Source organism: Pandoraea aquatica, from assembly GCF_902459565.1.
Lineage (GTDB): Bacteria > Pseudomonadota > Gammaproteobacteria > Burkholderiales > Burkholderiaceae > Pandoraea > Pandoraea aquatica.
This window is the reverse complement of the sequence record NZ_CABPSN010000002.1, coordinates 57,672-288,357: the sequence shown is the minus strand read 5'-3', so window position 1 is coordinate 288,357 and position 230,686 is coordinate 57,672. Positions and strand designations below refer to the sequence as shown.

Sequence of the window (230,686 nt, the reverse complement as noted above, 5' to 3'; positions counted from 1 at the left end):
GAATCGCCTGCACGACACCCGTGCGCATCATCGCCGCGCTGCCGATCACACAGTCGAGCCGCGTGTACGTCGCCATCTCGATAATCGTGGGCACCCCGCGCCCCGGTGCCCCCACACGCGTGCCGTACGCGCCCTGAAATTCCACCTCGCTGCTCGCGTTCGAGCGATTGCCGAGCTTGTCCTTGAGACGCTGAATCTGTACCGCGTTCTTGTGGCCGTCGGGCCGGTAGCGCGGCACGAAGAAGCACGACAACGCGTCGCTGTCGCTATCGCGTGCGAGCACCAGATGCGCGTCGCACTGCGGTGCGGAGAAGAACCATTTGTGTCCGACGAGCGAGAACTCGCCATTGCCCACCTCGGTCGCGACGGTGGTGTTCGTGCGCACGTCGGAGCCGCCCTGCTTCTCCGTCATTCCCATGCCGATGAGCAGGGTGTGCTTCTGCGCGAGCGGTACGTCGCGCGGATCGTGCTGCGGCGCAAGCAGTTTGTCCTTGATCGTGGCGAAGAGCGCAGGCTCCTTCGCGAGTACCGGAATACTCGCGAACGTCATCGTCGTAGGACACAGCGAACCGGCTTCGTTCTGCGCGTGCAGAAAATACGACGCCGTGCGCGCCGCCATCACCCCGCCACGCGGATGCGCCCACGGCAGCGATTGCAGTTGTGCACCGCGCAATAGCCCCATGAGCGAATGCCATGCGGGATGAAACGCGACGCGGTCGATGCGATTGCCTTGCGAATCGAAGGATTCGAGTTCCGGCTCGTGACGATTGGCGTCCTGCGCCCACTGCTGCACTTCCGCCTCGCCCACGCGCGCGCCCTGGCGATGCAACTCCTTCGCTTGCCAGTCTGCGTCGAAGGCCGCCACAGCGGCTTGCAGCGCGGCATCCGTCGCGTAGAGGTTGTAGTCCGTGAGCGGCGGCACCTGATTGGTGACGTCGTGCGTCTGCCAGGCTTCAGTCATCCGTGTCTCCCTTGCGCGCCATCCCGAATGCCTTACATGGGACGGTCACTTCAAGTCGATCATTTCATCATAGCGGCTATGCCCTCGTGCTCGCACAAATTAGAGGAATGCTTCACTTCGCCCCCGGGCACACGCATTGTCTGCCTACAATGAGTGCCGCTGCAAAGTGACGTCGACGAGGCTTTCCGGAAGATCGACGCAGGCGGCACGAGACACAGGCATCGCAAAGAACCATAAGCAAAAGCAGCGAACGCATTCAACAACAAAGTTGAAGCAGTGCCATCCAAGGGAGGATGACAGCATGGACTATGACTACGTCATTGTCGGCGGCGGCTCGGCCGGTTGCGCACTCGCGGCGCGTCTGGCGGACGGGTTGCCCGATCGCACCATTGCACTCGTCGAAGCCGGTCCGCCGGACAACAGCTTTCTCGTGCGTTTGCCGCTCGGCCTCGCAGCACTCGTGCCATTCGCATCGCGCCGCAACTATGGCTATCGCACCACACCGCAAGAGGGACTGGCGGGACGTCAGGGCTATCAGCCACGCGGACGCGGTCTCGGTGGCTCCAGCTCGATCAACGCGATGATCTACACGCGCGGGCATCCGGAGGACTACAACGACTGGGCGCAAGCAGGCTGCACCGGCTGGGCGTGGGACGACGTGCTGCCGTACTTCCGTCGCAACGAGAACAACGAGCGCGGCGCGAACGCATGGCACGGTGCGGGCGGCCCGCTCAACGTCGCAGATCTGCGCACCGTCAATCCGTTCTCGCAACACTATGTCGACGCTGCACGCGAAGCGGGATTTCCCGTCAGCGATGACTTCAACGGCGAGCATTACGAAGGCGCGGGCATCTATCAGGTGACGCAGAAAGACGGCCAGCGATGGAACGCGGCGCGCGCTTATCTGCACGGAAAAACGCGCAACAATCTGCACGTGATCACCGACGCACTGGTGCAGCGCATCGTGTTCGACGGCAAGCGAGCCACGGGCATCAAACTGCAACGGCAAGGCACTCTCCAGACGATTCATGCGCGCGCCGAAGTGGTACTGAGCGCAGGCGCGTTCAACTCGCCGCAGCTGCTGATGTGCTCGGGCATCGGTCCGGCCGAACAGCTTCGCGCGCATGGCCTGGACGTGCGGGTGGACGCCCCTGGCGTGGGCGAGAACTTGCAGGATCACATCGACTTCATCGTCAACAAGTACATCGCGCATCGCGATCTCGTCGGCTACACGCCTGCGGGGCTCTGGCATCTGCTCACGCAAGGGATCGAATACCTGCGCGACCGGCGTGGTCTGTTCGCGAGCAATGTGGCGGAAGCGGGCGGCTTTCTGAAAAGCGAACCGTCGCTCGCACGGCCCGATTTGCAGATGCACTTCCTCGTGGGCATTTGCGACAACCACAACCGGCGTCTGCATCTGCGGCGTGGTCTGTCCTTGCATGCGTGCGTGCTTCGACCGAAGAGTCGCGGACGCGTCACGCTGGCGTCCGCCGACATGCGCGACGCCCCGCACATCGACCCGGCGTTCCTGCAAGCGCAGGAAGACGTCGACACGCTGCTGCGCGGTGCGCGCGTCATCCGCCGCATTCTCGCGGCCCCCTCGCTCGCGAAGTTCGGCGGCGAAGAATTGCACAGCCGGGGCGTGGAATCGGATGAAGCGCTGACCGCATTGATCCGTGCGCGCGCCGACACCATCTATCACCCGGTCGGCACTTGCCGGATGGGCAGCGATGCGGCGTCGGTCGTCGACACAGAACTGCGCGTGCGCGGCGTGGAGGGATTGCGCGTGGTCGATGCATCCATCATGCCGACGCTCATCGGCGGCAACACGAACGCTCCATCGATGATGATCGGCGAGAAGGCTGCGGACATGATGCTAGCGAGTGCGAAGGCGTCGGCTCAACCCGCGGGAGAGCACGTCGGCGCGCGCGTTGGTGCCGATGCTGACGTGTCGCTCGACGGCGCATCTGCCGTCGAGACGATGACCGCCTCCACGCCCGTCTCCACACGATTAACCGCTCGGGCGCAGCCACAGGCTTAGGAAAGCCTCACCCCACAGCGCACTCGCCAGCGCGCCAAGCACGAGCCACGGGCCGAACGGCAACGGCTCGCGTAGCACGCGAGCGCGTACCAGCCCGTAGGCGGCGAACGCCAATGTCGCTGCCATCGCGCCGAAGGCGAGCATCAGCGGCACGCCGATCCAACCGAGCCACGCACCGCTGGCGGCGACGAGCTTGGCGTCGCCGCCACCGAGGCCGTCGTGGTGCGTCAGCGCGCGGTACACCGATCCGATCGTCCACATCACCACGTACCCGAGCGCAGCCCCCAGCACGGCTTCGTCGACCGGCAGCGTCACCCCCATCACACTGCATAACAGCCCCGCCCATAGCAGCGGCAACGTGAGCACATCCGGCAGCAATCGCGTGTCGATGTCGATCAGGGCCAGCGCCAGCGATGTCGCCCCGAAGCCACTCCACACGATCATCGCGGCGTATTGCTTCGATGGCACGAACGTCCACGCCATCGCGGCAAACAACACGCCGACAGCTAACTCGACGAGCGGATAACGTGCGGCAACCCTCGTACCGCAATCGGCACATCGCCCGCGCAGCCACAGATAGCTGACGACCGGGAAGTTATGACGCGCAGCAATGCGCGACTCGCAATGCGGGCAGCGCGACGGCGGCCATGCGAGATTGAAGACCGGTGTCACCGGGGGAATCTGTCCGGACCACGCCGCGACTTCACCCGCCCACTGCGTCTCCAGCATGCGCGGCAACCGGTAGACAACCACGTTCATAAAGCTGCCCGCAAACAATCCCAGGACAGCCATCGCCGCAGCGACCGCTTCACGCGGTAACGCCTGGAACTCACGCCATAGAAATTCGAAGAGAGAGAGCATCGTCAGAACATCGATTGCGCGTATTCGCCCGCTGCATGACCGATTTGCAACATGCCGCCGACGGTGAAGATGATCGTCAGGCCGACGAGCGCGAGCAGCACCGAGCGCAGCGTGGCCGAGCGGGCTTTGATACGCTCCGCGACCTCCTCGATGGTCATCAACCCGATCTTGCGAATCCCGGCGTCGAAGTTGGTCCGCCCCGAGTACTCGACAAGACGATCGAACACCTCCTCGTTGAAGATGCCGGTATCCATCGCCTTGATCATGCTGCGTTCGCTCTTGAGCGAGGCCCGCATGCGCAGCAGATGCCAACGCAACCACGGCGACGCGCGCGCGAGCAGCAAAGAGACCGCGTCGAACACAGACGTCTTCGCACTCGTGAGCGCGGCGAGCGCCACGAGAAACTCGCCTGCGCGCACGTCGCGATACACGGCGTAGGGGCCGAAGTTGTCGAAGCGGCGACGCAGCGGCCCCGTCCACCGGCTGAACGAGAACGACATCAGCAAGACAAGCGCGAGCGGCAGGCCATAGAGGAGCGGCCACCAGTTCGCGACGAAACCCGACATCGCGTAGAGACCCGCGCCGACGAGCGGGAATTTCTCCGGCGGCATGATCTCCGTCATGATCGGCATCATGCCGTACGCCACGCCCAACTGAATCGCAGCAAGCAGGACCGACATGAAGATCGGCAACGCCACCGCCCCCGCAATGGCCGCACGCGTTTGCTGCTGAAGCGTCACCACACGCGCGAGAAAGCGTAGCGTGCCGGGCAGATCCCCCTTCTCCCCGGCCGCAATCACGACGAGGTCTTCCTCGGGAATCGTGCCTGCCCACGACTTCTGCAGGTTCTTCGAACTGGCCCGGTCGCGCCATACGGCGTACAACGGCGCCATCGGATTACGCCGCTCCTTCGCCCGTGCATAGCGACGCGAGAACAGTTCGAACGGGTTTGCCCCGTCTTCGATGGCGTCGGCGAAGTCGCTGTAGAACTTGGCGCGGGACTTGCGGAACTGGCGCTTGGCCTTCGTCAGGCCGGGATACGGATCGCGCGCGGGAGAGAGTTTGGAGAGCAGACGGTTGGCGGCTTCGATCATGGCGTTCGGTGCTGAACATCGGAGGGGGATTTACGCCGGCATCGGCGCGCGATGCGTGCCGCTAGACGACGGCGACGCTGGCGAGGCGGCGCGTCGACGCGGCGCTGAGCGACGTCGATTGACGGAAATGAAATTTCTTGAGCTTGCAGAACGCAGCTTCGATATCGTGCGGGTCGACCAGCCCCTGCGACATCTTGTACATGGCGTGTTCCATCGCGGACTTGCCGGTCATGTTCGGGCTGGTCAGGTCGCCGTCATGACAGGCGCGCCAGTGACGCTCGGCGTCCCAGTAGTGCCCCTCGCGCAGCAGGTCCAGCAGCTCGTCGGTCAGTTCGCACACCTCGGCCACGACCGTCTGCCCGCTCGTGCCGCGCCCGGCACAACGCTCACAGCCCGGCCCCTCGACACAGATCTTCGACGTATCGATGCCGAGCGCACCGATCACCGACAACGTCGCCGCGTCGATGAGTTCCGGAGCGTCCAAGGCGGCGCGCTTGCAATGGGGGCACAGCACTGGAATGAGCTTTTGATAGACGATGGCCGTGAGGAAATTCGGTGAGGCGACGGCCGAGAGCGGCATCCCGATTTCGTCGCTGACCAGCCGGGAGACGATGCCGAATGCGCTCGACGCATGCACCGTCGATAGCACCTGATGGCCCGTCTCCGTCATCGACTTGGCGAACGAGCCGGTCTCCGCATCGCGAATCTCGCCCGGCATGAGCTTGTCGGGATCGCCGCGCAGCAGCACCTTGGCCGCGGCACCGAAGGGCGATTCACCCGGCCCGTCTTCCGCGCGTCGCTGAATCGGGATCTGCGTCATATGCGGCTGGATGTACTCGACGGGATCCTCGATGGAGAAGAATTTCTTGCCCGAAGCGCGCTCGTAGGTCATCAGCGTGCGCAGCGTCGTGGACTTGCCGGAACCGGTCTCGCCCGCGATGATCGTGAGACCCGGGCTGCGATGCACGGCGTCTTCCAGGATCTCGACCTGATCGTCGGCGTAACCGAGCTGAGCCAGAGTGAGCACGTCGCCGTCCGTTGCTTCGTTAATCAGCAGACGCAGCACCACATCCACGCCGCGATTCTCCTTCACGCTCTGGAAACGCAGTTGGTACTTGCGCTGGCGGATCGTCAGCGGAATCGAGCAGCTCTGATGCTGGGCGTCGTCGAAGTGATTGTGGCTGCGGCTGCTCGGATCGGCGCGCGAGTTATAGGCGGCCGAGACGGCGTCGAGCATGGCGTGATAGTCGCGGGCGAGACGATCGCTCTCCGCCGACACGCGCAGCTTGCCGTGAATGCGCATGCGCACCTGCACGTGACGTCCCTCGCGAAACTCGAAGTGGATGTCGGACGCCCCCGCCTCCACCGCGCGCTCGATGATCAGATCGAAATTGCGATACGCGCCGGTGCGCTGCTCCCCCATCTGGCTGCCGCCGTCCCCTTGCTGCTGAAGACGCGACTGCATCAGCAGGATCTCTTCGGTCGTGCCGACGTAAATGCCTTCGAGGTCCAGCCGGTGTTTGGACCGCACGGCGCGGTCGAAGCGTTCGAGCAGATCGGAGCCCTGCATGCGCACGAATGTGTTGTGTTCGAGCAGGACGAGATACAGACGCGGTTTCATCGCAACGAGCACCAGCGAGCCATGCTCCGCGCCTGCGAGCGTAATGCCGAGGTCTTGCCGCCAGCCGAACGTCTGAATGTCTGACTCGCGCAGATCGTCGATGGGACGGACGATGGCGCGCGAGTGTCCACGTCGTCCGAGGTGCGCCAGCGTGGCGCGCAGCCACTCAGAAATCGTCGCCATGCGCCTGCCCCGGAACGCGCTGACTCGTTTGCGTGGAAGACGACGGCACTGCGCCAAAGGCATTGGGCAACAGCAATCGCTGTTGCCGCGCGCCGCGTCGAATGTCGACGAAATCGTCGCCGATCTGCACGACCTGCCAGTGCCCAACCTTGTCACCTTTCGTCACGTTGCGTCCGAACTTGCCGTCTACGCGCAGATACGCGACGGTGGCGTTCTCCACGCCGTAGATGAATAGTAGCTCCGGCGGTCCATCGGCCTGTGCGGCTTTGGCGGACGCCGATGTCTGCGCGTCCCCTGCCGTCTGCGCTTTGGCTTGCGCCTGTTTGGCGTCCTGCGCCTCCTGCGATGCCTTGAGATGCGCACGCGCGAAGGCATCGATCGTCTCTTCGGCATGGGCATTCGTCGACAGTAGCGTCGCCGTCGTCCATACGGCACTACGGAGCAACTTAGTGAACATAGTAGGTTCCTTGTGCGGAGAAGACGGGCTTGCCGTCGTCGATGACGATCTTCAGCTCGCCGAGAGACATGTTGCCTGCACGCATCATCAGTCCCGCGACGGAGTCGAAGAACGCCAGATGCCCGGCCATCTTCCATTCGCCTTTCGAAATCGGCGGCGGTACGTCGGCGCGCGAGGCGGCCCCCGGTGGCGCCGGCACCAGCGGCTCGGGCATCGTCAGCGCGATATCCATGCCGTAGTCGCCGAGCGCTTGCAAGCGCGCCCCTGCCGTGCGCAGGAACTGATTGCGGGGGATGGGTGCGACGCGGGCATCGCCGTCGTCTTCAAGCGCCTCGATGGAGGGTGTGCCTGTCGGTGTGCGCGCTTCGTTTTTGGCCGCACCAAGCGATGCGACGACCGTGCTTGCCGTGGTGGCTTCGTCTTCGGGAAGTGTGACGATTTCCGTCGCGTGATCGAGATCGACAATCTGCGCATGGGGACGTTGAGACAGCAGCAAATCGAAGGTGCCGCCTTCCAAACGCTGCCATGCGATCTCACAAGTCCGTGCCTTGCAGTCGATGGATGCCGGCCGCCATCCACCGGCATTCGCGGGCAGTTGCTGCACCGCGCGCTGCAAATGCCTCGCGTACGACGCACCGGTGGAGAACGATTCGGCGGCGAGTGCCCGCGTCAGCGCCTTCTTGTAGGCCTCCACAGGGTCGACGCGATTGGCCGCCGCGAGTTTTTCGCGCTGAGCGCTCTCGTACCATTGCCACCCCCCGTACGCTGCGCCGACGACGACCGCGAGCAACGCCACCACCGCAGCGGCGATCTTCAACTGACGTGTCGGGAGCGACTGACGCACCGGCTTGATGCGTGTCTCGGGCGCGGCATCGCGAACTGCGGCGGCGGCGATGTCGTCGAGCGTGAGGATGACGTCGGCGTGCGGCAGATCCGTACGCATCACCCCCGCGACTTTCACCGGGCCTTCGACCTCGGCCGTCCACTGATCGAGACGATGCTTCAACTGCGACGCCGGGATCTCCAGATCCAGTTCGGGACGATGGTCGCGCAACGTCACGAACACCGCCCTGGCGGGGTCATCGGGGTCCGGGTGCATGAAGGCGACGTTCGGCCCGTCGACCAGCGTGCGCAGCACCGCTGCCAGCGCGTACCGTGCCGTGGCGGTGGTTTTCCCCGCCGTCTCCGTCGCCCCGGTCGCATCATGCAGCGAGACCAGCCCGACAGTGCGCGTGCCCGCCCCGTCATCGGTGACGGTGAAGTGTGAGGCGTCTCGGCTGCGCGCGAGGCTACGGATCTCGGCCATCTCCTTTTCGAGACCGATCAACGTCTCCCATTGCACGCCGATCACGAGGTGGTTGGACAGTGCGCGGCCCATCTCACACGCCCTCGGTCAGTTCCGGCGAGATCATGATGACGACCTCGTTCACGTGCTGATTCGCCTCTTTCGTGCCCCCTTCGTAGTTGAAGATGCCGTCGCGCTCGGTGTTGTCGTCCTTGCGACGGAAGCCACTGAGCACCAGCGTGTCGCCCGACTTGAGCGAGGCGCGCTGCATCGTCTGCACGGACGCCGTGATGGGCAACTGCATAAACGTGCCGGCCCCGAGACCGTCGTCGTCGCGGCGACGGTCGTCGTCACGGCCGCCGATATCGATGCTCGCGCCCTTGCCGTCGATATCCGCGCGCACGTTCGGGCCGTTGCCGCCACCGGCCCCGCCTGCATCGCTGCCGCTCGGCGCTTCCTTGCCGGTGCGCAGATTGATCTTGTCGAGCTTCTTCAGGTCCGACATATCGATCTGCACTTGCAGCATCACGCTCCGGTTATCCATCAGCGTGGGCAACAGGTTCATGACGAACCCCGTGGTGAGCACCGATTGCTCCGCCGTCACCACCGCCTGTCCGCCGTAATTCCCAGGCGTCATCTTGGTCTGTGCGACGAACCCCCGGTTCTGCGTGACGGCCACCGGCGCGGGCTGGTTGTTCAGCGTGACGACGGTCGTGTCGATCACCGTACTCACGCGCCCCTGCTTGCTCAGCGCCTTGATGAACGCCATCGATCCGGCCAGACGCCCGTTCGGAATCGTACGGATGCCCAGCCCGCCCTTGCGCGTCATGAGCGCGCCGCCCAGCGCCGGGCCACTCAGGCCCGCCACGAAGCCGCTCGCGGATCGATAGACAAGATCCCAGTCGATGCCCGCTGCCGAGTTCTCGTCGAGCGTGACGGAGTAGACCTGCACGCGCAGCTTCACCTGACGGCCGAGCACCGCGTTCTCCGATTCGACGTATCGCGCCACGCGCTCGACGACATCGGCCGTATCGGTAACGACGAGCGAACTCGTGACGACCGATGGCGTGACGCGTCCGCTCGGCGAGAGCATGTCGGTGACGGTTTTGACGAGATCCGCCCAGTGGTCCAGTTCGGACTCGACCGTGACATTCGCGTCGGCATTGAAACTCAGATCGACGCCGCCTGCCGTCGAGCCGCCACCGTTGCTGCCACCGGATGCGCCGCGCTCCGCCTTCATCTTGGACGCCTTGCCGACCGAGGCCGTGTAGGACGAACTCCCCGGCATCATCTTGATCTGGAAGGTCCGTGTAACGTATCGCGCGAATTGCACGACGCCGTCGCGATAGGACCAGTGCGTGCCGGATCGATGCGCAATGGTATCGAGCAAGCCGGACAGCGAGCCGTGATACTGCAACGGCACGGCAGGCTCGCCGCTTTCGGTGCAGTTGGTCTGGAAGCGTTGCGCCACGGCTGCGGGCCCGCCGCGTCCGCCACGCCCGCCCGGACCGACGCCGACCGACGCACCGCCATCGCACGCGACATCGGACGCCATGCGAATCGTCAGTCCGTTGCCCCGCGCGACTTGGGCCAGCAGCACCGACATGGGAAGCGGTGCGCCGGTGGAAAAGCGCACCTGACGCGCGAAGAACTCGGGCAGTGCGATCGTCGCGTTGACCGCGACTGATTTTCTTGACAGCCAGGCGCCATCGACATGTTCGATGGCGCCTATGGGGGCTGCTGTGTGTGTGTCGTTGGCAGCGCGCAACGTCTCGCGCACTTGTGTCACGTTCTCGTCGGTTTTCGACAGCAGGCCCGGCGTGCCGCACGCTGTCAGTAACGTGATGGCGCACAACACGCCGAGATGCTTTCTCATGAATGACCGCTTCCGATGGTTGGCCGTGCGCGGGGCACGGCGGAAGTTATTGTGTGGCGTGCACGACGCGCAACACGCGGTTGGCCTCGTAGACCTTGACGCGTATCGGTGCGTCGGTGTTCTGCAACGAGCGCACGATCTGCTCGACGATGCCGAGGAAATCCCCGCGGAACGTGGCCGGATACTCGATGGGAAAATCGCGCTCGATCTCCCACGCGAGTTGCCAGCCATTGCGCTCGGCATATCGTCGGACGGCCTGAGAGACGCGGCCGTCCGACGGCTGTAACGCCAGCTCGATGGTCGTGGATACCGTGGGCGATGGGGGCGACGGTGTTCCCGCGGCCCCGCTCGCCGCCACCGCCTCAACTCGGCGTTGCGCGTTGTCGATGACGCCACGGTCGAGTTGGCGAGCGTCGCTCACATCGTTTGCGTCGTTTGCATCGGGCACGGGCCCCGCGCCGACGCGACCGATCTGCCCGCCCTGGCGACTATCGAGCGTTTGCATCAACGGCTTGTGGCTCGCGAATGACCAGGTTGCTTCGGTGCCTGGCGTCGCCTCGAAAGCTGTCGCCGAAGGTGCCGCGATCATGAACATTGCGGTCATCGTCACGGTTCGCATTCCGGAAGGATTCATGTCGTGTTGGCCTTTGGATCAGATCCCCGTGAATGCCTCTCAACCGGCGATGGTGAATTCGAGCTCTGCCTGCGTGACGTCGTCGCTCCCGTTCTTCTTGCAGTACTCGTTGATCTTGTCGAGCGACGTTGACTTGCCGTCCTTGATCGACTGACTGTTGATCGAAAGGGTCGCGAAGAGCCCGTTCATCTTGCTGGCGAACTCCTCGCATTGCGCGCTCGGATAGCCGATCGACTTCACTTTGACGCCACTGGACGGATACGACTTGCCGTCTTGAGGCACGAAGGTGACGGCACCGCCGAAGCGATTGAGAATGGTTTGCGTACCGTCGGGCCGATTGAAGGGCTCGGCAATCGCCATGTCGCGAATTTTGTCCGGTGCCGTCGTAGCAATCAGCGTTCCCGATGCCACCGCGTTCTGCACCGCCAGGACCGACATCTGCCAGTCCTTCATCTCCTGCGACAGCTTCACGCTGTTCATCAGGCGTGGCACACCGACCATCGCGCCGGCCATGATCAGGCCCATCACGGCGACGGCGACCGAGAGTTCCACCAGCGTCACCCCGCGCTGAGCGCGCTTGTTCATGCGCGTGACCAGCTTCTGTTTGATTTGCGCGATGGCGTTCGCGTCTGTGAATAGATTCATTTTTCGATTCCGAGATTTGAGGAATGGGAGAGATTTAAGGAAACGACGTCACGATCCGAGAGACTCGTTCGCGACGACTGGGGCGATTTATGCCCGAATGTGCGTCGTCGCGTTGTCGCGTGCGTCGCGCAGCTTTCGCAAATTGACATTCGTCGCAAGCATGAAATCGCCCATTCGTGCGCCATTTCCGATACCTCCGGACGCGCTTCGACAGTCGCGAAAATCGACGCGAAATCGGCGTGAAAACAAGGCAGGCTGTGGATACCGGACGGCAGAACGCCGTCGGCGACTTCAACTGAAAAATCGGAATGTGACTAAACGCAAACCAAGGGCCTACAAAAGTGTGCGTAAACGTCAGGAATCAGCGGATTCACAAGCCAAATTGCATGACTTGCGTGGCAATGAGGATGGGCTTTGCCCGGAGAGAGGGGATCGACGGCGCGCAGTCGGCAGAAGAAGCCGATGCGCGCCGTCGGTGTGGTCAGCGCTTAGTCATCGCTTAGTCAACGCTGGGTGGGCGTGACTCGTCTTGTGCATATTGACGTCGGTGACGTCATGACTGCCGTCTTGCTCGCCGCCACCATCGTTCGCCGCCTTGTCACCGGGCAGCACGAGCGGCCCCTTGCCAGCGAAGCGGTCGAGATACAGATAGATGACCGGCGTGATGTAGAGCGTGATCACCTGTGAGAACAACAGCCCACCGACGACGGCCAGACCGAGCGGCTGGCGCAGCTCCGCCCCCGCCCCCAGCCCCAACGCAATCGGCAACGCGCCCATGAGCGCCGCCAGCGTCGTCATCATGATCGGACGGAAGCGCAGCGCGCACGCCTGACGGATGGCCTCGGTAGGCGTCATGCCGCCATTACGCTGCGCATCGAGCGCGAAGTCGATCATCATGATGGCGTTCTTCTTCACGATACCGATCAGCATCAGAATGCCGATCACCGCGATAAGCGACAGATCCATGCCGAACAGACGCAGCGTGATCAGCGCCCCCACAGCGGCCGACGGCAGACCGGCCAGAATCGTGATCGGATGGATGTAGCTCTCGTACAGCACGCCGAGCAGCACGTAGATCACCAGCAACGCACCGACCAGCAGCACCACCTGACTCGACTGCGACTTCTGGAACGCAGCCGCGTCGCCGCCCCAGCTCGTAATGATGCTCGGCGGGAAACCCAGTTGCTGCTGGAAGCCCACGATCTTCTTGGATGCGTCGCCCAGCGCTGCGCCCGGCGCGAGGTTGAACGACAGCGTGACCGCCTGCAACTGGCCCTGATGGTTCACCGACACCGGTCCCATCTTGCGCTCCACGGTCGCCACGGCCGAGAGCGGCACCAGCGCACCGCCCTTGCCACGCACGTAGATCTTGTCGAACGCGCCTTCGTCGCGGCGGTCGTTATCGTCGGCCTGCAGAATCACCTGATAGCTGTCGCTCGGCGTGTAGATCGTCGACACCTGACGCTCACCGAATGCGCTGTAAAGCGCGCTACGGATATCGCCGATGGCGACACCGAGCGTGTTCGCCTTGTCGCGGTCGATGGTGAGTTGCGCCTGCAAGCCCTTCATCTGCGCATCCGTCGTCACGTCGCGGAAGATCGCATCGGCACGCATGAGGTTCATCAGCCGGTCGGACCACAACTGCATCTCGCCGGGCTTCACGCTCTGCATCACGTACTGATAGCGGCTCTTGCTCTGCTTGCCGCCCAGTTGCAGGTTCTGCACCGGATTGAAGTAGACGTTCAGCCCCGGCACCTGTTTGACGTCGCGCCGCAGGACTTCGAGCACTTCGCTCATGTGCGGTCGCTCCCCGTGCGGCTTCAGGTTGATGAACATGCGGCCCTGATTGCTGTCGTTGGCCGACACGATCACGGTCTCCACCGCCGGATTCGCTCGGATGATGTCGCCCGCCTGACGCAGCAACGCCGACATCGCTGTAAACGAAATGTCCTGCGCGCCTTCGGCCGTCACCTGTACCTGCCCGATGTCTTCACTCGGGAAGAAGCCCTTCGGGATGGTGGCGAACAGTACGCCCGTGGCGATGAACGTGGCCCCCGCCGCGCCGATCACCCACTTGCGGTGCGCGAGGCACCAATCGACGCTGCGCACGTAGGCGTCCTGCACCCACACGAAGCCATCCTCGAACCACTGCGTGGCGCGCAGGCCCAGACCCTCATCCTGCTCGTGCTTGAGATAGCGGCTGCACAGCATCGGAATCAGCGTGAGCGACACCGCCGCCGACACCAGAATCGCAAGCGACACCACCACCGCGAACTCGTGGAACATCAGCCCGATCACGCCCGGCATGAAGAAGATGGGGATGAACACCGCCACCAGCGAAATCGAGATCGAGAGAATCGTGAAGCCCATCTCGCGCGAGCCGACGAGCGCCGCACGCAACGGCGGCACGCCGTTCTCGATGTGACGCACGATGTTCTCCAGCATCACGATGGCGTCGTCGACCACCAGACCCACAGCGAGCGTGATGCCCAGCAGCGAGATGTTGTCGATCGAGTAGCCCATACCTTTCATGAGCGCGACGGTGCCGATCAGCGACACCGGCAACGACATTACCGGAATGAGCGTGGCGGCCAGACGGCGCAGGAACAGGAAAATCACCAGCGTCACGAGAATCACCGTGAGCGCGAGCGTGAACTGCACGTCGTCGATGGACTCGCGAATCGACACCGAGCGGTCGTTGAGCAGCTTGACCTGAATCGACTGCGGCATCTGCTCCGCGAGTCGCGGCAGCGCCGCCTTCACCTGATCGACCGTTGCGACCGTGTTCGCATTCGGCTGACGCAGCACCGCGAGCACAATCGAGCGCTCGCCGTTCACCCAGCTCCCTGTCTTCACCGATTCGACGCTGTCCTGCACATCCGCCACATCGCGCAGATACACCGGGCTGCCGTTGACGCTGGCGATGATGAGGTTCGCGAACTGGTCGGCCTTCGTCATCTGACGGTTGGCCTCGATGGTCAGCGTCTGACGGCTGCCGTCGAGCGTGCCTACCGGGCTGTTCGCGTTGGCCGAGGCGAGTGCACGCGCCACGTCGTCGAGCGTGAGCTTGCGTGCGGCGAGCGCGTCGGGGCGCGCCTTCACGCGCACGGCGAAGCGCTTCTGGCCGAAGATCAGCACCTGCGCCACGCCGGGCAGCGTGGAGAGCGTGGGCGAGACGAGGTTCTCCGCGTAGTCGTCCAGCTCGGCGAGCGACATCGACGGCGAGTTCATCGCGAGGAACAGAATCGGCGCATCGGCCGGATTGACCTTGCGATACGACGGCGGCGTCGTCATCTCTACCGGCAGCTTGCGCTGCGCGCGGAACAGCGCCGCCTGCACGTCGACGGCCGCCGCGTCGATATCGCGGTCGCTGTCGAATTCGATGATGATCGACGTGGTGCCCTGCGTGTTGGTCGAACTGATGACCGCCACACCCGCAATCGTCGAGAACTGCTTTTCCATCGGTGCCGCAACCGATGCGGCCATCGTCTCCGGACTCGCGCCCGGCAGTGTCGCCGTGACCTGAATCACCGGCGAGTTGTAGCTGGGCAGGGCCGAAATCGGAATCTGTCCGTACGCGATCAGACCGGCAACGACGGCCGCCACGCACAGCAGGATCGTCATCACCGGACGGCGGATACAGAGTTCTGAGAGGTTCATGGCGCTTTCCCTGAGCCGCCGCCAGCACCGGCACCACCTTCGCCCGCCGCAGCGCCTTCGCGCGACGCCACGATCGTCACCTTGTTACCCGGACGCAGGTTTTCTGCGCCCTCCTGCACGACCTTCGCCCCGGCCGACACGCCGTCGACGACCGCGAGCTTCGCTTCCACATAGCCGACTTTGACCGGCTTGGCGGTCACTTTGCCGTCGCCGCCGATCACATAGACGAACTTGCCGTCCGGTCCGGTCTGCACCGCTTGCGGCGGCACCACGCTTGCCTGCTTCAGCACGCGGCCGATGACGGCGACGTTCAGATACATGCCGGGCCACAGCTTCGCTTCCCGGTTGTCGTACGCGGCTTTCAGGCGGATCGTGCCCGTCTGCGAGTCCACCGCGTTGTCGATGAAGCTGAGCTGACCGGTGACGTTCACGCCGGTGGTTCCGAGCGTGGCCGTCACGGCAACCGGGCCACCCGCGCGCGCGGCCTGCAATTCAGCCAGCGCCCCTTCGGGCAGCGTGAAGCTGATGTCGATCGGATCGAGCTGGGTGATGCTCACGAGCGCTGCGCCGCCCGGTGTCACCAGACTGCCCGGATGCACGTTGATCGCGCCGGTGCGTCCGTCGATACCCGCACGGATCTGGTTGTAGTCGACGGCCACCTGACTGGCTGAAATGGCCGCACGGTCGGCGGCGACCTGCGCAGTGAGGCTGTCCACGCCGCTTTGCGCCGTATCGAGCGCGCTTTGCGAGACGAAGTGTTCTGCGATCAGCTGTTTGGTGCGTGCAAGCGTGCGGCGAGCGTTGGCGAGGTCGGCTTCGTCCTTTGCCAGTTGCGCCTGCACCTTCTTGAGGTTCGCTTCGTCCATACGGGCGTCGAGCGAGAACAGCAGTTGCCCGGCTTTGACGAAGTCGCCTTCCTTGATGTGCACCTGACGGATGGTGCTGGAGATTTGCGGGCGGACGTCGATGGTCTGACGCGCCGTCACCGTGCCGTTGGCGATGAGCCGCACGGGGACGTCGCGCACTTCGACCGTCGCGGCCGTGACGGACGGTGCAGCCGCCGCCTTGACGGTCTTCTCGGCACCGCGCGAGCGCAGCCACGTGGCCCCGCCGGCGATGACCGCGACCGCAATCAGTCCCACGATCCAACGGCGCGATCCCTTGGAACCCTTCGTCCCCTTCGCACCGTTCCCCGGCTGGCCGCCATGCCCGTGGGCAGCCGCGTCCCCCGGCAACGGCCGGCGGGCGTTCTCGTCACTCATCTTCTTCCCCGTTTCCCCATGCGACGCCGACGCTGGTCGAGCCCCCGCCCTCCCGGCCGCGCCTGTTTCTACTGATAAAACAGCCATGACTTACCGTGGCCGTTCACTGCTTGCCCGTCGTTATATTCGCTGCGATGCTGCGCCGCCGCATTGCCTCGCTACTCCACCTTCATGCCCGTCAACTCCGGTCTGCCGGGCGGATACGTCAGCTTCAGCTCGCTCAGCGCTTGCACCAGCAACTCTGCCACCATCAGATTACGGTGGCGTTTTGAGTCGGAAGGGACGATATACCACGGTGCGTGTTCCGTCGAGGTCGCCGATAAAGCCGCCTCGTAGGCCTTTGTGTATTGCGGCCAGAAGCTGCGTTCCTTGAGGTCGCCCAGCTCGAATTTCCAGTGCTTGTTCGGATCGTCGATGCGCTCCTGGAGCCGCTTGCGCTGCTCCTCCGACGAGATGTGCAGGAAGCACTTGATGATGTGCGTGTTGTTGTCGACGAGCAGCTGCTCGAAGTTGTTGATGTGCGTGTAGCGGCGCTTGCACTCGTCCGCATCGATCCAGTCGTGCACGCGCGTGATGAGCACGTCTTCGTAATGGCTGCGGTTGAAGATCGCCAGCTCGCCCGCCGCCGGTACGACCATGTGAACGCGCCAGAGGAAGTCGCGCGCCAGTTCGATGGGCGTGGGCGATTTGAAGTTGGCCACGCGGATGCCCAGCGGATCGACGTTCTGGAACACCGCGCGAATGGTGCCGTCCTTGCCGCTGGTATCCATGCCCTGAAGCACCAGCAGCACACGATGTTTGCTGTTGGCGTGCAGGATCGTCTGCAGTTCGTCGAGTTTGAGCGCCAGCTCGGCCAGACGCGTCTTGTCGTCTTCCTTGTTGTCGCCGGAGAACGGCTTGTCGGCAGGGTCGAAGCTTGAGAGGTCCAGTTTCTTGCCGAGCGGTACGCGGTATTTCTCGAACATCGCCAACTCCTGCGTGAAAAGTTAGTTGGCAGTATGGCGCAAATTGCGGGGGGCACAAAAAAAGGGCGCGGTGCCGATCCGGCTACCGCGCCCTTCCTTTCACGTACGGCGTCGAGATCCGTCACCGGCAGCGTGCGCTACCGGCAAATCTCATCGGTTCGTTGACTGGCTTACCTGCTAACCCAGTTACGCGCCGAGCTTCTTCTTGAGCAGCTCGTTGACCTGCGCCGGGTTGGCCTTGCCCTTCGTGGCCTTCATCGCCTGACCGACCAGCGCGTTGAACGCCTTCTCCTTGCCCGCGCGGAATTCCTCGACGGACTTGGCATTCGCCGCCAGCACTTCGTCGATGATCTTCTCGATCGCGCCCGTGTCGGTGATCTGCTTGAGGCCCTTCGCTTCGATGATGCGGTCGGCGGCCCCCTCGTCGGTCGCGCGCTCTTCCCACATCAGCTGGAAGACTTCCTTGGCGATCTTGTTGGAGATCGTGTTGTCCGCAATACGGGCGAGCAGACCGGCGAGTTGTGCGCTTGACACCGGGCTGGCATCGATGGCGATGTCTTCGCGGTTCAGCAGCGACGACAGTTCGCCCATGATCCAGTTAGCGGCCGGCTTGGCGCTCGCCTTGCCTGCCTTGGCGACCACTGCTTCGAAGTAAGCGGCCTGCGCCTTCGATTGCGTAAGCACGGCGGCGTCGTAATCCGACAGACCGTACGCCTCGACGAAGCGCGCCTGCATACCCGCCGGCAGTTCCGGCAACGATGCGCGCACACGCTCGACCCACTCGCTATCGATCACGAGCGGCATCAGGTCCGGGTCCGGGAAGTAACGGTAGTCGTGCGCGTCTTCCTTGCTGCGCATCGAACGCGTTTCCTTCTTGTCCGGATCGTACAGACGCGTTTCCTGCACCACCGTGCCGCCGTCTTCGATCAGTTCGATCTGACGACGCACTTCATACTGAATCGCCTCTTCGAGGAAGCGGAACGAGTTCAGGTTCTTGATTTCGGCGCGCGTGCCGAACTCCTTCTGACCGACCGGGCGCACAGACACGTTGGCGTCGCAACGGAACGAGCCTTCCTGCATGTTGCCGTCGCAGATACCGAGCCACACGACCAGACCGTGCAGCGCCTTCGCGTACGCCACGGCTTCGGCTGCGCTGCGCATTTCCGGCTCCGTCACGATTTCGAGCAGCGGCGTGCCGGCACGGTTCAGGTCGATACCGGTCATGCCCGCGAAGTCTTCGTGCAGCGACTTGCCCGCGTCTTCCTCAAGGTGAGCGCGCGTGAGCGTGACGACCTTCTCATAGGCCTCACGGCCGGTGCGCGGGTCGGCTTCGACCTGGATCTTCATCGATCCGCCCTGCACCACCGGAATTTCGTACTGGCTGATCTGATAGCCCTTGGGCAGATCGGGGTAGAAGTAATTCTTGCGCGCGAAGATGCTACGCGGCGCAATCGTCGCCCCAATCGCGAGACCGAACTCGATCGCACGCTCGACCGCGCCGCGATTGAGCACGGGCAGCACGCCCGGCAGCGCCAGATCCACAGGGCAGGCCTGCGTGTTGGGGGCCGCGCCGAACTGCGTCGATGCGCCCGAGAAAATCTTGGAAGCGGTGGAGAGCTGCGTGTGCGTCTCCAGACCAATAACGACTTCCCATTGCATAAGGTTCACCCTTGTCTCAACTTGTCGGCACGGCGCATGTCGCCCTGCCTTTGCTGCCACCCGTCTCTCAGGTCTTCCCGAGAAGCGGTGCGGCCTGTTCCTGTTCGTCGATGCCTGCCAGCGCTGGCCACGTCAAATATGGCTTATCTGCGCGTGCCGCGTGCGCACGAGCCCGACTGCGGATCGAAGCTCACCGGCCATGCGTTGTCATAGACATCGCCCGTGCAATACGCCTCGCAGTTCGCGTGGCCGATCGTCACGTTGCCCGGGTCCTGCCAGATGAGCAGCTTGCAGCTGCCGCTGTTCGCGCGCAGCTCGATGCTCGGCTTCCACTGCGTCTGGTGAAAGTTCGCCAGATTGAAATGGCAACTGCCACGGCTGCCGACCCACAGACGCCAGTCCAGCGCCTGCACCGCATTGCCCTGCACTTTGAGCGTCGCCTGTTCGCGAAAGCCGTCTTCGTCGGTCTGCGAGCAGTAGCCCGCGAGGTTGATCTCTCTATAGGCGATGGGGGTCGGGCGCGAGAAGGGCAGCGAGCACGATGCAAGCGTCAGCACCATACCGGCCAGCATCAGCCCGCGGGAGACGAGCGACGCCGTGCGTGCGCCGGTCGGAGCGAGCGATGTCGTGTCGCGTTGCATGCGCTGGCGGCTCATGATCAGACGCCCGTCGGTGCGCGCTTGTGCCAGTCGGTCGCGCGCTGGAACGCGTCGGCCACTTGCAGCAGGCGGGCTTCGTCGAAGTAGTTGCCGATCATTTGCAGGCCGACCGGGCGCGCGTTGCGGCCCGGGCCAACCGGCAGGCTCATGCCCGGCAGACCGGCCAGACTCACCGACAGCGTGTAGATGTCGGCCAGATACATCTGCACCGGATCGGCGCTCTTCTCGCCGAGGTTCCACGCCACGGACGGCGCGACCGGGCCCATGATCACGTCGCACTGCGCGAACGCGTTCTGGAAGTCCTGCGCGATCAGGCGGCGAATCTTCTGCGCTTGCAGATAGTAAGCGTCGTAGTAGCCGTGCGAGAGCACGTACGTCCCGACCAGAATGCGGCGCTTGACCTCGGTGCCGAAGCCTTCGGCACGCGACTTCTTGTACATGTCGAGCAGATCGCGGTACTCGGCGGCGCGATGGCCGAAGCGCACACCGTCGAAACGCGACAGGTTCGACGAGGCTTCTGCCGGGGCGAGCACGTAGTACACGGGGATCGAGAGTTCCGTCTTCGGCAGCGACACCGGCACGCGCACAGCACCCAGCTTCTCGAACTCGGCGAGCGCGTTGTCGATCGACTCGCGCACGTCGGCGTCCAGACCCTCACCGAAGTACTCGGCAGGCAGGCCGATGCGCAGACCGGCCAGCGGCTTGTCGGCGGTGGCACCGTCGAGCGGCTTGCCCAGACCCCGTGCGAAGTCTTCGTCCGCACGTTCGAGACTGGTCGAATCGCGGGCGTCGAAGCCCGCCATGCCGTTGAGCAGCCATGCGCAGTCCGCCGCGCTGTGGCCGAACGGGCCGCCCTGATCGAGCGACGAGGCGAACGCGATCATGCCGTAGCGCGACACGCGGCCGTACGTCGGCTTGATGCCGGTGACGCCGCAGAACGCGGCCGGCTGACGAATCGAGCCACCGGTGTCGGTGCCGGTCGCCACCGGTGCGAGGCGCGCGGCAACTGCGGCGGCCGAACCACCCGACGAACCGCCCGGCACGGCGAGCTTGTCCCACGGGTTCTTGACCGGACCGTAGTAGGAGTTTTCGTTCGACGAGCCCATGGCGAACTCGTCCATATTGGTCTTGCCGAGCGTGACCATGCCGGCGTTCGAGAGACGCTCGACGACGGCAGCGTCGTACGGGCTCTCGTAGCCTTTGAGCATGCGCGAGCCGGCGGTGCTGTGCCAGCCGCGCGTGACGAACACGTCCTTGTGTGCGACGGGAATGCCCAGCAGCGGCTGGTTCGCGCCGTCGCCGGCTGCGATGCGGGCGTCGGCCGCGCGTGCTTGTGCCATGCTGGCTTCGGCGTTGACTTGCACAAAGGCGTTCAGATCGGCGGCACCGGCGATGCGGTCCAGATAGTGCTGCGTCAGCTCGACGCTCGAGACGCGCTTGGCGTCGAGCGCGGCGCGCAAATCCTGCAAATGAATCAGATCTTGTTCCATGATGGCGGCTTGACTGGGTAGCGCATGAAGGCGGAAGGCATGAAGCCCCGGGTGCGTGAGACGCGGATGTCCTCTCGGACAGCGCTCACGTCTCGCGCGGGACTCACTCGATGACCTTCGGCACCAGATAGAGGCCGTCCTGCACGGCAGGTGCCGGACGCTGATTCGCCTCGCGATCGACCAGCTCCGTCACCGCATCGGTGCGCAGACGCTGAGCGACTTCCTGAATTTGTTCGATGGGATGCGCGAGCGGTGCAACGCCCGTCGTATCGACCGACTGCATCTGTTCGACGAGCGCGAAGAAGCCGTTGAGCTCCTTTTCCATGTGAGCCGCCTCGTCATCGGCCAGCTCGAGACGCGCGAGATGAGCGATGCGTTTGACGTCTGAGAGATTCAAAGCCATGAAGAAATCCCAAAAAAATGCGCATTGGAGAGCAGCCGAATGCACGCCTGCCGCCAAAATTAGGGGCAGAATGCGGAGAATCTGCGGACGAGGTCGCACTCGTTCGCCGTTTTACTCCGTGCACTGCACTGCGCAGGACGTCGGACACGCCGCACCGTGAGGCTCCCGGCGAGTTTGCCCCGGGGGTCGAATGTGGCGTCAACGTGCTCGTTTTTCCTGCAAAACCTGCGAAATTATAAGGTATCATTGCGCATTAAATTTGCGTCGGAGCGTGTTTTTGCACCCTCCGCCGCTGTCGCGCAGGTGGGCCACGGCCAGTCCGGGGGGCGCGACAGACGATCGCGCAGTCCAGTGGAAGACCCTGACGCGACGGATTTTTTAACGGCAGCCCCGCCTCCTGCCCGGTACCGCATTCCTCGGTTTGTCCGCACGTTTCGCGAGCCGCCGCGTGGCGCCTGGCGATTTTTTTGCGAACAGGCCGGAACCCAGACGACAGGCAGCCGTCCCAGTCAAACGCATTGGGCGGCCTCACGCAAACACAGGATTTTGCATGTTCGGTTTTCTTCGCAGCTATTTCTCCAACGACCTGGCCATTGACCTGGGCACGGCCAACACCCTGATCTATATGCGCGGCAAGGGCGTCGTTCTCGACGAACCTTCGGTTGTCGCCATTCGTCAGGAAGGCGGCCCGAGCGGTAAGAAGACGATTCAGGCCGTCGGTAAAGAAGCCAAGCAGATGCTCGGCAAGGTGCCGGGCAACATCGAGGCGATCCGCCCGATGAAGGACGGCGTGATCGCCGACTTCACCGTGACCGAGCAGATGATCAAACAGTTCATCAAGATGGCTCACGAGTCGCGTCTGTTCTCGCCGTCGCCGCGCATCATCATCTGCGTGCCGTGCGGTTCGACCCAGGTCGAGCGTCGCGCCATCAAGGAAGCCGCACACGGTGCCGGTGCCTCGCAGGTGTACCTGATCGAAGAGCCGATGGCCGCTGCCATCGGTGCCGGTCTGCCGGTCTCGGAAGCCACGGGCTCGATGGTCGTCGACATCGGCGGCGGCACGACCGAAGTGGGCGTGATCTCGCTGGGCGGCATCGTCTATAAGGGTTCGGTGCGCGTCGGTGGCGACAAGTTCGACGAAGCCATCGTCAACTACATCCGCCGCAACTACGGCATGCTGATCGGCGAACAGACCGCCGAAGCGATCAAGAAGGAAATCGGCTCGGCCTTCCCGGGTTCGGAAGTCAAGGAAATGGAAGTCAAGGGTCGCAACCTCTCGGAAGGGATTCCGCGCGCCTTCACCATCTCCAGCAACGAAATCCTCGAAGCCCTGACCGATCCGCTCAACCAGATCGTGTCGTCGGTGAAGATCGCACTGGAACAGACGCCGCCCGAACTGGGCGCAGACATCGCCGAGCGCGGCATGATGCTCACGGGCGGCGGCGCGCTGCTGCGTGATCTGGACCGTCTGCTCGCCGAAGAAACCGGCCTGCCCGTGCTCGTCGCCGAAGACCCGCTCACCTGCGTGGTGCGCGGCTCGGGCATGGCGCTCGAGCGCATGGACAAGCTCGGCAGCATCTTCTCCTACGAGTAAGCCAACGTGCGAGGTTCGTCGTCCGGCGCGGTGGGGCATTCCCTTGCACACCTCGCCCGGCACGGCAGACCGCGCAGCAAGATCTTGCGCACGAAGCCGGGCGTCACGCCGCTTGTCACGTCACTTCGTCGCGCCCGACTGACACCACTCGCGCACCGCAGCGTCTCGCTGCGCGTGCTTCCCTGAAGGGCCCACCATGCAGTACAGTCCGCCGCCACTGTTCAAACAGGGACCGTCGGCGTTGGCCCGGCTGATCTGTTTCGTCGCGCTCGCCATCGGCCTGCTCGTGGTCGACTCGCACTACAACACGCTGGAGCGGGTGCGAACCGTCGTCGGCACCGCCCTCTATCCCGTGCAACGCATGATGCTGTTGCCGCGCGACGCCATTCTTGGCGTAGCGGGTTTCTTCTCGACCGAATCGCAGCTCACCACCGAAAACGGCACGCTGCGCGCGCGCAATCTCGAACTCTCCGTGCAGGCTCAGCGCAATAACCAGTTGGTCGCCGAGAACGAACATCTGCGCCAGATGCTGGCCCTGCGCGAGCGTCTGCCCGTGCCGAGCATTCCGGCGGAAATCGAATACGACACGCGCGATCCGTTCACGCAACGTGTGGTCATCGATCGCGGCACGCAGCACGGCGTCAAGCTCGGCGCGCCGGTCGTCACCGAACAAGGCCTGCTCGGTCAGGTCTCGCGCGTGTTCCTGATGCAAAGCGAAGTCACGCTGCTGACCGACAAGGAACAGGCCGTGCCGGTGCAGGTCACCCGCAGCGGCGTGCATAGCGTGATCTACGGCGGCCTGCGTGGCGACGTGCTCGATCTGCGCTTCATTCCGCTGTCGGCCGACGTGAAGGTCGGCGACGAAATCGCCACCAGCGGTCTGGACGGTGTCTACCCCGCCGGTCTGCCGGTCGCACGCATCACCAAGGTCGACCGGGTCTCGGATACCGCGTTTGCGCGCATTCTGTGTCAGCCGGTGGCCAATCTGCGCAGCCAGCGTCAGGTGCTGGTCCTGCAATACACCACGCCGCTGGCGCTGCATCCGGACGCCGCGGCCGATCTCGCACGCGCCTCCGATCCGTCGGCCAGTGGCGCGAAACCCGCGCCGAAGGGCGGCACGCGCGCCGATCCGAAGCTCGCGCCGGGCGCCCGCAAGGGTCATTGAGGAATTCACATGCCACGACCGCAATACATCCTGCTGCCGGTCAATCCGTACTTCATCGCGCTCAGCCTCGTGGTGGCGTTTCTGGTGAACCTGATGCCGTGGGGGCACGCCCCCGCCATGCCCGACTTCGTCGCGCTGGTGCTGATGTTCTGGAACATCCACCAGCCGCGCAAGGTCGGCATGGGCGTGGCGTTTCTCGTCGGGTTGCTCATGGACGTGCACAACGCCGGGCTGTTGGGTGAGCATGCGCTCGCTTACACGCTGCTGTCGTACGGTGCGATCATGATTCACCGCCGCGTTCTGTTCTTCACGCTGCTCGGTCAGGCGCTCACGGTACTGCCGTTGCTGCTGCTCGCGCACGTGGTGCCGTTCATCATTCGTCTGGCGACCGGCGCAGCATTTCCGGGCTGGTGGCCGCTCGCGGCCAGCTTCGTGGAAGCTGTGCTCTGGCCGGTGATCAGTATCTTGCTGCTGGCACCGCAGAAACGCGCCGTCGACCGCGACGATACGCGTCCGATCTGACGGGCTTGCCCGCCCTCAGATCGCACCTACGAGCCCCGCCCAGCCAGCATGACCGAGTTCAAGAATCCCCAGCAACAACTGCAGACGTTTCACCTGCGGGTAACGGCGGCCGCGTTTTTCGTGCTGATTTGCTTCAGCCTGCTCGCGGTGCGTTTCGTCTATCTGCAAGTTTTCCGTCACAACCAGTACGCCCTGCAAGCCGACGAAAATCGCGTCTCGCTTGCGCCCATCGTGCCTAACCGTGGCGTGATCATGGATCGCAACGGCGTGGTGCTCGCGCGCAACTATTCCGCCTACACGCTGGAAATCACGCCGTCGAAAATCGGCCGTCCGCTCGAAGACCTCGTCACCGATCTGTCGGACGTGATCGAGATCACGCCGCGCGACCGCGCCCGCTTCAAGAAGCTGATGGACGACAGCAAGAGCTTCGAGAGCCTGCCGATCCGCACGCGACTGACCGACGAGGAAGTCGCCCGCTTCACCGCCCAGCGTTTCCGCTTCCCCGGCGTGGACGTGCACGCGCGCCTGTTCCGTCAATATCCGCTCGGCGAGACGGCCGCACACGTGATCGGTTATATCGGCCGGATTTCACAGCGTGATCGTCAGCGTATCGACGCGATGAGCGAAGAGAACGACAGCGACAGCGCCAAGTACGACATCCGCCGCGACGTCAACAACTACAAGGGCACCGATTACATCGGCAAGATCGGCGTCGAGCAAAGCTACGAGACGCAGCTCCACGGCATCACCGGCTTCGAGGAAATCGAAGTGACCGCCGGGGGCCGTCCGGTGCGCACGATCTCGCGCACGCCGGCCACGCCGGGCGACAACCTCGTGCTGTCCATCGACATCAAGCTCCAGCAGGTGGCCGAGCAGGCCTTCGCCGGACGCCGCGGTGCAGTCGTCGCCATCGAACCGAAGACCGGCGACGTGCTGGCCTTCGTGTCCGCACCGAGCTTCGACCCGAACCTGTTCGTCGAAGGCATCGACCAGCAGAACTGGGATGCGCTGAACACCTCGGCCGACCGGCCACTGCTCAATCGTCCGCTGCGCGGCACCTATCCGATCGGCTCGACGTACAAGCCGTTCATGGCGCTCGCCGCACTCGAACTCGGCAAGCGCACGACGAACTGGGGTTTCCAGGACACGGGCTCGTTCACGCTGGGCAACCACACGTTCCGCAACGACGTGCGCAACGGTCAGGGCTGGATCGACATGTACCGCTCGATCGTGGTCTCGAACGACACGTATTACTACATGCTCGCGCACGATCTGGGCGTGAACGCCATTCACGACTTCATGGCACCGCTCGGCTTCGGTCAGTTGACGGGCATCGACATCGAAGGCGAAGCGCGCGGCATCCTGCCGTCGACAGAATGGAAGCGCAAGGCCTACAAGAAACCAGCACAGCAGAAATGGTACGACGGCGAGACGATCAGTCTGGGTATCGGACAGGGCTACAACTCGTTCACGATCCTGCAACTCGCGCACGCCACGGCCACGCTGGCCAACAACGGCGTGGTGATGAAGCCCCACCTGGTGAAGGCGGTCGAGGATCCCGTCTCGCATGCACGTCAGCTCACCGTGCCGCATGAGAGCGCGCGACTGCCGTACAAGCAGGCGGACATCGACTTCGTCAAACGGGCGATGGTCGGCGTGATCAAGGAAGGCACGGGACGTCAGGCATTCGCCGGCGCGCCGTACGATGCGGGTGGCAAGACGGGCACGGCGCAGGTGTACTCGCTCGGCAAGAACGAGAAGTACAACCACAACGCGATTCCGGAGTTCAAGCGCGACCACGCGCTGTTCATCGCCTTCGCCCCGGCAGAAGATCCGAAGATCGCCATTGCGCTGATCGTCGAGAACGCCGGTTGGGGCGGCGCGCAGGCCGGCCCGGTGGCGCGACGTCTGCTCGACTACTACCTGATCGACGAACCGAAGGAGCGTGCGGCCGAAGCCGCTGCGCTGCAAGCCGCCGCCTCGGGCGCGGGTGCCGCGTCGGCCGTGTCTGCCGCACCGGACGCACCGCCGGCCAGCGCCGCCGAACTCGACCGCACCGCAGGGGCCACGACGACGGTGTCGCGTGTCGCACCGGGCGCATCGGGCGCCGCCGCCAATGCGGCCCCGCGCGCAGCAGGCGGCAAGGCATCGGCCCCGGCAGCAGCCCCTGCGACACCTCAGACGCCGCCGCCACAGCAAAAGCCCGCCGTGAGCCCGACCGTCGCCGACGAAGCCCGTCACCGTGCCGCGATCCGCGCACAGCGTGGGCAAGGAGGAACGCCATGATGGCGCTCGACAAACATACGTGGAAAGAGCAGGTCAAGCGCCTGTTCGCCGCCTTCGACAAGCCGCTCGCGCTGATCGTCTTCCTGCTGCTGTGCGTCGGACTGGTCACGCTCTACAGCGCCAGTATCGACGTGCCCGGCCGCGTCGAAGACCAGATCCGCAACATCGTGCTGACCTTCATCCTGATGTGGGTGCTGGCGATGCTGCCCACTCAGACCCTCATGAAGTTCGCCGTGCCGCTCTATACCGCAGGCGTGGCGCTGCTCATTGCGGTGGCGATGTTCGGTCTGACGAAGAAGGGCGCGAAGCGCTGGCTGAACGTCGGGATGGTGATCCAGCCGTCCGAAATCATGAAGATCGCCATGCCGCTCATGCTGGCGTGGTACTTCCAGAAGCGCGAAGGCAACATTCGCTGGTTCGACTATCTGGCGGCCATCGCGCTGCTCGGCGTGCCCGTCGGGCTGATTGCGAAGCAGCCCGACCTCGGCACGGGTCTGCTCGTGGCGGCGGCGGGTCTGTATGTCATCTATCTGGCCGGATTGTCGTGGAAGCTGATTTTGCCGGTGCTCATCGCCGGTGTGATCGGTATCGGCACGATCCTCGCGCTGGAAGACAAGATCTGCCAGCCGGACGTCGAATGGCACATCCTGCACGACTACCAGAAGCACCGCGTTTGCACGCTGCTGGACCCGACGTCCGACCCGCTCGGCAAGGGCTTCCACACGATTCAGTCGGTGATTGCCATCGGCTCCGGCGGTACGACCGGTAAGGGCTGGCTCAAGGGCACGCAGGCTCACCTCGAATTCATTCCCGAGAAGCACACCGACTTCATCTTCGCCGTGTTCGCCGAGGAGTTCGGTCTGATCGGCGAAGGCGTGCTGATTCTGCTGTATCTGCTGCTGGTCGCACGCGGCCTGATGATCGCAGCGAGCGGTGCGACGCTGTTCGGCCGATTGCTGGCCGGGGCCGTCACCATGATCTTCTTCACCTATGCCTTCGTGAACATGGGCATGGTGAGCGGCATTTTGCCGGTGGTCGGCGTGCCGTTGCCGTTCATGAGCTACGGGGGCACGGCGCTGGTGACGCTCGGCCTCGGGGTCGGCATTCTCATGAGCGTGGCGCGCGAGAAGCGGCTCATGCAGAGTTAGCGTCGCCCATCGCCTTCGGCACATCGACGCATCACCCGCAAAACGGCAGAGCCTACGCTCTGCCGTTTTTGCATTGAGCGGAAGCTTTCGTCGATTTCAATGAGCGAAACATAGGATTCGGCTTAGTCAAAATCCGATACAAACGAGGCTTAAACGAAACGTACGTGCATTCGCCGAGTTTGTGACACCCATCGAGAGACGTAGTCCGGCAGGCGTCATGCACACAACCGAAGGAGAACTTCGCGATGAGCATGAACATCTCGCTGCAAACGGTTGCGCAACAGTCACGCGCCACGCTCGACACGCTGAACGCAGCGGCGTGCGCAGGTACTGTGAAAGGACGCGTCGGCATTCGCAAGGACGGTGAACTCATCGTCTTCAAGGGCATGCAATTTGTCCTGCACCTCAAGCAATGTCAGCGTGCGGAAAACCTGCTGAAAGCGCACGAACTGCTCGCCCCAAGAAAGCCGTCCGTCGCTTCGTTCGTGTCCTCGCTCAAGCTCAATGGACTCCGCCTGGATACACGGCCAGCCGGTTCTGCAGCTCGATGCCGCTCGCCGCGTCGGTCGGATCGAAGCGCGACGCAGCGGCCTTGATGCCCGCACGGTCCCCTTCGAAATCGGCGGACAGATTAGCGACCGCGTTCATGAAACGCGACTCGAGCGTCTGGCCCGCGCCGGATTCGACGGCAAGCACCGAAGCGTCGGGGTCCGGCGCGCGCCCCAGTAACAGCGATGAATCAAAAAGCATGGCACCCTCGTTCGATAGATCTGTGATGGCGTGAGCGTTTGCCGAACACTCGACGGCGCGCGCATCAGTACTTGGAGATGACCCCTTGCACGGCGTCCTTGAGCGACTTGGTGACGCCCGACTGGGCGGCACGCATCGTCGTGTAGGAGGCCATCGCCGACTGGAACTTGGCCATCCCTGCCGAATCGGTAGGGTCCTTCTCGATCGCTTTGAGTGCTTCGTCCATGCGCTCCTTCAGCGCATCCGTCGGTCCGTTGAAACGATTCGACAGTTCTTCGAGGTACGTCATGTCGCCATCGTTAATGTGCGGAATGATCTCGGCCATGGTCGTTATGAACTCCTGTGCGGCATTACTGCCGGTTGATGAATCGCCATTGATGGGGACCGTCTTTCACGTAAGCCGCCGGGCCGTACGCGTACGATTGCTGCGCCGTCCAGTCGTCGCGCAGGTCGACGTTGAAGTGCACCAGACGTTTTCCCCAGCGCTTCTCGAAGGTCTGCATGAAGCCGTTGAGGCGACGCAGCTGGACGTCGTCCAATTCGGTACTGATGTGGAACGTCACGCCTTCCGGGGTATCGGCGCGAAGAAACGGCACCATCTGACGTTTGAGCGCGTCTTCGGCTTCGCCGCTCGCTTCGGTTTCGTCATGCAGCGTGATGTTCACGCGATGGGCATAGGGAATCTTCTCCAGCAGGGCCTGGCGGAACTGCGCCATCTCCATGTCGGACAGCCCTTTCTGCTTGCGATTGATCCATAGCTCGGGCACGGCCGGGTCGTCGAGCGAGAGCTTGAAATACAGCACGTCGGTGCGCGACGTATCGATCCACTGCGTGATGCGCGCGTTCTCTTCGTTGAGCGCAACGAGCACCAGCTTCTCCCGCTTGATGACCTCGGCACCGAGTGCACGCGTCAATGCGTTGCGCGCATCGCCGTCTTCCGTGAGCACGTAGAGATGACCGTCGTTGCCGGGCAGCACGGTGGCACGACCGCCGAGCGATTCGAGATACTCCGACACGCTCTGCGCCTGACGTTGCGGCTCCGAGCGCCAGTAGAAGAACGCGCTTGCAACGAGCAACACGACGACAGCGCACGACCAGAACGCCTGTTGCCAGCGGCGGCGCGCACGCGCCGGACTCACCCCGTCGTCGAGCCGCGCATCCGCGCACAGACTGCGCTGCACCTCGTCGGACCACACGGCATCGACACGCTTCACGCCGACACGCACATCGCCGATGCGGGCGATCTGCGAAGCGTCGATGGCGACTTCCGCACCGGCACCTTCGTTGAGCACGCGCACGAACAGTCCCTCACGTCCGGCGTCGTCGACCAGCACTTCGAAGTTGTCGCCACCGTCGCCGTCCATCGGGACATAGATGGCGTTGGGCGGCATTTCCGTCTGCCAGCCACGATCGAAAGCAGGATCGCTGGGGCCAATGACGAAGAGCGTCACCCCGGACGGCAGGGCAAACTCGCAGCCGCGCATCGGGCCGCTCAGTAGCCGCAGCACTGCCCCTTGGGGGATGCCGTCGATGCCATCAATGCCATTGGGGCCATCGAGGCCATTGATATCGTCGGGTCGGAGGTCTGATTCCATCATCTCTTCGCGAGCAGGCGATGCCGGATCGTCAGTCGACGTCGGCGATGTTCGTCGTTCGCGCTCCTCAACAATGAATTCGTTGAGGCTGAGAATACCGACCGGAGATCAGCGATTCATGATGGGATTCTTCGCATCCGGGAGATGCGTGATCAGGACTTCAAAAATCCCCTACGCTATCGCGCTGCAGGCGACGGGGATGCCGCAGGTGCGGTCGGCGTGGGCAGAAGGGGTGATGGGCGTTGCGCGCGTTCCCGATTCATGGCGTCGAGCTTGCCCTGAGCGGCGACGTCGCCCTGCGCGGCGGCCTTCTCGTACCACAGGCGTGCGCGCTCGGGATCGGGCGTCACGACGCCATAGCCGCGCTCGTAATAGCTCGCCACGATGTATTGCGACGGCAGGTCGCCACCGCGCGCCGCCTTTTCGTACCAGGTGAAAGCAGTCTTGTAGTCTTTGGGCACGCCTCGCCCGATGAAGTACTCGTTGGCAATGGCCGCCTGCGCCTGCACGTGGCCCTGCTTCGCGGCTTTCTCATACCAGAGGTTGGCCTGAGGAATCGATTTATTCACGACGTAGCCGTCGTCGAACATCTTGCCGTAGACGTATTGCGCCTGCGTCATGCCCGCGTTGGCGGCCCGTTCCAACCAATGCACAGCCCCGTTGGGATCGGCCGTCACGCCCTCGCCGTTGAGCAGCATCATCGCGTAATCGAATTGCGCCAGGCGATTGCCCTGTTCGGCAGCGCGACGAAATGCCTCGAGCGCCTGCGTCTGCTGGCCGGCCTCGTACTGATGCACGGCCTGATCGGTGAGGGCTTGCGCGGGTGCCTGTGCGGCAGCGACCGCGTAGGGGACCGGGGCGCAGGCCACGCCTGCAAGCACGATAACCAAACTGGCAAACACGCGGCGCAGGGCGAACGACGTCGGGACGGCACGGGTCATGACACACCTCCGGAAACGGACGTACGCCTATTGTGCGCCAAACAAAAAGCCCCGGCTTGAACCGGGGCTTCGGGGTGAGATCGCTGTGGCGCTAGCGACCTTGCGCACTTAAGCGCTTACGGCTTGATGTAGGAATATCCCTTTTGCTGCAAGCGCGTGAGTTCGACCACGCCGGACGGCGTGAAGTCCGCGTCGAGCACGAACTGGTCCTTCTTCAGATTGCGCTGCTTGAGCGTGATTTCACACACCTCGAACTTGACGCCGCGCGCATGCAGCGCCGAGATCAGCGGCCCGACCGTCGCCGCATCCTTGTAACTCTCCATCAGGAAATCGACGCCCTGCGAATGCGCGACGACCACGATCTTGGTATCCGGCACCGTGTCCAGCTGGTTGCGGATGTTACGCAGGCCTGCGAGTGCCTGATGCTCGGCGTCGTTGATGTGGTACACGACCTTGTCTTCGGCAAATGCCGACGTGGCCGGCACAGCAAAAGCCGTGAACAGGAATGCGGTCAGCAGGCCGCGCAGCAGTGTCTTGATCATGAGAGTCCCCCCTTCGCGATATCGGGTGTTGGCGATTGACGTTATCGATGCGAGTTACGTGTAACCAGCCGCATCATAGCGCGATGTCACACATCGGAGCGCGGATGACCTGCGTCGAGATAGCGGGAGAGGGGGGACTGTTCGTCGCCCGGCGGTGGCGCCGATGGTCTGACAAAATGGCTTTGCCAGGCATCCTCCGCTGAGTAGGCCGGCGGCGGGCCGGGCGGCAGCAACTCGGGCAGCTGGCCCAGGGGCGCATACGGTGGCGGCGGATCGCCGTACGGACGTCCGACTGGTGCATGCGTGTCGCTCAGTGCCTCGGGGGCGCTCGGTTCGGCAGCGGGGTAAGACGGAGGTCTCAGTCCGTCTTCCGTGCCGTCTCGGACCGAGTGCACGCTAGCGATATGAGTGCGAAACGCCTCATGTCCACGACGTGCCAAATGCAATGACGACTCAAGCGTTTGCCTGTCCCTCGCCAGGTTCGCCGTGCGATAGTGCGGTGTCATGTCGACGTACAACCGGTTCGTCGCCCGGTCGAGCGACGCCATGCCGACGTCCGGATCAAGACGGCGAATCGAATAGAGCCGCACGCCCGTTTCCGCATCTCGGGCGACAAAATTGTGGGCCTCGGGAATGCTTGCCCTCGCATCGACTCTTGCCATAATTCCTCCGAAAAATAAAAAACCCGCCAGACGTATGATCTGGCGGGTTTCGACTTTCGGTCATGCCTTCACCGGCAGCCGTCGCGATTGCGGGTGAAGTATCGGTTCCGTGACATCTCGGGCGTCATCCCAGAGGACGACGGCCGATTCGCGCAAGCCGTGGCTCAGGCGGTCACTTCCGACCAGCAGTTCGGCGTCTCGTACAGACGCAGACGCACCAGACGCAGGTCGCGACCGTAATGCGCATCGAACACGTGGCTCAGCTTGTCGAACGCGGCGGCCGCGAGGTTTTCGACAGTCGGCACGCGATCGAACACCACGGTCTTGTGGTCGGGCATCGTCTCGAGGAAAGTGCGCACGGCCGTATCGCCTTCATAGACGAGGAACGCGTGGTCCCACACGGAGACCAAGTGTTCGTTGGCGAGCGCCTTCACGTCGGCGAAATCCATCACCATGCCGTTGTCGGACGCACCGCTCTCACGGCTCACCTCGCCCGCGAGCGTGATTTCGAGCACATAGCGATGCCCGTGCAGATTGCGGCACTGGCTTCGGTGATCGGGAATGCGGTGGCCCGCATCGAATTCGAGTTTCCGGGTAATCGTAATCACAGCAACGGCTCAGGGAATATTCAGGTATTTGTGCGTCTGCATCGACAACGACCAGCGCGGGTGCGACTTGCAATAGTCGATCGCCAGCTTGGTATTCGTGTCCCGCAACGGGCCATCCATCGGTTGCAGATAGAAGTGCGTGAAGTCGAGCGCTTCGTAATCGGTCAGACGCTGACGATCCTGAGGCACCACAACCTTCAGTTCGTCGCCACGCGTGACGACCATTTCGGCATCGGCCTTCGGGCTCACGCACACCCAGTCGATGCCTTCGGGAATGACTTGCGTGCCATTGGTTTCCACGGCAATGCGAAAACCCTCGGCATGCAGCGCAGCGATCAGCGGGGCGTCGAGCTGAAGCAGCGGCTCGCCGCCAGTGCACACGATGAAGCGGTGCGCGCGATCGTCCTGCGGCCACAGGGCAACGACCTGTGCGACGAGGTCGGCCGGTGTGCGGTACTTGCCGCCGTTCTCGCCATCGGTGCCGACGAAGTCCGTGTCGCAGAACTGGCAGACGGCGTCGGCACGGTCCTCTTCCCGCCCCGTCCACAGGTTGCAACCTGCAAACCGGCAGAACACGGCCGGGCGTCCGGCGTTCGCGCCCTCGCCCTGCAATGTGTAGAAGATTTCCTTTACCGCGTACGTCATGATGCTCTCGATTCGACTATGAAGGGTCAGACCGTCTGGCGACCCTGATGCTGGTTATCGCGTGCGCGCCACTGCTCGTAGCCGCGCTGACGCAACTGACACGCCGGGCATTCGCCACATCCGTAGCCCCACGGGTGCAGCACGCTGCGCTCGCCCAGATAGCACGTGTGCGTGTCTTCGCGCACGGTCTCGACGAGCACGTCGCCGCCCAGATCCTGCGCCATCTGCCATGTGTCGGCCTTGTCGATCCACATCAGCGGGGTCTCGACGATGAAACGCTGGTCCATGCCCAGATTGAGCGCGACCTGAAGCGCCTTCATCGTGTCGTCGCGACAATCGGGGTAGCCCGAGAAATCCGTCTCGCACATGCCGCCGACGAGTACGCGCAAACCGCGGCGATACGCAATGGTCGCACCAATCGTCAGAAACAGCAGATTTCGTCCCGGCACGAAGGTGTTCGGCAGATTGTTCGCCGCCATCGCAATCGTGGTTTCGCGCGTGAGCGACGTTTCGCTGATCTGGCCGAGGATCGACAGGTCGATCATGTGATCGTCGCCCAGTCGCGGGGCCCACTGCGGAAAACGTTCGCGCAGCTTGGCCAGCACGTCGGTGCGGCACTCCAGCTCCACGCTGTGGCGCTGGCCGTAATCGAAACCCAGCGTCTCGACGCGCGCATAGCGCGAGAGCGCCCACGCGAGGCAGGTGGTCGAATCCTGTCCACCGGAGAACAGAACCAGAGCGGAATCGGTGCTTGTCGTCATGATCATGCGCTAGCAGTATCGCCCTAGCCGTCGGAGCATCGAGGCATCGCGACAGCGGGGGCCGGGGCACGCGCTTGCGGCTGCCATCGAAGACCGGACCTTTCGGACATTCGGGACGTAGGAAATCGAAGTCTCGAACGTCCCCGGACCTTCCGGGCAACCCGCGTGCGGGAGTTGTCACGCGATTTTGAACCGCGTTGCCCCGCGCAGCTATCGCCGGGCCGTTATACCCATCATCGGGCAGCGTTTTCGGTCAAACGCAAAAAGGGCTTGCGATATGCGCAAGCCCTTCGAATTTGGTGGCCTGGGTCGGAATCGAACCAACGACACGCGGATTTTCAATCCGCTGCTCTACCAACTGAGCTACCGGGCCAAGAGAAAAGCGATTATAGAGAACGAATACGCTTTGTGCAAGCCCTTCATCTAAAAAATCTGCAGCGAAGCGGCATGACGGCACGTTTGCGCGCGCCACACCGCCGTTCCATCAGGTCTTGCTCTTGGAAAGTTCGACGCCCAGTTGCTTGAGCTTGCGGTACAAGTGCGTGCGTTCCAGCCCGGTCTTTTCGGCCACGCGCGTCATGCTGCCGTGTTCCTTGGCCAGATGATAAGCAAAGTAAGCGCGCTCGAAGGCGTCGCGGGCTTCGCGCAGCGGGACATCGAAAGAGATGTCCGCCGACATGCCCGCCCCGGCCAGACCACTCACGCCATCGGCATCGCTCACGCCGAGCGGCACGTGATGCGAGGCCGTCCCATTCAGGCCCGCACCGGCGTGACGCGGCTCGCTCTCGCCGAAGACCCCGGCTTCGAGTGCGTCGTCATCGCCTTCGAAGGCGCTTGCCGCCCCACCGGACGCTTCGCGTTTGCCGCGCGCCAGCCCCTGTTCCACCGCCTGCAACAGCTTTTGCAGGGCGATGGGCTTCTCGAGGAAGTTGAGCGCGCCGATCTTCGTCGCCTCGACGGCGGTGTCGATCGTGGCATGTCCGGACATCATGATCACGGGCATGGTCAGCAACTGCTGTGCCGCCCATTCCTTGAGCAAGGTCACGCCGTCGGTATCGGGCATCCAGATATCGAGCAGCACGAGATCGGGCGTGTGTGCGGCACGAAAAGCGCGCGCTTCCTGCGCGTTCTCCGCCACCTCCACGACATGCCCCTCGTCGCTCAGAATCTCCGAGAGCAGCTCCCGGATCCCCATTTCGTCATCCACCACCAAAATGGTTGCCATTTACGCTACCTTCGTGTGTTCTGCCGGCTTGCTGCGCGGCAGTTCCTGGTCGTCAGCCAATTGAGTAAACAAGATCGAAATCTGTGCACCTGCACTGCCTTCGCCCTCGGGTAAAGACCGGTTACGGATGTCGATGCGCGCCTGATGCTCGTCGATGATCTTCTTGACCATCGCCAACCCGAGCCCGGTGCCTTTCGACTTGGTCGTCACGTAGGGTTCGAATGCACGGGTCAGAATGCGCGCCGGGAAGCCCGGCCCATTGTCCGTGATCGTCAGACGCACTGCTGTGCGCTTCGGTTCGCCGGGATGCACATCCGTTCCTGCGTATTCTACTGTCTTCGTTTCCACCGTGATAAGAGGGTTTTCGGTTCCGCCGACCGCATCTTGAGCATTCTGCAGCAGATTATGGATAACCTGCCGCAATTGCGTCGAGTCTCCGCGTATCTCAGGCAGCTCAGTATCGAGGTACGGACGGATCGTGCTGCGCCCTTCATCCACACCGTACAACGTCAATACCTCGCCGATCAGCTCGTTGAGTTGCAACGGATGCATGATCGCGGGCGGCAGTCGCGCATAGTCGCGGAAATCGTCCACCATGCGCTTCATGGCCGCCACCTGATTGACGATGGTCGTCGCGCCCTTGCGCAACATTTCGGCGTCGGCCGGTGGCAGCTTGTCGAACAGCTTCATCTGCAAACGCTCCGCCGAGAGCTGAATCGGCGTGAGCGGATTCTTGATCTCGTGCGCCAGGCGCCGCGCCACTTCGGCCCAGGCCACCGAGCGCTGCGCAGAGATCACGTCGCTGATGTCGTCGAACACCACCACGTAGCCGCCGCCTGCACGGGTCGGCACCCCGGCCACCGCCACCATCGGTTCCGGCAGATGCGAGCCGCGCACCAGCAGCGTCACGCCGTCGGTTTCGCCTGGCAGCGTCAGACCGATCTGCTGCTGCCAGTGCCCGCCCGGACCGAGGTCGGCATTGGCGTCGCGATCGGCGAACGCGCGACGCAGCGTTTCACCGAACTCTACCAGCGCCGGAATATGTGCGGGCGAACGATTCAATTCACCCTGAAAACTCTGCTTGAAGATGCGCTCGGCGCCGGCGTTGGCCGTCGTCAGCCGGAAATCGCGGTCGAACACGAACACGCCGGCCGTCAGGCTCGACAGAATGGACTCCAGGTGTGCCTTCGAACTTTCCAGCGCGAGCCGGTTGCGCTCGACGGTGGCGCGCGCGTCGGACAACTGACGCGTCATCGCGTTGAACGCCTGCGTCAGGAAGCCCAGTTCGTCATTGGTCCGCACCTCGCCCTTGGGCGACAGGTCGCCCGCCGCAACTTCCTGCGTGCCGCGTGCGAGCAGAAACAGCGGACGCGCCAGCTGACTGCCGAGCGCCAGCGCGAGCATCATCGCCACGAAGGTCGCGAGGAACAGCGATAGCGTCAGCGTACCGATGTACATCTTGCGAAGGCCCGTGCGTCCCAGCGCCTTCTCCTGATACTCGCGATAGGCGTTCTGCACGGCCTCGGCGCTCTTGGCCAGATTGGCCGGCACCAATTGCGTGACTTGCAGAAAGCGTTCGTCGTCCTGCAACGACGACGTGTAGCTCGACGGAATGCGGATCACCACCCGCCAGCGCAACTGATCGTGCCCCTCATGCCGGTCGTAGCCTTCACTGCCCCCTTCGATGGCCGTGTAGCCACGCGGCTGCGTACGCGCCTGTCGCAACATCAGCGCAGTGGGCAGATCGGGCACCAGCGCGTTGAAGTTGCCTGAGGCCGAGGCCAGCACGCGACCGTTGCCGTCGACGATGGTCGCGTCCTGCAAGCCGAACTGATCGCGCATGCGCAGCAGCGTGAGCGTGCCGCCCTTCTCGCCGCTCGACGCCAGATTGTCGGCCACCAGTTGCGCCTTCGCGCTCAGATCGGACAGTCCGTTGTTCAGTATCGCGCGCCCGAGTTCGAGACCGGAGTCGAGCGCCGTTTCCACGCGCACGTCGAACCACGATTCGATGCTGCGCGAGACGAATTGCAGCGACACGAGATAGATGATGCCGCCCGGCAACACGCCCACCAGCGCGAAGAAGATCGCCAGCTTGGCGAGCAGTCGCGTGCCGAAACGTCGCTGACGCAGCCGCACGAGAATGATCCAGACGAGCGCGCCGACGATGAAGACGAAGATGAACGCGACCGCGATATTCGCGGTGTAGAGCAGCGAATAGTAGCGATCGAAGAATTCGGTGTTGGCCGACGCGAGCGCAAGCAGGCCGAACAGACCGATGGCGACAAGCGCCATCGTGACGATCAGCGTGCGAATGACGATGTGCTTGAGCAGGCCGCCGCCGTTATTTGACACGGGCAGCTCCGGGCGGGAGGGCCGCATTGAAGGCCAGTGGCAATTTGCCCATCGAACGCGACGCGGCGTTCGCCGCATTCGTCGCATCGGGTGACGCCGTCATTCCCGTCAGGCCGAAACTCGCAGGCGCGGCAGACGGCGCGAGCGTGATAGGCGTGGCTGCGGCGGATGCCGATGTCGATGCCGACGCTGCGACCGGCAGCGCCGCCGCGACGCCTGCCACTGCCGGCACGGACAAGCTCGCCGACGCCGACGGTTGCGCCGGCGTGAACAGGAAGCGCGTCCAGTCCGAACTGAGGTTCCAGTCGCGATTGTTCACCGCGTCGATCTGGAACGGCTTGGGCATGAGCGCGTTGTCGAGCCGCATGCGCACCGACACCTGATATTGCGTGCCCGGCTTTGCCACGCCCTTCTCGATCACGCGCCAGCCGCTGACATTGCGTACGAGCGCGAGCGCTTCGCGCAACGAGCTGAAGCCGAGCTGCAGACCGCCGCTGTTGCTGTTGCCGTTATTGCTGGAGACTCGGTACTGACGCGTGAGCGGCTGGAACCACAACCGCACGCTCTGAGACGTATTCACGACCTTCTCGTCGAACCAGTACCAGCGCGAGCGGGTCAGTTCGAAGTCCGTCGTGAAATAGAGGGAGACGCCGCGATTGACGGCATCTTCGAGACTGCTATTGAGTTCGAAGGCAAAGCGCGCGTCGAGCGACCAGCCGCCGTCCGACGGTTCGAGCCGGGCCTCGCGCACCTGGATTTCGTTTTCGGCGCGCGCGGGTGCCGCGTAGCCGAGCGCAAAAACGCACAGCAGCAGTGGCAGCAGGCAGGCCAGTAGCCGTTGGGAGAAAGTCACCGTTTCTGGAAGCGAGCGTAGTAGAAGCCGTCGTGGGCGCCGCCAGGGGTCATCAGCAATTGCCCGGGAGCGTCCAATCGTACCGCATCTGTGCGAACACGTTCAAACCATTGCGCTTGCTGCTCGTTTTCCGCCGGGAAGACGGAACACGTCGCATAGATCAGTTCGCCGCCTACGGCCAGCGTCTCCCACAGCGCGAGCAGAATCCGGCGCTGCTCTTCGACCAGCGCGGCAATGTCGGCCTCGCGACGCAACCAGCGAATGTCCGGATGACGGCGCACGATGCCCGCTGCCGAACACGGTACGTCGGCCAGAATGCGGTCGAACGGCACGCCGTCCCATCCCCCGCCGGACCATTTCGACGGGTTGCCCGCGTCGCCGATGCGCACGTCCGCTTCCAGCCCGAGTCGTTCGAGATTCTCGTAGATGCGCGGCACGCGCGTGCGGTCCGATTCGAGCGCCGTGACCTGCACGTCCGCCATTTCCAGCAGATGACCGGTCTTGCCACCCGGGGCTGCACAGGCGTCCAGCACGCGCATGCCCGGCGTCGGATGCTCGCCGAGCACCAACGGCGCGGCCAGTTGCGCACCGGCGTCCTGCACCGACACCCATCCGTCGGCGAAACCGGGCAGACGATCGACCGGCACCGCCTGCGCCAGACGCAACGCCACCGGGCCGATGACCTCGGCCTCCATGCCGGCCTGCGTCAGCGCCGCCTGCATGGCCTCCACGCTGACACGGCGCGTGTTCACGCGCAGCGTCATCGGTCCGCGGCCATTACCCGCGGCCAGCAGCGTCTCCCACTGGTCGGGATAGGCGCTGCGCACAGTGTCGATCCACCACGCCGGGTAATTCCAGCGCGCTTCGGGTTGCGTCTCGACCTGCGCCATCAACGCGCCGCGCTCACGCAGGAAGCGTCGCAGTACCGCGTTGGCGAGCCCCTTTGCCGCTGCCGTGCGACGCTGGGCGGCAATGGCTTCGACCGCCTGATCGACGACCGTAAATTCGGTGTACGCAGCACCTTCGGCGTCGTCTTGCAGCAATGCGAGGGCGCACAGGAGAATGTCGCGCACGCGCGCCTGCAAGGCCGGCTTGACGAGCACGGCGAGCAGCGCACGGCTGCTGCCCAGACGCCGCACGGCGCGGTAGGCGAGATCCTGCGTGGCGGCACGCACAGTCGGCGCGCACTGGGCGGTGGCCTGCGTCAGCGCCTGCGGCAATGCGGTGCCCTTCTGGACGGATTCGACGACCTGTGCGGCGCGTTGCAGCACATAGGCCAGGGATTCGGTGGGCAGACTCGGTTGCGGCATGGGCGTTCTACAAACAAACATGCCCGCACGACGGCGGGCATGGGGGGTAACTGGACGGCTGTCGGGCGACAGGATATCAGACGGGGTATTGGCCGGTGCGCGCCATCTCCATCAGACGCGCCACGCGCTCTTCGGTCGCAGGGTGGGTCGAGAACAGGTTCGCGAGACGCCCCCCGGACAGCGGATTCATGATCATCATCTGCGCGGTCGCCGGGTGCTGCTCGGCCGTATCGAACGGAATCCCCTGCGCGTAACGATGGATCTTGTCGAGCGCCATGGCGAGCGACTGCGGGTCGCCGGAGATCTCGGCACCGCCCCGGTCGGCTTCGAATTCGCGGGCGCGCGAAATCGCCATCTGAATCAGCGACGCAGCCAGCGGCGCGAGAATCGCCACGGCAATGCTGGCGATCGGATTGGCCGGACGGCCGTTTTCGTCGCGTCCGCCGAAGAACATGGCGAAGTTGGCGAGCGCGGAAATCGCACCGGCCATCGTGGCGGAAATCGTCGAGATGAGAATGTCGCGATGCTTCACGTGGGCCAGCTCGTGCGCCATCACACCGCGCAGCTCACGGTCGGAGAGCACGCGCAGAATGCCGGTCGTCGCAGCCACCGCAGCGTTCTCCGGATTGCGGCCGGTCGCGAACGCGTTCGGGGCGTCCTCGTTGATCAGGTAGACCTTCGGCATCGGCAAACCGGCACGCTGCGACAACTCCCGCACCATGTTGTAGAACTGCGGCGCGCTGGTCTCGTCGACTTGCTGCGCGTTGTACATGCGCAGCACCATCTTGTCCGAGAACCAGTAAGAAAAGAAATTCATCGCGAGCGCGAACGCCAGCGCGAGCATCATGCCCTGCTTGCCGCCGATCATGCCGCCCACCACCATGAACAACGCGGTGATGGCCGCCATCAGCAGGGTGGTCTTCATCCAATTGAACATAGTGTTCTCCTCTGCAAATCCTTGATGACCTCAGGGGTCACGCACTTTGCGTGTCCTCGGGCGTTAGATGGTGTCGCCTGACGAAAATTCAACGTCCCCGGCACCGGTCTCGACAATTTTTCAGACGTTCACCGCGTTTGCGGGCGACTTCGAAGACGTTTTACGCCATTTTCGCGCTGTTTTGATGTCCAGAACGTCGAATCCCAAAACACCTGAACCGCTTAGCTCGCCGCGCCAGCCGCACCCGTCACAAATACGTCGCCCGTCGCCAGCGCAAAGCCCGCCAGGAACTCTCGCACCGGCAGGCGCTTGCCGCCCGGCTTCTGGCACTCGGTCACGCGCAGCGCGCCTTCGCCGCAGGCGATGACGATAGCGTCAGCGCTCACTTCGAGCACCGTACCGGGTGCGACACCCGACTTGCCCGCCACGGCGCTTGCGCGCCAGAGCTTCACGGGCGTGTCGTGCACGGTGCCCAGCGCACCGGGGAACGGGTCGAACGCCCGCACCTGCCGCGCCAGCGTCTCGGCCGGCTTGTGCCAGTCAACCACCGCTTCCTGTTTTGCGATCTTCTCGGCATACGTGACGCCCGCCTCGGGCTGCGCTTCGGACGGCAGATGGCCGTCGCGTGCGAGCCGTTGCAACGCCTCGACGATCATCTTGCCGCCCAGCGCGGCCATACGGTCGTGCAGCGTCGCCGTCGTGTCTTCGGGACCGATGGGTTCGGCCTCGCGCGAAATCATCGCGCCGGTGTCGAGTCCGGCATCCATCTGCATGATCGTGATGCCGGTCTCGGCGTCGCCCGACTCGATGGCGCGGTGAATCGGTGCCGCGCCGCGCCAGCGAGGCAGCAGCGAACCGTGGATGTTCAGACAGCCGTAGCGCGGCAGGTCGAGCACCTCCTGCGGCAGGATCAGGCCGTAGGCCGCCACCACCATGACGTCCGGTGCGAGGGCGCGCAATTGCTCGATGGCCGCCGTGGCTTCTTCCGGATACTTGCCGTTACGACGCAACGACGGCGGCTGCGCGACCGGCATGCCGCGTTCCTGCGCGTAGCGTTTGACGGGACTGGCCTGAAGCTTCATGCCACGTCCAGCGGGACGGTCTGGCTGAGTAAGCACCAGCTCCACAGAAAAGCCAGCGGCATCGATGGCGGCGAGCGCGGTTTGTGCGAATTCCGGTGTCCCGGCGAAAACGATGCGAAGCGTCATGATGGACTTCCTCCTGCGTGGTGCTGACGTGATGCGGGTGTACTGCTGCGGCGATACCGGTGGGTGCGCGGCGGGTGCCCGCCGGGTGCAACAACTTACTGAGCAGCGGCGGGTGCAGCCGAAGCGGCGGAGGCCGTGGCGGGCAAAGCAGGCGTGGCAGGCGTGCTCGGCACGAATGCCCGAAAACGCTCGTTCGTGTCACCGGCGCGTCCGCCCTGCCAGATCTCGCGCCAGGCGTCCGGCACCGCGATGCGGTTCGCCGCCTTGTCGAGCACCAGCAGCGTGTCGCAGCGTGAAGCGTCGTCGAGACTCGGGAGCTGCACCGGACGCACGTCGATGAAATAGTCGAGCATGGCCCGCTCCGATTCGCCCATGTTGAACGATCCGATGCAAGCGCTCGCGCTGGATGTGCCTGCTTCGGTCGTCTTCATGGCCTTCGTTGCCCGCGGCACTTGCGATAGCGCCTCATGCAATGCGGCGAACGGCGTGCGATAGCTGCGCGCTTCGTTGACCCACGGCAGCAGCAGCGTCGAGAGCGTGCCCCAGACGAACATCAGCCCCGCGAAACCGAACACGAGTGCGCCGAGTTCACGGCGATGCGCGATGGCCGTCACCCACAATGCCGCGATGACCAGGGCCGCGAGGAATAGCCCCGGCGAGAACGGCAGCACGTAATCGAGTGGCAACCACTTGCCGATCGGACCTGCGGCGACGTGTCCGTTGCCGGTCAGTTGCAGCCCCCAGCGCACCCAGAGGAACACGCCGAGCACGCTCATGAGGACCAGCGCCACGCCCGACCAGGTTTTCTCAAGCCACGTCGGCAGACGCACGCCAGCGCCCAGCACGGCGATGGCCGGGAAGAGCGACAACATATAGATATCGCGGATGGCCGACGACACCACCAGCGTCAACACGAACAGCACGGCGTACAGCCACAGCATGGCGAGTTCCGGGCGCTCGCCGACGAAGCGTCGCAGACGACCGCCCGTGCCCGTACCTTGACGCAGCTGCGAAATCAGCGCCCCCACGGCGAGCCAGCCGGCCGGAAAGGTCAAACCGAGCAAGCTGGACACATCGTTCCAGTACGACTTGCGCTCGCCGCCGAGATGCACGAAGCCGAAGAACCGGCCGAAGTTGTTATCCCAGAACCACTCGACGAACAGCGGCTCGGACGCGTGCCAGAACAGCATCGGCCAGACGATGAGCCACGGCAGCGAGGCGAGCAACGCCCAGCCGAGCGCCGCCGCGTAACGACGCGTGCGGTACGCAGGCAGGAGGAAGACGGCCAACGCCGTGAGGCCCAGCACGCCGGGCACGAGCAAGCCTTTGCTGAGGAACGCGATGCCCGCGCCCGTGCCGAAGAGCAGCCCCCACAAACGTGCAGCGTTTTCTGCCCGCGCAAGCCGTGCAAGCGCCGCCAGCGCCAGGGCGGCACCGGCCAGTTGCGGCACGTCGGCCGTCAGTTTGTGAATGTTTTCGATGGCCCCGAAGCTGCCGACCATGAGCATCGGTGCGAGCCAGTTGAAGGTATCGGAACCGTAGAGACGCTGCGCCAGACGTCCAACGCAGATCACCGCAATGACGAGCCACGCAAGCACCGCGAACTGCGCGCCCTGGAACACGGGCAGTACGGCGGAAGTCGCACGCGCGAACATCGCCCCCGTCCAGTACATGACAGGCGGCTTCTCGACGAAGGGATCAGCGGCCACGCGCGGCACGATCAGATCGTGCCCCCGGAAGAAGTTGAGCACCATGCCGACCGAATACGGTTCGTCGGCCTTCCAGGGGTCGCGATCGAACAGACCCGCGAGCAGGAACGCGAACAGCAGTGCGGCGCTCAGCCAGAAAACAAGACGGGTGCGGGAAGACAGCGTAGGCGTGGCGATGGACATCTCGTCAGACAGTCGGGGTGATTGGCCCGACGGCAGACGTTCGAGACGCCCCGTCGCAGCAGCAGAAGACGGGCGCATGGCCCGCGAGCGCTGCAAGTATAGAGGACTTTACCGGCGCGCCCAAACCTGACGGGGAGGGGCGATGGGCGCGCCGAGGCGATCAGGCGCGTTCGGCCTGCTTCTTCATCTTCGCCTTGATGCGGTTGCGCTTGAGCGGCGAGAGGTACTCGACGAACACGCGTCCCTTGAGGTGATCCATCTCGTGCTGAATGCACACGGCGAGCAGATCGTCGGCGTCGATGACGAACTTCTCGCCCTTCTCGTTGAGGGCTTCGACGCGCACACGATCAGCACGCTCGACTTCGTCGTAAATGCCCGGCACGGAGAGGCAACCCTCTTCGTAGACCTTCTGTTCGTCGCTACGCCACACGATCTTCGGATTGATGAACACGCGCAGTTCGTCGCGCGTTTCCGAGAGGTCCATCACGATGACTTGCTCGTGCACGTCGACCTGCGTGGCCGCGAGGCCGATGCCGGGGGCGTCGTACATGGTCTCGGCCATGTCTTTGACGAGTTGACGGATCCGGTCGTCCACCACAGTGACCGGCTTGGCCACCTTATGCAGACGCGGATCGGGATATTGAAGAATTGTCAGTAATGCCATGATGAAAACGGGAATTCGCCGCATTGCCCTGCGGGCGGGCGCACACGCAAAATCGTGTGATCACGAAGGCGTACGGCAATGTCTGTCGCGCGCCCCGTCTGCTCTGGCCCCCCGGTCAATGCTTACCGGATGATGAAAAATTTTAGCATAGCGCTATCGTCGACGCTGGCGGCCGACGCTGCCCCTGCCCCCCGTGACGCCCGTCCCGCCTGCCTCACGAGCGGCTTCTGCACGTCGGGGAACGAGGATTCCGCCCAGTTCGGGGCCACGCTTTCCAATGGACAGATCGGTGCGGCCCGGGAGGAAATCAAGGACTGGCTGCGCCTGTGTCACACGCCGGGCGTACCGCCGGCGGCGGTCCGACGTCTGCTGGCGGCCTTCGGTCCGCCCGGTGCGATCTTCGGCGCGTCGCGCGGCGCGTTGTCCGACGTGGTGCCGGCGGACGTCGTCAGGCGCCTGCTGGCGCGCACGTCTGCCGAATTGTCGACGCAAATCGCCCTCACCCTCGAATGGGCTCATCGACCGGGATGCACCGTCGTCACCTTGTCCGAAACGGCCTATCCGCGCGCGTTGCTGACCCTCGGCGACGCACCGCCGATCCTGTACTGCCGGGGAGACGTGATGCTGGCAAACCGCTCGGGGGACGACGGTGAGCGGGCCGTGGCCGTGGTCGGCAGCCGTCGCGCCTCGCTACAGGGACGCGACAACGCACGGCACTTCTCACGGGCGCTTGGAGATGCCGGTGTCGCCGTCGTGTCAGGGCTCGCCGCAGGAATCGATGCGGCCGCCCACGAGGGGGCATTGGAGACGTCCGGGGGCACGTGCGCGGTCATCGGCACCGGCGCAGACATCGTCTACCCAACGCGCCATCGCGCACTGGCCGAACAGATCGCCGAACGGGGCCTGATGCTGTCCGCGTTTCCGGTCGGCACACCGCCCCGGCCCGAGCACTTCCCCCGTCGCAACCGGCTGATCGCGGCACTCGCCCGGTGCACGGTCGTCATCGAGGCGACGACACACTCCGGCTCGCTCATCACGGCGCGACTTGCCGGCGAATTGGGACGCGACGTCCTCGCCGTACCCGGTTCGATCCACTCGCCGCATAGCGAGGGCTGCCACGTGCTCATTCGGGACGGCGCCACCCTCGCTGCTTCGCCGGACGACGTGCTGGAAGCCCTGGGCATGACGCCGCCCGCCCCGGCACGCCCCGCCCGCGACGAGCGCAAGCGTCAGCGCCGTCCCTTACCCTCTGGCGAGGGCGACGCATTGCCGGATCTCAACAGACGGATCGCTCAAGGCTGCACTGACGGGAACGCGCCCCCTCTGCCGGGTGTCCACGTCAGACGGACACAGGCATCGACGGACGTGAGCCCCGCCGGGCCGGTAGATGCCCCGGCGGGCACGACAGCGGTTCTGAAAGCGCTGGGGTATGATCCCGTCAACGCGGACACCCTCTGCGAGCGCACCGGCCTTGGCATTGCCGAGGTGCTGGCGCAACTGGGCACACTGGAACTCGGCGGCCATGTCGCCCGCCTGCCGGGTGGCCGGTTCAGCCGACTTATTTTGGCCAGCTGAAGCCATGCCACGAGGGTCAGACAACGCGCCTCTGCCCGTCCGCTCCCCAAAACACAGCAACCGATATCACAGACACCATGCCCGTTTTCGATCCCGTCGCCGACCGTTCTGCACTGGCTGCCGCGCTGGCCGGGGGCAACACGCGTCTCGTGGCCTGTTTGTGCGCGGCGTGGTGCGGCACCTGCCGTGAATACGCGCAAACCTTCGAGCAACTGGCCGCGAAGCATCCCGAGCTGTGTTTCGTCTGGGTGGATATCGAAACGCACGCCGACTGGCTCGACGACCACGACATCGAGAATTTCCCGACATTACTGGTTCAGGACGCACCGCAATCGGCCGGTCGGGCCCGCTTCTTCGGCCCGGTGCTGCCGGCCATCGGGATTCTCGAGCGCATGCTCGACGCCGACGTCCTGGGTGATGCCACGGTCGCGGCCCCCGCGCTGCGCGAGCATCTGCGGGCAGGATAGGCCCCACAGCGGCCCACGGCAGCCCGTGTCGGCCCCGCCCTTGCCGACGGCTTGCGACGCGCTTATGATGTGCCGCTTTCAGGCACGCCTTGTGCCCGATCCGACGGCAACGCCGGATTGGCTATATGTTATAAAGCCAACGAATGTCGCTTGGCGACACCCCCTCAACATTACCTAACGTCATGTCAAAAGCTCTGATCATTGCCGAGAAACCGTCCGTCGCGAATGACATCGCGCGGGCGCTGGGCGGCTTTACCAAGCATGACGAGTACTTCGAGAACGACGATTACGTCGTCTCGTCGGCGGTTGGCCACCTCGTCGAAATCGGCGCGCCGGAAGACTATGAAGTCAAACGCGGCAAGTGGAGCTTCGCCAACCTTCCCGTGATTCCCCCGCACTTCGACCTCAAGCCGATCGCCAAGAGCGAGTCGCGTCTGAAGGTGCTGACCCGTCTCATCAAGCGCAAGGACATCGATGTCCTGATCAACGCCTGTGACGCGGGACGCGAAGGGGAACTGATTTTCCGTCTGATCGCCCAGCACGCGAAGGCCAAGCAACCGGTTCAGCGCCTGTGGCTTCAGTCGATGACGCCGCAATCGATTCGCGACGGCTTCAAGCGCCTGCGCACCGACAACGACATGCTCCCGCTGGCCGACGCCGCGCGCAGCCGTGCCGAAGCCGACTGGCTGGTCGGCATCAACGGCACGCGCGCCATGACGGCGTTCAACAGCAAGGGCGGCGGCTTCTTCCTGACGACGGTCGGTCGCGTGCAAACGCCGACGCTGTCGATCGTGGTCGAGCGCGAAGAAAAGATTCGCAAGTTCGTGTCGCGCGACTACTGGGAAGTCAAAGCCGAGTTCGTCGCCGCCGCAGGCTTCTATGAAGGCCGTTGGTTCGATCCGAATTTCAAGCGCAACGAATTCGATCCCGAGCAGCGCGATTCGCGTCTGTGGAGCGTGGCCGCCGCCGAGTCGGTCGTCGCCGCGGTGCGCGGCAAGCACGGCACTGTCACGGAAGAATCGAAGCCGTCGAGCCAGCTCTCGCCGCTGCTGTTCGATCTGACCAGCTTGCAGCGCGAAGCCAACAGCCGCTTCGGTTTCTCCGCCAAGAACACGCTCGGTCTGGCACAGGCGCTGTACGAAAAGCACAAGGTGCTGACATACCCGCGTACCGACGCACGCGCGCTGCCGGAAGACTACCTGGAGACCGTCAAGGAAACGATGACGGTGCTCAAGGAGAGCAACAATTATCACCAGTTCGCCAATCAGGTCCTGAACAAGGGCTGGGTCAAGCCGAACAAGCGGATCTTCGACAACAGCAAGATCAGCGATCACTTCGCCATCATCCCGACGCTGCAAGCGCCGAAGAACCTCTCCGAGCCGGAGCAGAAGCTGTACGACCTCGTGGTCAAGCGCTTCCTGGCGGTGTTCTTCCCGGCCGCCGAGTATCAGGTGACGACCCGCATCACGGAAGTGGTCGGTCACCACTTCAAGACGGAAGGCAAGGTGCTCGTGCAGGCTGGCTGGCTCGCCATCTACGGCAAGGAAGGCGCTGACGACGGCAAGGACGCGAAGGACACCAAGGAAGACCAGCCGAATCTCGTGCCGGTCGCCAAGGACGAGAAGGTCGGTGTGGACAAGGTGGCGGCCGTCGGCCTGCAAACCAAGCCGCCGGCACGCTACAGCGAAGCGACGCTGCTCTCCGCCATGGAAGGCGCGGGCAAGCTCGTGGAAGACGGCGAGTTGCGCGAAGCGATGGCGGGCAAGGGTCTGGGCACACCGGCCACGCGCGCGGCCATCATCGAAGGCTTGCTGACGGAAAAGTACCTCGTGCGCGAAGGCCGCGAGCTGCATCCGACGGCGAAGGCGTTCCAGTTGATGACGCTCCTGCGCGGCCTGGGCGTGGACGAACTGACGCTGCCGGAACTCACGGGCGAATGGGAAGCCAAGCTCTCGCAGATCGAGCGCGGCGGCCTCAAGCGTGACGAGTTCATGCACGAAATCGCGCAAATGACGCAGACCATCGTCAAGCGCGCGAAGGAATACGATTCCGACACCATCCCCGGCGATTACGCGACGCTCACGACGCCGTGTCCGCACTGCGGCGGCGTGGTCAAGGAAAACTACCGCCGTTTCGCCTGCACGAACTGCAACTTCTCGATCTCGAAGATCCCGGGCGGACGTCAGTTCGAAATCCCGGAAGTCGAAGAGCTGCTGCAGAACAAGACGATCGGGCCGCTGTCGGGTTTCCGCAGCAAGATGGGGCGTCCGTTCTCGGCCATCATCAAGCTCTCGCCCGATGACGAAATGGGCTACAAGCTCGAATTCGACTTCGGTCAGGACAACGGCGACGAAGACGGCGAAGCCCCGGACTTCACGGGTCAGGAGCCGGTCGGCCACTGCCCGAAGTGCAACGGCCGCGTGTTCGAGCACGGCATGCGTTACGTCTGCGAAAACGCCGTGGCGAATCCGAAGACCTGCGACTTCACGTCGGGCAAGGTGATTCTCCAGCAGGAAATCTCGCGCGAGCAGATCCACAAGCTGCTCACCGAAGGCAAGACGGACTTGCTGACGAACTTCAAGTCGTCGCGCACCGGTCGCACGTTCAAGGCGTATCTGGCCAAGCAGAAGGACGGCAAGATCGGCTTCGAATTCGAGGCGAAGGCCCCGAAGAAGACCGCAGCGAAGGCTGGCGACGGCGACGCGAAGGGTGACGACGGCGAAGAGAAAGCCACGCCGGCGCGCAAGACGGCGTCGAAGACCGCGGCGTCCAAGGCACCGGCCAAGAAGGCAGCCGCCAAGAAGACGACGGCGAAGACCAAACCGGCGACCAAGACGGCAGCGTCGAAGTCCGACGATGCCGCCTTCGACGAAGACGACGCACCGTTCTAAGCACGTTGCGCCTGCGGTGAAGTCTCACGGCTTCATCGCAGCAAGGCAATGAAAAACGGCCACTTCCTCAGGGAAGTGGCCGTTTTGCCATCTGATGCCAGCGGCCGATGTCGCCAATGTCGCGAGGCTGCGTTACATCTGAATTTCGGTGGCAGACGTCGACATCTTGGGCGGCACCCAGCGCTCGGCGGCCGAAATGCCTTCGTTCTGGCGGAAATACTCGACCGTCAGATCGATGAACCCACGCGTCTTTGCCGACAGGTACTTGCGGCTCGGGTAGACGAGCGAGACGTCGATGGGCGTCTGCGAATAGTTGCGCATCAGCGCCACGAGATCACCGTCGCGCACATCGTTACCCACCAGATACGACGGCAGGAACGCAATCCCGTGCCCGAGCAACACCGACTGACGCAGCAGCGCCGTGTTGTTGCAGATGAGCTTGTTCTGCACGCGCACACGCACCTCGCCGTCCGGGCCGGCAAACACGCGGTCATCGCTCCAGAACTCGCTGGGCAGGCCCAGCACGCCGTGCTCGCCCAGCTCCTGCGGCGTGACCGGTTCGCCGTGCTCGGCGATGTACGCGGGCGAAGCGCACAGCATCACACGCGTCTCCGCGAGCACGCGCGAAATCAGGCTTTCGCTGTTGATCATGCGCGTGAGCAGAATGCCGCAGTCGTAACCTTCTTCGACCAGATCGACGGCCCTGTCGGTCAGCGTGAGATCGACCACGACCTTCGGGTGCAGCTCCTGATACTTCTTCACCAGCGGTGCGAGGTTGCGCACCCCGAATGACACAGGTGCGACGACCTTCAAGGTGCCTTTGGGGTCGCGTGACGCGCTGGAGATGAGGGCATCGGCTTCGTCGACTTCGTCGATGATCTGCCTGCAGCGTTCGAGATATACCTGACCGGCGCCGGTCAGCGACAGGCTGCGGGTGGTGCGGTTGAGCAAGCGAACGCCGAGATGCGATTCGAGTTCTGCGACGTGCCGCGTGACCACAGCGGCGGACAGATCCATCTGGGCAGCCGTACGGGCGAAACTCCCGTTATCGGCCACTTTGACGAAAACGCGCATCGATTGCAGACGGTCCATGTTGTTTCCAATCGTGATGTGCCGCGTCGTTCCGGCAGAAACGCATATCGGCGTATGCGCGTATGGGCAGACCGGCAAGCTGCCAGCACTGCGGATACCTGCGGAAACTCGCTAAAACCCGCGGGCACCGGTCGGACCGCCGCCCCGGCGGTTCCGGAGCGAGCCTCGCGCGTGCCGCCAGGACTGTCGACACGGCGGGGACTTCAATAAGGCGCTAGCTTACCGTAGACGACGGAAAATTGCCTGCCGCGGCAATGATTTCGGTGCACGTCAGGCGTGCTGCGTGCGCACCGCGACGCAAGAATCCACTTCCAATGCGGCAATTTGCGCAACGACATCCCGCATTGCAGGCGCTTGATGCGGTTTGCATGCCGCTGACAAGGCTGTTTGACGCAGGTCACGGCGCACCGTTCGCGGCGGGACTACAGTCGAATATCTCCTATTGTTACGCGCCTCGTCATGAACCCTCTTCCCATTTTGTCGACGCCTTGCGCCACTTCACCTGACGATCCGCATGTTGGCAAACCCTGCCCGGGCTGCACGTCCCGCAGTTTGGGAGAGGCCCCCGGGCATTCGCGCTGTCAGTCCCGCGCCTCCCCGCCCGCCCGCACAGCCCTTCCGTCTCAGGCGGCGGCCAGTCCCGTTCAGTTCGACGCACGTCTGTTCGGTCGTTACGACGTGAACGGTCCGCGTTACACCTCATATCCGACCGCCCTGCAATTTCACGACGATTTCGATGTGGGCGACTACGCTCGCGCTGCCGCGCAATCCAAGCGCACCGGCAAACCGGTATCGCTGTATCTGCACGTGCCGTTCTGCGACACGGTGTGCTTCTACTGCGCGTGCACCAAGATCGTGACGAACAACCGCGCGCACGCAGACGCCTACGTGGCACGTCTTCACGCGGAAATCGCGCGTCAGGCGTCGTTGCTCGGCGCGGGCCGCACGCTCGCGCAGATGCACTGGGGCGGCGGCACACCGACGTTCCTCTCACTGGAACAGATCGCTTCGCTCGTCGACGCCATCAGTCGTCACTTCGTGATGACGCCCGACGACAGTGCCGAATACGCCATCGAAATCGATCCGCGCAGCGCGGGACCGGCGTCCATTCGTGCGTTGCGTGCCCTCGGCTTCAACCGGCTCTCCATCGGCGTGCAGGACTTCGATCCGCGTGTTCAGGAGGCAATTCATCGCGTGCAGCCTCGCGCACTCGTCGAAGCGACCCTGGACGCGGCACGCAGCTGCGGCTTCAAGTCGGTCAATTTCGATCTGATTTACGGCCTCCCGCATCAGACAACCGACTCCTTCTCGAACACGCTCGACGCCGTCATCGAGATGGCCCCGGAGCGTTTGTCGGTCTTCAGTTACGCGCACTTGCCGCAGCAGTTCAAGATGCAGCGCAGTCTGCCCGACGCGCTGCCGGACGGCCCCGAAAAACTCGCGCTACTGCAAACGATCATCGCGCGGCTGACGGCGGCCGGTTACGTCTACATCGGCATGGATCACTTCGCGCGCCCCGACGACGAACTCGCCCTCGCGCAAGCGGCCGGCACGCTGCATCGCAACTTCCAGGGTTACAGCACGCGGGCCGATTGCGATCTCATCGGTGTGGGCATGTCGGCCATCGGTCGTGTGGGTGACAGCTATGCACAGAATGCCAAGACGCTCAAAACGTACTACGAAGCCATCGATGCGGGCGGCCTTGCGATTACGCGCGGCGTGCAACTCGATCGGGACGATCGCATCCGGCGCGATGTCATCTCGCGCGTCATGTGTCACATGACACTGGACTTCAGCGCGATCGAGGACGCCCACGACATCGACTTCGTCGCATACTTCGCGAGCGAACTCGGTGAGCTGGCCGATCTCGCGGCAGACGGGCTCGTGGCCATCGACGCGCACGGCCTGCGCGTGCTGCCTGCCGGACGCCTTCTCGTCCGTGTGGTGGCGCAAATCTTCGACGCCTACCGTCGCAGCGCCGCCAACGCGCGATGCGCCAAAGTCATGTGACGTCGACAGAACGCAGGCGATGGGTCACGCAAACCGTCGCGCAAAAGCAAAACGCCCGGTGGGATCTCCACCGGGCGTTTTTCATTCTCGACGGCATCGAAGGGTGATCGATGCCGCGTTCGAATGTTTCGTGCAGATGTGCTGTCGCACTCGGACGTCAGCAGCAGCGACCACCGCTCTTGCCGCCGTAGCGTGCCTCCTGCCGTTCGCGGAAGAACGCCTCGTAGCTCATGACCGGCCGATCCGGATGCGTAGCCTGCATGTGCGCCACATAGGTGTCGTAATCGGGCAGGCCGACCATCAATCGCATGGCCTGTCCCAGATATCGTCCGACCTTGCCGACTTCATCGAGCATGAGGTGTCCTCCGCTGTGCGTCCATGTGTGCGCCGCGCTCAGACCCGCTGCCCGGAGGGCATCGGCTCGAACGGCGTTTCCTGGGCCGTCGGCTTGTTTTCCCGACGGGCGACGAGGATGGTGCGCACCCCAAACACAGCGACTGCCACCACAACGAACATGAACACACCGGCGAGCGTCGCATCGACGTAGTCGTTGAACACGATCTGCTGCATCTGCGCCACCGACTTGGCCGGGGCAAGCAGCTTGCCCTCGGCGAGCGCGGCCTGATACTTCGCAGCGTGTGCGAGGAAGCCGACCTTCGGGTCCGCGTCGAACATCTTTTGCCATCCGGCGGTCAGCGTACAGGCAAGCAACCACAGCGTCGGCAGTACCGTCACCCAGGCGAAACGCTCGCGCTTGAGCTTGAACAGCACGCAGGTCGCGAGAATCAGCGCGATGGCGGCGAGCATCTGGTTGGAGATGCCGAACAGCGGCCACAGCGTGTTGATGCCACCCAGCGGATCGACGACCCCCTGATACAGGAAGTAACCCCACGCCGCCACGCACAAGCCCGTGGCGATCAGGTTTGCGGGTAACGACTCCGTGCGCTTGAGCGACGGCACGAAGGTACCGAGCAGGTCTTGCAGCATGAAGCGGCCGGCACGCGTGCCTGCATCGACAGCCGTCAGAATGAACAGCGCTTCGAACAGAATCGCGAAGTGGTACCAGAACGCCATCATCGCTTCGCCGCCCACCACCTGATGCAGGATGTGCGCCATACCGACGGCGAGCGTCGGTGCGCCACCGGCGCGCGAAATGATGGTGTTCTCGCCAACCGCCTTCGCGGTCGAGGTCAGCACTTCCGGCGTGATAGTGAAGCCCCAGCCCGAGACGACTTGCGCCACGGCTTCCGGCGTCGTACCGATCACCGCAGCCGGGCTGTTCATCGCGAAGTACACGCCCGGGTCGATCACCGACGCGGCCACCAGCGCCATGATCGCCACGAACGACTCCATCAGCATGCCGCCGTAACCGATGAAGCGCGCGTTGACTTCGTTATCGAGCAGCTTGGGCGTGGTGCCCGACGAGATCAGCGCATGGAAGCCGGACACGGCGCCGCACGCGATCGTGATGAAGAGGAACGGGAACAACTTGCCCGACCAGACCGGACCGCTGCCGTCGATGAACTGGGTGAACGCAGGCATCTTCAGCTCAGGGGCGACGACCAGAATGCCGATGGCGAGTGCCAGAATCGTGCCGATCTTCAGGAACGTCGACAGATAGTCGCGCGGCGCGAGCAGCAGCCACACAGGCAACACCGACGCCACGAAGCCGTAGCCGATCAGCATCCACGTCAGTTGCTTGCCGTCGAACGTGAACAGCGGTGCCAGCGTGGCGCTGTCGTGCACGCTCTGGCCGAAGTAAATCGCCGCCATGAGCATCACGAAGCCGATGATCGAGACTTCACCGATGCGGCCCGGGCGAATGAAGCGCGTATAGACGCCCATGAACAGCGCAATCGGAATCGTCAGCCCGACCGTGAAGGTGCCCCACGGCGAACCGGTGAGCGCCTTGACGACGATCAGTGCAAGCACCGCGAGAATGATGATCATGATGAGGAACGCGCCGAACAGCGCGATCACACCGGGGATCATGCCGAGTTCGGACTTCACGAGATCGCCCAGCGAGCGGCCGTCGCGACGCGTCGAGATGAACAGCACCATGAAGTCCTGCACCGCACCGGCGAACACCACGCCCGCGAGAATCCAGAGCATGCCCGGCAGGTAGCCCATCTGCGCGGCGAGCACGGGCCCGACAAGCGGACCGGCGCCGGCGATCGCGGCAAAGTGATGGCCGAACAGCACGTAGCGATTGGTCGGCACGTAGTCGAGGCCGTCGTTATGACGCCATGCCGGCGTCATGCGCGTGCCGTCGAGTTGCGCCACGCGGGTGGCGATGAACTTGCTGTAGAAACGGTAAGCGATCAGATAAACGCAGACGGCTGCGATCACGATCCAGAGTGCGCTGACGGTTTCGCCGCGCGATAGCGCCACCGTGCCGAGCGCGCACGCGCCGACGACGGCCACCGCTGCCCAGGGCAGTTGTTGCCAGATACGATTCATTGTCTCTCCTCGGAACTGCCTGCTTAAGGCAGCAACCCGGGACCGCGCCGTTGCGACACTGTCCCGCCTCTTGGTGTGACACCGTGTCGGTGTCCCGAATCGCAGCGCGCGGCGCTTTCGCGTACGGCTCGCTGCGCGCGCCCCTCTGTGGGGGTGTGACGACAGCGAAGGCCGGTGGCGAAGCGTGTGACCCTCTGCCCGGTCCGCGCATGCACGCATGTGAGCATGCGGGACACATGCGGGGCACTTTGCCAACACCGGGAACAGACTTGCGAGTTACACTCGGCAGCCCCGGCCACGATTCGGCGTGTAGTATTGGCGTTTGCCCGACGCGCCACAAGCGCGAAACTACGCAGGTTCGCTACGTGCTAGTACGTAGCGCAAGCCCTAAAAACCAGCGGTCGCGGCATTGCAGGCTTATCGAATGCCATGAATCTCCGACAGAAATTTTTCGTCCTGTCGCTGCTGCCGGTTGCGTTGGCGATGGTCGCCATCGCGCTTGCCGTGCGACACCAGGGTATTGAGCTATCGCGCGCGCAGCACGAGGCCGTACAAACCACATCGCTGGCCAACAAGCGGGCCGAGCTGCTGCATTACGTGGGTTTGGCGCGCAACGCCATCGAGCCGCTATATAACGGCCCGGACACCCCCGCCGCGCGTGAAGCCGCGTTGGCCACGCTCGCCCGAATGGAGTTCGGTCAGGACGGCTACTTCTTCGTCTACGACCTTGAAGGCCGCAGTCTGATGCACCCGCGTCAGCCGGAACTCGTCGGCCATAACCTCTGGTCGCTCAAGGACGAGTCCGGTGCACCCACGATCCAGCGTCTCATCGCAGCGGCCCGCGCTGGCGGCGGCTACGTTCAGTACGCGTGGGAGAAGCCGTCGCGCCAGCAGCAGATGACACCGAAGCTCGGCTACGTCATCGCCCTGCCTCGCTGGAACTGGATGATCGGCACAGGCATTTATCTCGACGATGTCGAAGCCACTTTGCGCGAATCCGACGATCGCGCGCAGGCGAATATCGACCGCACCTTGATCTGGATCACGCTGATCGCGTCTTCCTGTCTCGCCATCGTCGGCCTGTGCGGCCTTGTCGTGAACATCACCGAACTCAAGACCGCCGACGCCAAGCTGCGGCAACTCGCGCGTCAGGTCGTAGAGTCGCAGGAGCTGGAGCGCTCGCGTATTTCGCGTGAGCTGCACGACGGCATCAGCCAGTTGCTCGTCTCGGTCAAGCTACTGCTCGAATCGGCATCGATGCGTCTGCCGGGGTCGCCTGCCTCGGCCAGCGCGACGTTGGGCGTGGCCATCGATCGCCTGAACGGCACGCTCGGTGAAGTTCGGCGTATTTCGCAAGCGTTGCGCCCGGCAATGCTTGACGATCTGGGGCTTGCAGCCGCGATCGAGCAACTCGCCCGGGAGTTCGGCTCGCACGCGGGGCTTCCTGTGGAGATGAACGTCGAGGGCGACGCGCCGATGCTCGACGACAATATCAAGACAATGCTCTACCGCATTGCGCAGGAAGCACTGACGAACATCGAGCGTCATGCGAATGCGTCGCGCGTGTCGATTCTTCTCATCTTCAAATCCGACGGCATTCATCTGTCGATCGCCGACGACGGACGCGGTTTCGACGTCACCGACGTGCATCACGATCCTCGCCACGGCATCGGCCTGCGCAATATGCGCGAACGGCTCGACGCCGTGGGCGGTGCCCTTGGCATTCAATCCTGGCCCGGCCTCACGACCATCAGCGCGTGGGTCCCGCTCACGCCGGCCGCCGTGAAAGCGGCACTTCGCGCAACCACTCGCAAATGATGCAAGCTCACCCCATTCGACTCCTGTTGATCGACGACCACCCGCTTGTTCGCGACGGCCTGCGCGCGCGATTCGACGCAGCACCTAACTTGCAGGTCGTCGGCGAAGCAGGCAACGCACAGGAAGCCCTGACACGCGCGAAGACGGCATCGCCCGATCTCGCCCTGATGGACATCAGCATGCGCGGCACGAACGGCATCGAGCTGACGGCACAGTTTCGCGAGCAGTTCCCGCATATCGCCGTGCTGATTCTTTCGATGCACGACAACGCGGAGTATGTGCGTCAGGCAGTGCGCGCCGGTGCGCGCGGCTACGTGCTCAAGGATGCGCCCGCGCACGAGATCGTGACGGCCATCGAACGTGTGGCGCGTGGCGACGCCTACTACAGCGCTGCGATTGCAGCGCGTGTCGTGCAAGCCTCTACATCGCATGCGCCCATCGATTCGCTCACGCCTCGCGAACGCGAAATCCTCACACGTATTGCGCACGGACTCGCGAACAAACAGATCGCGACAGAAATGGACCTCTCGGTGCGCACCGTGGAAACCCATCGCCTCAACATCAAACGCAAGCTCGGCATCGAGGGGCAAGCGGAGTTGATCAAGTTTGCGGTGGAGAACCGGCTGTAACGTCCGTCGAGAACTGCTTTCGCGCTGTTCGTCTAATGTAGGAAAGGGTTGTGCACCTCCACGCCGGTTTCGGAGAAATCTTTGACATTGCGCGTGACGACAACAAGCTTGTGGACCAGCGCGGTTGCCGCGATGAGCTTATCGATCGGATTCTGCGTGTGGGGTACACGCATGTGCGCCCACACTTCGCTGACCGCCATGTCGATCGGCAGAATGCGGTCGACGAATTCGCCCCGCATCACCTGAATCCAGTTTTCGATGAGTCCGGCCTGGCTAAAGTCGTTGCGATGACGAAGTAATAAGGCACCTCGACGCAACTCCCCCAACGAAATGACGGAAAGGTATCGTCGCATCGACAAGCGTCCGGCCTGACGATAAAACCGTTCAACACCAGCATCGCCGCCACCGCCCTTCCTAAGCTCGCTTATGACATTTGTATCGAACAGAAACATGCGCGCTCCTTTTCGCCTCGACCTAGCATCAGTTAACACGCTCGAAATCACTATCGAGCCCTACGTTAGGGAAACGCGTTAGCGCATCGTAAAAGTCGACGAACCCCGGCTCTCGCGCAAAGTAGTTCAATACCCGCAACACCTCCTGCTCAGGCGTAATGTTGGTGTTTTTCGCCCGCAGTTGAAGCGACTGCATCAATTGCTCATCAATTCCTTCAATCACCATCGTGTGCATACGGCACCTCCTTCAGTCCATAACCAAAAATCTCCATCCAAATCAAACATTCGGATGACGAGATAAATGCTAGCACCGGAGGACTTTCGAAAACCGGTCAGCGCGCCGACTGGCACACCTTTCAGAAGGATCACAAGGCAATAAAAAAATCCCGCCGAAGTTTCCCTCGGCGGGATCGTGCTGCGGACGTGTGTGTGCCGTAACGTTAGAAACGCGACGGCATCACCGCGTCGACAACATCACGACTTCAACCGGCGCTCGATGTCGGCCTTCGTATCGAGCAGCGCTTGCGGCAGATGATGCTTGAGCGTGTCGAACAGTTCTGCGTGCAGCTTGAGTTCTTCATGCCACGCGGCAGGGTCCATCGACGTGACGTCATCGAACTGCGCCGGCGTGAACGACAGACCGTCCCAGTTGATATCTTCGTAGCGCGGCGTGATGCCGAAGGCGTTCTCCGTGCCTTGCGCCGTGCTGTCGATACGACCCAACATCCATGCCAGCACGCGCATGTTCTCGCCGAAGCCCGGCCATACGAACTTGCCGTCCGCACCCTTGCGGAACCAGTTCACGCAGTAGATCTTCGGCAGCGTGGCGCCCGTCTTGTCGAGATGCGCGCCCGTGTCGAGCCAATGCTGGAAGTAGTCGGCCATGTTGTAGCCGCAGAACGGCAGCATCGCGAACGGATCGCGACGCACCACGCCTTGCTGGCCGGCTGCGGCAGCGGTCGTCTCCGAGCCCATCGTCGCGGCCATGTACACGCCCTCGGTCCAGTCGCGCGCTTCGGTAACCAGCGGCACCGTGGTCGAGCGACGTCCACCGAAGATGAACGCATCGATCGCCACACCGGCCGGGTTCTCCCAATCGGCATCGATCGACGGGCACTGCGACGCCGGTGCCGTGAAGCGCGAGTTCGGATGCGCCGCCTTGCGACCGGTTTCCTTCGCACTCTCGGGCGTCCAGTCCTTGCCCTGCCAGTCGATCAGGTGCGCCGGCGGCGTGTCGGTCAAACCTTCCCACCACACATCGCCGTCGTCGGTGAGCGCGACGTTGGTGAAGATCACGTTCTCGCCCAGCGTCGCAAGTGCGTTCGGGTTCGTCTTCTCGCTCGTGCCCGGCGCTACACCGAAGAAGCCCGCTTCCGGGTTGATGGCGTACAGACGGCCGTCCTTACCCGGTTTGATCCATGCGATGTCGTCGCCGATGGTCTCGACCTTCCAGCCGTCGAAGCCCTTCGGCGGAATCAGCATGGCGAAGTTGGTCTTGCCGCAGGCTGACGGAAACGCTGCCGCGACGTGATACTTCTTGCCCTGCGGCGACGTCACGCCCAGGATCAGCATGTGTTCGGCCAGCCAGCCTTCGTCGCGCCCCATCGTCGAGGCGATGCGCAGCGCGAAGCACTTCTTGCCCAACAGTGCGTTGCCGCCGTAGCCCGAGCCATAGCTCCAGATCTCGCGTGTCTCCGGGAAGTGAACGATGTACTTCGTGCTGTTGCACGGCCACGCCACGTCTTTCGCGCCAGCGGCGAGCGGTGCACCGACGGTATGCACGCACGGCACGAACTCGCCGTCGTCGCCGAGCACGTCGTACACGGCGCGCCCCATGCGCGTCATGATGCGCATGTTCACCGCGACGTACGGCGTGTCGGACAATTCCACGCCGATGTGTGCGATCGGAGAGCCGAGCGGGCCCATCGAGAACGGCACGACATACATCGTGCGACCCTGCATGCAGCCCTGGAACAGGCCGTCGAGCGTGGTGCGCATCTCGGCCGGATCGATCCAGTGATTGGTCGGGCCGGCGTCTTCACGCTTCTCGCTACAGATGAACGTGCGATCTTCCACGCGCGCGACATCCGACGGATCGGACAGCGCGAGGAACGAATTGGGGCGCTTGGCGGGATTGAGCCGCTGCATTGTCCCGGCGGCAACCATCTGCTCGCACAAACGGTCGTACTCCTCTTGCGAGCCGTCGCACCAGACGACGCGCTCGGGTTGCGTGATCGCCGCGATATGCGAGACCCAGTCGATCAGCTTGCGGTGACGCACCCAGCCGGGCAAATCACGAGTAGCAACATTGGACGAGGAAGAGGCGTTGAGCGCGTTAGCGCTCACACTGGCTTGCGTCATGGGGGTTGTCTCCATGCAGAGTCGGGGAAATCGAAGCAGACGTTGAAGTACCGGCGGGTGCGAGCACCGGTCGTCCTTATATAAGAGCACCGTGCAGGCGCCCTGCGTGACCGGGCGGTCCATCCGGCTGGGGATACCGGAAGAACGTCACAGTTGGCGTCTCACTCACCCGATCCGACTCGCATTTGCGGGGTGGGTTCGATTTTTTGCCATCGTGTTTAGGCGGTTTCGCCATGGTTGCCAGGACACCTGCCATACTATGCAAAACGAGGCGTCAGCATACCACCGCAAAAATTGCGCCGGTGCTGCGTCGCAACAAGGCGGCGAAGGGGTTGCAACGCCTCGCGCCGCCCACGTCCAGAACAAGCATGCCCGCCCGTCGGGGTGGGCTCCGACAATTGTTCCGTCTGCGCAGAATGCCGCCGTTCTGCGCCGATCCGATTACGCTTTGCCATGAAAATTGCCATTCTCGACGACTATCAGGACGCCGTTCGCAAGCTCGATTCTTTCTCCCTTCTGGCCGGTCATGACGTCAAGGTCTTCAACAACACGGTAAAAGGCGTCGGGCAGCTCGCAGCCCGGGTCGGCGAAGCCGAGGTACTCGTTCTGATTCGCGAGCGCACCGCCATCACCGCGCAACTCATCGACAAGCTGCCGCGCCTGCGTGTCATCAGCCAGACCGGGCGCGCCGGCAATCACATCGACATCGACGCCTGTACCGCACGTGGCGTGGCCGTCCTCGAAGGCGTCGGCTCCCCCATCGCACCGGCCGAACTCACCTGGGCGCTGATCATGGCCGCCCAACGCCGGATTCCCCAGTACGTCTCCAGCCTCAAGCACGGCGCATGGCAGCAATCGGGCCTGAAGTCGTCGAGCATGCCGCCGAATTTCGGGATGGGGCAGGTGCTGCGGGGTCAGACGCTCGGTTTGTGGGGTTACGGCAAGATCGGCCGCCTCGTTGCCGGTTACGGCAAGGCATTCGGGATGGAAGTGATGGTGTGGGGCCGCGAAGGGTCACGCGAAGCGGCGGCCGCCGACGGTCTGCGCGTCGCGAACAGCAAGGAAGAACTCTTCACGCAAAGCGATGTACTTTCGGTTCACCTGCGTCTGAACGACGAGACGCGTCACGTCGTGAAACTGGAAGACCTCTTGCAGATGAAGCCCACGGCGTTGTTCGTCAACACGAGCCGCGCCGAATTGGTGGAAGAGAACGCCCTCATCACCGCGCTGAACCGCGCACGCCCCGGCATGGCCGCCATCGACGTCTTCGAGAGCGAGCCGATTCTGCAAGGCAATCCGCTGCTGCGTCTGGAGAACTGTGTGTGCACGCCGCACATCGGCTACGTCGAGCGCGAGAGCTACGAGCTGTACTTCCGAGTCGCCTTCGAGAACATCGTCAACTTCCTGAACGGCGATCGTTCGCACGTTGCGAATCCAGCCGCTCTGCTCGGCTTCGGACGTTAAGCCTGCGCGACATCATTGCAGCGCCAACGCGAAGTCGGCGCGGTCACACGGCTACAAGCGCTCGCAATCACATCGACGCCAGATGCCGCAGGAAAGTCTCACCGTCCTTGCGGCCCAGCGCGAATGCCGGCGCCATGTTCTCGGGGCGCGTGTAATCCCAGCTTGAAATCGGTACCGGCTCGGACGGCTGCACATACAGCCGGTCCTGCCCGCCGTGATGCTGCGTGAAGATCTGCGGACGCGGATAGCGCCGCGTCACCATCACCAGCACTTGTCCGGGCGTCGCATCGAGCGCATCGACCGGGACGTTATCGACCATACCCCCATCGAGCACCGCCCGGCCGCCACGTCGCAGAATCGGCGTGAACGGCGGCGTGCACGACGATTGCAACATCAGATCCGCCAATTCCTCCGTGGTGCGGCAGTCCTGCGCACGCACGAACTCCGGACGGAAACCGAGGCTGCGGGCGAGCGTCGGATGCAGCGTACGCCGCCAGTGCTTGTCGATGTTGTACGCCACGAGTCCGGCCGCCGTCGCACTGCGCGGTCCCAGCCATCGAGGGATGTGCGACACGCCCACGCGAATCTCCGGCCCGGCAGCGAGCTTGTCGAGCTGACCGTCGTAGATGTCGAGCAATGCCTGACGGTAGATGCGGTAATGCGGGAACACCCGCTCGCGTCGCAGCAGGTTGCCCCAGTAAGCGTTCTTGCGATTCCCCGCGAGCGCCTGCCGGTAGTAATCCATCACCCAGTCCGACGCCCGCATCTGCAGCATGCACGCCGTGGCTGCACCCGCAGAAATACCGGTGATGACACGCGGACGCAGCGGCACCTCGCGCGAGACGCGCTCCCAGAATCCGGCCTGCCACCAGCAGCGGTTGCCGCCGCCGGCAAAGACGATCTGATCGAACATCGGGGTCTCCTCTGAGGCGACGTTGCAACGCCGCCATCCATGCGTCACAGCAGCGCGTAAGTGGTCGTTGCGTGCACGGCCATCTTGCCGGACGCGTCGAAAATCTCGATCTCGCCGAACACCAGATTCTTGCCGCGACGCAGAATCCGCGCGATCACGCGCAGATCGCCGTCGGTGACGGGACGCATGAATTGCGTGTTGAGCGTGACCGTCGTCATCGGCTGGAAACCACCTAGCGCGGCGGACAACGCCACGACCATCGCAGTGTCGGCCACCGCCATGAACACCTGTCCGCAGATCACGCCGCCACCGTGCTTGAACGCGGCATCGAACGGCAACCGTAGCTCGCTTTCGTCGGGGCCGACGGCTTCGATTTGCAGATTCAGTTGCCGCACCCACGGCGAGACGAGTTCTTCGAGCATCTTTTGCGCTTGCACCAGCTCCATCCTGTCCATCCTCCGTCGTCATGCTTGTTTTCGTGACGCCGATGATAGCCCCAAAACAAGCGTGCCACCCGGTAAGGGGTGGCACATAGAGTACAGACTCAAGACCGCTCGAATCCCATCAGGACGACTGAATGACGCCCCGATGCAAGGCGCTTAGCCATTCGTCTTGTCCTGACGAATACGCTGGCTCTGATGGTTCTCGCGGTGTTGAACGCCGGACTGCTCGCCTGCGCTCACGTGACCGTTCTTGGCGGCGTGCGCTTCGGCGGCATCGACATGCGCCTGCCCTTTCTCGAGACTGCCGACCTGCTTGTTGTTTAACGTTCCGGCCGCTTGCCCCTGCGCGATGCGCTTCTCCTGATTGACGTTACGTTGCACGTCCGACTGCAAACGCTCGGACGACTTCGACGTCGGGTTCGCCACCCGGTCGTTGTGCTTGAGCTGACCGATCTTCGCGCTTTCCTTGTTCTGCGCGTTGGCGATGCGTGCCTTCTGCGCGGCAGTGTCACCGGTGTGATCGGCGTGGGCCTGCATCTTGTCGATCTTCGCTTCGCCCTTCTCCAGGCTCGACGCTTCCTTGGTCGTCAGTTGACCGCTCTTCAGGCCGTTCTCGATGCGCTGCTGCTGATTGATGTCGCGCGCCGTTTCGGTCGCGGTGCCCTGGGCGAACGCCTGCGAGGCGAACAAGCCACCGAAAGCCACGGTCACAGCGCTCAGAATCAGAGTTTTACGGACGTTCATGATGGAATCCTTATGCCTTAGGGCGTTTTGCTTCGTCGGAGACTCGACGGGGGGATCGCACCTGCCGGCGGAATTGCCGGCGATTTGCTGCGTCCTTGTCCGTAATAACGAAGCCCGAAGGCCGCCCGCCGACAGCCGTCGTGTAACGCGGCAGTCCGAAAAGTAACGGCGTGTAATCGCGGTGACGGGGTCGTCTTTCGCTATGTCCATGAAATCGTTGGGACACCCGCAGACAGCGCCGTAACGTTTTGATACAGTGGTGCCCATTTGGCCGGCACGCCCCACCTGTTCCGACGTTTCAGACATCGAAGGGGGCGCGCCACTCCGTTACCTGTCAGCCCCCTTACGCGAACAAGCGAGTCAAGAAGGAGCCTTCACCATGCAGAGCACCAGAGACGATCTCGGCAAACTGATCTTGCGCCTCACCCTCGGCATCCTGTTGTTGTTTCACGGCGTCAGCAAAGTCATCAACGGTGTCGGCTTTATCGAGGGCATGATCACGTCGCACGGTCTGCCGGCGTTTCTCGCCTATGGCGCATATCTGGGTGAAGTGCTCGCCCCGGTCCTGCTGATTCTCGGCGTGCTCACCCGTCTGGGCGGTCTGCTTGTCGTGGGCAACATGCTCGTCGCCTTCTCGCTGGTGCACCTGAGCCAACTGGGCGATCTGTCGAAGACCGGCGGCTGGGCGCTGGAGCTGCAAGGCTTCTATCTGTTCATGGGCCTGTGCGTGATCCTCTTCGGCGCTGGCCGTTACAGCGTGTCGGGCGGTCGCGGCGCCTGGGACTGATCGGGAAGGGACCGAAAGGCGCCAAACGATACGAAAGCGCGCCCCTTAGGGAACCGGACGACGCGCGGGATGTCGCGCGTTTCGTCAGCACGGCCCGCCATTGCCAGACCCGGCAATGGCGGGCCGAGTCGTTTCGGAATGTTGCAAACGCGGGCGCTGGTAACGCTGAGTAATACAGCCGTTGCACTTTGCAACTTGTTAGGTTCACTGATGACTTACTCTGAAACTGCCAATTCCGGCAGTATCAAAAGGAGTCAACACCATGCGCAAACTGAAGATCGCCGCCGCGTCGGCCATCGTTGCCGCCACCGCGATGTTCGGCGTCGCCCATGCCGCGGACACCCCTGCGCCGGCCACCGGACCGCACGCCGCCATGCATCACATGCGCGGCGACCACGGCCCCTGGGGGCTGGGTAACATCAGCAAGCTGCACGACCAACTGAAGCTCAACGCGCAACAGGAACAGGCCTGGCAGCAAGCTGTGACCACGTCGAAGCAGAATCGCGACGCCATGCGCAAGAACGGCGAGCAATTCCGTCAGATGATCGGTCAGGCGAAGGATCAGCAGGTACTCGATCTGGCCGGCATGCGTGCCGCCCGCGAAAAGGTGTTCGATCAGAACCGCCAGCTTCGCAGCCAGACCGAAGATGCGTGGCTGAACGTGTATAACGGCCTGAATAACGACCAGAAGGTGCTTGTGAGCAATGCCATCAAGGCACGCTGGGCGAAGATGAAGGCCTGGCATGACAAGGCGATGCAGCATCGCGGCCAGATGCACAAGGGCGCCCCGGCTCCCGCACCGACGCCGGCACCTGCCGGTCAGGCACAATAAGCGCGAGGCCAGCGCCGCCGGGCGCGAACGCCCGGCATGTTGTGAAACGCCCGGTCCCTTCAAGAGGGATCGGGCGTTTTTTGCTCAGCGTACGCTCAGGTCTCGCTCCAGACCCGCAGCAGGTTGTGATAACAGCCCACGAGCGTGCGACGCGCTGTCTCGTCCGCCTGCGTCGTGTTCAGACGCTGAATGGCGTTATCCATATCGAAGAGCAACGTGCGCTGCGTGTCGTCGCGCACGAGACTCTGTACCCAGAAGAAGCACCCCACGCGCACACCACGGGTAATCGGATTGACGCGATGCAGACTGGTGGCCGGGTACAGCACCATGTCCCCTGCCGCGAGCTTCACCTGATGCGCACCGTACTGATCTTCGATGACGAGTTCACCGCCGTCGTATTCGTCCGGCGACGCGAGAAACAGCGTGGCGGAAATATCGGTGCGAATGCGCATGCCGCTGCCCGGCTGTAGACGAATCGCGCCGTCCACGTGGTTGCCGAAATGCATGCCTTCGCCGTAGCGGTTGAACATCGGCGCGTAGACCTTGTTCGGCAGCGCGGCGCTGATGAACAAGGGATTGCGCTCCAGTGCGGCGAGAATCATGTCGCCAAGTTCGTGCGCGACGGGCGAGCGTTCGTCGATCTGCTGGTTCTGTTTGACGGGCGCGCCCTGATAACCCGCCGTGGCGAGGCCATCGACCCAGGCGTCGCCCGCGTTGTCGAGCTTGGTACGGACCCAACGCACCTGATCGTCGGAGAGGACATTCGGTATTCGGAGCTGCATCGGCGGCGTCCTTCGAAGAAAGCACAAGGCGCGACGCCGGCGACTGATGCCGGCTCGCGCCTCGTATTGTGCGTCATTTTGTGGAGCGCGGGACGGCGTGACGACCAGCGCGCAGCCTCCCCGCTCAGCCCTCCCGGGCAACGATCAGAGGCCTCGGAAGCCTCAGAAGCGGTAAGTCCCCGTGAGCAGCGCCGTGCGACCGATCCCCGGCGTCGCGCGACCGCCGTCCGACTGAATCAGCCCGTCCCAATACGTCTTGTTGAACACGTTGAGCAGGTTGAAGCGAATGTCGTACTTCGGCTGATGGTAGGCCACGGTGGCATCCCAACGCGTGTAGCCGCCCACACGAATCAGGTTGGTGTTCGCCGCGTAGCGCATCGACATGTAGTTCATGCCGCCGCCCACTTCCCAGTGGCCGAGCGTGTAAGTCGACCACAGCGTGAGCGAGTGACGCGGCGTATTCGCCAGCACGTTGCCCTGCGTGCCGTCGTTGGCCTGCACGACCTGCGAGTTCAGGAACATGTAGCCGCCCATCACTTGCCAGTTCGACGTGATGTGCCCCGTCGCGCTTACTTCCGCGCCGCGAATGCGCACCTTGCCCGCGTTGGTGTACTCGCCCGACGTACCGGTCTGCGTGCGTGCGTTGTTCTTCGTGACCTGGAACAGCGCCGTGCTGATCGAGAGGTTGTCGTCGAACAGATTCCACTTGCTGCCGACTTCGAACGACTCGTTCGTCTCCGGCGGCAACGCCTGCGTGTTGTTGGTGACGGTCAGCGTCTCAAGCGCCGGATTGAACGACGTGCCGTACGAGAAGTAATACGACTGCGCTTCGCTCGGCTGATAGATCACCCCCGTGCGCACGCTCGTGTAATTGACGGTCTGCGTCGCATAGCCCGGCGCGCTGATCGTGTTCGAGAGCTGCGCCTTGTAGCGATCCCAGCGAAGACCGCCGATGATCTTCCATTGCTTGTTCAGCTCGATGGTGTCGTTCGCGTAGAACGCCACCGTCTCTGCCGAGCCTTGCGCAAGGTTACCGGTCGACGTCGTGACGTTCGGCAGGCTGGCGAGGTACGCCGTGCTGTTTGCCGGAACCCATCCAAGGAAGCCCGACGCCTGCCCCGCGCCCGTGCGCAGATACGTCTGATTCTCGTACGTGTCGCGGCCCAGTTCCGCACCGGCGATCAGGGTGTGTTTGATCGATCCCGTGTTGAACTTCTTCACCACGTCGGTCTGGTTGAACAGCGCCGTATCCGTGATCTGACGATCGTGGCTTTGCAACTGCACGGAGAGCTGATCGAGCGAGTACGACGGCAGTCCCGGCGTCGGCCCGGTCGGCAGCGTGGTAAAGCCCCCCTTGCCGTTGGAGATACCGACCGCGTGTGGCGACGTCTCGATCGCATCGATCGAATAACGGCTGTAGTTCGTCTGGTTCGTGATCTTCAGGCTGTCGTCGACCTTGTGCTCGATCTTGGCCGTGACGCTCACCACGTCCTGCACGGTGCGGTCGGTGGTCAGCCCGTAGAACTGATTCTTCGAGATGGGCAGCGGGTTGCCGTTGAAGCCGACGGTGCCGTAATCCGCCATGTCACGGTTGTGCTGGACCAGCGCGGAGAGCGTGATTTCCGTGGGCGTGCCGATACCGAGCTTGAGCGTCGGTGCGACACCCCAGTCCTGGTTGTACAGCACGTCGCGCGTGGTGTGGATGTCCTGACCGAAGCCGTTGATGCGGAAGGCGGCCGTGTCCGAGAGCGGACGATTGAAGTCGAACGAGCCGCGATACCGGTCGTTCGTCCCGATCGTGCCCGACACTTCGTTCAGCGGCTTGAGGTTCGCCTGCTTGCTCACCTGATTGATGACACCCCCGGTCGACCCACGCCCGAAGAGCATCGACGACGGGCCTTCGAGCACTTCGATGGCATCCAGATCGAACGTGTCGCGATAGTACTGGCCACGGTCGCGGAAGCCGTCGAGATAGATGTCCGTACGCGCATTGAAGCCACGCAGGTTGATGTTGTTGCCGATCTGTCCGCCCTCGGCACCGCCGAGCGTAATCGCGGGGGAGTTGCGCAACGCATCGGCGAACGACGTCGCACCCTGCGCCTGCATCACCGCCTTGTCGATGACCGTGACCGTTTGCGGAATGTCGCGAATCGCGGTGGGCACTTTGCCGCCGGCTGTCGACATATCACGCATGTACTCGTCGCGAATCGACGTGCCGGAGACATCCGTCTGCGGCAGCGCCGCCGCCGGTGAGGAGGCAGCAGGTGCGGGTGCCGGCGTGGCCTGATTGGTGACGGGCGCGTTCGGTGCGGTGCTTTGCGCCATCGCATTCGGGGCGTAGGTGACAGCGAGCGGCGTGGCGAAGATCGCCATCATTGCCAGGGCCAGCGGCTTGCGTTGCATCATGGTGGTTGAAAGTACGACGGAACGAGTGAGTACGAATGCGTACAAATGCGTGCTCGACGGCACGACGTCACAGGAGTGATCTGGGGCGCGAATATAAATAGGAATGATTTTCATTACAAGACACGCACGCTGCGGTAACTCACTGAAATCACTCGATTTTTTGTAATACGTCGTAACACATTCGCACCAGTTCGGTGCGCACTTGCGGTAAGGCAATGAAAGCATTCAGATTGCTTCGTCGACCTGTAATCGCTATTGATGATCTCGCGCACCCGAAACACAGGGTTTTCACTAAGGGCGAAGACGCAACGAAAGCGGAACTTCCACGCAATTTGCGCACTTGACGGGCATTGCGGCGGTTTTGGCTGTCGATATCGCCGTGTTCCAGGGCGTTTTCGGGCGCGGACGGATGGCGGGCACATCGGCCGCTATCGATATGACAACGACAACGCTAAGCAAAGCCGAATCGCTTATTGGCGTGTGCGCGATCCATTGCGTTACAAGTGGCGACGGCGCAGCGCGCCGCATGTTGCGCTATCGCGCTGTCCCGTCGTTCACATTCATGTGCACGTTCACGGCGCTCCCGCTCACCGCTCTCACCTAGCATCGCTCATGACTCGCCAGCCCGATTCCGCTCGCCTTGCCCTCGACAACACCGGCAACACCGACGACACCTCTCTTTCGTCGCCGCCGCCTGCACGCCGGCGCTTCCTTCAGCGCGCGGGCACCGCGATGCTCGCGGGCGGCGCGCTCAATGCGCTGGGCATCGCGGGCGCGGCCGGTGTGCTGACGCATAGCGGCACTGTGCGCGCGGCCAACGCCCCGCTCACCCTGCGCATCGGGTATCAGAAGTCGTCGACGCTCATCGTGCTCGCCAAGGCGCGCGGCACGCTGGCGCGGGCACTGGCCCCACACAACGTCACGCTGACGTGGCACGAATTCACGAGCGGATTGCCGCTGCTCGAAGCGCTCAACGTGGGCAGCATCGACTTTTCGGCGGACGTCGCAGACACGGTGCCGGTATTTGCCCAGGCGGCCGGCGCACGCATCGCTTATGTCGCGCGCGAGACCCCGTCGCCGGACGCCGAAGCGATTCTCGTGCCACAGAACTCCCCCATCAAAACGCTCTCGGATCTCAAGGGAAAGCGCATCGCCGTGACGAAGGGCGCGGGCGTGCACTATCTGCTCATCGCAGCATTGCAAAGCGTTGGTCTGCGAATCAACGACGTGCAGCCCGCCTATCTCACCCCGGCCGACGGCCGTGCGGCATTCGCCAGCGGCAACGTCGACGCCTGGGTGACGTGGGATCCGTTCCTCGCGAGCGTCGAGCGTCAGGACAAGGTGCGCACCCTGACCACCGCACGCGGACTGGCGGGCTATCAGCGCTACTACCTCGCCACGCCCGCCTTCGCGCGCGATCACGACGCTGTGCTGCGCGACGTCTATCGCACGTTGCGCGAGACAGGTCAGTGGGTACGCACCAACCCGCATGAGGCGGCAGCGCAGCTGTCGCCGGTATGGGGCCTTGACGTCGCCACCGTGGAGGCCGCCAACAAGCGCCGCAGCTACGACGTGCAGCCGGTCGTACGCGAGGCCGTCGCCGAGCAACAGCGTATTGCCGACGTCTTCACGCAGGCAGGACTGTTGCCCAAGCGCATCGACGCCGCCGATGCCACCATCTGGCAAGCCCCCGCCTGAGGGTCGCGGCCCCACGCACATCCCCATGGCGCGCGCATGACACCCCGGGTATTCATTACCGATTCTTTAAGGTATTTCCGACGGAATTAAGACACCTGTTTATACTTCGGTATGTAATACCTAAAGCATTCGGCCGGAGCCCCCCCGGAACGGCCTTGGCGTCTCGTTGGCATGCCGACGGGATGACATCATGAAATTCGCAATACCGGCGCATGCCCCCGCGGCCCCGCCGGTTTTGCTTATTTGCCGTCCAAGGACAATGCAAGCCAACAGATCGCTCTACCTGCTCGGACCGATGCGGGTCGAACAAGGCAAACAGGCCTGCGCCGTGAAATACACGAAAGCGCGCGGCCTGCTCGCCTATCTCGCCCTGCAACCGGGCTATCACACACGCGGCGCGCTGGCCGATCTCTTCTGGCCCGACGAAGACGGCCAGGGCGGTCGCGACAAGCTCAAGCGCATGCTGTTCCATCTGCGCGACACGCTCGGCGACGAACTCTTCGAATCCGACCGTCAGGTCGTGCGTCTGCGCCCCGAAACGGGTCTGTGGATCGACGCGCATGTCTTCGCGAGCATGATCGAGCAGGCGAACCGCACGCTCGATGCCGTCACCGGCCTCGATCTCGCGGCGCACCTGCAGCATCTGGCGGACGCCGTCGCGCTGTATCAGGGGCCGTTCCTCCACGGCCTCTCGGTGCGCGACACGCCCGATCTCGAACAGTGGATCGAACTCCAGCGCGACGAGTACCAGCGCCGCCGTGTCTTCGGCGAACGTCTGCTGGCGGACGGTTACGCGCGTCTGGGCGACCTCGATCAGGCGCTGGCACACGCGCGTCAGCTCGTGGCGCTGGCCCCCTTCGACGAAACCGGCTGGCATTGCCTGATCGCACTGCTGCTGCGCGCCGGTCGTCGCGACGACGCCGAAACCGAATACCGTCGTCTGTGCGACATCCTTCATGAAGAACTCGGTGAGTTGCCCGGCGACGCGCTGACGCAACTGCTGGAGACGCCGCCCGCGCGCATGGAACAACGCGCCACCGGCCCCGAGCGTCGTCAGATCACGGTCGTGGCCATCGAACTCGCGCCGAGCGGCGTAGACGATCCCGACCAGCTCGTCGCGATGATGCGCCCGCCCCTCGTGCAGTGCGAAACGATCCTGCGCCAGTCGTGGGGCTACACGTTGCGCACCCCGACCGGTGGCCTGCTCGGCTACTTCGGCTACCCGACGGCACTCGAAGGTGCGGGACGTCATGCCGTCGAAGCCGCCATGCGTTGCGTGCAGGCAAGCACCGTACGCGTCGGCATCGGCGTAGGCGTTCACACCGGTCTCGTGATCAGCTCGGCGGCCGACGACAGTCCCGACACGGGTGGTCGCGTCTCGCGCTCGGCCACGCAGCTCGCCGACATGGCGCTGCCCGGCGAAGTCGTGATCTGCGACGCCACGCAGCGCCTCATCGGCGTTGCCATCGCCACGACGGCACACGGCAGCGTGCGCGAGCGTCATGGCAATCGCGAGATCCCGGTCTTTCGCGTCAATCCCGATCCCACGCCCGAGCGTCGTTCGCGTCGCCGCGCCGCGACGCTCTTCGGCCGCGACGCCGCGCTCGCCGAACTCGCTGCCGCGCATGCGGCCATGCGCGACGCCAGCACCGGCCACGGCGTGCTGGCGCTGGTCATCGGCGAAGCCGGCATCGGCAAGACAGCGCTCGTGCGTCACTTCGTCGAGAACGGTGGTCTGCGCTCCATCGATCTCGCCTGCGCGCAGGACGGTGCAGGCACCCCGTTCCATCCGATCGCGCGCTGGCTGCGCGCTCAGTCGACGGTAGAAGCTTCACAGCTGCCGCAACCCGCGCTGCTCGCCCTGCGACGTCTGCGCGCGCTGTTCGACATGCATGCCGACGGCAACGTGCCGCATGCGTGGAAGCAGGCCGTACTCAACGAAGCGCCCACACTGCTCGCCGCCCTGTTGCCGGACGGCGGCGTCATCACGCTCGACGATGCGCACTGGGCCGATCCGTCCACGCAGGAGTTGCTCGCCGCGATGGCGGAGAATGCGCCGGGCGGACGGTTGCTGATCGTCGGCGCGCGCCCCGAATTCGAGCTGCCGTGGCGGCATACCGTCGGGCTTCGCCGCATCGACCTCGCACCGCTCGACGCAGGGGCCGCAGCCTCCATCGTGCGGGCCGCCACGCCGCGCGTCGCCCTGCCCGCCGCCATGCGCGAGCGCATCGTGCATCTGGCCGAAGGCGTGCCGCTGTTCCTTCAGGAGCTGGCACGTGCGACGGCCGCGCAGCAAGGCGGACGCAACGCCGCGAACACCATGCCCATGCCCGCGAGCCTTCAGGAGCTGATGATGGCGCGCATTGACGCTGCGGGCAGCGCCAAGCCGGTGGCGCACTTCGCGTCGTGCCTCGGGCATGAGTTCCACGCGGAATTGCTGGCCGCCGCGAGCGGCCGTTCGATGGCGCTCGTCGAGCGCGCACTGGACACGCTCGTCGCTTGCGCCCTCGTGCAGCGTCAGGATCTCGGACGCTACGTCTTCCGTCACGCACTGCTGCATAAAGCCGCGTACGACGCACAACCACAAGAGCGTCGGCAAGACGCGCACCGCCGCATCGCGCTGGCGATGCGCGATCACGAATCCGTCAAGACCGAACCCGAAGTGCTGGCGTGGCACTTCCGTCAGGCCGACGAACCCGACGCCGCCATCGAGCACTACCGCCTCGCCGGCGAGTACGCGACCGGCCGTCAGGCCTTCCGTGAGGCGTGTGCGCACTATCAAAGCGCACTCGACGTGCTGCGCAAGACGGGCACCAGCGCGCAGACCGCGCCGCGCGAACTGCAACTGCGCATGGCGATGGGCGTGCCGCTTGTCTCGCTGCACGGTTATGGCTCGGAGCCCGCGCGTCACAACTTCGAGACGGCACTGGCGCTGGCTCAACCGATGGGCGACGACGTCACGCTGTTCCCCGTGTACTGGGGACTGTGGCTCGGCTCCAGTTCGTGGAGCGACTTCGAGCGCAGCACCGAACTGGCGCGCAAGCTCATCCTCATTGCCGAACAAGCCGGTGCCTCGCCACTTCTCGCCCACGCGTACTACGCGCTGGGCAACAGCCTGTGCTGCCACGGCGACTTCGGTGGGGCCATCACGGCACTGGAGACCGGCCTGGCGCACTACCGACCCGAACAGGCCGACACCGGCCTCGGCGAGGACGCGCGCATCACGGGCCTGTCGTTCCTCTCGTGGGCCTACTGGTTCACAGGACGTCACGACGCGTCGCTCGCCGCGAGCGAAGAAGCGCTGGCGATGGGACGTCAGCAGGGTCGCCGTTACTCGTTCGCCTTCGCGCTGGTGTTCGCGGCGATGCTGCGCCGCCTGCGCCGCGAAGTCGCGCCCGCCGAAGCACTGGCGAGCGAGGCGACCGAAGTGGCGTCCGAGACCGGCGTTGCCCTCTGGGCGCTCGCCGGGCAGACGATTCGCGGCTGGGCGCTTGCGTCGCGCGGCGATGTGAACGGTCTGGAGCGCATTACCGACAGCGTCGGCCGTCTCAGTGAAATCATGGGCGGTGTCGAGGGGATGTTCTTCGGCCTGCTCGTCGAAGCGTGCGCAGGCACCGGTGACATCGCACTCGGCTTGCACGCGGCGGAGCGCGGTGCGCACTTGTCGGCGCGTCGCAGCGACGGGCATTGGCAAGCGGAATTCCTGCGTCAGAAGGGGGACTTCCTGCGTGCCGGACATCACGCCGACGAAGCCATCCGTCCGTGGCTCGAACACGCGCTGCAAATCGCCCGGGCACAAGCATCGCCCATGCTGACGCTGCGCGCCGCGCACAGTCTGTTGCGTCTGGGCGGCGGCGACGCTCCGGACTCGCTGAGCGACGCCGAATGCATGAGCGTGCTGCGCGATGCACTCGACGCCCTGCAAGGCGGCGAAACACTGGCGGACGTGCAGGAAGCGCGTGCCACGCTGGCGGAGGTGGCCGCACGTCACGCCGGCAAAAACGCCGGAGCGGCGCGCGCTGCCCGCTACGGCAGTTGACGCTTGCGGGCTTCGCTGTGCGTCACCGGACGTGAAGCCCATCGGCAGCGGCGAGCATATGCGGGGGGCGGCTTATGCCCCGCTTTTCCCCGTGAATAGCCGCTATCAGCCACTTCGTATGTCTGCGCCGGGGCCGGCCGCTATATTGAGGCGACCGGCTCCCCCAAGCCCGACACACCGAATCCAACATGCCCATCGATCCCTTGCGCGCGAACCCCGGCGCTGCGCCGGACGCACGCCTCGCCAGCACCGGCACACCGCTCACGCTCGTCAGCCCTGCACCGGCCAGCGTCTCCCCGATATCTGCGTCACCGACCGCGACGGCCTTGCACACGTCGCGCGAAGTCGTCGTCTCCGGCACTGTCAAACGCCGTCACTCCTTCGATCTGTGCGCGCTCATGCGCCTGCCCACGCAGTTGACCGGGCCGCTCGACGTCGTCTGTCTGTCGGGACGAAAGGTGCGTAGCGCGAGCGAGTACAAGGGTGTGCGACTCACGGCGCTGCTCGACGTCGCGCAGTGGCGTCTGCCGCAGGCGCGCGACTTCACGCGAGCCTATGTGCTCGCACAGGGCGCGGACGGCTACACCGTCATGTTCTCGTGGCATGAGCTGTACAACACGTCGATCGGCGTCGGCGCACTGGTTGTTTATGAGCGCGACGGTCAGCCGCTTGGCGACGACGAGGGGGGCATCGGCCTAATTTCGACCGGTGACCTGCGTGTCGCGCTGCGTCAGGTGCGTGCACTCAAGCGCCTCACCGTCCACCTGGCAGAACCGTCGGCCCTCTGAGGGCAATCGCCACGCGCGAGCGCCCGGCGTGGCGGCGGTGCTCACGTGGGTCTTCGCGCTGCACCGCCGACGGTTTCAGTTTGACGAGGTGCGTCGCGAAGCGCGCGCTTTGGGCGACATGGTGGCCTTCGCGGCGGATTTCGCCGCTACCTTCTTCGCCACCACCGCCTTCGTCGCTACCTTTTTCGTCGCGACCTTCTTCACTGCGGCCTTCTTCACCGCGCCCCCGCCCTCGCCCGTCGCCTTACGCGTCGCGCGCTTCGGTGCCGGTGCAGCGTCCGTCATCGCGCTCTTCTCCGTCTTCGCCACAGGCTTACGACGCGACACCGGTGCAGCGTTCGCACCCAACTGCGAACGCACACGCTGCTGCATGTCCGCGATATCCGAGTCGAGAATCAGACGGCCGCGCAGCTTCCCGTTCATCCGCTTGATATAGGTGCGCGCTTCCTGCATGTGGAAATGCATGAGTTCGCGCACGCGCTCGGCATCGCCTGCACGTGCCGCGTCCGTAATCTCGCGATGAATGTTGACGTTGGCCGTGCCGAACTTCTCGTGCTCACGACGCGGCGTTTCGTTACCGAACACGATCAGCTGACGAATCATCTCGTTGACGAGTTCGCACGTAAATCGCAGGAAACTGTTGGGATTGGCGGCCGCGAGAATGTCGTGAAAATCGACATCGGCCTGACGCTGACGCAGCAACTCGTGACGGTCATGCGACGCCGGACTGCAACACGACATGTTGTTCTCGAGCGCCGCGAAATCGGCTTCGGTCAGATGCGGCACCGCACCGGCGGCGAGTTCGGGTTCGAGCAACTGACGCACCGTATAGATGTCGTCGATACTCACTTCCTTGAAGAAGAGATAGTTCTGCATCAGTTGGAACGTGCGCTCCAGCGGCACTTCCACGACCATGCCGCCGCCTGACGGCCCGGTGCTCACCTTGATGAGTCCCTGCACTTCGAGCGACTTGAGCGCTTCGCGAATCGTGCTCTTCGACACGCCGAACATCTGCTGCAATTCGACTTCGCGCGGCAGACGATCGCCGGGCAACAGATTGCCTTCCGTGATCAGACGCTTGATGGCTTCGGCGACCAGATCGCCCCGCTTTTGCTGTTTGATTTCCAACGGCTCTCGCACCGTTTGTGCATCCAATGCCATGTAGCGCCTCAGGAGTCTGTTCGCACTTGAAACATGCGTCACCGCAGCGGTGAACGCACGTCGTGTCTTGCTTTCCGGGTTGTCCCGGATCGGAATTTTTTCCGATTGACACGGAAAATCATTATACCTACGATCAAATCCATCCTATTTATCATAATAAATATGACGGATAGGGAAAAAGGCGTTTGACCCCATGAACGATTGCTCCCCGAATGGAGACCAAATTGAATCGTCGTGAACTGTTGAAGCTCGCCGCCGCGGCGTCTCTGCCCGGCTCTCTATTCACCGCTCGCGACGTGTTCGCGCAAAGCACCGGGGCCATTCAGCTGGCCTGTCCGGTGCCCATGTCGGGGCCGTTCGCCGCCAACGGCAAGTTCGCCGATCTGGGCATGAAGCTCATCGTCGAGCAGTACGGCAAAGTGCTCGGCCGTCCGCTCGCTTACACCACGCTCGATACCGAAGGTAAACCCGCAACGGCGATTCGTCGCGTGCAGGAAATCGCGCAGCAAAAGGGCGCTCGCTTCTTCGCTGGCGGCATTCTCTCGTCGGAAGCGCTCGCCATGGGCAAGGAAGCCGAGAAGGCCGGCGGCATCTTCATCACCACGGCCGGGGCCGACGAGATCACCGGCAAGGACTGCAACAACGCCACGTTCCGCTGGTCCGTGCCGACCTTTGGTGCGATCGAGCAGACGGTGCGTCCGCTCATCGAATCGATGCCGAAGGCCAAGCGCTGGTACACGATCACGCCGCAATACGTGTTCGGCGAAGGGTTGCTCACGGCCGCGAAGAACATCTTCAAGGAGAAGGGCATCGAGCACGTGGGCAACAGCTATCACTCGCTCACGGAAAAGGAGTTCTCGGGCTATCTGACGAACGCCGCCGCTGCGAAGCCCGACGTGCTGCTGATCCTGAACTTCGGCTCGCAGTCGTCCGACACGCTGCGTCAGGCCGTGAGCTTCGGCATGAAGAAGAACTGCACGATCCTGATGGCATGGGCCTCGGGTCTGGAGCAGTTCGAGACGCTCGGCGCGGATCTGTGCGACGGTGTGTACTTCGGCGCGCAGTACTGGCACGCCGTGGCGTCGCCGCTGAACCTCGATCTGGTCAAGCGCACGCAGGATCGCTTCAAGCAGAACCCGAACTACAGCCTTGCCGGGTCGTACATCTGCACCAAGCTCATGCTCGACGGCATGGTCAAAGCAGGCAGCGCCGATCCGAAGGCGGTCATCGCGGCGATGGAAGGCCTGAAGTACGACGGTCTCACCGGACCGGAGGAGATCCGAAAGGGCGACCACCAGGTGCTCAAGAACTACTACCTGCTCAAGGGCAAGGCGAAGTCGAAGATGAAGAACGCCGACGACTACGCCGACATCGTGAGTGCAGGGAAGTCGTTCCTGCCGCTCGACAAGACCGAGTGCAAGATGGCCTGACGCCGTCCCACGGCGTCGCACGCAGTCTGAAATCTGTCGCTCGCGGGGACGCACGTCGTCCCCGCATGTGTCGTCTGTGCTGCGCAACTCGCACGGCACAAGGTGTTCCACGTCTGCTCCAAAGCTCTTCGGGACGCGCATGAACGTCTACTTGCTCCAAGTCATCAACGGCGTCGGGATCGGGATGTTGTACTTCCTGCTCGCCGTCGGCCTATCGATCATCTTCGGCCTGCTGCGCTTCGTGAACTTCGCGCACGGTGCCTTCTATCTCCTCGGCGCTTACTTTTGCTATCAGGCATTGCAATGGGGCATGTCGTTCTGGCTCGCCCTCATCGTGTGTCCCATCGTCGTGGGTGCGCTCGCCTGGATCGCCGAGAAAGTGCTGCTCTCGCACATCTACGAGAAAGCGCACGAATTCCACATCCTCGTGACGGTCGGTCTCGCACTCGTCGTGCAGGAGGCCGTCATCATCATTTGGGGACCGCTGGGCGATAACGTCGCCGTGCCCGAAGTGCTCGACGGTGTGGTGATGTGGGGCAGCTTCATCTATCCGAAGTACCGCCTCTTCCTCATCGGCTTCACCGCTGTGTTCGCCGCTGTGCTCTGGTGGTTGCTCGAAGGCACGCGCCTCGGCAGCGCGGTGCGCGCGGGCAGCGAGTCGTCGGAGATGGTCTCGTTACTCGGCATCAACGTGTTCCGCGTGTTCAGCCTGGCGTTCGCGCTCGGTGCAGGCACCGCGGCACTCGCCGGCGTGTTGGCTGCACCGGTGCGCGGCGTCGAGCCGTTCATGGGCATCGAAGCGCTGGGCATCGCGTTCGTGGTGGTGGTCATCGGCGGCATGGGCAGCTTCGCCGGGGCGCTGGTGGGCGGTCTCGTGATCGGCATCGTGCAGAGTCTGATGAGCACGATCTGGCCGGAAGGCGCGCGTCTCATGATCTACGTGGCGATGGCAGCGGTGCTGCTCATGCGTCCGCACGGCCTGCTCGGGAGGGGATGATGCTCGTACGTTACCGTTTTTGGCTGCTCGCGGCGGCCGTCACGTTGATCCTGCCGGTCACGCTCTCGTCGGGCACACTGGCCACCGAAGTGCTGATCTACGCGCTCGCTGTGCTCGGTTGCAACCTGCTACTGGGCTACACCGGTCTGCTGTCGTTCGGTCAGGGCATCTTCTTCGGGCTGGGCAGCTACACGCTGGGCATCATGCTTACGCGCTGGTCGTTGCCGATGCCGGTGGCCATCGTCGCCTCGATCGTGCTGGGCGCGGCGATTGCGGCCCTCGTCGGCAGCTTCGCCATCCGGCAGAAGGGCACTTACTTCGTGATGCTCACGCTCGCCTGTGCGCAGATGTTCTACTTCTTCGCCTATACCGCCACGGACTGGACCGGCGGCGACAACGGCCTGCTCGACATTCCGCGCAAGTCGCTCGCCATCGGCGGCAAGACGCTGATTCCGCTGGAGACGCCCTGGCAGTACTACACCTTCGTTGCGGTCATCTTCCTGATCGTCTTCGCCTGGTTGCTGCGCGTGGCCGACTCGGTGTTCGGCCGCACGCTGCTGGCCATTCGCGATAACGAAACGCGCGCGGCGGCCATCGGCTATCACGTGAAGACGTTCAAGCTCGTGGCGTTCGCGATCTCGGGCGCTGTCACGGCGCTGGCCGGTGCGCTGCACGCGCTGATGACGGGCATCGCGCCGCTGTCCAACATCGAGTACCACACGAGCGAGATGATTCTCGTGATGACGGTGATCGGCGGTACGGGCAATCTCTTCGCGTCGGTGCTGGGCGCGGCGTTCTACGTGCTGGCAGCCGACTGGTTGTCGACACTGTGGCCGCGCTGGCTGCTGCTGCTCGGCCTGCTGCTCATCGCCGTGAGCCTGTTCATGCATCGCGGCTTGTGGGGTGTGGGCGAATCGCTGTGGTACCGCATCACGGGCCGCCGCAATGCGCCGAACGGCAAACTGGATACACAGAGTACGCAGGGAGACCCGACATGAGTGACGCTCTCATCGAAGCCTCGGGCATCGTCAAACGTTACGGCAAGTTCACCGCCCTGCACGGGGTCGATCTGCGCGTCGCGCCGCGCACGGTGCACTCCGTGATCGGTCCGAACGGCGCAGGCAAGACGACCCTGTTCCACATGCTCACCGGCACCGTGCCGGTCTCGGGTGGGCGAATCATGTTCGACGGTCACGACGTCACGACCGAAGCCGATTACCGTCGTGTACAGCGCGGCATTGCGCGCTCCTTTCAGGTGACGGCGCTGTTCCAGAACCTGTCGGTGCGCGAGAACCTGCGTCTGGCCGCGCTGGGCGTGACGCCGCGTCAGGCGCTGTCGTCCTGGCGCAAGGCGGACGGTGCGCGCGCCTGTACAGCTGTGGTGGACGACGTGCTCACGCGACTCGCGCTCACGCGTCACGCCGACACGGCGGCGGGCTTGCTCTCGCACGGGCAGCAGCGACGTCTCGAAGTCGGCATGGCGCTCGCCGCGCGTCCCAAGGCCATCTTTCTGGACGAACCGACGTCCGGAATGGGCATCGACGACCTCGACGACATGAAGCAACTCATTCGCGGCCTGCGTGACGACCACACCGTCGTGCTGATCGAGCACAACATGAACATCGTGATGGACATCTCCGACACGATCACCGTCATGCAGCAAGGGCGCGTGCTCGTCGAAGGCAAGCCGGATGCGATTCGTGCCGACGACCGCGTGCGCGCCGCCTATCTCGGCAACATGATCACGGGAGGCCGCGCATGATTCTCGACGTCGCAGGCGTTCACAGCTATTACGGAAAGAGCCACATCCTGCAAGGCGTGTCGTTCCAGATCGGTGATGGCGAACTCGTCACGCTGCTGGGTCGTAACGGCGCGGGTAAGTCGACGACGCTCAAGACCGTTGCCGGTGTGGTCACGCCCAAGGCGGGCAGCATCACCTTCATGGGCAAGCCGGTTGCGGGGCAGCCCGCGCATCGCATTGCCGCGCGTGGGGTGTGCTTCGTGCCCGAGCATCGGGGCATCTTCAAACTGCTCACCGTCGAAGAGAATCTGAAGCTCGGCGCGCGACGCGATTCGCCGTGGCAACTCGCCGACATCTACCGCATCTTTCCGCGCTTGCAGGAGCGTCGCAAGAACGGCGGCGCGCAACTCTCGGGCGGCGAACAGCAGATGCTCGCCATCGGGCGGGCGCTGATGAATCATCCGCGTCTGCTTATGCTCGACGAGCCGGTCGAAGGCCTCGCGCCGGTGATCGTCGAAGAGATCGTGGCGCAGTTGAAGCTCATCAAGCAGGCGGGCGTAGCCATCCTGCTCGTCGAACAGAATCTGGAAGTTTGCACGCAGCTCGCCGACCGGCATTACATCGTCGAGCAGGGCGTGATCGTGTATGGCGCGGACAACGCGGCGTTTCTCGCCGACGAGGTCGTCAAGGACCGCTATCTCGGCGTCGGCGTGGCGTAGGCCACCTGCTTATCGTCGACGCGCAACTCTCAAGGACAGGAAAACATGGAACGTCTCGATCAACCGGCTGCCGCAGTGCGCATTGACGGTGCGCGTCTGTGGGACAGTCTCATGAAACTCGCGCAGATCGGCGCGACCGAGAAGGGCGGCGTCTGCCGCCTCGCGCTCACGGACCTCGACCGTCAGGGTCGCGATCTGTTCGTGGCGTGGGCGAAGGAGATCGGCTGCACGGTGCGCATCGACGCCATCGGCAACATCTTCGCGCGCCGCGCCGGACGTAACGACGCGCTGCCGCCCGTCATGACCGGCAGCCACATCGACACGCAGCCGACCGGCGGCAAGTTCGACGGCAATTACGGCGTGCTGGCCGGCCTCGAAGTGCTGCGCACGCTCAACGACAATCACATCGTGACGGAAGCGCCGCTCGAAGTCGCCGTCTGGACCAATGAGGAAGGCTCGCGCTTCGTGCCGGTGATGATGGGCTCAGGCGTCTATGCGGGCGCGTTCACGCTCGAACACGCACTGACGCAGAAGGATCGCGACGGCATCAGTGTCGCCGAAGCGCTGGGCGGGATCGGGTATGCGGGCAAGACGTCCGCCGTTGGGAAGACGGGCGATGTCGGCGCGTATTTCGAAGCGCACATCGAACAGGGACCGGTCCTCGAAGCGCATGAGAAGACCATCGGCGTAGTGCAGGGCGCGCTCGGTCAGCGCTGGTACGACGTCACCATCACCGGCATGGAAGCGCACGCGGGCCCCACGCCGATGGAACTGCGTCGCGACGCACTGCTGGCCGCCGCACAACTAATTCAGGCCGTGAACCGCATTGCCTGCGAACACGCGCCGCACGCGCGTGGCACCGTGGGCTGGGTCGACAACTATCCGAACTCGCGCAATGTCATTCCGGGGCGCGTGAAGCTCTCCGTCGACCTGCGCGCGGCGGACGACGCCACGCTCGACGCGCTCAACGCCAAGCTGCGCGCGGAGTGCACGGCATTGAGCACAAAGGGTATCGACGTCGCCATCGAGCAGGTGGTGTACTTCCCGCCGCAGCCGTTCGCGCCGGAACTGGTCGACGCCATTCGCACCGGCGCACAGACGCTCGGCTACTCGTCGATGGACGCCATCAGCGGCGCAGGGCACGACGCGGTGTATCTCGCGCGCGTCGCGCCCACGGCCATGATCTTCGTACCGTGCAAGGACGGCATCAGCCACAACGAGATCGAAGACGCCGATCCGGCGCACCTCGAAGCGGGATGTAACGTGTTGTTGCAAGCGATGCTGCAACGCGCCGGAGGTGCCGCATGAAAGTCATGATCGCGCGGATGAATCACGAGACGAACACGTTCTCGCCGGTGCCGACGCCGCTCGAAGCCTTCGGTAATGAAGGGCCGACGTTCGATGCCGACGCCTACCGCGACAACAAGGGCATGCGCACGGCGATGTCTGCGTTCATCGATCTGGCGGAAGCGGCGGGGGCGCAAATGGTCACGCCGGTTTCTGCGAGCGCGAACCCGAGCGGTCCGGTGGCGGCGAGCGCGTACGACGAGCTGTGTCGTCGCATCGTTGCCGCGGCTACCGGCGTCGACGCGATTCTGCTCGATCTGCATGGCGCGATGGTTGCGGAGAACAGCGACGACGGCGAAGGCGATCTGCTCGCCCGCGTGCGCGCCGCAGCGCCCGACACACCGATTGCCGTCGCGCTCGATCTGCATGCGAACGTCACGCCGAAGATCGTGGCGAACGCCGACATCGTCGTCGGCTTCAAGACGTATCCGCACGTCGACATGTACGAGACGGGCGAGCATGCCGGGCGCTTGCTGTTCGAGATGCTGGCAGGCAAGCGTCGCCCGAAGGTTGTGTGGCAACAGCCGCCCCTGATGGTGCACTCGCTGCGCAGCACGAGCCATGGCGGCGCGATGAAGCGTGCGCTGGACGCCGCGCGACGCGCCGAAGCCGAGGAGGGCATCCCGGCGGTGTCGGTATTCTCGGGCTTTTCGCTCGCGGACATTCCTGCGCCGTGCATCAGCGTGGTGGTGACGGCGGATGAAAGCGAGGACGGTGTGGCACGCGCGCAGGCCGTGGCCGATCGCATCGCCGCGCAAGCGTGGGACGAGCGCGACGGCTTCGTCTATCGCAGCGCGCCGCTCGCGGAATCGATTGCCGAGGCGAAGCAACTGGCGCAAGGCGCTGACAAGCCGGTGCTGCTGCTCGACCATAGCGACAACTGCATGTCGGGTGGCACATGCGACACGATGGACGTGCTCGAAGCCGCGCTCGCGGGCGGCCTGACGGGCATCGGCGTCGGCCCGCTGTGCGACCCCGAGGCCGTGGCGACGCTGATCGCCGCAGGCGAGGGCGCAGAGGTCACGCTGGCGTTGGGCAACAAGCGTCCGCTAACGCAGTTGGGCATCACCAAGACGCCGCCGGTACTCACCGGCATCGTACGCAAGATCAGCGACGGTGAGTATGTCGTGACGGGGCCGACGTACACGGGTCAGCGGTGCTACATGGGACGCACGGTGCTGTTCGACATCGGCGCGGCCCGCATCGTGGTGACGGAGCGCACGCATGAACCGTGGGATCACGGTGTCTTCACCTGTGTAGGGCTGGACCCGCGCAGCGAACGCTTCCTGCTGCTGAAGTCGCGCATGTACTGCCGGCCGGTCTTCGTGCCGATCTCGGCCGGTCTGGTCGAATGCGACAGCAACGGGGTTACCAGCTCCAACTACGCGCTGTTTCCGTTCTCGCGGGTGAATCGTCCGGTGTATCCGCTGGACCGGGAAGTGACGTTCGACGTGTGAGCGGCAACAAAAAAGGCGACGCGGAATCCCGTCGTCGCCTTTCTCGCATTTCACGTCGATCCGCGATTACTCGTCGAGCACCTTATTCCCGGTCTCTTCGAACATCGACACGGCGATGAGCGACACGATCACGCAGGCGATCATGTACCACGCCGGGGCCATCTTGTTACCCGTCACACGAATCAGCCAACCCGCAACGAGCTGCGCCGTGCCGCCGAACACCGAGACCGAAATCGCATACGCGCTCGACATGTAGCCCGCACGCAGATGCTTCGGGAAGTTCTCCGGCATCAGCGCGTACGCAGGGGCCGAACCCATCGTGTAGCAGAGCATCAGCACGATCAGCGCTGCGAGCACCACCGGCAGCGACGGGTAGTTGATCATCACCCAGAACGCCGGATACAGCAGGACGATCAGTGCCACGCGGCCGAACATCGTCAGCGGCTTGCGCTTGCCCATCTTGTCCGACCACGCACCGTAGATCGGGCACATCACCAGCGAGATCGTGCTGGCGGCAACGCCCGCGAGCATCGACATCTTCGGCGGCAGGCCCAGGTACTGAATGCAGTACGTCGGCATGTAATACATCATCACGTACGTCGACACGGACATGCCCGCAATCGAGAAGATCGTGAGGAACCAGTTGCGCACGTACAGGCCACGCTTGGGATCGTCGCGACCGGCAACGACCTTCGCCTTCGGCGGCTCTTCCTGAATGTGACGACGCAGATAGATACCGACCGGTGCGATCAGCGTGCCGAGCAGGAACGGAATGCGCCAGCCCCAGCTGTGCATGGTGTCGTCCGAGAGCAGGAAGCCGAGGCTCGCTGCCAGACCCGAGCCGAGCAGGGCGGCTGCGCCCTGACTTGCCAACTGCCAGCTTGCACGGAAGCCACGGCTCTTCGCGCCACCGACTTCCAGCAGCGTGGCCGTCGCCGCACCGAACTCACCGCCTTGCGCGAAACCTTGCAGCAGACGTGCGCTCACGATCAGCAGCGGGGCTGCCAGACCGATCTGCGCATACGTCGGCGCAAGACCGATGGCGGCCGAACCGATCGCCATCAACAGGATAGTCAGCGTGAGCGCGGGCTTGCGTCCTGCGCGGTCGGCATAACGGCCGAGCACGATGCCGCCGAGCGGGCGCATCACGAAGCCCACCGCGAACACGGCGAACGCGAGCAGCGACGACGTGATGGGATCATCCGCCGGGAAGAACTGCTTGCCGATGGTCAGCGCGAAGTAGCTGTAGACCGTGAAGTCGAAGAACTCCAGCAGGTTGCCGATGACGGCGGCAAAGACGATCTTGCGTTGTTGCGACGGCGACATCTGCACCGTCGGCGACGACGCTGCGCCGTCACCCTGAAACGTTTGCGATTGCGTGGCGGTGCTCATGCGCGGTCCTTGGCAAGAAAGCGTTCGACCAGACGCGTCCAGAAGGCGGCACCGATGGTCAGATTGTCGTCGTTGAAGTCGTACTTGGCGTTGTGCAGCATCGGTTTGCCTTCGCCGTTACCCAGGCGAATGAAGCAACCCGGCACCTTTTGCAGGTAGTAAGCGAAATCTTCGCTACCGGCGATGGGCGGGAACGGCGAAATGATGTGCTCCGCACCGACCAGCTCTTCGGCCACGCTGCGGGCAAATTCCGTTTCCGCTTCGCTGTTTACCAGCACCGGATAGCCACGGATGTACTCGATGTCGGCGCTCGCACCGAAGCCTTCGGTATGCGACTTCACCAGTGCGCAAATGCGCTCTTCGAGCGTCGCGCGCACCTTCGCCGAGAACGAGCGCACGCTCAGTTCCATCGTGGCGTCTTCGGGAATGACGTTCGGTGCGAAACCCGCATGGAACGTGCCGACGGTCACGACCGCCGCTTCCGTCGGGTCGATACTGCGCGCCACCACGGTTTGCAGCGCCATCACGAGACCACTGCCGATCACCACCGGGTCGATGGCCAGATGCGGACGCGCCGCATGGCCGCCACGGCCGTGAATGCGGATCTTGACGGTGTCGCACGCGGCCATCAGCGGGCCAGCGCGGAAACCGAACGTGCCCGTAGCCACGCCCGGGTGGTTATGCAGACCGAAGATCGCTTCGCACGGGAAGCGCTCGAACAGGCCGTCGGCAATCATCTGCTCCGCGCCGCTGTTCGAACCGGCTTCTTCCGCCGGCTGGAAAATCAGATGGACGGTGCCGTCGAAGTTGCGCGTCTTGGCGAGATGTTGTGCGGCGCCGAGCAACACGGTCGTGTGACCGTCGTGGCCGCAGGCGTGCATCTTGCCGTCGTGCACGCTGGCGTAGGCGAGACCCGTCTGCTCGTGAATCGGAAGCGCGTCCATGTCGGCGCGCACACCAACCGTGCGACCGCTCGTGCCCGCAGTGAGCGAGGCCACCACGCCGTGACCACCGACGTTACGTGTGACCGTGTAACCCCAGCTTTCCAGCTTTTCCGCCACGTAACGCGACGTGTCGACTTCCTCGTAGGACAGCTCGGGGTGTTGGTGGATGTGGTGACGAATGTCGGCCAACTGCTCACGCGCGTCGGCCAGATCGCTCACCTCGCAATAGCGAATCTCGCTCATCGGGGACTCCTCTCTAGTTTTTTGATTAACGCGGAGTATTGCACCGACGAAATTTCCCACCGATGACCCTCAACAGGTCAAAATGTTGCTTTCAGAGCAACAGTCGGCTGTACAGCGATATAGGGCAAATGTCCGTATCGACGAGCAAAACCACAGTCGATTCAAAGAGTTGCCTTTCCCATTCGACGGGAGTTGACGACGTTGCAGGGCTGTCTCTGCGTTATGCGCCAGACCGGTGCATCCGCTCGAACGCAACAGTGAAACAAACATGAACAACGAATCGTGGATGGACGACGTCGGCGAGCGCCCGCTCAAATATCTCGCCGAGATTGCCTCGACCGGGGGCGTACGCATGGCCGCCGAAGCGCTCGGCGTGAATCCGTCCGTCGTCAGCCGACAGATCGCGGCGATGGAGCGACGGCTTCGGTTTCCGCTCATCGAGCGGCGCGGGCGCAATGTGATCGTCACCGAAATCGGTCAGGTGCTCATCGACTATTACCGCGACGGCCAGCGGCGTCAGCGCGACTTGTCGGCGCGGCTGGAGGAGTACCGGCATCTGAAGCGAGGGCGTGTCGCCATCGGCGTGGGGGAAGGGTTTATCGGGCGTCTCATTGCGCAGGCGTTACAGCGTTTCTCCATGAGCTATCCGGACATCCTCGTCGAAATCCGTTCCGGTCCCACACCGGCGGTGCTCGCGCTCGTGCGCGACGATGTGGTCGACATCGGCCTGTGCGCCCGCTCGGACGACGACCCCGCCATGCGCATCCATCCATTCGCCGCCAAGGCGTTGTGCGCCGTGGTCGCCCCCACGCATCGCTTCGCGAAGATGGAGAGCGTGCCGCCCTCGGAACTGGTGCACGAGCGACTCATCTTCATGACCGAAGCCCACGGTGTGCAGCACTTCGTGCACTCGGTGCTCGACACGGCGCGTCTGAACGTGACGCCCGCGTATCGCGTCGATCTCTTCAATACGGCGCAGACGCTCGCCGCAGCCGGGCTGGGCGTCGCCTTCATGTCGGCCATCACAGCACGGCGCGGCATCGAACTCGGGGAACTGGTCGCGGTGCCCATCGATCACCCGATTGCCGCCGGTTTCTCCAGCCAGATGATGACCCGCGTGGGACGCCGCCTCTCGCCCGCGGCCGACCATCTATGGAAACAGCTCGCGCAGAGTCTCGCGAATCGATGATTCGAAGATGTGTCGGCGATGAATGAGGACGGCTTGGGTCCGGCGTCGGGAGCGATGCCGTAGATGGCGTATGATCGGCCGGATGTTGGACCCGTTGGCTAAGCCCGCCCGATCAATTCATGACGACTGACTCTAACCAACCCGCCCACCGGCGACTCCGCGCGCGCTTTGTCGCGATTTCCTGGCGAGATCTCGCCGTCTCCTTCGGCCCTGTCGTGCTCATCGCGATTGCGGCCATCTGGCTCGCCGTCTGGCTCGTGCAACCGGCCCCGCCGCGCACCGTCACGCTGAGCGCCGGACCGGAAGGCAGTTCGTTCTGGACTGCCGCCCAACGTTACAAGACCATCCTCGCCCGCGACGGCATCACGCTTAACGTGCTGACCTCCGAAGGCTCGCGTCAGAACGTCGAGCGTCTGGCCGACGACAAGCAGAATGTCGACCTCGGCCTCGTGCAGGGAGGCGTGTCGCAGGGGCTCGATACCGAGGGACTGGTCTCGCTCGGCAGCATGTTCTACGCGCCGATTTCCGTCTTCTATCGCGGCGATCGCGTGACGAAGCTCTCCGACTTCGCGGGCAAGCGCATCGCCATCGGCCGTGAAGGCAGCGGGGCGCGTGCGCTGTCGCTCACGCTGCTCAAGGCGAACGGGATCGAGCCCGGTGGCCCGACCAAGCTCACCGCCTACGACGGGCAGGAAGCCGCGCAGGCGCTGATCGACGGACGTGTCGATGCGGCGATGCTCACCGGCGACACCGCCACCGGCCCCACGATGGGCAAGCTGATCCGCACCCCCGGCGTGCGGCTGATGGACTTCGCGCAAGCCGATGCCTACACGCGCCGCTTCACCTATCTGAATCAGTTGACGCTGCCGCGCGGGGTCTTCGATCTCGGTCGCAATCTACCGGCGCAACCGGTGCACGTGATCAGCCCGACAGTCGAACTCGTCGCACGCGAAAGTCTGCACCCGGCGCTCTCCGATCTGCTCATCGAAGCGGCGCGCGAGGTCCACGGCAAGGCCAACCTGCTGCAACGTGCAGGCGAATTTCCCTCTGCACAAGTGCACGAGTTTCCGATTTCCGACGACGCCGCGCGTTACTACAAGTCGGGCAAGGGATTCCTGTACCGCCATCTGCCGTTCTGGATTGCGAGCCTCGCCGACCGGATCGTCGTGCTGCTCGTACCGATCATCGTGGTGCTGATTCCGGCGTTCCGACTGGTGCCGTCGCTGTATAGCTGGCGGGTGAAGTCGCGACTGTATCGCTGGTACGGTGCGCTCATCGCGCTGGAGCGCGAGGCGCTGGCCGACGACGCCCACACGGAGTACGCCAGCCTGCGTCACCGGCTCGACGCCGTCGAGGCCGCCGTCAATCGGCTGAAGATTCCGCTCGCCTATGCCGACCAGTTCTACGTGCTTCGCGAACACATCGGCTTCGTGCGTGCACGGCTCGACGCGATGAATGCCGAACCGGGCAGGGAGAGCGCATCGGAGGCATCAGGCGCGGCGGGCGGCGATGCCGTCCAGCGGGCCGGTGGCGTGCCGCCGCAAGCGGAAGATCCGACAAGTGACACGGCGACGCAGAAGACTTCGAAAGAGACTTGAGCAGCATCTCAAAGAATGGCTTATGCAGCGCATAATCTGCACAAGCTTTTCTTATAGCAAGTAGCGGCGCACACTGCCGACAGTCACGGGCCGGAAGACCGGCCCGTTGTGAACTCCAACGCTATTGGTTCTACGGTATGTCGTCTCGTCCTGCTCAATCTTGCCGCCCGTCGTCATCGTCGACGGCACCCACCGCACCGGCATTGGCCGAATCGCGATGCGTGGGCACTGAACTGGCGCGCTGCGCATGCAACGTGCGTCCGGTACGAGACGACGATCTCCCCGCCATCACGGCCATCTACGCCCATCACGTGCTCACCGGCTCGGCGTCGTTCGAAGAGGTGCCGCCCGACGAAGCCGAGATGCGGGCGCGCTGCGCGAAGGTTCGCGATGCGGGTCTGCCTTACCTCGTGGCGGAACATGAGGGCAGGGTGCTCGGCTACGCGTACGCCACACATTACCGTCCGCGCTCGGCCTATCGCTTCACGCTGGAAGACTCGGTGTACATCGCGGCCGATGCCATTGGACAAGGCGTCGGACGTGCACTGTTGCTCACGCTCATCGCGCGGTGTGAAGGGGGTCCGTGGCGGCAACTGATCGCGAACGTCGGCGATAGCGGCAACCGGGCGTCGCTCGCGCTGCACGCTGCGTGCGGTTTCGAGCATGCAGGCACGCTCAAGTCCGTCGGCTTCAAATTCGGCCGATGGGTCGACACCGTACTGATGCAGCGCTCGCTCAACGCCGGGGATACCTCGTTGCCGGAATAGGCCGAGTAAGCCGGGACCAGGTCGACCGTCAAAACGGCGACGCCCGATCCAGTTCCTTGTAGTGCCGGAAGATGCCCGTGGTGTTGAACGCGATGCGACGCGACGACTTGAGATACGCCGCGACAAGCGGCTCGCGGGCGACGGCGTCGCGCACCGACTGACAGCGCGGGAAGGCCTTCGCGAATCCCGACATGGCGCGGGGAAACGCGTAATACAACCCCTCGATCACCTGAAATAACGACAGGTCGGCATACGACAGCGCACCTTCGCTGAGCCATCCCCCCGCGTTCGGATTGTTCGCCAGCACGCGCTCGAAATACCCGAAGAATTTCGGCAGACGGTAGTCGATCAGGTCCGCCGTGCGCTTACGCGCCTCCGTCTTCTGGTTGCTGTAATAGAGGCGACTGGCGATGGGATGGTGACCGTCGTGCACCTCGGCGACGAGGTCGGCCAGCGTCAACTGCAACTGATTGACCCAGCGTCGCGCGCGTGGCGATTCACCGACGAGGCCCAGCAACGGTCCGAGATACGCGAGGATGTTGGCCGTCTGTCCGATCAGCTCGTCGCCGGAGGGGTGTCGGACACGCAGGAAAGGCGGTGCGAACGGCGGGTCCATGCAGGCCGGATCGTCCATCGTGTGCAGCAGACCGTCCATGCCCTGACCCGGGCCGTCCTCCTGCACGATCTCGACATACGGCGTGCCGCTGGCCTCGAACGCGAGGCGGACAAACTCGCCGCGCCCTTGCAGGCCCGGCCAATAGAACAGCTCGAAGGTCATGCACCCTCCTCAGGCTCAGGAAGCGCCTGGCTGCATCTCCACGCGATTCTTGCCCTGTTGCTTGGCGCGATAAAGCGCCAGATCCGCCGACTCGATCAACGAGGTCGACGCCATGTGCGTGCGTGGCACCAGCGCCGCGCCGCCGAGACTGATCGTCACGTGCCGGCCGTTGGCCGACCCCACGTGCGCAATCGCCATCGCTTCGATCTGCGCGCGCACCTTCTCGCCAATCGCCGCCGCCCCGCTGGCCGACGTGTTCGGCAGCACCATCACGAACTCTTCGCCACCGAAACGCGCCGCGAGATCGGCCGGACGCGCCGCCGCTTCCGCAATGGTGCGCGCCACGCGACGCAGCACGTCGTCGCCTGCAATGTGGCCGTAGGTGTCGTTGTAGATCTTGAAGTTGTCGACGTCGATCATCAGCAGCGCCATCTCGCGTTGTTCACGCAAGGCGCGACGCCATTCCGCACCGAAGTACTCGTCGAAGTAACGGCGGTTCGCCAGCCCGGTCAGGCCATCGGAATGCGTGAGACGCTGCAACTCCAGATTCGTCTCCAGCAGTTGTTGCTGGCTCTCGCGCAGCGCCCGATACGCTTCGTCGCGTTGCAGCAGGTTCATGTACGAGCGCGAGTGGTAGCGAATGCGCGCGACCAGCTCGATGGTGTCGGGCAGCTTGACCAGATAGTCGTTGGCCCCGGCCGCAAACGCCTCGCGCTTGATCGTCGACTCTTCCTTGGTCGAGAGCACGATGATCGGGATGTCGCGCGTGAGCGGGCTTGCGCGGTACTGACGCACCAGCGACAACCCGTCGGTACCCGGCATCACGAGATCCTGGAGGATGACGGTCGGGCGTGTCTGTTCGGCGACGCGCAGCGCATCGTCCGGATTCGAGCAATAGTGAAAATCGATGTTCGCTTCGCCGGTCAGCGCACGGCGGATCGCTTCGCCCACCATCGCCTGATCGTCGACGAGCAACACCATCGCCGACGATTCGCTTAGGCTGCTCTCTGCGCCACCGATGGGTGGCGTGGCCGGTTTGGATTGGCGCGGGGTTGTCGTCATCGTTATTCGTCCCTCTGTTTTTGTCCCACAGTCATACGGTGCCGAACAGCGTCACCAATTGTGGCGCGATGGTGTTCAGCGGCAGGATTTGCGACGCTGCGCCGGCCTCGGCCGCCGCTTTGGGCATGCCGTACACCGCGCTCGTCGCGCGATCCTGCGCGATGGTCATAAAGCCCTGCGTGCGCATGGCACCCAGCCCTGCGGCACCGTCGCGACCCATGCCCGTCAGGAGCACGCCAACCGCGCGCGAGCGCCAGTTCTCGGCCACGCTGCGCAGGAAGACGTCGATGGACGGACGATACACCGCATCCGTGGGTTCGTCGGTATACACGCAGCGGCCGCTGGCGTCCACCCGCAGGTGACGGTTTCCACCCGCGAGCAGCACCGCGCCCGCCGTGGGACGCTCGCCCGCCTCCACCAGCCGCACCGAGAGCGGCGTCTGCTGATCGAGCCACGCCGCCATACCGGGCGCGAAGGCATCGTCCACATGCTGTACGACGATCACGCCCGCCGCGAAGTTCGCAGGCAGGCGGCCGAGCAGCGTTGCCAAGGCAGCAGGACCGCCCGCCGATGCGCCGATGGCCACCAGCGCGTCCGTCTCGGGCACGACGCGCGGCACCACAACTGTCTGCGGTATGCGGGCGTCGGCCTGCTGCGCCGCCACGGCCTCGATCTTCGCGAGCAACGACGAGGCCGGACGCGCCAGTTCCGCCGCCCCAAGCACAGGCGTATCGACGGCGTCGACCGCACCAGCGCCCATCGCATCGAACACGAGGCTCGCGTGATGGCCGACGTCCGACGTCACGATCAGAATCGGGCACGGTGTGCGACGCATGATCTCGCGCGTCGCGGCCACTCCGTCCATGACCGGCATGACGAGATCCATGAGCACGAGGTCGGGTGGCACAGGCGCGCACATCCGTACCGCCTGCGCGCCGTCGTGCGCGACCCACGCCACTTCCAGGCCCGGACGCTGCGCAAGCGTGCGACGCAACGCCTCCACCGCAATGACCGAATCGTTCACGATGCCGATTTTCATGACCCCGACTCCCCGATGAGATCCACGACAGCGCGCAGCAGCGCGTCGTCGTGGAAGCTGCCTTTCGCGAGGTAATAATCGGCACCCGCATCGAGTCCGCGCTGCCGGTCTTCCTCGCGATCCTTGTATGAAACGATCATGACGGGCAATTCCGCCGTGCGCGGGTCGCGTTTGATGAGCGTCACCAGCTCGATGCCATCCATGCGTGGCATATCGACGTCGGTGATCACCATGTCGAACGTTTCGCTGCGCACTGCGTTCCAGCCATCCATGCCGTCGATGGCGACGCTCACGTCGTAGCCGCGCGCGGCGAGCAGCTTGCGCTCAAGCTCGCGCACGGTGAGCGAGTCGTCCACCACCAGCAAACGTTTGCGACCGCGCCCGCTGGCCTGCGCGGCGCGCATCGGCAAGCGCTCCAGCGAGCCCATTTCCACGGCCTTCGCAATCGAGCGCACCAGATCGGCCGTATCGATGATGAGCAGCGGCGAGCCATCTTCCGTCAGTGCCCCGGCGGCGATGTTGGGCAACTTGCCGAGCCGCGCGTCGAGCGGCTGCACGACGAGCATACGCTCGCCGAGGAATTTGTCGACGGCCAGCCCGTAGCGCGCTTCGCCATCACCAAACACCACGACTGGCTGATCGCCGGAGGTGCCTGCCGGTTCGGTGCCGCACAACACCTGCTGCGCGCTCACGAGGCCGATCTGTTTGCCGTCCAGCGTGAAATGCGGACGCCCTTCGAGCATGTCGATGTCTTCCTGCGGCAGCGCCAGCGTGCGCGACAGGCTGGCGAGCGGCAACGCATACGGCTCGCCCGCGATCTCGACGAGCAGGCTGCGCACCACCGACAGCGTGAGCGGCAGTTGCAGGATGAACTTCGTGCCGCGCCCGGGGGTGTGTTCGATGCGCACAGTGCCCCGCACCATCGCGACCATCGCGCGCACCGCGTCGAGGCCGACGCCGCGCCCGGACACATCCGTAACGGTGTCACGCAATGTGAAGCCCGGCAGCATCAGGAATTCGAGCAATTCGTTGTCGTCGAGATGACGTGCCGTCTCATGCGCGACGAGTCCGCGCTTGACCACGGCCTCGCGCACGCGTTCGATGTCGATACCTGCGCCGTCGTCGGACACGCTCACGAGCAGCAGCCCCGCGCTATGACGCGCGCTGAGCGTGATGACGCCCTCGGCAGGTTTGCCGGCCGCCGCCCGCACTTCCGGACGCTCCAGCCCGTGATCGACAGCATTGCGCAACAGATGCCCCAGCGGCGCTTCAAGCTGATCGAGGATGTCGCGATCGACCTGCGTATCTGCGCCGCGAATCTCCAGCCGCGCCGGTTTGCCGAGCGAGCGGCCCAGATCGCGCACCATGCGGGCGAATCCGCCAAGACGGTCGTCGATGGGTCGCATGCGGCACGCCAGCGCCTCGTCGTACAGACGTTGCGACAGTTGCGTCGAGCGTCGGTCGAAGTCGTCCAGTTCGTGAATCTGTTCGGCCAGCAACTGACCGCCGACGCCGAGCGCGCGCCGCAGATCTGCGAGCGCCGAGAGTAACAACTGACGATCTTCGTCGGAGCGGTCGGCGACTTGTGCGAGCGCCGAACTCACGCGATCGAGCGCGTCGCCCGCGTCGTGCTGATGACGTTTCAGGCGCTGCAACGATTGCGCGAACGGTTGCGACCAGCGTGACGCGACCAGCGCTTCGCTCGACAGTCGCAGCAACCGGTCGAGGTTGTCTGCGGAGACGCGCAGGGCACGCGAAGCGCTGTCGCTGGTGCCCGCGTGTACGCCCGGCTCGGCGGTGTAAGTGTCGTGCGTCTCCCGTGTCTCGGGATGCGTCGGCGGCACCGTGTGCTCCACAACGCGCGGGAGTGCGAGACTGTCCCGCACGTGACTGTCGTCGGACTCGGGCGTTTCATGCGAGATGTTCGAGACGAGCGCTTCGGTGCTTGCAGCGTCGCGCTCACCTGCCTCCATGCCATAGCTCGCGTAATCGAAAGCGGTGAGTTCGCCGGAGGCACCGGGCGCCTGCGACGCATCGCCCGTCAATGCCGAAAGCTCGCTGGCGAACGATGAGACGAACGCGTCGATCTCGGCCTTGCCTGCGCCTTGCGCCCAGTTCGGATCGCGTCCCGGCGGATGCGCGAGACGCATCAGCAGATCGACACCTTGCAACAGGCGGTCGATGATCGATACGTTGAGCGCGAGCGCACCATGCTGCGCCGCGACGAAGGCATCCTCCAGCACGTGCGCGAGCGAGACCCCCGCTTCGACGCCGACGATGCGTGCCGCGCCCTTGAGCGAATGCGCGGCACGCATGCACGCTTCGAGTCGCGCCGCATCGGTCGGCGCGCGTTCGAGTGCAAGCAGGCCGTCGCCGAGAACTTGCGCCTGCGTCTCCGTCTCCATGCGGAACAGGTCGAGCAGCGTGGCGTTCTGCAGATCGTCGCTCATGCGAGGCTCCGGTCGAACGCCGCGCCAACGCGCAGCGGGTCCAGCACACCGACGATGTGATCGCGCCACGGCAGCACCGCGACGGCAAAGCCGTCCGACGCACCGAGCGCCGTCGCGGGCACCGCGCCCATGGACGCGCGGGCGGGCGTCACCGTGCCGTGCACCTCCGTCACAGGAAATGCGCTCAGATGATGCCCATGACGCAACGCCAGCAGTCGCGCCGTGCTCGCACGCAGACTGTTCGCCGGTGGCGTCTGGGTTTGCGGTGCAGGCTGCACGCCGAGCAGTTCGCCGAGCGACAGACAGGGCACGAGCGCGCCACGCAAGTTGACGAGCCCCAGCAACGCCCGCTGCCGATGGCCCGGTACGGAATGCCAGCCACGCATGGGTGCGACTTCTTCGATGGTGGAAGCGGGCAGGGCGAGCCATTCGTCCGCCAACCGGAAAAGCAGCAGCGACGTACCACGCTCGCGCTCCTGCTCGCCGGGGATTGCGCGCCACGGTGCCGGGTCGACCGGCACCACGGGCAAACGGTCGAGCAATTCCGCCGCCTGTCGATGCAGCGTGTTGCCGTTCGCTTGCGCAGATTGCGAGGGGTGCAAGGGCTGCCCAGACGATGGCTGTGAAAGTTGGCGCTCGCCGGACACGGGACCGGCCTCAGGCGCGGATTCGCGGTAGGTCATCGATGTCGGTTCCCGTGGCGATGCGTCTGATCATGCGATTGGGTGGTCGTGCGCGAAGTCGTGCTCGCGCGTTGGGTAGGTTCGGTGCGCTCGGCACGCTCCAGCAGACGTCGCGCGCCCGTTGCGTCGCCGCGCGCGTCGAGCAGCGCAGCGCAATGCACCAACGCTTCGTAATGTCCCGGTTCAAGATAGAGCGCGCGACGGTAATGGATGAGTGCGCCCTGTGCGTCGCCGCGCGCATCTTCGACCAGCCCCAGCAGATACTCGGCCTGCGCATTGGCCCGGTCGACAGCCAACACCGCACGGCACAACGCCACGGCGCGCACGAAGTCACCGGCGTCGGCGGCGGTTTGCGCCTGTGTGAGTTGTACGGCGATGTCGGTTTTTTCAGTGGCGTCGATGTGCTGAAAAACGCCGGGGCGTGGTGACTCGGGCGGCGGCGTAATCGGCGTCGACGTCAGTGGCGCAAAAGTGCGCGAGGGGCCTGCGCCCGTCGAAGTCGGAAGCGGGGCCTGCGCTTGCGCGGATGAAAATGGCGACGGCGTCGGCACCACATGCGAAACGTGTGGCGACGTAACGCGATGCTGCGTCACCGCGTCGAGGGCGCTGACCGGTGGCGTGGGGCGGAAGGCGTCGAGCGTGCCCGTCGGACGCGACAGACCCGCTGCCGACGTCTGCACGTCTCGCACCGGCCCCGCCACGCGGAACGAAAAAGCCTGCACGTGGCCCGTCGGTGCCAGCCCGTTGCTCGTCAGCGTCCCGCCCTCGGCCGGTCCGGCGAAGAGCGTCGCGCCCATGCGCATGAGTTGTTCGAGCGCCGCAATGGCACGACGTTGTCCGTCGCGATCGAAGTAGATCAGCACATTGCGGAAGAACACGTAATCGAACGTGCCCAGCCGGTCGACGAGCGACGGATCGAACAGATTGCCCGAGTGCCAGCGCACCTGCGTACGCAACGCACTGATCACACGAAAGCTTTCGTCCTCGGGCGTGAAGTAGCGATCCCGGAACAGCATCGTGCCCGGCGGACCGCGAAACGAATTGCGGCCGTAAAGTCCTTCGCGAGCAACGGTCAGCGCGCGTTCACTGATGTCGAGCGCGTCGATGGTGAAGTCATTCGCCCCGAGGCCTGCGTCGAACATCGTCATCGCCATCGAGTACGGCTCTTCTCCGGTGGAACACGGCAGGCTCAGCAGTCGCAACGCCTGCCCTTCGCGCGCGGTGCCCCGACGAGATTCGCGCTCATCATGAACCATCTGCGTCAGCGCGGTGAACGCGTCGCGATGCCGGAAGAACCATGTCTCCGGTACCACCACTGCCTCGATCAGCGCCTGCAATTCCTGCGGCGATTGCTGCAAGCGCTGCCAGTAACGCGTGTACGGCGGCGCATCATGCATGTCCGGCATGTCCGGCGACGCAGCGGAAAGGGCGGCAAGACGCACGCGTATCGCACGTTCGATGGCGTTCGCGCCGAGCGTTTCGGCGTCCAGCCCCATCGTGTCGTACAGCAAGCGCTCAATGTCTCGCACGTGGCTCATGACGACGCCTCCGTTGCGTTCGCCGCGCCCGCATTACCTGCATTACTCGCTTCATCCGCGCCCTGCGCCTCGACGGCCAGCGCGTCCTTCGCTGCGTCGAACAGCATGGCGCGGGCCTCGTCCGTCAGCAACTGGTCGACGCGCACCCACTGCACGAGTCCGTCATCGGTATCGAGCACGGGGCCGAGATAGCGGCCTTCGGGCAGGTCGACGCCGCTCGTCTGAAACGCCGCCGGATCGGCGCGCAAGGTATCGGTCGCGCGCTCGACGAGTACCCCCAGACGCCGCGCGCTCGGCCCGGGCGACGGGTAGTGCACGAGCACTAGTCGCGTGGAGCGCCGCGCAGGCGCGTCACGTCCCGTGGCGAGCCGCGTCAGATCGATCACCGGCACGGACTCGCCACGATAGCTGAACGCGCCCGCCACCCAGGCCGGTGCGGCGGGCAGACGCTTGAGCGCCAGCCACGGCAGCACCTCGGCGACGTGGCCCGCTTCGATGACGTAGTGATCGGTCGCGATGGCGAAACGCAGGAACAACATGGCGATGTCCGCGAAATAAACAACAAAAACTCGACGAAAGCTCGACGAAAATCCGACGAATCAGCGACGACTAAACGACGAATGAATGGACGACGTCAAACGAGTCCCGTGGGCGGGAGCGCCTGCACCTTGAAGCGCGACACCCCGCTCTTGAGACCATTGGCGACGTGATTGAGCTCTTCGATGGCCTGACTCGATTGCTGCAACGATTCGGCCGTCTGCTGCGCAGCCTCGGAGAGCTGCACCAGCGCCTGATTGATCTGCTCCGCGCCGGTGGCCTGCGCCTGCATGCCTTCGTTGACGACCTGGAAGCGCGGCGGCAGCGTCTGCACCTGCGCAATGATCTGCGCGAGCTGATCGCCGACCTGACGCATCTCGTCCATGCCGCGACGCACTTCCTCGGCGAACTTGTCCATGCCCATCACCCCGGCCGACACCGCCGACTGGATCTCCTTGATCATCTGCTCGATGTCGTAGGTCGCCACGGCCGTCTGATCGGCCAGGCGACGGATCTCGGTCGCCACCACCGCAAAACCGCGACCGTACTCGCCGGCCTTCTCGGCTTCAATGGCCGCGTTCAGCGAGAGCAGGTTGGTCTGATCCGCGACCTTCGTAATCGTCGTCACGACCTGATTGATGTTGCCCGCCTTCTCGTTGAGGATGCCGAGCTTGCCGTTGACCGAACCGGCCGCATCCATCACATGACGCATGGCGTCTTCCATACGCGTGAGGCCGACGTGTCCGGTGCCCGCGAGCGACGCCGCGTGATCGGCCACGCCCGCCACTTCGGTCATGGTGCGCGCCAGATCGCGCGACGTGGCGAAGATCTCGCGCGAGGTCGCGCCGATCTCGGTCGTCGTCGCGGCCGTCTCCGATGCGGTGGCCTGTTGCTGACGCGACGTCGCAGCAATCTCGGTCACGGAGGTCGTGACCTGCAACGCCGACTTCTGTGCCTGCCCGACGAGGCCCGTCAGTTCGTCCGTCATCCGGTTGAAGCCCGACTCCAGCGCACCGAATTCGTCGCGACGCGCCAGATCGAGGCGCTTGGTCAGATCGCCCGAGCGCATAACTTCCAGGATCTGCATGACGCTCGCGAGCGGCGCACTGATCGCGCGGAACAGCAGCCAGCCGGCAAGGATGGCCACCGCGAGCGCCACGCACAGCGTGATGAGCAGCGTGGCCTTGGCCGCAGTCACAGCTTCGCCGATATTGTGGGTCGACTCGTCGGAATAGGTCTTGTTGGTATCGACCAGGCGTTGAATCGCCGAACGGCCACGCCCCCATTCGGGGTAAAGCTGATCAGTGAGCATGGCGCGGGCGGCCGGCAACTGACCGTCCGCCACGAGCTTGAGCACCTGATTGCTGATGCGCCCGTACTGACTGCGCACGCCGCGCACCTCGTCGTACTGCAAGCGGTCGATGGCGCGATTGACGGTCTTGCCGTAATCCTTGATCCAGCCGTCGATGCGCGTATCGGCCGAGCGCAAGGCGTCGAGATCGATGGCGCGGGTCTTGTCGTTGTCGTCGATAGCGACAACCTGCTGGAGCAGTTGATAACTCTCGAACCACGCGCCGCGCAGCATCGTGCTGTAGTAGAGGCCCGGCGCGGAATCGTCTTCCACACTGTGCGCCTCCGCTTCGATGGCGGACAGTCGCGTGTAAGCGATGCCGGCCATAAGGGCCATCAGGGCAAGGATCAGGCCAAAACTGGCCAGAATGCGATGTCGGATCGACCAGTGTTTCACGCCGCGCTCCCGTTCGTGTACACGCCCGGTGCCGGGGAGGGCGACGCGGGCCTTTTTGAGGTTACGCCGATTCTATTACAGCGGCCCGGCCGGGCAACGCCGGTCAGGCCGTGTATTTGGGTTTATTTCTGATTTGTCGCGCACCCCCGGGCACGGCTTGTGCCCGGGTGCACCGCTGTAAGGATGCCGCCGGATGCCCCAACGCTCAGTGGATCAGTTCGCGCAGCGCGTCCGCCGTCATGGGCGCGAGGGCCAGCGGTGTGGCGGCAGCCGTCAGCGCGCTCAGCGACGCGGCGTTGCCCGGGGAGACGCTGCCGTCCGGCAGGTAAAGGTTGTTCTCGAAGCCGATCCGGGCGTGGCCGCCCTGCAACACGGCGGCCAGCGCACACTCGGCCTCGCGCGGCCCGAAGGCGCACATCGCCCACGGCGTGGCGTCGGCGGCTTCGCCCAGCCCATCCGCACCGGCTTGCCAGGCGGCGAGGAACGGCAGCAGGTCCGACGGCGACGACAACTGCCCTTTGCTGTAGCGGCCCAGCACGAACAGGACCCAATGGCGGCCCGGACGAATCGCCCCGCTCGCGCGCAGGCGCCAGTAATGCGCCACGTCCTCGGTGTCGTACAGGATGTATTGCGTCGTGATCTGCTCGCGCCACAGCCAGTCGAAGAAGGCCTCGGCCGCAGGGGCGTGTGCCGCATCGGGCAGCACTTCACGCAACGCCACCGAAATCGCTTCGGGATGCAGCGCGTGCACCGTCGCGATCTGCTGCTCCGGCGTGTAGATGCCGACCGCCTCGGTCGTCACCTGCAACACGAGGGCTTCGCCCACCGCGCGACGCACGGCCGCAATGCCCGCCGCGTAATCCGCCGCTTCGAGGCTGTGCGTGCCGTCGGCCTTGCGCACATGCAGGTGGATCATGGCCGCGCCCGCGTCCAGACACGCCTTGGCGCATTCGCCCAGTTCCGTGGGCGTCATCGGCAACGCGGGATGGTCGGCGTGCGTGCGGCGTGCGCCGTTTGGCGCGACAGCCAACGCGTAGTGTCGTGTCATGCCACGCCTCCGGCCTTCACACCGGTGACGTCCGCCACGGCGAGCGCCAGTCGCTCGACGATGCGGTCGATGTCGCCCGGCTGGCAGATGAACGGCGGCGCGATCAGCGCATGATCGCCATGAACGCCGTCGACCGTCCCGCCCATCGGATAGATCAGCAGGCCGCGTTCTTTGGCGGACGCCTTCAAACGCGCGTGTGTCTTGTCCGCCGTCGGCAGCGTTTGCTTCGTGGCGCGGTCGGCCACGAACTCGACGCCGACGAACAGCCCGCGTCCGCGCACGTCGCCCACATTCGGGTGATCGGCGAACACTTCGCGCAAACGGACACGCAATTGCTCGCCGCGCGCCTTCACGTTCTCCAGCAGGTTCTCGTCGGCAATCGTGCGCTGCACCGCCAGCGCCGCCGCGCACGCCATCGCGTGGCCGAGGTAGGTGTGGCCGTGCTGGAAGAAGCCCGAGCCGCCGACGACGGCGTCGAAAATCTTGTCCGAGCACAGCATCGCGCCGATCGGCTGATAGCCCGCGCCGAGGCCCTTGGCAATGACGAGGATGTCCGGCGTCACGCCATCTTCTTCGCACGCGAACAGATACCCCGTGCGGCCCATGCCCGACATCACTTCGTCGAGCAGCAACAGCACGCCGTATTTGTCGCACACGGCGCGCATGCGCTTGAGGTAATCGCCCACCGGCGGCACCGCGCCGGCCGTCGCGCCGACCACGGTTTCCGCAACGAACGCGATCACCGTGTCGCCGCCGAGTTCGAGAATCTTCGCTTCGAGTTCGTCCGCCAGACGCTGCACGTAGGCGGCGTCGCTTTCGCCATCGAGACGCTCGCGATAAGCGAAGCACGGCGAAACGTGATGCGCCGGCACGAGCAAGGGCAGGAACGGCTCGCGTCGCCAGGCATTGCCACCGATGGCGAGCGCGCCGAGCGTGTTGCCGTGATAGCTCTGACGGCGCGCAATGAAGAACTGACGCTGCGGCTGACCGATCTCGACGAAGTACTGGCGCGCGAGTTTGAGCGCCGCCTCCACGCCTTCGGAACCGCCGCTCACGAAGTACACATGGTTCAGGTCGCCGGGCGCGCTCGCCGCGAGCGTGTCGGCCAGTTCCTCAGCCACTTCCGTCGTGAAGAACGACGTGTGGGCGTACGCCAGTTGCGCCGCCTGTTGCTGCATGGCCTCGATCACGCGAGGATGTCCGTGACCGAGGCACGAGACGGCAGCGCCGCCGCAAGCGTCGAGATAGTGCTTGCCGTTGCTGTCGATCAACTCGATTCCCTGACCGCCGACCGCGACGGGCAACGTCTGGCGCGGATTGCGGTGAAACACGTGCGTCATGCCTGAACCTCTGACGAAAAGATGGTGCAAAACGAGACTGCCCCGAGGGTGGCCGCCCGGCCATCGGTCTCGCGAACGATGCCGCTCAGTGTAGGCGTATCCCCCAGCGTTTGCAACATATGTTTCACGTGTTTTATGAGCGCAACACTTCGCGCAACACCATTACCACACTTGATGTTTCACCGCAGGCCACAGGCCCGGAGGAAAGGGCGTGCGCGCTTGCGGCATTTCATGCAACAATCGTTACATTCTTTCGCCGCCGTGTTGCCATCCCCCAATGACACAAGCCACAGCGCTGCCGCAGACGCTCGACCAGCTCAACGCTCTGCTGCGTGAGCGCTACTCCCAACTGAGCCCGCAATTCCAGGCGGGCGCGCGCTTTCTTCTCGACCATCCGCAACGTGTGCCGATCAGCTCGATGCGCGCGATTGCCGCCGAAGCGGGCGTGCAACCGGCCACCTTCGTGCGACTCGCGCAACATCTCGGCTTCGACGGATGGCATGGCCTTCGCGAGTTGTTCCTGGAATCGATTCGTCTCGGACCGCAGCCCTACGCGAGCCGCGCGCGACAGGTGATCCGCGAGGGCGACGCCGCGCGCATGGTGCCCGAGATGTTCCGGGTGCAGCACAACAACCTCGATCTGACGGAGGCCGGTGCGAACGATTCGCTGAGCGCGGCCGTCGATCTGCTCGCGAACGCGGGGACGGTGCACGTGGCGGGCTTTCGCGCGTGCTTTCCCATCGCGTTCACGTTCCAGTACATCTACCGGTTGTTTCGGCCGACGGTGCACCTTATCCGTGGCGAAGCCGGCACGCTGGAAATGGAATTGCGGGCGCTCTCGGCCCGTGACGTGGTGGTGGTGATCAGTTTCGCGCCCTATTCGAACGAAGCGCTGATCGTGACGCGCGCGGCCCGCGCCGCCGGTGCACGCGTGCTGGCGCTCACGGACTCGACGGTCTCGCCGCTCGCGCTCGATGCCGACGCGACGGTGCTGTTCTCGCACGAAAGCCCGTCGTTCTTCCCGTCGATCACGGCCGGGATTGCGGTGGTGGAGACGCTCGTCGAAATGCTGCTCGCCCGCAAGGGGCGCGGCGCCGTGCGCGCACTGGAACTGGCCGAAGACCAGTTGCACGGCACCGGGGCTTACGTCAGCCCGTCGGGGAGCGGCTCGACCAACGCAAGCAAACCCGATCCCCGGGTCAAACCGGACGCGTAAGCGCGGCGCGCTCGCGACGTAGCACCACCGCGAGCGCCGCACTGCCCGCAATCAACGCGGCAGTGAACAAAGCGAGGGCGACGGGCATGCCGAAGCGATCGGCAAGCCAGCCACTGGTAACGACCGGCACCGAAAAGCCGAAGTACGCGAACAGGAAGTACCCGGCGGCCGCCCGCGCACGCAATACTGGCGCGACCGCCGAATTGACGGCGGCCAGTCCGCCCAGATACGTGAAGCCGTAGCACGCCGAACTGGCAATCGCAGCGCCTGCGAGAATCGCGGGCAGGCTGACGTACACCACCCCGAGCGCGAGTACAACGAAGCCCAGCGGCACCAGCGCCAACCCGACCCGAACGGCGCGCACCGGGGCCATGCGGCGAGCCGCCGGCTGGAACAGCAGGCCGGTCGAGACAACGAAGAACGTTGCGAAGCCCGCCCACGCGGCATGTCCGTGCACGGCCAGCGCCGAGGGCACCACACCGATCACCACGCCCACCGCTGCCCACGCGAGCAGGATCGCCATGCCTAGCGGCACCGTTCCGGGCGCGAGTACCGGCCAGCGCAACCACGGCACGTTCGGGTGGTGCGCCGGGGCAGGCAAGGCAGCGACGGCGAGCGCCGCCACAAGCGCCAGCGGCAGATACGCCCACAAGCTCAGCGGCGGCAACATCGACGGCGCGACGATCAGGCACAGGCCCGTCACGAGCGCACCGGTGCCGAAGCCGAGCGACGTCGCTGCCGCGACCAGCGCCGCGCCGCGTGTCGCCGCATCGTCGCGATCCGCGTACAACTCCGTCATGTAAGCCGTGCCGCTGCCTGCAACGAGGCCGGTCGCCAGTCCATAGCAGGCGCGCGCGCCGCCGAGTGCGACCAGCGTCGGCCAGCGCAGCGTCAGCCACGTCCCGACGAGGCCCAGCAGAAGCGCGACGACGAGCGGCAACCGGCGTCCCACACGATCCGACAATCCCGCGAGGAACAGTAAAGCCGGCACCAGCGCGCCGACGTAACACGCGAACGCCAGCGCCTGCGCGCCTGCGCCGTAACCGCTCGCCGCCGCGTAGTGCGGCACCAGCGGGGCTTGCAGATTGACGGAGAACGTCACGAGGAAGAGTTGTACCGCGAGGAGCGGGATCGCCCAGCGGGGCGGCGAAGAGGTCGTGGGGAGCATGATCGGAAAGAGAACATCGGAGGGACACTGCGCCGTGCTCAGCGCAGTGTCCAGTATTGCCAGCGCCTTAATCCGGTGCAATTATTGAATTGTCCTGAGATCAATTTTTTCCCCACCGACTTCATCGGCTTCATCAGCATCACGCGTCTATGTCAGCCCCCGCCCGCTATCTCGAACACGTCGAACGGCTTGCCGACGCCATCGCATCCGGCGAACTCGCCTCAGGCACGCGCCTGCCCCCACAGCGCGATTACGCCGACGCACACGGGCTCGCCACGTCCACCGTCACACGCATCTATACCGAACTCGCCCGACGTGGCCTCGCCGTGGGCGAAGTCGGACGCGGCACCTTCGTGCGCTCGCCCACGGTGGGCGCGGCCGCTGCCTTCGCGCAGTGGGCACCCGCGCCGGGCACGCTGGGCGGTGTCGATCTGGCGTTCAACTACCCGGTACTGCCCGAGCAAACCGAGGCGTTGCGACAGGCGCTGCGTGAGATGGCGTCCGGCGGGGATTTGAGCGCTTTGCTCGTCCATTCGCCGCACGACGGACCACCGGCCGACCGACGTACGGCGGCGCAATGGCTGTCGCGCCGGGACAGCGTCGCGGTATCGCCCGATTCGCTGGTCGTGTGTGCGGGCGGGCAGCATGCGCTGGATGTACTGCAACTGGCGTTGTGCCGGGCGGGCGAGCCGGTCGCCGTCGAAGCGCTCACGTACCCCGGCTGGAAGGCGCTCGCAGCCATGCGCGACGTGCCGCTCGCCGCCGTGTCGATGACGGCCGATGGACTCGATCCCGTAGCGCTGGACAAGCTCTGCCGCCACCATGCGGGACGACTGCGCGTCGTCTACACCATGCCAACGCTGCACAACCCGCTGGGCGGGGTGATGCCGCTTGCACAACGTCGGGCGGTGGTGGAGGTCGCGCGGCGTCATGACCTGATGATCGTCGAAGACAGTGCCTACGGCTTTCTGGTCGCGGACGCTCCGCCGCCGCTTCGTCTGCTCGCACCGGAACGCACGTTCGAAGTGTGCAGCCTGTCCAAGCCCGGCGCGCCGGGGCTGCGCATCGCCTATCTCATCGCCCCGCCCGCCCTGCTGCCGCGCGTGCACGCGGCGATGCGCGCCAGTGTGTGGAGTGCCGCCCCGCTGATGGCGCAACTGGCGTCGCGCTGGCTCTCGGACGGCACGATGGACCGCTGGATCACCCGCAAACGCGCACTGGCCGCACAGCGACAGGCGATTGCCATGCAATGCCTGTCGGGATTGAATTCGACGGGGTATCCCGGCGCGTTCCACCGGCTAGTACCGATGCCGGCATCAATGCCCGCCCTGCGCTGCGACGACATCGTGGCCGCCCTGCAAGCGCGCGGTGTTGCGGTGACGCCGGTCGATGCGTTCGCCGCCCCGGGCCAGACCGCGCCGTCGGCCATTCGCGTCGCCCTCGGCTCGCCGGGCAGCGACGACACACTGCGGGCCGCGCTCACACAGGTGGCCGACGTCGTCAAGGCAGCCGGGCGTCACTGAAGTGACCGACAATCCCACGGCGACGCGCCGAGATGACGCCGCTGCCGGTTTCTTTTATGATCGACGTGCTTCCTGCGGCCGCACGCCCGGCGCCACATCCGGTGCGCCATCGCCATGGCGTCGCGCAGGCTTCGTCCCCTGTCGACAATATCAAGGACTCCGAATGTCGCTCATCCACTTCTCCCGCGCCCGTTCGCTCGCGCTTGGCACGGCGCTCGTCGTGGGCACCGCCCTGGCCGCCCCCGCGTTCGCTGCGTCGAACCTCTCCTTCATGGGCAACTCGCCGCTGGCCTACTGGAAGCAACGCGATACCGCGTCGTTCGCCAAGGCCGCGCGCACCGTGCTGACGGAAAAGCAAGACAACGAGACCACCGACTGGACCAACGCCGGCACCGGCAACACGGTGGCTATCGCTGCGCAAATCACGCCGACCAACACGCAAAAGGATGGCGAGCGCACCTGCCGCGATCTGGTCGTGCTGCTCACCGCCAAGGGTCAGGAAGTCACGCTCAAGCTGCCGGCCTGCAAGGCGAACGACAAGGCCGAATGGAAGCTGCAAAAGCGCGGCACGCCTTGATCGGACGCTGTCTGCTATCTGGTGTCCGTCGCCTGCGGCAGACAACGCTGAATAAAAAAATCGCCGGTTCCGAGATGTCGGACCGGCGATTTTTCTAAGGTGCTCAATGCAGGCTGACGGCGTCTTGCCACGCCATCAGCCTGCGCCCTCACGCAGCAACCGTTTTCTTGTGCCCTTCGACGTCCGGCAACAGGATCGTCACGATACCGAGCAGCGGCAGATAAGCGCACACGTGATAGACGAAGTCGATGCTCGTCGTGTCGGCCAACTGGCCCAGCACCGCAGCGCCCACACCGCCCATACCGAACGCGAAGCCGAAGAACAGACCCGACACGGTGCCGACCTTGCCGGGCATCAGTTCCTGCGCATAGACCAGGATGGCCGAGAACGCCGACGCCAGAATCAGACCGATCAGCACCGTCAGAATGCCCGTCCAGAACAGGTTGGCGTACGGCAGCATCAGCGTGAAAGGCGCAGCACCGAGGATCGAGCCCCAGATCACATACTTGCGGCCGATCTTGTCGCCCAGCGGACCGCCGATCATCGTGCCCGCGGCCACGGCGAACAGGAAGACGAACAGATGCACCTGCGCGCTCTGTACCGACACGTGGAACTTGCTGATCAGATAGAACGTGAAGTAGCTGCTGATGCTCGCGAGATAGAAGTACTTCGAGAAGATCAGCACCAGCAGAATGCCGATGGCGAACAACACCTTGCCCTGCGACAGCTGCACGTTACCGCCCCGGCGCACGGCCTTCTTGCCTTGATTCGCGGCACGCTGCACGGCGTACCAGCGGCTCACGTGATACAGCACGAAGATTGCGACGAGCGCCGCCACCGAGAACCACGCCACGCTGCCACGGCCGTTCGGCACGATGATCAGCGCTGCCAGTAACGGCCCGAGCGACGAGCCGACATTACCGCCGACCTGGAAGAACGATTGCGCCATGCCGTGGCGTCCGCCCGAGGCCATACGCGCCACGCGCGAGGATTCCGGATGAAACACCGACGAGCCCATGCCCACGAGCGCCGCCGCGACCAGCAGCATGCCGAAGTTCGGGGCGACGGCCAGCAGCAGCAGACCCACGAGCGTGAAGCCCATGCCGACCGGCAACGAGTACGGCTTCGGATGCTTGTCGGTGTACAGGCCCACGACCGGCTGCAGCAGCGACGCCGTGATCTGGTACGTCAGCGTGATCAGCCCGACCTGTCCGAAGCTCAGGTTGAAGCCGGACTTCAGCAGCGGGTAGATCGCGAGAATCAACGACTGAATCATGTCGTTGAGCAGGTGAGAGAAGCTGATCGCAGACAGCACGCGGAACGCGGCGCCCTGCGCCGCCGGTGTATTGGCACCGGGAAGGGACGTTGCAGGTTGACTCGACATGGGTTGGATTGACGTCTAAGGCTTAAGGAAACGGGTGCTGAGGGTCGGTATTCGGGCGAATGGATGCGAATTGACCGACCTATGCAGGAAAGTTGGGATTGATCCCAATTTCCGCCAGAAATTTAATGAGTGAAGTGTAGAGCATGCGTAAATCGTCGTTGCGCCAACTTTTGTCGCGATTACGCCATCCCAGTGTCACGCAAATTGCGGCCATAACGCCCGCCGACGACGCTTCACAAGCCCGCCGGAAGCAGGCCTCGCGAGGGATCGGCAAGCGCCCTTCACGCCCATCTGCCGGGCGTTGTGCGGGTTTATCGGGGGTCGGACACCGTCGGGGATTCGTGTAGAGTCAATTGACGAGTTGTGCCGTGCAGCACGCGTGCACCGAAAGAATGCACCGCAGCACACGTAGGCCCCACTCTTTCCTTGGTTGGCAGCGAACATGATTCAACACTCCAGAGTCGTGCAGTGGCTGGTGACCGGACTTGTCGTGGCGGTCACGCTTGCCGTCGTCCTTTTTCTGGGCTGGCTGCGCATTTATCACATGTCGCAGTCGATTCTTCAGGAAGAAGCGGCCCGTCAGCGCGACGCGCTCGAACGCATCGTCGCGCAGGCGGAAAGTACGCTGCGGGGCGCGACCCCATGGGTCGGCCGCTCGTGCAGCGAAGTCAGTACCTCGCTGCAGGCCGCCGGCACCCTCAGTCCTTACTTCCGTTCCATCTGGCTCGTTTCGCGTGGCCAGCTCTATTGCTCGTCGGTCATCCGTTCGGACGCGGCGCTCAATATGCCCCTGCCGGCGGACCTCGTGCCGATGCTGACAGGCACGCGCACGTTGCTCGTCAGCGGCACGCCTTACGTCCGTGAAACACCCGCACTAGCGCTTTACGTGCCGACCTCGGCCACGGACGGCGTGCTCGGGTTCGTCGACGGCATCTACCTCACCGAGACGCTGCACAGCGTGAAGAGCAGCGATCTGGCGTGGACCGCCATGACGGTGGGCAACGTCGCGCTCACCTCGGAAGGGCCGCGTCTGGAATCGGCAGGCTTGGCGACACGCGGCGCACAGATATCGCTCACGTCGGAGCACTTCACGACGTCGCTGGCCGGCAGCCCCTCGCTGATGCGCTCGCTTGCCGCCAGTCAGGTCCCGATCTTCCTGTCGTTCGGCGGCATCGTGGCGTTTTTACTCGGTGTCCTGACCTTCCGCCATTTCGGACCGGCGCAATTCATGAAGCGTCAGATCGCGCACGGCATCAAGCGTAACGAATTCAAGGTGTATTACCAGCCGGTGATGGAACTGGCCACCGGCCGTTGCGCGGGGGCCGAAGCGCTGATGCGCTGGCATCATCCCGTGGCAGGCCTCGTTCGCCCGGACGCCTTCATCCCCATTGCGGAAGACAACGGGCTCATCATCGAACTCACGCGCTCGCTGCTGCGCCAGATTCGCAACGACGTCGCCAAGGGCGCGTTGCCGCAGGGCTTTCACATCGGCATCAACCTCGCGGAACGACATCTGCGCGACACCACCATCATTCACGACATCGAGCGGTATTACGGCACGCTGAACAACACGTATCCGATGGTGGCCGAGATCACCGAGCGCTACGTGATTCGCGACACGGCCGCTGCACGCAACGTGATGGCCGAGTTACAGCGGCGTGGCATCGAAACCGCGCTCGACGACTTCGGGGCCGAAAACAACTCCATCGGGTATCTGAAGCGCTACGACTTCAACTATCTGAAGATCGACAAGGAATTCCTGCCGGTCACCGAAGACGACGTGGTCACGCGCAACATCTGCGATTCCATCATTCATCTGGCCGAGCGGCTGGACATGACGATCGTGGCGGAAGGGGTGGAAAACGAGATGCAGGCGAATTACCTGCGCGGGCGCAACGTCACTTATGCACAGGGGTATCTGTTCGCGCGGCCGATTGCGTTCGATGAATTGGTGCAGTACGCGATTGCGCATGCGGGTACAGGACTGACGGCCGTGAAGACCAGCGTGCCGGCGCGCGCGCCCATGACGTCACTGACGCCGCGCAAGGCAGGCTGAGCGATCATGCAGTACAAAAACGCCGGACCCGTGAAGATGACGGCTAACACCGGTCGTCACTGGTCAGGCGTTTCTGCCACACGGCACCGCAACCGGTCAGAAGACCAACTGCGGCATGTTGCTGCGTGGCGCAGGTGCGGCCGCCGCGCGTGTGCTGTCCCGCATTTCGGCGCGCAACAACCACAATCGTTGCGCGACGAAACGTCTGAAGCGCATTTCACCCGCGGAGAAAGAGATTTGCATCTGATGTCGCTTGCCGTTGGGCAGCGTGCGAACCAGACGATAGTATCGAGCCCCGTCAACCGTTTCCTTGATATTCCTGACGCGCATCATTTCACCCCGTTTCTGTTGTGTCAGGTGAGTGGGCACTTCACTTCGGTAAACGTCGCATTCCCGGTCATCCCGCTTGAGACTTGATAAAGACTTGAGTATTTCAGGTCTGAAGCAATACGAACCGGCTTTGGGGGGGCATGCGGCAAAAATCAATGTAGTGGAGAAACGTCCCCCATTCGTCCCCCAAATGGGCGTCCGAAGCGAGCTTCGTTGGTGCGCCGCAACAGTTCCCCGTCCAGCCCTCGTACCCGCTGGTTCGCCCACCCTCTACAATGCGGCCACCTGCTGTGTTTGATCGAAAAAATCATTATGGTTTCCGAACCTTCTTCAACGCCAGACAATGTTTTACGCAACGGAACGGGTGATGCCCTCCAGGTGAGCGGCTCGCTGTGGCTGCATCGCGGCAATTCGTCGCTTGGCGGCCAGGCGCGCATTGCACTGCTCGAACACATTGCGTCGCAAGGCTCGATCACGTCGGCGGCCAAGGCGGCGGGCATGAGCTACAAGGCAGCGTGGGACGCCGTCGACGCCATGAACCAGCTCGCTGGTGAGCCGCTCGTCGAGCGCAGCACCGGCGGACGCGGCGGTGGCGGCACACGACTCACCGCTCGCGGCGCGAAGCTGGTCGCGGCGTTTCGTGCAGTGGAAGCGGCGCAGCAGCAGTTTCTCGCGCGCGTTGCGAACGATCTCGAACATTTCGACGAGCAATGGCCGGTCATCGCGCGGCTCGGACTTCAGACCAGTGCGCGCAATCAATTGCACGGAACGATCACAGCCATTCGGCACTGCGGCGTGAACGACGAAGTGACGTTAACGCTACCTGGCGGCGAAGCGATCACGGCGTCGCTCACCCATCACAGCACCCAAACGCTCGGGCTGGCGGTCGGCGGGCAGGCGTTCGCGCTGATCAAAGCGCCGTGGATCGAGATTGCGCGCGGCGCGGATCTCGCGGGGTTGCCCACGGCGAACCGGTTATCCGGCACCGTGGACACCGTCACCGACGATGCGGGGCAGGCGGAAGTGATTCTGGCGCTGCCCGGCGGCAGCCGTCTCGCGGCAGTGATGCCGCAAGAGACGCTTACCGCGCGCGGCCTCACGGCGGGCATCGGTGCGACGGCCGCATTTCCCGCCGTCAGTGTGATCATCGGCGTGATGGCGTAATGGCGTAATGGCCTGACGCCAATGGCAAAGGCCCGGCATGCCGGGCCTTCTTCATCATTGCACAACGTCCTTCGTCGTCCTTATATTGCAGGGGTTTCACACACCGGCGCGGCCTGACGACCCGCGTCACGGCGATCCAGACGCAAGCTCAGCAGCGCAACGCCCACACCCACCAGCGGCACCAGCGCCGCCACCCAGGGCACGGCCGTCAATCCGGGGCCATGCTCGATGACGAAACCGCCGAGCCACGCACCGATGGCGTTGCCGAGATTGAACGCGGCGATATTGAAGCTCGACGCGAGACTCTCACCTGCCCCGGACGCCTTCTCCATCACCCAAATTTGCAGCGGCGCGACCGTTGCGAATGCCGTCGCCCCGAGCAGCGCCACGAACACAATGGCGAGCCACTGCGAGTGCAACGCGAACGTCATCAGTCCGAGCACGACCGAGAGCGACAGCAAACTGCCCAGCACGGTGCGCACCACGTGACGATCCGCGAGCTTGCCGCCCAGCAGATTGCCGACGACCAGACCACCGCCGAAGATCAGCAGAATCGGCGAGACCGCGCCTTCCGAGAAGCCCGTCACCGTCGTGAGCAACGGCGCGATGTACGTGAACACGCCGAACACCCCCACCCATCCCAGCACGGTCGTCAGCAACCCGAGCAGCACCGGGCGACGCGCCAGCGCACGCAAATCCGCACGCCAGTCGCCGGCATCGGCCGGGGCCGCGATCTTGGGCACGAACCGGGCGATCACGAGGAACGCGAGGGCACCGATGATCGTGACGGCCCAGAAGCTGGCGCGCCAGCCGAAGTGCTGACCCAGCCACGTGCCGAACGGCACACCGAGAATGTTGGCGACGGTCAGGCCCATGAACATCACGGCAATCGCCGACGCACGGCGCTCGCGCGGCACGAGGCCGGTTGCGACGACCGAGCCGACGCCGAAGAACGTACCGTGCGCGAACGACGTCAGCACCCGCGCGGCCATCAGCGCGCCATAGCTCGGCGCAAGCGCACAGGCTGCGTTGCCGATGGTGAAGATGGCCATGAGGACCAGCAGCACGGTCTTGCGCGGCCAGCGGGCGGTGGCGGTCGTCATGATGGGCGCGCCGACAACGACACCCAGTGCGTAACCGGAGATCAGCAGGCCGGCCGCCGCAATCGACACGCCGAAATCGGCGCCGACGTTGAGCAGCAGGCCCATGATCACGAACTCCGTCACACCAATGCCAAAGGCACCGGCGGTCAGGGCATAGAGGGCAATAGGCACGGAAAACTCCTGTCCAAAGGCTGAATATCGGGGCGGGCTCCGCCGTCGAATCGATAGGCCGAATGCGTTGGCTATGCGACGCGCGTGAACCGATGTGCGGAATATAGACGTCCCTTCATTGATGAAATAGACTGCGCGAAGGAAATTCATTTGTGACTTCAAGTCACAAAACAACGCGAAAGCCGTAACCTCAACAGTCGAGGACACCTCCGATGGGTCGACAGGACGTCAACCGCTCAGGCGATATGGAAGTTTTTGCGCGGGTGGTGGAGCTGGGTGGCTTCTCGGCGGCGGCGCGGGCGTTGCACATGACGCCGTCTGCCGTGAGCAAGCTCGTCGCGCGGCTCGAAGGACGGCTGGGCGCACGCCTGTTCAACCGCTCCACGCGTCGCCTGCAACTCACCCCCGAAGGGACCGCTTTTCACGAACGCGCGTTGCGCGTGCTCGCCGACATCGACGCTGCCGAACGCGAAGCGGCGGCGGGCGCGGTGCCGCGCGGTTTGTTGCGGGTGAATTCGAGTGTGCCCATCGGCACGCTGTATCTGCTGCCGGTCATCCCCGCATTTCTGGCGAAGTATCCCGAGATCCGGCTCGATCTGACGCTCACCGACACCGTCGTCGACCTGCTGTCGCAACGTGCCGATGTGGCCGTGCGCGCCGGCCCGTTACGCGACTCACGGCTGGTGGCTCGCAAGCTCGGCGAGAGCCGCGTGCACGTGGTGGCGTCGCCCGACTATCTGGCTCGCAATGCGGCGCTGAATACGCCAGCCGACCTGATTCGTCACAACGTCATGGCGTTCAATTTCGAGCGTCAGATTCAGGGGTTGCCGTTCCTCGACGGCGCGGGCGGTGTCACGTTGTATCCGCCCGCCGGTAACGTGCTGGTCAGCGACGGCGAGACCATGCGCAAACTCGCGCTCGAAGGGCTGGGGGTCGCGCGTCACTCGCGATATCACGTCGACGCCGATCTGCGCGACGGCCGTCTCGTGACCGTTCTCGAAGACTACAACCCCGGCGATCTGGAACCGGTGCACGCCGTGTATGTGGGACAGGGCGGCCACTTGCCCGCCCGCGTCCGTGCGTTTCTCGACTTCCTCGTGGAGCACGTGCATCTGCCGTGCTGACGTCTGTATGGCGGCGTGTGCTTCTGCCATCTTCACGTCGTCGTCATGCCGTCTTCACTGCGCGATGCGACCAGACGAACATCGGCCACGCCAGCGCCGCGCAGATCATGCCCCCCGCCCAGACAAGTCCCCATCCGCCCAGCGCGAGCAGCAGCGGGATCGCGAGGGGTGTGAGGAACATCGTCATGAAGACGCCGGTGTTGCCGATGCCCAGCGCCGTGCCCGCGCGAGACGCCCCGGCGAGCGTGGCCAGTTCCGTGAAGGCTACGCCGTGCCATGCCGACGAGACCACGCCCCCCACAATCAGCAGCGCGATCATCACCGGCGTGCCGTGCGCGAGCCACTCGGGACGCATCGAGAGCAATCCCACCAGTAAACCCAGCATCGCGAACACGACGCCGACCACCAGTGTGCAAACGCGCAAATAGGCGGGACGGTTGCGGCGCTTATCGGTAAATCGTCCGCTCCACACACGAGTGATCGCAGCCCCCGTTTGCACAGCGCCCAGCGTGAGCGAAATCGTTAGCACGCTCACATGAGCGAAGTCGTGCAGGAAGACCGTGCCGAAGGTGAGCACAGCGATTTGCGGCATGGCGAGCACGGCCATGCCGAGCGCGGTGCTGAGCAGACGAGCGTCACGCAACGGCGTGTATGCGGCGGCCGGACGACCACCGGCGCTGGCCGTTGCCGGGCGCGGCGCTTCATGCAGTTCTTCCGGCGGTTCGAGCAACCACAGCCATGCCATGCCCGCTGCGGCCACGCACGCCACTGCCAGGCCGATGAAGACCCCGCTGAAACCGAAATGGACGGCCGTTCCCGGCAAGAGCAGCGCACCGATCCCGCCGCCCATCGGCACCGCGCACTGCCGCACGCTCATCGCGAGACCGCGCTCGCTGTCGTGGAACCATCGCATCACGGCGCGTCCGCTCGACCCGTTCACGCTACCGCCCAGCACGCCGATGGCCAGCATCCCGGCCGCGAGCATCGGCATCGACGGGACGAAGTGCGTCGTCGGCACGACCCACAGGCCGAGTCCGAGCAGCGCCGCCGCCGTCACCAGCAACCCGACAAGCAACACGCGCCGGTCGCCCCATCGATCCGTGAGCATGCCCCACGGCAATTCCGAGATGGCAATGCCCAGACCGATCATGCCGAGCACGAGGCCGAGGTCGCCGTTGGCCAGCGCATAGGCGCTGCGCATCTGGACGGCCGTCGCGGGAATACCGCCCATCGCCGCCGCGAAGCTGGCATTGGCCGCCACGCCGACGCCCAACACCTTCCAGCGATGATTGCGATTGAGTTGTGGGACGGTGACATCCGGGGCACGCGGCACAGCGGTGGCCGAAAGGCGATTCGGCGCGGCGGAGGCAGAGCAGAGACGTTCATTCATGAGTGACACGGTGCGCGGGCGGTAAACACGCGGCTCTGAAAGAAGAACGGGGGGCATCCCGGGGTCGCGCTTGCGCGTAAATCCGGATGACATGCTCCGCATCCTACGGGGGTACAATCCATCGGAAAAGCGGGAAAACTCGATGACATATATCGTGTTTTCCGGATTAACTCCGATAACCCGCCGACGTGCCATCCGCCCCGGGTCGTCCCGCATTTGCCCCACGAATCGCCGTTCTACCGAGTGCCGCCATGAATGCCCGCGCCTTCGATCTGACCCAGCTACGCACGTTTATCGCCATTCACGACGCCGGCAGCATTTCGGGCGCCGCCGAGCAAATCTTCCTGTCGCAGTCGACCGTCAGCGAGCAACTGAAGAAGCTCGAAGAGCGGGCCGGGCAGTCACTGCTCGTTCGTTCGCGAAAGGGCATGCGTCCCACGCCCGCAGGCACGCGGCTGCTCGCATACGCGCGTCAGATTGCAGCGCTGTCGGAAGCCGCGTTCGAAGACCTTCAGGGCGTGCTGCTCGACGGCGAGTTGCGCATCGCGATCACGGATTATTACCGTCCGCACGACGTCGCCCGCGTCCTCAAACGATTCACAAGTCTCTATCCGCGTCTGCGCCTGCATGTGAGCGCGATGCAGAGTTCGCAGATCGAGCGTTCGGCCATGACGGGTGAGCATTTCGACGTGGGACTGGCCTTGCGGCTGATGAACGAGGATGTCGGCGACGGCAACGCCACCCATGACGATCTCGGGGGCGCTTCGGCCACGCTGGTGCGGCGCGAGCGTCTCGTGTGGGCGATGGCGGCGACGCAGACGGCCCCCGTCGACGTGCCGCTGCCGCTGGTGACACTCCCGCGCTCGTGCGCATTGCAGACGCTTGTTGCGAGCGTGCTTGAACGGCACAAGATTGCGTATCGGGTGTCGCATTCGGCGGCCGGGGTCGCAGGCATGCAGTTGGCACTGGCCGCGGGCTTGGGGGTGTCTTGCCTGAATGAGTCAGCGCTCACGCCCGAGCTAATCGTCTGCCCGCCGTCGCTTGGGCTGCCGCCGCTGCCGCGCGCCGAATTCCATCTGCTGCCGGGACGTGCCGACGAAACCGACCTGATCCGACATGCGCGCAATGCGCTCCTGCGGCTGTTCGCGTGATACCTTTGCCGCTGATCTCGTTCTTGCCCGCTATTTGCGGCTGCCGTCATGCCGGAAGCTACGCCCAATCAACCGATTCGTCTGAATTTCAACACCCGCCGCGCGTTGCTGTTCGCGCTGACGGCAGAGCGTCTGTCGGCGTTTTACGAGCATGGGCAATGGATGACGGACAAGCAGGGCGCGACGCTCGCCCAGATGTGGCTATCGCGTTCGAAGTTGCAATTGCCGCTGGATGAGCGCCGTCTGCTGTCGTCGTTGAGCGACGATTTCGCCCGCGAGCTGGCGGGCACGCTCTCACGCGAAGCCGGGTTGTACACGGCGCATGAGATGACGGAATCGCTCGACGCGGACTATGCGTACGCGTCAGTGGTGGCGCAGGATCTGCTGGAAGATTGCACGCGACGCCTCGTTGAAGCGGGCATCACGGAATAGGGCCAATCGTCGGCCAATGCGCCACCATCTGCGCGCAGAATGGCCGGATACGTGTCAGGTCTTGATACCGCGCTCTTGCACGAGCACCCACGGTGCCACGACGACGGCCCACAGTTCGGGCGTACGTGCGGCGAAGTCAGCGGCGGTGTCGGCCTGCATGCGTTGCACCATGCCGGACGTCAGCCATTGCGTGACAGCCACTTTGTCGTCGTTGGCGACGGCTTCGGCGACCGAGACGAGGTCCCCGCCGGGCGTGACGAACAGCAGAACGCCGCGCGCGAAGAACGACTCCAGATCCTTCCAGTCGATCTTGGCGGTTTCGCCGAGCAGGCGCAGGTAGACCTCGCTGGGCTGCGTGGACGCATCGGAGGGCGTGGCGTGGGTTGAATCGGTGGGCTTGGCGGAATCCATTACAGCGGCCGGTGAAGAAAACCCGCATTGTAATGCGCCCCGGCGAGCGCGACGGTGGTAGCATCGGAACCCCGCGTGCGGGCCGGTGTCGCAGTCACATGGCACGGCTGCCGCGAGGTGGCTAACGTTTTACCGAGGACCCCGCATGCCCAAACAAAAAACCGACCCCAAGCTTGAACAGGCCCTGACGCGCGGCGACCTCGCCATGCGCCAGATCAACTCTGCCCGTGCAACCGCGCTGCTGCGCTCACTTGGCGAGATGATCGTGGCCGCGTCGGCGACGATCGGCGTCGAGGCAACGGTGGATGTGCCGAACGGCGACAAGGTCTACGACCCGGAAGACGGCGTCTGGCCGCAGGCGCTCGTGGTGTCGTTCGACGGCCCCATCGAAGAGATGGACGAAGAAGAACTGCGTACGGTGCAATTGATCGCCGACAAGCATCCGGAAACGTTCGTGGCGGTGTGGCACCGTGCGGACGGCAAGATCGGTCGTCAGGAAGCGCGTCCGCTCGCGATGGTCGCGTTCCTGACCGACGTCGAAGTGCCCTGGCTCGACGACGACGCTTAAAAGCTGCATCGATGCAAACGAGGGACGGCACCACTGCCGCCCCTCGCTTCGCACGCACCTGAACCGCCGCCCGAGGCTCACGCCCGGGCGGCGGTTTCGTTTGATGTCATTGGCGTTGCACGGCCTCGCGCGGTCCTGCGACCACGCGCCGATGCCAGACCGCGATCACGAGTCCGACCGCAATCCCCCCCGCGCCGAGCCAACCGGTCTGGCTGAGGCCGTCCCCAAACACGGCGAAACCGAACGCGGTGGCAAACAGCGGATCGCTCGTCTCGATGATCTGTACTTTGCTTGCCTGTCCGTGCGCCACAGCGCGCGTGGTGAAGTAGAAGCCGCCAATCGTGGGCAACAGGATCAGGGCGCTCAACGTCAACCACTGCCAGTCAACGGGCAGCGCGAACCCCTCCTGCATCAACGGGACCGACAGAAATACACTCCCGAACCCAAACAACCAAACCAGCTGCGGCAGTCCTGCGCCGATGCCAAACGCTTTAGAGAGAAAGATGAAGAGGGCGTAGCCACATCCGCCGGCCAGTGCGAGGACGATGCCTGCGACCGATCCGGTGACGCCGCTTTCGGAGAGACTCATGACACCGATACCCACGACGATCGCCAGAAATGCGACGGCCTTCTGGCGCGTGATGCGCTCGCCCAGGCAGAGCCCGGAAAGCACGATGGTGGCCCCGCCAGCGGCGTAAGTGAGAAAGGAGACGAGCGGAATCGACGCCTGTGCGAACGCTTTCGTCTCGAAGAAATAGAGGCAGAAGATGCCGAGAAACGCGAGGCAGGCGAAGTGATACCAGCGAGGCGCAAGCGCGGCCGTCCGCGTGCGCAGCGGCTGAGTCCTGCAACAAAGGACGAACACCAGCACGAACGCCCCGAAGCACTTCCAGAATGCAATCGACGCCGACGTCGCCCCTTGCTCGAACCCGAGACGCGTCAACACGCCGATCGAGCCATTCAGACCGGCCGCAATCAGCGCGCAGGCTTCGGAGCCAAATCGCACATCGGGCGCTTCGGTCGGCTTGATACCGATATCTCTCTGTTCCACGATCCCCTCGATAAGCCGTGTGCTTCGGGGGGAAAGCGTCGTAAATAAATCGAGTCGGGATTGTGCCAGCAGATGCCCATTGGCGGACGTCAATTCAGCGCCGAACGAGCGATTTCAGAATTTACGGATGACGCAGCGCAGTGAGTCACCCGTAAGCAAAGCAACGTCGCCTTAAAAAATCAGATCGACGCCAACGCAAACGTACTGCCAGTAGCGATCTTGTCGACGGCGCCGCCCTGACGGAAATGCAGGGCGTCGAATTCGCCGAGGACCGTCGCGCTGTCGCCGTGCACGTGCAACGCCACACCCTCAGGAATCGCGACGACGCCCTCATCCGGGTTGATCGCCAGATACTCCGCGAGACGCTCCTCACGCGACTCTCCGTTGTGCCCCGACGGCTTGCCGCTGATGAAGTGCGGGTTCACCTGGAACGGCACCACGCCTATCGCCTTGAGCGTCGGCGGCTCCACGATCGGCATGTCGTTCGTCGTGCGGATGGTCGGGCACACCACGTTCGCCCCTGCGCTCCATCCCACGTACGGCATGCCCGCATTCAGGCGCTCACGCAGCAACCCCACGATGCCCGCGTTGTACATCCGGTCGAGCAGCACGAACGTGTTGCCACCGCCGACCACCACCGCTTCCGCCTGCTCCACCGCCGCACGTGCGTCCTTGTGATGATGGATCGACGTCAGCTCGTAGCCGAAACGCTCGAACGACGGCTTCACGCGCGATTCGTACTCGTCGAAGCTGAACGTGATGCCACCCGCGTACGGCACGAACAGCACCCGCTTCGCGCGCCCCTTGAGCACCGCATGCACCTGATCCTCTGCATGCTCCAGATAGCCCGACACGCCCTTGCGCGAGCTGCTCATCATCAAGATCTGTTTCACGACTTCATGCCTCCTGGGCAGATGGTCTTTTTGGGGGAAACATCGAGTGTACCCGTCGCACGAACGATCAAATTCATGACGGAAGGAAAACGCCACACCGCATTCTCGGCGTCACTCCCCCATTTCTCATAAAGTGAAACGCCATACCGAATGCTGCAACTGCACACGAAAATTCGGGCATCGGCGGCAAAGCCTTATGGCGTCGATGTCATACGCAAACCCTTATCCCACCTATAAGCGGGGCGGGTGCCGGGACGCGAAATCCCGGGTTTCCGAGTGACCTGAGAAGGATTACACTCAGACTCTTATATAAGACTGACCCCGATTGCCCCATAACGTCTGTTCTTCTGACGATGTGACCGTCGCGAAATGCATCGGCGCACCGGCAAGAGGTCAGACGGAGTCGCGTCAACCTGGTTTTCAAACTCGAGTACAGCATCATGACTTCCACTTCCAAGCGTGGCGGCCTGACGGTCGCAGACAATCTGATCGCGTTCATCGAAAAGGAAGCCCTACCGGGCACCGGTGTCGATGTCGACGCGTTCTGGAAAGGCTTCGACGCCATCGTCCACGACCTCGCCCCGAAGAACCGCGCACTGCTCGCCGAGCGTGACCGCCTGCAAGGCGAACTCGACGGCTGGCACCGCGCCAACCCGGGCCCGATTGCCGACGCTGCCGCCTACCGCGCCTTCCTCGAAAAGATCGGCTACCTGCTGCCCGCCCCGGCCAGCGTAAAGGCCACGACGGCCGAAGTCGACTACGAAATCGCCGAACAGGCCGGCCCGCAGCTCGTGGTGCCGCTGTCCAACGCACGCTACGCCCTGAACGCCGCCAACGCACGTTGGGGCAGCCTGTACGACGCCCTGTACGGCACCGACGCCATCCCCGAGACCGGCGGCGCCGAGAAGGGCACCGGCTACAACCCGAAGCGCGGCGAACTCGTGATCGCCTTCGCACGCGGCTTCCTCGATCAGGCCGCACCGCTGGCCGAAGGCTCGCATAAGGACGCCACCGGCTACGCCGTCGAGAACGGCCAGCTCGTCGTGACGACCAAGAGCGGCAAGACGACGCTCGCCACGCCGACCCTGTTCGCTGGCCATCAGGGCGACGCCGCGAAGCCGACCGCCGTGCTGATCAAGCACAACGGCCTGCACTTCGAAATCCAGTTCGACGCGAATCACCCGATTGGCAAGACCGACGCCGCCCACATCAAGGACGTGCTCGTCGAAGCGGCCGTGACGACCATCATCGACTGCGAAGACTCGGTCGCCGCTGTAGACGCCGACGACAAGGTCGACCTCTATCGCAACTGGCTCGGCCTGATGCAAGGCACGCTGACGGAAGAAGTCGCCAAGGGCGGCAAGACCTTCACGCGGCGTCTGAACGCCGACCGCGAATACACCGGTGCCGACGGTCGCGCGCTCAAGCTGCATGGCCGCTCGCTGCTGTTCATCCGCAACGTCGGCCATCTGATGACGAACCCCGCCATCACCGACCGCGACGGCCACGAGATTCCGGAAGGCATTCTCGACGGCGTCGTGACCGTGCTCGCCTCGCTGCATGACCGCAAGCATCGCCTGAACTCGCGCACCGGCTCGATCTACATCGTCAAGCCGAAGATGCACGGCCCGGCCGAAGTCGCGTTCGCCGACGAACTGTTCGGTCGCGTCGAAGACCTGTACAGCCTGCCGCGCAACACGCTCAAGATGGGCATCATGGACGAAGAGCGCCGCACCAGCGTGAACCTCTCGGCCTGTATCGCAGCCGCTGCCGCACGCGTGGCCTTCATCAACACGGGCTTCCTCGATCGCACGGGCGACGAAATGCACACCGCGATGGAAGCCGGTCCGATGATGCGCAAGGGCGACATGAAGTCGTCGGCATGGATCACGGCATACGAGAAGAGCAACGTGCTCGTGGGTCTGGCTGCGGGCCTGCGTGGCCGCGCACAGATCGGCAAGGGCATGTGGGCCATGCCGGACCTGATGCACGCGATGCTCGAACAGAAGATCGCGCATCCGAAGGCCGGTGCGAACACCGCCTGGGTGCCGTCGCCGACCGCCGCGACGCTGCACGCGCTGCACTACCACGTGGTCGACGTGCAAGCCGTCCAGCAAGAACTCGAAAAGATCGATTACGCGAAGGAGCGCGACGCGCTGCTCGCCGGTCTGCTGACGGTGCCGGTCGTGGCCAAGGCCGAGTGGAGCGCTGAGGAAATCCGCAAGGAAATCGAGAACAACGCGCAGGGCATTCTCGGTTACGTCGTTCGCTGGATCGATCAGGGCGTGGGCTGCTCGAAGGTGCCCGACATCAACGACATCGGCTTGATGGAAGACCGCGCGACGCTGCGTATTTCGAGCCAGCATCTGGCGAACTGGATGCGTCACGGTGTGATCACGCGCGAACAGGTCGAAGAGACGATGAAGCGCATGGCCGCGGTCGTGGACAAGCAGAACGCGGGCGACAAGCAGTACGTGCCGATGGCCGGTAACTTCGACAACTCGCTGGCGTTCAAGGCCGCGAGCGCGCTGGTGTTCGAAGGTCTGACGCAACCGAACGGCTACACCGAGCCGCTGCTGCATAAGTACCGTCTTGAGTTGAAGGCGAAGCAGCGCGGTTAAGCGCGATACCCCGGGCGATACCCGGCGAGACGGCAACGAACTTCGTGCCGTCTCGCTGGGACACCGCCGCTGCGTCATGCCGCGAGTTGAAAGTCCCCTGTGTGGCGAACAGTTATACGTTGCAGCAAGGACATCTCAAATTCCATAACGGCCGCCCACTCTTGTGGGCTCGAATCGGTCACACTATCCCTGTGCAAGGGATATGTCACCGGAAACCCGGCAGACATCATGGCGTCAGTATGCCGCCCGCCGTACGACAGCACGTTCGCCCCTTTTCCATCGTCTCTCCCCAGCGAGAGCGCCGTCTTGAGAATTGACGACGGTTCCTGAAACGCCGTTTCCATTCCGCCGATACCAAACTGGTTACTGCATAGCGTGATCTTGTCCGGCCACGTGACGATGTCGAAGACAGCAAACCCTTCGCACAGTGCGTACCGAATCGACAGACATTCGTCGGCCCCTCCGCAGACAACGACTACCGTGTTGCGGGCCGTAACGGAGCCTCCTGCTTGCCTGCGCACTTCCAGTGCCGCCATATCGCGAAACATGCGATCTTTGGCGTCGGCCAGGATTCTGCCCGCTTCGTCCATGCAGTCGATCAGCACAACGTGCTTGCCTACAAGCTCAGCCCGTAAAAAATTAATGACGCCCGGATCAACAGCATCTGCGGGTTTCGCTGGGACTGTCACATTGGCAGACGCGGTTGCTCCGCAGAGATCGGCTCGCATGATGGTTGCTCCTTTTTGAACGCGAAATGCCCGGCGAAAACCATTCGCCAAACTTTGTGCGCCGGCGTCTCACAATTGCACTGCGTACGAAGGCGCACCACCGGCACAGTCTTACGCAACGCGTGACCGGCGACTTTTGTTATTCGCTTTTGGCAGACACTCGATTTCTCCCTAATCGCCGCTGCGCCCCGAATGCCACGCTCCCGCGCATTCCCCCGGGGACTTATCACCTGAGGCTCGCCGAGTTACCCTGTTGCACGTCTTCGTCATTTTCAGGAGCCGGCTGCGCATGGATGTCATCGATCCCGCCATCGCCCTGCAACGCGCCGAACGGCGCGCGCTGTCATTCCTTCTCGTCGCGCTGGCGATCTTCATCGTCACCCTCTTCATGCCTGTGCACTTCCTGACAGGCTGGGTCCGCGCGGCAGCCGAAGCGGCGATGGTCGGTGGACTGGCGGACTGGTTCGCCGTCGAAGCGCTGTTCCGTCGTATCCCGATCCCGGGACTCTCGCGACACACGAACATCCTCATCCGCAAGAAGGACGCCCTCGGCGACGGCCTCGCCCGCTTCGTGCGCGAGAAGTTTCTCGACACACCGTCCGTCGTGCGCCTCATCGAACAGCAGAATCCCGCCGACGCACTCACGCGCTGGCTCGGCTCCTACGAGAACACGCGTCAGTTGAGCGCTGTGCTGGTGAAGGTCACGAGCGGTGTGCTCGACGTGATGGACGAACGCAACGTGCAGGCCTTCATCCGTCGCGCGCTCGACACGATGATCGACCGTCTCGATCTGTCGCAATCGGCAGCTGCGATTCTCGACACGCTCACCCGCGACGGACGCCATCAGGCCTTGCTCGACGAAACGCTCGACTATCTCGTCGAACTGCTCAACGAGCCGCAAACGCGCGAATTCATTTCGGCGCGCATCGTCGATTGGCTCAAGTCCGATCACCCGAAGAAGGAGAAGGTCTTGCCGTCTGAATGGATCGGCAACAAAGGCTCTGACATGATCTCTGCGGCCGTCACACGACTGCTTGCTCAGATGGAAGCAGACGAATCGCATCAACTGCGTCAGGCATTCGACCGTGCAGTGGCGGGGCTGATCGAACGACTGAAACACGATGCCGATTTTCAAGCGAAGCTAGACGGCTTCAAAACCCAACTGAAGGGCGACACCGCGTTGAACGCCTACGTCGGCGGTCTGTGGAACGAATGGCGTAGTTGGGTGAAGCAGGATCTCGCGAAGGAAGAGTCAGTGATCGGCGCGAAGATCACTGGCGCAGCGGCGTGGATCGGTCAGGAACTCGCCCGCAGCGAATCGTTGCGAAAAGCGCTCGACGCGCAACTCAGAGATGCGGCCGAGCGCATGGCCCCGGGCTTTGCCGACTTCGTGACGGAACACATCCGCGCGACGGTGCATGGATGGAACGCGGAACATCTTTCACGACAAATCCGCCTGAGCGTCGGCCAAGACCTGCAATACATCCGCATCAACGGCACGCTCGTCGGCGGGTTGATCGGCGCGGTGCTGTATTTGATCGCTCAGGCACCGGTATTGATGGGACGTTAGGGGCAAACGCGGTCGTTGATATCGGTTCCGATTATTGGGGATCCGACTTCAGCCGCATATCCATCCAACCCCACTTGCCGTTGATGAGCGAATGCTCCTGCTCTTCCACGTTGCTTCGATCCAGGGTCGCGTACATGGCATGGAATCTGTCGCCGGGATCTCTCGCGCTGGGGTGCGCCTTTTGCCATCCTTCGACCGCAATTTTCATGGCCTCAACCACGAGCGGCGTCTCTGACTCCGGCAAGCACGCAGGCCTTCCTGCTTCCGGGGCATGCGCGACTTCGATGAAGTGCGTGCAGTGAAGATTGCGAATCCCCTCGGGATCGCCGGGGAACACGATGCCGATGGATTCGATGGGCTTGCCGGGGCCTTTTTCATTGAGGGCGTTGGCGTAGCGGAAAAACATATTTACCCGGTTGCTACCGCCGTACGTCAACAGCACAAGTTGGTCACTTGGATACGGACGCTTGCCGCCGTGCGTTTGCCCGTCCTCCGATTGATGAAAGCGCTCCTTCAATAGCGTCAGGTGCTCGGCGTAATATTCCAATTGAATATCAAGCGTCGCCTCATCGGAACCGGGTCCGTAATCGCCAAGCACCATGAGGTATTTCGATCCTATGGCCTCGGCTAGCGCCGCGCGGTAGGCGCTGTCGGTTGCGGCGGGTCCGGTCGTCTGTGTGACGGCGAGGGCATTCGGGGGTTGAACCGTCCCGGTGTTAAGAGCAGAAAGCATGGCAATTCTCCTGTCAAACGTTTGCGGAAAATTCACTTGGCCGTGACTCGGCGCCATGTGTTCGTATCGTTTGCTTATCGTTTGTGTGGGCGGGAATCACGCAGTGCGAGCTTTTGACATTGCGTCGGGATAAAGAGACTCGCACGCCTGCATCGTGGGCTTACGCTCCCCGACAAACTTGCGGTTTTCGCTCATCACATCTCATGTGTCACACACGCATGACTTCAGCAGCAGATCCATCGTCGAGCGCCAGCCCATTCCGCGTCCAGCGAACTTCGGGCATTGCATCCGCGTTCTTGAAGAACCGGACACCTGCAGCTTCGAGTTCCGCACGTCGCCTGCGGAAAAGCGCATGTTCATCAAACCAATCCGGATCGGCACGCTCATCCCCTTGCTGAAGACCGTACTCCTCAAGCACGATAACGACATGACCTTCTCGGGCCGCTTCCAGCGCGTCATGGACACCATCCAATGCCGCGCCGAAGATCACCATGATCTGCTTTTCTCCCTCGTTGACCTGCGAAGCAATGCCGAGCACTTCGCTGCAAACCGTTCCGACGTTCAGACCACCATTGCCTCTCGGAAAATCACGCGTGCAAATCATGTGACATTCGGGGTCGCTGTCATCCGTCTGCCGAATCGCGTCATGCGAATAGATGTACAGACAGTCGCAGTGCATGTCATTGGCAAACAAGAATGAACTGTCGCTGCGGCGCGAGTTTGCGTCTTCACGGCAGACGACCGCGTAATACTTAGCCTCGACGGCAGACTTGATACCCAGCTTTTGTGCGACGACTGTCATGGCTTTCGAGACGGCCGGTCTGTCCTTGTAATCCGCAATTTGCGACGTGACAAACGCGACAGTGACCTTGCCCTCGACGTACTTCGCGATCTCCCACGCCAGTTTGGAATCGTAGACGCTCCGAAACATGACGCCGTCAGTCGCACCATCGGTGCAAACGGCTAAACCGTGGTCGTTTGCTAATTCTGCGTGGCATGAGGCCGAAGCGTCCTCGAAGGCGATCACGGTAAATCCGTCCGCCCGCGCAGCCCGCACGTGACCGTTCGACTGTGGATTTCCGGGCAGGAGTAACAGGCTTTTGCCGCTCGCCGCTTCACCAACGACGTCAAGGATCAATCGCTTCCTGCCATGATCGATTGAAACAAGTCCAGATCGGTACCAATCGGGCAACTCGGGTAACCATAACCGAGCCTCGCGTTCGTGATAATTTCGTCCGGTTTGATGAGCGGTGATTTGGACGAGAAGCAATGAGCATCGGTATGCCGCAGCGCGAATTTCGTCGACATAAGCGCACGGGCTTTCCATGACGATGACTAAACCCATCCCCGGTGTTAGTGCTTTCAGATCCATCAGCGCTGCAATAATCGCCTGTCGAGCCAAGTGGGGAGTTTGAAAACCCTCCAGATCGCCCGCGATGACGACTGCATGCTTGCCGTTGATGCAACTTTCGAGCTGCCATTTGAATTCGTCGACCTGATCACGCTCCAACGCCGCATCCGTACGTCCGATGTTGAGCGACGCCAAAGACAAAGTGCCACCAATATTCATCCCAGGTCTCCATGAACACGCGTTCGTATGCCGTCATCGTGTTCCTTCGAGCCAGCGGATCACTTGCAGTAATCGCCCGGGTTAGCGGCCGGCGATCCGTCGGCGCACTGTCTGCCGTACGCAACGCCCTTGCCAACGTCGTTACAAACGCCCTGTTTTGGGGCATCCTCTCGCGCAACAAGGCCCCATGCGGGCTTAGCGTCGATCCGAAGAGCGATCGACGCTAATATCGATAAAATTTATCGATATATAAAAAATCAAAATTATATTTATACAAGACCCTTCCCTATAGTTCGGTCCGAATCGCGCCAACTTTCGCAAGCGCGCGGACTTAGACCTTAGAGAAGCACACCTCATGAAGACCACGATTCTGGCCCGCCTGGGCCTTGCCGGCTCTATCGCTGCCATCGCCGCCATGGGCCTCGCCGCCACCGCCGCACACGCACAAAGCAACGTCACGATTTACGGCCTGATCTCGGGCGGCGTGGGGTATGTGAGCAATACGGGCGGCAGCAAGAATTGGCAGGCACTCTCGGGCACCAACCAGAATCCGCGCTGGGGCTTCCGTGGCTCCGAAGACCTCGGTAACGGCACCAAGGCCATCTTCACGCTCGAAGCGGGCTTCAGCATCGTGAACGGTACGGGCGCACAGAACGGTCGTGCGTTCGGTCGTCAATCGTTCGTCGGCCTCTCGGACAAGACCTGGGGCACGTTCACGCTGGGTCGTCAGTACGACACGATTCACGACTACGTTGGCCCGATCATCATTTCGAGCAACGGCGTGAACATCGGCGATAACGACAACGGCTACAACGACCTGCGCATGCAGAACTCGGTGAAGTGGGTCAGCCCGACGGTTAGCGGCTTCCACGGCACCGCGCAATACGGTTTCTCGAACTCGGCCACGGGCTTCCGCAACAACAACGCCTACAGCTTCGGCCTCGGCTACAAGTACGGCGACTTCGACTGGAACGCCGCCTATGCGCAATACAACAATCCGTTTAGCGGCACGAACAACGACGGCGCCATCGCCAACGACTACGCCAGCCCGCTGCTGATCTTCTCGAAGAGCGCCACGCGTGCGAACGTCTTCGCGAGCCAGCAACGCATCTTCGCCACGGGCGGCTTCTACCGCTGGGGCCCGGCGCTCATCGGCGCGATGTTCTCGGACGTGAACTACACGTACCTCGACAACTCGCACCTGCATCTCCAGAACTACAACCTGACGCTGAACTACAACGTCACCCCGGCGCTGGTGCTGGGCGCGGCGTACGGCTTCACGTCGGGCAAGTACGATGTGATCAACACGCGCCCGCAGTGGCATCAGGTCAACCTGCAAGCCGACTACTGGCTGTCCAAGCGTACGGACGTCGCACTCACGCTCAACGCACAGCAAGCCGCAGGCGACGCCAAGTACGCACAGCTCTTCGGCTACGCTGCGTCGAGCACCAAGCGTCAGATGGCCGTGACGCTGGGCATGCGCCACACGTTCTAATTCAAGCGGGTTCGACAACATGACGACAATGACCGAACTGAAAGACACGACGACCGACGACCGCCAGCGCAGCCGTCGCAGCTTCCTGCGCACGTCGTTGGCGGCGTCGATGGCCACCGTCGGTGCATCGATGACCGGCAGCGCCTTCGCGCAAATGACGAAGACCGAAGGTGCCTCGCCGCTCACGGCGGAAGGCTCGCCGCGTCGCACCGTGATCATCGACTGCGACCCGGGTCAGGACGACGCCGTCGCCATCCTGATGGCGTTGGGCGCGAGCGATCAGATCGACCTCAAGGCGTTGACGGTCGTGGGCGGCAACGTGCCTTTGAGCCTGACCGAGCGCAACGCGCGCATCGTGCGCGACTGGGCCGACAAGACCAAAACGCTGCCGGTGTACGCCGGTTGCCCGAAGCCGCTCATGCGCGAACTCGTGACGGTGGCGAATGTGATGGGCCGCTCGGGTCTCGAAGGCGCGCCGCTGCACGACCCGCGTGCGCCGCTCGCACCGCAGCACGCCGTTACGTATCTGATCGACACCCTGCGCGCAGCGGCACCGGGCAGCATCACGATCGTCGCCATCGGCCCGCTCACCAACATCGCCACGGCACTGACCGCCGCGCCCGAAGGCGCGAAGGCCATACGTGAAATCGTGTTGATGGGCGGTGCGTGGTTCGAGCGCGGCAACTACACGCCGGCGGCGGAGTTCAACATCTTCGTCGACCCGGAAGCCGCGAGCATCGTGCTCGGCGCAGGCGTGCCGGTGACCATCGTGCCGCGCGACGTCAGCCTCAAGACGCTGATCACGCCGGAGCGCGTGGCCCCGTTCCATGCACTGAAGAATCGCTGCGGCCCGATCGTCGGCGACATCTTCAACGCTGCGCTGGCGTATCAGAAGCGCCGCCGTGGCGTGGACGAAGCCCCGATGTACGACCCGTGCACCATCGGCTATCTGATCGACCCGACGATGTACGGCGGCCGTCGCGTGAACGTGGCTGTGGAGACGACGGGCCAGCTCACGCTGGGTGAGACGGTGGTGGACTGGAACGGTCGCACGAAGCGTCCGGTGAACGCCCTGTGGCTCACCGACATCGATGCCGACCGCTTCTACGCAACACTGCTTGAGCGCATTTCGCGTCTGCCGTAATCGCGCGGCATCGCAGAACGACTGAAGCAAACGAACACGGCGGCCCATCGAAAAGATCGGCCGCCGTGTTTGTACGTATGAACCGACGATGAACGCGCGAGAGGTGCCGTCGATTCACGTCGCCAGATGTTGCGCAATCCAGTCGCGGCACGCACTCACCTGCGGGCCGCGCTCTTTGCCGACGAGCGACATCAGCGCGACGGTGCGCGTCACACGCGGCGCGATCACGTCGAGCGCCACGAGCGCGGGGTCATGCAAATGCAGGGTGTAAAGCTTGGGCAGGATGGCTAACGCGAGACCGCTTCGTACCAGCGCATAAAGCGGCTCGGTGTATTCCATGCGGTACTTCGGTTCGAGTCGCAGGTTTTGCGAGCCGCCCGTGCGTTGCAGGGAATCGCTGACGTTGCCGCGCACGAACACGGCCAGATCGCGCTCGGTGAGTTGCGACCAGTTGACCGACTCGGCGGACGCCAGCGCATCGTCGCGACGCGCCACGAGCACGATCTCGTCGTCGAACAGATCGTCGCAGCGAAAGCCTTCGGTGTTGGCCGCGTGACCGGCTTCGTCGGCCTCGTCGCGAATCCCGACGCCAAGGTCGATTTCGCCCCGGGCGAGCGCGGCGACCAGTTCGCTGTTCGGCAGATCGGACAGCGCAAAGCGCACGTTCGGATGAGCGTCTCGCAAGCTGCCCAACACCGGCAACAAGCGTGCAGCGACCGACGGAATGAAGCCGATGCGCACCGTCTGCGCCTGCAACGTGAAGGTGCTGGTCATGTCGTCGAACGTGCCGCGTGCGGCGTTGAGCAGTCGCTCAGCCAGCGGCAGGATGGTGGTGCCGGCTTCGGTCAGCGTCAAACGATGCGCCGAGCGCTCGAAGAGACGCCCGCCGAGCAGGAACTCGATCTGACGGATGGCGGCGGTGAGCGCCGGTTGCGTGACGGAGAGCGCCTGCGCTGCCTGCGTGAAGCTGCGTGAATGGGCGAGGGCGACGAAGTACTGCACCTGCCGCAGCGTCAGCGCGGGCAGCGGCGGCACCTGCGGGGTGGCTGTGGAAGCGGTGGCAGCCATGGAAGCGGCCGGTGTTGTGGACGCAGGCGGCTCGCCCGCGCGGTTCGCAGTGTTTTCGTTACGACGGGACGAACTCGCCATGGCACGCTCCAGAGGTTCCGGCAGTCAGTGTGCCGGACACAACAGTTTTGCGACGCTGGCCAGCCAGGGTGACCCCGGGGAAGCCCCGGAATTCGCCAGTGTCACGAAGAATAGATTCGAATTATCGAATCATAAGTAATTTCATTTTTTATTTATAGTCGCACGCACGTAAAGTGCCACGCAAAGACCTTCTATTCTTGGCTTATGCAGACCTCTTCTCCTGAGCACAACGAGCGCGTAGCGCCTGCCGGGCACGGCCAATCCCATGCGGCGACCGCCCCCGGCGGCTGGCTTGAGCGCCGTTTCGCCATTGGCAAACGCGGCTCCAGCGTGCGCACCGAAGTACTCGCCGGTATCACCACATTCCTGGCTGCGGCGTACCTGCTCGTCGTGATTCCGTCGCTGCTCGCCACGGGCGGCATGGATCGCGGCGCGGCCACCACGTCGGTCATGCTGGTGTTCGTGCTGTTCTCGCTGCTGATGGGCTTCTACGCGAACCTGCCGTTCGTCGTCGGTCCCGGCATCGGCGGCTCGGTTATCGTGGGCGTCACGCTCGCGGCCACCGAACACGTCGCCTGGCAGACGGGCATCGCCATCGCGTTCCTCTCCGGCCTGCTGTTCCTGCTGCTCACGGTGATCGGCGCACGCAGCGTCGTGGCGCGTCTGATCCCGACGGCCATCAAGCTGGGTCTCGGTGCCTCCATCGGCCTGTTCATCGCGGTGCTGGGCGTGCGTAACGCGGGCATGGTCATCGCCAATGCCAAGACGAATGCCTTCGCGCTGGGCGACTTCAGCAAACCGGGCACCATCGTGGCGCTGATCGGTCTGGGCGTTGCCGTGCTGCTACAGGGCCGCAAGGTGCCGGGCGCGATCCTCTGGTCGATTCTGATTGCCGCACTCGCCGGTGTGCCGCTGGGCGTGACGAAGGTGCCCGAGTCGTTCATCTCGCTGCCGCACAGCATTGCGCCGGTGGCGTTCCAGCTCGATCTGAAGAGCGCGCTGACGATCTCCGCACTGCCGTATCTGTTCGCCTTCTTCGCGGCGGAATTCTTCTCGACGCTGGGCACCACGCTCGCCGTCGGCGGTAAAGCCGGTTTGCTCGACGAGCACGGCAATATGGAAAACATCAACCGTCCGTTCCTCGTCGATTCGATTGCGGCGACGGGCGGTGCCCTGCTGGGTATCCCCGCACTGACGGCGCTGGTCGAATCGGCCGCCGGCGTCGAAGCGGGCGGACGTACCGGTCTGACGTCGATTGCCGCCGCCGTGATGTTCGCGCTGGTGTGCTTCTTCGTGCCGGTAGCACTGGCCATTCCGAAGGAAGCCACGGCACCCGCACTGATTCTCATCGGTCTGTCGATGTTCAGCACGATCCGTCATGTGCCGTTCGACGACTTCAGCGATGCCTTCCCCGTCCTCGCGATGGTACTGCTCACGCTGCTCTCGAACAGCTTCGGCACCGGTATCGCGGGCGGCCTGCTGTGCTACGTGCTGGTCAAGGCGCTGATGGGCCGCTTCAAGGAATTGCCGTGGGGCCTCTACGTGCTGGCGCTGCCGCTGGCGTATTACTTCTGGACGGTCGTGGGGCGTCACTGATCGACCGGCTGGCGCACGAGACGCCTCGCGCCGGCCCCCCATGCCGAAGACTTCACCAAGACAAGACGTTATGACAGAGACACCGGGCCACGTGCCCGCCGCACGCACCGGCGTGCAGATTCAGCAAGCGCACCGCACGTTCTTCCATGCGATGCCGAAGGTGGAATTGCATTGCCATTTGCTCGGCGCAGTGCGTCACGACACGTTCGTGGCGCTCGCCGAAAAGTCGAACGCGCCGCTCGATCGCGCCGAGATCGACGGCTTCTACACGCGCGGCGAAAAGCCCGTCGGCGTGCTGCGTGTGCTGCGCGCGCTCGACGAACATCTGCTGATGTCGCCGGACGATCTGCACCGCATCGCCTACGAATATCTGGCGGACGCCGCCGAGCACAACGTGCGCTACAGCGAGTTCTTCTGGAACCCGACGGGCACCGTGCGCACGTCCGGCATTCCTTACGCGAAGGCGCAGGACGCTATCGTCGCCGCCATTCGCGACGCCCAGCGCGACTACGGCATCATCGGTCGTCTCATTCCGAGCATCGACCGTGAAGCCGACCCGCGCGAAGCCGTCGAAATGGTCGAGTGGATGCGCGCGCATCGCGCCGACGAAGTCATCGGCATCGGCATCGACTATCGCGAGAACGACCGTCCGCCCGAGCTGTTCTGGAAGGCCTATCGCAATGCGCGTCTCGCAGGCTTCAAGACGACGGCGCACGCGGGCGAATTCGGCATGCCCTGGACGAACGTCGAAACCGCGGTCGAACTGCTCAAGTGCGACCGCATCGATCACGGCTACACCATCGTCGACGCGCCGGACTTCGCGCGCGAATGCGCCGAGCGCGGCATCGTCTTTACCGTCGTACCGACGAATTCGTACTACCTGCGCACGCTCACACCGGAGCGCTGGGCGAAGGATCACCCGATCCGTCGCATGCCCGGCCTCGGTCTGAAGATTCATCCGAACACGGACGACCCGACACTGCACAAGGTCAACCCCGCGCAAGCGTGGGAGCTGATGTTCAGCCACTTCGGCTTCTCGCTCGGCGACCTGCGCGAGTTCATGCACAACGGGCTGGACGGCGCGTGGATCGACGACACCACGCGACGCGACTGGCACCGCAGCTTTGCTGCGGACTTCGACGCCGCGCGCAGTGCGCTCACCGATTCATTGGCGGGCTGACACCCCGCAGCAACACGTTTCCTTGGTCTCACCCGACCTTCAGCCGCCTTCGGGCGGCTTTTTTTTGCCTGACGATTTACCCGACGACCGGCCGAACGATAAAAGATTTCAATTCGAATTACACGAATCGGGCAGACGGGAAATATCAGAATCATTTCGCATGATTCACCCCAAATACGCGCACCTGTCTATTCGACGTGACAGCGAGCCATTAACATGCGTCCCGGTTACAACATCTACCGGAACACCGCATCATGCAACACCCATTCCGCGCGCTGCCACACGGCACGGAACGCACTAACGATTCCCCGCAACATTCGCCACTCACGGGAATGCCGCAACGTCAGCTGAACGAAATGCTCGACGTCATTTCCCATCGCTTTGGCCTGCATGGCCTTCAAGCACAAGCCTCTCCGGGTGCTGGCATTACGCTCGATAACGGCGATGCGCTCTATTTCCGCGCCAACGAAACGGTCGATACGTTCGACGTTTATTTCCGTGTCGACGTGCCACCGGCGGTGCTGATTCAGCCTCATCTAATTCATCTGATATCGGAAAACTGTTTTTCTGATATCACCCGCTCTCCGATGCTTTTCATTGAAGAAACGGAGGGCATCTTATTACTCGGATTCACGGACGTTGATTATGAAGATATTCATAAAGATGCTGAAGGGAATATCGACGTATTTTTCTCCGAGTACCGAAAGCTGGTTCAATTTCTAAGAAACGAGGTCTATTAATTCATTATGTTGACAGTTCATTCCAACCTTGCGCGCGTGCATTCCACCGGCAGCCTTCTTGAGATGACGTTGGGCGCGCAGATGATGAGCCGCGCACGCGTCGCAAGCGAGTTCGACAATCGCGCACTGGAGCGGCATGTACAAATGGCGCCGGAACGGCCCATGCCCGCCCTGAAAATGGGCTTCGGACGACTCACACGCACCGATTCAACGGACTCTGTCGATTCGCTGCCCGACATCAAGGTGTTCGATGAGTTTCGCAGTCGCGACGCCGGACGCAATCTCTTCGATTGCGCGCCTTACTACGCGAAGGCTTCGGCACGCGTGGAGTTCGAGCGCAAGCTTGGGCAGACGCTGTGCGATGCCCCCGAGATTCGTGACATCGCGCGACGCATCCGTGCGCTGACCGGTGCACCGATGCGGTTCGAGGACTTCGACGCCAAAGCGCAGGCGAAAATCGTCGCCGAGCAGGTTGGGATTGGCGGCGCAGACGAATGTCTGAACTCGCGCGATACGCTCGACGCCCACGTGCTCGCGACGCTGATCAAGGCGGAAGCCGAGCATTTCAACGACCCGCACGCCCCGGACGAGAAGCGCCGCCGCAACATGTTCAATGCCGCACCGCACCGCGAGAACCCCATGCATCCGTGGAATCTCCGCGAGTTCGACGTGCCCATCGCCGAGATCAAATCGCCGATTCAGCTTCCCGATCGTATTCGCGACGTCATGCAAAGCCGCTGGGAGACGTTACGGCACAACCCTGCGGGCGAAGATGCGTTCCTCAAGGTCCTCCAACGTTTCGGCGTGGATCGCGTGATGCGCGAAGAGGGATTCGCAGCGGGCGCGAATGTCGTCGACTACATGTTCCGATGCGACCTGGATGAGCGCCGCAAGCTGCTGCACGACGTGCTGGACATCACGTGGAGCACGGCGGAGTACACCAACGACGAAGACAACGGACGGTGGCTGAATCCGATTGGCGCGCATGTCCGCCAACATCGCACCGGCGACCGCTCGAACATGGTCAGGACGTCGGACCGCAACGATCCGGCGATCATCAACTTCGCGCTCGGGGCCATCGTGCACGACAAGCCTGTCATCTCCGGACCGAGCGGACATACGCTGCGCTACCTGAACCACTACGCACAGTGCCGCGCAATAGCGTCATATTCGGGCGACGTTTCGGATTGGCCGTCGCTCGCCGAAGCGCGCATGGTGATGATGGCGAACCTGATGCCACCGAAGAACCACCACTCGTATCACGAGATCATGTCTGCATCGATCGGTGTTTCGGACGGCACAGAGATGCTTCACTATCGCGACCGCGCCACGTATGCGGATCTCAACGATACGGCGCTCGGCGCCCAACTGCTGTCGAAGTTGAAGGAAGAAGCGCGTCGTATGCCTGCGGACGCGTAGGTGAAGGGGTAACGGTGCGATCAAAGGAGCGATTCGACGCGGCGGGGGACTGGCGTGACGTCAGCCAGCATCACGACTCGTCGCCCGAGCTTTCGCTTTCGGTGTCGAGCGAGTAGTCGAGCACGACCGGTTGATCGTAGGCGCGCAGCGATTGCGGCGCGTCGACGAAGCGATCCGAGATGGCTTGTGCACGACGTGCCGCCACGTCCGGCGTCGACGCCAACGTCGACTGCGCGATGTGTTGCACTTCGTTTGCAAACGCCATCCCGATGCGCTGGCTACTGCGGTGAAGCACGAACTTGCCGTTTGCCGGATCGAACAGGCCGCCCTGTGTTCGACTCTCCGCTTCGACTTCGGCGCATGCCGCGCAGGGTACGAAGCGCCCGGCCATCGGCACGGTGATCAACGCGTTGTCTGGCAGGCCCAGTCGGGTGGTCGCCTCGCGATGCCACACATCGACATGCTGGGCGATGGCCGACTCGATGCACTGCTCGGCGTGCATGGTTTGCGTGACGCCAGCCGGCAACGCAGCAAGCTTCGGCGTGTTGCCCTCCATCGGCGTGTGCACGACCAGATCGCGGAACGTCGGCGTAGCGCTCGCGGCGTCTTGCAGCACACGGCACAAGGTATCGAACGCATCGTCGAGTTGACGCAATGCGCTGTCTACCGGTAACGCCCCCTCCGAGGGTCGTCCAATGCCCGCTGTCACTTCGGCACGCGCCGCTGTGCGCATGCCCGCCAGCCCGTGACCGTCGACATAGTGATGTCGCAGTTTGGCGATATCACGCACGCGCCGGGACATCACCATCGCGTCCCAACGGCGTACGTCCTCTCGTGCAGGACGCCGTGGCGCGCCCATCATCAGACTGTCGTCCGTCAGCGCGAGATGCAACGCTTCGCGAATGCGGCTCGCATGAAAATTCGACGCGATATGCACGCGTCCACCGAACACGCTCACCTGAACTTCCAGCGGATCGATATCGAAGCGCGCACGCATCGTCATGTTCACGGCGATCGCGATATGCCGCAGCGACTGCGTGACGCGGTCGAAGCCGAGATAGCGCTTGGGTGCGGGCGGATCGATGGGACGGCGCACGATGCGCGACGCGTCCGACGGGCTGAGGTAGTAGTAGCGAGCGGGGTCGTTCGGCACGCTCGATGTCTGCGGTGCCTGCGATACACAACGGGCGGCAACCCCACGCGCGATGACCGAATCGAGGGCCGAGGCTTCATATTCGGGCAGCACCTGCGCGTTGTGAAGCGAGCGGGCGAGGGAGTCGGTCATCCCGGTCGCCGCGTTGATCGGTTCGGAACGACAGACCGCGTCCTGCGAGGCTCGCAAGCCATAAGCGATGGGCATGATTCGGGGAAATCCGGGAAGGGGTTGTGTCGGACGCCAGCGACGTCAGTCGGATAGCGATGCGCGGCGCGCTTCTCCTGTGTGCGTTTTCGATGTTCTCTTGCCACGCGCCGGAAGCAGTCGGGCGGATTCTACGGATGCCCATTTGCGCCGCTTCTGTATTTGATACCGATGTTGTCGCGAGACGTCCGCAACCAGCGGTGGCTCGATGCGTCGCATGCCCGTTGCGCCCTTTCCCAGACGCCATGAAAAAAGCCGCCGACCTGATGCCGGTCGGCGGCTTCGCATCGCTTGGGGTCGATGCGTGGGTACTGCTGTACTGCGCTACTGCTGTACTACAGGGCCGGTCAAAGACGGTCAGATTACGAACGGCTGTCCTGTGCGAACACGTTGCGGTCGCTCAGTTGCGCACGCACGTCGGCGCGGCTCAGCGCTGCGGCAGCCGGAGCGGCATCTTGCGCTTGGGCGGCGGCCACCAGCGGTGCGCCGGTTTCGCTTTGCAGCAGTTGGCCGTTTGCGGCGGCCTGAACCAGTTCGGCACGGACTTCGGCGCGGCTCAGTTGGCTTTGCGTAGCGGCCGGCACGTCAGGCGTGTTGTCGTTGTAACGAGCGTCTGCGAAAGCCGAAGCGGAAACGAACGAAGCGGCGGCAACAACGGCGGCAAGGATACGGGTGTTCATGGTGAGACTCCTGTCAATTTGGTTGAATACTTCGGGTTCAGCTAGCGTTCGGGGCATCATCAGCGTCGAGGCCGGGGGGCACTTCGTTTTGCTGCGTTGCGGTGTCCGTCGCGTTGGCATGAGTGAATCTTAGGGAAAACCCGTGGTTTTTTCGCAACTGAGCGTCTACGAAATGCAACCGATCGTCCGATTCGAAAAAACTATTGAAAATCAACCGCTTAATGCCGTTGAACAGGATATGCGAGGCCATTTCGACCCGTTTTTGAGCGGTTTTCGACCGGCATGCCGCTATGCGCAACAGGGTCTTTAGTGCGATGGGGTTTATCGCAAAGTGCGTCAGCAGTAGAGTGACAACATGATGAAGTCAGCCGACCTCGTGGCTCGCAGGGTGCGCCGCACCGCGGACGATGTCGGTCAGTACAGGAGCATTACCATGGCTGCCCTCGGTTCTTTCCTTTTGCTGGCGAGCGCTTCGCTGCTTACCGCGTCGTATCTTCGCAGCCGTGCCGCCCGTTCGCGCCGTCAGCAGGAAGCCCGTGTGCGTGTGACGCGCCGCTGATCGGCAGTCGACCGGTCCGTCGCGCGATGATTGTGCGGCGGCCGGAGCATATAGGCTTAACAGACGGTTGATTATTTCGTTTTCAGCAATGCGTCCTTATCCAGGACCGCGTTTTTCTCCTTGTGCCGCGAGCGTAGATTGGCGGCAATGACGGCGCCCATGGTGGACGTCTCGCCAGACAGGAGAAATGAAAATGAAACACGCTCTGTTCGCCTCGACCCTTGCCGCCGCCCTGCTGAGCGCAGGCGTCATGACCAGCGCGAGCGCTGCCGAAAACACGCAGCCGCCCGCCCAGCCACAACAAGTTCAACAGCAAGCTCAGGCACAGACGCAAGTGCAGGCACAGCCGGGCGCAGTCGCTGCGCAAACCGGTTCAGTCGTCTCGCCGGTCTACGAAGTGCCGGGGCGCACCAACCGCGCCGGTTCGATCTACTTCGGTCAGTAATCCGCGCGTCGCAAAAAAAACGGCAAGCCGGGGAGCCATCCGCCGGCCTGCCGTGTTCCCGCAGTGCGGGATCCTTCCTCCCCCAAGCTTGACCCTCTCCCTTCAGTAAGTCCGCTTCATCGCCTTCGCACACGCGGCAGACAGGCATCCCACCCCCAGCACGTACACCGCAATCCACCACGGCTTGTGACCGCCGTATTCGAGTAGCGTCGCGGCAATCAATGGCGTGATCGAACTCGAAACGATGCCGGAGACCTGATAGACGACCGAGATGCCCGTGTAGCGCACACGCGTGTCGAACAGTTCGCAGAACAGCGACGCCTCCGGGCCGTACACGAACGCGTACACGACCCCCAACGGTACGATCACGGCAAGCGACACCCACCAGACGTTCGACGAGAAGTGCATCACCGCGAGCGCGGGAATCGACGACACGCCGCAAGCCAGCGCTCCCCATGCGAACACACGACGCCGCCCGACGCGATCCGACAACTTCGACGCATAGGGAATCGTCACGACCAGCACGAGCGCCGCTAAGGTGACGGCGAGCAGAATCGGTGTCTTGGGAAAATGCAGCGTGCCGACGAGATACGAAATCGCGAACACGGCGTAGACGTTGAACACCACGCCGTCGATATACCGCGCGCCCCAGCCGAGCAGCACGTTGCGTCGATAGTCGCGCACGATCTCGGAGAGCGGCACGTGTGCCACGTGCTGACTGTCCTTGATGCGTGCGAATTCGGGCGTCTCCAGCACGCGCAACCGGATGAACATGCCCACGGCGACGAGCACCAGACTCAGCATGAACGCGAGACGCCATCCCCACGACATGAATTGCGCGTCGGTGAGCGTCGACGAGAGCAGCGCGACGACGCCCGTCGACAGACACAGCCCCACGGCCAATCCGATCTGCGGATACGCCGCGAACTGGCCGCGCTTGTCACGTGGCGCGTATTCGAACGCCATCAGTACTGCGCCGCCCCATTCGCCGCCGAGGCCGATGCCTTGCAGCAGCCGGAGGAACAGCAGGATCAACGGCGCGGCGATACCGATGCTGTCATACGTCGGCACGAGGCCGATCAGGAACGTCGACACGCCCATGATGGTGAGGGTGACGATCAGCAGCGGTTTGCGTCCGAGCCGATCCCCGAAATGCCCGAAGAGAATGCCGCCGAGCGGTCGCGTCGCGAACCCCACCGCGTACACGGTGTAAGCGAGCGCCGTGGCGACGAAGGCGTCGCCGCTGGGAAAGAAGAGTTTGTTGAACACGAGACCGGTGATGGTCCCGTAGAGAAAGAAGTCATACCACTCGACGGTCGTGCCGATCAGGCTGGCCAGCGCGACCGTGCGCACCGCTTTTTCGTCGTTGACGGCATCCCGCGCGCCAACGCCGGTGAGAACCTGTTCCATTGCGCCTCCTGTTGATGCGCCGCGCCCCGGCGGCGCGCTGCGACGCACCGGTCTGCGCCGGGCGTCTGTCTCCTGGATGTCTCGGTGCCGCCCATGCCGGTGACCGGTGGACAGCTATCGTTTTGATAATGGATGTTGCGGGGACTGCGGGTAAGACGCGAAAACACGCATGCGGGGACTACTGAGACAGCGACAACAACAACGTCGACAACACCGGACGACGAACGCGACGTCGCCCGTTCGAATAGGGTTCAAGGTTCAGGCCGCAGCACCGATGAAGTTGCGCCCGCGCGGACCGTCGAGGGCAGCCGCGATCATCGCCGTCGATTCCGGCTCGCTCACGCCGTACGCGGAGAATTCCGTCGCCACACCCAGACCGTTGAGGAAGGCCGTCAGCCGGTCCGGTGCGCCTGCGATGTCGCCGTCGAACACTTGCGCCAGCACCGCGTCGCGATCGGCGCGGCGACCGATGGCCAGACGCATCACCGTCGGCAGCGTGAACGAACAGGCGATGCCATGCGGCAGGCCGTGACGAATCGTCATGTCATACGAGATCGAGTGCGCCAGCGCCGTCTTCGTATTGGAGAACGCCATGCCCGCCTGAAGCGCGGCGAGCGCCGCCTGCGAGCGCAGCGTCATATCGTCGAGTGACGTCATGAGACTCGGCAGCACGCGCATCATGTCGCGCGCGGCCGTCACCGCAAAGGTGTCGGAGACGGGATTGGCGTTCACGTTCCAGATCGCTTCGAGCGCGTGCGAGAGGGCGTCGAGCCCGCTCTGCAACGTGACGCTGCGCGGCAAGGAGCGCGTCAGCGCCGGGTCGACGATGGCCGCCTCGGGCCACGTCTCGGGCAAGTGCAGCGAGTATTTCTTGCGCTTCACATGGCGGTCCCACAGCGTGGCCCACGGCGTGACTTCGCTGCCGGTGCCCGCTGTCGTGGGAATCGTGATGAGATGTTTGGTGCGCGTCGGGCGGAACGTGCCGCCAGCATCGAGCGCATCCACCAGCGTGGCGAAACGGTCGTCGTCGCCAGCAACCATCAGCAGTTTCGCCGTATCGAGCGCACTGCCGCCGCCCAGCGCAACGATGACTTCGCATTGGCCGTAGCGCCGCCAGAAGTCGCCGTACATCGGCGCGAGTTCGCGCACGTCCGGGTTCGGGCTGACCTGATCGATCACCCCGGCGAGCCGTTGACCTAACAGCGCTTCGATGCGTCCGGTCATGCCGAGCGCACGCGCTTCGGGCATGGTGACGAGCACCGCGCGACGGTGACCGACAAGCTCGGGAAGAGCGTCCAGCGCGCCCGCACCGAAGTGGACGTCGACCGGATTATGGAAACGCGAACGAGTAGTCATGAGGGTGTTTGGGCCGCCGCGCCGGATGACGTTGCGATCGATTGGCGAAGATTGAGCTGGATTATGGTGAGCGCCGTCCTATACTTCCAATTCACATTTTTTCGTCAATCTATTGATAAAACCTATACCTCGTCAGAGGAGCGACATCGATGCGGATTACCCAACTTCGTTCGTTTCACGCGGTCGCGCACCACGGCAGCGTCACGCGCGCCGCACAAGCGTTGCACGTCAGTCAGCCGACGATGACGACGCAGATCCGGGCGCTGGAGGAAACGTATGGCGTCGAGCTGTTCTATCGCCACGGCCGAGGGCTGACGCTGACGCCGACAGGTCGCGCGCTGTATTCGGTGAGCCTGCGCATCTTCTCGGACGAAGCGGAAGCGCTCAGTCTGCTCAAGGAGCATGGCGGGCTGCGTACCGGGGAGTTACGTCTTGGGGCGGTGGGACCGCATCATGCGATGGAGATCGTCGCGGCGTTTCAGCCACGCTTTCCGGGGATTCGCATCTCCGTGCGGCCGGGCAATTCGGAGGAGATGATCGAGAGCTTGCTGGCGTATCGCACCGACGTTGCCGTGCTCGCTCGGTATCACGACGACGCCCGCCTGCACGCCGTGCCGTATCGCACGCATCCGGTCGTGCTGCTCGTGCCGCGTACGCATCGCTTTGCGCGACGCCGCAGCGTCAAACTCGCCGATCTGGCAGATGAACCGATGCTGATGCGAGAGCCGGGATCGACGACGCGTCACGCGCTCGAAGCGGCCATGCATGAGGCGGGTGTGATGCCGAGCGTGGCGATGGAGATCGGCAGTCGCGAGGCGATTCGCGAAGCGGTGATCCTTGGGCTGGGGATCGCGGCGGTGTCCGCACGCGAACACACACCGGATGAGCGGCTGGCGACGGTCGCCATCGGCGACGCGAGGGTCGAGACGACGACCGTCATCGTCTGTCTGGCCGAGCGGCGCGAATCGCGCGCCATCGCGGCCTTTCTGGACGTCGTCGCAGGGCTGGTGTGATTACAGGTACTGACTGGACGCCAGCACGACAACCGACGCCACGAGGCAGTAAATGCCGAACAGATACCAGCGGCCGTGTTCGAGCCAACGCGACAGCCAGCGCAGCGCAATCAGCCCCGCGAGGAAGCTGAACACCATGCCGACGAGGCTCGGCGTAAGCACCGACATGAAGTGACCGGAGAGCGTCTGGGCGCCACCCGACTTGTACAGACGGTAAGCCTCCTTGACGATGACCGGCGGCGTGAGCACCACCGCCAGCGCGAAGCTGAATTCCTCCACGCGCACCTTGTCGAGACCACGCAGCATACCCGTCGAGATGGTCGAACCCGAGCGCGAGAAGCCACGGAACGGCAGGCAGATACCCTGCACCGCGCCGATCCACGCGGAGTCGCTACCGCGCATCGGACGGTCGCCCATCGGCGGACGCTTGCGGCCCGAGATCAGAATCAGAATGCCCGCCATCGCGAGGCCGGCCGAGATGATGTACAGATTGCCGAACAGGTGCTCGATCTCGGCGTGCTCCGAGCCGCGCATCAGCACCTTCTCGATGAAGAACATCAGCGCCAGACCGATCACGCCGGTAAACGCCGTCGCAATGATGACCTGCTTCGCGTTGTGAATGAAATCGTGCTTCGACGAGAAGTAGCGTTCGCGCCACGACTTCCAGAAGTAGACGATGACGGCGAGCATCGTGCCGGTGTGCAGCATCACGAGCAGCAGCGTCATGGCGGGCGTCGACGGGTCGAGCCCCATCAGCTTCTCGGCCATGATGACGTGTGCCGAACTCGACACCGGGAGTAACTCCGCCACGCCCTGCACGATGGCGAGCACGAGCACTTGCAAATAGTCCATGCGCAATCCTTGAGAAATGGGCAAGGACAGTACGCCGGCACGATGACGTTTTCGTGACAGTCATATGACGGCGGTGCCGGTCACCTGCCCCCAACCGGCTGCCGCGCATCATACTCCGTCAGAATTGGCCGTAAATGAGGTTCGAGAGCGGCCGTGAATCCACGCGACAACTCACGGCTTCTCGCAACAATTCGCGGTATTTCGTAGTGACAGGCGCGACGATATTCGTTGCACCTGTCGAAACGACAACCTGCTTACTTGCGAAGCGCCTGATCCAGATCGGCGAGCAGGTCGTCGATATGCTCGATGCCGATGGACAGACGTACCGTCTCCTCGCTCACCCCGGCCTTGCGCAGTTCTTCCGGCGACAACTGGCGGTGCGTGGTCGATGCCGGATGCGTGGCGAGCGACTTGGCGTCACCGATGTTGACCAGACGGGTGAAGAGTTGCAGGGCATCCTGGAACGCGGCACCGGCGGCATGTCCGCCTTTCACGCCGAAGGTGAGGATGCCCGGACCGCGTCCCGACAGATACTTCTTCACCAGCGCGTGGTCCGGATGCTCCGGCAGGCCCGCGTAGTTCACCCACTCCACCTTCGGATGCGTCTTCAGGTACTGGGCGATCTTCAGCGCGTTATCGGTGATGCGGTCGAGGCGCAGCGCAAGCGTCTCGATGCCCTGAAGAATCTGGAACGCGTTGAACGGCGAGATGGCCGCACCGGTATTGCGCAGCGGCACCACGCGCGCACGACCGATGTACGCAGCCGGACCGAAAGCTTCCGTGTACACGACACCGTGATAGCTCACGTCCGGTTCGTTGAGTCGCTTGAAGCGGGTCTTGTGTTCCGCCCACGGGAATTTGCCGGAGTCGACGATGGCCCCGCCAAGGCTCGTGCCATGACCGCCGAGGTACTTCGTCAGCGAATGCACGACGATGTCCGCGCCATGCTCGAACGGGCGCAGCAGGTAAGGCGACGGCACGGTGTTGTCGATGATGAGCGGAATGCCGTGCCGATGCGCGATCTCGGCAAGCTTGGCGATATCGGTGATGTTGCCCAGCGGATTGCCGACCGACTCGGCGAAGATGGCTTTCGTCTTCTCGTCGATCAGCGGCTCGAAGGATTCCGGCTCGCGCGGATCGGCGAAGCGCGTGGTGATGCCCGAGAGCGGCAGCGTGTGCGCCAGCAGGTTGTAGGTGCCGCCATAGAGCGTGCTGGCCGCGACGATGTTGTCGCCCGCCTCGGCAATCGTCTGAATCGCGTAGGTGACAGCCGCCTGACCGGACGCGAGCGCCAGCGCCGCCACCCCGCCTTCGAGCGCCGCGACGCGCTGCTCCAGCACGTCCTGCGTCGGGTTCATGATGCGCGTGTAGATGTTGCCCGGCACCTTGAGGTCGAACAGGTCCGCACCGTGCTGCGTGTCGTCGAAGGCGTACGCCACCGTCTGATAGATCGGGACGGCCACGGCGCGCGTGGTCGGATCGGGACGGTAGCCGCCGTGCACGGCCAGTGTTTCGAGTCGCCACTGCGGCGCTTGTGACGTGGTGTCGCGTTTGTCGTTGCTATCGTTGCTATCTGCCATGTCGAAAGTCTCCGGATAGATATGACGTTCCATTCGCGGAACGTATCGATGCGTTGCTTAGGTATCCGATGGCATTCTAATCTGCACTGCCGACCCGGCTTATCTCCGATGGATGGATGCTTAGCGAGGAATGGCCGCATGGTGCGCAACGATTCGTAATATGGGGCGCGACACAACAGCGGGAACACGCGCTATCGTGCAGACAATAGCGGTGCCGACGTCGGCAGCCGCGCGTCCAGGCGAAGGCTCCCCATGCCGTCTACGTCACTGTCTTTTGTCGCTCGCGCACGACGCGGCACCTCGTCGCTCGTCATCTCCCTCGTGGCGATGTCTGCGCTCTCGCTTGCCGCGATCGGCAGCGCCAACGCGCAGGAAAAGCTCAGCATTCCGTCACTGGACAAGGACGCCACCGGCGCGCCGGTGATGATCGACGCCTACTTGTTCCGTGCGGTCAATGCACAGGGGCCGACGCCGGCGGTGGTCTTCATGCATGGTTGCAACGGCATGTTCACGCGCAAAGGCACCATCGACGGCCGCGAACTCGCATGGGCACAACGGTTCAACGCGCAAGGTTATGCGGTGCTGATGGTCGACAGCTTCACTTCGCGGGGGCAAGGCAGCGAATGTGCGAAAGGCGGCCCGGTGCGCCCTTGGGAGGAACGCCCACGCGACGCTTATGGCGCGTTGCGTTACCTGCAATCGACATCGGGCATCCAGCCGGACCGGATCGCGTTGATGGGCTGGTCGCATGGTGGCGGGACAACGCTATTTGCCATCGGCCCGAAAAGTCCAGGCCGCGCGCAGGACGCGACGTCCGCGCCGGACTTCGTGGCCGCGGTTGCGTTCTATCCTGGCTGGTGCAACGCGAAGGCACAGGGCGCGAACTGGTCGACGAAGATTCCGCTGTTGTTGCTCACGGGTGCGGAGGACGTCTGGACTAAGGCGGCCCCTTGCGACGCATTCGTGAAAGACGTCACCGCACAAGGTGCGCCGGTGACGTTCCACATCTATCCGGGCGCGTATCACGACTTCGATTATCCGAATCTTCCGGTCCGCTCGCGCCCTGAGTTCACCAATCCGAAAACCCACGTTGTGCCGATTACCGGCACCCAGCCCGAGGCACGCGACGACGCGATAAAACGCGTTACCGAGTTTTTGGCGACGGCTTTTGGGAAGTGAGTTTTTCGGCTTTTTCCGACGGACGATGAATGGACTGTCGCAGAGGCACGCCAGGCGGGCCTCTGTAATCAGATCACGAAGATCTATTCACAGGCCATCCACAGCTTAATCACAGAAATTTCGCAGATTTCCACAGGAAATCCACCGGCTTATCCCGGTTAAACACACAGGATATCCACCGCATATCCACGGGATATTCACCGGTTATCCCCGCTGTTTTGCCGACTTTTACCCCACCTGTCCACCGCATATCCCATGGGTATCCACAGGCTTACCCACAGCGCTGACACAGCTTGCCAACAAGGTTATCGACAGGCTTGTCCACATGCGATGTGCTGCGAGGTGGAACAGGATGCGAGGAAAGCGAGCGCCCAAAAACAAAATCGGCCGCAAACAAGGCGGCCGATTTGGTATCGGAGACTGCTTTCCCGGAGTCGCGTCGCGCTGCGTTAGCGCTGGCTCACGGGGTTACGGCAAGTACAGCGATTCGCAAGTGCGATTAGTTACCGAAGTAGGTCGTACCGGCGCGTTGCAGACCGCCAACCGAACCCATCGTGACCGGGGCGCTAGCCGTTGCCGGTTGTGCGCTCGGGGCTGCCTTCGGATACACGGTGTCGTGTTGGACCACGAGACCAGCCTTTTGCGCTTGCACCAGTTCTTCACGAACTTGAGCACGGGTCAGCACGCTGGTTTGCGGAACCCACGAGAATTCCGAGGGACCGTCGAAAGCGTCGCTGGCGAAAGCCGAACCGGCCGAGACAGCCAGCATTGCGGAAACGAGGGCCGAGGTAATAAGAGTGCGCTTCATGGTATTTCTCCTGTCTGTTTGAAAGAGGCGATGTTCAATTCATCGTCGACAGTTGAAGTGTATTAGTCGCACCTATCGCAATAAAGTCGATAATTGTCTATTTCTAATTTCCAATTTAGAAATAATAGGGAACTTATGGCCGAGCCCATCGAACCGTTGATCTCGCTGGAAGTAAGTGCATGCCTCCTTTGAAATCAAGGTATATGGCCAAATTTAGTGATACACAAAATCGTATACGATGTGTCTCATTGAAAGCCGCAAATGAAAACGGGACGCCTGATACAGGCGTCCCGTTTGATTTGCTGGCAAAGCCCTGAGGGGGCTTAGCCTCAACCGCTTGTCGGCCTACTTGGCGGTCGCTTCCTCGGGTACCACGGCCGTGGCACCGGTCCCGGCCGTCTGGGCGAGCACCGGTTTGAGGGCGATGCCGGTGTGGCTGGCCTTCACCTTCGCCAACTCGTCGGGCGACGTTGCCGCCACCACGGTGCCGCCATCCTTGCCGCCTTCCGGCCCCATGTCGACGATCCAGTCGGCTTCGGCAATCACATCGAGGTTGTGCTCGATGACGACGACCGTATGCCCGCCGTTCACCAGCCGGTGCAGCACGTTGATCAGACGTGCCACGTCCGCCATGTGCAACCCGACCGTCGGCTCGTCGAGCACGTACAGCGTGTGCGGCGACTTCTGTCCGCGACGCGTAATGTCGTCGCGCACCTTGGTCAGCTCCGTCACCAGCTTGATCCGCTGCGCCTCGCCGCCCGACAACGTCGGCGACGGCTGCCCCAGCGTGAGGTAGCCCAGCCCGACGTCCTTCATCAGTTGCAGCGGATGCGCAATGCTCGGCATCGACGCGAAGAACTCGACGGCTTCATCGACTTCCATCGTCAGCACGTCACCGATGCTCTTGCCACGCCACGTCACCGCCAGCGTCTCGGCGTTGAAGCGCTGTCCGTGACAGACGTCGCACAGCACCTTCACGTCCGCAAGGAAGCTCATGCCGATGGTCCGCACGCCTTGCCCTTCACAGGCCGGGCACCGACCCTCGCCCGTGTTGAACGAGAAGCGCGACGCCGAGTAGCCGCGCGCGCGGGCTTCGAGCGTGTCGGCAAACAGACGTCGGATGGTGTCCCAGAACCCGATGTAGGTGGCCGGGCATGAACGCGGGGTCTTGCCGATGGGCGTCTGGTCGACTTCGAGCACGCGGTCGATCGTCTCCCAGCCCGTGACGGACTCACACCCGTGCCACGCATGCACCACCGGACGTCGCGGCTCTGCGGGCGCTTCCGACTTCGCGCGCGGCTTGCCGTCCGCCTTCACGGCATGACGCACCGTGCCCTTGCGCGCACGACGCTCCGCTGGCGACGACAACACCGAACGCCCCACGGCATCGAGCAGGTTCGTCATCAGCACATCGCGCGCGAGCGTCGACTTGCCGGAGCCGGATACGCCGGTGATTGCCGTGAGTCGCGCCAGCGGCAGCGAGGCCGTCACGTTCTTCAGGTTGTGAAGCGTCGCGCCGTGCACCGTCAGCCAGTTCGGCGGTACCGGTTCAACGCCCTGTGCCCCCTTCCCACCCTTCGCCGGTGCAACGACTTCGCGGCGCGGTTGAATCGGATGCTGCAACGGATGGGCGAGGAACTTGCCGGTCAGCGAATCGGGATGCGAGGCGAGATCGTCGACATTGCCCTGTGCGACGAGCATGCCGCCACGCTTGCCCGCGCCCGGACCGATATCGATGATGTGGTCCGCACGACGAATCGTATCTTCGTCGTGCTCGACCACGACCAGCGTGTTGCCCTGATCGCCCAGCTTGCGCAGCGCGCCGAGCAGGATGCCGTTGTCGCGCGGATGCAAGCCGATGGTCGGCTCGTCCAGCACGTAGCACACACCCTGCAAATTGCTGCCGAGTTGCGCCGCGAGACGAATACGTTGCGACTCGCCGCCCGAGAGCGTCGGTGCAGCGCGGTCGAGCGTGAGGTAGCCGAGGCCCACCTCTTCCAGAAACTCCAGACGCCCCTGAATCTCGCTGATCAGATCACGCGCGATGCTCGCGTCGCGACCTTGCAGTTCGAGGCCCTGAATCCACTGGCGCACGTCCGTCACGGTCCATTGCGCGACGTCGGAGATGGCGTGCTCGTCGAACGTCACCGCACGCGCCACACCGTTCAGGCGCGCGCCGTGGCAATCCGGACACGGCTGATCGCCCACATCTTCCGGCTCCTGATCCTGCGACGGCAGCGAGTGTTCACGGCCGCGATTGTCCTGATTGAGGACGGTATCGTCGAACGCTTCACGCTGTTCACGCGTGAGCGCAAGGCCCGTGCCGACGCACGTCGTACACCAACCGTGCTTGCTGTTGAACGAGAACATGCGAGGATCGAGATCCGGATAGCTCGTGCCGCACACCGGACACGCGCGCTTGACCGAGAACACCTCGATCTCGCCCACGCCTTCGCCCGGTTGCTCGTCGGTCATCGTGTCGCCCAGCCCGTCGAGCGGCGCGAGCAGATGCATCACGCCCTTACCCAGCTCCAGCGCCGCCGCCAGCAACGTGCGCAGCAAGCCTTCGTTCTCCGGCGTCACCACGACATCGCCCACCGGCAACTCGATAGTGTGTTCGCGGAAGCGGTCGAGTTTCGGCCACGGATCGACCGGCAGGAAAACGCCGTCGACGCGCAGATGCGAATGGCCGCGCGCCTTGGCCCATTTCGCCAGATCGGTGTAAATCCCCTTACGTCCCACGACGAGCGGTGCGAGCAGCCCCACGTGCTGGCCGCGACGGTCGCGCATGAGTTGCGCGACGATGGAGTCGGGGCTTTGCGCCGTCACCGGCGCGCCGTCGTGAATGCAATGCTGAATGCCGAGCTTCACATACAGCAGACGCAAGAAGTGCCAGACTTCCGTAGTCGTCGCGACGGTACTCTTGCGTCCACCGCGCGACAAACGTTGCTCGATGGCCACCGTCGGCGGAATGCCGTACACGGCATCGACTTCCGGACGCCCCGCAGGCTGCACGATGGACCGCGCATACGCGTTGAGCGATTCGAGGTAACGGCGCTGTCCTTCGTTGAACAGGATGTCGAACGCGAGCGTCGATTTGCCCGAGCCCGATACACCGGTGATGACGCTGAACTTGCCGCGCGGAATCGCGACGTCGAGCGACTTCAGGTTGTGCTCGCGCGCATTGATGATGCGAATGTCGTCGCCGCCCGCAGGCTTACGATGTGCGCGTGCGGCACGCAATGCCGTTTGCAGCGGCATCCCCACATCGCTCGATGCTTTACCGGAAGCCACGGCCTGTGCGGGCGCGACCACCGTGCGTTCGTACTCGGCCAGCGCGCGTCCGGTGTGCGATCCTTCGCACGCCACGACATGCGCAAGCGTCCCCGCACACAACACTTCGCCACCGCCTTCGCCGCCTTCCGGACCGAGGTCGATGATCCAGTCGGCCGCACGCACCACGTCAAGATTGTGTTCGATGACGAGCAGCGAATTGCCGCCGTCGAGCAACTTGCCGAACGCACGCATGAGCTTTGCGATGTCGTCGAAGTGCAGCCCGGTCGTCGGTTCGTCGAAGATAAAGAGACGACCGCGATGCGCGACCTTCTGCCCGCTCGCCGTCTTTTTCTGTGCCGCTTCTGCAAGGAAGCCTGCGAGCTTCAGACGTTGCGCTTCGCCACCCGAGAGCGTTGGCACCGGCTGGCCGAGCTTCACGTATTCGAGACCGACGTCCACAATCGGCTGCAACACACGCAGCACGTCGCGATCCGACGAGAACAGCTTCACGGCTTCGTTGACGGTCAGTTCCAGCACATCCGACACGCTCAACTCGCGCATCGCTTCGCCGGGGATCGCGCGCTGGATCTTCACGTCCAGCACTTCGGCGCGGTAACGCTTGCCGTCGCAATCCGGGCAACGCAGATAGACGTCGCTCAGGAACTGCATTTCCACGTGCTCGAAGCCTGAACCGCCGCACGTCGGGCAACGGCCATTGCCGGAGTTGAAGCTGAACGTGCTGGCGGTGTAACCACGTTGCAGCGCCACCGGCTCGGCCGCGAACAGCTTGCGGATCTCGTCGAATGCGCCGACGTAACTTGCCGGATTCGAGCGCGCCGTCTTGCCGATAGGCGACTGGTCGACGAACACGACGCCCGAGAGTTGCTCGGCACCGATCAGTTCGTCGTGTGCGCCCGGGGCTTCGGTCGGATCGCCGAAGTGACGCGCCAGCGCCGGGCTGAGGATGTCCTGCACCAGCGTCGACTTACCGGAGCCGGAGACGCCGGTCACACACACAAGGCGTCCCAGCGGAATGTCGACGTCGACGTGCTTGAGGTTGTGCTCGCGGGCACCGGTCAGCGTCAGGCGCGGCGTCGCCTCGTCCACCGGACGCGCGCGCCAGTTCGACGCGTTCGCCACATGCTTGCGGCCGCCGAGATAGCTGCCGGTGAGCGTGTCGGCCTGACGCACTTCTTCCGGCGTGCCGTCGAACACAATCTGCCCGCCACGCTCACCTGGTCCCGGTCCCATGTCGATGACACGGTCGGCGGCCAGCATCACAGCCGGATCGTGTTCCACGACGACCAGCGTGTTACCCGCGTCGCGCAAGCGATGCATCGCGGCGACGATGCGATCCATGTCGCGCGGATGCAAACCGATACTCGGCTCGTCGAGCACGAACAGCGTGTTGACGAGCGACGTGCCGAGCGCCGTCGTCAGATTGATACGTTGCACTTCACCACCGGAGAGCGTGCGGCTCTGACGGTCGAGCGTGAGATAGCCGATGCCAACGTCGCACAGATACTTCAGGCGCGTGCCGACTTCCTCTTGCAGCAACTTCAGCGCGTCATCGAGCAGGCTCGACGGCAACGTCAGCGAATCGAAGAATTGACGCACGCGCGTGATCGGCATGAGCATCAGATCGTGCATCGTCAGACCGGGCAGCGCTTCGAGTTGCTCGCGTGACCACGACACGCCACGCGGCATGAAACGCTGGGCGGGCGGCAGCACGGCGTCGGCGTTCTCTTTCGAGCCGAGTCGCCACAACAGGCCTTCGGTCTTCAGACGCGCGCCGCCGCACGTGTCGCACGTGGTGTAGCTGCGGTACTTCGAGAGCAGCACACGGATGTGCATCTTGTACGCCTTCGACTCCAGATAGCCGAAGAAGCGGCGAATGCCGTACCACTGTTTGTTCCACTCGCCTTGCCAGTCGGGGTCGCCTTCGATGACCCATTCGCGATGTTCGGGCGAGAGCTTCGACCACGGCGTATCGCGCGGGATACCGGCCTTGCCCGCGTACTCCAGCAGGTCTTCCTGAATCTCTTTCCACGCGGGCGTCTGGATGGTCTTGACCGCACCGCCACGCAACGTCTTACGTTCGTCGGGAATGACCAGACCGAGGTCGACGCCGATCACGCGACCGAAACCGCGACACGCTTCGCACGCACCGTAGGCGGAGTTGAACGAGAAGAGCGCGGGTTGCGGATCGGCGTAATGCAGATCGCTGTCGGGGCAATGCAGGTCCTGCGAATAGCGCCAGATGTCCGGCTCGCCTTCTTCGGCCAGCACATAGACATTCACCCGGGCCCGGCCGCGCTTGAGCGACGACTCGATGGCTTCCATCGCACGCGCCTTCTCGGTGTTCTGAAGGCGGAATCGGTCGGCGACGACGTCGAGTACTTTACGCGTGCCCTCAGTGGTCGTGACTTCGCGTTCGGCCTGCACACGCGTATAGCCGGACGCCGAGAGCCATTGCTCCACTTCGTCGGGGGTGACGCTGCCGGGCAGTTCGACCGGGAAAGTGACGACCAGACGCGGATCGCTCTGGGCGGTACGCGCCATAAGGTCGGCGTAGATCGTCTCGGGCGTGTCGTGGCGCACCGGCTGGGCGGTTTCGCGATCGAACAGCGCCGCCGCGCGGGCGAAGAGAAGTTTGAGGTGATCGTTGAGTTCGGTCATCGTGCCGACCGTCGAGCGCGAGCTGCGCACGGGGTTGGTCTGATCGATGGCAATGGCGGGCGGCACGCCTTCCACATGGTCCACCTGCGGACGATCCATGCGGTCGAGGAACTGGCGGGCGTAAGCGCTGAACGTCTCGACATAACGGCGCTGGCCTTCGGCGAACAGCGTGTCGAAGACCAGACTGGACTTGCCGGAACCGGACGGACCGGTCACGACGGTCATCTCACCGGTCTGGAGATCGACGTCGAGATTCTTGAGGTTGTGCTGGCGGGCGCCACGAATACGAATGGCGTGGCTGGCCGACGGGTCGGGTTTCGAGGAGGACTTGTCCACTGGGTATCAGAGCCGTATCAGAACCAAAACGACAGAGCGCGTACGCGCCTCGGGGGAACTACTGTATCAGGCCGATACGACAGCCGCTGGCAGCATCCAGACGTCGCCGGCACGCTGCGATTGTACTGTATATTTGTACAGCATCAATCCAATCCCCCATTCGCGGTGGTCTTAATCCAGACCAAGCTCATCGCACCACCTCACATCAATGGAAACCATGCCCAGAGAGTCCCAATTCCAGTCCCATCCGATGACACCCGTCCTAAAAAAGTTTGCATGTATAGCCATCGAAATCGATGCCGTTGATCGACGCGGCCATGAGCAATTGGACCGTGTCCCTATCGGGACAGGCAGCGAAAAATCATGCGCACGCAAGCTTGCCCACGACACCGATCAGCGGAATCGATGAAGGAAATTCCGATTCCTTAGCATTGCATCGCCTAATCCCCCCACCATCCGTCACCGCACGATAGGTCATGATATGATGCGAATGATTATCATTAACCTCAAAAGCTGCTAGATCAGCGACGGTTGCCAGCTCGGGCGACCAAGCCAACATCATGATGCGTGACGACAACGGGGGACGCAAAGATCACGCACGCGCGGATGCGTCCGGCGTGGCCGCGCTCTATCACGATCATCACGGCTGGCTGCGCAACTGGCTGCATCGCAAACTCGGCAATCACGGCGACGCCGCCGACCTCGCGCACGACACCTTCGTGCGTCTGCTCAGCAAGGACACGCCCGTCTGCCCGCGCGAACCCCGCGCCTTTCTCACCGTCGTCGCGCAAGGGCTGGTCGCCAATCTGCATCGCCATCGCAAGATCGAAGCCGCTTATCTCGACACGCTCGCCGCACAGCCCGAAGCCGTCGCCCCCGATCCCGAGACCCGCGCCATCCTGCTCCAGACACTCATCGACATCGACCGTCGCCTCGACGGCCTGCCGCCTGTCGTGCGCCGCGTCTTCCTCATGTCGCAACTCGACGGCCTCGCGCAGCGCGATATCGCGGAGACGGTCGGCATCTCCATCGCCACCGTGCAACGCCATATCGTCAAAGCCCTGCACGCCTGCTGTTTCGGAGACGCCGCATGAGCCGCCCGATGCCCGCCGGCCAAAGCGCCGCCAGCCTCGCAGCCCCCGCGCCGCTGCCGGAAGCGGTCACGCTCGCGGCCACCGAATGGTTCGTCCGTCTGCAAGCTGCCCCTCATGACGACGCGAATGCCGACACGAACGACACGCACGCCGCCTGGCAACGCTGGCACGACGCCGACCCGCGACACGCGCTCGCATGGCAACGTCTGGTCGATTTCGGCGCACATCTTCGGACGATTCCCCCGCTGGTCGCGCACAACACACTAGTGCGGGCCAACGCGAATCAGGGCCGACGCCGCGTGCTCGGCCTCATCGCCGTCGCGGGTGTGACAGGCGCTGTCTGGTCCGCCAGCGACTCGAACACCGTGCGCGCCTGGCGCGCCGATCTGAGCACCGGCGTCGGCGAGCGCCGCACGGTGCAACTTGCCGACGGCACCGTCCTCGCGCTCAACACCGATTCCGCCGTCGACATGCACTTCTCGCAGGACGTTCGCCGTCTACGGCTCGTGCGCGGGGAAATCGCCATCACCACCGGTGCGGACGCCGATCACGGGCATCGCCCGTTCTTCGTCGACACCGCGCAGGGCAGTCTTCAGGCGCTCGGCACGCGTTTCGCCGTGCGTCAGCACGACGAAAGTGCTGCCGTCGCCGTGCAGGAAGGTGCCGTGCGCGTCGTCCCGGCCAATGCGACCGATGCCGCCGTGATTCTCACAGCAGGACAGGGCGCGACCTTCGACGCCACCGCCCTGCGCTCGCGCTTCGACGATGTCGGTGTCGCCAATGCCGCCGCCGCGTGGACACAAGGCATGCTCGTCGTGCACGCCATGCCGCTCGGTGCGTTCCTTGCCGAACTGGGTCGCTATCGACGCGGACATCTCGGCTGCGCGCCGGAGATCGCCAACCTCCCGATGTCGGGCATCTACCCGGTCGACGACACCGATCGCGTACTCGACATGCTCTCGCGCGCCTTGCCCGTCGACGTCCAGCGCTACACCCGCTGGTTCGTGCGCGTTCAACCGGGCGGCAACGGAAGCGCCACCACTCGCCGCGTCATTGGCGGCGACCGCACACACACCTGAAACGGCGCGTCATCAATCGGTTAACAACGCGCCGAAAAATTTTTTGACGTCGGACTGAGGGGTTTTCGAATCTCGCGGGGCATAGACAGGAAAGCCCAATTCGATGTTTCGATGCTCCCAGGAAAGGAAACCGCCGTCATGTCTTCTCACGTCAGCCACACGCTCTCGCGTGCCGCACGTGCCCGCACGCCCGCTCATCACGCACACCGCGCCGTCACCTTCGCCGCCGGGGCGCTCTTCACCCTGACCGCGCTGTCGGCACTGACCGCCCTCACGTCGTCAGACGCTCACGCACAGACCCCGGCACAAGCGACCACCGCCGCACGCGCCGCGCAGTCGCTGCACATCCCCGCCGGTTCGCTGCAACAGGGGCTGGTCGCCTTCGCGCAGCAGACGGGTCTGATGATCTCGTACGACGCCGCCCAGATCGCCGACAAGCGCACAGCGGGTGTCTCCGGCACGTACACGCCATCGCTCGCCCTCGCGATCCTGATCGAAGGCACCGGTCTGCAAGCGACGGGCCAGCCGAACGGCGGCTACATCGTCGCCCCCGGCCCGAACGCATCGGCAGGCACCGTCACGGGCGCGGCAGTCGCCCTGCCACAAACCGACGTCACCGCCCGCGCCGAGCGGGACGTCGCACGCGGCCCGGTGGTCGGCTACGTGGCCACGCGCAGCGATACGGCGACCAAGTCCGACACGTCGATCATGCAGACGTCGCAATCGATCAGCGTGATTCCGCGCGATCAGATGAACGATCAAGCTGTGCAGACGGTGACGGACGCACTGAAGTACGCCGCCGGCGTGAACGCCGATCCCTACGGCAGCGACACCCGCGCCGACTGGTTCTACATTCGCGGCTTCAACGCCGACGTCTACTGGGACGGCCTGCGCGTGCCGCAGATCGCGAACCGCCCCGGCAGTTACGCCGCCGTTCGCGTCGATCCGTACACGCTGGAACGCGTGGAGGTGCTGCGCGGCCCCAGCTCGATCCTCTATGGCGCAGGCAACCTCGGCGGCCTCGTCAATCTGGTGAGCAAGGTACCGAGCGCGGAACCGTATCGCGAGATCGGCCTCGACTACGGCACGTTCGACCGTCGTCAACTGCGCGTGGACATGACCGGCCCGGCCAACGAGGACGGCACGCTGCTCTATCGCATCACGGGCCTGGGCCGGATGTCGAATGCGCAGACCGACAACGTGAGCGACGACCGCCTGATGATTCAGCCGTCGATCACGTGGCGTCCGAACGCACAGACGAGCCTCACGTGGTTCTTCAACTACATGCAGGACAACATGGGTTCGTCGGTCAGCTACGGCCCGGCGCTGGGCATGGTGAAGGACTCCCGCTGGGGACGCATCGACCGCGATCTGCTCACCGGCGATCCGTCGTTCGACCGCTATCGCAAGACGCAGGTCGCCACCGGTTACCGCTTCGAGCATCGCGTGAACGACGCGCTGCAATTCCGCTCGACGGCGCGCTTCACGCACATGGATCTCGACTACAAGTCGATCTACGGCACCGCGCTGCTGGCCGATCAGCGCACGCTGCAACGCACCGCTTATCAGGCTGAGCCGATCCTGAACGGCTGGCAGCTCGACAACAACGTGCAGTACGACATCAAGACCGGCCCCGTCGGGCATAAAGTGGTCGGCGGCGTGGACTTTCAGACGCAGCGTTTCCTGAACCGCGTGTGGACGGGTTCCGCACCGTCGCTCGATCTCTACGCACCGGTTTATGGCGTGAAGGGCGTGCTGCCCGCCAACCCGACGACCAGCACCGACCAGACGCAAACGCAGCTCGGCCTGTACCTGCAAGACCAGATGCGCTGGGATCGCTGGTACCTGACGCTCGGCGGTCGCGAAGACTTCACGTGGTCGACGACCGACAACAACATCAACAACACGTCGGTGAAGCAAACGCCGAACAAGTTCACGTGGCGCGCGGGCCTGCTGTACGAATCGGCCATCGGCCTGTCGCCGTACTTCAGCTATTCGACGTCGTTCCTGCCCACGCTCTCGACCAACCTCGCGGGCGCGCCGCTTCAACCGACGACGGGGCAGCAGTACGAAATCGGTGTGAAGTACCAGCCGCTGAACACCGATGCCATCTTCACCGCATCGCTGTTCAACCTGACGCAGCAAAACGTCTCCACCGCCGATCCGACGAACACGCGCAACACGATTCAGACGGGCGAAGTGCGCTCGCGCGGCGTGGAACTCGAAGCCCGCATGAGCCTCACGTCGAAGCTCAATATGGTGGCGAGCTACACGTATCAGGACGTGGAAGTCACGCGCAGTAACAACACCGATCTGGGCAAGCGTCCGTATGGCGTGCCGCGCAACATGGCGTCGCTGTGGGCTGACTACAACTTCGGCAACGTGGGCGATGCCAAGATCGGTGCAGGGGCTGGCATCCGTTATCTCGGCCAGACGGCGGGCGATTCGGTGAACTCGTTCTCGGTGCCCAGCGTGACGCTCGTCGACGCCTCGCTGCACGCCGACATCGGCTGGCGCTGGCGTCTGCAACTGAACGCGACCAACCTGTTCGACCGCACCTACGTCGCAGGCTGCAACACCACCGTGCAGTGCTACTACGGCACCGGCCGCACGGTCATCGGCAGTGTGACGGCGCGCTGGTAAGCCGCCGGCACGTTGGGGACGCGGCGTCGCACAAGCCGTTTCCCCAACGCGAAGACGACCCGGGAGTTGCCATGCGGCGATGGAGTAGCATGGCGACATCCGGGCTCTCCTTCGCACGACATGGACGCAATTCTCGCGGCGCGCGGCGCATTGCAGCGCGCGCTTTCGTCCCGCACTGCCGCCACTTCAGACAGCCAGCGCTGTGTCGGTTCGACCCCGCATGCGCTACGTCGCTTCACCCGGCTGGCCGCCGTTCTGCCGCTCATCGTGCTCGCGGCATGCGCCACCGCTCCCAATCCCGAATCGCCGCCCACCGCAGGGCACACGACATCAGCGCCGCCCGCCACCCGCGACAACATCAGTCGCTTCCCTATCGAGCATTACGATCAGGACGTCGATCACTGGATCCGACCTGACGCCCCCGGTTACGACCAACCGCTGCTTTCCGCGCAGGAACAAACGCAACGTTTCGACGCGTTCCGCGCACGCTACTTCGGCACGGCACCGCGCGATCCGTCGCCATGGAACGGCACGTGGCTCGCCACATCGCTCCTGAATGCAGGCGGCGCAGCGCAGCTCGCCGATTCGCAGGCACGGCGCGTCAGCCGTTTCGACAACAGCCGCTCCGGCATTCGCAAGACCTACGGCGAGAACTTCCAGCCGCACACACAGGCGTGGATTCGCGCCATCGAGTCCAACATGGCGCTCGCACAACTCGACGCCGATCACGCCAGTTGGCCATACGACCCACGCCGACGTGGCATCACCGTCGACAACGCGCTCGTACGCCTGCTGCCGACGAACGATCCCGCGTTTTACGATTTCCGCGAAGCGGGCGAGGGCTATCCGTTCGACGCCTTGCAGGACTCCGCGCTGCGCCCCGGCACGCCGGTCTACACGCTCGCGCGCAGTCAGGACGGTGCGTGGTTGCTCGTGTATTCGCCCGACCTGATCGGCTGGATCGATGCGCGCACGGTCGCGTCTGTCGACGCGCGCTTCGTCGCCACCTGGCGCGATGCTGCGCAACGTAGTCTCGGGGCCATCGTGCGTCACGATGCGACGTTGAGCGACACGGCCCCGGGCACCACCACTCCCATCTACCGGACGTTCGCCCCCATCGGCACCGTGCTGCCGCTCGTGCAGTCGCGCGACGGTCGTCAGATGGCGATGTTCCCCATCGCCGACGCACAGCGACACGCGCAAGTCCACATGGCAGCGCTCGACGCATCGAGCTTCGTGCGGATGCCGTGGACGCTGACCCCGCGCCACATGGCACAAGTGATGAAGCAGCAGATCGGACGTCCGTACGGCTGGGGCAACACGCTCTTCTATAACGATTGCTCGGCCGAGACGCGCAGTCTGTTCGCGCCGTTCGGCGTGTGGTTGCCGCGCCATTCGTCCGATCAGTTGCGTGCCGGTCGGCGCACCGATCTGCGCGACGCCGACATCGACACACGGCTGCGCACGCTCGCCGAGCGCGGTCGACCGCTCATGACGCTGATCCACATCAACGGTCACATCATGTTGTATCTGGGCAATGCGGAGCGCGATGGCGTGAGCGTGCCGATGACGTATCAGAACGTGTGGGGGTTATCGCCCGCGGATAACAGTCGTCGCAATGTGATTGGCGGGTCGGTGATCCTGCCGTTGCTCAAGACGTATCCGGAAGACCCGGCGGTGCGTTCGCTCGCGGGCAAGCCGTTGTTCGAGATCAGCGTGATCGGCGGTAGCGCATCGAACGAGTCGACACCATCGCCCGGCGTCGACTCCCCGGAAGAGATGCCGCAGTGATCAGAAACGTTCGGCCCTGAACGGCGCGGGATCGACCACCGGCGTGTCGCCCGTCATCATCTCGGCGACGAGGCGTCCCGTCACCGGCCCGAGCGTGAGGCCGTGATGCGCGTGACCGAACGCGAACCACAGGTTGCGATGCCCCGGCGCGGGGCCGATGATCGGCTTCATGTCCGGTGTGCAGGGACGGCGTCCGAGCCACGGCACCGGATCGACGCGCTCGCCGAGCGGGAACGTCTCGCGCGCCAGCGGTTCGACAGCCGCCAATTGCACCGGCGTGGGTGGCGTGTCGCGCAGGCCGAGTTCAACGCCCGTCGTCAGACGAATACCGCCCGTCATCGGCGTGATGAGAAAGCCGTACTCCGCATCGAGCACCGGTTGATTCAGCTTCGCGTCCGGCTGCGCGCGGTAGTGCATGTGGTAGCCGCGTTTGACGGCGAGCGGGAAGCGGTAGCCGAGCGCGCGGGTCACGGTGTCAGCCCATGGTCCGAGCGCCACGACCGCGCGACGGCCTTCGATGCGACCGACTTCGGTCTGCGCCGACCAGTGCGGCTGCAATGTGGTCGCGTCGCCGGTGAAAATGCGTCCGCCGAGCGATTCGAAGTAGCGCGCGTAGGCGGCGACCAGTGCGCCGGGATCGCTCACCGAATCGGACGCCGTGTAGCGCAGCCCACCCACCAGCGAATGCGTGAGCGATGGCTCGTCCGCACGCAATTGCGCGGCATCGAGACGCTCGAACGGCACATCGTATTCGTTGCGCCAGAGCTCGGCGTCACGTTGTGCCGCGTCCATCGCGGACGTCGTGCGAAACACTTTCACCCAACCACCTTCACGCAACAACGCCCCGGCGCGTGACGCCGCGATCAGGTCGCGATGCTCCGTCACGCAGTGCGCAATCAGCGTGCTGTAGTCGCGCGCAATGGCGGCATGACGTGCGGGTTCCGAGTGATACCAGTAGCGCGCAAGGAAAGGCCCGACCGTCCCCATGGCGGACGCGTGATAGCGCACGTCCGTGGAGCGATTGCGTGCGTAGCGCAGCAGCGTGCCGAGATCGCGCGGAAACGCGTATGGATAGACGCCTTCGCGTTGAATCAGCCCGGCGTTGCCGAACGAGGTTTCGTTGCCGGGCGACTTGCGGTCGATGAGCGCGACCGACATGCCGCGTCGCTGCAAATGCACTGCCACGGAAACGCCAACGATACCGGCACCGAGCACTAGGGCGTCGTACGTCATGAGCGGGTGTCCGACGAGCCGTCAGACCATCAGAGAAGGAGGGGGAGCGGGCTCAGGCGCATCACACCACGCGCGATTGAGCCCGACGCCCGTGCGCTGCGCGCGCACGGACAGGTGACGAACGGCGGGATTACGCCAGTGCAGTCACGGCGATTTCGACTTCCAGACCCGCGCGCATGAGCGGCGACTGTACGCAGGCACGCGTCGGGGCGTGGCCTTCAGGCACCCAGGCGTCCCACACGGCGTTGAATTCGGCGAAGTGCTTGGCGTCCGACAGCCAGATGTTGGCGGTCAGCAGACGCGACTTGTTCACACCGGCTTCGGCGAGCAGCGAATCGATGCGCGTGAGAATTTCGGTGGTTTGCTGCGTGACGGACACGTTCGCCGTGTCGGGAACCTGACCGGCCAGATACACGACGCCGTTGGCGATCACGATCTGGCTCATGCGAGCGTTGGTGTGCAGACGCTTGATTTCGTTCGACATAGGGGGGCACCGTAAAGAAAAAGGCGGGCCGGGAGTCGGCCCGGGTGCCGCTATCTTATACGACGCTTGCGGACTTCCCGCATTGGGACGTCCGTCTGCTCAGCAAAGCATCACTGCCGGATCAATGCCATCGCACAGTCGAGCACTGTGCGTTTGAGATCGGCCATGCCTTCAGGCGGCAGGAACGGGCCCATCATGTGACGGTAGGAAACGGTCTTGCTGATGGCGGACGTCAGCATGAAGAACATCACGTCGGCGTCGGACACCGGGCGGTTCTGCGCTTTGAGCCAATCGGCAACGAGCGGCACCATCGCGTCGCGATACGGGCGCACGAGCCGCTGCGTGATGATATCGAGCCGCTCGCCTTCTTCGGTCGCCGCCGTCGAAAAGAACATGCCGACGTCCGGGTTATCGAAGACGGCTTCCACAAACACGCGTACGGCCTTTTCGATGCGCTCGGAGGCGTCGCCCGGTGTGTCGCGCAGGGCATGCGTCTCTTCGACCATTGCATGCGTGAGTGCCGCAATCTGATCGACGACCGCGACCCAAAGCGCCTCTTTCGAGCCGAAATGGTGCGAAATCAACGCAGCATCGACCCCGGACGCTTCAGCGATCTGCCGCACGCTGCTCGCATAGAACCCTCGCTGCGCGAAGATGCGACGGGCGTTCAGAAGCAACGCGTCGGCACCGTGCGTGCAGTCGCACGTAGGACGCCCACGCGTGCGTTTGCGGGGCGGTTCGGCTTGCGAGAGAGCTTTATCAGGAGTCATTGAGCGATGGGTGGGTCGGATTTCGCGACGGCAATACGCCAAGTCTACCCGACCCGAACGTACCTGCCTCCCCAGACACTTCCTATTTGACATGCCGGGTACACGCTCGCTATTATGCGCTTATTCATCACTTGTTGAATTGGACATTTCCCCCCCCAAATGTCTCGCGCAAACCGAATCGTGATTGTCGGTGGCGGTATCGCCGGCTTGATGCTGGCAACTCGTCTGGGCAGAACGCTCGGCCGTGCCGGTGCTGCGCGCGTGACACTCGTCGACAGTCATCCCACCCATCTCTGGAAGCCCATGCTGCACACCGTTGCGGCAGGCACGTGCGACGTCGCGCACAGCCAGGTGGCGTACCTCTCGCATGCGTGCAGCAACGGCTTCACGTATCAGGCGGGACGCATGAGCGGCCTGGACCGCGAGCGCCGGGAGATTGTGCTGGAGGAAATGGAAGGGCACGACGGCAAGCGCTTGCTCGGCGAGCGTCGTGTGCCTTACGACGCGCTGGTGCTAGCCCTCGGCTCGCAAGCCGACGACGCCTCGCTACCCGGTGTGCGTGACGTTTGTCACTTCATCGACAGCCAGCCGCAGGCCGCCGAATTCAACGCGGCATTGCATTGCGAAGCGCTGCGCAGTGCCGTAAATGACGACGCATTGCGCATTGTGATCGCCGGTGGTGGCACCACGGGTGTTGCGCTGGCGGCGGAACTCAGCCGCACGTTCGCGATGGCGGCCGGTTACGGCGATCCGCAGATTTGCGAGCGGCTGAAGCTCACGTTGATCGAGCGCGGACCGCGTGTGCTCGGCGCGTTTCCGCCCGACGTCTCAGCGTCGACACAAGATCAACTCGAACAACTCGGCTTTCGTGTGCTGACGGATACGCGCGTCGTGTGCGCCGACCGTGACGGCTTTTATCGCGACGACGGCCAGCTCATTCCCGGCGATTTGCTGGTGTGGGCGGCGGGCGTGAAAGCGCCGGATTGCCTGCGCGGCATCGGCGGACTGACGACCAACGCAGCGAATCAGGTCGTAGTGCGCGCCACGTTGCAGACGGCGCAGGACGAACGCATTTTCGCGCTGGGCGATTGCGCGTCGTTCATGCCGTCGGGCGTGGGGCAGGACGAGTGTGCATTGCCGCCGACGGCACAGGTGGCAACGCAACAGGCGGCGCATCTCGGCCGTCATCTGGGCGCGTGGCTTGAGGGCCGCGCAATTCCGCCGTTCGCTTATCGCGATCCTGGCGCGCTGATGTCGCTGTCTGGCTACAACGCGTTCGGCGCCCTCGGGCGATTCGGCTTTTTCAAAGGTGGCATCGTGCGCGGACGCTTTGCGCAGTGGAGCCACGCCATGTTGTACCGGCGTCATCAGCACGCGCTGCACGGGTTCGCCCGCGCGACGGTGTTGCTGGGCGCGGAAAAACTCGGCGGCCTTCGCGGGCCGCGCATCCGGCTGGCCTGAACATGCGAAGCGATCGAACCAATTGCCCGAACCGAAGCGGCAGCAGCCGCACCTCTGGGACCGCAGCGTCCTCTTCTTCGTCGGTGTCTGCACCGACGTCACGTGCGTCGCGCTCGTCACGTGCATCGCGTGATCAAGGCGTGTGGCAACACACTGTCGCGATGCTCGACGCCGAGCCGGTCGTCTGCCGACCGGTGATTCCGTACACGCGACGCGCGCCCATCGTGCGCGTGCTGGAGATTTCCAGCGAGCTGACGATCACCGTATCGTGGAACGACGCCACGGGCGGCAACTACGGCGCGCAGATCTGGCGCATCCGCAAGGCACACCATCCGGGTGTCTGTGCGTTGACGAACGAGACCATCGACGTGGGCGATTTTGTGTATCGCCCGTTGTTCGGCGACATCCCGCCGCTCAACGCCGATGCGATGATCTCCGCCGAGGCGATCCGCATCATGCGCGAGGCCGAGAACCGCGAACCCGAGCCGGCGCTGTAATCGCACACTCACCCAGTCATACCCGCGCGCTGAAAAGTAGTTCCCCCCTCCCCCTGTTTGATTTCAGCGTGTTGCCGCCCCTAGAGGGCGGCTTTTTTTCGTCTCAAGACTTTGCGGCGTCCAATGTGTCTGGACTCCGAAGCGTTGAGCCATATCAAGAAGTTGAAATAGCACAAACGCCGTAGATTTTCCGGCTGTTTCTGCGCGTAGCGCGTCGTCGCTCATTCAACTTCTGCAATGGCAACAACGAAAACAAGAACGCTTTTACTGGCGTGTTCGCTGTACGTCTCGGGGACACAGGCTCAGCAAGTTCAACCCTCCCAAGCTGCACTAGCGCCACCTTCACACGCCGACAGGGCCGCCGCGGCCCGCCTGCGCGCTGAGCAGGACCAGCAGCGTCAGCAACAGCAAGATGCGCGCGAGCGTGAGGCGAACATCAACGCCCCGCACGTACGGTCGATGCGTGAAGACGCATCAGGATGGCCGACGCTGCCGAACGAAACGCCGTGCTTCCACATCGATACCTTCGCCATAGACACACCGCAGGGGCTCTCCGAACCGGCGCAGGGTGACGGCGCTGCTGCGACCGCGTCGGACACATTCGCGTTCGCGCACGAATGGACGAGTCACTACGCAGGCAAGTGCGTGGGAAAGCAAGGACTGGAGACGGTCGTCAAAGGGCTGCAACGCGAGATATTGCGTCGCGGCTACATCACCACGCGTGTGCTTCTGCCGGAACAAGACCTCTCCAGCGGCGCGTTGCGCATCACGCTAATCCCCGGCGTTATCGGCCAGATCCGCTTCGACGATCCCACACTGCGCGGCACCTGGAAGAACGCATTTCCTGTACGAAGCGGCGACGTGCTGGACCTGCGAGATCTGGAGCAAGGTCTGGAGCAAATGAAGCGTGTGCCGAATCAGGACGTCTCGATGCAAATCGTCCCCTCGGCATCCGACACGCCCGGACAAAGCGACGTCGTGCTCGACGTCAACCGCACCCGAGCGTGGACGTTGATCACCTCCGTCGACAATGCCGGCACACGTGCGACAGGAAAGCTTCAGGGCAGCCTCTCCGCTGGTGTGTTCAATCCGCTCGGTCTGAACGACCTGTTCAATGTCGGCGTCACGCACGACCTGCTGCTGCGCGATCAAACCTTCGGCTCACGGGGTTGGAACGGCAGCTATTCGATACCGTGGGGCTATACAACAGCGACGCTTGCCGCGTACGCCAGCACCTACTACCAACAGATCGCGGGCGTGAATCAGACGTTCGTCGCGAGCGGAAACGCGCAAACGGTCGACATCAAACTTCATCGCGTGCTGTCCCGCAGTCAGCGCCATATCACCGGCGCGCAAATCCGCCTGTCGCGACGCTTCGGCCAAAGCTTCATCGAAGACGTCGAAATCACGCACCAGCGAAGCGACATCATCGCCAACGGTGACGTCACGGGTATTGGCAAGAACGTGACAGTCGAATCGTCCGTCAATCGTCAGCATCAGGACGAGACGCACGAGATGAAGCGCTCCGGCTTCACGCTGGCGATCAAGTCGCCGGTTACGCGAATAAGAAAGCGGACGAGGCGAAGAAGCTTGCTGACAAGACCGATGATCCCGCGCTGAAAGCACAGTACTTGGAAGAAGCGAAACAATGGTCTGAAGGCGGTGATTTTCGCGCAACGATGCATGCGGCAGGCGGAGCGCTTGTCGCAGGCCTAGGCGGCGGAAACGCGCTAGGTGGTGCATTGGGCGCTGGCCTGACGTCAAAACTCGGTCGCGTACTCGACGGCGTGAGCGACGACATCCGCAAGAAGCGCCCCACCGGAAACGCCGACATGGACGAAGCCCTCGGCCAGATCGTCGCAACGGGATTGGGTACTGCGGTCGGTGCCATGGCCGGTGGCAGTTCCGGGGCGTTCACCGGATTCAATACGGATCGGTTTAATCGGCAGTTGGGCGATCCGGATAGAACGCTTGCTGAACACATTGCGAACCGAAGTAACGGCAAATACAGCAAGGAGCAAGTTGAGGATCAGTTGCGGCTTATGGGCATTGAACACTCTGACGGCTCGTTTGTGCCACCTGGCGTCGCAGAGGAATTGAACGGACGCACCCCTTCCGATCCTGGAGCACGATGGATCGATACCCACATGGAAAACGCTCAAGGAAATCCATTGATCGTCCAATCGATGCCGAAGGTGGATAGGGAACTGCAGGGGCACATCATGTCGACCTACGAATCCGCAATTCCGGGGCAAGTCCCCATCAACTTCACTTACGTGCCGACTCCGGTTGAGGTCGACGCGAGAGAAACGGTGGCCGATTTTGCGGGAGGCATATCGACAGCAGCAAGTCGGTTTGGCGCGATCACAACGGCTGGCGCTTCGATTCCGTCACCCTACGCTCCCGGGCTTGCCGCTGCATCTTTCGTTGCGACCGTCACTGCAGCAACGGCTGACGTTGTGGCCCAGCTTGCGAGGCCAAATATTGGTCAATATTGGGTAAGCAGCGGTAGCTCAATAATAGTGGATCGATTATCGACAAGGTTTCCTATGATTAGCCCCGTAATTAACGAGACCGCCAATTCATTTAATGGAAGCGACTATTCCAATTCGCTTCGGGATATTTTGAATTCCTCCTGGAAGAACATCAGCAACATCAAAGAAGATTAAATAATTAAAAATGAAAATAATTGAAGACGGAAATCTAACTGACTGGATGTGCACAGCTCTGATTGTGGCAGGAATAGGGATTTCATATTTGGCGTTCAAATTTGGCCCTCCTTCGTATTTCAGTGTTTTTTTTGCATTACTCGGGTTCGCGATTATGGCTATTGGAGGGTTATGTAGTCGCGCGCGATTTTTGAAAATTCGCCCCTTTGGAAGTGGCTACAAGAAGGCTAGAAAGAGTTACGAAGAAAAAAATGACGATAACTAAACGCCCACTCCGATGTTGCCGCAAATGGAAAGCGGCAGCGAACGCGCGACAACTCGCACCGGCGTAAGCGAAGGAACGATCGTCATCACCGACACCGCGAACCAGACGCAGGATCTGGCGAATCTCAACAGAGATACTGAAGACCTTAACGGGACGGTCACGCGGACGCCAGATTTGCAGAGTCTTCTCAGCGATCAATCACGTTTGATGCAGGCAGCGACGGCAGCGGGGGAGGCTGTCGCACGCGATATCGGAACGTACGCGAACAAGAAGAAGGACGAGGCGGAAAAACTTGCCAAGGAAACCAATGATCCCGCGCTGAAAGCGCAGTACTTGGAAGAAGCGAAACAATGGTCTGAAGGCGGCGACTATCGCGCAACGATGCATGCGGCAGGTGGAGCACTTGTCGCAGGGCTAGGCGGCGGAAACGCCTTAGGTGGCGCGTTAGGCGCAGGCCTGACGTCAAAACTCGGTCGAGTACTCGACGGCGTGAGCGACGACATCCGCAAGAAGCGCCCCACCGGAAACGCCGACATGGACGAAGCTCTCGGTCAGATCGTCGCAACAGGCCTAGGTACGGCGGTCGGTGCCATGGCCGGTGGTAGTTCAGGCGCGTTCACTGGGTTCAACACGGATCGGTTTAATCGGCAGTTGCATCCGGATGAGAAGAGGGCAATTGCCGCCAAGGCGAACGGCGATAAAGCGGCACTTGACCGGCTGACCAAAGCTGCATGCTACAACGTCCAATGCTGGGCGGAGTTTCCTGAGGGCAGCGATGCTTATAACGCAAGTTATGTAAGCCAGGCGGCACTGATTGGCCTAGAGCCAGAGTTGGCGTGGATCAAATCGCAGCAAGCCGAGGGGCGTTTCATCTACAAACTGGGCGAAAGCCTATTGGACGCGACCAAAGGGATAGGCGTCCCCATCGCCAAGAACGGTGCAAAAGCAATCGCTGGCGGCGCGGCAGTGGCAGGTGGCTTCGTTGCCTGCACGAGCCTCGTAGGCTGTGCGATAGGAGGATCGGCAGCGGTCTTTGGAGGGAGCGAAGCGGTGGAAGGTCTGACTGGTCTTTATCAGCTTACCACTGGCAAGGGCGCGGATGGATATAACCCCGTGCGCGAACTGCTGGTCACTAATATGCCCGAAGGTTGGGGAGACACTACATATGATATTGGTGCGCTTGGCTCCAACGTCTTTGGTCTTTGGGTTCGATTGCCATATAACATTGGCTTCACCAAAGGAATAGATCGAAAGAAATCAATTTTCGGCGTCAAAACCACCAAGTGGAATAACCCTCTAGTGAATCCAATTACCAAGAAACCGCTTCCCTCTTACGTTAGCCAGGGAATATTTACATTTGGCGTTGGCTCGAAAAGCTCAAAAGTCATAGACGACATTCGCGACCAAAAACAATGAACACCAATAACATTGAAAAATTAGCTCGGAAAATTTGTTTAATTGTTGGCGGATTTTTATGCTCAAGTGCTTTCTGGGGCTCGACATTCGTTATTATTTTCAGAAAGATATTTCACATTAACGATGAGTCCGTTCTTCTTGGAATATTCGCCACGATTTCCGCGATCTGCTTGTATTTATGCATTTTTGTTCTTCCTAAGAAGATTAGAAAAAATGAAACATGGTGATTTTTTCTATTATTGGGTTGCTGCACTTCAAGATATTCGATTCGTAGATGCAAGCTGGAGACAGCAATTAATAATAGACACTCCTCCCCTTGAGTACGTGATTCCTCGATAATTATCGAGATATCCATTATGGTGATTTCCGCCAGGTACGTACCGCCGCACCCAATCATGAATACACAGTCCAATTAACATGATGCGGGCGGTTCATATTTATCAATTAATTTTTCGAAAAGGAAGTAGAAGTGAGAGCGACTATAAAGACTGCATTCTTTGGCATCTTCATTGGCACACTGTTTGGCTGCACCTCTTTTCAATCAAAAAATCTTGGCGAATCGCTAACGTGTGATCAACATGAGGAAGTAGCACAGCAGCTAAATGAATGGGCGACAAGAAATTTCGAGCAAGACTATGGCAAGAACGGCGATGTAGACGGTGCTTTGGCGCAATTTTTTCTGATCGACCAAAGAGCACCGTCACCCTACGCTTCGGCGTTCAATCGACATCAAGAGATAGCTGTTGAAAATCTGTCACTCGCAAAGAAAAAGAGCTGTGACACGTCGCAATATCCGCTGGCCCCGATCGACTATTTCAGGGTGAAAGTTGATGCGATGATTAAGACAAAGGGCAAGTGATTCACAGGGTTGCTAGAACGTTACCAATCTATAAAGATTCAATTCAAACACATGAAAATTCCATCCTTACGTGCAACACATACCGCCACAATTGCAGTCGTGAGCAGCCTTGCCTTCAGTGCATATGCAGTTGAGCCCAAGTGCTTTACTCAGTCCAACGACGGTCACACGACCGAACTCTGCGTGACATCGGCGCCGTTTCAGCACGACTACTACACGCTGAAGGTCGATCGCGCACTTATCTTCGTGTTGCCGGATGACTATGTTGAAGACGTCACGCTGACACATACGATTCCGAAGGATGCCGCAATTGAATTCCCTCTTTCGATGCAGGGGTCTTCGATCGTGAAAATTACCGGCGGATGCGTGCCCATAAGCACCGATGTCACTGACGAGACCGGAACAATCGGAATGGAGACAGGCCGCCGTTGTTCATTCAAGTGGGGGCAGAAGGACATCTTGAAGGACTTGAAAATTGGCCGATAACTGCATTGCGCACCACGGTTGTTTCTTAGAACTCTATCGAACGAAAATAGGTTGAACCCAAATGACGCGAGCCTCGATCTTCGGTCTTTTAACTATGTGTGTTGGCCTCCTCGTGCAGACACCGGCGTTTGCGTACGACTGCAACGACTCTGACGCTTATAAGAGTGGACAACGCGAGATCTCGCTTGTTCGAGACACAACGAGGGCGCAAATGTTATGGGCGGTAACATCCGTACAGGAGGCCAAGGGGCTTGCTTTCGACGCAGCAATGCAAGAGTTCGTTCAAGTCGGCAGGGGCGAACAGACGCGCCTCTACGACGATCAGCTTGATGCGCTCCGCGCCAAGCTTAATGGTGCAAAACGTGACTCTCCGCAGGCGTGCGATGCATTTCTCTTGCTGCAACGTCAATTTGCTCACTTAGCGCAGCAGAAAATTGATTTCGTTGCGAAGCTCGTTACCGAGGAGACCTTCGCGGCTCGCCAGTAGGTTTGGTTGTCTGTTGTATGCGGGCGGCAAGGCTTTCTTGGCGAAATTCCGACTTGCTTACCCCGCCCGCCACCTTTCGCACCATCCACGAAATCCGCTCGAAAATTCAAATGCCGTGAGTTGCAACCGTTACAACGGTTACATGCAACCACCCCAAACCCAATCCCCTTTGGGTTTACGCTTCGTCCACAGCTCACGGCGATGCAGAATGTACGCCCCGGTGAGCCTTCATACGGAGATGAGCGTCGATGACCAAGCCCTATATCACCCTGTTTGCTGCCCTCGCGGCGACCGCCGCTATTAGCTGGATGGCTTTCAGCGCGCGCAGTTATGCCGCCGAGCCCGGTGCGCAAGTTCAGACGAATCCCCGGCAAGACGAGATCAAATCGCTTGTCGACAAGACTATCGAGCCGCTGATGGCGCGTCAGGACATTCCTGGCATGGCCGTCGGCGTCCTCTTTGATGGACAGTCCTATGTCTTCGATTACGGGGTCGCCGACAAGGCCGCCAACAAACCCGTCACCAACGACACCCTGTTCGAGATCGGCTCCGTCAGCAAAACCTTCACCGCCACGCTGGCTACGTACGCTCAGACCACCGGCGCGCTTTCGCTGACCGACAAAATCAGCCGCCTCGCCCCAGAATTCGCAGGCACACCGTTCGGTGACGTCAAGCTGCTGAATCTCGGTACGCACACCACCGGTGGCATGCCGCAACAGGTACCGGACAGCGTCACCAACATCGACGAGATGACGCAGTACCTCAAAGCATGGACGCCCCCCAAACCGACCGGCACCGCGCGCACGTACTCGAATATAAGCATCGGTGCGCTCGGCTGGATTACCGCCCGCGCCATGCACGGCGATTACGCCACACTCGTGTCGGATCACGTCTTCAAGCCGCTCAATCTGAAGCACACCTTCATCAAGGTGCCGGAAGATCAACAGGCGAATTACGCATGGGGATATAAGAACGGCAAGCCGATTCGCGTCTCGCCCGGTGTGTTCGAGCAGGAGGCCTACGGTGTGAAAACGACTGCCTCCGACTTGCTGCGCTTCGTCAACGCAAATATCGGGGAGGCGGTCCATGACCGGCGTCTGCGTCACGCCATCTACGCGACACGCACCAGTTACTTCTTCGATGCGCCGATGACGCAAGACCTCGCGTGGGAGCAGTATCCGTATCCCGTCACGGTCGAGGCGCTGATCGAGGGCAACTCCACGCGGATGTCGATGGAATCGACGCCTGCACGCGAACTCACGCCGCCGATGGCACCGGCACCGGTGTCGTGGGTCAACAAGACGGGATCGACGAGCGGGTTCGGCACGTATGTGGCCTTCGTCCCGTCGAAGCAGATGGCGATCGTACTGCTCGCCAACAAGAATTACCCGATGGAAGAACGTCTGCGCGCCGCTCATCAGATTCTGACTACGCTCGACGGCAGCCGTCCGGCACCGGCACCTGCGAAGTAGTTGAATCGGCCGCCCGGCTTCTAGCGGGCGGCGCGATAATCGCCGCAGCAGCCACTGCGGCAGGCTGGACGGTGGATGCGAAACGAGTCGCCGCGTGGAACTCTCGCGGCACTCGCCACACTGCTCGCGTCCTCGGCCTCAAACAGCCAAAATCACTTCCCAAACACCGTCTCAAACGCCGCAGCGAGATCGTCAATCAGATCCTGCGGATCTTCCAGACCGATATGCAGACGGACGATGGGACCGGCATGCGACCAGTCTTCGCACGTGCGTGTGCCGACCACGTTCGACACCGTCGCCAGACTCTCGAAACCGCCCCACGATGCGCCGATGCCGAACAACTTCAGCGAATCGACGAAGCGGTCCGCCTGCACGGGCGTCGCCTTGGCAAGCTCGAACGACACCAACCCGTTCGTGCCCAGACAATCCCGACGCCACAACTCGTGCCCCGGGTCCGTCGGCAGCGCCAGACAGAACACACGCGCCACGTCGGGCAACCCATCCAGCCAATGCACCACCTCCAACGCATTGCGCTCATGCATCGCAAGACGCGCGGCCAACGTGCGAGTGCCACGCAACACCAGATAGGCGTCGTCGGGACTTACGGCCACGCCTTGCGCGTCGGCCATCGTCGAGAGCGTCTGCCAGACTTCCTGCGTCGTGGTGACGGTGCCCATCATCACGTCGGAATGGCCGCTCAGGTACTTCGTCGCGGCCATCACCGAGATGTCCGCCCCGAGCATCAGCGGACGGCACTGCACGCCCGATCCCCACGTGTTGTCCGCGACGAGCAGCGCCCCGTGACGATGCGCCAGATCGGCCAGCGCCGGAATGTCGCACATCTCATAGACGAGCGAGCCGGGGGCTTCCACGTAAATCATCTTCGTGCGCGCCGTCATATGCTCGGCGGCGTCGCTACCGTCCGCCCGGAAGAACGTGACGTGCACACCCCACGGCTTGAGGAACGTCTCGACGAAATGACGCACCGGCTGATACACGCAATCCGCGATCAGCACGTGATCGCCAGGACGCACGTATGCCAGAAACACCATCGAGATCGCCGCCAGTCCCGTCGGGAACAGTCGCGCGCGATACCCGCCTTCCAGCCCGGCGACGACGTCTTCGAGCGCGAAGCCCGTCGGGTTACCACGCGCGCCGTACGTGAACATGCGCTCGGTGCCGCGACGGCGACGTGCATCGTTCAGGTCGTCCATCGATTCGAACAACACCGTGGACGCACGCACCACCGGCGGGTTAACGGCACGACCGCCAATGACGGCAGTATCCATACCGCCTTTGACGAGGCGCGTAGCGACGCGAACCGAGCTGCCGTGATGCAGCGCGTCGCGTTCGGCGGAAGACGTGGATTCGGAAGACGAGGAAGGCGGGGGGGATTGTCGAGACATGGTCTGGCGTAGAGAGAACGGTTCGGACGGTTCAGGTCAAGCAGCACTGGCGCGCTGGACCGGGACGGTCACATGCGCGCCAAAAGTCACAGCTTACTTCGCGACGGCGGCGTCACCAATACGGAAAGCACCGCGCTCATGCTCGTCCAACTGCGCGAGCAAGCCGGTTTCCCACGCCAGATACTGACGCGCAGCTGCTTTGTTCCCATCGTGACGGTCATGCACGAAGAACAGATAGTCGATGCAGTCGGCGTCCGGCGGCGAGTCCGGTGTCGCCTCGACCGGCAACCCGGCGGCGGCCCATGCTTTGAAGCCGCCCGCCAGCACGGAGAACGTGCGCGTGTCCTGCGCGTTCTCACGACGCCAATCCGCCACGAACAATTCGGCCACACCGCGCTCGTCAGCAATCAACACCACATTGCCCGACGCAGGCAGCTTCGGCAGACGCGGACGAATCGCCCATTGCGCGCCCGTCGCATGCTCACGGCGGAAGCTCATGCTTGGACGCACGTCGATCACCGTCACGCTGCCGTCCGCCAATGCCGTCTTCAACGTCGCCACATCGATCTCCGGCAACGCCGTAGCAACACCCGGTGTCGTCGCAGCCAACGACACTCCGCTGTTAAGTCCGTCACGCAACACATAAGCATCGTGACCCAGCTGACGCAGCCAGCTCGCGACGATCGGCGCACGCACGCCGTCGTTATCGAACAGCACCACGCGCGCATGACGCACGCCCACGTACTGGTCCGTCGCCTGAATCAGTTGCCCGCCCGGCGTATGCTGCGCGCCCGGCAGCGTGCCAGCGGCGTATTCCTCCGGCGTGCGCACGTCGCACAGGAACACCGTGCGCGTCGTATCCGTCGCCCATTGCGCAAACGTCGACGCATCGACTTCCGGCACAGCGAAGCGCTCGGCGAGCGCACCGCTGGCTTCGCGCATCTGCGTGACGCTGGCGGGCGACACCGCGTCGGGATAGCGACGCGTGCTGCCATGCTCCAGCGGCAGGTCTTCCAGATACCAGCCCTGCGTGCCGTTCTCCAGCGCCATCACCGGATTCGGAATGCCGAGGTTGATGAGCGTCTGCGCGCCGATGATGCTGCGCGTACGCCCCGCGCAGTTCACGACGATGGGCGTCGTCGTGTCCGGCACCAGATCGCGAATGCGATAACCCAGTTCGCCATTCGGGCAGCAGATGGACGACGGAATCGTCATCTTCAGATATTCGTTGACGGGACGTCCATCGAGAATCACCACGTTGTCACCGCGCTCACGCATGGCGGCAAGCTCGCGCGCCGTCACACGCGGCGTGTGATATGCCATCTCGACGAGTTCGCCGAACGTCTTCGACGGGACATTCACCCCGGCGAACAGCGTGAAACCCGCCGCCTGCCACGCCTGCGTGCCGCCTTCCAGCACGTACACATCGGAATAGCCCAGCGCATCGAGACGCTGCGCCGCCAGCACCGCCACGCTCTGGTCGGTGTCATACACGACGATGCGCGCGTCGCGACGCGGTGCCAGACGCACGATGTCGAGTTCGAGACGGCTGTAGGGTAGCGTCACGCCGTAAAAGAGATGCGCCTCGCCATACTGGCCGTGCTCGCGCACGTCGAACACGGCGATCTCGGCGCCGTCGTGCAGCCATTCCTTGAGCAGGGCAGGCGGCACAAAATGAGGAGTGAACGAAGTCATAGCGTTACGTGATTTATCAGTTCCGCCCGGCAAATGCCAAAGCGTAGGGATGAGCAGGCCCGCACCGCTCGTGCCAGTGGCATGGGCAGTGTGATGCGGGTGGCGCGAATCGAGTCGCGCCATCGGTGAGTCTTGTCGCTTGCCGTCGGCGATACGGGTGCCGACGGTCAGGGCATCAGCGGCGCGTCTTCACGCCGATATCCATCACCTGATACGTGCCCTTGGCGAGGTCGAACGTGATGCGCTCGGTCAGCGTCTCCAGCGCACGGCCGTACATGTGCAGATGGCGGATCGGCGCGTCGCCCTGAATCTCGACCGCGTGAATGTCGTCCGACGCCAGCGCAATGCCATGGCCCGGGTCCACGACGACGGTGTCGCTCACTTCGAGCGTGCCGACGCCGGGCGTCTTGCCGTCGTCCGTGCGGCGGTAGACGTAGTTGTATTCCACGCCGTCGACGGCCGCGATGCACGCCCACGTCGTGTGGTTGTGCGGCGTGATCTTTTTACCGGGACGCATGACGTTCAGATACAGCGCGTAGGTCTTGTCGGCGTCTTCATGAATCAGATAGCGCGCTTGCAGCTCGCCGTCGGTCGGCGGCGGGAAGTCGGCTTCGCTCCACAGCGCGGTGCGCGCAGCGAGCGCTTTGACCTGTTCGAGCACTTCGGCCAGTGCGGGACGCGTCTCGCCCGCCGGAGCCAGCGCGGCCTTCATGGCAGCGATGGCGTCGCTCACAGCGGCCTGACGTTGTTCGGGAAGTTGAGTCGTGGACATGATGAAAGTCTTCTCCGTAGTGCTTTGTTATGTGAGGTGCGCGGTTGAGGCGCTATCGTGTGTTCAGTGTGTCGGGTGTGTTCGGCTCGCGTGCGAGGAAGACGCCTCAGGCAGGCACCGCATCGCGCGGCACGCTGATCATCGGCGACGGCCGCAGCACGTCTTGCAGGAATCGCTGCGCACGTGCGTGCTTCGGCTGGCTGAAGAACTCCGACGGCGGCGCGTCTTCGAGCAACTGCCCCTGATCCATGAACCACACGCGGCTCGACACGTCGCGCGCGAATCCCATCTCGTGCGTGACGATCATCATCGTGAGTCCTTCGTCGGCAAGCGAGCGCATGACTTGCAGCACTTCCTGCACCATCTCGGGATCAAGTGCGCTCGTCGGCTCGTCGAACAGCATGAGCGGCGGCTTCATCGCCAGCGCACGTGCAATCGCCACGCGCTGTTGCTGGCCGCCCGAGAGGTTCGCGGGCATCGCGTCGATCTTGTGGGCGAGGCCCACTTTCGTGAGCAGCGCTTCGGCCTGCGCGACCGCTTCGTCGCGCGACATGCCGAGCACCTTCGTCGGCCCGAGGATCAGGTTCTGTCGCACCGACAGGTTCTGAAACAGGTTGAAACTCTGGAAGACGAAGCCGATGCGCGCGCGCAACTGATTGATCTTCATGTCGCGGGCATTCACGTCTTTGCCTTCGAAGAGAATGCGTCCCTTCTGAATGGCTTCGAGTCGTGTCACCGTGCGAATCAGTGTCGACTTGCCGGAGCCGGACGGGCCGCACACCACAACGACTTCGCCGCGTCCGATAGTGGCATCGATGCCCTTCAGGACATGGTGGTCGCCGTAGAACTTGTCGACTTTTTCGAATGCGAGCATGGTCATGATCGCGCTCTCCTTCTTAAATCGTCTTGAACCCTGCGCTTACGCCAGTCCCGCGCGCTGGCGGGCGATACGTCGCTCCAGCCAGCCGGCGAATCGGGAAATGGCGAAACACAACACAAAATAGAACGCTGCGAGCACGAGGAACGTTTGCAGCGGCTTGGTCAGCGTGATCGTATTGACCTGCGCCGCCGAGTACGTCAGTTCCGGCACGCCGATCACGTAAGCGAGCGACGTCGCCTTGATGATCGATACGAACTGGTTGACGATGGACGGCAGCATGTTCGCGAGCGCCTGCGGCAGTTGCACGTAACGCATGCTTTGCAGCCACGACAGCCCGTTCGAGCGCGCCGCTTCCATCTGCCCACGCGGCAGCCCCTCGAGACCTGCGCGCACGATCTGCGACAGGAAGGCGCTTTCGTAGACGATGATCGCGCACACGGCCGTAGTGAACGCCGAGACTTCGGCCCCCACCAGCAGCGGCACAGCGAAGTACGCCCAGAAGATGATCATCAGCAACGGAATGCCGCGCACGAAGCGTGTCCAGATACCGGCGAGGCGTCGCATCCAGCGCCACGGCGAGACCTGCGCCAGACCGATCAGCACCGAAATCGGAAACGAAATCACCAAGCCCAGTGCCGACAGAATCAGCGTGATCGCCACACCGCCGAGCGGTCCGTTGGGCCAGCTGCCGACGAGGAACAGTGCGAGATAGTCGTGAAGAATCTCGAACATCGTCAGACTCCCGAGGGCGCCGTGCGGCGCTTGGCGAAGTGCTCGGAGAGCGCCATGAGCGCGAGCGTGCCGATCAGATACAGAATCGTGGCCACCAGAAACACGTCGAAGGTACGGAACGTCAGGTTATCGATCTGACGCGTGCGGTACAGCAACTCATGCACGCCGATCGCCATCGCGAGCGAACTGTTCTTGAACAGCAACAGCGACTGGTTGAGCAATGCGGGCAGCGCCACGCGAATGCCTTGCGGCAGAATCACGTAGCGAAACGACTGCAAGTACGTGAGACCGATGGACCACGCGGCTTCCTGCTGCGTATGCGGAATCGCACGCAGGCCCGAGCGCAGGTCTTCCGAGATGAACGCGCCGGCGTTGAGCGCCAGCGCGATCGTCGCGAAGAAGAACTCGGTATTGCCCGCGTTGATCCAGTCGCGCAGACCTTCCGGCAGTAGTTGCGGCACGCCGAAGTACCAGACAAGAATCTGCACCAGCACCGGCACGTTGCGGTGATACTCCACCACCACGATCACGAAGCCCTTGAAGAGCTTCACCGGCAGGGCGCGCAGCGTCGTGAGCACGATGCCCACGACGATGGCCAGCATTCCCGAGACCACGAACAGCTTGAGCGTGGTCAGTACACCGTCGCGGAATAGCTTCAGGTAACCGTCTTCGAGCAGAAACGAGAGATCGAACATTGTGCGACGTCTCGCTCACTGCACCTTGATCGGCTCGACCTTGTAGTCGCGCGTGAACTTGTACACGGACTTGCTGCCGAGCCACTTCTCGAAGCTGTCCTGCAAGCCGTTCGTCTTGTCGTAGTCGACCAGAATCTTGTTCACGGCTTCGCGCAGCGCCGGCTCGCCCTTGTTCATCACCACGCCCCAGCGCTCTTCGAACACCGGCTTGGTCAGCAGACGGTATTGCTGTCCGCCCTTGGCGGCCGCTTCGTTGGCGAAGCGCGCGAGAATCAGTTGCCCCGCCACCAGCCCTTCGACCTTGCCTTGTTGCAGCGCGAGGAACGCCGACGAGATGTCGTGGAACGTCAGCAGATTCGAGTCGGGCAGGCGCGTGACCGACACCGCCGCCGAGCTGGAACCTTCCGAGGCGGCGATCTTCTTGCCCGAGAGCTGATCGAGCGTCTGCACCGGCGAGTCGGCGCGCACCAGCACGCGAATCGGGGCGACGAAGTACTGATCGCTGAAGTCGACCTGCGCGGCGCGGGCCGGCATCCACGCGACGGCGGCGGCGAGCACGTCGACGCGGCGCGTCTTGAGTTCGGGGATACGGGCGTCGGTCGACAGGGCGCGGTGTTCGAGCTTCACGCCGAGGCCTTTCGCGAGCGCGGTGCACACGTCGACGTCGAAGCCGACGATCTTGCGCGTGGCGGCATCGGGAAATGCATACGGTTCGCTGGCGTTTTGCGTGCCGCAAACGAGCGTGCCGCGCGCCTTGATGTCAGCCAGCTGGTCGGCGTGCGCCAGGTGCGTGATGCCCGTCATGGCGAGTGTTGCGAACAGCGCGCCGGCAAGGTGTCGTTGCCACATGATCCTGAGTCTCCTTGGGTTTGACCGAAGGCGTATCGATTCGACGGATTCGATGTCGTGTGCGCGAAAGCAAATGACGCAAATCGATTAGCGGGGGACCGATCAATGCCGGCTTCCACCCCCGGTCACATAAATATTGCTTGAGTGTCAGGCAGGTTATCCACCAAAATTCTCCAGAACAATTTAATTTTTATCCCGGAAACATTAACGTTTCTGAAGTATCAAGGCGGACGACCATGCGAAATCTCGATATCGATCTGCTGCGGACTTTCGTCGCGATTGCGCAGCATGAGACGTTTGCGGCGGCCGCCACACGCGTGGGTCGCACGCAGTCGGCCATCACGCAGCAGATGCAACGGCTTGAGCAGGAAATGGGTTGCCCGCTGTTCGAAAAGCAGGGGCGGCAGAAGACGATGACGACGGATGGCGTGCGTCTCGTCGCGTATGCCAATAAGATTCTCGCGCTCAACGATCAGGCGGTGCAGGTCATGCAGACGCGCGGACCGGCGGAGAAATTGCGCATCGGCTCGCCGCACGATGTGGCGGAGTCGATTCTGCCGAGCATGTTGCGGCGCCTGTCGAAACTCTCGGCGGAATTACAGTTGGAGATCAACGTCGGACGCAGCCCGCACTTGATGGACGCGCTGCGCGATAACGAACTCGATCTCGCGATCTCGACGCGTTACGACGAAGGTTTTCCCGGCATCAAATTGCGCACGTCGCCGATGGTGTGGATCTGTGCCGACGACTTCATCTTCAACTCGTCGGCCCCCGTGCCGCTCGTGATGGCGGACGAGTTGAGTCTGTTCCGTCGCCTGTCTATCGAGCGGCTGAATGCGGCGGGCATTGCGTGGCGCACGAGCTTCATCTCACCGACGCTCACCGGCATCAAGGCCGCGATCAGCGCGGGCCTGGGTGTCACGGCCCGCACCACCGAATTACTCGACGCCAACATGCGCGTACTCTCGGAGGCCGACGGATTGCCGCGCCTGCCCGACGTCGCGTTCTATCTCTACGTGCAACCGACGTGCACGAGTCAGGTCCTGCGCGAGTTGTTCGAGTCGACGGAACACATCGCGACGCGCTTCGGACCGCCGTTTCTGATCGGCGAGTGATGCACGGGCGATGCGTGGCAGACGACGCTCGGCCGTTCAATCGCCGTTAGCGTGCTTAAGCAGGCTGTCGCGCATTTTCGCGACGGCCTTCTGCGTGCGGTCGAACTCCTCCGGATCGAGGCCCGTCGCCGCAATCAGATCGCGCTGCGCACCCTTCTTGCGCAGTTGCTTCCCTTCCTCGGTCAGACTGACGATGACCTGCCGCTCGTCGGCGGGATCGCGCTGACGTCGCAGATAGCCGAGTTCTTCGAGCTTCTTCAGGATGGGCGTCAGCGTGTTCGACTCCAGGAACAGCTTCTCGCCCAGTCGCTTGACGGAAAGATTGTCGTCCTCCCAGAGCGCCACGATCGTGATCCATTGGGTGTAGGTGATGCCCAGTTCATCAAGGATCGACTTGTAGGCGCGGCCGAAGGCCAGATTGGCCGAGTACACCGCAAAACACAGGAAGTCGCTGAGGTTCGGCAGCGGGGCGTCTGTGGGCTTGGATTTGCTCATGATGTTCAGTTCTCGTGGGTTCGTTCAATTTGACCATAATATACATCGCATCCGATTTAATCGGAAGGTGTTGACTTTTGATTTCGCCTGTCGCATTATTCATCGCATCCGATTACATCGGATACGAGCAAAAGACAATTCACAGGCAATCTCAACCCAAATCGAAAGGAAAACATCATGGCTAGCAAGATCCTCTACACCGGCAAAACCCACACCACCGGCGGCCGCGACGGCTCGGCGCTCAGCTCCGACGGCAAGCTCGACGTCAAACTGTCCTCGCCCGGATCGAGCGGTCCCGGTACGAACCCGGAGCAGCTTTTCGCCGCTGGCTGGTCGGCCTGCTTTATCGGTGCGATGGGGCTGGCCGCCGGCAAGCTGAAGATTCAGCTGCCCGCCGACACGGCCGTCGACGCCGAAGTCGATCTCGCCAATGAAGACGGCGCGTACTTCCTGAAGGCACGCCTGAACGTCAGCCTGCCGGGACTTGAGCGCGACGTCGCCCTGGCGCTCATCGACGCGGCCCACCAGACCTGCCCGTACTCGAAGGCGACGCGCAACAACATCGACGTCGAACTCAACCTCGTCTGACGCCTCTTTCCCCCGAGACACAGAAAATGCATTCAGCAAAACTCCCTCGTCGCGCCAGCCGCGCGCATCCGATTCGTGTGCTGGCGGTGACGACTGCACTCGCGTCCATCGGCATGTTTATGCCCGCGTGGGCCAGCGCCGCGCAGCCGTCGCAAGCCGCACCGTCGGCAAGCGCGTCGACACAGGCCGTGGACACGTCCATCCGTCCGTTCCAGTTCCACGCGTCGGAGCAATCGTTGAAGGACTTGCGCCAGCGCATCGCTGCCACCAAATGGCCGAGTCGCGAACTGGTGAACGACGGCACGCAGGGCGTGCAGCTTGAGACGATGAAGAAGCTCGCGCAGTACTGGGCGAACGACTACGACTGGCGTCGTGTGGAGTCGAAGCTGAATGCCTTGCCGCAGTTCGTGACGAACATCGATGGCGTGGATATCCATTTCATTCACGTGCGTTCGAAGAACAAGAACGCGTTGCCCATCATCGTGACGCACGGCTGGCCGGGGTCGGTCGTCGAGCAACTGAAGCTGATCGATCCGCTCACCAATCCGACGGCGCACGGCGGCAGCGCCGACGACGCGTTCGACATCGTGATTCCTTCGCTGCCGGGCTACGGCTTCTCGGGCAAACCCAACGAACTGGGCTGGGACCCGGCGCACATCGCCCGTGCGTGGGAGGAGTTGATGCGACGGCTCGGCTATCAGCACTACGTCGCGCAAGGTGGCGACTGGGGCGATGCCGTGACCGAGCAGATGGCCGTGCAGGCACCCCCGGGATTACTGGCGATTCACACGAACATGCCCGGGGCCGTGCCCGACGAAATTCAGCGCTCGCTCGACGCGCACAAACCGGCACCGGCGAATCTGTCGGCGGACGAGAAGCGCGCCTACGAGCAGCTCGACTTCTTCTACTCGCATGGCCTCGCCTATGCGCAGGAGATGACGGCACGTCCGCAGACGTTGTACGGCATCGAGGATTCGCCCGTCGGCCTGGCGGCGTGGATGCTGGATCACGATGCGCGCAGTTACGAGTTGATCGCGCGTGTGTTCGATGGAAAGCAGGAAGGTCTGACGCGTGACGACGTGCTCGACAACATCACGCTGTACTGGCTCACGAACACGGCGGTGTCGTCGGCGCGACTGTATTGGGAGAACAAGCTTGCGTTCTTCGCGCCGAAAGGCATCAAGATCCCGGTTGCCGTCAGCGCGTTCCCGGATGAGCTGTATCAAGCGCCGGAGAGCTGGGCGAAAAAGGCGTTCCCCAACCTGATCTACTACAGTCGTCCGGCCAAGGGCGGCCACTTCGCCGCGTGGGAGCAACCGGATACGCTGAGCCACGATCTGCGTCTGGCGTTCAGGTCGGTGCGTTGATCGTACAGCGTTGAATGCATTGAGTGTCGCGAGAAATGAGAAGGGCGGAGAAATCTCCGCCCTTCGTCCATGCGTCCCTTCGTCGCCGCAGCAGGCTTAGCCCTTGGGCAGCGTGCCCGGACGCAGATACGCGAGCGCATGCGCTACGTACTCACCCTTGCCGAGTTCCACGCCGTGCTGACGCAGAATGCTATAGGCGGTATTAGTGTGGAAGTAGAACTGAGCGAGTGCCCAATCGCGCGCGTACTGCTCGCCGGTCATGTCGAACACCACGCCGTTGGGCAACTCAAGCGCGATATCGATGTATTCGCCTGCGTCGAGCGCGTTGCCCGGCAACGCTTCGAGAAATTCGATGGCGGTCGCGAGGCGCGCTTTAGCCTCAGCGAAGGTGCCCGGATGCTGACTGCTGTTCCAGCCTTCGCGTTGAATCTCTTTCGTGGCTTCCGGAATGGCTTCGCCACGCAGGCGATGCACCGGCTCCATCGACAGGTAGCTCGCAAAGCGCGCCTGTGCGGCGAGCGGGTACATGTCGGGTGCGAGACGCAGCGTCATCAGCGCGTCGGCATCCTTGCCTTTCGCTTTCTCGTACGCGGCCGCCTTGTCGAGCCACGCGCCATGGCTACGCAGCATGTGCAGGAATGTAGGGATGAGAAGTTCAGTCAGCGTCATGCGGTCCCTCCGGTGGACTTTTCTGGATACGCGCGGCAAACCGCACCGCCGGGGCAGCATATCGCGATCACGCATGTTTCGCAGTACAGGACAACGAAAAATCTTCTCAACCGTCGCGCTACGTTGTCGCGATCAGTAACTCCTCGGCGTTCGCCGGGGGATGCAGGCCGTCGGTACGATGGGCGAAGTAACGTGCTGTAAGCGCGGCGGCGGACACGTGCTGCGCATCCGCAAACCCGTTCTCGCGAGCGAACGCCATCATGTCATCCGGCGTGAAGAAGCTGATGAACGGCGTGCCGCTCGCGCGTGCGCCTTTCTCCGCCATCTCCAGCCCCGGTCGCACCTCCGGATCCGCCATCTCCAGCGGCAACAGAAACGTCATCGCCAGTGTCGACCCGTCGCCCGCGAACGACGCCACCTCACGCAGCGTCGCGCCGTTGGCCTCGCGCGTCAGATACATGCTCACGCCCGTCGAAACGATCACGGCGGGCTGGCTCGCGTCGAAGCCATGTTGCAACAATGCGTCACGCCACGACTCTCCCGCTTCGAAATCCACGGGCACGAAGTGCAGCCAGTCCTGCACGCCGTAGCCCAACGCGATGAGACGGTCGTGCTTCCAGCGCTGCGGCCCCGGTTTATCGACTTCGAAAATCGAGAGCGATCCGGCGAGTTCGGGATGACGCTGCGCGAAGCTGTCGAGGCCCGCGCCGAGAATGACGTATTGCCGCACGCCACGCTTCATCTCTGCGATGACGAGGTCTTCGATGTAACGCGCCCGCGCGACGATGGACGCGCGAAACGGACGCGTGAACGCCGGGTGCATGTCTCCACGCTCGCGCCAGTCGTCCGGCGGTGCGAGCAAGCGTAGGCCGACGTCGTCGGCTAGCACCGGCGGCTCTGCATCGACTTCGAGATGCAACGCGCGCCAGAGCGCCACGCGCGCGGCGGTGCTTTCGGGGGCGATGTCTTTCGGATCGGTCATGAGAACGGCCTCGCAAGATCGGAACGAATTCCCGGATTCTGACACGAGGCGCGCAGGCTTGTCTGACGGTCGTTGTTGCAGCGCCGGTGATGCGCTCACGACTCGCGATAGTGCTCCGTCATGAAGCCGATGAACGCGCGCACCTTCGGGTTGACGTGGCGCGTCTGTGGATAAAGGGCGTAGTAGTGGCTACGGCCGAGGGTGCATTGCGGTAGCACGCGCACGAGCGTGCCGAGCGAGAGTTCGGCGCGCACCGTGCGTTCGGTAAACGCCGCGATGCCGCTCCCCGCGAGCGCTGCGGCAAAGAGCGCTGTGATGGCGTCGGTGGTGAATGCGCCGTCGAGCGTCACACGATGTACCTGAGCGTCCGGCGCGGTGATCGTCCATGCGTCGGGCGAGTTTGCTCCTGCGAAGCGCAGACACTGATGCGACGCGAGTGCTTCCGGCGTGCGAGGCAGTCCGGCTTGCGAGAGATAGGCGGGGGAGGCGACGAGCACCGTCTCCGATGCCGTCAGCAGTTTCGCCTGAAGATTGCTGTCGGCCAGCGGCGTGCTGCTGATGCGCAACGCGACGTCGAACCCTTCCGCGAGCAGATCGACGTATTGATCGCTGCAAGACAACGTCAGATCGATGTCCGGATAACGCAGGCGAAACGCGGGCAACCACGCGGGAAGTTCGAGCGTGCCGATGGCGAGCGGCACTGTCACGCGCAACGGACCGCTCGGCTGTTCGCGCTCGTCGGTCATGGCGTGCGTCATGGCGTCCACGCGCGCGAGGATATCGACGCAATGCCGGTGGTACCGCTCACCGGCAGGCGTGAGCGAAAACTGACGCGTGCTGCGATTGACCAGTGCCACCCCCAGCGCGCTTTCCGTCTGCTTCAACTGACGCGACACGCTCGAATGCGACATGCCCAGCATCTCACCCGCCGCCGAGAAGCTGCGCGCTTCGACGAGTGCGTGAAAGATGCGCATTGCCAGCAATTGGTCCATGGGGTCGGGCAGGGTGAGAGGTGGCGCTTGGTTGACGTTCAGCGCAGTGGCAGTTGAAGCATCTGAGCGGTCGTCACCACGTCGCCGAAGGTGTCTTCGATCTCCGCGAGGGCTGCGCGATGCAGTGCTGCGCTCTCGACGCGGGTGCCGTCGGCGCGTGCGATGTCACGGGTCGCGGTGGCGTCCGATGCTACCACGACGCGATAACCCAACGGCACGGCGTCGCGCGCTGCGCCAGCGACGCAGGCGTGCGTCATCAAGCCCGTGATCAGCAGCGTGTCGACGCCGAGTTTCTTCAGACGTGCGTCGATATCCGTGCTGGCGAAAACGCTAACAGACGTCTTCTGTAACACCGTGTCGCGGGCACGAGGGGCAGCGCCGGGCGCGAAGGCGACCGTCTTTCCATCGATGGCGAAGACCGCAGCACCAGCAGGCGCGACGTGCTGAATCTGGAAGACAGGCATGCCGGTGCGATCGGCCAACGCGAGTAGCTTCTGCGTGTTGGCGAGCGCCGACGCGCCCTCCGGAATCGGCATGCGGCCGGTGAAGTATTCGCTCTGGAAGTCGATCACGAGAAGCGCGGTGCGCTTCGGGTCGAGATGATCGATAGGTGCCGCGCCGAGCATGGCGCGGATTGTTGGCGCGGACGCGCTTTGCGATTCGCCTGCGTTGACGGCAGACGCCGCCGCAGAAAGCGACAGTCCGAGCGTCGCGAGTTTCAAGGTTCGAAGCAGGAAGTGCGTCATGGGTCATCCTCGGTGGCGATCGTTGAGGTGCCCAGTCTAGGAAGATGCGACGTCGCGAACCAGACGGCGTCGCGCACAGCATTTGTGCGTGGAGTGCACGAATCTTGAAGTGGCGGATGCGCCAACTCCGTCCAGGTCTGACACGGAGGGAGTTGGCAAACGGACGGCGTGTTTAGTTCGAGCGCACCATGCGGTGCTTCTTCATGAACTCGCTAAGGCTGTCTGCCCCGACAAAGTCCTTTACTTCCGCAAATTTCCGCTTCGTGACCGTGTTCGCCATGAGACCCCGAAGGTCGTCGGAAGCCGCCATAGCCCTCAACTTTTTGAAGGTGTCGTTGTTCAACGGCCGCATGGCCCAGTTGACCGTCAGCTGCATCGCATCCGCTCTGTCCTGCCACGAGAGATTGTTAAAGGAAGGAGGCATGTCAAACGCGGTCCCGCTGCCGTTCATGTACATGCCGCAAATGGACAGAAGGTTTCTTTCGGCCCACTTCATCCTTTCTGACGAGTTGTAAGGAACGATGAACTCTTCGCCAGCCTCCTCCGGCGTCGTTTCTACCTTGTCGAGACCCAAGTGCTCCCTGGCGAAAGCGAATTCTCTGTCGGACACCGCGTAATTCTCCGACAACCATGCGTTAGCTGCATCCTTGCCGATGATATCGGTTATGGTCACTCGGTAGTAGTCAGACATAATCGCCGAGAAATCTTGCAATGCAAAGTATTTCCCACGGCCATCCGCCCATTCGTCAAAGCCGTCAAGAATGTCCATCACGGCCGCGCGTTTCTCAGCACCTTCCTTGTTAATCAACACCCTTTGCAAATCAGAACCAATACTCCAATAATAATAATCCCTATTGTGATTCCACTCTCTATTGTTTCTGATTCTTGCTTGAGCCGATTCTTTAAAACTTTCTTGCAATTTCAGCTGCTTGCCTCCCTTCAGTCTAGCAGCAATCTCCTTCGAAAAATCAGTGAACTCCAACTTGGCTCTATCACAATAATTTCCGATTATACCAAGTGCTTTTTTTCCACCGGATGCAGCAAACATGCTCGATAGATCACTTTTGAAGAACTCGCGCAGCAACTTGGCACCGGCCGATTGCGTGTCTTCGTCCAGGCGGGCCAACCTCAAGACGATCTCCCTCATGACAAGATTCGCGTCCCTTCCGTCATCGACGATCTTGTCTACTCTATGTCTCAGTTGATCTGCAAAGTAGGTGCGCACTCTCTGATCACCCTGAACATCCGGGTTCAGACTCGCAATTTCTTCCCAATCGGCAAAAATTCCGTGTGGTAGGAAGACATAGCCGGTCGTCTCTCCAAGACACTTGAGCGCACCGGAAGTATCTGCCTCGTTTAGTGCCAGCGTTGCCGGCAAATCCTCAAGGTCTGACTTGGGAATTTGTTTGATTTTCTCCGGAATAATTTCACAGAGCCGTATCAACGCGATCAGACGATATCTCGGCCGGAAGGTACTGACATCACCAAGCAGATCCAATATGAATTTGTTCGATGAATCGGCACTATCTTGACCCAAATGTTCGAGGCAGCTATTTATTGAGTTTTTTATACGTCTGTCCAGCATTTCCTTCATACTGGGTCTATCGTCATAATCAATGGCGTTATATAGCTCCTCAATAATCTCCCAGCGCATCTCCCGCTGCGAATCGGATCCGGTGATGACGGAAAATTCCATCAGTCTTCCTAATCTTTCCTCCCCACGACCACACGACTTCCGCAACAGTTTGTGGTAGTCATCCGCCGGAAACCCGCGAAACTGCGCCGGACTGCTGCGCATGAATTGCAAGCCGTCACCTTCGTTATTTTTTGCCTCAGCATTCACGACTAACTTTACCGCCGCCTGAAAATCGGCTCTGAGGCTTTCGTATTCGCCGCTTGCTTTGTCGCACATCCAATAGGGGGGGAGCACTTCCGGAAATGTCGTGTCTCCTCGCCATTCGGTTTCGCCGTCCCTCGACACCGCAAGCGACGCTGGCGCTGCAAGTGTTAGATCCGAAGTTATGGTCGCCTCCGAGTCGGACCGGTTACCGGACCGGTCCTCGGGTAGCTCGACGGGCAATTGCGTCTTGTTGACGGCCAAACCGGTTGAAATCGCATCCATGATCTATCTCCTTCGGTGAATGGAGATTTCATAGTGGTTCCGATCCGTCGACGCCCTTTGGGTTGCCGACATTGACCTGTCGGATTCATGTGGCGGGTGATTCACGTTGGGCGCTTCACCTCGACATCCGCCGATATTTCCCCCAACGCCGACTGCTCGGAAGGAAGTCCGCTTCAAACGTTCAGAAGCAGATGCGCCGCGCCTCGATAAATGACGAACGCGCCGACCAGCACGATCACCGCGCCCGAGAAATACGGCGCTTTACGTGCGAACTCACCGAACCCGCTCCAGCGGCGTGACACGTGCCGGACGCTGAGCGCTGCCAGCGCGCCAGACGCCACCATCGTCATCGCAAGTCCGATGCTGAAGCACAGCACCAAGCCCGCGCCGAGCGCGAAGCGCTTCAGTTGCAAACACAGCAGCAGCACGGTGATCGAAGCCGGGCATGGGACGAGTCCGCCGGTCAGACCGAACATGACGATCTGACCTGTCGTGACTTCGCGTCCGGAGAAGCGCTTTTCAATGTCGCGGGCATGGGCGCGCTCGTGGGCGTCCTGATAATCCGCGCTGCGGAGCACAGGTGCATGCGAGTGATCATGCGGCATGGCATGCGACGGATGGTCATGGACGTGGCGATGGCTGTGGTCGTGCTCCGCGTGATAGTGCGTGTGCCCGAGCTCATGGTCGTGCTCATGGTCGTGTTTTTGCCCGTGATCATGCGCAGGCCCATGGTCGTGATGCTTCGTGCTCGACGCGCCGGCGTTATCGCGCCACGTGCGCCACAGCATCCACGCGGCAACCGCGAGAATCAACACGCCGGACGCCACCTCGAAGTACGGCTCGGTCGCTTCGGCATTCCAGTTGCGTCCGAAATACATGCCCGCCATCGCGACGAGCCAGACCACCGCCGTGTGCGATACCGTCGCCGAAAGACCGAGCAACACGGCCTGTCCGACGGTGCCGCGTACCGCCACGATAAAGGCTGCCATCATCGTCTTCGAATGGCCCGGTTCCAGACCGTGCAACGCGCCGAGCAGTATCGCGCTCGGGATAAACAGCCAGGCACTGCCTTGCTGGAGAAGGGTCGGGAAATCAGCCATGACACGTGACTCGGTAGGGTTATTCGATACCTCGCAATATACTCCCCACCAGTATCTTCGTGTTAGGATTTTTTCATTCGATTTTCAACGACAGGGGCGCGACCAGCCGTGCATACGATTCGGGACAAGAACAAGCTGTTGGCACGCGTGCGTCGCATTCAGGGGCAGACGCAGGCGTTGGAGCGACAGTTGAGCGAAGAGGGCGACTGCGTCGAGATCCTTCAGCAGATCGCGGCGATTCGCGGGGCGATCAACGGACTGATGGGCGCTGTCATCGAGGGCCATCTCGTGGATCACGTCATCAACGAACCGGATCAGGCTCACCGCGAAGCCGAGCTGGCGCCCTTACTCCACGTCATCAAGGCGTATCTGAAATGAGCGAAGTCATGCATCACGAATCGCTGCTTCGCTTCGAAGGGCTCACCCAACGTTTCGACGATTTCACGCTTTTCGAGAATTTGCGGTTCGACGCCGGCCCGGGCTGCTTCGCGCTACGGGATGAAGGTGGTGGCGGCAAGACCACGCTGCTCGGCATGCTCGCAGGCACCGTAGATACGGGCGGTGGCAAGGTGTGGATCGACGGGCATTCGATGCAGAGCGAACCGATTGCGGCCAAAACCGCGCTCGCCGTCGTACCGTTCGATTGCATGACGGAGCCCATGCAAACGGGCCGTGGCTTCCTAGAGCAACGCGCGGCGCAACGTCAGGTGACGGTAAGCGCAGACGTTCTCGATCTCGCCGAGCGCTTCAGCCTGATGCCGCACATGGAAAAGCGCTTCGAGCAGATGTCGACGGGCACGCGTCGCAAGTTCTATCTGACGGCGATTCTGTTCGGCGCACCGCGCGTGATCCTGGCAGACGAACCCACCGGTGGCCTTGATGGCCCGTCGCGCGCGGTGCTCATCGATTTGTTTTCTGCACTTGGCAAGAATCGTTGTGTTCTGTTCTCGACTCACGACGACGAACTGGCCGAGGGATGTCGGGCGACGTCCCTCGCGTTTCCCGGCGCATTTGCGCGATAGGCTGTGCAAGCCGGTTAGCCAGCCAGACACGTCGTCGTTGCTAACGTGCATAGGGGTTCGCCGACGCAATCGCGTGGCGCCCCCTGAGTGGGCTGCGAATTATTAGATTCGCATACCGTACGCATCGATCACGGATTTCACCAATCGGTTTTCCACTAGATTGTCCAACTTGTCATACGTGTGCTGTTGAACCGTTTTGGTGAGATATCCAGCGAGTCCTTCATCCGCAGCAAGGTCCAGAATCGCCGAAAACCATTTCGGCGTTCTTTCGCTGGAATTCGATAGCACCCAATCCATGGCAGACGCAAAAACCTTTTGCTGCCCGGCTTTGCTCAGCGTCCAGAACGATGTCGGCAACTTGCTAGTCCTACCGTCGTGATATCGATTGTCAATCGCCGCCTTGAGAACTGTCTTCGCATCCTCGAGGGCTGCGGGCGAGTCTTCCACCTCACCACTCTCTTCGCCTTCTTTCGTTTCGTCGATTTTCTTATCCGGCTCACCTTCGTCGATTGTTTGCGGGCATGTCCTGATCGACACGGCAAGTTGCGGAATCCCCGGGGAGTGCGTCGAGATCAAAAGCCGAATATGTCCGTTTTCCTGGTGCTCGAGCAACGCCGAGTGACCTCCGCAGTTAGTCACACAACTCAGATCATTTGCCATAGTCGGATTGCCGTGTGGACTGGACTCCGGCGTGTCGGACTGGGACAGCACTTGCGCGGCTAAAGCGGCCGCATTCGTATCAACACCTTCAACCATGGGCATGACTCAACTCCTTGAACAGTTGGGAGTTTCAGATTGGCACTGATAGCGCGGCGCACTTGTGCTTTCCGACCCGCGCCTTTGGCAACGTGAATCCGCCGGGCGTCGCTTGTGACATTGGCGCGTCAGTCGGCTGGGGAAAGCCTCGGATATCGCGAGAACGAACACAGGCATTGCGAATTCGACGACCGGCGCACCTATGCCATCATCCGTCTATCGTTTCAATCCACAGGAGACGGTCATGAACGGCAAATGGTTTTCGAAGTTTTCGAGCTACCTTTCCACGGTGACCGGGCGTCCGGTCTCGTTTGTCCTGGCGGTCGCGCTTGTGTTGATCTGGGCGGTGACGGGGCCGCTCTTCGGCTACAGCGACACGTGGCAGTTGGTCATCAACACGTCGACCACCATCGTCACATTCCTGATGGTCTTCCTCATCCAGAACACGCAGAACCGCGATACGGCGGCCATGCATATCAAGCTCGACGAGTTGATCCGTGCGATGGAGGGCGCGCACAACGCCTTGCTCGATCTCGAAGAACTCGACGAAAAGGAACTCACCCGTTTCCGCAAACGCTACGAAGCGCTCGCGAATGAAGCGCGCCTTGCGCTTCGAAAGGGAACCCCCGATACCGATTCGCCATTCATCGATGAAGACGACCATGGCGACGATGGCAACGATGCGCCGGACGCAAAGTCACCCACGTTTCAACGAACGAAATGAGAAATAAAAAAATACCGGTCGAAAGCACCGTTGAAGGGCATCGGCCCCGCCGTTGAAGCGCAGCACATGGGCGTTGATTCCTGCTCACTAAAGTTATTGCGCCGTTGAGCCGTAAGCGCAGAGAGCAAGGACGTAATGGATGTAACGGATTCACTGTTTCGCTGCGACGGCGCCCCCAAATCGCCCGAGCAGCCGCCCCCAATCAACGGCCCGCACGCGGGCCTACCGATGAAAGCCCATGAAAGTCACTTCGTTGCGAACCCGGATTCTGCTCATCACCTGTCTGACGGTGGTGGGCGCGCTGATCCTCTCAGGCGTCACGACCTATGTGATCGTGCGCGACAGCATGATGTCCAGCATCGAGCACACGCTCTCGGCCGTGGCCAACGGCAACGCGGGCACCGTCGAGCGCTGGGCGGCCGACAAGGCGCAAGCGGTCGTCGCCACGTCGCAAGTCGTGGAAAAGGGGGACCCCACCGGCCTCGTGAAGCTCATGGGCAAGACCAACGACTTCCCGATCACCAGCATCGGCTGGTCGGACAAGACATTCTTCTCCACCGCACCGACCCCCGCGGACTACGATCCGACGGCTCGCCCCTGGTACAAGAGCGCGGTCGCGGCCGGTAAGCTGACCGTCACCAAGCCGTATGGCGATTCGTCGACGGGCATTCCTTACGTGGCCTTCACCGCGCCGCTCGTGCGCGACGGTCAGACAACCGGTGCCATCAGCGGTGCCGTGGCGCTCACCGGCGTGCAGGACATCATCAAGGCCGTTCACCCCACGCCGTCGAGCCTCGCGCTGGTCGTCGCGAGCGACGGACAGGTGATCGCCCACCCGGACAGCAAATACTCGCTCAAACCGTCGACCGACGTTTCCGCCGCGCTCACCGCCGACTCGCTGCCCGGCATGGCCGCCGACGGCGCGGCACCGGTCTCGATGGAACTGTCCGGTGCGATCAAGCTGCTCAAGGCCAAGCGCATTCCCGGCACCGACTGGTATCTGGTGGTCGCGCTCGACCGCGCGGAAGCCACCTCGGGTCTCACGCACGTGCTTACGGCCACCATCGTCACGCTGGTGGTGCTCACGCTCGTCGCGCTGCTGATCGCTTCGATCTTCACCTCGCGCGCCTTCAAGCGCCTGTCGATCGTGCGCGATGCGATGGACACCATCGGCTCGGGCGACGGCGACATGACCCAGCGTCTGGACGTCACCGGTCACGACGAAGTCGCGCAGATCTCGAAGTCGTTCAACGCCTTCGTCGACAAGATCAGCTCAGTGATGCTCGACGTGCGCACCGGCGTGTCGTCGATGACGTCGGCCACGAGCGAGATCGAAATGGGCAACCGCGATCTGTCGCAGCGCACCGAGGCGTCCGCCGGATCGTTGCAGGAGACGTCGTCCGCGCTCACGGAGCTGACCTCCAGCGTCAAGCAGACGGCCGACACCGCCGAGCATGCGACGCGTCTGGCCAACGACGCGAGCGCCGCCGCCGCACGTGGCGGTCAGGTCGTGACCGACGCCGTGGGCACGATGGCAGCGATCACGCAGTCGTCCGAGCGCATTACGGAAATCATCAGCGTGATCGACGGCATTGCCTTCCAGACGAACATTCTGGCGCTCAACGCCGCCGTGGAAGCCGCCCGCGCGGGCGAGCAGGGCCGCGGCTTTGCCGTGGTTGCGGGTGAAGTGCGTACGTTGGCGCAACGCAGCGCGGCGGCCGCGCAGGAAATCAAGGGACTGATCGAGACGTCCGTGCAGAACGTGAAGAGCGGCACGGAACGCGTGCAGGCGGCGGGCACCACGATGCATGAGATCGTCGACGGCATCACCCGCGTCCAGCGTCTGGTGAGCGAGATTCACGGTGCGATGACCGAGCAAAGCGCGGGCATCAGCCAGATCGACCGTTCGGTGTCGGAGATGGATCAGGCGACGCAGCAGAACGCGGCGCTGGTGGAAGAGTCGGCGGCTGCCTCGGCCATGCTCAGCGAGCAGGCGCGCATGCTGGCGGAGACGGTGGCTCGCTTCCGTCTGCGCGAAGGACACGCCATGGACTCGCACGGCTTTGGCGGTGCCCACGCCCCGGCGCTGACGGTGGTCGGCGGGTCGCAACGGCTGGCAGCCTGAGATATATCGCACGTATATCGCTCGTGTCGGGGTGTTTGTGATGAGCGCGTCGCGCGCGCAAGACGGTTGCGCGGCGCGTGAAGCATTCACAAAATCCAATTTTCCCGTTACAATCGCGCTCCCTTGCAGGACAAAGCCGACGTGGTGAAATTGGTAGACACGCTATCTTGAGGGGGTAGTGGCGAAAGCTGTGCGAGTTCGAGTCTCGCCGTCGGCACCAAGGTTTAAAAAGGCAGAAGATCGAAAGATCTTCTGCCTTTTTCGTTTTCTACGACGCGTTCCAGTACGCGTTAGGCACGCCCTCAGTCGAACTTGCGACCGCGGGTCTCCGGCATCTTGAGATAGACGACGAGCGAGATCGCCGCGCAGATCGTCACATACCAGTAGAAATACGACTCATGGCCGCTCGCCTTGAAGCGCAGCGCCACGAACTCCGTCGTGCCGCCGAGGATCGCCGTCGTCAGCGCGTACGGGAAGCCCACGGCGAGTGCGCGAATACGCGGCGGGAACAGTTCCGTCTTCGCCAGCATGTGCACCGACGTAAAGCCCGAGAGCATCACGAGACCGGCGAACGACAGCGCGAACGCCACCAGCGGATCTTTCGTGTGGCTAAGCGCCGTGAAAAGCGGCACCGAGAAGAGCGTGGTACTCACACCGAAGATCATCAGCACCTTGCGACGGCCGATCACGTCCGACAGCAGCCCGAACAGCGGTTGCAGCGGCATGTACAGCAGCAGGGCGAGCGTGGAGACGAACGTGGACGTCTCTTTCGTCAGGCCAACCGAATTCACCAGAAACTTCTGCATGTAGACGGTGAACGTGTAGAACGCAACCGTGCCGCCGATCGTGATGCCGATGGCGAGCAGAATCTGACGCCAGTGCGCAAACACCTCGCGCGCAATCGACGTCTCGCGCTTCTTCGCGCTGTCGACGAACGCCTCGCTCTCCGTCACATTGCGACGCATGTACAACGCGAACAGGGCCAGCACGCCGCCCAGCACGAACGGAATACGCCATCCCCAGTGTTCGATCTGCTCGGCCGTCAGCAACCAGCGCTGCATCACCAACATCAGCCCGAGTGCGACGAGCTGTCCCGCCACCACGCTCACTTGCAGGAAGCCGAGGAAGAAGCCCTTGCGGTTCTCGGGCGCGACTTCGCTCAGATACGTCGCGCTGGTGCCGTACTCGCCGCCCATCGACAGCCCTTGCAGCAGACGTGCTGCGATCAGCACGATAGGCGCGAAGATACCGATGGTCGCGTAGCCGGGCGTGAGCGCGATCATCATCGAGCCGACGCTCATCGCCAGCACCGAACCGGTGAGGGCCGCCTTTCGGCCACGACGGTCGGCATACAGGCCGATAAGCCAGCTACCCAACGGACGCGCCACATAGCCGACCGCCGCAATCGCAGCGGTGTTCATCAGTTGGACGGTCGGGTTATCGCCCGGGAAAAAAGCCTTCGCGAAATAGATCGAGAAGATGCTGTAGGCAAGAAAGTCGTACCACTCGATCAGGTTGCCCGCGAGGCCGCCCACGATGGAGCCGATCTTGACGGGGGCGCGGGTGGTAGTGGTGGAAGTGCTGTGGGAATGCGGTTGACGTGCGGCAAGGGAATCCGAGGGGGGCGTCACAATCTGTCTCCAATACTTTTTGTTTGATGCCTTGATGCAGTAGTGCAGTGAAGCTGAACTGCGGCAATGCGGTGCTGCTCGGGGGAAGCGACGACGCGCGCGAGTCGGTGCGTCGCCGTCTTCCGAATGTCGAACGCGGTGCCGGTCAGTCGGCGGCGTACTTCTTGTCGAGGGCGTCGTAGAACGGCTTGTCCACCAGACGCTGACGCTCCGCAAACGGCACCACCAGCGACGGGTCTTCGTCCAGCCGTCCGCTGTCGCGCAGAGTGCCGAGGGCTTTCTGCATGCCGAGCACGGCGCTTTGCAGCGCGGCGTTCGCGTACAGCACGATGCCGTAGCCCAGCTCCGCCAGACGCGGCTGCGATTGCGTCGGTGTCTTCCCGCCGATGACGATGTTGATCAGTTGCGGACGATCGAACAGAGCCGGCAGACGTTCGATGTCGGCCAGCGTTTCCGTCGCTTCGATAAAGAGGATGTCGGCACCGGCTTCGATGAAACGACGCCCACGCTCGATGGCCGCTTCGATGCCTTCCACGGCAGCCGCGTCGGTGCGGGCGATGATTTGCAGGTTGCCGTCTTCGCGGGCGTCGACGGCAGCGCGGATCTTGCCGACCATCTCGTCGGCGGAGATCACCGCCTTGCCGTTGAAATGGCCGCACTTCTTGGGCAGCACCTGATCTTCGAACTGGATGGCGTCCGCGCCGCTGCGTTCCAGCACGCGCACCGTGTGACGCACGTTCAGCGCGTTGCCGAAGCCGGTATCGGCGTCGACGATGATCGGCAGCGAGACGGCGTCGCGCACGCGTGCCGTGTGTTCGGCCATCTCGGACAGTCCGACGAATGCCAGATCGGGCAGACCGAGCGACATGTTGGTGACGCCGGCGCCGGTCAGATAAACCGCTTCGAAACCGGCGTCTTCGATGACGCGTGCCGAGAGAGCATTGAAAGCACCGGGCACGAGCAAGCCTTGGCGGGCCTCGACCTTACGGCGGAATTCGGCGCGGCGTTGAGCAGTCGCGGTAGTCATGATGACGGTCTCCGTGTGAGTTATTGGGAAATGGAGACAGCGTTCGCAATCTGCGTGCCAGACACGACGTCACTTGAGAATGTCGAAATTTCCAGCGTCAAATCAGCGACTTGCGCTGGGCAGTCCATTTTCTGCGGATGTGGCAAAATCAGCGAACAGAATTTGGAACGTTTCACGGAACACTTATGAAACGTTCCATTAGCCGTCAGAGCAGTCCGGAGACAACGTCATGCCCCCCAGCCCTTCCGGTGCGGTGCCGCCGCGCCACGTCGCGCCTGCGCCGCTCGATCCTCGTACCCGTCGCCCGGGCATCGCCCTCGTGAGCATCAGCCGGTTGCAGACGCTTTGCGAAACGGTCGCGCCGCGTTACACCGACCGCGCGCGCTTCTACTCCGTGCGTGAAGGCTACGGCGCAGCGGTCACGGCGTTGCAGTCTTATGTCGAGTCGGGCGCAGTCGACGTGGTGCTTGCCGCCGGGTCGAACGGCGCGTATCTGCGCGAGAACCTCTCCGTGCCGGTCGTGACGGTGAAGGTCAACGGCTTCGACGTGCTCAGCGCCATCACGCGTGCGACGACGACGTGGCCCGACCAGCCGCTCGGCCTCGTACTGCACGAGACTGTCTCGCGCGAACTGGACGACCTCGGGCAGTTGCTCAAGATCCAGATCCGTCAGCGCGCGTATCGCTCTGTCGACGAGGTGCAGGACGCCGTCGACACACTGGCCGCGCAAGGCTGCAAGGTCATCATCGGCCCGGGCATGGCATGCGACTTCGCGCAGGAGGCGGGGCTTGAGCACGTCTTTCTGTATTCGCTCGGCGCGGTGGAAGAGGCCTTCGAGCGCTCGGTGGAACTCGCACGCGTGAGTCGCGAGAAGGAATCGAAGCGCATGCGTTTGAACACCATCGTGGCGCACATGCGCGACGGCGTCGCAGCGTTCGACGACAATGGTCAGCTCGAAGCGGTGAATCCGGCGATGTTCACGCTGCTGGGTGTCGACGCCGAGCGGGTCGCGACACAGGGTGCACGGCAGTTCGAACTCACCCGCAAGCTCGGGCCGCTGCTTCGCGAGTTGTCGGACGATGGCGTCGCGGTCGAAGAGCGGCTGGCGCATATCGACGGGCGCGCGTTCATCACGAGTTGCGTGCCGATCTACGAGCACGGCATGCGCGCAGGTGCCGTGGTCACCGTGCAGGACGCACAGATGGCGCAGCGCATCGACCGCTCGCTTCGCACGACGCAGCGCCCGAAGCATCTCGTCGCAAAGCATGAGCTTGCCGAGCTGGTCGGCGACTCGCCACAGATCGAGAAGGTGCGACGTCTCGCCCGCGCGGGTGCGGCGCACGACGCGACGGTGCTCCTGACCGGCGAGAGCGGCACCGGGAAGGAGCTGGTGGCGCAGGGGATTCACAACGCGAGTGCGCGACGCGGCAATCCGTTCGTCGCGTTCAACTGTGCGGCGTTACCGGAAGGGCTGATCGAGAGCGAGTTGTTCGGGCACGACGAGGGGGCGTTCACGGGGGCGCGCCGTGGCGGCAAGGCCGGACTGTTCGAGATCGCACACACGGGAACGATCTTCCTCGACGAGATCGGCGAGATGCCGGCGGCGATGCAAAGCCGCCTGCTGCGCGTGTTGCAGGAGCGCGAGGTGATGCGGCTGGGGTCGGGACGTCCGGTGCCGGTAGACGTGCGTGTGATCGCCGCGACGCATCGCGATCTCAACGCGCTCGTCGCCGAGGGACGTTTCCGTGCCGATCTCTACTTCCGTCTGAATCTTCTGCAAGTGACGCTGCCTGCGCTGAGGGAGCGTCGCGACGACATTCGTCTGCTCGCTCAGACACTGCTCGCCCGAAACGCTGCGCATTACGGATTGGACGCGCGGGCGTCGAAGCCCATTCTCGATGTGCTCGCGCCGCTATTCGATCGCTATGACTGGCCGGGGAACGTGCGTGAGCTGGAAAATCTGCTGGCGCGTGCGGCCATCTATCTAGATACCGACGTCGCACGTCATGCGCAGACACTTCATGAGGTGTTTCCGGAGTTGCAGCGATTGGGGACACACGGGCGCAGCGGTGTCGATGAATCACCGACAACGGCACCGGTAGACACCACGGCTCGGGAGTCCATCACCCGCGACGCCGCCCTTGCCGCCTTGCAAGCCGCCGGCGGCAACCGCGCTGCCGCCGCCCGCGCGCTCGGCATCGGCCGGACGACGTTCTGGCGATTGATGAAAGCCGCCGAATGAGCCACACGCAAGAACGATCAAATGGCCTTCGCAGCATTACCCTAAAGTCACGCCGACACGTTCTCGGAAATGCCATGCATCCGGTTGCCAAAGCGCTCTGGTTTATCGAAGTCCGGTTGGGTGACGCGTTGACGCTCGATCACATCGCCGACGCTAGCGAGATGACTCGCTTCTCGCTCTCACGTCTGTTCTCCGTCACGACCGGATGGCCGGTGATGCGTTATGTGCGCGCTCGACGTCTGACGCGCGCCGCCTATGCGCTGGCCGACGGCGCACCGGACATTCTCGGTGTGGCGCTGGATGCCGGTTATGGCTCTCACGAGGCGTTCACACGCGCGTTCTCTGATGCTTTCGGCATTACGCCGGAGCAGTTGCGGGCGCGTCGTCACCTTGATGGTTTGAGACTCGTGGAGCCCCTTCGTATGAAAGAGATTGAGTTCGTCACACTTCCCGCACCTCGTTTTGAGACGCCTGCGCCTCTGCTGATCGCCGGCATGAGCGACCGGTTCACGTTCGCCACCAACGAGGGCATTCCCGCGCTTTGGCAAGTCTTCGGTCCTCACATCGGTCATGTACCCGATCAGGTGAACGACGTGACGTACGGCGTTTGCTGCAATCCCGATGGCGACGGCGGATTCGAATACATTGCTGGCGTCGAGGTGACGCGTCGCGATCGCCTGCCGACGTCGTTCCGTTGTGTGGAGATTCCGTCGGTACGCTTCGCCGTGTTCGAGCACAAGGGACACATTTCGACGATTCACAAGACCGTCTACACGATCTGGCATCAGTGGCTGCCGCAGTCGGGACTGCAAGCCGCCGATGCGCCCGACTTCGAGCGCTACAGCGCCGATTTCGACCCCGTCACCGGTACCGGAACGCTGGAGATCTGGATACCGGTGCAGGGGTGATGTGAGGGCGATTTGACGTCAGAGCTTCATGGCGTAGGTCGCGATGAACGTTGGCATGAACCGGTCGATGACGAAACGCGGATTCGGTTGATCGTCTTCAAGAAAACCCTTCAGCACAAATCCCGCTTCAAGTTGACCGGCGATCTGCTCGCTGAGACTGTGACCGAAGACAAGTGCATCGCCGGCGGATTGCTTCGCTGCAAGTTCGTCTGGCGTCAGATCGCGGACGTCCGAATACGGCACTTTGAAGCGCGGGCGAATGATGCCTTGCTTTGCATCCTCCGGATTGCGGTCGGCGACGAATACCACCGGATTGAAGAAGCTACTGAGTAGTCGTCCGCCCGGGCGAAGCACGCGGAAGCATTCACGCCAGACAGGGCGAATATCCGGGACGTATTGATTCGATACCGGGTGGAAGACGATGTCGAACGAAGCGTCGTCAAACGTCGAAAGATCTCGCATGTCGCCTTGCAGTGTCGTGAGCGTAAGGCCATCGCGTTGCGCGACCATTGCGTCTTGCGCGAGTTGCGCAGACGAGATGTCCATCACTGTGACATCGGCACCGGCTGCGCTGAGCACGGGTGCTTGCTGACCGCCGCCGGACGCGAGGCACAGGATACGAAGACCGCGAACGTCGTCCGGCAACCAACCGGCAGGCAGTGGCAACGGCGTGAGATGCACGCGCCAATCGCTCTTACGCGCGGCTGCGATGACATCGGCACTTACGGGGCGCGACCATTCGCATTGTTTCGCCGACTGACGATCCCAGGCAGCGCGGTTGTGTTCGACAACATCAGGGAATTGAGGGTTTGATTCGGGCATGGTGTCTTCCAGTTGAAAGGACGGAAAACTGCCGTTGAAAGCGCATTACGCAGGCGTTAAGCGGACGATGCGAGAAGACGATAAGACTGACGGCGTGGGCGTTAGCCGTTGGGCGAAACTCGATCATCAAAACGAAAAGCAATGCGCTCGCGTGACAGGCAGCGAGAGGACGTGATGCAAAAACGCATCCGGCATTACTTGTTCATTCTGATTGGCTCCAGCCGAAGGGAAGGGATGTCGCGTATGTTACGCCACATCTTTCGGAAAGGAAAAAGCGTTGCCTTTGGGGGCAACGCTTTTCTTATGACGCGATAAATCCGGTTCGATCAGATCACGCCTTGCGCGAGCATCGCATCGGCGACCTTCACGAAACCCGCGACGTTGGCACCGTTGACATAGCTCACCGAGCCATCCGCGCGACGGCCGTGATGCAGGCAGACCTCGTGGATGCTGCGCATGATGTCGTGCAGACGCGCATCGACTTCCTCGCGCGGCCACGAAATGCGCATGGCGTTCTGGCTCATCTCAAGCCCTGACGTCGCGACGCCACCGGCATTGCTGGCCTTGCCCGGCGCGTACAGAATGCCCTTGCTCTCGAAGCGCTTTGCAGCTTCGTTCGTCGACGGCATGTTGGCACCCTCCGCGACGCAGATCACGCCGTTCTTGATGAGCGTTTCGGCGTCGTCGGCGTTGAGTTCGTTCTGCGTGGCGCAAGGCAGCGCGACGTCGACCGGGATGTGCCACGGGCGCTCGCCCGCGAGGAACTTGCTGCCAGTGCGTTTGGCGTAGTCACTGACGCGTCCGTAGTGATGGTTCTTCACGTCCATCAGCTCAGCGAGTTTTTCGCTGGTGAAGCCGTCTTCGTCCACAACAGTGCCGCTCGAATCCGACACGGTGACGACCTTCGCGCCGAGCGCCATCGCTTTCTCCACGGCGTACTGCGCGACGTTGCCCGAGCCCGAGACGCTCACGCGCAAACCCTCGAAGCTGCGGCCCGTTTGCTTGAGCATTTCTTCTGCGAAGTACACCGTGCCATAGCCGGTCGCTTCGGGGCGAATCAGCGAGCCACCGAAGGACAACCCCTTACCGGTAAAGACGCAGTCGGCGCGGTTGGAGAGCTTCTTCATCATCCCGGCCATGAAGCCGACTTCGCGACCGCCAACGCCGATGTCGCCCGCAGGCACATCGGTATCGCTGCCGACATGGCGGAAGAGTTCGGTGACGAATGCCTGACAGAAGCGCATGACTTCGCCGGGGCTCTTGCCCTTCGGATCGAAGTCGGAGCCGCCTTTACCGCCGCCCATCGGCAGGGTGGTGAGGGCGTTCTTGAAGGTCTGCTCGAAGGCGAGGAATTTGAGGATCGAGAGATTGACGGACGGGTGGAACCGCAGGCCGCCCTTGTAGGGGCCGATGGCGGAGCTGTGCTGAATGCGATAGCCGCGATTGACCTGCACGTCGCCATGATCGTCGACCCACGAGACGCGGAACATGACGGTGCGCTCCGGCTCGACCAGACGGTCCAGCAGTCCATGTTCGGCGTACTTCGGATGTTGCGATATGAACGGCCAAAGGCTTTCCATCACCTCCGTGACAGCTTGCAGGAATTCCGGTTGGCCGGGGTTGCGCTCGGCGGTGGAGCGCAGGAAATCGTCAAGTGATTGATATTTCATCTCGGATGCCCATCAATGGTGCTTATTCTTTTGAAGAGAAAGTATTTTGCACCAATTAGGATCGCGATATGATCGGAAAACAAAAAAATCGCTGGAAATTCGGTGGTTTGTGCCGTGATTTCACGTAGTGCAAAGTAATTGTGCTGCTTGACGGCGATTTTCCTATCTGTCTCCATACATCGAAGCTTCACGTCTTTTCTTCACGTCCGTACTTCGCATCAGTGCTTTGGCTGTGCTGTTGATGTCCCCAGTTCTCGAATACCTCTCTGTGTGAATCCGACGCCATCAGGCGTCTGTTTGATCGCTGGTGTCCCCCACTGGCCCATTACCAGGAGCGAGCGCAATGGCAGAAACTCTCATCAAGGTCGACCTGAACCAATCCGCCTACGAAAACGAACAAGTCCACAACCGTTGGCATCCCGATATTCCAATGGCCTGCTGGGTCAAACCCGGCGACGACTTCATTCTCGAAACCTACGACTGGACTGGCGGCTTCATCAAGAACAACGACAGCGCGGACGACGTGCGCGACATCGATCTGTCCATCGTTCACTTCCTGTCGGGCCCCGTCGGTGTAAAGGGGGCGGAGCCGGGCGACTTGCTCGTGGTGGATCTATTGGATATCGGCGCGAAAGCGGAGAGTCAGTGGGGTTTCAACGGCTTCTTCTCAAAGACGAACGGCGGGGGATTTCTGACGGATCACTTCCCGCACGCGCAGAAATCGATCTGGGATTTTCACGGGATGTTTACGAGTTCGCGCCACATTCCCGGCGTGAATTTTGCGGGGCTGATTCATCCGGGATTGATTGGATGTTTGCCCGATCCGAAGTTGCTGGAGACGTGGAATGCGCGCGAGACGGGGTTGATCGCAAAGGAACCGCAACGCGTGCCACCGCTCGCGAACCCGCCGTTTGCTGCGACCGCGCATATGGGGAAATTGTCGGGTGCAGCGAAAGAGAAAGCGGCCGCGTCCGGTGCGCGAACAGTCCCGCCGCGCGAGCATGGCGGCAACTGTGACATCAAAGACCTGTCACGTGGCTCGAAGATTTTCTTCCCGGTGTATGTGGATGGCGCTGGGCTTTCAGTGGGCGATCTTCACTTCAGTCAGGGCGACGGCGAGATCACGTTCTGCGGCGCGATTGAAATGGCCGGCTGGGTGCACATGCGCGTGAACGTGATTAAGGGCGGGATGGAGAAGTACGGCATTCGCAATCCGGTGTTCCAACCGAGTCCGATCACGCCGACGTATAACGACTATCTGATCTTTGAAGGGATCTCCGTCGATGAGAAGGGCGGCCAGCACTATCTGGATGTGACCGTCGCCTATCGCCAGGCGTGTCTGAACGCCATCGAGTATCTGAAGAAGTTCGGGTACTCGGGTGCGCAAGCGTATTCGATTCTGGGGTGCGCGCCGGTGCAAGGGCATATCAGTGGTGTCGTCGACATTCCGAATGCATGCGCAACGCTCTGGCTGCCGACGCAGATCTTTGACTTCGATATTCGTCCAAACGCCGATGGCCCAGTGAAGCATGTGAAGGGTGGTATCGATATGCCGTGTTCGCCAGATTTGGCGAAGTCCTAATGCGTCGAACGTGACGGAGATAGCAATGCCGATATACGACTTCGAATGTGCAGACTGCGGGACGTTTGCGGTGATGCGACGGATCGCCGATCGCGATGAGCCGTGTCATTGCCCGGAGTGTGGTGGGGAAGGGACGAGAGTGATAACGGCGCCAGCGTTAGCGTTGATGGGGAACGCGAGCCGTACTGCACACGCGACCAACGAGCGCGCTGCGAATGCACCGAGGCAGTCTGGGGAGGGTTCCCCGCTAAGACACCGGGCGGGGTGTAGTTGCTGCTCGGGTGGTTCCGGAAAGGTCTCGTTGGCGACAAGAAGCAGTGAGCGCGCATCCAGCCTCAAACGACCGTCCGGAAGACCATGGATGATTAGTCACTAAGGCCGCCTGGCAGTGCATTGAACGACATACAACGCGGCAAATGAAACAGCCCCGGAAGTGTCTCCACTTCCGGGGCTGTTTTGATGCGGTCATGCGGTTATCTACAACCACAATCAAACATCAATATTCCCAGCGCGCAGCGCATTGCTCTCAATAAACGCGCGACGCGGCTCCACATCGTCACCCATCAGCGTGGTGAAGATGCCGTCCGCTGCGATCGCGTCTTCGATCTGCACGCGCAGCAGGCGGCGCACCGTCGGGTCCATCGTGGTTTCCCACAGCTGTTCCGCGTTCATCTCGCCCAGACCCTTATAGCGTTGCTTCGAGAGCTTGCTCTCGGCGTCCGCCATCAGCCACTTCATCGCCGACTTGAAGTTCGTCACCGGTTGCGAGCGCTCGCCGCGCTTGATCGTCGCGCCTTCGCCGATCAGACCCTTGAACGTTTCCGCCGTCTTTTGTAGTTGCGCGTAATCCGCCGTCTGCAGGAAGTCCGGATCGATGACCGTCACCTTCACGTTGCCATGATGACGACGATCCACACGCAGCGAGACTACCGGGTCGGCATTCTCGACTTCTTCCGTCACCGCCGTGATCGTGATCTCCGGGGCCAGCGGGTCGTTGCTGAGTGCAGCTTCGAGCGCCTTCGCCGACTTCGCTGCCGCTTCCTCAGTGTCCAGATTGATCTCGACGCCTTCGGTCACGGCCGTCAGCACCGACGGCTCGTACAAGCGGCTCAGACGCTCGATCACGCCATCCGACAGCTGATAGCTGCGCGTCAGCTCGCCCAGCGCGTCGCCCGAAATCGGGGCAGCGCCCGTCGACGGCGTCAGCTCGGCATTGTTCAGCGCCAGCTTCAGCATGTACTGCGCCAGCTCGCTCTCGTCCTTGATGTAACGCTCGTCCTTGTTGTGCTTGACCTTGTACAGCGGCGGTTGCGCGATATACACGTAACCACGCTCGATCAGCTCCGGCACCTGACGGTACAGGAACGTCAGCAACAACGTGCGGATGTGCGCGCCGTCCACGTCAGCATCGGTCATGATGATGATGCGGTGGTAACGCAGCTTGTCGATGTTGTAATCGTCTTTGCCGATACCGCAGCCCAGCGCCGTGATCAGCGTCACGATCTGCTCGCTCGAAATCAGCTTGTCGAAGCGCGCCTTCTCAACGTTCAGCACCTTGCCGCGCAGCGGCAGAATCGCCTGGAACTTACGGTCGCGACCCTGCTTCGCCGATCCACCTGCCGAGTCGCCCTCGACCACGTAGATTTCGCACAGCGCCGGATCCTTCTCCTGGCAGTCCGCCAGCTTGCCCGGCAGACCCACGCCGTCGAGCACGCCCTTACGACGCGTCATTTCACGCGCCTTACGTGCCGCGTCGCGCGCGCGCGCCGCTTCCACGATCTTCGTGCAGATGATCTTCGCGTCGTTCGGCGTCTCTTGCAGGAAGTCCTCAAGCGCCTTCGCCACGTACTCTTCCACCGGCGCGCGCACTTCCGACGACACCAGCTTGTCCTTCGTCTGCGACGAGAACTTCGGCTCCGGCACCTTCACCGACAACACGCAGGTCAGACCCTCGCGCATGTCGTCGCCGGTCGTCTCGACCTTCGCCTTCTTGGCGATTTCGCTCTCGGCGATGTACTTGTTGATCACGCGCGTCATCGCCGCGCGCAGACCCGTCAAGTGCGAACCGCCGTCACGCTGCGGAATGTTGTTCGTGAAGCACAGCACCGTTTCGTTGTAGCTGTCGTTCCACTGCATGGCGACTTCCACACCGATACCGTCGCGCTCGCCCATCACGTGGAACACGGTCGGGTGCAGCACCGTCTTCGACTTGTTGATGTACTCGACAAAACCCTTCACACCGCCGCCAAACGCGAAATCGTCTTCCTTGCCCGTGCGCTGATCCGTCAGACGAATACGAACGCCGTTGTTCAGGAAGGACAGCTCGCGCATGCGCTTGGCGAGAATGTCGTAGTGGTATTCGACCTTGCCGAAGATCGTTTCGTCGGCCAGGAAGTGCACCTCGGTGCCACGCTTGTCGGTGTCGCCCAGCAGCTTCAGCGGCGACGTCTCAACGCCGTCGACCATCTCAAGCTCGCGGTTCTGCGGCACGCCCTGGTGGAACTCCATGAAGTGCTTCTTGCCGTCGCGACGCACGGTAAGCTTCAGGTAGGTCGACAGTGCGTTCACGCACGACACACCCACACCGTGCAGACCGCCCGATACCTTGTAGCTGTTCTGGTCGAACTTGCCGCCGGCGTGCAGTTCCGTCATCACGATTTCCGCCGCGCTACGCTTCGGCTCGTGCTTGTCGTCGAACTTGATGCCCGTGGGAATGCCGCGACCGTTGTCCGTCACGGAAATGGAGTTGTCGGCGTGAATGACGACGTGAATGTCGTCGCAGTAACCCGCCAATGCCTCGTCGATCGAGTTATCCAACACCTCGAAAACCAGGTGATGCAGGCCCGTGCCGTCCGACGTGTCGCCAATGTACATGCCGGGACGCTTGCGTACAGCCTCCAGACCTTCGAGGATCTGGATGGAGGCTGCGCCGTAGCCGTTTTCGGCCTGCTTTTGCTGTTCGCTCATGACAATCTTCCGGTTACTGCGTCATTGCTGACGAATTACTGCTTCATGACCTGCCGCCCCCCGCACGCTTTTGGCGCTCCGAAGGCCGCTTATCCCGCAAAAGGATAATTCTCTAGAAACGCCAAAGGGGCGCTCGGCCCCTTCGCGCATATGTGACGGCGCGTATGGCGGAATATCCGCTCAGATGCGCATCGGCATGACGACGTATTTGAATTCGTCGTTGTCCGGCAGGGTGATCAGTGCGCTCGAATTGGCATCGCCAAGGCTCACCTTCACTTGCTCGACCTTCAGGTTCGACAGCACGTCGAGCAGATACGTCACGTTAAAGCCGATATCCACCGACTCGCCCGTGTAATCGATCTCGATTTCTTCCTGCGCTTCTTCGTTTTCGGTGTTGTTCGCGCTGATCTTCAACTGGTTTTCGCTCACCAGGAAACGCACACCCTTGAACTTGTCCGACGTGACGATCGCCGCACGTTGCAGCGAACGGTGCAGCTCTTCACGGCTGATCACGAAGCTCTTGTTGTAACCCTTCGGGATCACACGATTGAAGTCGGGGAACTTGCCCTCGACCAGCTTCGACACCAGCTCGACGTTCGCAAAACGGAACTTGACCTGGCTCGGTGCCACGTCGATCTGCACCGGATCGTCGATGTCTTCGAGCAGACGCTGCAACTCGAGAATCGTCTTGCGCGGGATGATCACTTCCTGACGCGCAAACTTCTCACCGGCAATCGTCGTGTTGCAGTACGCCAGACGGTGACCGTCCGTCGCCACCGCTTCGATCTTCTCGCCCTCGACCACCAGCAGCATGCCGTTCAGGTAGTAACGGATGTCCTGCTGCGCCATCGCGAAGTGCACCATGCCCAGCAGTTGGCGGAACGCACGCTGCGGGAGCGCGAAGCTCGCGGCGTAGTCGTTGGCTTCGGCCACCGTCGGGAAATCTTCGGCCGCCAGCGTTTGCAACTGGAAACGGCTCTTGCCAGCCTGCACCGTCAGACGCTTGTCCGACAGCGAGAGCGCCACTTCGGCGTCCGGCATGTTGCGCAGGATGTCGAGCAGCTTGCGTGCCGCCACGGTCGTCGCCACATCGTCGGCGCCGGCACCGCAGTCAGCGGTCGTGGTGATCTGCAACTCAAGGTCGGTCGACAGGAAGGAAATGTCCTGTCCGTGCTTGCGAATCAGCAAATTGGCCAGAATCGGCAACGTGTGGCGACGCTCGACGATGCCACTCACAATTTGCAGCGGCCGCAGCAGATTGTCTCGTTGAGTTTTGACCAATTGCATATTTATCCTTCGTAGTAACTGTTAACGGGTGCCAGTTTCTGCTGAAACCCGAAGATTCCCTTATCAATCAATCGCTTGCAGATGGGATAACAGGGCGGAAAACGCTGTGGACGAGCCGGGGACGCATTGTGCGCCGATCCGCTATTGTGCCCGAAAACACCAGTTCCCCCCAAACCGCACCCAGCTTATCCACAGGGATGCAGGCAACCCCGCCCGTCCCCCTGCGCCTTCGCCGGCTGTTACCCCTTGAGCGTCTGCTCCAGCACGTGCAACTCGTGATTGAGCTGCGCATCCTTGCCTCGCTCTTCCGCAATCTTGCGTACCGCGTGCAGCACCGTCGTATGGTCGCGGCCACCGAACAGCTCGCCGATTTCCGGCAAGCTCTTCTGCGTCAGTTCCTTCGCCAGATACATGGCAATCTGCCGCGGCCGTGCAATATTGGCAGGCCGCTTTTTCGAATACATGTCGGCGACCTTGATATTGTAAAAATCGGCGACCGTCTTCTGAATGTTCTCGACGGAAATCTGACGATTCTGAACCGTCAACAGATCTTTCAGCGCTTCCTTCGTCAGCTCGATCGTGATCTCGCGGCCGTGGAATTTCGAGTACGCCAGAATCTTGCGCAGCGCACCTTCCAGTTCACGGACGTTCGAGCGCAGGTGCTTACCGACGAAGAACGCCACGTCCTCCGACAATCCCACGCCTTCGGCCTGCGCCTTCTTGATCAAAATCGCCACGCGCATTTCGAGTTCTGGCGGCTCGATGGCCACCGTCAGCCCCGAATCGAAACGCGAAATCAGCCGGTCGTCGATGCCGGTGATTTCCTTCGGATACGTGTCGCTCGTGATGATCACCTGCGCACGGTTCGCGATCAGCGCCTCGAACGCGTAGAAGAATTCTTCCTGCGTACGGCTCTTGCCGGAGAAGAACTGAATATCGTCGATCAGCAGCAGATCGAGCGAATGGTAATAACGCTTGAATTCGTCAAATGCCTTGCGTTGATACGCCTTCACCACGTCGGATACGTACTGCTCCGCGTGGATATAACGAATGCGCGGGTTCTGCTTCTCGGCCAGCAACTGGTTGCCGATGGCGTGGATCAAGTGGGTCTTACCCAGACCGACGCCGCCGTAAAGGAACAGCGGGTTATACGAAGTCCCCGGGTTGTTCGCCACCTGAATCGCGGCAGCGCGGGCGAGCTGGTTCGACTTACCCGTCACGAAGTTGTCGAAGGTCAGCACCGGGTTGAGCTTCGAGCGCTCGTAAATCGACTCGACTTCGCCGACTTGCACCGGCTCTTGCGGCGTGACGCGCCAGTTGCGACGCACGGCTTCGGCTTCGCTCGCTTCCAGATCGGGACGTTCGCCGTCGAGTGCTGCGGCATCTGCGGCATGGTTGCCGTTCGCGCCAGCCACGGCTGCGTGGGCAGCGGTAGCCGTCGGATTGGCGCGCGCGACGCTCGCCGGCACCGAAGCGGGCGCGGCACTCGGTGCCGGCGGCGGGGTGACGGTCGTGGAGGAAGGCACCCGCAAACTGGCCTTCGGATCGACAACGAACGTCACTTCGATCGGGGCGTTCCAATAGTCCGACGCCATGCTCTGGATACGCCCGGAGAATTGGCTCTTCACCCAGTCCATCTTGAAGCGGTTGGGGGCGCCAATCTTGAGCGTGCGCGCCTGTTCGTCGAAATCGAGCGGTGCCAGCGGTTTGATCCAGGTACGGAACTGCTGAGGCGTGAGCTCTTGTTCGAGACGGGTCGCGCAGTGTTGCCAGAAGTCGTTCATGCAGCGTGTGTCCAGGTGGCGCGGGGCCCATCCGACTGCTTCGTCTGGCGCTCTTGCCGTCCACTATCCGTTACATCAGATATGGGGGCAGAACGCGCCAAACCAAGCCGGCAATCCGTCCGCCAATGCATGGGGGGACGGATGACCGGCCGGGATCGAGTCGGACCAGCGGCGCATTGCAGACGTCCGGCATTCGACGAACCACGGCGCGGCGCTCGGGCTTGGTCTCGCGCGTACGGCCGGTCGCTCCGGCGCGCGCAGACGACAAAACCCGGCGCGCTATCCACATGGCGGCGTCACCGGTACTCTGCTGGGAAAAAAATTGATGGGGGATTTTACCGCCAAAGCGTCCGCAAAGCGAGTTATCCACAGGAATGCCCACAGCACGCGCATCTCCGGGCGGGCGTACCGCGTTAACCCATCTGAGTTCGCGCGATGGCTGCGCAAATGACCAGCAATTGCGACGATTTGCCGCGACCGCCAGAACATCTTCACGATTTCCCATTTATCCACCGGCAAAAAGTGAAGCTTCGGGCAATTTCCGCCATTATCCACAGCCACAGCCCCACGGGCTGGCGGTTCCGCGACAACGGCGACACCGATCGTGTACGGATGCGCTCGGGGCGATGGCTAACCTATTGACACACAACGGAAAAGCCGATTAAATAGCGGGTTCGTTAGAAAGATAACCGGATTCCTATCCAACTCCCGACGGCTGGGTCATGCGTGAAAGTCCTTGAATTTGCAGGTTTTCACGGTGTCCTTGTGGCGTTTTACGATGCTGCTGCGCGGGAATTTTTTCACACAGTGAGTGCATCATGAAACGTACTTTTCAGCCTTCCGTGACGCGCCGCAAGCGCACCCATGGCTTCCTGGTTCGCATGAAGACCCGTGGCGGCCGCAAGGTCATCGCCGCTCGTCGCGCCAAGGGCCGTAAGCGCCTGGCCGTCTAATCGCGGTTCTCGGTCGTACCGCGGTTTGCGCGTTAAATCCGCAAGGCGCGAAGTCCCGGCACTGGGGTTTCCCAAGGCCGCGCGACTTCTCAAAACGGATGAGTTTTCATCCGTTTTTAGTTTGCGCCCTCTGCGTCGCAGCGCGCACTTCGTGTTGTATATGCGCTGGCGCGAAAACGCGCCGGACACCCCTGCCGATGCCACGCCTCATGAAGGCCGCATCGGCATTGTCGTCGGTAAGAAGCATGCGCCGCGCGCGGTCACTCGCAATCTGATCAAACGTCAGGCTCGCGAGATGTTTCGTCAGCGTCGTGAGGCGCTGGCCGGCTGGGACTTCGTACTGCGACTGACCCGGCGATTCGACAAGGGGACGTATACGGCGGCCGCTGCGCCAGTGTTGAACACACTGTGCCAGACCGAGTTCGCGCAGCTCTTCGACGCAGCCGAGAAAGCTGCCCGCAAGCGCCGCGCGTCCGACGACAAGACGGAAGGTAGTTAGTCCCACACGGTAGCGCCCGACCCCGGGCATGCGCCGCCCACCCGGTCACCCTGTGGCCGGACTGACAGGCGGAATCGAGATGCGAAGCGTGCTGTTGTTGCTCCTGCGCGGTTACAAGCTGGTGATCAGTCCCTGGCTGGGGAACCGTTGCCGCTTTCATCCGAGCTGCTCCGACTACGCACGCGAGGCCATCGTCGAGCACGGTGCCGGTTACGGCACTTATCTCGCGGCCCGGCGTCTATGTCGCTGTCATCCGTTTCATCCCGGCGGTTTCGATCCCGTACCGCCGGCTCGACACGTCTGTAACGTTCCCGACACCCCCGCCGATGGCGCCGACAAGGCCGCCGGAAGCGACACGTCGCGAGCTAAGCAGACGGTCTCGTCCGGGCCCGCGGCCGCATCGGCAGTTACGCGCCGCGCGCCGGGCCATTCCTGAGTTTCGTCCACCACGAGTTACCGCATGGACATCAAACGCACCGTACTCTGGGTCATTTTCGCGCTGTCTGTCGTGATGCTTTTCGACAACTGGCAACGCGCCAATGGCCATTCGTCGTTGTTCTTCCCGACGCCGGAAGCTTCTGCCCCGGCCGCCACGGGTAACAATCAGACGCCGGCTAACGATCTGCCGCAATCGGCCAACGCCGCTGCCGCCGCAGGTGCCGCACCGGGTAACGCACCGGCCGCTGCTGCTGCGCAAAAGGTCCGTATTACGACCGACGTCTATGAAGCCGACATCAGCACGCAGGGCGGCACGCTGTCGTTCCTCGCGCTCACGAAGTGGCCGGACGCCGACGAAGCCGACAAGCACGTCGTGCTGTTCGACAACACCCCGAGCCATCAGTACTTCGCTCGCACGGGTCTGATCGGCGGCGACTTCCCGAACCACAACGACATCTTCACGCAAGTGCCGGGCCCGACCACGATGACGGGCGACACGCTGACCGTGAAGTTCGAATCGCCGGTCAAGGGCGGCCTGCAGTTGGTGCGTGCTTACACGTTCCATCGCGGCAGCTATGTGATCGACGTGTCGAACACGATCGTCAACAAGACCGACGCCGCCATCAAGCCGACGCTGTACATGGAACTGGTGCGTGACGGCCGTGAAATCAGCGGCGCGAAGTTCTCGCACACGTTCACGGGCCCGACGGTCTACAGCAGCGACGAGAAATTCCAGAAGATCACGTTCAGCGACATCGACAAGGACAAGGCGAAGTACGTCAAGCAGTCGAGCGATGGCTGGATCGGCATGGTGCAGCATTACTTCGCCACGGCCTGGATTCCGAAGGAAGGTGCAACGCGCGACAACTACATCGGCAAGCTCGACAACGGCCTGTACCGCGTTGGCGTGAAGGAGCCGCTCGCCAGCATTCCGGCGAATGGCAGCGAGACGGTCGATGCACGTCTGTTCGCCGGTCCGCAGGAAGAGCACATGCTCGAGCAGATCGCGCCGGGCCTGGAGCTGACGAAGGACTACGGTTACTTCACGATCCTCGCCAAGCCGCTGTTCTGGCTGCTCTCGAAGCTGCACGCGCTGATCGGTAACTGGGGTTGGGCGATCATCGCCGTGACCGTGATCATCAAGCTCGTGTTCTTCCCGCTGTCGGCCGCAAGCTACAAGTCGATGGCACGCATGAAGGAAATCACGCCGCGCATGCAAGCACTGCGCGAACGCTACAAGAGCGACCCGCAAAAGATGAACGCGGCGCTCATGGAGCTGTACAAGACCGAGAAGGTCAATCCGTTCGGCGGCTGTATCCCGATCGTGATTCAGATTCCGGTGTTCATTGCGCTGTACTGGGTGCTGCTCTCGTCGGTGGAAATGCGCGGCGCGCCGTGGCTGGGTTGGATTCATGACCTTTCGACGCAGGATCCGTATTACATCCTGCCGGTGCTGATGGCCGTGTCGATGTTCATCCAGACGAAGCTGAACCCGACGCCGCCGGATCCGATGCAGGCCAAGATGATGATGTTCATGCCGCTGATTTTCTCGGTCATGTTCCTCTTCCTGCCGTCCGGTCTGGTGCTGTACTACGTGGTCAACAACACGTTGTCGATCGCGCAGCAATGGTCGATCAACCGAATGCTCGGTAGTAAAAAGAAGGAAAAGGCGGCCTGACGATTCAGGTCCGACCGTCTGACTGACACAGCCGCCCGCGAGTCTCTCGCGGGCGGTTTTGTTTGGTGCATGTCAAAATAAGCCACTGTTTTTCAACGAATCGTTCCATGAGCGCTACCGTCTCCACCGTTCCGATTGCCGCCATTGCCACCGCCCCCGGACGCGGCGGTATCGGCGTGGTGCGTGTCTCCTTCGGCAAGCATCGCGGCGAGGCTGTGCAGCGTGTCATTGCGCGTCTGGTCGGTCAGCCGTTGAAGCCGCGTCACGCGTCGTATCTGCCGTTTCTTGACGGTGCGGGCGACGCGCTCGATCGCGGTATCGCGCTGTACTTCCCCGGTCCGAATTCGTACACCGGCGAGGACGTGCTGGAACTGCAAGGCCACGGCGGACCCATCGTGCTGCAATTGCTGTTGCAGCGCTGTATCGACGAAGGGGCTGAGCTTGGCGTGCGCCTTGCGGAACCGGGGGAATTCACCCATCGGGCGTTCCTGAACGACAAGCTCGATCTGGCGCAGGCCGAGGCAGTGGCCGACCTGATCGAGGCAAGCACCGAGGCGGCGGCACGTTCGGCAAGCCGGTCGCTGGACGGTGCGTTCTCGCGCGAGATTCATTCGCTGGTGGATCTGGTCATTCACCTGCGCATGCTGGTGGAAGCGACGCTCGACTTCCCGGAAGAAGAGATCGATTTTCTGGAAGCCGCCGACGCGTTCGGGCAACTCGAACGCATCCGTGCGCAGTTGGCGCAGGTGCTGTCGCAGGCGAAGCAGGGCGCGTTGCTGCGCGAGGGGATCAACGTCGTGCTGGCGGGTCAGCCGAACGTGGGCAAGTCGTCGTTGCTCAACGCGCTGGCCGGCGCCGAGCTGGCCATCGTCACGCCGATTGCCGGGACCACGCGCGACAAGGTGCAGCAGACGATTCAGATCGACGGCATTCCGCTGCACATCATCGACACGGCGGGATTGCGGGAGACGGAGGACGAGGTCGAGCGCATCGGTATCGCGCGCAGCTGGAGCGAAATCGCGAAGGCGGACGCCGTGCTGCATCTGCTCGACACGCGCACCGGCATGACCCCGGAAGACGAAGTCATTGCAACGCAACTGCCGAAGCATGTGCCTATCGTACGTGTGTACAACAAGACGGATCTGGCGGGCGAACCGGCGACGGTACTGCCGGAGGAAGGCACGGCGCCGCTGGGTGTTCGCTTGTCGGCGAAGGGGGGGCAGGGGATCGATTTCCTGCGTGCCGAATTGCTGAAGATCGCGGGATGGCAGGCGGGCAACGAAGGCGTGTTCCTGGCGCGGGAGCGTCACCTGTCGGCGCTGCGCGCGGCGCGAGATCACGTCGAGATGGCAGACGCTCATGCGCGTCAGAACGCCGGTGCCCTCGACCTCTTCGCCGAGGAATTACGTCTCGCGCAAGAACAACTCAGCACAATCACCGGCGAGTTCACTTCGGACGATTTGCTGGGGGTGATTTTCAGTCGGTTTTGTATTGGAAAATGAGTTTGGTGTTGGCTTCGCCGGGTATTTCGCCACTGGACCAAGACGCTAAGAAGAACCCGCCAGATCCATCGGCTTCCAGATAATCAATTCATAACCATTTTGTTGGTGTCAACAAAATGGTTATGACGAGAGCCGACGCGCTTGCACTAGTACTCGCTGGAACACCACTTTTTGCCGAGGCTCGCGGCGGTCACAGCGATAAGTCAGCGAGCGCACATCCGCGCCCGCTGCCTTCTTCATCAAATGAAATTCGAATCGTCGTCGTAGTCGCCGGTGTCCATCAGGCCATCGTCGATGTTCGAGAAATCCGAGTTCGACGTATCCAGGAAGTTGTCGCTTCCGTTGCCATTTGCACCACCACTCCCGCTACCGTTTCCGTTCTCGTAGATCGTGTTGTTGATGATCGTCTCCGAGGGCATCATGCCGCTACCCAATCCGCCCATCGCCGGTTGACCGAAGAAGCCCCCGCCGCCGTTGCGGTGGAACAGGCTCTCGATGCCCTGGAAGAGGAAAGCGCCACCCGCCACGCCAGCGGCTGTCGTGGCGATGCTGCCGAGCGTGCCACGTGCGCCGTCGCTCAACCATCCTGTACGTTGAGCCGGTGCAGCCGGTTGGGGGGACGGCTGGGCCTGCGCCAGTGCCTGCATCTGCGTCGGGTACGACGCCGGCGCTGCCGCCGGACCTGCACCATAGCCGCTTACGCCAGCAGTCCCCATCGCGCCCGTTGCGCCCGCCGCATTCCCACCGTTCCCCCACGCATTACCTCCGCCAAGGAACGAATCGTGAGCGCCGCCCTGAGCATTCTGTCCACCTTGCGACGCCTGCGCAGCCTGCAACTGCGATTGCAACGTCGCAATCTGCGCGCGCGCCGAGACCAGCGCATGGTCGAGCAGCAATGCGCGCTGCACGAGAAGGTAAGCGGCGTCCGGCTGACGGCGTACTGCGTCGGCAATCAACGCTTCCGCCTGTTCGTCCTTGACGCCCGCCTGCGCTTGCGTGAGTTGAGTCAGAAAGCTCTGAAGGGTCTGCATTTCTTGCGGGTTCATGATGGGCCTCTGTGAGCGGCACTTAAGTCGCGAGTGTGGTGCGAGTGACGAACCCAGTATGCGAAGCCAAGCTTAAGCGGATCTTAAGACGCTTACCCGGCGCTCACCGCACGTGTAACCACATGTAGCAGCCCGCTCGCGATACACGCTTCGATACACGATCCGCACTACCTCCCGCACCGCTTCCCGCACCACCACCCGCCCCCAAAAGGTAATGCTTTGAAACACTTCTAACAGGCATCGTAATTGCTCCGCGGGGGCGTCGGGCCTAGACTCGGAGACGTCAGCTCCAGGGTTCTTCGAGGTCCGTGTCGTGAAACGTCTTCCTGTTGTCCTCGGCTTCGTCGCCGTAGCCGCTGCTATGGCCAGCAGCAGCGCCTTCGCCTGGCATGGCCGCGTGGGCGTCTGGGTCGGTCCCGGCTATTACCCATACCCCTATGCCTATCCGTACGCCGCACCGTCGCCGTATTACGCGCCGCCCCTCGTCGTCGTGCCCAGCCAACCGCAGCAGTACGTCGAGCAACCGCAAGCCGGTGCGCAATACGATCAGCCCGGTGCGAACAGCGACACCTGGTACTACTGCGACAAGGCGGGTGCCTACTATCCCTACGTGAAAACGTGTCCGGCCGGATGGCGCGAAGTGCCCGCGCAACCGGCATCGAACTAATCGGGAAACACGTGATGTCATTCGACTCGCAGCCTCGCCTGAATCGCCTGAATCGTATTGCGGCCCCCGTCGCCGCCGTTATCGCCGCCGCAACGCTCGCGGGTTGCGTCGTGGTCCCCAACGGGCCAAGCATGATGGCGCTGCCCGGCACCGGTAAGTCGTTCGATCAGTTCCGCCAGGACGACTTCAACTGCCGCCAATACGCGTCCGGACAAAACGGTGGCGTGGATACCGCCACGGCCGCCAATACCAGCGCCATCGGTAGCGCCGTGCTCGGCACCGCGCTCGGCGCGGCAGCGGGTGCAGCCATCGGCGGCGGATCGGGTGCCGCCATCGGTGCCGGGGCCGGCCTGCTCGCAGGCGGGGCCGTCGGTGCGGGCAGCGCTCAGTCTTCTGCATACCTGACGCAAAGCCGTTATGATCAGGCCTACGTTCAGTGCATGTACGCCTCAGGCAATCGCGTTCCCGTGCGCGGCGACATGGTGTCGTCGCAACCGATTCAGCGCTATGCACCGCCGCCGCCTCCGCCTCCGGGCTGGAAGCCGCCGCCCGGCAGCTACTGACCCCTATCGACAATAGCGAGAAGACAAACGTAGGCCGACGTTAGCTCACTGGGGCACAGACGCCGGCAGCAGTTTGTGTTCTCGCACGAGACATCCGATGGCCCACGATTCGACGCCCCGCTTTTCCTCCCGCGCATTGAGCGCGCCCCCGCTGAAGACGTCGCTGCGCAAAATGCTGTGGATGACGCTGCCCGTCGCCATCGCCGCCGCGTTGTTCGTCTCCCCGCACGCACGCGCGCAAAACACCGCCGCACCGGCGAATGGAACGGGCGCGGCACCCGCAGGCGGTTCGTCCGTCTTCAATCCGAGCGCAGATATCTCGCGCGCGGTCTCCCGAGACACCACCGACACGGCGATCCAGAACAACTGGAACACCATCACGCGTCCGCCCGCACCCAAGGCCGAGGAGAAGCCGCCTGAGACGCCGCGCCGCAATCGCCGGGGCATCACGCCGGGCATCTCCACGAACTGATATCGGACGAATCAGACGAGAGGGCTACGTCTCGGGCACCGACGATTGCCGACGTCGGGCGAACGTCGTCCTGCGCGTGCCATCGTCGTATCGCCGATCATCGTGTGGCCTCGCATGCCCGCGACGCTGGCAATCCATGCACCTGGCATTCGCCTGAGCGCCCGCCTACTATGAGAATCATCAGTCGGATCCATTCCCTGGTGTTTCCATGCGACTCTTCCTTGCGCTTTGGCCAGGGCCGGGCGTGCGCGCGCAGCTTCACGAATGGGCCTTGTCGGCACATTCTGAATGCGGCGGACGCGTGCTCCGCGCCCAGACGTTGCACCTCACGCTCGCCTTCCTCGACGAGGTCGATCCCGCGCGTCTGCCCGTGTTACTCGCGCTCATGCAACGCACGCCGCTCGAACCGTTCACGCTGACCTTCGATCATCTGGGCTATTGGTCGGACAGGAAGATCGTCTGGGCGGGGGCACCGAGCGTGCCTGACAACCTCATCGCCACCCGCAACACGCTGCTTTCTCAATGGCGCGCCACCGGTGCGCGAGTGGTGACGCAGTCCTTCCGTCCCCATGTGTCGCTGCTACGTCATGCGCGACGCGCGCCGTCGGATCTCTATCCGCCTCCGCTCACCTGGCATTGCGACGGCTACGTCCTCGTGCATTCCGTGCGCACACCGCGCGGTCCGCACTATCGCTTGCTGGCGGAGCACCATAACGGACAACCCGACGCCTTTTTCGAGACGTCCGCCGAGAAATCGGCAATGCCCGCAACGCAATACGGTATAGTCGGATGACGATGTGCCGGCCGTCCGGTCGGCGTGTCGGTTTCTCGTCATTCGCAGGAGGCTCAAGTGCAAGTCGGATCGATCGTCAAATCCAATCACATCGCAGTGCCGCGTGGTGCCATTGGCATCGTGACCCGTGTGCTGGGTCATATGGCGATGGTTAAGTGGTATGCCGGCCAACCTGGTGCATCGCGCGAGCTCAACACTGAACCGTTCGATATCGTCGACCTGATTGAAACAGGCGACGTCATGCCTGTCGGAGGAAGCCCGATCCTGCACTGATCAGGGTGCTGCGCCGTGAGGCGTCAGGTAGTCGGAATACGAAAAACGCCGGTCCGTCGAAAGACAGGCCGGCGTTTTTCATGGATTCGATGGATGCTGCGCGACGTCCGAAAAGTGTGCCTCAGATGTACGCCTCAAACATGCCCTGCACGCTGACGCATAAGCGCATCGAGCCGCGCAGCCATGCGCTCACGCCGTCGGCGCGACGTGCGATACAGCAGCACCGCCATGCCCAGCAGCACCACGCAGGCAATGGCGAACACGCCGTATGGCAGCGTGTCGCCGCCGAGCCGCAGGCTGACCTGCGCGCGCGTCTCGGCGGTGCAGATGATCGTCCCGGCGCGCATGCCCGTGTAGTGCATGCCGCACACGGCGACCGCCATCACCAGCGCCGCCAGCGCACGTTGCAGACTCGTCTCCAGATGGAACGCCAGCCACAGCGCCACGCTCGCCGCCACGATGGCGATCAGCACGGACAGCGCAATGATCGTCGTATCCCATTCGAAATATGCCTGCGTGCGCACCGCGCTCATGCCGAGATAGTGCATGCCGGCGACGCCCAGCCCTGCGCCGACGCCCGCGATCGTGCATTGCAGGATGTTGCGATACGGCGCGCGGGCCACGAACCAGAGCGCCGCCCCGGAGACGACGACCGCAAGCACCAGACTGCCGAGCGTCGGCCAAAGGGAGTAGGAAACGGGAAACGGCATGCGTTGCGCCGCCATCCCGATGAAATGCATGCCCCAGATGCCGATGCCGCCGAGCGCCAGCGCAGACACCGAGAGATAGCCAAGGCTGATGCGTCCGTCTTCGTCACGAATGCGCGACGCCGCCACCAGCGCGACATAAGCCCCCAGCGCCGATATCACGAAGGAAAGCAGGACAAGGAATTCGCTGTAATAAAGGGGAACGACGCTACCTGGCTGCATGGGCTTATCCTGTGATTTTGCTGTCGCCGGAACGCCGGTAGGCGGTGGACGAGCGTTTCTTATTTGAGCCTGCACGACATCGATAAAGCGACGACAGCGCCCCGGGGACTGCGACGTTGCATCGCTAACGTCGGGCGCTACCGGCGATTCAATCCCGCCGCCCGAACGCCGTCAAGAGGCAAAAACGTCTGACGTTCGGCCGGCACCGATGAATCACCGCGCCAGCCACAAACGCCTCGATCCGGGCCGGTCGCAAATCCTTGCAGGGCGCGTGATTCACGCAAGATGAGCCAATTTGCGAGAGAGTTACGAGCGCAAGCTGACAATTTAGAGGTCGGATTCCAAACCTGTGTCGCACAGCGCGCGCGATGTGCGGCACCATCCGGGGAAGACTTTGGCCGCGATGCCACGGACGCCGGACGCTACCGGGGCCGACATCGTCCGGCCACCAATACAGGGAGACGCTTTACATGGCAGACGCCGTCACGGCATCCTCCGCCGCCCCGCCGCAAGGCGCACCGCTCACTGGCGCACGACTGGCGATCCTCACCGTAGGCCTCGCGCTGGGCACGTTCATGGAGGTGCTCGACACGTCCATCGCCAACGTTGCGGTACCGACCATCGCCGGGAGCGTCGGTGTGTCGAACAGCCAGGGCACGTGGGTGATCAGTTCGTACGCGGTGGCCGCCGCCATCGCCGTGCCGCTCACCGGATGGCTCGCGCGACGTGTGGGTGAAGCCAGGCTCTTCGTCATGTCCGTGGCGGCCTTCACCATCGCGTCGATGCTGTGCGGCCTCGCGCCGAACATGGAGTCGCTGGTCTTCTTCCGGCTGCTGCAAGGGCTTGTCTCCGGCCCGATGGTGCCGCTCTCGCAAACGATTCTGCTGCGCAGCTTCCCGGAGAAAAAACGCGGCCTCGCGCTCGGCTTGTGGGCCATGACCGTCATCGTCGCGCCGATTTTCGGCCCTGTCGTCGGCGGCTGGATCACCGACAACTACACGTGGCCATGGATCTTCTACATCAACGTGCCGGTCGGCATCTTCTCAGCGGTGTCGTGCTACTTCCTACTGCGCGGCCATGAGACGAAGACGCAGAAACTGCCGATCGATCTCATCGGCCTCGCGTTGCTGGCCATCGGCGTCGGTTCGTTGCAGATGATGCTCGACCTCGGCAAGGACCGCGACTGGTTCAACAACAGCCTGATCGTCACGCTCGCGCTCACCGCCGCGATCTGTCTGTCGTTCCTGATCCTGTGGGAGCTGACGTCCGACAAACCGATCGTCGATCTCACTCTGTTCAAGGACCGCAACTTCGCGCTGGGCGTGGTGGTGATCTCGTTCGGCTTCATGACGTTCTTCGCGTCGGTCGTGATCTTCCCGCTGTGGTTGCAAACGGTGATGGATTACACCGCGGGCAAGGCCGGGCTTGCGACCGCACCGGTGGGCCTGCTGGCGCTCGTTCTCTCGCCCATCATCGGGCAGAACATGAACCGCTTGAATCTGCGCGCCGTGGCCTCGTTCGCATTCTTCGTGTTCGCGGGGGTGTCCTTCTGGAACTCGCATTTCGCGCTCAATCTGTCGTTCGCCAAGGTCATCGAGCCGCGTCTCGTGCAGGGCATCGGCATTGCCTGCTTCTTCGTGCCGGTCACGACGATCACGCTGTCCAGCATCTCGGACGATCGCCTCGCAGCGGCTTCGGGCTTGTCGAACTTCTTCCGGACGCTCTCGGGCGCCATCGGCACGGCAGTCAGCACGACGATGTGGGAGGACCGTGCGATCTACCATCACGCACGGCTCGTCGAGCACGTCACCCCGTATTCCGACGCCACGACGAGCTACCTCGACCAGCTCCGTCAGGGGCTCGGTCTGGCGAACGGCGCGGATCTCGGGGCGCTCAACGATCTCGTCACGCGGCAATCCTTCATGCTGGCGACGAACGACATCTTCCATCTGTCGGGGTATGTCTTTCTTGCGATGGCGGCGCTGGTTTGGCTGACCAAACCGAAGAAGGGGACGTCGGCCGCGATGGGGCACTGATACCCGGTCACCCCTATTGGCCCCTATTTGCCCCGCCGCGCCGGGCATTATTGGCGCGATAGGGGCGTGTGTTCCCTGTACATCACGGGCATCGTTCCAGATCCGCAACAATACTTTTCGACTTCACGGCTTCTGAGCGTCACGGCTCAGCGCTAACATGCGGTATTGCGCCCGATGGGGCGTATTTGCGTTTTGATTCCCCCCGCAACGTTTCATCCGCCAACAGGTACCCGGCATGTTGTTCGATCTCATCGCCCGCTTCGGGCTCTGGCTCGTCTTTCTGAATATCTTCGGACAGGCGCTGGGGTTGCCGTTGCCGGCTTATCCCACGCTCATCGTGACGGCCTCGACGTCGCTGTTCCCGCCGGTGTCGATCGTCGCGCTGGCGGTCTTCGCGGCACTGCTGGGCGATGCGCTCTGGTTCCTCGCCGGACGCCGTTATGGCCACCACATCCTGCGCCTCATGTGCCGACTGTCGATCTCGCCCGACACGTGCGTGAGCCGCACCGAAGGGGCCATCGGACGTCACGGTGTGCGGGTGCTGATGTTCGCGCGTTTTGTGCCCGGCCTCTCGGCGCTGTCGGTGCCGATGGCCGGTGCGCTCGGCGTCTCGTGGCGCACGTTCCTGATGTACGACGCGATCGGTGCCGTGCTCTGGTCCGGGCTGGCCGTGGCGCTCGGCGTCGGCTTTGCCTCGCACATTGTCGCGGTGCTCGACGCCTTCGATACGCTGGGCCGCGGTGTGCTCTGGCTGGTGGTGCTGATCTTCGCGCTGTACCTGCTCAACCGCTGGCTCAACCGTTACCGGCTGTTGCGCTCGCTGCGCATGGCGCGCATCGGCGTGCAGACGCTCGAATCGTGGATGAAGGACGACATCACGCCGGTCGTGATCGACGTGCGCTCGGCAGCGCGCCGCGCCGTGGATCCGTTCACGATTCCGGGGGCACTGGCCATCGAACCGGACGAGATCGCCGCCAAGCTGAAAGACATCCCGCGCGATCGCCGGATCGTAGTGTTCTGCGCATGTCCCAACGAAGTGACGGCGGCGAAGCTGGCGCAAGAACTGCGTCGGCAGGGCTTTTCGGAGGTGCGCCCGCTGCTCGGCGGGCTCGATGCATGGCGTGACGCTGGCTACACCGTCGAGAAAATCGACGGCATGGAAATGCTCGTGCCTGCGCACTGATTTCCGACGGTGGCGCATTCGATTGCGCACAACTGAATGACGCGCGCTTTTCTGCAAGGAGGCGCGCGTTTTGTTTTGATTACGCGTCGTTGAGCGCGTCGCGCAATTGCAGAAGCAGGTTACGCAATGTCTTTTGCGCCGTGTCCGACTGGCCCGTCGCTGCCTGCACTTGCGCAGGCACCTGACGCGCCTCACGACGCAGATTCACGCCGCGTGGCGTGAGATCGATGAACACCTGACGCTCGTCGACTTCACCGCGACGACGCGTCAAAAGCCCCATGGTTTCCAGTCTTTTCAGCAACGGCGTCAGCGTGCCGGAGTCGAGTCCCAGACGTGCGCCGAGTTGATTGACGGCGATATCGTCCTGCTCCCAAAGCACGACCATCGCGAGATATTGCGAGTAGGTCAGACCGAGCCTGTCGAGCATCGGTTTGTGTGCTTTAGTCATCGCCAGCGATGCGGAGTACAACGCGAAGCCCAATTGATCTTCCAGACGCACGGGCGTTTTTTGTGCGGCCTTTTTGCTCACTGCCATTCGGGTATTACGCTTCAGTTCCAATTCAATTGCGCGCCATTCTATTTCACCGCGCGGAATGTGACCAGCGCGAAGAACGGTCGGAAACGTCGACGCTGGCGTGTCGCTCCGATCACGTTGGCTGACGGGGCAGGTTGACAGCTGCACGGTGTCGCTCCCGTTCGACGGGCCGGGAAAGGCCTCGGAACCCGCAGCATCGCGAAATCCATCTCCCCAAGACCGGGGCGTAAGCCTACGGCAGAAAACGTCGTGAAAATCGCCGTGCAAACCGCATTCAGGCCTCAAAAATTACCTTTATCTGAATACGATTCAGAAATGCCCTGCCTGAGCGGCAGCCATCGGTGTTCATCGAGGGAGATACGCTCGGGAGGGGGAGGTCGACGGTCGTGGTGCTGCGCTGCGGATTCACCCGATTCGGCACAAACAAGGCATGGAAAAATGCCTTATCTGAGTAATCCTCAGTTTTTCATTTCACCGGTAAAACTCACGTCGGGAAATCAACGTCTGCGGCGTCCGTGGGCGTCAAATCCATGTCGATGGCGGGGGATGGCAAACCGCGCGCCCGAAATCGCTCGGCGCAAAACGAAGCGTCGGGTTTCGATTCGAAAAAATCCATTCGTGAGCCGTTCCATCCAAATCTCGCCCGATTTGCCCCAACGCGCCTCGCTGTCATACGTCCCGGCCAAAATGCGCTCCGAAAACTGCGTTACCTGAGCAATCCTCAGTTTTCGCGGCAAAAATCACCCGTCGGGCCGTGCGCTTTCAAAAAAAGGCGTCGATCGATACCATGAGGCCCAACTACGACAACAACTGTCTTCTATCCGTGTCAGCAGTGTCCGCCTGGGCCAAATCGCCCGTCGTTGTGTGGGTGCGGCGTCAGTTCGCACCGAACACCCTGCAAATTACGCTGCTGCTCGCCGGCATCGTCGGGCTGCTGGGGGCGTTGGCGACCGTGGCGTTTCGTGAAGCGCTCTCCGGTCTGCAATTTCTCCTCGCCGGTCATCACAGCGGCATGGTCGAGCTGGCGCTGAACTTCAACTGGTGGCAGCGCCTGCTGCTGCCCACCGCCGGCGGTCTGATCGCCGGGCTCATCCTCCAGTACGCCACGCTCTGGGTGCCCAAGAAGGGCTCCGACGACTATATGGAAGCCATTGCCATCGGCACGGGCGTCCTGAGTCTGCGTCAGACGCTCGTCAAAAGCCTGTCGTCGCTGTGCTCGGTGGCGTCCGGCGCGTCGATCGGCCGGGAAGGGCCGATGGTGCAGCTCGCGGCGATGTTCGCGTCGCTCGTCGGCCGCATGCTCGCGTTCCCGCCCGAGCGGCTGCGCCTTTTGGTGGCATGCGGTGCAACGGCCGGTATCACGTCCGCTTACAACGCCCCCATCGCGGGGGCGCTATTCATTTCGGAGATCGTCTACGGCTCGATCTCGACGGCGACGCTCGGGCCGCTGGTCGTGGCGTCGGTCATCGCCAACATCGTGATCCGCCAGTTCCTCGGCTACGACGCGGTCTATCAGATGCCACGCTTCGACTTCGTCTCCGGCTGGGAAGTCTTTTTCTACGTCGGTCTCGGCGTGTTGGCTGGCGTACTCGCACCGCTGTTCCTGCGTCTGCTCGACACCGCGAAGCAACGCTTCAGCGCCTTGCCCGTTCCGCTGTTCCTGCGCCTCGCGATTGGCGGCCTGATCGTAGGGGTGTTGTCGTTGCAGGTGCCGCAGGTCTGGGGGAACGGCTACAGCGTCGTGAACTCGATCCTGCACACGCACTGGGCGTGGCAGGCGCTCGCGATGGTGCTGGTCTTCAAGGTACTGGCGACCGCGTCGTCGGCCGGTTCTGGCGCAGTGGGCGGGGTCTTCACGCCGACGCTCTTCGTTGGCGCCGCGCTCGGCAGCCTCTACGGACTGGCGATGAACGCATTGGCCCCGGCGACGGCATCGGTCGCCAGCAGCTACGCCGTCGTTGGCATGGGCGCGTTTCTGGCAGCCACGACGTACGCGCCGCTGATGTCGATTCTGATGATCTTCGAGATGACGCTGAGCTATCAGGTCGTCCTGCCGCTCATGCTCGCGTGCGTCACGGCCTATCTGACGGCACACACGCTGCGCGCCGACTCGGTGTACGCCAAGTCGCTGCGGCGCAATCTGGTGGCCGGTCGCTGGCTCTCGATGACAGGCGAGGGCAGCGAGATGCGGCTGTCGTCGCTGGCGGTGGATAACGACGCCGTGGTGAGCGCCGCCGACAGCTCTGACACCATCGGCGAGCGCTTCGTCGAGACCGGCTACCGCAATCTCGTCGTGCGCGCGGAAGACGGCCGCCTGATCGGCACGCTCGACGCCGCAAGCTGGTGGCGTCGACAGGCCACCGGCAAACCGGAACTGTGGACGGAAACCGTCACGCCGTGCAAGGCGCTCGACGGCGATATGGCGCTGGTCAGCGCGCTGCGCTCAGTCGGCAAGATGCACGCCGACTGGGTGCCGGTGACAGGCGCTGAAGGGAAGTGGCTGGGCGTGGTCTCGCTGCCCGGGCTCATCGAGATCGTGACCGAAGAGCGGGGCAGCGAATGAGCCACCGTCCGGGCACAGGCCCGCTTGTTCCCGCACAGCCGTCGACGACCGAAGACGGTACCCCGTACTCGGAAGCGTTCGGGGACGTCTATCACAGCACCGACGATGTGCTGGGTCACGCGCGCCGCGTGTTCCTCGACGGCAACGGCCTGCCCGGGCGCTGGCGCGGCCGCGATCAGTTCGTCGTCGTGGAGACGGGCTTCGGTCTGGGTCTTAATTTTCTAGCGACGTGGGCCGCCTGGCGCGAAGACCCGCAGCGGCCTGCGCGGCTGCACTTCGTCTCGATCGAGAAGTTTCCTTTCCGGCCGGTGGATCTGCGCCGCATGCTCGAACCGATGCTCGTGCAGCCGGGCATGACCGAACTCGCGCCGCTGGTGCAGCGGCTATGCGAGGTCTGGCCTGCCCCCGTGGCGGGTTGGCACCGGCTGGAACTGGCCCCGGGGGTCGTGCTGAGCGTGGGCTTCGGCGACGTCGCCGATCTGCTGCCTACGCTGCGCGTCGGGGCAGATGCGTTTTATCTCGACGGATTCTCCCCGGCGAAGAACCCCGATATCTGGACGCTTGAGGTGTTTAAGTCGCTCGGGCGTCTCGCGCGCAATGGCGCAACGCTGGCGACATACACCGCAGAGGCGCAGGTCAGACGAGACCTCGCGGCCGCGGGGTTTCAGGTCGTGCCGCATGACGGCGACGGGTCGGAGCGCTCGATGCTCTCGGGGCCGCTGACCGGGCTGTATATGCCGCCGTACCGCATGCGGCGCTACGACCCGCCGCCCGCACCCGCGCCGTGCGCACGGGAAGCCATCGTCGTTGGCGCAGGCATGGCGGGTGCTGCCATGGCGCGACGGCTCGTCGCCCGCGGCTGGCGGGTACGTCTCTTCGAACGGGCGCAGGCCCCGGGCACCGCCGCCTCGGGCAATCCGGCCGGCGTCTTCCATCCGCAATTGTCGGCCGACGACAACGTGCTCTCGCGACTGACGCGCGCCGGCTTTCTCTACGCACTCTCCCAATGGCGGACGCTGCCCGGCGGTCTGCCCGGACACGCCGACGGTTTGCTTCAGGTCGCCACGTCCGACACGGAAGCGCAGGCCTTGCAGCAACTCATGGATGCGCACGCGTATCCGGAGTCGTATGCGAAATGGGTGGACGTCGAGCAGGCCTCGGCGCTCGCTGGGGAGGTGCTCGCGTATGGCGGCGTCTGGTATCCGGAGGGGGGATGGTTGGCACCCTCGATGCTGTGCCGCGCCGAGCTGGTCGCCGCAGGGCCGTCGCTCGATGCGCGTTACGGTGTGAGCGTCGAGCGGCTGGCGCGCCGTGAGGACGGCCGCTGGACAGCGCTGGACGCCTCAGGTCGCGTGCTTGCCGATGCGGATGTCGCCATCGTAACGGCGGCCGACGTCTCCCAGAAGCTGCTCTCGCCTTATCTCGCGCCCGAATTCCTCCCGGTGCAGCGGGTGCGCGGGCAACTGACCTTTCTGCCACCCGATGTCTTGCCCGGCCTGTGCGTGCCGGTCTGTGGAGACGGCTATGTCGCGCCGTCCCCCCTGGGGGGTGCTGGGCCCATTACGGGGGCGACCTACGGTTTCGACGACCCGGCCGAGGAAGTGCGTCTGGCCGACCATCAGGCGAACCTGCGACGGCTCGCTGCGTTGCTTCCCGCCCATGCCGAGCTGTTCGGAGATGGGGGCCTTGCCAATGAAAGCGCCGCCGCCGAGCTGGGTGGGCGCACGGCGTTTCGCGCGCTGGTCCCCGACCGTCTGCCGATGGCGGGGCAGTTGCCGGATCTGAGCGCCATCGAGCCGCAGCGACGGCGGCTGACCGGCGGACATCTGCGGGATCTGCCGCGCCTCGACGGTCTGTACGCGAGCTTCGCTTTCGGGTCGCGCGGACTGGTCTTCGCATCGCTGTGCGCCGAGCTGGTCGCCAGTCAAATCGAGAGCGAGCCGTGGCCTATCGGGAGCGATCTCGCTGACGCTATCGATCCGGCGCGTTATCTGATGCACGCGCTGCGCAAGGCGGGATGAAGGCGACGGCAGGACGGTCGCCCCTCGGATCGCCCGAATCGTCAGGCAAAACCCGGCGCTAGCCGCTTTTCACGCCCCTCGCCGTTCGCGAATTGCCGCGTCATCGGTCGGTTCTCTGAAAGTGCCGACGCCCGAAATAAATCGAATCTGACCCTATAGGGGTTCAACGTCCGCCCCATGCGGGGGCGACGCGCCACCGGCGCTCGCCCCCGTACTTTCCTGCCCTGACGCCTATCTCAGGCGTCCGAAGCTCGGTCCGTCTGCCTAAACGTTTTGCAGAAATCCGGCGACCAACGATGAAGTGCCCGGACACGCCCGTGCGGCGGGGCGGTGGCCGTCAAGACGACCGTTTGAAAGCCTCGGAAACCGTCTGTGGCAAAATGACCCCAACCCTTCGGGTCCGTCGCGCATTTGTCCTTTCATCTGCAACCCCGCGCGCGACTTTCTTTCCTTTTCACCACTTGATGCGCCGTCAAGCGGCGCAAAGCGAGCATTAATGACGTCGGAACTGTCCCTTTTTCCGGGCTGGCCGCCGGCGCCCGATCCCGTTTTCTTCGCAGGGCTGGCATTGGTATTTGCCGGTCTCGCGGGGGAAATCTGTTTCCGGAGATTGCGCCTGCCGCGCATCACCGGGTACGCCGTGGTCGGGCTGGTCGGTGGCACCCTGGGTCTTTCCTCGATGCTGGACGCGCAGACAAGCGCGGCTATCCGGCTGCTGATCGACCTGGCGCTGGGTTTGCTGCTGTTCGAACTGGGTAGTCGCCTGAACCTGAAATGGATGCGGGCCAATCCCTGGATCATCGTCACCAGCGCGCTCGAAGCTTTGCTCACCTTCATCGCGGTGTACGTGGTGCTGCGCGTGTTCAGCGTCTCACCGCTCACGGCGGTCCTGATCGCGTCCATCAGCATGGCGACGTCGCCAGCGGTGGTGATCCAGCTCAAGAACGAGCTGCGCGCCGAGGGGCAGGTCACCGAGCGTCTTCTGGCGCTGGCCGCCCTGAACAGCGTCTACGCGGTCGTGGCGGTCAAGCTCGTCTACGGCTGGATGCACCAGGCCTACCACTCCAGCTTCTGGGTGGTCCTGTTCCATCCGCTGTATCTCCTGATCGGCTCGATCGTGCTGGCATTCGTGCTGGCCAAGGCCTGCAATCTCGTCTTCCGCCAGTTCGGCAGTCAGGATCATCACGCGTTCGTGATGCTGATCGGTCTGATCATGCTGATGGTGGCGTTGGTGCACATGCTCAAGCTGCCGAACTCGCTCACGCTGCTGCTCGCCGGGATCATTTTCCGGAATCTGGACGAGCGTCCGCAGCTCTGGCCTGCGTACTTCGGCACGGCCGGCTGGTTGCTTGCCGTGGTGCTGTTCGTACTGACGTCGCTGGCGTTCCAGTGGGAATACGTCGTGCTGGGCGGGGTGGCGGCGCTGGCGATCATTGTCGTGCGTGGTATCGCCAAGGTCGTGGGCACGGTAGCGGTCGCCCATCAAGCCGGTATCAGTTACAAGCAGGCCGTCGCGCTCGGGATGTCGCTGTGCCCGATGGCCAGTCTCGCGTTCGTACTCGTCGCCGACACGTACGACATCTATCCGCAGTTCGACCCGATGCTCAAGGCCG

190 protein-coding genes, 2 tRNA genes and 3 pseudogenes (2 of these 195 only partly in view) are annotated in these 230,686 nt (G+C 63.1%); 90 read left to right on the top strand and 105 right to left on the bottom strand.

Translation table 11 applies throughout. The features are described 5' to 3' along the window. Nucleotides 1–961: the 5' portion of an isovaleryl-CoA dehydrogenase gene (locus PAQ31011_RS06735; protein ID WP_150575111.1), read on the bottom strand. Its footprint begins 704 nt before the window's first position; only the first 961 of its 1,665 coding nucleotides appear in the window; its start codon is at nucleotides 959–961; its stop codon lies off the left edge, out of view. Nucleotides 962–1,262: 301 nt separating this feature from the next. On the opposite strand from PAQ31011_RS06735, the gene PAQ31011_RS06730 reads away from it, so the two are divergent. Beyond that, the gene (locus PAQ31011_RS06730; RefSeq protein ID WP_150575110.1) at nucleotides 1,263–3,002 is read left to right on the top strand and encodes a GMC family oxidoreductase; all 1,740 of its coding nucleotides are present in this window, start codon (nucleotides 1,263–1,265) and stop codon (nucleotides 3,000–3,002) included. On the opposite strand, the gene PAQ31011_RS06725 is transcribed toward PAQ31011_RS06730, so the two are convergent. The 15 genes from PAQ31011_RS06725 to gatC all read right to left on the bottom strand — a co-directional run bounded on the left by PAQ31011_RS06725 (nucleotide 2,973) and on the right by gatC (nucleotide 21,756). Continuing rightward, complete coding sequence (locus PAQ31011_RS06725) at nucleotides 2,973–3,863, bottom strand: prepilin peptidase (protein WP_150575109.1); 891 nt, start codon at nucleotides 3,861–3,863, stop codon at nucleotides 2,973–2,975. The genes PAQ31011_RS06730 and PAQ31011_RS06725 overlap by 30 nt on opposite strands. Nucleotides 3,864–3,865: 2 nt before the next feature. Beyond that, nucleotides 3,866–4,957, bottom strand: coding sequence for a type II secretion system F family protein (locus tag PAQ31011_RS06720; protein WP_150575108.1), 1,092 nt, complete (start codon nucleotides 4,955–4,957; stop codon nucleotides 3,866–3,868). A 61-nt stretch (nucleotides 4,958–5,018) separates the two neighbouring features. Continuing rightward, nucleotides 5,019–6,761, bottom strand: a complete 1,743-nt coding sequence (locus tag PAQ31011_RS06715) for a GspE/PulE family protein (RefSeq protein ID WP_174989998.1) — start codon at nucleotides 6,759–6,761, stop codon at nucleotides 5,019–5,021. Next, on the bottom strand, nucleotides 6,745–7,218 hold the full coding sequence (locus PAQ31011_RS06710; protein ID WP_150575106.1) for a hypothetical protein: 474 nt from the start codon (nucleotides 7,216–7,218) through the stop codon (nucleotides 6,745–6,747). The genes PAQ31011_RS06715 and PAQ31011_RS06710 overlap by 17 nt, the downstream gene beginning before the upstream one ends. Then, entirely contained in the window at nucleotides 7,208–8,596 is a 1,389-nt protein-coding gene (pilO2, locus tag PAQ31011_RS06705; protein ID WP_150575105.1) for a type 4b pilus protein PilO2, read from the bottom strand. The genes PAQ31011_RS06710 and pilO2 overlap by 11 nt, the downstream gene beginning before the upstream one ends. A 1-nt stretch (nucleotide 8,597) precedes the next feature. Continuing rightward, complete coding sequence (locus tag PAQ31011_RS06700; RefSeq protein WP_150575104.1) at nucleotides 8,598–10,379, bottom strand: secretin N-terminal domain-containing protein; 1,782 nt, start codon at nucleotides 10,377–10,379, stop codon at nucleotides 8,598–8,600. Between the two features lie 46 nt (nucleotides 10,380–10,425). Further along, nucleotides 10,426–10,983, bottom strand: a complete 558-nt coding sequence (locus PAQ31011_RS06695) for a toxin co-regulated pilus biosynthesis Q family protein (protein WP_246179479.1) — start codon at nucleotides 10,981–10,983, stop codon at nucleotides 10,426–10,428. Between the two features lie 69 nt (nucleotides 10,984–11,052). After that, complete coding sequence (locus PAQ31011_RS06690; RefSeq protein WP_150575102.1) at nucleotides 11,053–11,658, bottom strand: pilus assembly FimT family protein; 606 nt, start codon at nucleotides 11,656–11,658, stop codon at nucleotides 11,053–11,055. Nucleotides 11,659–12,150: 492 nt separating this feature from the next. Then, complete coding sequence (locus PAQ31011_RS06685; RefSeq protein WP_150575101.1) at nucleotides 12,151–15,318, bottom strand: efflux RND transporter permease subunit; 3,168 nt, start codon at nucleotides 15,316–15,318, stop codon at nucleotides 12,151–12,153. Then, a complete protein-coding gene (locus PAQ31011_RS06680) occupies nucleotides 15,315–16,580 on the bottom strand; it encodes an efflux RND transporter periplasmic adaptor subunit (protein ID WP_174989994.1) in 1,266 nt (421 codons plus the stop codon). Before PAQ31011_RS06680 ends, PAQ31011_RS06685 begins: the two co-directional genes overlap by 4 nt. Before the next feature lie 158 nt (nucleotides 16,581–16,738). Beyond that, nucleotides 16,739–17,545 (bottom strand): polyphosphate kinase 2 family protein, encoded by an 807-nt coding sequence (locus tag PAQ31011_RS06675; protein WP_150575099.1) that lies wholly within the window; start codon nucleotides 17,543–17,545, stop codon nucleotides 16,739–16,741. A gap of 186 nt (nucleotides 17,546–17,731) precedes the next feature. Then, nucleotides 17,732–19,204: an Asp-tRNA(Asn)/Glu-tRNA(Gln) amidotransferase subunit GatB gene (gene gatB / locus PAQ31011_RS06670; RefSeq protein WP_150575781.1), complete on the bottom strand. Its 1,473-nt coding sequence runs from the start codon at nucleotides 19,202–19,204 to the stop codon at nucleotides 17,732–17,734. A gap of 143 nt (nucleotides 19,205–19,347) precedes the next feature. Continuing rightward, a complete protein-coding gene (locus PAQ31011_RS06665; protein ID WP_246179478.1) occupies nucleotides 19,348–19,776 on the bottom strand; it encodes a hypothetical protein in 429 nt (142 codons plus the stop codon). Nucleotides 19,777–19,862: 86 nt separating this feature from the next. Continuing rightward, nucleotides 19,863–21,353 (bottom strand): Asp-tRNA(Asn)/Glu-tRNA(Gln) amidotransferase subunit GatA, encoded by a 1,491-nt coding sequence (gene gatA / locus PAQ31011_RS06660; RefSeq protein ID WP_150575098.1) that lies wholly within the window; start codon nucleotides 21,351–21,353, stop codon nucleotides 19,863–19,865. Between the two features lie 103 nt (nucleotides 21,354–21,456). Beyond that, on the bottom strand, nucleotides 21,457–21,756 hold the full coding sequence (gatC, locus tag PAQ31011_RS06655; RefSeq protein ID WP_039394713.1) for an Asp-tRNA(Asn)/Glu-tRNA(Gln) amidotransferase subunit GatC: 300 nt from the start codon (nucleotides 21,754–21,756) through the stop codon (nucleotides 21,457–21,459). Between the two features lie 550 nt (nucleotides 21,757–22,306). On the opposite strand from gatC, the gene PAQ31011_RS06650 reads away from it, so the two are divergent. The 5 genes from PAQ31011_RS06650 (at nucleotide 22,307) to rodA (ending at nucleotide 28,471) form a co-directional block, all read left to right on the top strand. After that, nucleotides 22,307–23,350 (top strand): rod shape-determining protein, encoded by a 1,044-nt coding sequence (locus PAQ31011_RS06650; RefSeq protein WP_010805637.1) that lies wholly within the window; start codon nucleotides 22,307–22,309, stop codon nucleotides 23,348–23,350. Nucleotides 23,351–23,546: 196 nt separating this feature from the next. Further along, the gene (gene mreC, locus PAQ31011_RS06645) at nucleotides 23,547–24,515 is read left to right on the top strand and encodes a rod shape-determining protein MreC (protein ID WP_150575097.1); all 969 of its coding nucleotides are present in this window, start codon (nucleotides 23,547–23,549) and stop codon (nucleotides 24,513–24,515) included. Nucleotides 24,516–24,524: 9 nt separating this feature from the next. Further along, nucleotides 24,525–25,037 carry a rod shape-determining protein MreD gene (mreD, locus tag PAQ31011_RS06640; RefSeq protein WP_039394706.1) on the top strand — a complete coding sequence of 171 codons (513 nt, stop codon included), beginning with the start codon at nucleotides 24,525–24,527 and terminating at the stop codon, nucleotides 25,035–25,037. 48 nt (nucleotides 25,038–25,085) lie between these two features. Then, on the top strand, nucleotides 25,086–27,323 hold the full coding sequence (mrdA, locus tag PAQ31011_RS06635) for a penicillin-binding protein 2 (protein ID WP_150575096.1): 2,238 nt from the start codon (nucleotides 25,086–25,088) through the stop codon (nucleotides 27,321–27,323). After that, nucleotides 27,323–28,471 carry a rod shape-determining protein RodA gene (gene rodA, locus PAQ31011_RS06630; protein ID WP_039401937.1) on the top strand — a complete coding sequence of 383 codons (1,149 nt, stop codon included), beginning with the start codon at nucleotides 27,323–27,325 and terminating at the stop codon, nucleotides 28,469–28,471. The genes mrdA and rodA overlap by 1 nt, the downstream gene beginning before the upstream one ends. Nucleotides 28,472–28,972: 501 nt before the next feature. Here the strand turns inward: rodA and PAQ31011_RS06625 are convergent. The 18 genes and pseudogenes from PAQ31011_RS06625 to def all read right to left on the bottom strand — a co-directional run bounded on the left by PAQ31011_RS06625 (nucleotide 28,973) and on the right by def (nucleotide 45,416). Beyond that, entirely contained in the window at nucleotides 28,973–29,221 is a 249-nt protein-coding gene (locus PAQ31011_RS06625) for a hypothetical protein (protein ID WP_150575095.1), read from the bottom strand. A gap of 64 nt (nucleotides 29,222–29,285) precedes the next feature. Continuing rightward, nucleotides 29,286–29,546, bottom strand: coding sequence for a type III secretion system needle filament subunit SctF (gene sctF, locus PAQ31011_RS06620; RefSeq protein WP_150575094.1), 261 nt, complete (start codon nucleotides 29,544–29,546; stop codon nucleotides 29,286–29,288). 25 nt (nucleotides 29,547–29,571) lie between these two features. After that, nucleotides 29,572–30,819, bottom strand: coding sequence for a PrgH/EprH family type III secretion apparatus protein (locus tag PAQ31011_RS06615; protein WP_150575093.1), 1,248 nt, complete (start codon nucleotides 30,817–30,819; stop codon nucleotides 29,572–29,574). A gap of 173 nt (nucleotides 30,820–30,992) precedes the next feature. Continuing rightward, nucleotides 30,993–31,757, bottom strand: a complete 765-nt coding sequence (locus tag PAQ31011_RS06610) for a tetratricopeptide repeat protein (protein WP_150575092.1) — start codon at nucleotides 31,755–31,757, stop codon at nucleotides 30,993–30,995. Between the two features lie 116 nt (nucleotides 31,758–31,873). Next, entirely contained in the window at nucleotides 31,874–32,296 is a 423-nt protein-coding gene (locus PAQ31011_RS06605) for a DsrE family protein (RefSeq protein ID WP_150575779.1), read from the bottom strand. 89 nt (nucleotides 32,297–32,385) lie between these two features. Further along, nucleotides 32,386–32,889, bottom strand: a complete 504-nt coding sequence (locus PAQ31011_RS06600) for a hypothetical protein (protein ID WP_150575091.1) — start codon at nucleotides 32,887–32,889, stop codon at nucleotides 32,386–32,388. A gap of 236 nt (nucleotides 32,890–33,125) precedes the next feature. Next, entirely contained in the window at nucleotides 33,126–33,566 is a 441-nt protein-coding gene (queD, locus tag PAQ31011_RS06595; protein ID WP_411829204.1) for a 6-carboxytetrahydropterin synthase QueD, read from the bottom strand. Nucleotides 33,567–33,578: 12 nt separating this feature from the next. Beyond that, nucleotides 33,579–34,214 carry a 7-carboxy-7-deazaguanine synthase gene (gene queE, locus PAQ31011_RS06590; protein WP_150575090.1) on the bottom strand — a complete coding sequence of 212 codons (636 nt, stop codon included), beginning with the start codon at nucleotides 34,212–34,214 and terminating at the stop codon, nucleotides 33,579–33,581. Nucleotides 34,215–34,240: 26 nt separating this feature from the next. Beyond that, nucleotides 34,241–34,981, bottom strand: coding sequence for a 7-cyano-7-deazaguanine synthase QueC (gene queC, locus PAQ31011_RS06585; RefSeq protein ID WP_150575089.1), 741 nt, complete (start codon nucleotides 34,979–34,981; stop codon nucleotides 34,241–34,243). A 291-nt stretch (nucleotides 34,982–35,272) separates the two neighbouring features. Then, nucleotides 35,273–35,348, bottom strand: a tRNA-Phe gene (locus PAQ31011_RS06580). A 111-nt stretch (nucleotides 35,349–35,459) separates the two neighbouring features. Next, nucleotides 35,460–36,200 carry a response regulator gene (locus PAQ31011_RS06575; protein ID WP_150575088.1) on the bottom strand — a complete coding sequence of 247 codons (741 nt, stop codon included), beginning with the start codon at nucleotides 36,198–36,200 and terminating at the stop codon, nucleotides 35,460–35,462. Further along, nucleotides 36,201–38,579, bottom strand: a complete 2,379-nt coding sequence (locus PAQ31011_RS06570; protein ID WP_281349982.1) for a sensor histidine kinase — start codon at nucleotides 38,577–38,579, stop codon at nucleotides 36,201–36,203. Between the two features lie 229 nt (nucleotides 38,580–38,808). Then, a pseudogene (locus PAQ31011_RS06565) lies at nucleotides 38,809–39,405 on the bottom strand (DUF4390 domain-containing protein); the annotation flags it as partial. Then, entirely contained in the window at nucleotides 39,402–40,715 is a 1,314-nt protein-coding gene (gene rsmB, locus PAQ31011_RS06560; RefSeq protein ID WP_150575086.1) for a 16S rRNA (cytosine(967)-C(5))-methyltransferase RsmB, read from the bottom strand. The pseudogene PAQ31011_RS06565 and the gene rsmB, both read right to left, overlap by 4 nt. 76 nt (nucleotides 40,716–40,791) lie before the next feature. Next, a complete protein-coding gene (htpX, locus tag PAQ31011_RS06555; protein WP_039394597.1) occupies nucleotides 40,792–41,652 on the bottom strand; it encodes a zinc metalloprotease HtpX in 861 nt (286 codons plus the stop codon). A 221-nt stretch (nucleotides 41,653–41,873) separates the two neighbouring features. Beyond that, the gene (gene fmt, locus PAQ31011_RS06550; protein ID WP_150575085.1) at nucleotides 41,874–42,860 is read right to left on the bottom strand and encodes a methionyl-tRNA formyltransferase; all 987 of its coding nucleotides are present in this window, start codon (nucleotides 42,858–42,860) and stop codon (nucleotides 41,874–41,876) included. Between the two features lie 95 nt (nucleotides 42,861–42,955). Then, a complete protein-coding gene (locus PAQ31011_RS06545; protein ID WP_150575084.1) occupies nucleotides 42,956–44,830 on the bottom strand; it encodes an ArnT family glycosyltransferase in 1,875 nt (624 codons plus the stop codon). Nucleotides 44,831–44,912: 82 nt separating this feature from the next. Continuing rightward, nucleotides 44,913–45,416, bottom strand: coding sequence for a peptide deformylase (gene def, locus PAQ31011_RS06540; protein WP_150575083.1), 504 nt, complete (start codon nucleotides 45,414–45,416; stop codon nucleotides 44,913–44,915). A gap of 129 nt (nucleotides 45,417–45,545) precedes the next feature. On the opposite strand from def, the gene dprA reads away from it, so the two are divergent. From dprA to PAQ31011_RS06525, 3 genes are all read left to right on the top strand, one after another. Next, on the top strand, nucleotides 45,546–46,991 hold the full coding sequence (gene dprA / locus PAQ31011_RS06535; RefSeq protein ID WP_246179416.1) for a DNA-processing protein DprA: 1,446 nt from the start codon (nucleotides 45,546–45,548) through the stop codon (nucleotides 46,989–46,991). A gap of 77 nt (nucleotides 46,992–47,068) precedes the next feature. Beyond that, nucleotides 47,069–47,458 (top strand): thioredoxin family protein, encoded by a 390-nt coding sequence (locus tag PAQ31011_RS06530; RefSeq protein ID WP_150575082.1) that lies wholly within the window; start codon nucleotides 47,069–47,071, stop codon nucleotides 47,456–47,458. 182 nt (nucleotides 47,459–47,640) lie between these two features. Further along, nucleotides 47,641–50,349 (top strand): DNA topoisomerase III, encoded by a 2,709-nt coding sequence (locus tag PAQ31011_RS06525; RefSeq protein WP_150575081.1) that lies wholly within the window; start codon nucleotides 47,641–47,643, stop codon nucleotides 50,347–50,349. Between the two features lie 132 nt (nucleotides 50,350–50,481). Here the strand turns inward: PAQ31011_RS06525 and PAQ31011_RS06520 are convergent, their stop codons facing one another. After that, a complete protein-coding gene (locus PAQ31011_RS06520) occupies nucleotides 50,482–51,441 on the bottom strand; it encodes a LysR family transcriptional regulator (RefSeq protein ID WP_150575080.1) in 960 nt (319 codons plus the stop codon). A 459-nt stretch (nucleotides 51,442–51,900) separates the two neighbouring features. Between PAQ31011_RS06520 and hemN the strand changes: the two genes are divergently transcribed. After that, complete coding sequence (hemN, locus tag PAQ31011_RS06515; RefSeq protein ID WP_425495089.1) at nucleotides 51,901–53,451, top strand: oxygen-independent coproporphyrinogen III oxidase; 1,551 nt, start codon at nucleotides 51,901–51,903, stop codon at nucleotides 53,449–53,451. A 157-nt stretch (nucleotides 53,452–53,608) separates the two neighbouring features. On the opposite strand, the gene PAQ31011_RS06510 is transcribed toward hemN, so the two are convergent. Both PAQ31011_RS06510 and PAQ31011_RS06505 read right to left on the bottom strand, forming a co-directional pair. Next, complete coding sequence (locus PAQ31011_RS06510) at nucleotides 53,609–53,806, bottom strand: YbdD/YjiX family protein (RefSeq protein ID WP_039394580.1); 198 nt, start codon at nucleotides 53,804–53,806, stop codon at nucleotides 53,609–53,611. A gap of 38 nt (nucleotides 53,807–53,844) precedes the next feature. After that, nucleotides 53,845–55,911, bottom strand: coding sequence for a carbon starvation CstA family protein (locus PAQ31011_RS06505; protein WP_150575079.1), 2,067 nt, complete (start codon nucleotides 55,909–55,911; stop codon nucleotides 53,845–53,847). 429 nt (nucleotides 55,912–56,340) lie between these two features. Here PAQ31011_RS06505 and PAQ31011_RS06500 point away from each other — a divergent pair, with 429 nt between their 5' ends. Further along, the gene (locus tag PAQ31011_RS06500) at nucleotides 56,341–57,729 is read left to right on the top strand and encodes a cache domain-containing protein (RefSeq protein ID WP_150575078.1); all 1,389 of its coding nucleotides are present in this window, start codon (nucleotides 56,341–56,343) and stop codon (nucleotides 57,727–57,729) included. Further along, nucleotides 57,726–58,358 carry a response regulator gene (locus tag PAQ31011_RS06495; RefSeq protein WP_039394571.1) on the top strand — a complete coding sequence of 211 codons (633 nt, stop codon included), beginning with the start codon at nucleotides 57,726–57,728 and terminating at the stop codon, nucleotides 58,356–58,358. Before PAQ31011_RS06500 ends, PAQ31011_RS06495 begins: the two co-directional genes overlap by 4 nt. Before the next feature lie 32 nt (nucleotides 58,359–58,390). On the opposite strand, the gene PAQ31011_RS06490 is transcribed toward PAQ31011_RS06495, so the two are convergent. The 3 genes from PAQ31011_RS06490 to PAQ31011_RS06480 all read right to left on the bottom strand — a co-directional run bounded on the left by PAQ31011_RS06490 (nucleotide 58,391) and on the right by PAQ31011_RS06480 (nucleotide 61,171). Beyond that, a complete protein-coding gene (locus tag PAQ31011_RS06490; protein ID WP_150575077.1) occupies nucleotides 58,391–58,810 on the bottom strand; it encodes a type II toxin-antitoxin system VapC family toxin in 420 nt (139 codons plus the stop codon). 28 nt (nucleotides 58,811–58,838) lie between these two features. Beyond that, nucleotides 58,839–59,045 carry a hypothetical protein gene (locus PAQ31011_RS06485; protein ID WP_150575076.1) on the bottom strand — a complete coding sequence of 69 codons (207 nt, stop codon included), beginning with the start codon at nucleotides 59,043–59,045 and terminating at the stop codon, nucleotides 58,839–58,841. Nucleotides 59,046–59,284: 239 nt separating this feature from the next. Beyond that, entirely contained in the window at nucleotides 59,285–61,171 is a 1,887-nt protein-coding gene (locus tag PAQ31011_RS06480; RefSeq protein ID WP_246179414.1) for a phosphoenolpyruvate carboxykinase (GTP), read from the bottom strand. Between the two features lie 453 nt (nucleotides 61,172–61,624). Between PAQ31011_RS06480 and PAQ31011_RS06475 the strand changes: the two genes are divergently transcribed. Then, complete coding sequence (locus PAQ31011_RS06475; RefSeq protein ID WP_150575075.1) at nucleotides 61,625–62,635, top strand: D-2-hydroxyacid dehydrogenase family protein; 1,011 nt, start codon at nucleotides 61,625–61,627, stop codon at nucleotides 62,633–62,635. Between the two features lie 67 nt (nucleotides 62,636–62,702). On the opposite strand, the gene PAQ31011_RS06470 is transcribed toward PAQ31011_RS06475, so the two are convergent. From PAQ31011_RS06470 to PAQ31011_RS06460, 3 genes are all read right to left on the bottom strand, one after another. Then, entirely contained in the window at nucleotides 62,703–63,548 is an 846-nt protein-coding gene (locus tag PAQ31011_RS06470; RefSeq protein WP_150575074.1) for a patatin-like phospholipase family protein, read from the bottom strand. 44 nt (nucleotides 63,549–63,592) lie between these two features. After that, on the bottom strand, nucleotides 63,593–63,994 hold the full coding sequence (locus PAQ31011_RS06465; protein WP_039394559.1) for a PaaI family thioesterase: 402 nt from the start codon (nucleotides 63,992–63,994) through the stop codon (nucleotides 63,593–63,595). 153 nt (nucleotides 63,995–64,147) lie between these two features. Next, nucleotides 64,148–64,735, bottom strand: coding sequence for a hypothetical protein (locus tag PAQ31011_RS06460; protein WP_150575073.1), 588 nt, complete (start codon nucleotides 64,733–64,735; stop codon nucleotides 64,148–64,150). Nucleotides 64,736–65,114: 379 nt separating this feature from the next. Between PAQ31011_RS06460 and PAQ31011_RS06455 the strand changes: the two genes are divergently transcribed. Then, nucleotides 65,115–65,522 (top strand): DoxX family protein, encoded by a 408-nt coding sequence (locus tag PAQ31011_RS06455; protein ID WP_150575072.1) that lies wholly within the window; start codon nucleotides 65,115–65,117, stop codon nucleotides 65,520–65,522. Nucleotides 65,523–65,784: 262 nt separating this feature from the next. Next, nucleotides 65,785–66,354, top strand: a complete 570-nt coding sequence (locus PAQ31011_RS06450; RefSeq protein ID WP_150575071.1) for a Spy/CpxP family protein refolding chaperone — start codon at nucleotides 65,785–65,787, stop codon at nucleotides 66,352–66,354. A 95-nt stretch (nucleotides 66,355–66,449) separates the two neighbouring features. Here PAQ31011_RS06450 and PAQ31011_RS06445 read toward each other — a convergent pair whose 3' ends face one another. Beyond that, nucleotides 66,450–67,136 (bottom strand): Fe2+-dependent dioxygenase, encoded by a 687-nt coding sequence (locus tag PAQ31011_RS06445; RefSeq protein WP_150575070.1) that lies wholly within the window; start codon nucleotides 67,134–67,136, stop codon nucleotides 66,450–66,452. Between the two features lie 162 nt (nucleotides 67,137–67,298). Continuing rightward, nucleotides 67,299–69,542, bottom strand: a complete 2,244-nt coding sequence (locus tag PAQ31011_RS06440) for a TonB-dependent receptor (RefSeq protein ID WP_150575069.1) — start codon at nucleotides 69,540–69,542, stop codon at nucleotides 67,299–67,301. A gap of 732 nt (nucleotides 69,543–70,274) precedes the next feature. Between PAQ31011_RS06440 and PAQ31011_RS06435 the strand changes: the two genes are divergently transcribed. The 3 genes from PAQ31011_RS06435 (at nucleotide 70,275) to PAQ31011_RS06425 (ending at nucleotide 76,067) form a co-directional block, all read left to right on the top strand. Further along, nucleotides 70,275–71,240: an aliphatic sulfonate ABC transporter substrate-binding protein gene (locus tag PAQ31011_RS06435; RefSeq protein ID WP_150575775.1), complete on the top strand. Its 966-nt coding sequence runs from the start codon at nucleotides 70,275–70,277 to the stop codon at nucleotides 71,238–71,240. 259 nt (nucleotides 71,241–71,499) lie between these two features. Further along, entirely contained in the window at nucleotides 71,500–75,279 is a 3,780-nt protein-coding gene (locus PAQ31011_RS06430; protein ID WP_174989992.1) for an AfsR/SARP family transcriptional regulator, read from the top strand. Between the two features lie 188 nt (nucleotides 75,280–75,467). After that, nucleotides 75,468–76,067, top strand: coding sequence for a molybdopterin-dependent oxidoreductase (locus PAQ31011_RS06425; RefSeq protein WP_150575067.1), 600 nt, complete (start codon nucleotides 75,468–75,470; stop codon nucleotides 76,065–76,067). A gap of 327 nt (nucleotides 76,068–76,394) precedes the next feature. Here the strand turns inward: PAQ31011_RS06425 and PAQ31011_RS06420 are convergent. Further along, a pseudogene (locus tag PAQ31011_RS06420) lies at nucleotides 76,395–77,228 on the bottom strand (FadR/GntR family transcriptional regulator); the annotation flags it as partial. Between the two features lie 224 nt (nucleotides 77,229–77,452). Here PAQ31011_RS06420 and PAQ31011_RS06415 point away from each other — a divergent pair. The 7 genes from PAQ31011_RS06415 (at nucleotide 77,453) to PAQ31011_RS06385 (ending at nucleotide 84,919) form a co-directional block, all read left to right on the top strand. Beyond that, nucleotides 77,453–78,658: an ABC transporter substrate-binding protein gene (locus tag PAQ31011_RS06415; protein ID WP_150575065.1), complete on the top strand. Its 1,206-nt coding sequence runs from the start codon at nucleotides 77,453–77,455 to the stop codon at nucleotides 78,656–78,658. Between the two features lie 139 nt (nucleotides 78,659–78,797). Further along, nucleotides 78,798–79,655, top strand: coding sequence for a branched-chain amino acid ABC transporter permease (locus PAQ31011_RS06410; protein WP_039394534.1), 858 nt, complete (start codon nucleotides 78,798–78,800; stop codon nucleotides 79,653–79,655). Further along, nucleotides 79,655–80,653 carry a branched-chain amino acid ABC transporter permease gene (locus PAQ31011_RS06405; protein ID WP_174990075.1) on the top strand — a complete coding sequence of 333 codons (999 nt, stop codon included), beginning with the start codon at nucleotides 79,655–79,657 and terminating at the stop codon, nucleotides 80,651–80,653. Before PAQ31011_RS06410 ends, PAQ31011_RS06405 begins: the two co-directional genes overlap by 1 nt. After that, nucleotides 80,650–81,417, top strand: coding sequence for an ABC transporter ATP-binding protein (locus PAQ31011_RS06400; protein WP_150575064.1), 768 nt, complete (start codon nucleotides 80,650–80,652; stop codon nucleotides 81,415–81,417). The genes PAQ31011_RS06405 and PAQ31011_RS06400 overlap by 4 nt, the downstream gene beginning before the upstream one ends. Then, nucleotides 81,414–82,115, top strand: a complete 702-nt coding sequence (locus PAQ31011_RS06395; protein ID WP_150575063.1) for an ABC transporter ATP-binding protein — start codon at nucleotides 81,414–81,416, stop codon at nucleotides 82,113–82,115. Before PAQ31011_RS06400 ends, PAQ31011_RS06395 begins: the two co-directional genes overlap by 4 nt. A gap of 45 nt (nucleotides 82,116–82,160) precedes the next feature. After that, nucleotides 82,161–83,423 carry a Zn-dependent hydrolase gene (locus PAQ31011_RS06390; protein WP_150575062.1) on the top strand — a complete coding sequence of 421 codons (1,263 nt, stop codon included), beginning with the start codon at nucleotides 82,161–82,163 and terminating at the stop codon, nucleotides 83,421–83,423. After that, entirely contained in the window at nucleotides 83,420–84,919 is a 1,500-nt protein-coding gene (locus PAQ31011_RS06385; RefSeq protein WP_150575061.1) for a M81 family metallopeptidase, read from the top strand. The genes PAQ31011_RS06390 and PAQ31011_RS06385 overlap by 4 nt, the downstream gene beginning before the upstream one ends. 66 nt (nucleotides 84,920–84,985) lie before the next feature. On the opposite strand, the gene PAQ31011_RS06380 is transcribed toward PAQ31011_RS06385, so the two are convergent. Both PAQ31011_RS06380 and PAQ31011_RS06375 read right to left on the bottom strand, forming a co-directional pair. Further along, the gene (locus PAQ31011_RS06380) at nucleotides 84,986–86,311 is read right to left on the bottom strand and encodes an MFS transporter (protein ID WP_150575060.1); all 1,326 of its coding nucleotides are present in this window, start codon (nucleotides 86,309–86,311) and stop codon (nucleotides 84,986–84,988) included. Continuing rightward, on the bottom strand, nucleotides 86,308–87,498 hold the full coding sequence (locus PAQ31011_RS06375) for a M20 aminoacylase family protein (protein ID WP_150575059.1): 1,191 nt from the start codon (nucleotides 87,496–87,498) through the stop codon (nucleotides 86,308–86,310). Before PAQ31011_RS06375 ends, PAQ31011_RS06380 begins: the two co-directional genes overlap by 4 nt. Nucleotides 87,499–87,766: 268 nt before the next feature. On the opposite strand from PAQ31011_RS06375, the gene PAQ31011_RS06370 reads away from it, so the two are divergent. From PAQ31011_RS06370 to PAQ31011_RS06360, 3 genes are all read left to right on the top strand, one after another. Continuing rightward, entirely contained in the window at nucleotides 87,767–88,687 is a 921-nt protein-coding gene (locus PAQ31011_RS06370; protein ID WP_150575058.1) for a LysR family transcriptional regulator, read from the top strand. A gap of 119 nt (nucleotides 88,688–88,806) precedes the next feature. Beyond that, nucleotides 88,807–90,285: a TAXI family TRAP transporter solute-binding subunit gene (locus PAQ31011_RS06365; RefSeq protein WP_246179412.1), complete on the top strand. Its 1,479-nt coding sequence runs from the start codon at nucleotides 88,807–88,809 to the stop codon at nucleotides 90,283–90,285. A 137-nt stretch (nucleotides 90,286–90,422) separates the two neighbouring features. Next, nucleotides 90,423–91,052, top strand: a complete 630-nt coding sequence (locus PAQ31011_RS06360) for a GNAT family N-acetyltransferase (RefSeq protein ID WP_150575057.1) — start codon at nucleotides 90,423–90,425, stop codon at nucleotides 91,050–91,052. 28 nt (nucleotides 91,053–91,080) lie between these two features. Here PAQ31011_RS06360 and PAQ31011_RS06355 read toward each other — a convergent pair whose 3' ends face one another. The 10 genes from PAQ31011_RS06355 to PAQ31011_RS06310 form a co-directional block, all read right to left on the bottom strand. Next, the gene (locus PAQ31011_RS06355; protein ID WP_150575056.1) at nucleotides 91,081–91,830 is read right to left on the bottom strand and encodes a glutathione S-transferase; all 750 of its coding nucleotides are present in this window, start codon (nucleotides 91,828–91,830) and stop codon (nucleotides 91,081–91,083) included. 15 nt (nucleotides 91,831–91,845) lie between these two features. After that, nucleotides 91,846–92,892, bottom strand: coding sequence for a diguanylate cyclase (locus PAQ31011_RS06350; RefSeq protein ID WP_425495088.1), 1,047 nt, complete (start codon nucleotides 92,890–92,892; stop codon nucleotides 91,846–91,848). A gap of 31 nt (nucleotides 92,893–92,923) precedes the next feature. Further along, nucleotides 92,924–93,931: a chemotaxis response regulator protein-glutamate methylesterase gene (gene cheB, locus PAQ31011_RS06345; protein ID WP_150575055.1), complete on the bottom strand. Its 1,008-nt coding sequence runs from the start codon at nucleotides 93,929–93,931 to the stop codon at nucleotides 92,924–92,926. After that, a complete protein-coding gene (locus PAQ31011_RS06340) occupies nucleotides 93,928–96,381 on the bottom strand; it encodes a hybrid sensor histidine kinase/response regulator (protein ID WP_150575054.1) in 2,454 nt (817 codons plus the stop codon). Before PAQ31011_RS06340 ends, cheB begins: the two co-directional genes overlap by 4 nt. Continuing rightward, entirely contained in the window at nucleotides 96,378–97,064 is a 687-nt protein-coding gene (locus PAQ31011_RS06335; RefSeq protein ID WP_150575053.1) for a chemotaxis protein CheW, read from the bottom strand. The genes PAQ31011_RS06340 and PAQ31011_RS06335 overlap by 4 nt, the downstream gene beginning before the upstream one ends. After that, a complete protein-coding gene (locus PAQ31011_RS06330) occupies nucleotides 97,061–98,602 on the bottom strand; it encodes a CheR family methyltransferase (RefSeq protein ID WP_150575052.1) in 1,542 nt (513 codons plus the stop codon). The genes PAQ31011_RS06335 and PAQ31011_RS06330 overlap by 4 nt, the downstream gene beginning before the upstream one ends. After that, nucleotides 98,599–99,141, bottom strand: coding sequence for a chemotaxis protein CheW (locus PAQ31011_RS06325; protein WP_150575051.1), 543 nt, complete (start codon nucleotides 99,139–99,141; stop codon nucleotides 98,599–98,601). Before PAQ31011_RS06325 ends, PAQ31011_RS06330 begins: the two co-directional genes overlap by 4 nt. Nucleotides 99,142–99,236: 95 nt before the next feature. After that, nucleotides 99,237–100,886, bottom strand: a complete 1,650-nt coding sequence (locus tag PAQ31011_RS06320; RefSeq protein ID WP_150575050.1) for a methyl-accepting chemotaxis protein — start codon at nucleotides 100,884–100,886, stop codon at nucleotides 99,237–99,239. A gap of 205 nt (nucleotides 100,887–101,091) precedes the next feature. Further along, a complete protein-coding gene (locus PAQ31011_RS06315; protein ID WP_150575049.1) occupies nucleotides 101,092–101,934 on the bottom strand; it encodes a beta-keto acid cleavage family enzyme in 843 nt (280 codons plus the stop codon). Beyond that, nucleotides 101,931–103,274 carry an aspartate aminotransferase family protein gene (locus PAQ31011_RS06310; protein WP_150575048.1) on the bottom strand — a complete coding sequence of 448 codons (1,344 nt, stop codon included), beginning with the start codon at nucleotides 103,272–103,274 and terminating at the stop codon, nucleotides 101,931–101,933. The genes PAQ31011_RS06315 and PAQ31011_RS06310 overlap by 4 nt, the downstream gene beginning before the upstream one ends. A gap of 277 nt (nucleotides 103,275–103,551) precedes the next feature. Between PAQ31011_RS06310 and PAQ31011_RS06305 the strand changes: the two genes are divergently transcribed. Then, entirely contained in the window at nucleotides 103,552–104,490 is a 939-nt protein-coding gene (locus PAQ31011_RS06305; RefSeq protein WP_150575047.1) for a MurR/RpiR family transcriptional regulator, read from the top strand. On the opposite strand, the gene PAQ31011_RS06300 is transcribed toward PAQ31011_RS06305, so the two are convergent. Next, nucleotides 104,474–105,658: an MFS transporter gene (locus PAQ31011_RS06300; protein ID WP_150575046.1), complete on the bottom strand. Its 1,185-nt coding sequence runs from the start codon at nucleotides 105,656–105,658 to the stop codon at nucleotides 104,474–104,476. The genes PAQ31011_RS06305 and PAQ31011_RS06300 overlap by 17 nt on opposite strands. A 149-nt stretch (nucleotides 105,659–105,807) precedes the next feature. Here PAQ31011_RS06300 and PAQ31011_RS06295 point away from each other — a divergent pair, with 149 nt between their 5' ends. Together PAQ31011_RS06295 and PAQ31011_RS06290 are read left to right on the top strand one after the other, a co-directional pair. Continuing rightward, nucleotides 105,808–107,181 carry an aminotransferase-like domain-containing protein gene (locus PAQ31011_RS06295; protein WP_150575045.1) on the top strand — a complete coding sequence of 458 codons (1,374 nt, stop codon included), beginning with the start codon at nucleotides 105,808–105,810 and terminating at the stop codon, nucleotides 107,179–107,181. Nucleotides 107,182–107,344: 163 nt separating this feature from the next. After that, nucleotides 107,345–107,758 (top strand): hypothetical protein, encoded by a 414-nt coding sequence (locus tag PAQ31011_RS06290; RefSeq protein WP_174989990.1) that lies wholly within the window; start codon nucleotides 107,345–107,347, stop codon nucleotides 107,756–107,758. A gap of 148 nt (nucleotides 107,759–107,906) precedes the next feature. Here the strand turns inward: PAQ31011_RS06290 and PAQ31011_RS06285 are convergent, their stop codons facing one another. After that, on the bottom strand, nucleotides 107,907–109,142 hold the full coding sequence (locus PAQ31011_RS06285) for an MFS transporter (RefSeq protein WP_150575044.1): 1,236 nt from the start codon (nucleotides 109,140–109,142) through the stop codon (nucleotides 107,907–107,909). Between the two features lie 442 nt (nucleotides 109,143–109,584). Here PAQ31011_RS06285 and PAQ31011_RS06280 point away from each other — a divergent pair, with 442 nt between their 5' ends. The 3 genes from PAQ31011_RS06280 to PAQ31011_RS06270 all read left to right on the top strand — a co-directional run bounded on the left by PAQ31011_RS06280 (nucleotide 109,585) and on the right by PAQ31011_RS06270 (nucleotide 112,692). Next, nucleotides 109,585–111,198: an EAL domain-containing protein gene (locus PAQ31011_RS06280; protein ID WP_150575043.1), complete on the top strand. Its 1,614-nt coding sequence runs from the start codon at nucleotides 109,585–109,587 to the stop codon at nucleotides 111,196–111,198. 6 nt (nucleotides 111,199–111,204) lie between these two features. Further along, complete coding sequence (locus PAQ31011_RS06275; RefSeq protein WP_150575042.1) at nucleotides 111,205–111,615, top strand: hypothetical protein; 411 nt, start codon at nucleotides 111,205–111,207, stop codon at nucleotides 111,613–111,615. A 225-nt stretch (nucleotides 111,616–111,840) separates the two neighbouring features. Beyond that, nucleotides 111,841–112,692, top strand: coding sequence for a TOBE domain-containing protein (locus tag PAQ31011_RS06270; protein WP_150575041.1), 852 nt, complete (start codon nucleotides 111,841–111,843; stop codon nucleotides 112,690–112,692). Nucleotides 112,693–112,772: 80 nt separating this feature from the next. Here the strand turns inward: PAQ31011_RS06270 and PAQ31011_RS06265 are convergent, their stop codons facing one another. Continuing rightward, nucleotides 112,773–113,966 (bottom strand): MFS transporter, encoded by a 1,194-nt coding sequence (locus PAQ31011_RS06265; protein ID WP_150575040.1) that lies wholly within the window; start codon nucleotides 113,964–113,966, stop codon nucleotides 112,773–112,775. 212 nt (nucleotides 113,967–114,178) lie between these two features. Here PAQ31011_RS06265 and PAQ31011_RS06260 point away from each other — a divergent pair, with 212 nt between their 5' ends. Beyond that, on the top strand, nucleotides 114,179–115,090 hold the full coding sequence (locus PAQ31011_RS06260; protein WP_150575039.1) for a LysR family transcriptional regulator: 912 nt from the start codon (nucleotides 114,179–114,181) through the stop codon (nucleotides 115,088–115,090). A gap of 43 nt (nucleotides 115,091–115,133) precedes the next feature. Here the strand turns inward: PAQ31011_RS06260 and PAQ31011_RS06255 are convergent, their stop codons facing one another. Next, nucleotides 115,134–116,480, bottom strand: a complete 1,347-nt coding sequence (locus PAQ31011_RS06255; protein WP_150575038.1) for an MFS transporter — start codon at nucleotides 116,478–116,480, stop codon at nucleotides 115,134–115,136. A 251-nt stretch (nucleotides 116,481–116,731) separates the two neighbouring features. Here PAQ31011_RS06255 and PAQ31011_RS06250 point away from each other — a divergent pair, with 251 nt between their 5' ends. Together PAQ31011_RS06250 and PAQ31011_RS06245 are read left to right on the top strand one after the other, a co-directional pair. Then, nucleotides 116,732–117,631 (top strand): LysR family transcriptional regulator, encoded by a 900-nt coding sequence (locus PAQ31011_RS06250; protein ID WP_150575037.1) that lies wholly within the window; start codon nucleotides 116,732–116,734, stop codon nucleotides 117,629–117,631. A gap of 48 nt (nucleotides 117,632–117,679) precedes the next feature. Beyond that, nucleotides 117,680–118,063: a hypothetical protein gene (locus tag PAQ31011_RS06245; RefSeq protein WP_039394469.1), complete on the top strand. Its 384-nt coding sequence runs from the start codon at nucleotides 117,680–117,682 to the stop codon at nucleotides 118,061–118,063. A 54-nt stretch (nucleotides 118,064–118,117) separates the two neighbouring features. Here PAQ31011_RS06245 and PAQ31011_RS06240 read toward each other — a convergent pair whose 3' ends face one another. After that, the gene (locus PAQ31011_RS06240; RefSeq protein WP_150575036.1) at nucleotides 118,118–118,474 is read right to left on the bottom strand and encodes a DUF2288 domain-containing protein; all 357 of its coding nucleotides are present in this window, start codon (nucleotides 118,472–118,474) and stop codon (nucleotides 118,118–118,120) included. Between the two features lie 145 nt (nucleotides 118,475–118,619). Between PAQ31011_RS06240 and PAQ31011_RS06235 the strand changes: the two genes are divergently transcribed. Then, nucleotides 118,620–119,042 carry a hypothetical protein gene (locus PAQ31011_RS06235; RefSeq protein WP_039394462.1) on the top strand — a complete coding sequence of 141 codons (423 nt, stop codon included), beginning with the start codon at nucleotides 118,620–118,622 and terminating at the stop codon, nucleotides 119,040–119,042. A gap of 106 nt (nucleotides 119,043–119,148) precedes the next feature. Here the strand turns inward: PAQ31011_RS06235 and PAQ31011_RS06230 are convergent, their stop codons facing one another. Then, nucleotides 119,149–120,093: a DMT family transporter gene (locus PAQ31011_RS06230; protein ID WP_246179410.1), complete on the bottom strand. Its 945-nt coding sequence runs from the start codon at nucleotides 120,091–120,093 to the stop codon at nucleotides 119,149–119,151. Between the two features lie 179 nt (nucleotides 120,094–120,272). Continuing rightward, nucleotides 120,273–120,986: a dipeptidase PepE gene (pepE, locus tag PAQ31011_RS06225; protein ID WP_246179409.1), complete on the bottom strand. Its 714-nt coding sequence runs from the start codon at nucleotides 120,984–120,986 to the stop codon at nucleotides 120,273–120,275. Nucleotides 120,987–121,426: 440 nt separating this feature from the next. Between pepE and PAQ31011_RS06220 the strand changes: the two genes are divergently transcribed. After that, the gene (locus PAQ31011_RS06220; protein ID WP_150575035.1) at nucleotides 121,427–123,607 is read left to right on the top strand and encodes a malate synthase G; all 2,181 of its coding nucleotides are present in this window, start codon (nucleotides 121,427–121,429) and stop codon (nucleotides 123,605–123,607) included. A 74-nt stretch (nucleotides 123,608–123,681) separates the two neighbouring features. On the opposite strand, the gene PAQ31011_RS06215 is transcribed toward PAQ31011_RS06220, so the two are convergent. After that, nucleotides 123,682–124,335 (bottom strand): hypothetical protein, encoded by a 654-nt coding sequence (locus tag PAQ31011_RS06215; protein WP_150575034.1) that lies wholly within the window; start codon nucleotides 124,333–124,335, stop codon nucleotides 123,682–123,684. A gap of 289 nt (nucleotides 124,336–124,624) precedes the next feature. On the opposite strand from PAQ31011_RS06215, the gene PAQ31011_RS06210 reads away from it, so the two are divergent. After that, nucleotides 124,625–125,905 carry a DUF445 domain-containing protein gene (locus PAQ31011_RS06210; RefSeq protein WP_246179407.1) on the top strand — a complete coding sequence of 427 codons (1,281 nt, stop codon included), beginning with the start codon at nucleotides 124,625–124,627 and terminating at the stop codon, nucleotides 125,903–125,905. Nucleotides 125,906–125,936: 31 nt separating this feature from the next. Here the strand turns inward: PAQ31011_RS06210 and PAQ31011_RS06205 are convergent, their stop codons facing one another. Both PAQ31011_RS06205 and PAQ31011_RS06200 read right to left on the bottom strand, forming a co-directional pair. Continuing rightward, on the bottom strand, nucleotides 125,937–126,638 hold the full coding sequence (locus PAQ31011_RS06205; protein ID WP_150575033.1) for a hypothetical protein: 702 nt from the start codon (nucleotides 126,636–126,638) through the stop codon (nucleotides 125,937–125,939). A 208-nt stretch (nucleotides 126,639–126,846) separates the two neighbouring features. Further along, a complete protein-coding gene (locus tag PAQ31011_RS06200; RefSeq protein WP_150575032.1) occupies nucleotides 126,847–128,208 on the bottom strand; it encodes a hypothetical protein in 1,362 nt (453 codons plus the stop codon). Nucleotides 128,209–128,563: 355 nt separating this feature from the next. Between PAQ31011_RS06200 and PAQ31011_RS06195 the strand changes: the two genes are divergently transcribed. Both PAQ31011_RS06195 and PAQ31011_RS06190 read left to right on the top strand, forming a co-directional pair. Continuing rightward, nucleotides 128,564–129,703 (top strand): porin, encoded by a 1,140-nt coding sequence (locus tag PAQ31011_RS06195; protein WP_150575031.1) that lies wholly within the window; start codon nucleotides 128,564–128,566, stop codon nucleotides 129,701–129,703. 154 nt (nucleotides 129,704–129,857) lie between these two features. Beyond that, complete coding sequence (locus PAQ31011_RS06190) at nucleotides 129,858–130,847, top strand: nucleoside hydrolase (RefSeq protein WP_246179477.1); 990 nt, start codon at nucleotides 129,858–129,860, stop codon at nucleotides 130,845–130,847. A 114-nt stretch (nucleotides 130,848–130,961) separates the two neighbouring features. Here PAQ31011_RS06190 and PAQ31011_RS06185 read toward each other — a convergent pair whose 3' ends face one another. Further along, nucleotides 130,962–131,915, bottom strand: coding sequence for a LysR family transcriptional regulator (locus tag PAQ31011_RS06185; protein WP_150575768.1), 954 nt, complete (start codon nucleotides 131,913–131,915; stop codon nucleotides 130,962–130,964). A 285-nt stretch (nucleotides 131,916–132,200) separates the two neighbouring features. Here PAQ31011_RS06185 and PAQ31011_RS06180 point away from each other — a divergent pair, with 285 nt between their 5' ends. The 4 genes from PAQ31011_RS06180 (at nucleotide 132,201) to PAQ31011_RS06165 (ending at nucleotide 136,931) form a co-directional block, all read left to right on the top strand. Further along, on the top strand, nucleotides 132,201–133,592 hold the full coding sequence (locus PAQ31011_RS06180; protein ID WP_150575030.1) for an NCS2 family permease: 1,392 nt from the start codon (nucleotides 132,201–132,203) through the stop codon (nucleotides 133,590–133,592). A 70-nt stretch (nucleotides 133,593–133,662) separates the two neighbouring features. Beyond that, nucleotides 133,663–134,772 (top strand): adenosine deaminase family protein, encoded by a 1,110-nt coding sequence (locus PAQ31011_RS06175; RefSeq protein ID WP_150575029.1) that lies wholly within the window; start codon nucleotides 133,663–133,665, stop codon nucleotides 134,770–134,772. A 254-nt stretch (nucleotides 134,773–135,026) separates the two neighbouring features. Next, on the top strand, nucleotides 135,027–135,512 hold the full coding sequence (locus PAQ31011_RS06170) for a hypothetical protein (RefSeq protein WP_150575028.1): 486 nt from the start codon (nucleotides 135,027–135,029) through the stop codon (nucleotides 135,510–135,512). A gap of 162 nt (nucleotides 135,513–135,674) precedes the next feature. Further along, on the top strand, nucleotides 135,675–136,931 hold the full coding sequence (locus PAQ31011_RS06165) for a hypothetical protein (RefSeq protein WP_150575027.1): 1,257 nt from the start codon (nucleotides 135,675–135,677) through the stop codon (nucleotides 136,929–136,931). A 70-nt stretch (nucleotides 136,932–137,001) separates the two neighbouring features. On the opposite strand, the gene PAQ31011_RS06160 is transcribed toward PAQ31011_RS06165, so the two are convergent. Together PAQ31011_RS06160 and PAQ31011_RS06155 are read right to left on the bottom strand one after the other, a co-directional pair. Continuing rightward, nucleotides 137,002–138,216, bottom strand: a complete 1,215-nt coding sequence (locus PAQ31011_RS06160; protein WP_150575026.1) for a hypothetical protein — start codon at nucleotides 138,214–138,216, stop codon at nucleotides 137,002–137,004. A gap of 437 nt (nucleotides 138,217–138,653) precedes the next feature. Next, nucleotides 138,654–138,971 carry a DUF4148 domain-containing protein gene (locus tag PAQ31011_RS06155; RefSeq protein ID WP_174989988.1) on the bottom strand — a complete coding sequence of 106 codons (318 nt, stop codon included), beginning with the start codon at nucleotides 138,969–138,971 and terminating at the stop codon, nucleotides 138,654–138,656. Nucleotides 138,972–139,404: 433 nt separating this feature from the next. Here PAQ31011_RS06155 and PAQ31011_RS26885 point away from each other — a divergent pair, with 433 nt between their 5' ends. Together PAQ31011_RS26885 and PAQ31011_RS06150 are read left to right on the top strand one after the other, a co-directional pair. Continuing rightward, nucleotides 139,405–139,530, top strand: a complete 126-nt coding sequence (locus tag PAQ31011_RS26885) for a hypothetical protein (RefSeq protein WP_281192313.1) — start codon at nucleotides 139,405–139,407, stop codon at nucleotides 139,528–139,530. A gap of 193 nt (nucleotides 139,531–139,723) precedes the next feature. Continuing rightward, entirely contained in the window at nucleotides 139,724–139,975 is a 252-nt protein-coding gene (locus PAQ31011_RS06150; RefSeq protein ID WP_150575024.1) for a hypothetical protein, read from the top strand. A gap of 102 nt (nucleotides 139,976–140,077) precedes the next feature. On the opposite strand, the gene PAQ31011_RS06145 is transcribed toward PAQ31011_RS06150, so the two are convergent. Beyond that, nucleotides 140,078–141,385 carry an MFS transporter gene (locus PAQ31011_RS06145; protein ID WP_150575023.1) on the bottom strand — a complete coding sequence of 436 codons (1,308 nt, stop codon included), beginning with the start codon at nucleotides 141,383–141,385 and terminating at the stop codon, nucleotides 140,078–140,080. 258 nt (nucleotides 141,386–141,643) lie between these two features. After that, nucleotides 141,644–142,741 carry an iron-containing alcohol dehydrogenase PsrA gene (gene psrA / locus PAQ31011_RS06140; protein ID WP_150575022.1) on the bottom strand — a complete coding sequence of 366 codons (1,098 nt, stop codon included), beginning with the start codon at nucleotides 142,739–142,741 and terminating at the stop codon, nucleotides 141,644–141,646. Nucleotides 142,742–142,890: 149 nt separating this feature from the next. Between psrA and PAQ31011_RS06135 the strand changes: the two genes are divergently transcribed. Then, a complete protein-coding gene (locus tag PAQ31011_RS06135; RefSeq protein ID WP_150575021.1) occupies nucleotides 142,891–143,754 on the top strand; it encodes a LysR substrate-binding domain-containing protein in 864 nt (287 codons plus the stop codon). Here the strand turns inward: PAQ31011_RS06135 and PAQ31011_RS06130 are convergent, their stop codons facing one another. After that, complete coding sequence (locus PAQ31011_RS06130) at nucleotides 143,755–144,606, bottom strand: undecaprenyl-diphosphate phosphatase (protein ID WP_150575020.1); 852 nt, start codon at nucleotides 144,604–144,606, stop codon at nucleotides 143,755–143,757. It lies immediately after the preceding gene. A 254-nt stretch (nucleotides 144,607–144,860) separates the two neighbouring features. Then, nucleotides 144,861–146,186 carry an O-acetylhomoserine aminocarboxypropyltransferase/cysteine synthase family protein gene (locus PAQ31011_RS06125; RefSeq protein WP_150575019.1) on the bottom strand — a complete coding sequence of 442 codons (1,326 nt, stop codon included), beginning with the start codon at nucleotides 146,184–146,186 and terminating at the stop codon, nucleotides 144,861–144,863. A gap of 252 nt (nucleotides 146,187–146,438) precedes the next feature. On the opposite strand from PAQ31011_RS06125, the gene PAQ31011_RS06120 reads away from it, so the two are divergent. Beyond that, nucleotides 146,439–147,365, top strand: coding sequence for a dienelactone hydrolase family protein (locus tag PAQ31011_RS06120; RefSeq protein ID WP_150575018.1), 927 nt, complete (start codon nucleotides 146,439–146,441; stop codon nucleotides 147,363–147,365). Nucleotides 147,366–147,864: 499 nt separating this feature from the next. On the opposite strand, the gene PAQ31011_RS06115 is transcribed toward PAQ31011_RS06120, so the two are convergent. Beyond that, nucleotides 147,865–148,173, bottom strand: coding sequence for a DUF4148 domain-containing protein (locus PAQ31011_RS06115; RefSeq protein ID WP_150575017.1), 309 nt, complete (start codon nucleotides 148,171–148,173; stop codon nucleotides 147,865–147,867). Between the two features lie 345 nt (nucleotides 148,174–148,518). Further along, nucleotides 148,519–154,464: an excinuclease ABC subunit UvrA gene (uvrA, locus tag PAQ31011_RS06110; RefSeq protein WP_150575016.1), complete on the bottom strand. Its 5,946-nt coding sequence runs from the start codon at nucleotides 154,462–154,464 to the stop codon at nucleotides 148,519–148,521. 560 nt (nucleotides 154,465–155,024) lie between these two features. On the opposite strand from uvrA, the gene PAQ31011_RS06105 reads away from it, so the two are divergent. The 4 genes from PAQ31011_RS06105 (at nucleotide 155,025) to PAQ31011_RS06090 (ending at nucleotide 161,071) form a co-directional block, all read left to right on the top strand. After that, complete coding sequence (locus PAQ31011_RS06105) at nucleotides 155,025–155,558, top strand: sigma-70 family RNA polymerase sigma factor (protein WP_246179406.1); 534 nt, start codon at nucleotides 155,025–155,027, stop codon at nucleotides 155,556–155,558. Further along, on the top strand, nucleotides 155,555–156,637 hold the full coding sequence (locus PAQ31011_RS06100) for a FecR domain-containing protein (protein ID WP_150575015.1): 1,083 nt from the start codon (nucleotides 155,555–155,557) through the stop codon (nucleotides 156,635–156,637). The genes PAQ31011_RS06105 and PAQ31011_RS06100 overlap by 4 nt, the downstream gene beginning before the upstream one ends. A 138-nt stretch (nucleotides 156,638–156,775) precedes the next feature. Beyond that, nucleotides 156,776–159,280 (top strand): TonB-dependent siderophore receptor, encoded by a 2,505-nt coding sequence (locus PAQ31011_RS06095; RefSeq protein WP_174989986.1) that lies wholly within the window; start codon nucleotides 156,776–156,778, stop codon nucleotides 159,278–159,280. 120 nt (nucleotides 159,281–159,400) lie between these two features. Next, nucleotides 159,401–161,071: a C40 family peptidase gene (locus tag PAQ31011_RS06090; RefSeq protein ID WP_150575013.1), complete on the top strand. Its 1,671-nt coding sequence runs from the start codon at nucleotides 159,401–159,403 to the stop codon at nucleotides 161,069–161,071. Here the strand turns inward: PAQ31011_RS06090 and PAQ31011_RS06085 are convergent, their stop codons facing one another. The 3 genes from PAQ31011_RS06085 to PAQ31011_RS06075 form a co-directional block, all read right to left on the bottom strand. Continuing rightward, the gene (locus PAQ31011_RS06085; protein ID WP_150575012.1) at nucleotides 161,072–162,304 is read right to left on the bottom strand and encodes an NAD(P)/FAD-dependent oxidoreductase; all 1,233 of its coding nucleotides are present in this window, start codon (nucleotides 162,302–162,304) and stop codon (nucleotides 161,072–161,074) included. Between the two features lie 130 nt (nucleotides 162,305–162,434). Next, complete coding sequence (locus tag PAQ31011_RS06080) at nucleotides 162,435–162,788, bottom strand: RidA family protein (protein WP_039394400.1); 354 nt, start codon at nucleotides 162,786–162,788, stop codon at nucleotides 162,435–162,437. 110 nt (nucleotides 162,789–162,898) lie between these two features. Then, nucleotides 162,899–163,558: a TetR/AcrR family transcriptional regulator gene (locus tag PAQ31011_RS06075; RefSeq protein WP_150575011.1), complete on the bottom strand. Its 660-nt coding sequence runs from the start codon at nucleotides 163,556–163,558 to the stop codon at nucleotides 162,899–162,901. A 159-nt stretch (nucleotides 163,559–163,717) separates the two neighbouring features. Here PAQ31011_RS06075 and PAQ31011_RS06070 point away from each other — a divergent pair, with 159 nt between their 5' ends. The 9 genes and pseudogenes from PAQ31011_RS06070 (at nucleotide 163,718) to blaPNC (ending at nucleotide 173,170) form a co-directional block, all read left to right on the top strand. Continuing rightward, complete coding sequence (locus tag PAQ31011_RS06070; protein WP_150575010.1) at nucleotides 163,718–165,019, top strand: NAD(P)/FAD-dependent oxidoreductase; 1,302 nt, start codon at nucleotides 163,718–163,720, stop codon at nucleotides 165,017–165,019. A 140-nt stretch (nucleotides 165,020–165,159) separates the two neighbouring features. Then, a complete protein-coding gene (locus PAQ31011_RS06065) occupies nucleotides 165,160–165,516 on the top strand; it encodes a DUF3331 domain-containing protein (RefSeq protein ID WP_174989984.1) in 357 nt (118 codons plus the stop codon). Nucleotides 165,517–165,753: 237 nt separating this feature from the next. Continuing rightward, nucleotides 165,754–166,935: pseudogene (locus PAQ31011_RS06060) on the top strand (ShlB/FhaC/HecB family hemolysin secretion/activation protein); the annotation flags it as partial. A 212-nt stretch (nucleotides 166,936–167,147) separates the two neighbouring features. After that, on the top strand, nucleotides 167,148–168,185 hold the full coding sequence (locus PAQ31011_RS06055; RefSeq protein ID WP_150575007.1) for a hypothetical protein: 1,038 nt from the start codon (nucleotides 167,148–167,150) through the stop codon (nucleotides 168,183–168,185). A 289-nt stretch (nucleotides 168,186–168,474) separates the two neighbouring features. Then, nucleotides 168,475–169,866 carry a hypothetical protein gene (locus PAQ31011_RS06045; RefSeq protein WP_150575005.1) on the top strand — a complete coding sequence of 464 codons (1,392 nt, stop codon included), beginning with the start codon at nucleotides 168,475–168,477 and terminating at the stop codon, nucleotides 169,864–169,866. Between the two features lie 469 nt (nucleotides 169,867–170,335). Continuing rightward, entirely contained in the window at nucleotides 170,336–170,725 is a 390-nt protein-coding gene (locus PAQ31011_RS06040) for a hypothetical protein (RefSeq protein ID WP_150575004.1), read from the top strand. A gap of 51 nt (nucleotides 170,726–170,776) precedes the next feature. Beyond that, the gene (locus PAQ31011_RS06035) at nucleotides 170,777–171,211 is read left to right on the top strand and encodes a hypothetical protein (RefSeq protein WP_150575003.1); all 435 of its coding nucleotides are present in this window, start codon (nucleotides 170,777–170,779) and stop codon (nucleotides 171,209–171,211) included. A 268-nt stretch (nucleotides 171,212–171,479) separates the two neighbouring features. Further along, nucleotides 171,480–171,698 (top strand): hypothetical protein, encoded by a 219-nt coding sequence (locus PAQ31011_RS06030; RefSeq protein ID WP_150575002.1) that lies wholly within the window; start codon nucleotides 171,480–171,482, stop codon nucleotides 171,696–171,698. 248 nt (nucleotides 171,699–171,946) lie between these two features. Further along, nucleotides 171,947–173,170 carry a PNC family class C beta-lactamase gene (gene blaPNC / locus PAQ31011_RS06025; RefSeq protein WP_150575001.1) on the top strand — a complete coding sequence of 408 codons (1,224 nt, stop codon included), beginning with the start codon at nucleotides 171,947–171,949 and terminating at the stop codon, nucleotides 173,168–173,170. A gap of 152 nt (nucleotides 173,171–173,322) precedes the next feature. Here blaPNC and metC read toward each other — a convergent pair whose 3' ends face one another. From metC to PAQ31011_RS05990, 7 genes are all read right to left on the bottom strand, one after another. Further along, the gene (metC, locus tag PAQ31011_RS06020; RefSeq protein ID WP_150575000.1) at nucleotides 173,323–174,576 is read right to left on the bottom strand and encodes a cystathionine beta-lyase; all 1,254 of its coding nucleotides are present in this window, start codon (nucleotides 174,574–174,576) and stop codon (nucleotides 173,323–173,325) included. A gap of 93 nt (nucleotides 174,577–174,669) precedes the next feature. After that, nucleotides 174,670–176,271: a rhodanese-like domain-containing protein gene (locus PAQ31011_RS06015; protein ID WP_150574999.1), complete on the bottom strand. Its 1,602-nt coding sequence runs from the start codon at nucleotides 176,269–176,271 to the stop codon at nucleotides 174,670–174,672. A gap of 175 nt (nucleotides 176,272–176,446) precedes the next feature. Continuing rightward, nucleotides 176,447–177,043 (bottom strand): cysteine dioxygenase family protein, encoded by a 597-nt coding sequence (locus tag PAQ31011_RS06010; RefSeq protein ID WP_039394382.1) that lies wholly within the window; start codon nucleotides 177,041–177,043, stop codon nucleotides 176,447–176,449. A gap of 106 nt (nucleotides 177,044–177,149) precedes the next feature. After that, the gene (locus tag PAQ31011_RS06005; protein WP_281349979.1) at nucleotides 177,150–177,923 is read right to left on the bottom strand and encodes an amino acid ABC transporter ATP-binding protein; all 774 of its coding nucleotides are present in this window, start codon (nucleotides 177,921–177,923) and stop codon (nucleotides 177,150–177,152) included. A gap of 39 nt (nucleotides 177,924–177,962) precedes the next feature. Then, nucleotides 177,963–178,655 (bottom strand): amino acid ABC transporter permease, encoded by a 693-nt coding sequence (locus PAQ31011_RS06000; RefSeq protein ID WP_039394375.1) that lies wholly within the window; start codon nucleotides 178,653–178,655, stop codon nucleotides 177,963–177,965. Between the two features lie 2 nt (nucleotides 178,656–178,657). Next, a complete protein-coding gene (locus tag PAQ31011_RS05995) occupies nucleotides 178,658–179,350 on the bottom strand; it encodes an amino acid ABC transporter permease (protein WP_150574997.1) in 693 nt (230 codons plus the stop codon). Nucleotides 179,351–179,365: 15 nt separating this feature from the next. After that, the gene (locus tag PAQ31011_RS05990; RefSeq protein ID WP_150574996.1) at nucleotides 179,366–180,199 is read right to left on the bottom strand and encodes a transporter substrate-binding domain-containing protein; all 834 of its coding nucleotides are present in this window, start codon (nucleotides 180,197–180,199) and stop codon (nucleotides 179,366–179,368) included. A gap of 236 nt (nucleotides 180,200–180,435) precedes the next feature. Between PAQ31011_RS05990 and PAQ31011_RS05985 the strand changes: the two genes are divergently transcribed. Then, the gene (locus PAQ31011_RS05985; RefSeq protein WP_150574995.1) at nucleotides 180,436–181,314 is read left to right on the top strand and encodes a LysR substrate-binding domain-containing protein; all 879 of its coding nucleotides are present in this window, start codon (nucleotides 180,436–180,438) and stop codon (nucleotides 181,312–181,314) included. Between the two features lie 36 nt (nucleotides 181,315–181,350). Here PAQ31011_RS05985 and PAQ31011_RS05980 read toward each other — a convergent pair whose 3' ends face one another. After that, nucleotides 181,351–181,809, bottom strand: coding sequence for a MarR family winged helix-turn-helix transcriptional regulator (locus PAQ31011_RS05980; protein WP_150574994.1), 459 nt, complete (start codon nucleotides 181,807–181,809; stop codon nucleotides 181,351–181,353). Nucleotides 181,810–181,986: 177 nt separating this feature from the next. Here PAQ31011_RS05980 and PAQ31011_RS05975 point away from each other — a divergent pair, with 177 nt between their 5' ends. Both PAQ31011_RS05975 and PAQ31011_RS05970 read left to right on the top strand, forming a co-directional pair. Further along, a complete protein-coding gene (locus tag PAQ31011_RS05975) occupies nucleotides 181,987–182,397 on the top strand; it encodes an organic hydroperoxide resistance protein (RefSeq protein ID WP_150574993.1) in 411 nt (136 codons plus the stop codon). 26 nt (nucleotides 182,398–182,423) lie between these two features. Beyond that, the gene (locus PAQ31011_RS05970; protein WP_150574992.1) at nucleotides 182,424–183,764 is read left to right on the top strand and encodes an epoxide hydrolase family protein; all 1,341 of its coding nucleotides are present in this window, start codon (nucleotides 182,424–182,426) and stop codon (nucleotides 183,762–183,764) included. A 96-nt stretch (nucleotides 183,765–183,860) separates the two neighbouring features. Here PAQ31011_RS05970 and PAQ31011_RS05965 read toward each other — a convergent pair whose 3' ends face one another. The 6 genes from PAQ31011_RS05965 to PAQ31011_RS05940 form a co-directional block, all read right to left on the bottom strand. Further along, complete coding sequence (locus tag PAQ31011_RS05965; RefSeq protein WP_150574991.1) at nucleotides 183,861–184,433, bottom strand: DUF1993 domain-containing protein; 573 nt, start codon at nucleotides 184,431–184,433, stop codon at nucleotides 183,861–183,863. A gap of 118 nt (nucleotides 184,434–184,551) precedes the next feature. Beyond that, entirely contained in the window at nucleotides 184,552–185,415 is an 864-nt protein-coding gene (locus PAQ31011_RS05960; protein WP_150574990.1) for a class I SAM-dependent methyltransferase, read from the bottom strand. Nucleotides 185,416–185,510: 95 nt separating this feature from the next. Next, nucleotides 185,511–186,407, bottom strand: coding sequence for a LysR family transcriptional regulator (locus PAQ31011_RS05955; RefSeq protein ID WP_150574989.1), 897 nt, complete (start codon nucleotides 186,405–186,407; stop codon nucleotides 185,511–185,513). Between the two features lie 38 nt (nucleotides 186,408–186,445). Further along, on the bottom strand, nucleotides 186,446–187,153 hold the full coding sequence (locus PAQ31011_RS05950; protein WP_150574988.1) for a cysteine hydrolase family protein: 708 nt from the start codon (nucleotides 187,151–187,153) through the stop codon (nucleotides 186,446–186,448). A gap of 172 nt (nucleotides 187,154–187,325) precedes the next feature. Beyond that, nucleotides 187,326–189,275, bottom strand: a complete 1,950-nt coding sequence (locus PAQ31011_RS05945; RefSeq protein WP_150574987.1) for a hypothetical protein — start codon at nucleotides 189,273–189,275, stop codon at nucleotides 187,326–187,328. Between the two features lie 173 nt (nucleotides 189,276–189,448). Continuing rightward, nucleotides 189,449–190,375 (bottom strand): nickel/cobalt efflux protein RcnA, encoded by a 927-nt coding sequence (locus PAQ31011_RS05940; protein ID WP_150574986.1) that lies wholly within the window; start codon nucleotides 190,373–190,375, stop codon nucleotides 189,449–189,451. Between the two features lie 108 nt (nucleotides 190,376–190,483). Here PAQ31011_RS05940 and PAQ31011_RS05935 point away from each other — a divergent pair, with 108 nt between their 5' ends. Both PAQ31011_RS05935 and PAQ31011_RS05930 read left to right on the top strand, forming a co-directional pair. Next, nucleotides 190,484–190,753: a metal/formaldehyde-sensitive transcriptional repressor gene (locus PAQ31011_RS05935; RefSeq protein WP_150574985.1), complete on the top strand. Its 270-nt coding sequence runs from the start codon at nucleotides 190,484–190,486 to the stop codon at nucleotides 190,751–190,753. Next, a complete protein-coding gene (locus tag PAQ31011_RS05930; protein ID WP_246179403.1) occupies nucleotides 190,750–191,397 on the top strand; it encodes an ATP-binding cassette domain-containing protein in 648 nt (215 codons plus the stop codon). The genes PAQ31011_RS05935 and PAQ31011_RS05930 overlap by 4 nt, the downstream gene beginning before the upstream one ends. Before the next feature lie 102 nt (nucleotides 191,398–191,499). On the opposite strand, the gene PAQ31011_RS05925 is transcribed toward PAQ31011_RS05930, so the two are convergent. After that, on the bottom strand, nucleotides 191,500–192,159 hold the full coding sequence (locus tag PAQ31011_RS05925) for a hypothetical protein (RefSeq protein ID WP_150574984.1): 660 nt from the start codon (nucleotides 192,157–192,159) through the stop codon (nucleotides 191,500–191,502). Nucleotides 192,160–192,397: 238 nt separating this feature from the next. Here PAQ31011_RS05925 and PAQ31011_RS05920 point away from each other — a divergent pair, with 238 nt between their 5' ends. From PAQ31011_RS05920 to PAQ31011_RS05910, 3 genes are all read left to right on the top strand, one after another. Continuing rightward, the gene (locus PAQ31011_RS05920) at nucleotides 192,398–192,877 is read left to right on the top strand and encodes a low affinity iron permease family protein (protein WP_150574983.1); all 480 of its coding nucleotides are present in this window, start codon (nucleotides 192,398–192,400) and stop codon (nucleotides 192,875–192,877) included. Between the two features lie 238 nt (nucleotides 192,878–193,115). Next, entirely contained in the window at nucleotides 193,116–195,002 is a 1,887-nt protein-coding gene (locus PAQ31011_RS05915) for a methyl-accepting chemotaxis protein (protein ID WP_150574982.1), read from the top strand. Between the two features lie 135 nt (nucleotides 195,003–195,137). Beyond that, nucleotides 195,138–195,222: transfer RNA gene (locus PAQ31011_RS05910), tRNA-Leu, on the top strand. 82 nt (nucleotides 195,223–195,304) lie between these two features. Here the strand turns inward: PAQ31011_RS05910 and PAQ31011_RS05905 are convergent. Beyond that, nucleotides 195,305–196,633 (bottom strand): MFS transporter, encoded by a 1,329-nt coding sequence (locus PAQ31011_RS05905; protein WP_150574981.1) that lies wholly within the window; start codon nucleotides 196,631–196,633, stop codon nucleotides 195,305–195,307. A gap of 145 nt (nucleotides 196,634–196,778) precedes the next feature. Then, on the bottom strand, nucleotides 196,779–197,660 hold the full coding sequence (locus PAQ31011_RS05900) for an isocitrate lyase/PEP mutase family protein (protein WP_150574980.1): 882 nt from the start codon (nucleotides 197,658–197,660) through the stop codon (nucleotides 196,779–196,781). 229 nt (nucleotides 197,661–197,889) lie between these two features. Between PAQ31011_RS05900 and prpR the strand changes: the two genes are divergently transcribed. Both prpR and PAQ31011_RS05890 read left to right on the top strand, forming a co-directional pair. Beyond that, entirely contained in the window at nucleotides 197,890–199,902 is a 2,013-nt protein-coding gene (gene prpR, locus PAQ31011_RS05895; protein WP_150574979.1) for a propionate catabolism operon regulatory protein PrpR, read from the top strand. Nucleotides 199,903–199,976: 74 nt separating this feature from the next. Next, complete coding sequence (locus tag PAQ31011_RS05890; RefSeq protein ID WP_150574978.1) at nucleotides 199,977–200,810, top strand: AraC family transcriptional regulator; 834 nt, start codon at nucleotides 199,977–199,979, stop codon at nucleotides 200,808–200,810. Nucleotides 200,811–200,828: 18 nt separating this feature from the next. Here the strand turns inward: PAQ31011_RS05890 and PAQ31011_RS05885 are convergent, their stop codons facing one another. Both PAQ31011_RS05885 and gdhA read right to left on the bottom strand, forming a co-directional pair. After that, nucleotides 200,829–201,632, bottom strand: coding sequence for a class I SAM-dependent methyltransferase (locus PAQ31011_RS05885; RefSeq protein ID WP_150574977.1), 804 nt, complete (start codon nucleotides 201,630–201,632; stop codon nucleotides 200,829–200,831). Nucleotides 201,633–201,958: 326 nt separating this feature from the next. Further along, nucleotides 201,959–203,302 carry an NADP-specific glutamate dehydrogenase gene (gene gdhA, locus PAQ31011_RS05880; RefSeq protein WP_150574976.1) on the bottom strand — a complete coding sequence of 448 codons (1,344 nt, stop codon included), beginning with the start codon at nucleotides 203,300–203,302 and terminating at the stop codon, nucleotides 201,959–201,961. A 343-nt stretch (nucleotides 203,303–203,645) separates the two neighbouring features. Between gdhA and fmdA the strand changes: the two genes are divergently transcribed. Next, a complete protein-coding gene (gene fmdA / locus PAQ31011_RS05875) occupies nucleotides 203,646–204,884 on the top strand; it encodes a formamidase (protein ID WP_150574975.1) in 1,239 nt (412 codons plus the stop codon). A 25-nt stretch (nucleotides 204,885–204,909) separates the two neighbouring features. Next, nucleotides 204,910–205,260, top strand: coding sequence for an FmdB family zinc ribbon protein (locus PAQ31011_RS05870; protein ID WP_150574974.1), 351 nt, complete (start codon nucleotides 204,910–204,912; stop codon nucleotides 205,258–205,260). Nucleotides 205,261–205,373: 113 nt separating this feature from the next. On the opposite strand, the gene gyrB is transcribed toward PAQ31011_RS05870, so the two are convergent. The 3 genes from gyrB to dnaA all read right to left on the bottom strand — a co-directional run bounded on the left by gyrB (nucleotide 205,374) and on the right by dnaA (nucleotide 210,922). Beyond that, complete coding sequence (gene gyrB / locus PAQ31011_RS05865; protein ID WP_150574973.1) at nucleotides 205,374–207,851, bottom strand: DNA topoisomerase (ATP-hydrolyzing) subunit B; 2,478 nt, start codon at nucleotides 207,849–207,851, stop codon at nucleotides 205,374–205,376. A gap of 180 nt (nucleotides 207,852–208,031) precedes the next feature. Beyond that, on the bottom strand, nucleotides 208,032–209,138 hold the full coding sequence (gene dnaN / locus PAQ31011_RS05860; protein ID WP_046290265.1) for a DNA polymerase III subunit beta: 1,107 nt from the start codon (nucleotides 209,136–209,138) through the stop codon (nucleotides 208,032–208,034). A 239-nt stretch (nucleotides 209,139–209,377) separates the two neighbouring features. After that, nucleotides 209,378–210,922 carry a chromosomal replication initiator protein DnaA gene (gene dnaA / locus PAQ31011_RS05855; RefSeq protein WP_150574972.1) on the bottom strand — a complete coding sequence of 515 codons (1,545 nt, stop codon included), beginning with the start codon at nucleotides 210,920–210,922 and terminating at the stop codon, nucleotides 209,378–209,380. Nucleotides 210,923–211,740: 818 nt separating this feature from the next. Here dnaA and rpmH point away from each other — a divergent pair. The 5 genes from rpmH (at nucleotide 211,741) to mnmE (ending at nucleotide 215,992) form a co-directional block, all read left to right on the top strand. Beyond that, a complete protein-coding gene (gene rpmH, locus PAQ31011_RS05850; protein WP_010806664.1) occupies nucleotides 211,741–211,875 on the top strand; it encodes a 50S ribosomal protein L34 in 135 nt (44 codons plus the stop codon). Nucleotides 211,876–211,936: 61 nt separating this feature from the next. After that, entirely contained in the window at nucleotides 211,937–212,374 is a 438-nt protein-coding gene (rnpA, locus tag PAQ31011_RS05845) for a ribonuclease P protein component (RefSeq protein ID WP_174990073.1), read from the top strand. A 79-nt stretch (nucleotides 212,375–212,453) separates the two neighbouring features. Next, entirely contained in the window at nucleotides 212,454–212,810 is a 357-nt protein-coding gene (yidD, locus tag PAQ31011_RS05840; RefSeq protein ID WP_084104123.1) for a membrane protein insertion efficiency factor YidD, read from the top strand. A 24-nt stretch (nucleotides 212,811–212,834) separates the two neighbouring features. Then, nucleotides 212,835–214,490, top strand: coding sequence for a membrane protein insertase YidC (gene yidC / locus PAQ31011_RS05835; protein ID WP_150574970.1), 1,656 nt, complete (start codon nucleotides 212,835–212,837; stop codon nucleotides 214,488–214,490). A gap of 107 nt (nucleotides 214,491–214,597) precedes the next feature. Continuing rightward, entirely contained in the window at nucleotides 214,598–215,992 is a 1,395-nt protein-coding gene (mnmE, locus tag PAQ31011_RS05830) for a tRNA uridine-5-carboxymethylaminomethyl(34) synthesis GTPase MnmE (RefSeq protein ID WP_150574969.1), read from the top strand. Between the two features lie 239 nt (nucleotides 215,993–216,231). Here mnmE and PAQ31011_RS05825 read toward each other — a convergent pair whose 3' ends face one another. Next, nucleotides 216,232–217,038, bottom strand: coding sequence for a DUF2076 domain-containing protein (locus PAQ31011_RS05825; RefSeq protein ID WP_150574968.1), 807 nt, complete (start codon nucleotides 217,036–217,038; stop codon nucleotides 216,232–216,234). Between the two features lie 313 nt (nucleotides 217,039–217,351). Between PAQ31011_RS05825 and PAQ31011_RS05820 the strand changes: the two genes are divergently transcribed. The 5 genes from PAQ31011_RS05820 to PAQ31011_RS05800 all read left to right on the top strand — a co-directional run bounded on the left by PAQ31011_RS05820 (nucleotide 217,352) and on the right by PAQ31011_RS05800 (nucleotide 219,806). Beyond that, nucleotides 217,352–217,705: a hypothetical protein gene (locus PAQ31011_RS05820; RefSeq protein ID WP_046290257.1), complete on the top strand. Its 354-nt coding sequence runs from the start codon at nucleotides 217,352–217,354 to the stop codon at nucleotides 217,703–217,705. A 14-nt stretch (nucleotides 217,706–217,719) separates the two neighbouring features. Continuing rightward, complete coding sequence (locus PAQ31011_RS05815) at nucleotides 217,720–218,268, top strand: hypothetical protein (protein ID WP_150574967.1); 549 nt, start codon at nucleotides 217,720–217,722, stop codon at nucleotides 218,266–218,268. Between the two features lie 97 nt (nucleotides 218,269–218,365). After that, nucleotides 218,366–218,740, top strand: coding sequence for a hypothetical protein (locus PAQ31011_RS05810; RefSeq protein WP_150574966.1), 375 nt, complete (start codon nucleotides 218,366–218,368; stop codon nucleotides 218,738–218,740). 208 nt (nucleotides 218,741–218,948) lie between these two features. After that, nucleotides 218,949–219,533 carry an RNA 2',3'-cyclic phosphodiesterase gene (gene thpR, locus PAQ31011_RS05805; RefSeq protein ID WP_150574965.1) on the top strand — a complete coding sequence of 195 codons (585 nt, stop codon included), beginning with the start codon at nucleotides 218,949–218,951 and terminating at the stop codon, nucleotides 219,531–219,533. Between the two features lie 57 nt (nucleotides 219,534–219,590). After that, nucleotides 219,591–219,806, top strand: coding sequence for a hypothetical protein (locus PAQ31011_RS05800; protein WP_039401808.1), 216 nt, complete (start codon nucleotides 219,591–219,593; stop codon nucleotides 219,804–219,806). 134 nt (nucleotides 219,807–219,940) lie between these two features. On the opposite strand, the gene PAQ31011_RS05795 is transcribed toward PAQ31011_RS05800, so the two are convergent. Then, nucleotides 219,941–220,735, bottom strand: a complete 795-nt coding sequence (locus tag PAQ31011_RS05795) for an MHYT domain-containing protein (protein ID WP_150574964.1) — start codon at nucleotides 220,733–220,735, stop codon at nucleotides 219,941–219,943. 470 nt (nucleotides 220,736–221,205) lie between these two features. On the opposite strand from PAQ31011_RS05795, the gene PAQ31011_RS05790 reads away from it, so the two are divergent. Further along, entirely contained in the window at nucleotides 221,206–222,771 is a 1,566-nt protein-coding gene (locus PAQ31011_RS05790; RefSeq protein WP_150574963.1) for a DHA2 family efflux MFS transporter permease subunit, read from the top strand. 235 nt (nucleotides 222,772–223,006) lie between these two features. Beyond that, nucleotides 223,007–223,954 (top strand): DedA family protein/thiosulfate sulfurtransferase GlpE, encoded by a 948-nt coding sequence (locus PAQ31011_RS05785; protein ID WP_150574962.1) that lies wholly within the window; start codon nucleotides 223,007–223,009, stop codon nucleotides 223,952–223,954. A 79-nt stretch (nucleotides 223,955–224,033) separates the two neighbouring features. Here PAQ31011_RS05785 and PAQ31011_RS05780 read toward each other — a convergent pair whose 3' ends face one another. Continuing rightward, nucleotides 224,034–224,489: a MarR family winged helix-turn-helix transcriptional regulator gene (locus PAQ31011_RS05780; RefSeq protein WP_150574961.1), complete on the bottom strand. Its 456-nt coding sequence runs from the start codon at nucleotides 224,487–224,489 to the stop codon at nucleotides 224,034–224,036. Between the two features lie 787 nt (nucleotides 224,490–225,276). On the opposite strand from PAQ31011_RS05780, the gene PAQ31011_RS05775 reads away from it, so the two are divergent. The 3 genes from PAQ31011_RS05775 to PAQ31011_RS05765 form a co-directional block, all read left to right on the top strand. Then, nucleotides 225,277–227,052 (top strand): ClcB-like voltage-gated chloride channel protein, encoded by a 1,776-nt coding sequence (locus PAQ31011_RS05775; RefSeq protein ID WP_425495087.1) that lies wholly within the window; start codon nucleotides 225,277–225,279, stop codon nucleotides 227,050–227,052. Continuing rightward, nucleotides 227,049–229,073, top strand: coding sequence for a bifunctional tRNA (5-methylaminomethyl-2-thiouridine)(34)-methyltransferase MnmC2/FAD-dependent 5-carboxymethylaminomethyl-2-thiouridine(34) oxidoreductase MnmC1 (mnmC, locus tag PAQ31011_RS05770; protein WP_150574960.1), 2,025 nt, complete (start codon nucleotides 227,049–227,051; stop codon nucleotides 229,071–229,073). The genes PAQ31011_RS05775 and mnmC overlap by 4 nt, the downstream gene beginning before the upstream one ends. A gap of 496 nt (nucleotides 229,074–229,569) precedes the next feature. Then, a protein-coding gene (locus PAQ31011_RS05765) for a cation:proton antiporter (protein ID WP_150574959.1) crosses the window boundary here: on the top strand, nucleotides 229,570–230,686 show its 5' portion. Its footprint extends 89 nt past the window's final position; the window shows 1,117 of its 1,206 coding nt (coding positions 1–1,117); its start codon is at nucleotides 229,570–229,572; its stop codon lies beyond the right edge, outside the window.

Bases quoted from the DNA above. Each gene is read 5' to 3' on its own strand.
- def (WP_150575083.1), bottom strand. From the start codon at position 45,416: ATGGCATTACTGACAATTCTTCAATATCCCGATCCGCGTCTGCATAAG.
- PAQ31011_RS06625 (WP_150575095.1), bottom strand. From the start codon at position 29,221: ATGCTTTTTGATTCATCGCTGTTACTGGGGCGCGCGCCGGACCCCGAC.
- PAQ31011_RS06615 (WP_150575093.1), bottom strand. From the start codon at position 30,819: ATGATGGAATCAGACCTCCGACCCGACGATATCAATGGCCTCGATGGC.
- PAQ31011_RS06100 (WP_150575015.1), top strand. From the start codon at position 155,555: ATGAGCCGCCCGATGCCCGCCGGCCAAAGCGCCGCCAGCCTCGCAGCC.
- mreD (WP_039394706.1), top strand. From the start codon at position 24,525: ATGCCACGACCGCAATACATCCTGCTGCCGGTCAATCCGTACTTCATC.
- thpR (WP_150574965.1), top strand. From the start codon at position 218,949: ATGCGACTCTTCCTTGCGCTTTGGCCAGGGCCGGGCGTGCGCGCGCAG.
- PAQ31011_RS06425 (WP_150575067.1), top strand. From the start codon at position 75,468: ATGCCCATCGATCCCTTGCGCGCGAACCCCGGCGCTGCGCCGGACGCA.
- PAQ31011_RS06300 (WP_150575046.1), bottom strand. From the start codon at position 105,658: ATGCTCCCCACGACCTCTTCGCCGCCCCGCTGGGCGATCCCGCTCCTC.
- PAQ31011_RS06520 (WP_150575080.1), bottom strand. From the start codon at position 51,441: ATGGACCGTCTGCAATCGATGCGCGTTTTCGTCAAAGTGGCCGATAAC.
- gyrB (WP_150574973.1), bottom strand. From the start codon at position 207,851: ATGAGCGAACAGCAAAAGCAGGCCGAAAACGGCTACGGCGCAGCCTCC.
- PAQ31011_RS06460 (WP_150575073.1), bottom strand. From the start codon at position 64,735: ATGAACGTCCGTAAAACTCTGATTCTGAGCGCTGTGACCGTGGCTTTC.
- PAQ31011_RS05915 (WP_150574982.1), top strand. From the start codon at position 193,116: ATGAAAGTCACTTCGTTGCGAACCCGGATTCTGCTCATCACCTGTCTG.
- PAQ31011_RS06545 (WP_150575084.1), bottom strand. From the start codon at position 44,830: ATGCGCCCGTCTTCTGCTGCTGCGACGGGGCGTCTCGAACGTCTGCCG.
- PAQ31011_RS06075 (WP_150575011.1), bottom strand. From the start codon at position 163,558: ATGACTCCTGATAAAGCTCTCTCGCAAGCCGAACCGCCCCGCAAACGC.
- PAQ31011_RS06185 (WP_150575768.1), bottom strand. From the start codon at position 131,915: ATGGCTGCCACCGCTTCCACAGCCACCCCGCAGGTGCCGCCGCTGCCC.
- PAQ31011_RS06710 (WP_150575106.1), bottom strand. From the start codon at position 7,218: ATGTTCACTAAGTTGCTCCGTAGTGCCGTATGGACGACGGCGACGCTA.
- PAQ31011_RS06240 (WP_150575036.1), bottom strand. From the start codon at position 118,474: ATGGATTCCGCCAAGCCCACCGATTCAACCCACGCCACGCCCTCCGAT.
- fmt (WP_150575085.1), bottom strand. From the start codon at position 42,860: ATGACGCTTCGCATCGTTTTCGCCGGGACACCGGAATTCGCACAAACC.
- PAQ31011_RS06395 (WP_150575063.1), top strand. From the start codon at position 81,414: ATGATTCTCGACGTCGCAGGCGTTCACAGCTATTACGGAAAGAGCCAC.
- PAQ31011_RS06030 (WP_150575002.1), top strand. From the start codon at position 171,480: ATGCAAGAGTTCGTTCAAGTCGGCAGGGGCGAACAGACGCGCCTCTAC.
- PAQ31011_RS06505 (WP_150575079.1), bottom strand. From the start codon at position 55,911: ATGAATCGTATCTGGCAACAACTGCCCTGGGCAGCGGTGGCCGTCGTC.
- PAQ31011_RS06445 (WP_150575070.1), bottom strand. From the start codon at position 67,136: ATGCAGCTCCGAATACCGAATGTCCTCTCCGACGATCAGGTGCGTTGG.
- PAQ31011_RS06465 (WP_039394559.1), bottom strand. From the start codon at position 63,994: ATGGAGCTGGTGCAAGCGCAAAAGATGCTCGAAGAACTCGTCTCGCCG.
- PAQ31011_RS05940 (WP_150574986.1), bottom strand. From the start codon at position 190,375: ATGGCTGATTTCCCGACCCTTCTCCAGCAAGGCAGTGCCTGGCTGTTT.
- PAQ31011_RS06335 (WP_150575053.1), bottom strand. From the start codon at position 97,064: ATGACCTACCGCGAATCCGCGCCTGAGGCCGGTCCCGTGTCCGGCGAG.
- PAQ31011_RS06180 (WP_150575030.1), top strand. From the start codon at position 132,201: ATGCAGACCTCTTCTCCTGAGCACAACGAGCGCGTAGCGCCTGCCGGG.
- PAQ31011_RS06310 (WP_150575048.1), bottom strand. From the start codon at position 103,274: ATGACGCACGTGTTTCACCGCAATCCGCGCCAGACGTTGCCCGTCGCG.
- metC (WP_150575000.1), bottom strand. From the start codon at position 174,576: ATGTCTCGACAATCCCCCCCGCCTTCCTCGTCTTCCGAATCCACGTCT.
- PAQ31011_RS06215 (WP_150575034.1), bottom strand. From the start codon at position 124,335: ATGCGAGCCGATCTCTGCGGAGCAACCGCGTCTGCCAATGTGACAGTC.
- PAQ31011_RS06485 (WP_150575076.1), bottom strand. From the start codon at position 59,045: ATGCACACGATGGTGATTGAAGGAATTGATGAGCAATTGATGCAGTCG.
- PAQ31011_RS06490 (WP_150575077.1), bottom strand. From the start codon at position 58,810: ATGTTTCTGTTCGATACAAATGTCATAAGCGAGCTTAGGAAGGGCGGT.
- pilO2 (WP_150575105.1), bottom strand. From the start codon at position 8,596: ATGGGCCGCGCACTGTCCAACCACCTCGTGATCGGCGTGCAATGGGAG.
- PAQ31011_RS06455 (WP_150575072.1), top strand. From the start codon at position 65,115: ATGCAGAGCACCAGAGACGATCTCGGCAAACTGATCTTGCGCCTCACC.
- PAQ31011_RS06380 (WP_150575060.1), bottom strand. From the start codon at position 86,311: ATGAGCACCGCCACGCAATCGCAAACGTTTCAGGGTGACGGCGCAGCG.
- PAQ31011_RS06340 (WP_150575054.1), bottom strand. From the start codon at position 96,381: ATGAGCGACGATCTGCAGAACGCCACGCTGCTCGACCTGTTCCGCATG.
- PAQ31011_RS06275 (WP_150575042.1), top strand. From the start codon at position 111,205: ATGCAGTACAAAAACGCCGGACCCGTGAAGATGACGGCTAACACCGGT.
- PAQ31011_RS06010 (WP_039394382.1), bottom strand. From the start codon at position 177,043: ATGTCCACGACTCAACTTCCCGAACAACGTCAGGCCGCTGTGAGCGAC.
- PAQ31011_RS06205 (WP_150575033.1), bottom strand. From the start codon at position 126,638: ATGCTTTCTGCTCTTAACACCGGGACGGTTCAACCCCCGAATGCCCTC.
- rodA (WP_039401937.1), top strand. From the start codon at position 27,323: ATGGCGCTCGACAAACATACGTGGAAAGAGCAGGTCAAGCGCCTGTTC.
- PAQ31011_RS05960 (WP_150574990.1), bottom strand. From the start codon at position 185,415: ATGACCGATCCGAAAGACATCGCCCCCGAAAGCACCGCCGCGCGCGTG.
- PAQ31011_RS05955 (WP_150574989.1), bottom strand. From the start codon at position 186,407: ATGGACCAATTGCTGGCAATGCGCATCTTTCACGCACTCGTCGAAGCG.
- PAQ31011_RS06355 (WP_150575056.1), bottom strand. From the start codon at position 91,830: ATGACCTTCGAGCTGTTCTATTGGCCGGGCCTGCAAGGGCGCGGCGAG.
- PAQ31011_RS06145 (WP_150575023.1), bottom strand. From the start codon at position 141,385: ATGGAACAGGTTCTCACCGGCGTTGGCGCGCGGGATGCCGTCAACGAC.
- dnaA (WP_150574972.1), bottom strand. From the start codon at position 210,922: ATGAACGACTTCTGGCAACACTGCGCGACCCGTCTCGAACAAGAGCTC.
- PAQ31011_RS05795 (WP_150574964.1), bottom strand. From the start codon at position 220,735: ATGCAGCCAGGTAGCGTCGTTCCCCTTTATTACAGCGAATTCCTTGTC.
- PAQ31011_RS06390 (WP_150575062.1), top strand. From the start codon at position 82,161: ATGGAACGTCTCGATCAACCGGCTGCCGCAGTGCGCATTGACGGTGCG.
- PAQ31011_RS05790 (WP_150574963.1), top strand. From the start codon at position 221,206: ATGGCAGACGCCGTCACGGCATCCTCCGCCGCCCCGCCGCAAGGCGCA.
- PAQ31011_RS06280 (WP_150575043.1), top strand. From the start codon at position 109,585: ATGATTCAACACTCCAGAGTCGTGCAGTGGCTGGTGACCGGACTTGTC.
- PAQ31011_RS06695 (WP_246179479.1), bottom strand. From the start codon at position 10,983: ATGACCGCAATGTTCATGATCGCGGCACCTTCGGCGACAGCTTTCGAG.
- PAQ31011_RS06700 (WP_150575104.1), bottom strand. From the start codon at position 10,379: ATGAGAAAGCATCTCGGCGTGTTGTGCGCCATCACGTTACTGACAGCG.
- PAQ31011_RS06650 (WP_010805637.1), top strand. From the start codon at position 22,307: ATGTTCGGTTTTCTTCGCAGCTATTTCTCCAACGACCTGGCCATTGAC.
- PAQ31011_RS06690 (WP_150575102.1), bottom strand. From the start codon at position 11,658: ATGAATCTATTCACAGACGCGAACGCCATCGCGCAAATCAAACAGAAG.
- PAQ31011_RS06170 (WP_150575028.1), top strand. From the start codon at position 135,027: ATGCAACACCCATTCCGCGCGCTGCCACACGGCACGGAACGCACTAAC.
- PAQ31011_RS06430 (WP_174989992.1), top strand. From the start codon at position 71,500: ATGCAAGCCAACAGATCGCTCTACCTGCTCGGACCGATGCGGGTCGAA.
- PAQ31011_RS06115 (WP_150575017.1), bottom strand. From the start codon at position 148,173: ATGAAGCGCACTCTTATTACCTCGGCCCTCGTTTCCGCAATGCTGGCT.
- PAQ31011_RS06680 (WP_174989994.1), bottom strand. From the start codon at position 16,580: ATGAGTGACGAGAACGCCCGCCGGCCGTTGCCGGGGGACGCGGCTGCC.
- queC (WP_150575089.1), bottom strand. From the start codon at position 34,981: ATGATCATGACGACAAGCACCGATTCCGCTCTGGTTCTGTTCTCCGGT.
- PAQ31011_RS05785 (WP_150574962.1), top strand. From the start codon at position 223,007: ATGTTGTTCGATCTCATCGCCCGCTTCGGGCTCTGGCTCGTCTTTCTG.
- dnaN (WP_046290265.1), bottom strand. From the start codon at position 209,138: ATGCAATTGGTCAAAACTCAACGAGACAATCTGCTGCGGCCGCTGCAA.
- PAQ31011_RS05965 (WP_150574991.1), bottom strand. From the start codon at position 184,433: ATGACGCTGACTGAACTTCTCATCCCTACATTCCTGCACATGCTGCGT.
- mnmC (WP_150574960.1), top strand. From the start codon at position 227,049: ATGAGCCACCGTCCGGGCACAGGCCCGCTTGTTCCCGCACAGCCGTCG.
- PAQ31011_RS06285 (WP_150575044.1), bottom strand. From the start codon at position 109,142: ATGTCGAGTCAACCTGCAACGTCCCTTCCCGGTGCCAATACACCGGCG.
- PAQ31011_RS06440 (WP_150575069.1), bottom strand. From the start codon at position 69,542: ATGATGCAACGCAAGCCGCTGGCCCTGGCAATGATGGCGATCTTCGCC.
- PAQ31011_RS06360 (WP_150575057.1), top strand. From the start codon at position 90,423: ATGTCGTCTCGTCCTGCTCAATCTTGCCGCCCGTCGTCATCGTCGACG.
- PAQ31011_RS05890 (WP_150574978.1), top strand. From the start codon at position 199,977: ATGCATCCGGTTGCCAAAGCGCTCTGGTTTATCGAAGTCCGGTTGGGT.
- PAQ31011_RS06155 (WP_174989988.1), bottom strand. From the start codon at position 138,971: ATGAACACCCGTATCCTTGCCGCCGTTGTTGCCGCCGCTTCGTTCGTT.
- rpmH (WP_010806664.1), top strand. From the start codon at position 211,741: ATGAAACGTACTTTTCAGCCTTCCGTGACGCGCCGCAAGCGCACCCAT.
- PAQ31011_RS26885 (WP_281192313.1), top strand. From the start codon at position 139,405: ATGGCTGCCCTCGGTTCTTTCCTTTTGCTGGCGAGCGCTTCGCTGCTT.
- rsmB (WP_150575086.1), bottom strand. From the start codon at position 40,715: ATGCCGCAACCGAGTCTGCCCACCGAATCCCTGGCCTATGTGCTGCAA.
- PAQ31011_RS06405 (WP_174990075.1), top strand. From the start codon at position 79,655: ATGCTCGTACGTTACCGTTTTTGGCTGCTCGCGGCGGCCGTCACGTTG.
- PAQ31011_RS06130 (WP_150575020.1), bottom strand. From the start codon at position 144,606: ATGGACTATTTGCAAGTGCTCGTGCTCGCCATCGTGCAGGGCGTGGCG.
- sctF (WP_150575094.1), bottom strand. From the start codon at position 29,546: ATGGCCGAGATCATTCCGCACATTAACGATGGCGACATGACGTACCTC.
- PAQ31011_RS06080 (WP_039394400.1), bottom strand. From the start codon at position 162,788: ATGTCGAACGAAATCAAGCGTCTGCACACCAACGCTCGCATGAGCCAG.
- PAQ31011_RS05775 (WP_425495087.1), top strand. From the start codon at position 225,277: ATGAGGCCCAACTACGACAACAACTGTCTTCTATCCGTGTCAGCAGTG.
- gatC (WP_039394713.1), bottom strand. From the start codon at position 21,756: ATGGCTTTGAATCTCTCAGACGTCAAACGCATCGCTCATCTCGCGCGT.
- PAQ31011_RS06070 (WP_150575010.1), top strand. From the start codon at position 163,718: ATGTCTCGCGCAAACCGAATCGTGATTGTCGGTGGCGGTATCGCCGGC.
- fmdA (WP_150574975.1), top strand. From the start codon at position 203,646: ATGGCAGAAACTCTCATCAAGGTCGACCTGAACCAATCCGCCTACGAA.
- PAQ31011_RS06385 (WP_150575061.1), top strand. From the start codon at position 83,420: ATGAAAGTCATGATCGCGCGGATGAATCACGAGACGAACACGTTCTCG.
- hemN (WP_425495089.1), top strand. From the start codon at position 51,901: ATGAACCCTCTTCCCATTTTGTCGACGCCTTGCGCCACTTCACCTGAC.
- PAQ31011_RS06730 (WP_150575110.1), top strand. From the start codon at position 1,263: ATGGACTATGACTACGTCATTGTCGGCGGCGGCTCGGCCGGTTGCGCA.
- dprA (WP_246179416.1), top strand. From the start codon at position 45,546: ATGATGAAAAATTTTAGCATAGCGCTATCGTCGACGCTGGCGGCCGAC.
- gatA (WP_150575098.1), bottom strand. From the start codon at position 21,353: ATGGAACAAGATCTGATTCATTTGCAGGATTTGCGCGCCGCGCTCGAC.
- PAQ31011_RS06000 (WP_039394375.1), bottom strand. From the start codon at position 178,655: ATGTTCGAGATTCTTCACGACTATCTCGCACTGTTCCTCGTCGGCAGC.
- PAQ31011_RS06200 (WP_150575032.1), bottom strand. From the start codon at position 128,208: ATGAATATTGGTGGCACTTTGTCTTTGGCGTCGCTCAACATCGGACGT.
- PAQ31011_RS06315 (WP_150575049.1), bottom strand. From the start codon at position 101,934: ATGACACGACACTACGCGTTGGCTGTCGCGCCAAACGGCGCACGCCGC.
- gatB (WP_150575781.1), bottom strand. From the start codon at position 19,204: ATGCAATGGGAAGTCGTTATTGGTCTGGAGACGCACACGCAGCTCTCC.
- prpR (WP_150574979.1), top strand. From the start codon at position 197,890: ATGCCCCCCAGCCCTTCCGGTGCGGTGCCGCCGCGCCACGTCGCGCCT.
- PAQ31011_RS06135 (WP_150575021.1), top strand. From the start codon at position 142,891: ATGCGGATTACCCAACTTCGTTCGTTTCACGCGGTCGCGCACCACGGC.
- PAQ31011_RS06105 (WP_246179406.1), top strand. From the start codon at position 155,025: ATGATGCGTGACGACAACGGGGGACGCAAAGATCACGCACGCGCGGAT.
- PAQ31011_RS06095 (WP_174989986.1), top strand. From the start codon at position 156,776: ATGTCTTCTCACGTCAGCCACACGCTCTCGCGTGCCGCACGTGCCCGC.
- PAQ31011_RS05780 (WP_150574961.1), bottom strand. From the start codon at position 224,489: ATGGCAGTGAGCAAAAAGGCCGCACAAAAAACGCCCGTGCGTCTGGAA.
- PAQ31011_RS06045 (WP_150575005.1), top strand. From the start codon at position 168,475: ATGGAAAGCGGCAGCGAACGCGCGACAACTCGCACCGGCGTAAGCGAA.
- PAQ31011_RS05885 (WP_150574977.1), bottom strand. From the start codon at position 201,632: ATGCCCGAATCAAACCCTCAATTCCCTGATGTTGTCGAACACAACCGC.
- PAQ31011_RS06575 (WP_150575088.1), bottom strand. From the start codon at position 36,200: ATGGCAACCATTTTGGTGGTGGATGACGAAATGGGGATCCGGGAGCTG.
- mnmE (WP_150574969.1), top strand. From the start codon at position 214,598: ATGAGCGCTACCGTCTCCACCGTTCCGATTGCCGCCATTGCCACCGCC.
- PAQ31011_RS05950 (WP_150574988.1), bottom strand. From the start codon at position 187,153: ATGACGCACTTCCTGCTTCGAACCTTGAAACTCGCGACGCTCGGACTG.
- PAQ31011_RS06525 (WP_150575081.1), top strand. From the start codon at position 47,641: ATGTCAAAAGCTCTGATCATTGCCGAGAAACCGTCCGTCGCGAATGAC.
- PAQ31011_RS06715 (WP_174989998.1), bottom strand. From the start codon at position 6,761: ATGGCGACGATTTCTGAGTGGCTGCGCGCCACGCTGGCGCACCTCGGA.
- PAQ31011_RS05945 (WP_150574987.1), bottom strand. From the start codon at position 189,275: ATGGATGCGATTTCAACCGGTTTGGCCGTCAACAAGACGCAATTGCCC.
- mrdA (WP_150575096.1), top strand. From the start codon at position 25,086: ATGACCGAGTTCAAGAATCCCCAGCAACAACTGCAGACGTTTCACCTG.
- PAQ31011_RS06350 (WP_425495088.1), bottom strand. From the start codon at position 92,892: ATGACGACAACCCCGCGCCAATCCAAACCGGCCACGCCACCCATCGGT.
- PAQ31011_RS05990 (WP_150574996.1), bottom strand. From the start codon at position 180,199: ATGTGGCAACGACACCTTGCCGGCGCGCTGTTCGCAACACTCGCCATG.
- PAQ31011_RS06305 (WP_150575047.1), top strand. From the start codon at position 103,552: ATGACACAAGCCACAGCGCTGCCGCAGACGCTCGACCAGCTCAACGCT.
- PAQ31011_RS06035 (WP_150575003.1), top strand. From the start codon at position 170,777: ATGAAAATTCCATCCTTACGTGCAACACATACCGCCACAATTGCAGTC.
- PAQ31011_RS06330 (WP_150575052.1), bottom strand. From the start codon at position 98,602: ATGAGCCACGTGCGAGACATTGAGCGCTTGCTGTACGACACGATGGGG.
- PAQ31011_RS06165 (WP_150575027.1), top strand. From the start codon at position 135,675: ATGCCCGCCCTGAAAATGGGCTTCGGACGACTCACACGCACCGATTCA.
- htpX (WP_039394597.1), bottom strand. From the start codon at position 41,652: ATGTTCAATTGGATGAAGACCACCCTGCTGATGGCGGCCATCACCGCG.
- cheB (WP_150575055.1), bottom strand. From the start codon at position 93,931: ATGAAAATCGGCATCGTGAACGATTCGGTCATTGCGGTGGAGGCGTTG.
- PAQ31011_RS06480 (WP_246179414.1), bottom strand. From the start codon at position 61,171: ATGACGCAAGCCAGTGTGAGCGCTAACGCGCTCAACGCCTCTTCCTCG.
- PAQ31011_RS06400 (WP_150575064.1), top strand. From the start codon at position 80,650: ATGAGTGACGCTCTCATCGAAGCCTCGGGCATCGTCAAACGTTACGGC.
- PAQ31011_RS05810 (WP_150574966.1), top strand. From the start codon at position 218,366: ATGGCCCACGATTCGACGCCCCGCTTTTCCTCCCGCGCATTGAGCGCG.
- PAQ31011_RS06470 (WP_150575074.1), bottom strand. From the start codon at position 63,548: ATGTTCGATCAGATCGTCTTTGCCGGCGGCGGCAACCGCTGCTGGTGG.
- PAQ31011_RS06665 (WP_246179478.1), bottom strand. From the start codon at position 19,776: ATGCTGGCCGGTATGGTGCTGACGCTTGCATCGTGCTCGCTGCCCTTC.
- PAQ31011_RS06725 (WP_150575109.1), bottom strand. From the start codon at position 3,863: ATGCTCTCTCTCTTCGAATTTCTATGGCGTGAGTTCCAGGCGTTACCG.
- PAQ31011_RS06675 (WP_150575099.1), bottom strand. From the start codon at position 17,545: ATGTTCGAGAAATACCGCGTACCGCTCGGCAAGAAACTGGACCTCTCA.
- PAQ31011_RS06290 (WP_174989990.1), top strand. From the start codon at position 107,345: ATGTCGCTCATCCACTTCTCCCGCGCCCGTTCGCTCGCGCTTGGCACG.
- PAQ31011_RS05930 (WP_246179403.1), top strand. From the start codon at position 190,750: ATGAGCGAAGTCATGCATCACGAATCGCTGCTTCGCTTCGAAGGGCTC.
- yidC (WP_150574970.1), top strand. From the start codon at position 212,835: ATGGACATCAAACGCACCGTACTCTGGGTCATTTTCGCGCTGTCTGTC.
- PAQ31011_RS06090 (WP_150575013.1), top strand. From the start codon at position 159,401: ATGGACGCAATTCTCGCGGCGCGCGGCGCATTGCAGCGCGCGCTTTCG.
- PAQ31011_RS06570 (WP_281349982.1), bottom strand. From the start codon at position 38,579: ATGCGGCCCTCCCGCCCGGAGCTGCCCGTGTCAAATAACGGCGGCGGC.
- psrA (WP_150575022.1), bottom strand. From the start codon at position 142,741: ATGACTACTCGTTCGCGTTTCCATAATCCGGTCGACGTCCACTTCGGT.
- PAQ31011_RS06125 (WP_150575019.1), bottom strand. From the start codon at position 146,186: ATGGCAGATAGCAACGATAGCAACGACAAACGCGACACCACGTCACAA.
- PAQ31011_RS05825 (WP_150574968.1), bottom strand. From the start codon at position 217,038: ATGAACCCGCAAGAAATGCAGACCCTTCAGAGCTTTCTGACTCAACTC.
- PAQ31011_RS06410 (WP_039394534.1), top strand. From the start codon at position 78,798: ATGAACGTCTACTTGCTCCAAGTCATCAACGGCGTCGGGATCGGGATG.
- PAQ31011_RS06245 (WP_039394469.1), top strand. From the start codon at position 117,680: ATGCCGGAAGCTACGCCCAATCAACCGATTCGTCTGAATTTCAACACC.
- PAQ31011_RS06250 (WP_150575037.1), top strand. From the start codon at position 116,732: ATGAATGCCCGCGCCTTCGATCTGACCCAGCTACGCACGTTTATCGCC.
- PAQ31011_RS06435 (WP_150575775.1), top strand. From the start codon at position 70,275: ATGCTCGCGGGCGGCGCGCTCAATGCGCTGGGCATCGCGGGCGCGGCC.
- PAQ31011_RS05980 (WP_150574994.1), bottom strand. From the start codon at position 181,809: ATGAGCAAATCCAAGCCCACAGACGCCCCGCTGCCGAACCTCAGCGAC.
- PAQ31011_RS06450 (WP_150575071.1), top strand. From the start codon at position 65,785: ATGCGCAAACTGAAGATCGCCGCCGCGTCGGCCATCGTTGCCGCCACC.
- PAQ31011_RS06475 (WP_150575075.1), top strand. From the start codon at position 61,625: ATGAAAATTGCCATTCTCGACGACTATCAGGACGCCGTTCGCAAGCTC.
- PAQ31011_RS06365 (WP_246179412.1), top strand. From the start codon at position 88,807: ATGACGACTGACTCTAACCAACCCGCCCACCGGCGACTCCGCGCGCGC.
- PAQ31011_RS06210 (WP_246179407.1), top strand. From the start codon at position 124,625: ATGGATGTCATCGATCCCGCCATCGCCCTGCAACGCGCCGAACGGCGC.
- PAQ31011_RS06295 (WP_150575045.1), top strand. From the start codon at position 105,808: ATGTCAGCCCCCGCCCGCTATCTCGAACACGTCGAACGGCTTGCCGAC.
- PAQ31011_RS05995 (WP_150574997.1), bottom strand. From the start codon at position 179,350: ATGTTCGATCTCTCGTTTCTGCTCGAAGACGGTTACCTGAAGCTATTC.
- PAQ31011_RS05975 (WP_150574993.1), top strand. From the start codon at position 181,987: ATGGCTAGCAAGATCCTCTACACCGGCAAAACCCACACCACCGGCGGC.
- PAQ31011_RS06610 (WP_150575092.1), bottom strand. From the start codon at position 31,757: ATGACCCGTGCCGTCCCGACGTCGTTCGCCCTGCGCCGCGTGTTTGCC.
- PAQ31011_RS06495 (WP_039394571.1), top strand. From the start codon at position 57,726: ATGATGCAAGCTCACCCCATTCGACTCCTGTTGATCGACGACCACCCG.
- PAQ31011_RS06375 (WP_150575059.1), bottom strand. From the start codon at position 87,498: ATGAGCGAGATTCGCTATTGCGAGGTGAGCGATCTGGCCGACGCGCGT.
- PAQ31011_RS05985 (WP_150574995.1), top strand. From the start codon at position 180,436: ATGCGAAATCTCGATATCGATCTGCTGCGGACTTTCGTCGCGATTGCG.
- PAQ31011_RS05970 (WP_150574992.1), top strand. From the start codon at position 182,424: ATGCATTCAGCAAAACTCCCTCGTCGCGCCAGCCGCGCGCATCCGATT.
- PAQ31011_RS06270 (WP_150575041.1), top strand. From the start codon at position 111,841: ATGGTTTCCGAACCTTCTTCAACGCCAGACAATGTTTTACGCAACGGA.
- PAQ31011_RS05900 (WP_150574980.1), bottom strand. From the start codon at position 197,660: ATGACTACCGCGACTGCTCAACGCCGCGCCGAATTCCGCCGTAAGGTC.
- gdhA (WP_150574976.1), bottom strand. From the start codon at position 203,302: ATGAAATATCAATCACTTGACGATTTCCTGCGCTCCACCGCCGAGCGC.
- PAQ31011_RS05920 (WP_150574983.1), top strand. From the start codon at position 192,398: ATGAACGGCAAATGGTTTTCGAAGTTTTCGAGCTACCTTTCCACGGTG.
- PAQ31011_RS06255 (WP_150575038.1), bottom strand. From the start codon at position 116,480: ATGAATGAACGTCTCTGCTCTGCCTCCGCCGCGCCGAATCGCCTTTCG.
- PAQ31011_RS06685 (WP_150575101.1), bottom strand. From the start codon at position 15,318: ATGAACCTCTCAGAACTCTGTATCCGCCGTCCGGTGATGACGATCCTG.
- PAQ31011_RS06260 (WP_150575039.1), top strand. From the start codon at position 114,179: ATGGGTCGACAGGACGTCAACCGCTCAGGCGATATGGAAGTTTTTGCG.
- PAQ31011_RS06720 (WP_150575108.1), bottom strand. From the start codon at position 4,957: ATGATCGAAGCCGCCAACCGTCTGCTCTCCAAACTCTCTCCCGCGCGC.
- PAQ31011_RS06530 (WP_150575082.1), top strand. From the start codon at position 47,069: ATGCCCGTTTTCGATCCCGTCGCCGACCGTTCTGCACTGGCTGCCGCG.
- mreC (WP_150575097.1), top strand. From the start codon at position 23,547: ATGCAGTACAGTCCGCCGCCACTGTTCAAACAGGGACCGTCGGCGTTG.
- PAQ31011_RS06015 (WP_150574999.1), bottom strand. From the start codon at position 176,271: ATGACTTCGTTCACTCCTCATTTTGTGCCGCCTGCCCTGCTCAAGGAA.
- PAQ31011_RS06325 (WP_150575051.1), bottom strand. From the start codon at position 99,141: ATGTTGTTCCTGCGTTTCGCCATCGCGACCGATCACTACGTCATCGAA.
- PAQ31011_RS06085 (WP_150575012.1), bottom strand. From the start codon at position 162,304: ATGACGTACGACGCCCTAGTGCTCGGTGCCGGTATCGTTGGCGTTTCC.
- PAQ31011_RS06175 (WP_150575029.1), top strand. From the start codon at position 133,663: ATGACAGAGACACCGGGCCACGTGCCCGCCGCACGCACCGGCGTGCAG.
- PAQ31011_RS06235 (WP_039394462.1), top strand. From the start codon at position 118,620: ATGCCCAAACAAAAAACCGACCCCAAGCTTGAACAGGCCCTGACGCGC.
- queE (WP_150575090.1), bottom strand. From the start codon at position 34,214: ATGACGTACGCGGTAAAGGAAATCTTCTACACATTGCAGGGCGAGGGC.
- PAQ31011_RS06370 (WP_150575058.1), top strand. From the start codon at position 87,767: ATGAACAACGAATCGTGGATGGACGACGTCGGCGAGCGCCCGCTCAAA.
- PAQ31011_RS06220 (WP_150575035.1), top strand. From the start codon at position 121,427: ATGACTTCCACTTCCAAGCGTGGCGGCCTGACGGTCGCAGACAATCTG.
- PAQ31011_RS06500 (WP_150575078.1), top strand. From the start codon at position 56,341: ATGAATCTCCGACAGAAATTTTTCGTCCTGTCGCTGCTGCCGGTTGCG.
- PAQ31011_RS05925 (WP_150574984.1), bottom strand. From the start codon at position 192,159: ATGCCCATGGTTGAAGGTGTTGATACGAATGCGGCCGCTTTAGCCGCG.
- PAQ31011_RS06150 (WP_150575024.1), top strand. From the start codon at position 139,724: ATGAAACACGCTCTGTTCGCCTCGACCCTTGCCGCCGCCCTGCTGAGC.
- PAQ31011_RS06510 (WP_039394580.1), bottom strand. From the start codon at position 53,806: ATGCTCGATGAAGTCGGCAAGGTCGGACGATATCTGGGACAGGCCATG.
- PAQ31011_RS05815 (WP_150574967.1), top strand. From the start codon at position 217,720: ATGTCATTCGACTCGCAGCCTCGCCTGAATCGCCTGAATCGTATTGCG.
- PAQ31011_RS06120 (WP_150575018.1), top strand. From the start codon at position 146,439: ATGCCGTCTACGTCACTGTCTTTTGTCGCTCGCGCACGACGCGGCACC.
- PAQ31011_RS05870 (WP_150574974.1), top strand. From the start codon at position 204,910: ATGCCGATATACGACTTCGAATGTGCAGACTGCGGGACGTTTGCGGTG.
- PAQ31011_RS06160 (WP_150575026.1), bottom strand. From the start codon at position 138,216: ATGACCGACTCCCTCGCCCGCTCGCTTCACAACGCGCAGGTGCTGCCC.
- PAQ31011_RS06190 (WP_246179477.1), top strand. From the start codon at position 129,858: ATGACGAAGACCGAAGGTGCCTCGCCGCTCACGGCGGAAGGCTCGCCG.
- yidD (WP_084104123.1), top strand. From the start codon at position 212,454: ATGCGAAGCGTGCTGTTGTTGCTCCTGCGCGGTTACAAGCTGGTGATC.
- PAQ31011_RS06195 (WP_150575031.1), top strand. From the start codon at position 128,564: ATGAAGACCACGATTCTGGCCCGCCTGGGCCTTGCCGGCTCTATCGCT.
- blaPNC (WP_150575001.1), top strand. From the start codon at position 171,947: ATGACCAAGCCCTATATCACCCTGTTTGCTGCCCTCGCGGCGACCGCC.
- PAQ31011_RS06005 (WP_281349979.1), bottom strand. From the start codon at position 177,923: ATGACCATGCTCGCATTCGAAAAAGTCGACAAGTTCTACGGCGACCAC.